This window comes from Odoribacter sp. AF15-53, from assembly GCF_003479425.1.
Classification (GTDB): domain Bacteria; phylum Bacteroidota; class Bacteroidia; order Bacteroidales; family Marinifilaceae; genus Butyricimonas.
This window is the reverse complement of sequence record NZ_QUHC01000001.1, coordinates 115,344-346,029: the sequence shown is the minus strand read 5'-3', so window position 1 is coordinate 346,029 and position 230,686 is coordinate 115,344. Positions and strand designations below refer to the sequence as shown.

Sequence of the window (230,686 nt, the reverse complement as noted above, 5' to 3'; positions counted from 1 at the left end):
CGGTCACCGTTCCATCCTTCTTGATAATCAAAGCGTACCCCGGACGTATTTCCGAAATCGGCATGTTAACTCCCTGGAAGGCCGTCTGGATAACGGAACCCTCGGAAGCCACTACAACCACCTCGTCATCCCGGTAATAGTAGGCCGGGCGTATACCCCACGGGTCGCGCATCACGAACGCGTCGCCATGCCCGACAACTCCCGCCACGGCATAGCCGCCATCCCAATCCTCGCTACTCTTGGCCAACACCCCGCGCAGGTCGATCGTCTGCTCGATCAACGGGGTTATCTCCTGCTTCGAGAAACCCCGCTCCTTGTAAAGACGATACAAATCCTGTATCTCGTCATCGAGGAAATATCCCACCTTTTCAAGCAATGTCACCGTGTCGGAATAATTCCGCGGATGCTGTCCCGCCCGGATCAAGCTGTCAAACAGCTCGTCGACGTTTGTCAGGTTGAAGTTCGCCGCCAACGCCAAGTTGTGACTCCGCCAGTTGCTCGCTCGTTTCAGGGGATGCACGTAATCTATATTATTCTTACCGAAAGTGGCATAACGCAAATGCCCCAGATAGATCTCGGAAACGAACGGGAGGTTTTGCTTCGCCCAAGCCGCATCCTTTTCCCGGAGAAGCTCCGGCGTGAAAGGCTCATGAATCCTGTCGAACACGTCCTGTATCGGGTTGGCATCGCAGGAACGCACACGGTCCATGTACTTGTAGCCCGGCTCCATGTCGAGCTTCACGCCAACGACTCCCGCCCCGTCTTGCCCGCGGTTGCGCTGCTTCTCCATTAAAATATATAACCTGTTTAGCCCGTAAAGGTAAGAACCGTACTTCTTCTGATAATAATCCAACGGCTTCAACAATCGAATCATCGCGAAGCCACATTCATGATGAATGGTGTCACTCATATTTTTTCCCTAATTTCATAGTTAAACCCGGAGAAACCTCTGCTCTCAACGGAATTACAAAGGTAAGAAAAAGTTCATAAAGTTCGTAAAGTTTATAAGGTTTATAAAGTTTATAAGGCCCATAAAGTCTATAAGGTCAATGGCCCCCTGCGGGGCGCTTTATCCATGGCAGCACGAGCTGCCAAAAACATTGTCCGAAGGACACCCGTGACCTTATGAACTCGAATGTTAATCCGTCCCGCTAGCGGGACGGATTAACATTCTTTACCACATAATATTCAACCAAGTTTTAAAATTAGGTTATCTTTGCGGACCTTAAGTAAAAAAAGAATGATGCTGAACGTGCTGAAGAATAGTATATTGATCGTGTTGCTCGTGCTAACAGGCTCGGTCGGGTCTCTGGCAAACGGACAAGATTTGTCCTTGCAAGAAGCCCGTCTGGAACGTAAATCCTACCGGAATGAAGTCTGCGAGACATCCGCAATCCCGTTGCTGCTGTTCATGCACGAGAATTGCGAACTCTCGTTGGGATACTCGCACGTCGTTCCGGACTCCAAGTCCCAATTGGTGCCGTTCTTCCTGCAACGGAGCAATAAAAACGATATTTCTGCCAGAAGCGGTTCCAAACAGAACCTCTACTTCCATCCCTATTCGACGCTGGGGAAGACCAAGTATTACGTCTTTGCTCTGCGAGAAATCATCGTTTAGCCTCCGACTAAACGAGTTACAGGTTGAACCATGGCTCCGCAAGTTACAAATTAGCAACTTGCAACAACTACTGCCTGTAACTTGTAACCGGAAATTTATCACTTGTAACTTGAAACTCGCCGAAGGCGAATCTAACTTTTAATATTATGAATCTTACTTTATTCGTGGTTGTTTTGATTACAGCCATTTTGCTGGTGGTTATTGCCATGAGTATCGCCCGGGCTATTTCCCCCCGTACCTTTAATAAACAAAAGGGGGAAGCCTACGAATGCGGCGTGCCAACTCGCGGTACATCATGGATGCAGTTCAAGGTAGGATACTACCTGTTCGCAATTCTGTTTTTAATGTTTGACGTGGAGACCGTGTTTCTCTACCCCTGGGCGGTAACCGTTCAGGATGCGGGAATTGACGGTCTGATCAACGTGTTGTTTTTTATGCTGATCCTTATTCTCGGATTGGCTTACGCATGGAAGAAAGGAGCGCTGGAATGGAAGTAAAAATCAAATCCATGAAATATGAAGAGTTCAACGATAACGAGTATCTTGAACAACTTCGGGCATCCGGCACCAACGTCATCGTGGGGTGCCTTGATGATGTTATCAACTGGGGACGCTCGAATTCCCTTTGGCCGCTTACCTTCGCTACAAGTTGCTGTGGTATCGAATTCATGGCAGTGGGTGCGGCACGTTACGATTTCTCCCGCTTCGGGTTTGAAGTGACGCGAGCCAGTCCCCGACAGGCCGATTTCATCATGGTAGCCGGAACGATCGTACATAAAATGGCTCCCGTACTAAAACGTCTGTACGACCAGATGGCCGAGCCCAAGTACGTGATTGCCGTGGGCGGGTGCGCCGTGTCGGGTGGCCCGTTCAGGAACTCCTACCACGTGGTGCAAGGTGTCGACTCGATCATTCCCGTTGACGTTTACATCCCCGGATGTCCCCCGCGACCGGAAGCCCTGCTGTACGGGATGATCCAACTGCAACGCAAGGTGAAGGTGGAACGATTCCTTGGGGGAAAGAACCACAAAGAAAAGGAAGATGAAAAGAGTTTATAAAGTTCATAAGGTTTATAAAAAGTTCATGGACCCTTACGGGCGCTTTGTTGACAGCAGCTTATGCTGCTGAATCACAGAATCAGCAATCTCCCAATCTCTGAATTCTTCAATCTAAAATTTAAAATATAAAATTAATAAAGGTGTTAATAGATAAAATAAAAAATATAATCCCCGAGGCCGAGTTCGATGAAAGCGGTATTCTTACCGTCACGGTAGAACCAGCGCAATACCGCCCGCTAGCCCTCCGGCTGAAGGCGGATAAGGAACTGGCTTTCGATTTCCTGATCTGCATGACGGGAATGGACTGGGGAGACTCGTTGGGCGTGATCAGCCTGCTGCAATCCACGACTCACGAGCATAAATTGTTTTTGAAGACCTTCACTACCAACCGGGAAAACCCGGAGTTACCGACAGTATCCGATATCTGGGCAACGGCAAACCTGAACGAGCGGGAAGTGTATGACTTCCTCGGCATCCGGTTTATCAACCACCCCGACATGCGACGCTTGTTCTTGCGTAACGACTGGGTTGGTTACCCGTTGCGCAAAGACTATGATGCCAACCCGGATATCAACCCGGTACGCCTGTATAGCGAGGAAACGCTGGACGCCACCCCAACTTTCGAGGCTACCGAGCACGGCGGGGAAGTCAGCGAGAGAGAGAACATCCTTTTCGAAGAAGATGAATACGTGGTAAACATCGGGCCGCAACATCCCGCCACGCATGGAGTACTTCGTTTCCGGGTATCGCTGGAAGGCGAAATCGTGAAGAAAGTGGACGTGAATTGTGGGTACATTCACCGCGGGATCGAGAAACTGTGCGAAAGTCTTACCTACCCGCAAACGCTGGCTTTGACCGATCGTCTGGATTACCTCGCCGCCCACCAGAACCGTCATGCCTTGTGCATGTGTATCGAGGAAGCGATGGGATTGGAAATTCCCGACCGGGTGAAATACATCCGCACGATCATGGACGAGTTAAACCGTCTCTCCTCCCACCTGTTATTCTGGTCGTGTCTCTGCATGGACATGGGTGCACTGACCGCCTTCTTCTACGGGTTCCGCGACCGCGAAAAGGTGCTGGATATCATGGAAGAAACCACGGGCGGCCGCCTCATACAGAACTACAACGTGATCGGTGGCGTGATGGCAGACATTCACCCGAATCTGATCAACCGGATCAAGGAATTTATCAAATACCTCCCCCCGATGATCAAGGAGTACCACGACGTGTTCACGGGTAACGTCATCGCCCAACAACGTCTGAAAGGCGTGGGTATCCTCCGCAAAGAAGACGCCATCGCCTACGGAGCATCCGGCCCCACGGGACGCGCTTGCGGGTGGTCATGTGACGTGCGAAAACACTCACCTTACGGGGTTTACGACAAGGTGGACTTCAAGGAAATCCTCTACCCGGAAGGAGACTCGTTCGCCCGCTACATGGTGCGTATGGAAGAGATTCTGGAATCATTACATATACTGGAACAACTCGTGGACAATATCCCCGCCGGGGACTACGCCGTGAAAACCAAACCGCTGATCAAACTGCCGGAAGGTCACTATTTCAAGAGCGTGGAAGCCAGCCGGGGAGAGTTCGGTGTATACCTCGAAAGCCGGGGCGATAAATATCCCTACCGGGTAAAATTCCGTTCCCCGTGTCTGCCACTGGTATCCATCGTTGACCTGATCACCAAAGGTGGTAAAATTGCCGACCTGATCGCCATCGGGGGTACGCTGGACTACGTTGTACCGGATATTGACAGATAAACAAAATTGGAAAATGAACGGATTCTGTGATTGCCGATTTAATGATTCAGTGATTATTATAAACGTTGCCTTGTGCGGATGAAATTACCTAATCATAAATCACTAAATCACGGAATTAATTAAAATCTAAAATTGAAACATGTTTGATTTCTCAACAATAACACAATGGGTAGATGAACTCCTGAGGAGTTTTCTCCCTCAATCTGCTGCCACGCTGGTTGAGTTTATCCTTATCGGGCTTTGCCTGTTGCTGGGATACGCCGTGATCGCGCTCGTGCTGATCTACGTGGAGCGTAAAGTGTGTGCCTTTTTTCAATGTCGTATCGGACCGAACCGGGTGGGACCTTACGGGACCATACAGAGTGTCGCCGATATGATCAAGATGTTGACCAAGGAGATCATCGACATCAATCACGTCGATCGCTTCCTGTTCAACCTCGCCCCCTTCGTTGTAATCATAGCCTCCGTGCTGGCGTTCAGTTGTATCCCTTTCGCCAAGGGATTGCACGTGATCGACTTCAACGTGGGTATCTTCTTCCTGATCGCCGTGTCGTCCATCGGCATCGTGGGAATCCTGCTCGCCGGGTGGGCCAGTAACAACAAATACTCGCTGATCGGGGCCATGCGAAGCGGAGCCCAGATGATCAGTTACGAGTTGTCGATCGGGTTGTCGATCCTTACCGTGGTCGTGTTTACCGGAAGCATGCAACTCTCCACGATCGTGGAAGGTCAAGCCGACGGCTGGCTGCTGTTCAAGGGACACCTACCGGCGTGTATCGCGTTCATCGTTTACATCATTGCCGGAACGGCCGAAACGAACCGGGGACCGTTCGACCTGCCTGAAGCCGACTCGGAATTGACCGCAGGGTATCACACGGAGTATTCCGGTATGCACTTCGGTTTCTTCTACCTGGCCGAGTACCTGAACATGTTCGTGGTGGCATCCGTGGCAAGCACCTTATTTCTTGGCGGCTGGATGCCGTTACATATCCCCGGCTGGGAAAGTTTCAACCAGATCATGGATTACATACCTTCTATCTTCTGGTTTTTCGGGAAAACGGCCGTGGTTATATTCATTATCATGTGGTTTAAATGGACCTTCCCGCGGTTGCGTATCGACCAGTTACTCCGTTTGGAATGGAGATACCTGTTACCGATCAACCTGATCAATCTTTTCCTGATGGTGATCATTGTCGTATTTAAACTACATTTTTAAAGGCGAAACTATGAAAAGTATTATAAAATATTTCACCTCGTTTTTCAAAGGACTTTTCTCGTTGCTGACGGGAATGAAAGTCACGCTTCGGGAGTTCTTCACCAAGAAGACAACCGAACAATACCCGGAGAACCGGGCCACACTGAAGATATTCGACCGTTTCCGGGGCGAACTGGTCATGCCGCACGACGAAAATGGCCAGCACAAGTGTATCGCCTGCGGGATCTGCGAAATGAATTGCCCGAACGGGACGATCAAAATCACGTCCGAGTTCGTGACCGACGAGGCCGGGAAAAAGAAAAAAGTGTTAGTTAAATACCGCTACGATCTGGGAAGTTGTATGTTTTGCCAGCTTTGCGTGAAAATGTGCCCGCAGGGCGCGATAGAATTCCGCCCCACGTTCGAACATGCAGTCTACACCCGCAGTAAACTGGTGAAGTACCTGCACGATAAACCAATTGAAAATGGAGAACTGAAAATTGAGAATGAAAAAAGTTATACGATTCAGTGATTGCCGATTCTATGATTCGGTGATGATGAAAAGAGCGAGAGAATTGTGCGAGGAAATCATTTAATCCGAAATCGGAAATCACGGAATCAATAAGATCCAAAATTTAAAATCTAAAATCATAAATTATTATATGAGTACAGCAGAATTACAAGAAACGGTCTTTTTCATCCTGGCAGCGGTTATCGTTGGCTGTTCGATCCTGACCGTGACGACCAAGCGGATCTTGAGATCGGCGACCTACCTGCTTTTCGTGCTTTTTGCCACCGCCGGAATTTATTTCCAGTTGGAATATTCATTCCTCGGGGCTGTGCAGTTAACCATTTATGCCGGAGGTATCATCATTCTGTACGTGTTCTCGATATTACTCACCACGCCCGACAAGACGAAAGTGAGCAAATTGAAGAACAGCAAGATGTTTGCCGGGTTAATCACGGCTCTCGCGGGTGCCGCAATATGTATCTACATCACGTTAATGCACTCGTTCGGTCCTTCCCGCTTCGTGGGTGGAGAGATCAACCAGAAAGTGATCGGAACAGCCTTGATGGGCACGGAAAAATACCAGTACCTGCTTCCCTTCGAGGCGATCAGTGTCCTGTTGTTGACCTGTATCATCGGTGGAATCATGATAGCACGAAAGAGATGAAAAGAGTTTATAAAGTCAATAAAGTTTATAAAGTCAATGAACCCCTGCGGGGCGCTTTGTTTACGGCAGTTTGCACTACTGAATCTCCGGAGCCAGGGAATCTAAAATCTAAAATGTAAAATCTAAAATAAGAATATGGAACTACACATGGAATATTACTTGGTGATCAGCACGATCATGCTTTTCGCGGGAATCTACGGTTTCATTACCCGGAGGAACCTGCTCGCCGTGCTGATCTCTATCGAGTTGATCCTGAACTCGGTGGACATCAACTTTGCCGTGTTCAACCGTTATCTCTTTCCCGAACAGATGGAAGGCTTTTTCTTCACCCTGTTCGCTATCGGGGTTTCCGCTTGCGAGACGGCCGTTGCCATAGCCATTATCATTAATATATACCGGAATATCCGCAATATACAAGTGCAGAACTTGAACGAGATGAAGCACTAGAATGGAAAATGGAGAATTGAAAATTAAAAATGAAAAAGATAAACAGATTTAGAATGAAAAAGCGAGACTGGAGCGAGGAAATCTAAAATCTAAAATGTAAAATCTAAAATTAAAAGATGGAATATACAATTTTAATATTAATACTACCGCTTCTGACGTTCCTGGCGTTGGGTCTTCTGGGCACGAGATTAAAGCCCGGAGTGGCCGGATGTATCGGGAGTTTGTCGCTGGCGATATGCGCCCTGCTGGCCTACATGACCGCGTGGGAATATTTCTCGATGCCCCGGGTAGAAGGCGTACGCGTCCCGGTCATCCCGTTTAATTTCGAATGGCTGCGATTCACCCAATACCTGCATATAGACTTGGGTATCCTGCTGGACCCTATCTCGGTCATGATGCTGGTCGTGATCACTACCGTGTCGTTAATGGTACACGTTTATAGTTTAGGATACATGCACGGAGAAAGAGGATTCCAGCGTTATTACGCTTTCCTCTCGCTTTTTAGCTTCTCGATGCTGGGATTGGTGGTTGCCACGAATATCTTCCAGATGTATATCTTCTGGGAATTGGTGGGAGTTTCTTCCTACCTGCTGATCGGCTTTTACTACACCAAACCGGAAGCCGTTGCCGCTTCCAAGAAAGCGTTTATCGTCACCCGGTTCGCCGATCTCGGTTTCCTGATCGGTATCCTGTTGCTCTCGTTCTACACGAAAACATTCTCTTTCGAACTATTGACGTCGGGTGACACGTCGCTCTTCGCCGGGGCCGCCGGAACCACCTTTATGGGATGTTCCGTGATGAGCTGGGCCATGGCGTTAATCTTCATGGGAGGTGCCGGGAAATCGGCCATGTTTCCATTACATATCTGGCTACCGGATGCAATGGAAGGTCCCACCCCCGTGTCAGCATTAATTCATGCCGCAACGATGGTGGTTGCCGGGGTATACCTGGTGGCACGTCTGTTCCCCGTGTACTACTTCGAGGCACCCGAGGTACTCGTGCTGATTGCTGTCGTGGGTGCCGTCACGTCACTCTATGCGGCCATCGTAGCCTGCGTGCAGACAGACATTAAACGGGTGCTCGCCTTCTCCACGATCTCGCAGATCGGTTTCATGATGGTCGCACTCGGGGTTTCCGGCATGGAAGGACACGAGGGATTAGGATACATGGCTTCCATGTTCCACCTGTTCACGCACGCCATGTTCAAAGCCTTGTTATTCCTTGGCGCGGGAGCCATCATCCACGCTGTTCACAGTAACGAAATGAGTCACATGGGCGGGCTTCGCAAATACCTTCCCGTGACACATATCACGTTCCTCGTGGCCTGTCTCGCAATTTCGGGTATTCCCCCGTTCTCCGGGTTCTTCAGTAAGGACGAAATCCTCGCTGCCACGTTCATGTTCAGTCCGGTACTTGGTGTCGTGATGAGCTTCATCGCTGCCCTGACCGCGTTCTACATGTTCCGCTTGTACTACAACATCTTCTGGGGAAAGGAAAGCGAACACGAACACACGCCGCACGAAGCCCCGAAGGCGATGACGCTCCCCTTGATATTTCTTGCCGTGGTGACACTTTTCGCCGGGTTTATACCTTTCGGGAAATTCGTCAGCAGCAACGGGATGGAATACATCATCCACCTAGATTGGTCGGTTGCAATTACCAGCATCATCGTGGCCGTGGTCTCTATCGCTATCGCCACGTGGTTCTACAAGAATACAAACCCGATCCCCGATCGTTTGGCTAGCACGTTCAGCGGACTGCATCGTGCCGCCTATAAACGGTTCTACATGGACGAATTATACCTCTTCATCACGAAACGCATCATCTTTAACTATATCTCCCGTCCTATCGCCTGGTTTGACCGCCACGTGATCGACGGAGCCATGAACGGACTGGCAGCCATGTCACAATGGGCCTCCTACTCCATTCGCGGTTTACAGTCGGGTCAAATACAACAGTATGCCTACGTGATCCTGTTAGGTTCGTTATTAATACTGGTATTGGTTTTATTGACAATGTAAAATTTAAAATGTAGAATGAAACAATTCCGAGATTGCCGATTCAATGATTAAGTGATTGTTAAAAATATTAGCCTTGTGCGGATGAAATCACCTAATCGAAAATCATCAAATCACAGAATTAATAAAATCATAAATAAATATGAACTTTTTATCACTATTTGTTCTGATACCGATTCTCACGATGTGCGGACTATTCTTCTCGAAGAACCTGCAACAGATTCGTGTAGCGGTAGCCACGGGAGCTTCCCTGTTGCTGGCTCTCGCCGTGGGATTGGTATTCGCGTATTTGGGAGAACGAGGGGCAGGCAACACCGCCGAGATGTTGTTTACCGCGGATACGGTTTGGTACGCCCCGTTAAATATACACTATTCCGTGGGAGTTGACGGGATTTCGGTGGCCATGTTGCTACTTTCCGCCGTTATCGTCTTCACGGGAACTTTCGCTTCCTGGAAAATGGACTTCCTGCAAAAGGAATACTTCCTGTGGTTTAACCTGCTGGCAATCGGGGTTTTCGGGTTCTTTATCTCCGTGGACTTGTTCACGATGTTCATGTTCTACGAGGTGGCACTTATTCCCATGTACCTGTTGATCGGTATCTGGGGAAGCGGCAAGAAAGAATATGCCGCCATGAAATTGACCTTGATGTTGATGGGTGGTTCGGCCCTGCTGCTCGTGGGAATCCTGGGGATATACTTCCATTCCTCCGGCACGGGAGCTTTCACGATGAACTTGCAGGAGATTGCGCAAGCCCACGCCATGCCGATAAGCCTGCAATACTGGTTCTTCCCGCTAGTATTCGTCGGTTTCGGGGTGCTTGGGGCATTATTCCCGTTCCACACGTGGTCACCCGACGGTCACGCTTCCGCACCTACTGCCGTCTCCATGCTCCACGCCGGGGTATTGATGAAACTGGGAGGATACGGTTGCTTCCGGGTTGCCATTTACTTGATGCCCGAAGCCGCTAAAGAGCTTTCGTGGATATTCATCATCCTCACGGGTATCAGCGTCGTTTACGGGGCTTATTCGGCTATCGTACAAACCGACTTGAAATACATCAACGCGTACTCCTCCGTGAGTCACTGCGGACTCGTACTGTTTGCCATCCTGATGCTCAACCAGACGGCCATGACGGGAGCCGTGATGCAAATGCTTTCACACGGTTTGATGACTGCATTATTCTTCGCCCTTATCGGTATGATCTACGGCCGCACCCACACACGGGATATCCGGGAAATGGGCGGGTTGATGAAAATCATGCCTTACCTTGGAGTTTGTTACGTTATTGCCGGTCTCGCTTCCCTCGGTCTGCCGGGATTAAGCGGGTTCGTGGCCGAAATGACCGTGTTTGTCGGAGCGTTCCAGGAAACGGACACTTTCCACCGAGTATTCACGATCATCGCCTGTACCTCGATCGTCATCACGGCTGTATACATCCTGCGGGTTGTCGGAAAATTGCTTTACGGGAAAGTTGTCAACGAACACCACCTGGCTCTCTCCGACGCCAACTGGTACGAACGTTTTTCAACGACCGTACTGATTCTCGCTATCGCCGGGATCGGTCTGGCCCCATTATGGCTTTCCGACATGATCCGGGCATCACTTGACACGGTTATTGCCGCACTAAAATAATGTAAAATGAAAAAAGAGTCCATAAAAGAGTCCATAAGGTCCATAAAGTCTATAAAGTCCATAAGGTCACTAGTGTCCTTCGGACGGTGTTTATCGGCAGCTCAAGCTGCCGTAGACAAGGCGCCCCGCAGGGGTCCACAGACTTTATGGACTTTACAGACTTTATGGACCTTATGGACTCCTATATTTCAATCTAAAATCATAAATCTAAAATAAAAACATGGGTTACGCTAATTTTTTATTAATGAAAGAGGAGATTTCACTGGTAGCAGTGATCGTAATACTCTTAATTTACGATATATTCGGCACCCCGAAAAGCCTGAAATATTTCCAGCCCATCGCCTGTATTCTCATGGGGATTCACACGCTAGTGCATCTCTACCCGGCAGCAGAAGTGTCGGCATTCGGGGGAATGTATCACAGTACACCGATGGGCAGTCTCATGAAAACGATCCTAAATATCGGCACGTTGCTCGTGTTCATGCAGGCCTCCAACTGGCTCGCCAATGAACGCACGCTCATCCGCCGGGGAGAGTTTTACATGATCACCCTGGCTACCCTGCTGGGGATGTACTTCATGATCTCGGCCGGAAACTTCCTGATGTTCTTCATCGGGTTGGAAACGGCTTCAATCCCGATGGCGACACTCGCCGCTTTCGACAAGTACAAACAGAAATCGGCCGAGGCCGGGGCTAAATACATCCTTTCGGCGGTGTTCGCCTCCGGTCTGTCACTATACGGGATCTCGTTGATTTACGGAACTACGGGTACGCTTTACTTCGAAGACATCCCGGCAGGCATAACCGGAAGCCCGATCCAGTTGATGGCATTCGTGTTTTTCTTCGTGGGCCTCGGGTTCAAGCTGTCGCTCGTTCCTTTCCACCAGTGGACGCCGGACGTGTACGAGGGAGCGCCGACCAGCGTTACTGCCTACCTGTCGGTGATCTCCAAAGGATCCGCCGCCTTCGTGCTGATGGCTATCCTGTACAAGGTCTTCACACCGCTCGTGAATGAATGGCAGGCAATTCTCTACTGGGTAATTATCGCTTCCATCACGCTCGCCAACCTTTTCGCGCTACGTCAACAAAACCTGAAGCGTTTCTTCGCCTACTCGTCAATCTCGCAAGCGGGATATATCATGTTGGGCGTGATCAGCGGAACGGCAATGGGTATGACCGGATTGGTTTACTACGTGCTGGTATACATGCTCTCCAACTTAGCCGCATTCGGGGTAATCGCTATCGTGGAACATCGCTCCGGCAAGATCACGATCGACGATTATAACGGGCTTTACACCACGAATCCCCGGTTGAGCTTCGTGATGATGATCGCCTTGTTCTCGCTGGCAGGTATTCCCCCGTTCGCCGGGTTCTTCAGCAAATTCTTCATATTTGCCGCAGCCGCACAACAGGGGTTCTACGTGCTGGTTTTCATCGCCTTGTTAAATACCATTCTCTCTCTCTACTATTATCTGAGAGTGATAAAAGCCATGTTTATCAACAAAAGCGAGGAACCGATTGCCAAGTTCAGTTCGGACAATTACACGCGTATCAGTCTCGTTGCATGCAGCGCCGGAATCCTTCTATTGGGAATTCTCAGCACCGTGTACGAGAACATCGGAACGTTCAGTTTCGGGTTATAATATCATATCATTATAAAGAGAAACCGGACCAAAAGATAACTTTGGTCCGGTTTCTCTTTATATATATGTAGACACGATATTCCTTTTTGGGTAACAATTCACGGGCAAACAAGATGTTAGCCGTCTTTTAATTAAGAATTAATATTCTTAATTTATGTTTCTTTTTAACATTTATTCACACTAGTATTCAAGGACTTCTGATAGCGTGAAACACCTGTATTTCAAGGTACTTACGCCGGTGTTACCCCGGTATGTTATCTACAAGTTGCCGATAAGTTACCGATAAGTTGCCGACCCACATCGGCAACTTACCGTCGAGGTAGCCTCGACTTATCATCAATATACCAGCGAGACACCAAGGAGCCCCCTATCAGAATCCCATGTTTTTGTTAATCAACACTTATTTACAACTTACACTCGACTGTCAAATTGATTGTTAAGTAATATCATTACAATATTTTCCCTCAAAACAATCCATTATTAGAATATAGATACAAACCGAACAAAATAAAACCACTTTTATACAAGAGTAAAATGATCCGGTTTATTGTCATTTTAAATAACTGTATTTCAACACAAATTGCGACACACGACAAAAAAGCAAGAAGTAGCAACAATCGAACGATTAATGGTTGACAAAATTATTCAAATTTGCATTAAATGCAAAATAATACAGAAATTATTTTCTCTTTATGACACAAGTCATTACAGTAAAATAATCCAAATATAACCTCACTCCACAACAAATATTATTAATCGTTGGTTTATTGATCGGTTTATTACATATAAAAAAGAGCTGTGTATGTCTATTTACAAATTTTTCGTGATTACAATATACGGAATCTCCTGCCTTGCTTGTGCTTCGAGCAAGGACGTGGTTTATTTACAAGATATCAAGGTTAACGAACGAATCAAGACCGAGTGCGAGTACAAGACCGTGATTCACGCCGACGACCTGTTATCAATCATTGTCTCTTGTGACGATATTGAAGCGGCCTTGCCTTTCAACACGCCGATGATCGGACTGGGAAAAGAGGTCTCCTCCGGGAATCAACAGAGCGTGCAAGGATACTTGGTCGACAAGAAAGGGTGTATCGACTTTCCCGTGCTGGGAAAGTTACAGGTAGACGGGATTTCCCGCAACGAACTGGCGGAGGTTCTAAAAGAGAAACTATCCGGGTATTTGAAGAATCCGATCGTGACCATACAATTCCTGAATTTTAAAGTCACCGTATTGGGGGAAGTGAAAAGTCCCGGCAGTTATAAAGTGAATAGCGAGCGAGTCTCTATCCTCGACGCTCTCGGCATGGCAGGCGACTTGCAGATCAACGCCAAGCGGAAAAACGTGCTGGTAATGCGGGAAGAAGGTGACGCGAAGGTCTTCACCCGCGTAGACCTGACATCGAGCGAGCTGGTGCATTCCCCTTTCTTCTACCTGCAACAGAATGACGTGATTTACGTCGAACCGAACAAGGGACGTATCGCGGGTGGAAACGCCAGTACCCTTTTACCATACATATTATCCAGCGTATCAACTTTTGTCGCCGTGTTAGCTTTAATTCTAAGATAATGGCCGGAGAGCTGGTTGCACCTATTTACAAATCTATGAAATAACCTATTATGAACGAGAATGCTAACAGAGAAATGTTACCTGAACAAGAGGACGTGATTGATTTAAGAAAGTTATTTTACAAGATTTTAGCTCACTGGGGTTGGTTCATTATTTCAGTGCCGCTGTGTTTAGCGGCGGCACTACTCTTTTGCCTCATCAAAACCCCGGTCTACGACATCCACTCCAAAGTGATGATCAGCGACACGAAAAAGGGGGAATTAGGCACGAGTATCATGGTGAAAGAACTGGGATTATCCCCGGCAGGCGACGTGTACGTGGAGAACGAAATGGTAGAGTTGCAATCGAAGAACCTGATGCGGGAGGTCGTGCAAGACCTGGAATTGAATATTCGTTACACGCGAGAAGGTATTTTACGGGATATCGAACTTTACAAAGACTCGCCCGTGAAGATCCTGATCGATCACCCGGAATATATCAAAGATACTTGCTTATATGTCATCTTGCAGGAAAATAACGAGATAACCCTGACCGACCCGGACGGACAAGTCATCCGGGAAGGACATTTTTCCGAGAGAATCCCGATCGGAGATTATTATATATCGGTAGAGAAAAACGAGGCGTACACGGGGAAAGAGTTAACCAAAATCAGGGTCAACCTGGATTCGCACGAGAAGGCAACGAAGAGTTTTTACAAGAGACTGACTATAACTCCCTTGGAAAAGAACACGAACGCTATCCGCATCTCGTTAAACGACCCGATTCCCTCGCGGGGAATCGAGCTAGTACATGCCTTGGTTGATCGTTACAATAAAAACGGGATAGCCGACAAACAAGTCGTGTCGGCCAAAACCGTCGAATTTATCAACACCCGGCTGAAAGTGATTAACAACGAACTGGGAACGATCGAGAACGACGCCGAACGTTTCAAACGCTCGAACAAGTTGACGGATATAACCTCGGACGCGGCTTTCGCCATGGAACGAAAGAAAATGGCCAACGCCGAACTGCTGAAAGTCCAAACCGAACTGGACGTGGTAAGAAGTATCCGGTTATTGACAGAGAAGAACGACGAGGGGGAATTCTCTCTCCTACCCGAAAACATGGGTTTGACGGATGACGGGCTGAATAACGCCCTCACCCGCTACAACGAGATGATATTGAGACGAGAAAAACTGTTACTGAGTGCGCGGGAGAACAACCCGATCGTGACGGGAATGGACATGCAGTTGAGAAACCTGAAAAGCAGTATCCGGGAGTCGATCGAGAACGTGGAAAACGGGCTGATCATAAAAATCAATAGCCTGCAACGGGAAAGCCTTTCCGTGGACGAGCGATTAACCTCCGTCCCCACGCAAGAGAAACAATACCGGGCTATCGCACGAGAACAAGAATTAAAAGAAAACTTGTTCCTTTTCCTGATGCAAAAACGGGAAGAAGCCGAGATTGCCAAACTGGTTTACGTCCCCACGGCCAAAATCATCGAAGACCCGGATGCCGGGGAAGGACCGGTGTCACCCAAGAAATCGTTAATTCTATTATTCGGTTGCATGTTGGGCGTGTTTATTCCCGTGGGGATCATCCTGGGCAGGGATATGCTCGACACGAAAGTAAGAAACGTGGAAGACCTGGAGCGAGTCGTTCGCCTTCCCCTGTTGGGAACATTCCCGGAAATAGAGAAGGGAAAAGTGAAGATCGAGGAAGAAGATTTCCTGCAATCGGAATCCATGCACTTGATCCGGGAGAAGCTGAATTACATACTCAAGCAACAGAAAAGCCCCGTGATCATGGTAACCTCTACCATACCGGGAGAGGGAAAATCCCTGGTGGCCACACACCTCGCTAACGCATACTCGAAAGCCGGTAACAAAGTGTTGTTAATCGGTTGCGACCTGCGCAACCCAAGCTTGCATAACTTCCTGGAAAATAAGTCACACGAAGGTTTGTCTGCATACCTGGCAGGCCTGGTTGATGATCCTGATAAATTGATCTACCGGGCCAGCGACGAGTTAGACGTGTTGTTCGGGGGGGCTATCCCACCCAACCCGGTGCAACTGATCGCCAGTCCCCGCCTAAAAGAATTACTGGATCACTTAAAAAACAAATATACTTGTATCATCCTCGACACACCCCCTCTCGGTGTGCTGGCCGAAGGGTTCACGCTCAGCAAACTGGCAGATGCCTGCGTGTACGTGGTCCGGGCAAACGTGCTGAGGAAAGATGCCTTGAAGTTCTTGATAGAACTGGAAAAAGAAAAGCAGTTGCCGGACTTGGGTATCGTGCTTAACGGGGTAAAATTGGAAACCGGGAAATACGGTTACGGTTATGGTTATGGATACGGTTATGGATACGGGAACAAGGATAATAAAAAATCACGCTAATGTTGTTTTTCCACAAGCATAAAAGATACTCTTTTGTTTACGAACATGACATGCACTCTCACGTGTTACCGTCCCTCGATGACGGGGTGAAAACACTGGACGAGGCGGTGATGATCGTGAAACGCTTGGAAACATTCGGGTTACAACGTCTGACGTGTACCCCTCACGTGGCTTATCCCTCCATGATGAACACCCGGAATGATATTGAAAGCATGCTGGTCGTGCTAAAATCACGGTTGCTCGAAGAAAAGATCAATATCCCCGTAGACGCCGCGGCGGAATACCGCATGGGTGAATTCATGCTTGACTTGTTGGAACGGGACGAGATCATGGCCTCCTGCAAAAATGAAGTTTTGTTGGAACACAGCTTTGTGGCCCCCTCTGTCCACGCGGACCAGATTATATTCAACTTGCAAACTAAAGGTTTTTGTCCCGTTCTGGCTCACCCGGAACGTTACCCGTTCTACGCGAAAGATATCACCGGATATTGCCACCGTTTCAAAGAAAAGGGAGGTAAGATTCAAGTGAATATTCTCTCGTTCGCTGGTTTTTACGGGAAAGAAGCCTTGAAAGGAGCCCGCAAATTGTATAACAGTGGTCTGGTAGACTATTACGCGGGAGATATTCACAACCTGCAGCAAGAGATATTGTTAGAGAAAGTTATAGGAGGAGCGTTTTTTTAATTGCTTTGCAGCTCGTATGCTGTACAAGACACCTTTTTTGAATGTTTTCACGCTCCTCCTCTTTTAATTTTAGATTTAGTGATTTCAAACACACAACAGGGTAAACGCGTGAAACGCACAGACTTTGTATCAAAAAAATACTATCTTTGTATTAATCGACTTTTACAACTCATGGAAACGGTGATAACTAGAAAACTCCCAATAGGAATACAAACTTTTGAAGATATTCGTAAAGGTAATTACCTGTATGTCGATAAAACCGCATTAGCATGGCAAATCGCCAACACGGGAAAACCTTATTTTCTGAGTCGTCCCCGATGTTTCGGGAAAAGCTTGTTACTATCAACTTTCGAGTCATATTTCACGGGGATAATCCGACGGGCCTACGAGCAAACAGGTCGTGGAGTCGTGGTACTCGTGGACGAGTATGACAAGCCCTTGTTACAGGCGATCAACAACCCGGAGTTATTGGAAAATTACCAACAGACATTAAAGGCATTCTACGGGGTACTGAAAAGTAGCGACAGGCACCTACGTTTCGTGTTCCTCACGAGTGTCACCAAGTTCTCGCAAGTAAGCGTGCGAGAAAGGTTATTTGATCCCTTACATCGCCGATGGTTGGGAAATTGTTAAAGTCGGAGTGGAATTCAATGCTGAAAAGAGAAACATTGGAAGCTGGAAAACGATATTCACCAACGCGTAACAAGATCAAAAATAGAATCCGAGATTAAAATAACAACCCAACTTCTCCGTCCAGTCAGAGAAACTGAACATCAAGTCGATCGGGCCGAGCATAGTATCGCGGGAATAGCCGACACCCCCACCCCATATACCTTTGCGACCGAAAATGTCAAAAAAGTTATCGTCCTGAAAGGCGTAATTCCCGACCACGGAGAGATAGTGTTTTCGCCCCATACGTTGGCGGAATTCCAGTTTCCCGACGATCACGGAGTTCTCGAATACCTCCACGTGATTGATGCCCAGAAAAGGCATTTGCTGGGAATTATAGCGTTCGAATTCGGTTCCCCCGAGATTATTCATGTATGAATACGCCGGACTATTCCCAATCAGGACCCGCCCATAGGCAGCAGGCAACAACTTTAAACGATCGGATAACGAGATAACAGGCCGGAAATTAAATGATAAAGCTGAAAAAGGAGCCCCGCCGTCGTACGTTCCCAAGTTATCCGTGTAGAGCGAATAACCCACCCGTAGGAACATCCCTCGGGAAGGATAAAACCGACGATCATACGTATCGAACAGCGCGAACCCGTAATAACTGAAAAAGCCCTCGGGACGAACGGTCATCACCTCATCTTCATTGGAGAAAAGCAGGGAATTATAATCAAAATACTCGTAACGTAATCCCACCTGAAACTTGAAGTTCCGCAAATACAAGCTGGATAACCCCAACTCGCCCGCGTGATAACGGTAAGTCACGTTATTCATCTTCTTGCCTTTCCGATAATAATCCACGTCATTGTAGCGGAACATATACGCCAGGTTAAACCCGCGCAGGAAAGTATTTTCTAGGGTATACTCCAATCTCACGTAAGGATTCTTACTCAATCGTCCGGTCAGCGATAATTGAGAACCCCGCAAAGCCCGGTAATTCAAGGTCGTATTCAACAGAATGGCCGCCATATCTTCCGAATCGAAGCGGAACCCGATATTAATTGCACTCATGGGATTGGATTTCAGGTTCAATTCCAAATCGTAAGGAGCGTTCCCCAACAAACGGTAGTTAACCGCCGAAAAGGCTTTCGTACCGTACAAGGTTGCGATCTCCCGATGTATGTCATTCAATGTGATCACGCTATTTTCCTGCATCCGCATTTTCCGACGTACCCACCCTTCTTCCTTGGACGACAATCCCCGGATGATAATATTCCGGATAACGATCTCACCAGGGTCCCCCGTAATCGTATTTCTGACATGATCTTCAGGTGATATCCCGATCTTCTCTTTTAACTGGACGATCTCGGACCACTGGTGTAAAGCGGCCACCTTTCCCCTAGAGAGCAAAGAATCTATAGCCCGGTTACTAAAACTAGCAGCCGAGTATCCTTTCATATCCGGCCGGATAACCAGATCCGCCAGTTTCTGGTTATCCTCGTGTTTGTTCATACACAGCAAATTGATAATCTGCGGGATGACCCCGGAAACAGATTCCAGTTTATCTTCCGTCATCAGATCCGCCTGCACATCAACCCCGATCACGATCTCCGCCCCGAGAGCCCGGGCCACGTCTGTCGGGAAATTATTCATGATTCCCCCATCGACCAATACCTGATTTCCCTTTTTAACCGGGGTAAAAACACCGGGAATAGCCATACTCGCCCGCATGGCTTGTACCAGATACCCGTCTTTCAGAACAATCTCTTTCCGTTGAAACATATCTGCCGCCACGCAAGCAAAGGGAATGGGCAATTTCATAAAATCCAAGGAATCATGATACCCGATCGTGAGGTCGGTAAACAAGTTATACACGTTCTGCCCGCTGACAAACCCTACCGGACGACGCTTTCCCCGGTCAAAAGGCACGGAAAACAGGTACTTGGCATCTTGATCTTTTTCCCCGAACGACAAATCATAACGATTCACTTTATCACTCAGAAGAAACATCCAATCCTGATTACGCACCAGACTATCCAGTTGATCGGCCGTGTAACCGATAGCATACAAGCCCCCCACGATCGACCCCATACTGGTACCCACAATCACATCAACCGGGATACCCGCTTTCTCCAACACCTGCAACACGCCAATATGCACCACCCCTTTTGCCCCTCCTCCACTCAACACCAACCCGACCTTCTTTCGTTGCGCCTCGACCTCCGGCAGCAGCAATAGCAACAGCAATCCGATTGTCAATAGGCGTTTTTTCATATCTTTACTTTTTATTCATCTTCATCACTTCGCGAATCCAATCGCCGACTTCCGCCAGTACAACAGGAGACATCGTCTGCTCGATCATGCTATATTCTGCGGGTTGTCCTGTTAGACATTCTTGGAACAGATGGTTCAATCCCGGCAACACTTTCACTATTGCCTGTTTGCTTTGCGAGTTTTCTAATATCTTTTGCATTGCTACAGCATTTATGTCAGCGGGAACCTGTAAATCCTTTTCACCGTATAACGCTAATACCGGGCACGTTATATTTCGCAATATGATAGCCGGATCATGCCTTACGATAGATAAAAACTCAGGAACATATATACGCTTAATCTGTCTTTCCACATACTTTTCCTCTGTTCCCCCGATTAACGCGAGCTTTGGATTCGAACGATAAAAACGAGCCAGGCGTTTACTCACCCACTTTTTCTCGGCTTCCGGGTCTGTAGTTTCTGCCAAATGTCTCAACAAAAGGCGGTTTTCCTCCTCGCCTCTCTTCACACTCTCACTATCTGCTCCCGACGCTTTCAATATCAATGCAATTTGCATCGGAATCAACTCATCCCCCCGGATTCCCGGTCCCGCCAGTAACACCACGAAAGAGATTCCCTCTATTCGATTTATCACAAGCGAAGCTATAGATCCTCCCGACCCATGACCGATCAATCCGATCTGCTTAAAACCGAGCTCTTGCAAATAAGCAACAGCAGCTTCCGTATCACTGGCAAAATCATCAAGATCAGACTCCATATAATTTCCCGTCGACATGCCCGTCCCTCGATCATCCACACGCAACACACCAATACCTTCTCGTGTCAAGTGATCGGCCAGCACGGCAAAAGGTTTATGCCCTTCAATCTCTCCATCCCGGTTTCGTGGCCCGTTTTCGTTAATCAACACGACTACGGGAAAATCCGATCCCTCTCCCGGCAGCGTTAATGTTCCTGCTAGCGTGACCGCACTCCTCGTATTATCGAATCGTACTTCTTCAACCCGGTAAGGGAAAGGCTCGCGAGGCTCCTGAGGACGTGATGAACTTTCAGTTCGACTCAATATCATCGGTAACACAAGATCCCCCTCCTTGTATGTTCCCACAAATTCCCCTTTCTCGTTCAAATTTCCCTCGTAAACCAAGGTTAACATCTTCAATTCAAGCGTCAATTTTCCTGCTTCCAACGTGACTCGATTCATGTGTATACCGAATATTTTCTGATCCGGCATATCCATCAAACAACGATAAGCGGTAGAATCACCTTCAATATGAAATACGTATCGCAGAACAATGCCTTTGGCTTCCAATTTTCCAAACCATTTCCCCGTAATATCCTGTGCCATCACATTCCCGAATAGCATAAACAATACACTAATAAACAAACACCTTTTCATCTTTTTATCTTTTAGTTCTTACCTTTTAGCTTCCCTATCCATTCCCCGATCTCCTTCAATGCTACCGGAGAAAAAGTCTCCGTAATCGTACCGTACAAAGTTGGCGAACCGGATTTGCACGTCTGGAACAGATGATTCAATCCCGGCAACTCTTTCACGGTCACCTGCCGGTTTCCCCCGGCCTCCAAAGCCTTCTTGATTATCTCCAGATTCTCAGGAAGCACTTGTAAATCATTACTTCCATTCAAAGCCAATACCGGACATTTCACACTCTCCAGTGTCGGAACAGGATCATAGGTCACGAAGAAATACATCCACGGGGATAAGACTTGTCGTCTCCACAACTCGGCACCTTGCTCGTTTTTCATATTCGCGGGTAAACGTCCGATCCGGGTCAAGCTATCCATATAGTTTTTTAAAACGCCCTCGGCCTTATCCTCCGAACCGCTTTGCACCACGATATCAAAACATTTTTTATTCACTATTTTAGAATAATTCAACACACTATCAGCCATCCCAAGCGCTCGACTAATCGCCTCTTGTTGCCCTAACAATATTTTATCCCCCCGTAACCCGGGACCTGCCAGAAGGACTATAAAATCGACACCTTCCGTCCGGGTGGCAACCAAAGGAGCGATCATTCCTCCTTCGCTATGCCCGATAAGTCCAACCTGACGTACTTTCCGTTTTTTCAAGAATATTACCGCAGACTCTATGTCATCCGCAAAATCCATCGTTGTCGCTTTTCCAAAATCCCCGGTAGATAACCCCACTCCCCGATCATCCAACCGCAATACCCCTATTCCCTGCCGGGTAAGATAATCGGCTATCACGAGAAACGGTTTGTGTCCCTCTATCTCCTCGTCCCGATTTTGCGGACCGCTACCGGTGATCAGAATCACGACGGGATAATCCCCTTCCCGCTCCGGTAAAGTCAACGTCCCCGCCAACTTCACACCCGCTTTCACGTTCTCGACCGTCACCTCTTCCGTGTGATACGGGTAAGGAGGTTTCGGCTCCTGCGGACGTAAAGAATTCTCTTCCGTACGAATCAACTCCAACGGTAATGTCATACCGCTTTGCATGAAGGTTCCCTTAATCGTATCGTTTCCCTGCCAAGTTCCCGTGTAGGTCATCCCCATCCCAGGAGCCACTATCGTCAACACGCTATTCGAGTATTCCGTCTTCCCGGTAGGAATTCCCTTGGCTCCCTGATCCGGACTATCCATCGTTGTCACGTACGCATCACCGGATCGAGCAATATGAAATATAACCCTCAACTGTATCCCTTGAATGTTCAATTTTCCGCCCCAATGTCCCGTGATATCCTGTGCTTTCAATGCCACAGAAAACGAGAGAAACGCCATTACGATCAAAATCTTGTTCATGCCTGTTATTCTTTGCTTTGAATCACAAATATAGAAAAAGGATACCACAATAATCACAAACCGGACAATTAAAACAACCTGTAACTTGCCGAAGGCAGAAGAGTCCATAAGGTCAATGGACCTTGCGAGGCGCTTTGTTTACGGCAGCTTGTGCTGCCGATAACTTGTAACTTACCGAAGGCAAATGTAACTTGTAACTCGCCGCAGGCGATCCAAAGCAAATGTAACCTGCAACCTGTAACTTGTAGTGGCAACGCCACTACAAAATATGCAACTTCACGCCGAACGAAAGACTTAGAATATCCCACGCCTTGATATACTTGTTCGTGGCTTTACTGATCAGGTACAAATCGCACGTACTCAACTCGTAAAACGCCGTGATCCGTCGGAACGGGGAATGTGGTCCCAAATCAAATGCCACGCGCTGCCCGGTAAAGACATGAAACCGTATCCGGGTGGAAAATTTATAATAATTATTCGGGTATTTTTCCGGTTCTTTCACCCAGAATTCATCCGAAAGCACCGTGTTCATGTACAAACCCGTTACCAACGGTTCCAACCACCACTTTCCGCCAAGACTTACTTCCCAGGGAGCATAGTTCTGCTTCAAGGTGAACGTCACTTTCGCCTTGTTGGAAGAGAATTTTGGAATCAACCCGAACATGATTTCCGTTTCCCATTGCTTCTTCCGCCCGTAATCCCAACCGACTCCCAAAGAAAGCAAACCCATTGACCCGGCGTATTGCACGTTCTGGTATTTAGGAATCAAATTATTCCACCGGGATTGATATTCCTGTAGCTTACGCTGGTGTCGCTCCGCCCGTCTCTGTTCCCGATCATCGTCCGTTCCTCCCATCACGTTCGTCACCATCCCCATGAACATAGTTATTATCCCGATCCTAATAATAGACCACTTCATACTCATATCCTCCCGGTGTTAAAGTAAATAACAGGTAATTTTTATCTTTCATCGCGGCACAACCGATATACGGGATACCGTCGTCAAACAACTCCTCGTGAAGCAATGAATGACTGTGAGCGTGCAAGCAGAATTCCACTCCCGGGAACTCTCTCAACAAGGCATGAAAACCCCTAGCCACATTATTATTAAACTCGACATTAAAAGGCTGCACGTGCATCACTGGAACCGTACGCGGGCATCCTACCGTGTCCTGTAACTCATTATACATGAACGTGAAATCCGGAACGGGGTGTGAATAATCAAACTCCAGGGCATTCGTGTTCATACATACAAATTTAGTCTTCCCGGCCCGAAAAGAAAAATTCTCATCACCAAACACGTCATTGAAAACATCCATCCCGTTGCCCAGAATATCGTGATTTCCCAACAACGCCACGTAAGGAAAACGAAGTTTTCCCATGATATCCCGCACCCACATGAACTCCTTGGTCAAACCAAAATCGGATATATCCCCGCCATGAATCACGAAATCAATGTCATCCCGCTTGTTAACGGCCTTCACGAAATCTTCCGTCTCGTCATACCAACGCTGGCTATCTCCCATAAGCACGAACCGCAGGGTATCTTTCCCCTCGCAAGCTTCTTCTATACGAGCAATATTTTTGGCATTTATTCCTAACTCTCCATGCAATCGGACATCGTACGGGTGATACTCGATCAGATCACACCCGCCTAAAAGCAAAATCATACCATATAAAACAATCTTTTTTCTCATAGCTGCATCAATTTCCCCCAAGAATGCAAAAAGCAGACCAAATTTTGTTTAGAATCGTTACAAAATGTCACGCATCCCATTTTTTCAAAATGGAAAAAACGACCATGCCAAAATGAAATGGTTCCATTTCGTGCTATATTGGGACTCTCGCACGCAACACACTAGCAACATGTCAGATAAATATATTATTTTCAACGTAGCATATTTTTTGCTGTTTACTGGCATCATGGACAAAGAGCAGAATGTTGAACATTTTTTGGACCTCATCCGGAAAGCCCGGAGAGGACATTTAAAAATATATATCGGAATGATTGCCGGAGTCGGAAAAACGTACCGGATGTTACAGGAAACCCACGACCTGCTCGCCGCCGGGGTCGACGTGCAAGTCGGTTACGTGGAAACACACGGACGGGGTGACACGGAAGCCAAACTGGAAGGACTTCCGGTCATTCCCCGCAAAAAACTATTCTACAAGGGTAAAGAAATCGAAGAAATGGATTTACAAACCATTCTCCAGATTCGCCCGGAAGTGGTGATCGTCGACGAACTGGCGCATACCAACGCCGAAGGCAGTGTCAACGAAAAGCGCTGGCAGGACGTGCTCGATCTGCTTGACGCTGGAATCAACGTGATCACGGCTGTCAACATCCAACACATCGAGAGCCTCAATGGCGAAGTGCAGGATATCGCCGGAATCGAGGTCAAAGAACGTGTCCCGGACAGCGTGCTGGAACAGGCGGATGAAGTCGTGAACATCGACCTCACGGCCGAAGAACTGATTACCCGCCTGAAAGCGGGTAAAATCTACCGGGCAGACAAGATTGAACGGGCCTTATGTAATTTCTTCAAGTCGGAAAACATCCTGCAACTACGAGAACTAGCATTAAAAGAAGTGGCCTTACGGGTAGAAAAGAAAGTCGAAAACGAGGTAGTCGAGAACATCGGCCTGCGTCACGAACGCTTCCTCGCCTGTATCAGCAGCCAGGAAAAAACGCCCCGCAAGCTGATTCGCAAAGTGGCTCGCCTCGCCACCCGTTACAACAGCAAATTCGTGGTACTTCACGTGCAAACCCGCAAAGAAAGTTCAGACCGGATTCCATTGGCGAACCAACGCTACCTGATCAACCACTTCAAACTGGCATCCGAACTCGGCGGGGAGGTGTTGCAAATACAATCGGACGACATCATCGGGACGATCATCCATGTATGCAAAGAGAGACAAATCAGCACCGTTTGCGTGGGCAAACCCAACATACACCTGTTCTCGTATCTTCGCTCCGCTCTTCGATACAAGAGACTGTTGGACAATCTTGCCGCCTTGAACGTGGATTTAATCATCCTCGGTTCATAAACCAACGGGTAAATATTGAATATTTCATTAAATCGAATTAAGTTTACAGGCATGAAAATAAAGACTAAATTAACATCGGGGATCGGACTCCTTTTCATTATCATCGTGTTACTAGGAGCTTTGGCCATTAGCTATATTCATAAACTATCCGATGACACCCAAAATATCCTGGCAGATAATTACAACTCGCTGGATTACGCCAAGGGGATGCTCCACGCCCTTGACAACCTCGAAACCGACCGGGAAGCCCTGAATATATTCATGGAAAACCTAGAGAAACAAAGCCGGAATATCACGGAAATCAACGAGGCCGAAGCAACTGGGCGGCTCGCTCGTCACTTCAAATTGCTCGACGAGGCACCCAACGAGAAGAACATTCGCCAACTCCGGTTGGACCTGAACCAAATCATGAGTCTGAACATGGCCTCCATTCAGCGCAAAAGCCTGATCGCCTCCGAAACCGCCTACAACGCCACGTTGTGGATTTCCATTATCGGAACATGTTGTGCCGGCGTGGCCCTCGTCCTGCTCGTCCTGTTCCCCTCCCAGATCACGAAACCGATCAGCGAACTAACCCAAGGAATATTGGAAATAGCCCGACGCAACTACGGGAAACGGTTACATTTCCACTCCACACAAGAGTTTAACGAAGTGGCAACCTCTTTTAATGACATGGCCGAACGACTGGAAGAATACCAGCAAAGTTCGTTAGCCAGTCTGTTATCCAGTAAGAAATACATCGAGGCGATTGTCAACAGCATCCACGAGCCGATCATCGGTCTGAACCCGAATCGGGAAATCCTTTTCGTCAACAACGAAGCCCTCGCCGTGCTAAATCTCAAACGAGAAAACATGATCCACCAATCCGCCGACGAGCTATCATTGAAAAACGATTTATTACGTCGCCTGATCCGGGAACTGGTACACCCCAACGAGAAACACGAGCCTTTGAAAATATACGCCGACAACAAGGAGAGTTTTTTCAAAGCTATATATGTTCCGATTAAACTGACGGAAACGGAAACAGAAGGAGAGAAACAAGTCGGCAACGTGATCCTGTTAAAGAATATCACGGAGTTCAAGGAATTGGATTCTGCCAAAACCACGTTTATATCCACTATCTCGCACGAGTTAAAGACCCCAATCTCCGCCATCATGATGAGTCTGAAACTCTTGGAAGACCAGCGTGTGGGTAATCTCAACGAGGAACAGCAATCCCTTGCCGACAGTATCAAAGAAAATAGCGATCGGCTTCTGAATATCACGGGAGAACTACTCAAACTCACCCAAGTCGAGACCGGGAAACTGATTTTAAGTCCCAAGATCACGAAACCCATCGAATTGATTAATTACGCGATCTCGGCAACGCGGGTACTTGCCGAACGTTTTAAATGTAACATCGAAGTGGAGTATCCCGAAAAGATACACAAACTATTCGTGGACAGCGAAAAGATTGCTTGGGTCATCACAAACCTTCTCTCCAACGCCATCCATTACTCGAAAGAAAATTCCCGTATCATCATCGGCGCACGAGAGATTGACAACACAATCCAGATATTCGTTCAAGACTTCGGGAAAGGCATTGATCCCAGATATCACCAAAGCATTTTTGATCGTTATTTCCGTGTACCGGGCACGAAAGTACAAGGTAGCGGTCTGGGCTTAGCCATTTCCAAAGACTTCGTGGAAGCCCACGATGGGAAAATATGGGTAGAAAGCGAAGTCGGCAAAGGCAGTCGGTTCACCATCGCATTCCCCGTTCACTAAAACTACGCTCACACGCCACGCTTTTAATGTAAAATTTAGAATGTAGAATTTAAAATGAGAAAGCATTAACCTGCAACTCGCCGAAGGCGACTCCTCAATTAATCAGCGATATCACCGTCGCCCGGACATAACGAACCAAATCCTTCGGATCTATTCGAATTTGCAAGCCCCGGATCCCGGCGCTGATATAGATATACTCGAACTGCAAACAGCTTTCATGAATAAACGTGGGAAAATCTTTCTTCATCCCGATCGGCGAGCAACCGCCCCGGATATACCCGGTAACGGGCAACAACTCCTTCATCGGAATCAGATCAGCTTTTTTATTCCCGGAAGCTTTGGCCGCCAACTTCAAATCTACCTCGTGATCCCCTGGAATAACGCAAACAAAATAACCGCTCCGATCCCCGTGTAAAATCAATGTCTTGAACACCTGTTCTATATTTTCCCCCAGTTGGGCTGCCACGTGCGTTGCCGCCAGATCATTCTCATCCACCTCATAAGGTATCAACTCGTAAGTGATCTTTGCCTTATCCAACAAACGTGCGGCATTCGTTTTATTTATCTTATCTTTCATTATACCCGATTTATTACGACAAAAATAATAAATCAACCTCGGTTATCCATACTATTTAATTAAAATGGTCACAATAGGTTCTCCTACTCTCCACCAAACAACATTCCTAATTCCGAACAGGAACCCATTTCACCGCATCGGCAAAAATCAATTGTACGGCCTCGGACTCCCAAGCATAATCCTCATTTTTTTCAAAGATCAGCGAATCGCCCCCCTTATCGCTCAGAAACACGCTGTACTCTCCGGCATCAAAATCATATTTCCCTAAAGAAACCCACCCCAGTTCCTCCGAATCCGGTGATACTTCCACGTCAATCATCCCCTCACTGGAACCAATTTGATAATAAAGACGGGCCCCCCGGACAAACGACGTTCGAGCCGGAGTCGTTTCAACTTCCGGAATATAAGCAAACACCTCGTATCGTCCCGGCTTATCAATTTTCGCCTTCCATTCAACCTTTGTCTTTCCATTCCCGGCCACTTTATAATAAGCACTCTTCACGATATCCCCGTAACACTTAGCTTCCGTGACTAACGTCCAACGTTCATGATCATATATATAGTTATATTTCCTCGTATCCGTCTGTTTCGAAAAATAAGCCGCCAATTTCTCCCTCCGTTTCTTCTCGTGAATAACAAATCCCTCGTCCCCGTTATCCACTACAATCCCCGGCTCTTTGCGGGTAAAAACCGAACTGTCTGTATCCCAGACTCCCGTTCGTCCGTCTTCTGTACGAGATAAGGACTTCGGGCTAAACTGCATCCTGCTCTCCCCGGGAATATTCTGACAAAGGTTCATTTCGATGAAAAAGTATTCCGGATCATCCAATTTATTCCGAATCTCCTTACAACCATGAGGCGGTATCAAGAAACTGCGTTTTCCAGACCCGTACTCGCCGTCCCCCATTGAATAAGTATTAACCTCCAAGGTCACGACAGCCGGCACGGAAGAGGGATTATACACTTTACAACTCGATATATATTCCTCCTCATCCTCTCCCCCGTGCAGTTCGATCTGCATATCCCGAACAAACAACACGGGTAATTCTTTCATGTCATAGTAACAATCCAGAATTTCCCGAAGATTCAACTTGAAATGCTCGTTGAACTCCCGCTCGAAAACCTGAAAGTCCGGACCGGAATGCAAGTACCTTTTTTTAAACCCTTTAGCAAACTCAAACAACTCCCGTTCTCCCACGAGTGCCTGCAAATGCTTCTCTATCTGCGCGAACTTCCAATCCAACAATATCCGTAAATGATGGTATTTCGTTTCGTTATCCTCTAACGCATCCCGTAAAGACTTTTTCTCCCAGTAGGCCACGATTTCAGGGTACTCGATTTCGTCTCCCAGATATACCCTCGGCTTCACCCCCAGATTGATCCGGGACAAATCATTCGCAACTCTCCCGAAACCCGGATATTCATCCGATTGCAGGATTCCCCCGAAATCATCGAACATGACAGAACAATCAAAAGGACCGGTCGATAAATTCACCATTAACAGATTTTCAAACCCGTCCCGCTCCAATTCAAAACGATTTCGGTCATCCTCCTCGCCAGGCCAATATTCCACGTGTGAATAATATCCAAGATACATTCTCTCCGGGTAGAACAATATCTCCGGTTGCACGAATCCACTTCCTTCCACTCCTTTTCGCTGGTACGGAATAAAATTCACCGGAGTCTCCACAACCGTAAATTTCCGGTAAGGATAATCACTATCCCTCATTGCCCGGATATGCCCCACCGGCTCCTGCACAAGCAATGTCAGAGAATCCCCGGTCGTCGTATAATCCTCCAAGAAAAAATCATGTCCCGGGAAATAAAACAACTCCAATTGCAACGAATCCACCACGACATTTCGCCGCTCGTAATTACCGATACTCAAACTCAAACGAGGCAACCGCTCTTGATTTTTAAAGACAACCGTATCGCCTCGCCTGTCCGCTTCTCCCTGCGAGATAACAACTCGTTCCCCCACGTTCCCGACTTTCAAAGAATAAAGCGTGAAATCATACCGATGACTTAACGGTACGTTTATATTCGCGGGAGGCTCACTAACCGGATACCACAGGCATTCCGGAAAGAGCAGCGTGTAATCGTCCCCGACACGGGCGTAATTTCCTCCATGCCGGAACACCTGATGATAAACCCGGAAAAAGTTCATTAACCGGGTATCGTGAAACTCCTCGTCCGTCAGTTCCGGGTAACAAACCGCCTCGTCAATCACCCCCTCGTACGTCATGCGTAAAACAATCTCTTCTCCGGGTTGTAATCCTTTCTCCACGTGAACAACCTGCTCTTCACGGTTGTAGGCCACCCCATTTCCCTGTCCGTCCGTCAGGGTCGTTACCTCCAGACCGGGATTCAAGTAAAATAACAGGCGTTCCAAAGGAGTGTTACCCGTGTTTGCCACCTCCAAACAACTCTCTCCCGTCACACGTTCACCCGTCTGTTGAAAATAAATATCATGTGTTTTGACGTGACACCCTCTCCCGCTTTCGTACTTTTCAAACACGGCCCGGTATACATTTCTCCTCGCGTTTATCTCTTGAAATTTATCAAAATACCCGTATCCTAAAACAAACCCCAGCAACACGCAAATCACCCCCACGACCTGCATTACCCGGATCGTTCCGACCCGTTCCGACAAGCGCTTCATCATTCCCATGGACAACAGGATCAACCCCGTTCCACACACAAAAAACGCACCTCGTTGCAAAGCAATCCAAAGCGGTCGGGACAAACCCGTGACATCGGAAAACAAGAGCGGCAAATTTCTTCCCCAAGGATCAGCCACGCCCCAGAACAACCCCGAAGCTCCAAAGTAAAACGCGGCGAATATCCCCAACAAGAGAAGAATCGCCACGGCATGATTCCTGACCCGATTCGCTATTACCAACGCTATTCCCAACACGAAAAACAAAGTGGGTAGGGTTACCACCAACATATATATCAAATAAAGTCTCAACTGGAAGGTCCCCAGTTCCCCGAACAACAGATGAATTAACATCCCGGCACCCATCGTCAACACGTTCAGCAACAAACAGACTTCGATAATCCCCAACACCTTTCCCGCTTGATAAGCCAGATTACTCACCGGTCGAGCCGAAAACACCACATTCGTTTCCAAACGTCGATCCCGCCACACGAAATCTATCCCGATAAAAATCACGACAATCCCCTGTACCAGGTTATACACCCAAGCATTCAGGAAAGGAATAAACGAAGGTAACGCCCGATCCGTCCAATGCCATCCGCCCAATCGTTGCCCCTGCCATCCCCATTGCATACAGGCGATCCCCCCGACCACGCAAATGGCAAAAATCCAGAATAATTTATTTCTTATAATCAGTCTTCGCTCGTAACGAGCTACCAAACGAATATTCTCAAACGCCATACGCAACGCATTTTAGTCAAAAGTCTATAAAGTCCATAAAGTTTATAAGGTCCATAGACCCCTGCGGGGCGCTCAGTACACGGCAGCTTAAGCTACCAAAAACTCAGTCCGAAGGCCCCCGTGACTTTACGGACTTTATAAACTTTCGACTCAAAGGTATCATTAAATAACAAAAGCTAAAAACTAAAAGCCAGTAAATATTCTGAACTTTTAGTTTTTAGCTTCTGAAATCAAATTGACTCACGGATATATTCGTAATGCCAACTTGTTATTCGCAACCCGCTGAAGACGATCTATCTTTGTAACGGGAATTTCAATACCGGTTCTTTCTCTTTTTTCGGTTCCGATTTGTTGATCTCCACGTCTTCTATCAACACGGAAGCCGGGTAAATCAGCGAAGAAAGCACCTGACGGTTCAAAATGTAATTCGATACATTTTCCTTGCTCGAAATATCCAAAACCCGCTTGATCTTTGCCAAATTGATAGCGGAAACATCACCGAAACGAACCTGCGTTTCGCTTCCGTCCTTCACGTCCACTTTATAGATACGTGAAGCCGGTCCAGCCAACCCGCGTACGATATAAGCGTAATCCAACCCTTCATCTTTAGCTGCTTTAATCAACGCTTTTTTCATCTTATCCTGTTTCGTACCCTTATCCACCTGAATATGAATCGTACCCGGAGCCGTCACGTAAACGATGTCACTTCCGGACATCACGAAACGAGAACTTCCCGTGGAATGTTGAGTTTTCAAAGAAGGTACTCTACCATTCAACATCTGGCGCAAAATACCCTTGTCAACCAACGTCATTTCCTTTTCCGGAACAACGCCCTCGGCATCAATCTCGTAAGCACCCAACAACGGGATTCCGTTATACTTATCCAAAGTTGTATAATTCTTAACCGTCAAACGGTTATCCACGATCTTTCTTCCGATACGACCTTCCAATGTTCTTCCCGCAGGTTGCCCGATAGCTTTGCGATAGGCAAACAATCCACCTTGATTCAATAAATTATTCGTGAAAATACTGGACGAAGCCCCATCCTCGAAAAGAACCGGACCCGAATAGAATTCTTCAACCACCGGAGCATTTTTCAACTTGATCAGCCCTTCGGCAAAAGCAGTTACCTTTTTCTTCAGATCCTCCAAAGACGGCATGTCCTGCGGACGAGCCACCAAAATAGAAAGCGCATCCCCGATTCTTACCCCGTCTTCGGTCGTCACGTATCCCTGTGCAAAAAAGTTAGCATAGGAAACCGGTTGTTTCATTGTTACGTCCTCGCTTGTTTGCTTGTAGACTTCCATATCCAAACCACTGATGCCTACCGAAGAGTTATATATTTCCTTGTAATTCTTGAAAATAGCGGAAAGCTCACGAATCGTATTCTCCCACTCTTTCAAATTAATCTCGTAAGGAACTTTACTCTCCACGATCTTCGTGATCGGCTCGGCCTTTACCAAATCAGGCAACTGAGCCTCTTCCGGGGTCTGCGGATTTGCTTTCAATGCGGCCTCTTTCCCAGCAGACTCCCGCAATGCCATCTTGTAGGCAACATCGGATACCAACCAGAAATTACGACGAATCATATCGTAATCCGCCTCTCCGGGCATACCCACTTTATAGAATTGTCCTATATAACGAGAATCGCTGGTATTATTATAATCTCCCAACAACAATTGAGTAGACCCGATTCCTCTCCAAGGCAACTCTAACGAATTCGTGATAGCCCCCAGCACGCCTACCACCTCAAACTGACGGTACATCCCGAAAGAATAAGACAAATAAAACGGTTTGTCCATCCCCGGCAAAGCCAATTCCGCCTTGTTTCTTTGCAATTCATCCTGCATGGCCTTAAAGATCGTCTGATCTTGTTGATTTTGTGCAACCACTGGCCCCACCAGCAGAAAAAATATCAATAACGATAATATATATCTCATCATCTTAATTTTAGATTTAATGATTTTAGATTTTAGATTCAAGAATTCCGTGTTTCGGAGATTGCCGATTCCGTGATTCAGCAGCACAAGCTGCTGTCGACAATGCGCCCCGCAGGGGTCCATGGACTTTATAGACTTTATAAACTTTATGGACCTTATGAACTCTTTTTAGTTTTTAGCTTTTTCCCCTCCCGGCGGTGGTAAAATCGGTAAAATATCCTGTGATTTCGCTTTTCTTTGAGTCTCCACCTTGTTTACCAGAATGGTCGGGGAAATAGCCGTTACAGGAATTGAACCCGATTCGGCTCCACACATACCCGTGAACACGCGGGCATCATTTCCGGCATAGATGATATTAGAGAACATCGAAAGCGGGGTCCCGATCAGATCCACACCACGCACCAATTGATCCGGACGTCCGTCAGCAAACACCTTGTACACTTCCAACGGGGTCACGTTGAATGAATTGGTACCGCCTTTTCCGGTAAATGTAAATCCGCTCGTTACCTCTTTAAAGAAATAACCGTATTCTTTATCTTGTTTCTTCACCTCTTCGATCAATAACTGACGCAACTCCTCATTCGTCTTCGGGTTCGAAGTTTCAATCACCAGATTGGACTGACGGGATACCGGATCAAACGCATCGCTTGCACGCGCGTGTCCGTTCGTACGGGGATGGCCGTCAATCGGGGTACGTGTCATCAGGAAGTCATTCAACTTACCGTTCACCACCACGTCTACCCGTTCCGCTTTCACACCCTGATCGTCATATTTGTAGAATCCGTTCAAATCTTCCCCGGCATATTTCCGAATCGTCGGATCATCGTACACGTGCATATCCGCGGGCAACACCAACTGACCGATCATCTTTTTGAACGTCTGCCCATCGCTCTCGCTCTTCATACGTTGACCTTCAATCCGGTGACCGAAAATCTCGTGGAAGAACACGCCGCTGGCAGGACCGGACAACAAAGCCGGACCCGTATACGGGTCAACCACGGGAGCCACGCGTAAAGCCTCCAACGTTTTCACCATCTCTCTGGTATCAGCAATAATCCGATCATTTCCGGGAAGATCAGCCGGGTCATAAGCGAAGTAAGATAAGTTCAACGGTAACTCCATACCATCATCCGCTTTCGTTTCCCCGAACACCATGATCCGGGCGTACGGCAAATTCTGAACGACCTCGGTTCCCTCATTATTCACGAAATAACGTCTCTCCACCGTGTAAATCATGATTGCATCCCCTTTCATAATTCCGGGTTGATTCTTGAACACGGCCGAAATCTCTTTCATGCGGGCAGCCCACAGATCCCTGTCTATCGTCATTTTCTCAGCCGGTAGTGGGGCCTCGTAATATTTTTCTACCTTAGCTTCCGAAAAATAAGGAGCTTTATCTTCCTCTTCCACGTTTACCGAACTCTGAGCCTTCGTTTTCTGGTACATATCCACGGCAAACTTATAACGATTGTTCACCTCGTTCCAGATCGCTTGACGCACAGCATCCTCGTTGTTCACCTCATCTAACGGTAGACGAGCCGAAGAAGGGCCTTGATATTGGGACATCGGTGCCCCCATCTGACTAAATCTGAAATTATCGAGTTTTTCATCCCCTAAACGAATTTGCGGAACTAATGTCCGGGAGCGATACTGCTGACTATTCATCAACGCCCCGAATGATGCGGACACCACGGAAGACGTCACGTCAATCACCCTGTAATTCATGTGATACGGGGGAAATTCCTCTCCCTTTAGTTCTTTCATCTGTTGAGCCAACTCTTCCTTAAGCAGTCCCAACAACTTATCCTGTTCTTGCCCGTAAGTCTTGGGGACAATCAACAGGGAAAGAAAGCAACTAAAAATAACTAATACTGTTTTTCTCATGTGTAATTGTTTTAATCATGTGAATAAAAAAGATCATTGAAGATCACGCACTATTTTCGCAAACAAATATAGCACGAATCTCTACTGTTACAAAATACTAACAATTTAATTTTTTGTTAAAAACAAAAAGGAGGTGATTTCCCGTCACGGTACTCTCACCTCAAAAGACAAATTAGAATTCAAAAATATTACACTTACGTGTAACTATATCTTATCAAAAACGTTTGCTTAAGGAAGCCTCCGGATTATTAAACTCATGTCAATTCGTTTTAATAAAAAAAGTGTATTCACACTACCGGAGGCTTTTGCCTTCTTGCGCGATACACTTCTTTTATATTTTTCGAATTGACTAGACAAAGGTAAATATTTCCTTCTCAAAAACCACAAAATAACAAAAAAAATTACACCTACCCTCCTACATTTAACATTCCAACATTCGGCTTCTTACACTATACATCAACTAAAACACGCCATCATTTACCCCTAATTCACTTAATCATAAATAAATCCATCAAATATATCTGTCAATACCCCAACCCGAATATCCATAACGGAATCTGAATAAATAACCTCATTTCTCACTTACTCCTAAAAGAATTGCATTTTTTAAAATACAAAATAAACCCGAAATTGTATTCTTTAAAATACAATTTACCTCAATACAAAATCAAAAATGTCAGTTTATACTCTATTTACGGATATTACAATTCTTCATGGGGAAACCCAAACTTTTCACATCGGCTTTAAGTTCTTATTGAGGCGTTCGACCATCCATGCCAAACGCTTCTCACGTCCGGCATCCGTTTTCGCATCCAAATAGGCCCGTGTATACGTCCTTTTTACCGACAAGGACATGGTTTGAAAATTTGTACAGGCGGGTTCGTATCCTTGTAATAACGTGGTTACAAAAGTTACCTGCTCCTCTGTAACAACCGGGGCTTTCGGGGCATCCCACTGACCGTTTTTCCGGGCTTCCTCTATTTTCTTCCTACCGTAGTCAGTCATTATCCCTCGTTTCTCAAGCTGTTCAATCAACGCTTTATTCTTCTCTGACCACTTGCTGTTATCCCTGCGTAAAGAAAAATACTTTTTATAGGTCTTATCATCAAGACTTTGCATTTGCCCGTCAATCCACCCAAAACAAAGCGCTTCTTCCAGCGCTTCATCCGCTTTTACCGTCTTTGGCCCGCCGGGCTTACCAAACAGAAGCCACACGCCAGCATTCGACAAACAATTATCACTCAGCCATTCTCGAAAGTCATTTCTATTAGCAAACTCTAGTATTTCATTCATATAAGACTTCGGTTTTGATTCTTACTATAATAATGAAGCACATATATTACGCAACTTCTCAAACCGATCGATATTCTTTTGATCTTTTCTTGCCATTTGAAGATTATAACGTGTCTGCATATTCACGAGAAGATCAGCACTAATACCAATAGCAGCCTCCATTAAAAGAGCAAATTCCGTAGACATGGGGCGTTTACCATTCAGAATATCATTCAGCATAGTATACGAAACACCAACAACCTTAGCAAAACTTTTCTGAGATATCCCCCGGTATTCTAGTTCTTCTTTCACGATCTCCCCCGGATGTGTCGGGATGAAAGGTTCACCTAAATTTCCCATAATACTTTATTTATAATGGTTTGTTATTTCTTTAATTGTACAAATAGTAATAACTGGTTCGTTTTCTGTATCTATCGTAACCATAAATTCCAATCGGTACTGATCATTTATCTTTATCGAAGAAATTCCTTTTTTATCTCCCTGCAAAATTTCATAATTTAGGGAATTAATATTATAAAGATCTTCAATACGACAAGCTTCATTAAGAGTGACTATACGCCTAATATAATTCTTTATTACTTGTGGTTGAAAGCGATGTTTTTTATCACTGCATTTTCCTTTTTAATATAGCTCTGACAAATACTCTTTCTCGAACTTGACGATCATTGGCTATTATTTTTGTTATACAAAGCTATGATTTTTCTCCGGGAATTCAATTTCGAGCCAAATATATTTACTAAATATTACAAAATAATGATGCAAAAAACGAGATTCTTGTAAAGAATCTCGTTCACAACATGATATCTCTCATTCATTGAGCATCCCGACAACACCGCACATTTAGCCAATTGGTTTTCATTGTACTCGCCCGAAATACCTGAGTTGAATTATAAGCGACCTTACGATAAAAAATAAATCCACTATTATTAGGGTCTTCCGTTGCAGTCCAAAAGAAACCATAAACACCACGGAAACGCCAATGCTCGGTATAAGCTACCGTATGCTCAGAATAAAATCCTCCCGCAGCTAATTGAATTCCGGTTCCTTCATCCCCCTGTTGTAACAATTCCCCTTCATAATTTCCCCGGAAACCTTCGGCAGCAATCTCTTTAGAACTCATACCCAAGGCCATTTCCAATTTTTGCCAATCCTCATCCGTTGGTAAACGCCATCCTTTTGGTGCCACCAAAAGGGCAGCATTATAATCATACCAATACCCGTATTTCTCGTACATAGCCTCCTGCATTGATCCTTCCCCGATAACAGCATCATCTTCATATTTCCCGTATAAACCAGACTCCGGCGCATAACGCATGTTACTAGTCATCCATTCCAGATCCCCATATCTTACCCAACCATATTCCGTCCCATCACGTTCATCCACGTAAACACCCGTGGCATTAGGTTTTATAACTGGAATCTCTTTATCTTCTTCATCGCATCCCCAGATCAACATTAACCCAAGAAATACATATATAAATAATCCTCTATTCATAATTTCCATTTTTACTCATTAATCGAAGTTCAATCCTAAATCAACCAACACCCTTTTCATCTCATTCCATTTTGCCACACAAGCCGGATAATTTCCATTTTCAGCCATGAATTCTTCTTCTGTCATGGTCAATAAAGCATTCACATAACTAGCCTGATCCTCCGCTTTCGAAAACCACACTCGCACCGTTCCCATTAACGGGTTAGACCCCAAAAATCCCACTATTCTAATATCACTTAACGGCCGAAAAATAGACCACTGTTCGTAATACCCCTCCGCATAAGAAAAAAACTTTTCAAATTCAGACTCATCTACCTTAGAAATACTATTAGAAACAATTTGTCGTAAAACAATAGCCGCATACTCTTGTTTCTCCTGTTCACTCATATTCAAGACATCCCTGAAAGACACGGCCATACTATTCCATCCGGCTATATAATCCATATCCTCATCCACCAATTCATATTGATCTCCATCCAAACTGGCCTTGTAAGAATCTATCCGCTTTACTAATAATAGCGAATACGGATAAATTTTCGGGCTAAACGCACTAAGAATTCTTGCTTTCATAAATTCGACAGCGGCTCTCTGAGATTCTATATCTCTTAAATAATCAAAAAGATACCTCTGTTTTGTCATTGATGTCAAATAATAAGAAAAATCGACCTTTTGTACAAAATAAACTTCATTGCCATAACGATCTGTTCCCCTGTACTCGTTTCTCAAAGTATCATTAAAAAGCAAATGAATACCCATTGTCTCTTCAAACTCTCTACGCAATAAAGATTCGGGATCATCTGCATCTTCTGGGACCTCGTAATAATTATCCTTCAAATTCAGGGGCTGCACTTCTTCCTTTTCTGAACATCCGGGAAATAGAGATACACACAAACACCCCAGTAATATATAATATACAAGTTTCATATTCACATGTTTAATTATTAATTTAACGGCTCTATTTTATAACTCCTTACAGGATGAATATTATTGGGCATACCTGTATGATACTCCAACACCTCGTGAGGAATAGGTAACACGTAAGCCGGATCATTTTTCTCCAACTTGTAAATTCGTTTTTCTATCTTCTCATCAGAAGAATAATCCTTATAGACATAATAAACCTTCTCGATCTCCTTAGAATAAGGATATTTCTCACATACCATATAACGTCTCAAATCAAACCAACGATGTCCCTCCAGACACAATTCCCGTCTACGTTCTTCCCGAATCTCATTCACAAGTTCCTCTCCCGTTTTTTGAAGCGGGATATAATTTTCACGCTCAAATCGCTTAACTCGTAGTTGTTCCAATAATTCCAAAGCCGTTGTCTCATCACCCAAATAAATTGCTGCCTCCGCCCCGTTCAGAAAAGCCTCCGCATTCCGGAACAAAAAATTATCTGAAACTTCTACTTTTCGACCTTCATAAGCCAACGCATAATTGTAATAATAGACAGCCGCAGGATCGTTATTTGCAAACGAGGAACTTTCAGCTATTTTAGCATACCCGACAAAATCATTATATGTCCAGAAAAAAACAGATTTCCTCAAGTCATCTTCGGCATAAATATTATACTGTTCGCGCGATACCTGAAAACTCTTGTATTGATTGACTGTATTGTGAGTAATAGCGTGACCTCCCATAGAAAAAATAGTCTCGACAGAATTTTTAGACAAAAATCCACCAGAAAAGCCATTCAAATCCAGCAAATCAGATCTCACGGAAACTACTTTTTGAGCATACTTTAACGCCTGTTCCCAATCTTGTTTATACAAATAAAAACGACTCATCAACAAATGCACAGCCGTGCTATCAGCCTGATATATCGTCCCCGGAAGATTAGCTTTTCCCAAACATTCCTCGGCAATTTTCAAATCCGCTTCAATCTGTTTGTAAACTTGAGCCACGCTCTCCCGTTGAAAAATAACATCCTGAATCTCCCCCGTGAGTTTTAAAGGTACCCCCAAATCAGCATCTGCCGTAGATGCCTCGTAAGGCTTCCCATACAAATTTACTAATGTAAAATAATAAGCCCCACGTAAAAAATAGGCTTCTCCTTTTACTCGCATGGCTTCTCGTATATCATTCTCACTTCCTCTCGTATATTCATCAATCAAATCAATAACATTATTTACCACGTTTATGTGATAATACAATTTCGTCCAATCCTTACTTTCATCCGCGTAAGAAGAACCTGATTCATCCACCCCACAACGATCTTGCCAAGTATAATATCCAAAGATAGCATCCCTACGATTAAAAGCACTGGAACCAAAATCACTTTTTTCACATTCTTCGGTTTCATCCGACATATAGTGAATATAAGGATAATAACTAGCACCATTCTCCAACGAATAAGAAGCATTCACATTCATATATCCTTCCCCGATCAACAATTCTTCAAGATCTTCATATCCCCTGACTTGAATCGTATCTTGCGAATATTCTTCCAAGAAACTACAACTTCCTAAAAAGAAAAGCATTACGCTACATATAATAATATATTTCATAATATCCTATTATTAAAATGAAACATTCAACCCTAAAGAAATTGTAGGACGTTCTGACAATTGCACCTGATTAAACACGCTTTGTGTCGGAGTTTGTCCTTTCAATTTTTTCGAACATATTGTAAACAAGTTCGTTGCCGAGATCGTGGCTTCCAAACGAGAAATTCCAGCCGCCTTCAACCATTCATCCGGTAATACATACGCTAAACTAACATTACTACATTTCAAATAATCGGCACTTACTACTCGAGCATCACAATAATCATACATATCCCAATAATTATCAGCAACAAACACTCCTTCATAAGAACTATTTACTGACCAATGCCGACTATAAACACCATATCCCGGATCCGTTGTACTAAGAATAGCCGGAATAATAGTTTTTTTCTCATCCCCGGGCACTTTCCAACGATTTAATAATGCTCGACTCGCATTGTATTCCGAATAGATATTCCGGTTATCCGAATCGGTGATTGTCTGGGCAAATACTCTTGATAAACGCAAGCTGGCCCCCAGGCTATATGCCAAAACCACACTAGCACGTAAACGTTTGTAACTAAAATTATTATACAAATTTCCAGATATAGAAGGATCACGTTTCCCCGTCGCCTTTAGCACAGTTGTATACGTGTCATACTTATCCAGATTCTTCAAAAAGTCGATCCGATCCGAATAATCATCAAACAGAGGTCCTCCATCCAGAGGGTTCAAACCAACAAAACGATAGGAATAAAAAGTACTAACCGCTTTTCCTTTTACTAAAGCCGTCCCGGTCAAAAAATCAGACAATTCGTGTACCTCCGCATTGGGCTGGGTATTCAATTTATTTTTAGTCTTAGAAATCATCGTTGACAACGACCATTTAAAGTCACGCGTCTTTACTGGTACCAGATTTAATGAAATATTGTAACCGGTATTCAAAATCTCTCCGGAATTTATCACGTATGAATTCTGTCCGTTCACGTTAGAAATCGGTTTATTCATAAAAGCATCCTTCGTACGCTTACGATAGTAATCCCCACTAATTTGAATTCGATTATCCAAAACAGATAACTCCAAACCCATATTAAACGATCCTGTTCTCTCCCATTTCAAATCAGGATTCGGGTAAGAAGACACAGATGAGGTAAATTTGTCATAATAAGTATCTTTGGGATTATTGATAAGTAATAATTCCGGACTTTGTCCATCCAACATATTTCCCTGATAACCATAAGACATCTTTAAAGACAAAAAATTCAGCCAATCACTCTTTAAAGCCGGTAACTCTGATATATTAAACGCACCCGATACAGCCCATACCGGTAATAACTTCTCATTGCTACGGCTACCAAATTTATTGGAACCGTCATAACGAGTATTAGCATTAATACTGAATAAATTCTGATAACTATACGTCAAGGTGATATAAGCACCTATCAAATTGGTTAAATTATCCGTAATTGTCGGGACATTACCCATTACCCAAGCATTATAAGTAGCATAATCGGAAGATGAAATGTTGCTGGCAAATTTTTTACCCCGGTCTGCATAATATCCGCGAGTTATATTTTGATATCCCTCGTAACGAGAAGATGACATCTCGTATCCAAACGTACCATTCAAATTATGCTTATCTTCCTGCCCGAAATATTTATTCAAATTTACCTGAAAACGTAGGGTATAAGTTTCATTCCGGGTGTTTTGTGCTGTCAATTCTCCCCCATAAGGCATAAGACTTCTAGCCGGAGCTGTCACTCCATAATCTGATAAACGTAATGTAGCCGCATGCCAGGTTTTCTCCCCCCAATAACTTTCCGCATTCACATTTGACACCGCATAATTAAAAAGGATATTAGCATTCAAATAATCCGTAAATAAAAAATTTAACTGAGTACTTAAATTAAAATTATTATTATCCTGAGAAGTATAACTCTCTTTTTTCTCGTTTAAAATATTAAAATTATAACCATAACTGGAATTTACATTCTTCTTATAATAGCTTAATTCGCCATTCTCATCATAAGGAGAAATCGTTCGACTGGCCATATAAGCATAATTGATAGACCCTATTTCACTTTGTTCATAATTTCTTTTACTAATACTAGCATTAAAATCAATTGCTGCAGTCAACCACTTGTAAAGATTCGCATCCAAGCTCAAATTTCCGGTATAACGAGAAATACCCTGATCCTTAATCACGTCATTATCTTGAGAATACCCGACAGAAGAATAATAACGTAAAGCCTCCGTCCCCCCTGAAATGCTCAACGTATGATTGTGGGAAACCACATCCCGTGTTAGAATGTCAAACCAATCCGTATTATTATTCTCCAATTTTTTCACTTCACGGGCAAATTGATCATCATCAAGAGCTCCCGCATAAAGCTGTTGAAGTAAATATTCATATCCAATCACGGTCATATCCGACGGATACACGTAAGACTGAGATACCAACTCCCGGGACAAATCAACCCTTTCTTTAGAAGTCATCAGATCTATTTGACGATCGCTATAACGAGGACGACGTTTGTAGGTCGCAGTGACATTATACCGCACCAAAGGTTTTCCTATATGCCCTTTTTTCGTGGTAATAACGATTACTCCATTAGCAGCACGAGTTCCATACAAGGTCGTCGCAGCCGCATCTTTCAACACGTCTAAACGTTCAATATCCTGTGGATTCAAACCTGCAATTGCATTCCCGATCCGGTTCACATAATCCGGGTCATTCAAAACATCCGAATCCAAAGGAACCGGATCATTAACAACAACTCCATCAACCACCCATAAAGGTTCCCGGTTACCTATTAAAGTTGAAGTTCCACGAATCCTCAAACGTGGTACAACACCAACCTCCCCGGAATTCGTGGTTAACATTAGATCCGGGATACGTCCCTCCAGCATCTGATCAATGGATGTTGCTCCAGGAATCATGATATCATCCATTTTCACAGAAGTAATAGCACTTGTCAATTTTTTTCGATTGATCACCTGATAGCCCGTCACAACCACTTCCTCCAGATCTTCTACATCCTCTTCCAGAACAATAACTAATTCCTGCCCTGTTTTAAAAGCAACACTTTTCTGTTTAAACCCAACAAAAGTAAATATCAACCTTCCCGTATCTTGAGGAACGACAACTGTAAATTTTCCTTGATCATCGGTTGCCGCACCAACAAGAGTTCCGTCCACACGAATTGTTACACCAGGTAACGGTTGTTTCTTCGCATCAAAAACCCGTCCTTTTATAGTGTATGTTTTTTTTACCGAATCTCTCATTACAACATGCATAGGACGAATAATAAATACTCCGTTCACGTAAGCATAAGTCAAAGTTTTCCCACGAAAAGCCTCTTGTAAAATTTCTTCCACAGTTGCATTTTTCATCTTCATGCTAACAGTCCCATTACGCTCGATTTCTTTCAAATTATACAAGAAATCAACCTGCACATTGGATTTGATCATTTTGATCAACTCCTCAATAGAGACATCCTTTACCGAAATATTCATTCTCTCTTTTTGCGAATAAACTGCCGCAGAAAGTTGCATACAACCTACAAAAAACAGCATAAAAATCCATTTCATAATTTGCACGATTTTTCTAATACGAATTACCCGCCATGGAATTCGCCCATTTCGATTTTTTTTCATACATTTGTTTTGCTTAAAATGTTAATATTACATTTTTGACTGATTTAGAAGATTAGCGCTGGAACGCTAATCTTCTTTTTTTATTTCACAACAATCATGTTACCACGTATTTCAAATTGTACATTAGTTGTCATTTCCAACATTTTCAAATGTTCTTCTATACCATCGTATTTCTTCAAATCCCCGGTAAATAACTCATCCTTCACGGTAGAACGCTGATAAAAGATATTCACATCGTACCAACGAGCTAAAGTCGTCAGGATGTCTTCCAGACGCTCCCGTTCGAAAATAAACAAACCATCTTTCCAAGAAGTATACAAAGCCGTGTTTACCTGTATTTTGTTCATTTTACCGGAACTTCGATCCAGTCGGGCCTGTTCTCCCGGTTCAAGCAACATTTCCTGATCTTCTTCCAGAATCTTCACACTTCCACGAACCAACGTAGCTTCCACACATAAATCGTCCGGATAATTCTTCACGTTAAAAGCTGTTCCCAGAACCCGGACGGATAAATCACTCGTCTTCACCACGAACGGACGTTTCTCATCCTTCGCCACGTCAAAATAAGCTTCTCCTTCCAAAATGACTTCTCTCTGTCCGTCCCCAAAAGCCACAGGATACATGAGCTTGGAATCGGAATTCAAAAATACCCGTGTTCCATCGGACAACGTCAGATTGTACTCCCCTCTCCGGGGTACGAACAACTCGTTCATTTTTATTGCTTCACCCGTCTCCTTAAAATCATACCTTAACCCCGAAGAATCAATTTTCAAATAAGCTCCTTCATTTAAAACGATTTTCTCTTCTATGGCATCGCCTAATGCCATTTTAGTACCATCGTCAAATGTAAGGATCGCCTTTTTCTGACCGGGAGTCAAAGAAATAATTTCTGCCACAGGCTCCGTTTCCCGTGCCGGAGTTTCCATCCACCAATAAACCGACACGCTCAAAACAATCGGTAAAGCCACAGCCGCAGCTAATCGTACATAATATCTGATCCTCCGTCTCTTCGGATGTACACGTTCGGTAAATCTCCGAAAAGCAGCCTCACGGTCGTACTTTTTCAGTTCTCGCATCACGTGTGTCTCCCGCTCACCTCTCATCGCACGCTTAAAAAGTTCCCGGTTCTCCTTTCCTTTCAACCAGTCTCTCAACTCGTGTACTTCATCCTCTAGAATCGTGTGCGTTCTGAATTTCCGAAATAAACTCGCAATCCTGTTAAAATCTTTCATAATAGATTCTATTTCTATTATAGAAACACAGATTAACAAAACAGGGTGATACTTTTGAAGAAAAAATTATAAAAAAGTAAATAAAAACATCCAGCTCTCCCTAGACAGTTTCTCCCGCAGGTAGACGTAAGCCTTCTTTTTCAATGTTTTAACCGTATTCACGGAAACTTGTAAGGCTTCGGCAATTTCCTCGTTCTTTTTGCCCTCCATTGTCATTTCCACAATAACACGACGTTGCTCCGGCAAGGAATTCAAAGCAACAAATATCTGACGATAATATTCCTCCTCGATCAATAACTGCTCATTATCCGGAGTTTCAAATTCCAACACGTCCCCCAACCGATTGATTAACTCTTCACCCCGTTTTTCCTTTCCATCCCGAATATAAACGAGACACGCATTATGAACCGCACGATAAAGATAAGCCGATAAAGCCTTCAAATTCTCAAAACCACCCTCCCGTTCCCATAATTTCACGAAAATCTCCTGCACAACATCCTCTTCATCAATGAATTCTCCCACGAATTGCCTCGCGTAACGACATAAAGAAGGATAGTAAGTATCAAATAGATACTTAAAAGCCCTATCGCTCTTTTCATTTATCCCGTTAATTATTTCATCCGGAGATTCGTACATATATCATAGTTTGATTTGACAAAACTATAAAAATATCCCGAAACACAAAAAGCCCAACCATCCATAAACACAAAAAAGCCCGCAAAGTCAACATTTACAGAGGCGGACTAGGCAACGCAAATTGTTATAATTGACCTTACGGACTTTTTTACAGGCTAAAACCCGAACTATTTTTTATTCCTCATTTCCCGAAGATAATTTTCAGCCGCCTTAGTGGAAGCCTCCGCTCCCGCAGAGTCTCCTATTTTTTTTTGTAAAAACGCTTTTACTCTCATCAGATTCGATTTATCAAGAGGTTTCGTATCTTGAACCATAAAACGATCTATCCGTTGAATTCCTTCCTCCACCAATGCCTTATCCTCACTATTCCCTAACAACCGTATGTTATCCCGAAAATAAGGTAATTCGGCCCCATTTCTGAACAAGTTATAGCTGAACACCTCATCCATCTTATTCAACATACCCCGGAAATCACCCTCGCGTACATAAGCGGCCGTGTACAAACCGGCCAATCCGGCAGGAGCCGCGTAAAAATCAATACTCATCAGGTAATTGATTAATTCTTGATTACCTTTCTCGTCAAACGCTTTTTTCTTCTTCGGACTCCAGCCAGTCAATTTATCAACAGCATTGTAAATCACTTTCTCCAATTTAGCATCTACCTCCTTTCGTCCAATCGTGGCATAAAACTTCTCCCGTTCTGCCATTACCCGTTTCAACAAAGGGCACAGGGGATCGCTCACGACACGCTTGATCATTTGCCAATTCTCCCGCATCACCAGACTATCCACGGGCAGAGGGTCCAGATACTCGCAAGCGACACGAGCCGCCTCATCCCGCGTGTATGCCGAGAACAAGACTCCCGCGTAATCTCTTATAAACTCGCCGTCCCGTTCCCCGTTTTCATAACGTTTCACCATGCTACGGAGATTATTATCCGGATCTATGGCCAGTTTTCCCCCGGCAATCAACCATTCGGGCGAACCGGCTCCGACCATTCGATGCAAAACTTCACCAGACGTGGGATCAACAAACACCAAGGTAGGGAAAAAATTTACCCCGAATTGTTTTTTCAACACCACCCCATCGGCCTCTTTCTCCATATCGAATTTAGCATTAACGAAATTAGCATTAAAAAAATCAGCCACCTTATCATTCGTGAATACGTCTTTCGCCAGCATTTTACATGGTCCACACCACGAAGTATAGCAATCTACAAAAATCAATTTCTTCTCCTTCTTTGCCTTCTTGACAATTTTTTTCCATTCTTTTGTCTGCTCGAAATTTATACTCCGATTCTGGGCTGTCGCATTCATCACCACAACAGCTATCAATAATGTAAATAAAATCAATCTTTTCATCTTTCCTATCATTTGGGAGCTATTCATCTTCCCGTTTTAAATATCGTTCTTTAAAATCACGCAAATCCTTCAATGTAAATTTCATTTTTCTCATCCACCCATGACGTTCACCGGGAAAAAGCATCAACTCGAACTCCTTATTCATCTGCTGAAGCGTATCCACCAGTTGCATGCTATTCTGCATGTGCACATTATCATCCATCATCCCGTGAACGATCCGCAACATGGCCGGACCTCGCGACTGGTACCGATCAAGATAAGTAAAGACGGAAGCCGCCCGGTATCCTTCCGGGTTATCTTGCGGGCGATCCATATAACGCTCCGTGTAATGCGAATCGTAGAGCATCCAGTCCATCACCCCGAATTTGGCATAACCGTATTGAAAGTACTCTGCCCCGTAAGTCAACGCCAATGTCGTCATGTAACCGCCATAACTACCACCGCTAATCATCACGCGGGTACTATCCACGTTCGGATAAGTCCTCAACAATTTCACCCAGGCAATATAATCCGTCATTTCCCATTTACCCAAGTTCCGGTGCATGTAATTCATCCCCGCTTTTCCACAATGTCCCGATCCCCGATGATCCATGACCACACGGATACAATCCGCATCCCTTGTGCTACTCGATGATGACCAGTAATCACTCACAGAACCATGGTTAGGACCACCATACACGTGAATATCCAGCGGATAGCGCTTCCCTTCCTTCATCCCGGAAGGCCAATAGATAATGGCCGGAATTTTAAACCCGTCCTCTGTTGTCAACCACAACATCTCTTTCCGTTCCACTGTCTTCGGATCAATACCCGGATCATTCAAATCCCCCAACACATTTACCTTTCCGCTTTTCACGTTTACCAATCCCAGACGAGTCGGGGTAGATGAGTTATCGTAACAGGTCATAAAATAACGATTATCCGGCGATAGCATAATATTTTTATGGTTATATTCCCCGAACGTTAGTCTCCGCTGGTTCTTTCCATTAAATCCAACACAATAAAAGTCATTCCGTGTCGAAATCTCACCTTTCGAGGTAAAATATACCTGACGGTTCTTCTCGTCGATACGCGTGATCTTCGTACCCCACATTCGGCCTGATGTCAATTTCTGCTTCAACGAACCGTCAGAATGATGCAGATAAATCTGCTCCCACCCGTCAAAATCCCGGATCATCATAAAACCATCTTTCACCCAGTGCAAACCTTCAATCCACTCCACCCAAGTCGACTGCTCCTCGTTATAAATTTCCGTTTTGCTCCCGGTAGCCGGATCAATATCATATAATTTCAAGTTATTTTGTTCCCTAGGCATCCACTGCACCAACAACCCGCTCCCATCCGGACGCCAGAAAGGCGTACCGAAATATTGATCGTTTTTCGGGTCGAACGCCGCCCAGACAACCGATCCTCCCTCCACTGGCACGATACCCACGCTCACTTCCGGGTTGGGATCTCCCGCCCGCGGATAACGATTGACTTCCAGTTGCCCGTGCTGTCCCTTCACGTTATACAACGGGTAAACCGGTACTCTCGAATCATCACAACGCAAAAAGGCAAGATTACGACTATCCGGAGACCACCAGAAGCTGCGGTAATTACTACCACGTCCTAGAATCTCCTCGTAATATACCCAGGAGGCATACCCGTTCTTGATCACGTCCGAACCGTCCGTCGTGTACCGGATTTCACGCCCGGATGCTACTTCAATCGCGTACAGATCGTTATTTCTGGTAAAAGCAACCCATTTCCCATCCGGTGAAAGCACGGGATTCTTTTCTTCAGCCATCGTGCGGGTCAACTGTTTTGGGCTACCGTCGGGGGCGATGTAAACCACCTCCCCGTCCGATACCTTTACCATAGCCGCAGCCTTTCTTGCTATCGGCGTGTAAGGGGTACGTTTGCCAGTCACCACATCCACGGCATACAGGACACTCTTTTTCCCCTCCCGTACCTGCTCGATATAATGTCCCGCATCTTTCCAACCCGTTATCGTCGGTAAGCTTTTCTTCATCCCGACCTGCTGTCCGCAACAAACACTTCCCAGCACAACCAACGCTCCCGCTATCAATAAACTTTTCAGCATGTGACTGCAATTTAATTAAAATGTCCTGTTATTATCCATTCTCATCACGTAGCGAGCGTTTCCTTCTCCCTGTCCAATCATGGCTTTCTCCGGCAACACGGTCATATCAAACTCTCCGCCCCCGTTAATAAACTCAAATCCATACATTTTCCAACCGCTTGCGCTATTGGTCAGGACGATCAGGTGATTCAACTGCATTTCTATATACTTATTATCGGCAACAACGTGACGGATACAAGAGATCTCTTCACCGGCCGGGAAAGTATAAACCACACGTTCCCGACTTGATAATTCCGTATTGGGATTAACTAAATGCTCGTATAATTGATTACCTTTTGAAAAAAATATTTTAGCCTCCGTCTGATGCGCCTCTACAACTTCAGCTTCCGTCAATCTGCTACCAACAGGCAAACTATATTTACCCCTTATCGGGTAGTTTGTTGATTTAAAACCCAAATCCAATATCTCGTATTTACCCTCTCTGCTCAACCATAAAGCGTAAGCTGAATACACACTCGATTTATAGCCTCGGAATCTGAAACTTTTCATTTCACAACCGGTATTGGAAACCACACCATAATTAACCTCTCCATCCCCGGCTTCATTCAAAACATTAAATTTCGAATTACCCACGTAAGCATAAACAAAAGATTGACTTACTTCGTCCCACAGAAAACAATGTTGCGCATACAGAATCCCATCTTTGAAAATACGATAATTTTCCGTTCCATCAGTTCCCATCATCGGGTAACCGAATTTTCCTATATTCCCGGTACTCATCAAATAAAACTTCCCGTTCACGTTCACTTCATCGGAAGTTGTTTTAGTTGCAACATTCAAAAGTCTCAAATTTTCAGGCATCTCATAAAAACAATCATCCTTATATTTCAAAACTGCCATATTCTGTGCATCATACACCCGCATATCTCTCCCGGAAATCACAGTGAACGCTTTCTTGTACTCTTTTGTCACGGTTCCATCAACATTCTCCACTTCTTGTGGATGCCGGTCTTTAAAGTCTATCTTAATTGCCTGCCCTTCCATCCTGCCGCTCCCGAAAGTCGTCATCAGGTTCTCCGTCGTTTTCCCATTCGACACCATGTCCAGATCCGTGCTTGTCCCGTTATCCTCCAACACGAACCACCCCGTTGAATAAATTGTACTAACATTCAGATTTAACGTCTTCTTGACAAACAAATCCCGAACAGTATCTCGCACTTCAAACAATAAATAATAGGTATTCACGTCACGATCCACCAACCATTCCAGATCTTTCGTGTGACACAACGTATCTTCAGCACTGAAAGCGACCCCACGTTGATAAACAAACCACGTGTATTTCAAATCTTTATCCGCCCCGGTCACAACAGGCCGCGCGCGAATCGTGTCGCCAACCAAACAATCGTAACTCGTATCCAATCCGGTAATCTTTACCGGGAAAACCTCGCTCGAAGGAATATAATCATAATTACCCCTGTCGTCGATACACCCGGCAATAAACGCCATTGCCAACAGGCAACATATTCCAATATATTTTTTCATTGTCAGTCATTTTTAATTAAGGAAATACCACACAATTCTCGCATTGTTTACCGTCTTCATGATGTTTGGTCGGATCATTACAAAGCGGCTCATCATGCGTTGCGTTATACTCGTTGAGTTTTGAATGCGCTTTTTGCTTCAAATACTTTTTATATCCAGCGTCGTATTCCGCCTCGAAATCATCCAGTCCCAAGTAATTCACGATAAACCACATCTTCCGTGAACTCCATATCCCGAAATACGATTTCCATGCACTATCCCAGTTCGTCGGGATCTCCGCCAACTCCGTCGTCTGCACCATAAAATTACAGTCAGCATCAATTCCCCGTTTAAAATAACTGTTCTCCTCGATTGTCATTTCCAAACGTTTCTTCCCTGTCTTCAACGAAATATCCCGCAAGAAAATCACCGGAATCTTAGCCGTCACCTGATTCGCACCCATGACCATCAAATCCTTCACCTCCGCATCATCGAAAGCGATATAGTGCGTACCCGCAACGGCAGCATCTGCCGCATTCTGATTCGTCTGGACAATCTTCAATGGACGTACTTCATTCACCGGGAACCCCATCAACGCAATCTCCACCCACACCGTATCCCGATCCAACGTTTCCGGCACGACGAAAAAACTTTGCAAAATACTATCCTGCTGCCCCTTACCATCTTCTCCCCTCAAGAAACACACCCGTGCCTCCCCTTCGAACACCTGCGCGTCATGCCGCTCGCATCCTACCGCCAGCAAAACCATGCCACAAATCAAATAGTTCCATATCTTTTTCATAGTCAACTTCATTTTCAATTATCAATTATTACTCGAACGCACTCTGTCCCTTCGGTTTCGGTACCACGAATCCATTCTCTGGAATCGTCACGCTCTGCGGAATACTCCAACTCGTTTTATTCTGACGCTTGTAATAATAAAACATCTGTCCCTCTCCCCAAAAATCTTTGCGATATTCCTTTTCCACCTGGTTCTTCCTTGCCGTCTCGTCGCCGATAGAAATTGCAAAATCCATTCCTCTCGCTTGCCGGAAAATCTCAAAATATTCCCGAGCCTCCGTTAAAGTCGAATTCTCGATCAGGATCAAGTACATCTCGGCAAGCCGGATCAACGGCACCATATCGGTTGCCGCAATCGTACCGCTCTCGTAATATTTCAGATAGTAAGCGTAACTCCCGTCCGTCTGGAAATAACGCCCGCCTTTACTACGATTATCCGATTCCGGATTCTCGTACACGCTCGAAATCCAAGCATTTTGCAAATACAACTTCGGCCGTGAAGAAGAAGAAGTAATCATTACCCCGTTAATAATATCCTGTAAATCCGAACAATTCACGGCAAAAACATGTTCACTCGCCATCACCAAAGCCCCTTTTTCCGAACTCGTGTAAGAGCTGTTCGTGGCAAGCACAAATTTATCCGTTTCGTCCGTATTCTTCACACCTACAACTTTTTTAGCGTAAATCTCCGCTTGAGTCTTATCACCGATCCATTGATAGAAACGGGCACGGGTCGCATCCACCGCGTAGATATTAAAATGTGTCTGCCGGTAATAATGCCAGTCGTCATCAGGCGTGTAATTCACGCCGTTTCCCCCGGGATTATTCAGATCATACATAGAACCCAACGTGAAAGGATCGGCCGCAAGATATTTCTCTGCCCGGTCCAAATCCTCCAGTATCATCCTTTTCACCTCCCCGTACGTCACGGATACCAATTTCGACGGGTCACGCGTCAATTCCGTCACGTAAGGAATCGCATTCGTACCATCAGACGCTCCCACCGGCACGGGACCGAAAAGACGCAATACGTCCAGGTGAAGAAACGCTCGCAACCCATAAGCCTCGCCGTAAAGCAACTCCTTGTTACCATTCGTGAAATGCACGTCCGTTTTATCCAAATTCTCCAACAAATCGTTAATATGTGCGATTACCGTGTAATACTTACTCCAGATCGTCTTGATCACGTTCTCCACGTACGAATTACTGTAAAGATACGACATGATATAATTCTCCGTTGAATTATTTGTCTTGTACCAGTATCCGGCCAACAAATCAGGGAAATAATAACTCGTATTCTTACCATAAAGATCTTTGGAAGCCAATTGGATATAAATACCATTCATCACATTCTTGAATCCCTTCTCGCTCTGGTACATATCCTCCTCTTTCATCTCCGTGCGGGGATTTACATCCAGCCAGTCATTACAACTGCAATTCAACATCAGGAATCCCGTCAGGAACCAAATAAAATATCTTTTCTTCATTACTTTCTGATTTTTCAATTAAACGGTTAAAATCTGACAGACAGCGAGAGCGAAAACTTCCGTGCGAAAGGATAATCGGTCCCGCGCTCCTGTTTAATACTCGAAATGCGGAAAATATCCTCGCCATACCCCGTCAAAGAAAGATAGGAAATAGAAAGATTTCTTTTCAACCACTCGGAAGTCCACTCGTATCCTAAAGAAATGCTACCGCATTCCAACGTATTCTCGTCTGCCACGAAACGACTCGTTGCCTGCGTCGTTGAAAGATCGGTCACCCCTTTATATTTGGCATGATCGCCCGGATTCTTCCACCGGTCGTAAAGTACGCGCTTGTCCGCATTATTGATCGGGTGAATATTCTCCACCTTGTTCGCCAAGGTCGAATTGTACATCTGCCCACCGCAACGATAACTGAAAATGGCGTTAAGCATCCAACCTTTATACCGGAGCATGGTGTTAAAATTACCCCACACCTTCGGATCTTTCACCCCACAAGCCACCTTGTCTTTCGCATCCCAATCATAAGTCAACGTGTGACCATCCGCCTTCAAATAAATCTCCTTACCGTTTGCCGGGTCAATCCCCAAAGAACGCACGGCAAAAATCGTGTTCATGGATTGCCCTTCCTTGAAAAGGAAACTAGGATTAGCCCCGTCACTTTCCAACAATTCATCGTTCAGGAACTCCAACGAATTAGAAATCTTCTTGATCTCGTTTTTATTGTAAAGAATCGTCCCGCCGATCGACCAGAAAAGACTCCGTTCACTATCCCGGATCACGTAGGCGTTTAACGACACCTCAACTCCCCGGTTCAGCACCTTACCAATATTCGCTTTGTAGCTCCCGAAACCTCCCGCTAAAGGCAGCGTGATATCCGCCAACATATCATCCGTCAGTTTGTTATACCAGTCAGCATTCACCTTCAAGCGATTATCGAACATCCCCAATTCGATACCAATATTCAACTGTCCCGTCTTCTGCCAGCCCAAATCCGGGTTACCAATCCCCAACAAGTAAGAACCCGCATTCCCGTTATAATTCTGCGAGCTGAAATATTTAAACGTGCGCATCGCCTGATAGGGCGAGAAATTCTGGGCTCCCGACGTACCATAAGACACGCGCAAACGCGCCGTATTCAATATCTTCTTGTCCCTCAGGAAATGTTCCTGATGAATATTCCAACCCGCACCCACAGACCAGAAAGGAGCGTAACGATTATCCGAACCGAATTTAGACGAACCTTCCAGTTTACCGGAAATATCGACAAAATATCGACGGTCGTAGGTATAATTGACATTCAAGATACCTCCCGCACGACGGGAAATTCCCTCGTCACCATAGGGAGAACCGTTTTTCTCGTAAGAAGCCGCAAGCCCCATAAAATCCGAATAGTCATCCGGGATTCCCTCGGCAAAGAAAGAATACTCCTCCGTCTTTTCTTCCGCAAAATTATACCCTAACCCCACGTAAACCTGATGAATCTCGTTAAAAGTCTTGTTATAGTTCAGCGTGAAATCCGCCTCGTACTTAAAACTCTCACCTATACCCATCTTGTAAGAACCGCGCCGTTTATAATTATCTCCCGTGTATTCCAAAAAATCCGTGTGACTCGCCGGCTTGTACTTGTCCGATCGAGAACTCTTGGAAGTCACGCTGAACTTGCCGCGCAAGATCAATTCCGGCTGAATACTCCATTCTACCGCAAAATTATTGGTAATCTGCGTGTATTTACTTTTATCTATACTCGGGAGGTAAGCGTTATACAACGGATTGTACACTTTATTACTATAATTAGTGCCATAAGCCTCGCTTGAATAATTCCGGTCGTCCAAGATCATCAACAGGTTTCCCTCCTCATCGTAAGGTTTCCAGTAAGAATTAAGCTTGGCATACTGCGAAAATGTCCCGTAGGGAGAGTTTTGAGACTTGTTCGACGATACTTGCAAATCATTCTGAAAAGTCAGGTTTTTCAATTTATAGGAAAGGAAAACATTTCCGTTCAGCGTATTCCGGTCCGAACCTTTCATGGCCCCGGCCACGTTCTTGTATGACAGACCGACGGCATAACGAATTTCCTCGCGTCCGCCCTCCAAACGTAAACTATGATTGTGTCCCACCCCCGTGCGTACCGGGTATTTCAACCAATAAGTGTTCACTCCTCGCTCAGCCGCGAGCATGCGTGAATTGTAAAGAGCCTCCAGGTTGTGTTGATTTGATCCCGGGCCCGTGTTATACGTGTACAACCCTGCCGCTTTCTCGTATTGCAATTTTTCCTTCGCATTCAACAAATTATACGACGTCAAATCCGGGGCCTCGATTGCCAGGCCACCTTTATACGTCAACTGCAACCTCCCGGCCTCCGGCTGTTTTGTCGTAATCACCACCACACCGTTAGCTCCCCGCGTACCGTACATGGCCGTAGCGCTCGCATCTTTCAGCAACGTGATACTCTCCACCTGATTATCATCGAGGTCCATCATTCGTTCCAACGTGATCTCGAACCCGTCCATGATAAATAACGGCATATTGGCCGACTGCGTGGCTTGTGACTCTGTCTGCAAATCCTTCACGTTCGATGTCATGCTCGAATTCCCGCGGATCGTGATATCCGGCAGGCTATTCGGGTCGGACCCCATCGTCGGGTTATCCACGATATTAAAACTCGGATCGATATTCCGGATCGAACTCAGGATATTCCGGTTACCCACCCGTTTCAACTCCTCGGCCGTAATCGTCGTCACGGCCCCGGTATAGCTCTCTTTGGCCTTCGTGAAGACCCCGGTCACCACCACCTCATCCAATGACTCTACCTCTTCCTGCAGCTCGATCCGCAACGTGTCCTTCGCGATCGCCTCCGTGAAATCAACCGTTTCACTCTTGTAACCCACGAAAGAAAACTCCAACTTTCCTTTCATCACGGGCAACTTAAGAGAAAACCACCCCTCGACATCCGAAGCCGTTCCCACGGAAGCACCGATCAATTTAACGGTCACCCCCGGCATGGGCTCCTTCTTCTTGTCCGTGATAAATCCTTTAATAGTAATAGCACGAGTCTCTGGCGTGGAGGAACGTTTGAAAATAATAATCGTTTCATCCACCCGCTCCCACGACAAATCCGTCGTTTTCAGACATTCGTCAAGAATCTCCGGAATCGTCTTCTGCTTCACGTCGAAACTAATCCGGGTGTAAGCCTTTACATCGTCAAGCTGGAAAGCAAACGTCTGGTTGCTTACCGCCCGCAATTTCTCGATGACCTGACTCAACGCCACGTTTTGCATCTTCAAGTCAAATCGTTGTTCTTGCTTCTGTGCCCGCGTCGTTATACCGGGTAAAACGAGCAAACAAAAAAGTAGATACAAGAACCTTTGAATTAATCGGTTTTTTTTCATAACTTTGAATTGTAATAAAATTTAAACAAATTTTTCTCGTACGGCGAGAAGAGTTGAAAACGGAAAGTTTAACGGACTTTCCGTTTTTTATAGATTACTCCTAACTTCTATCATATTACCTTTTCTCGTGAAACTCACTTTCTTCGTGCTTTCAAGAATACGCAACACGCTGTCGATATCCTCGTAACGCCTCGTTTCAATCGAGAAAAGCATAGCTGCGGTACTCTCCCGGTCGAACCGGACTTTAACATCATACCACTCTCCCAGCGTCCTCATGATCTCGGACAATGGCAATTCTTTAAAATAGAACCGGTCATTCAGCCAAGCCGTGACCACGTTTACGTCTGCCTCCCGAACAGTGATATTTTCCCCGGAAGCCCGAATAATCCCTTCCTGCCCGGGAAGAAGCACCACGGAATCGAGCGAATTGCTCAGACTGACGGAACCCCGTACCAAAGTCGTACGACTCGGATGCTGTTTATAACAGGACACGTTGAACGCCGTCCCCAGAACCGTGACGTGATTATCCTCGAAATGAACAACAAAAGGTTTCGCCTGATCCGGGGATACCTCGAAAAACGCCTCCCCCTCGACCCATACATCCCGCGTCGATCCCGTGAAAGGAACGGGATAACGGAGAGTGGTGTTCGTGTTCAGACGCACCCGGCTGCCATCCGCAAGTACCAGCGTGAACTCCGCCTGCCGGGGAACCCGGATCGTGTGCCACTCCGGGGTAACGGGAGCAACCGTGTCGACCCGGTAAGTCAATTCCTTCTCCGTCTGTTGCATGATAACGTGTTGTTGTGCAAACTGTTTGATCCCAGCGGAATCCAGAGCGTACACCTGATCGCTCACCGAAAGCGTCGGCAAGTTTCCCCCGGAAGAAATCACCACGGGCGGCTCCTCCTGACCGGAAAAATACAATGACAAACCAACAGTCAGCGCCACTAGCACACAGGCCACCGCGGCGTACCGAAAAATCAGGTTACGACGACGACGGCCGCTAAAAAGATACCTCCTTTCGAAATCCATCCACTCCTCCCTACCCGTCGGCTCCATGTTCACCGCGTGAAGATTCGCCGCGATATCCTCGTAAAGTTCTTTCAATCCGGGGTCTTCCTCCAACTGTCGATCGAGTTCATCGTGAACCGCATCCTGTTCTGTCAGACGTCGGGCAAATCGTCTGGCCAGATCCAACCGTTCATTAATTTTTTGCTTCATCGTGATCATTTCGTTAAAACTACCTAACATACGAAGAAGTCAAAAAAACGGGTGAACGGCCGAGTGAAAATCAGATAAAATATTTCAACAGAATCAAGATTACATACTGATTACTAATTATTTCCCTCAACTTAGCATAGGCATTTTTTTTCAACGTCTTCACGGTATTAATAGAAACGTCCAGTTGGTCGGCAATCTCTTGCGACGAAAAACCTTGAAGCGTGAGCAACGCTATCTGACGCGAACGATCCGGCAACTTATTAATCGACTCGCGAACGATCCGGTACGTCTCCCGCCGGGTGATCTCGTCCAAGAAAAACATGTCGGAATAAACAGTATCTTTCAAATCCCTGATCTTACTCTCGACCACCTTTTGCAGGCGCAACTGGTCGAAACACTTATTGCGGGCTGCCGTGTAAAGAAAAGACAAAATCTCCTTTTCCGAGTAGGCTGGATCGAAATTATTCCAGAGCGAGAAGAAAGCATCCTGCGCCATGTCACGGGCCAGCTCCCCGTCTTTCAGGAACGAGTTACAAAAATCACGTATAGCTTGAAAATAATCAAGATACACCGACTCGAACCGTTTTCTTTCTTCTGACGCTTTCATCAATACTTTCACCCAATTTACCTACAATAGAATCACACAAAGATAAAATTTAATTCATATATTCAGCAAAATAATCACGTTTTGCTACAAATTCTCCTCACTTACCAATTTATAAATCAACGGACAGGCTCTCGAGTAAGTAATCTTTCACCAGTAATTCACCTGTATCCCAATAGACTCTCTCTAGTGTCCCAAGTATAAGTTGATTGAAAGTTAACTGAAAATTAATTGAAAATTGACTGCCCGGACAATCGATCTATAATCAATGCCTAATCGAAGCCTAATTGATCCATTAGCGAGACACTACTGCAACACAGGCGACACACCAGCGAGAATTACCAGTATGTCAAATCATTACACCTGTCTATCAAGAAAGAACATTCAAGGAAAATATAACCAGGCCGTAAAGGACTAACGCAAGTGTATAACAATGTTAAGATGTTACGTTGTTTAGTCACCAAAAGAGATTCTTCAGCGACTAAATAACGTATTTCAAGATACACAATATCGCAAGAATATACATCGTGAGATTCAATTCCCGGTGTTTACCTGTAAATAATTTAAGGGACACGTAAGCCAATAAGCCCAGCACAATACCCTCAGCAATAGAATACGTGAGGGGCATCATGATGATAGTGACAAAAGCGGGAAAAGCCTCGGTAAAATCGCTAAAACGAATCTTCACCACTGCATCGAACATGAAGCTCCCCACGATGACCAACACCCCAGCAGTCGCCACTCCCGGCACCAGCAAGAAAAACGGGGAAAAGAACAGGGCCACCAAGAACAACACACAGACAACCGCCGCCGTCAGCCCGGAGCGTCCTCCCTCGGCAATCCCGGCCGTGCTTTCCGCGTAAGTCGTCGTGGTCGAGGTCCCGAGCAAAGCCCCCACGGTCGTGCCGATAGCATCCGCCATCATTGCAGGCTTCAACTTGGGAATACTACCATCCGGTTTTACCATCCCCACCTTGTTCGCCGTGCCGACCAACGTTCCCAACGTATCGAAGATATCCATGAACACGAGCGAAAAGAGCGCAACCAGCATATTTACAGACAACAAGGAATGAAAATCCAGTTTGAAAAAGACCGGTTCCAAAGAATGAGGCAAAGAAACGAAAGAAAAGTTCTCCGGGATACGGGTAACCCCCAGCGGGATACTCAGAACGGTAACGATCAAAATAGCGTAGAACAACGCACCCCGCACTTTCCGGGCAACCAACACTCCCCCTATAACAATTCCTCCCACTGCCAGCAAGGTCGACGGGGTAAATTCTCCCAGGGAAACGAACGTCGCGGGATCGGCCACGATTAACCCCGCCTTCTGCAATCCCAAGAAAGCAATAAACAAACCGATACCCACGGATATGGCGTGTCGCAGGGTTTCGGGAATGGCGTTCACGATCAACTCCCGCACGTTGAACACCGTCAACAGGATGAATACAACTCCCTCTATGAACACGGCTGCCAAAGCCGCCTCCCAGGAGAAGCCCATACCCTGGACCAATGTAAAAGCAAAAAAGGCATTCAACCCCATACCGGGAGCCAACGCGAAAGGCAACTTCGCCATAATGGCCATTACCAACGTGGCTATCGAGGCCGCCAAAGCCGTAGCGGTGAAAACAGCCCCTTTATCCATCGAGGCTGCCGACAGTATATCCGGGTTCACGGCCAAGATATACGACATGGTCAGAAAAGTAGTGACCCCGGCCATAATTTCGGTTTTCACCTTCATCACGCCGGGATCAAATCCAAAGAGTTTCTTCAGTATCATTTTATTAAGAGATAAGCCTTACACGTTAAAGCGGAAGTTCATCATGTCGCCGTCCTGTACCACGTAATCCTTCCCCTCCACGGACATCTTCCCAGCTTCCTTGCATTTCGCCTCGGAACCCAAAGCCACGAAATCCTCGTACTTGATCACCTCGGCACGGATAAACCCTTTCTCGAAGTCCGTGTGGATGATCCCGGCCGTCTGCGGGGCCTTCATCCCGTTCCTGAACGTCCACGCCCTAACTTCTTTCGGACCGGCCGTGAAATAAGTACGCAAATTCAGCAACTTGTAGGCCGTACGAATCAACTTGTTCACCCCGGCCTCTTCCAGTCCCAAGTCCTGCAAGAAGAGTTGTTTCTCCTCGTAAGTATCCAACTCGGCAATGTCTGCCTCGATAGCGGCCCCGATCACCAACACCTCGGCCCCCTCGTCCTTCACGGCCTCCCGAACGGCATCGACGTATTTGTTACCGGTCACCACGGAAGCCTCGTCCACGTTACAAACGTACAGAATCGGCTTGTTCGTCAGCAACATCAATTCCCGCGCAGCCTCCTGTTGCAAATCGTTCAATTGTACGGAACGAGCAGATTTTCCCTGCACCAAGGCATCCTTGTAAAGATGCAACACCTCGACCAGACGTTTCGCCTTGGCATCCCCTCCCGTTTGCGCCTTCTTCTCTTCCTTGGCCAAACGATTCTCCACCGTTTCGAGGTCTTTCAACTGCAACTCTGTATCAATCGTCTCCTTATCCCGGATCGGATCGACATTACCGTCCACGTGTACGATGTTATTGTCATCGAAACAACGCAACACGTGAATAATGGCATCCGTCTCCCGTATATTGGATAAAAACTTGTTACCTAAACCTTCTCCCTTACTGGCTCCTTTCACCAGCCCGGCGATATCCACGATCTCGACCACGGCCGGAACCACGTTCTGCGGTTGCACCAACTCGACCAGCTTATTCAACCGCTCGTCCGGCACGGTAATCACGCCCACGTTAGGTTCAATCGTGCAGAAAGGGAAATTCGCAGACTGCGCTTTAGCATTACTCAAACAATTAAATAACGTCGACTTTCCCACGTTAGGCAAACCGACTATTCCGCATTGTAAACTCATTATACTATAGTATTTCTTTTATTATCAATTAATCACCAACGGGACACCGAATCACGATATCGTACTTCTTTCCCTCATTTTAAGCGTGCAAAGATAATTATTTTTTTTTAATCAGTGCGTGTAATCAATCACCGGTACATTTTCCCCGACTTTATTGACAATCGCTCTTTTCATCTGTTCCGCGTGAGGACACGGAAAACCAATCGGCGTACCCTTGAAAATACAAGAGGCCAAAGCGATGACCTCCGCCCCCCGATCGACCAACATTTTGGCCCTGGGAATAGCCCTTTTACCGGGACACCCGCCGCAGGTGACTATCCCCACGATCTCGGACGGTCCGATATTTTCAAACGCTAATTTACCTCCCGACACGCATTTAATGCAGGTTGTTGCAGGACAAAGATCTTCCGTCTGTTGACAACGAATAATTCCAACTTTCATAAAGCCATTATTTTTAGATGATATCACAAATATATTACCTTGCCGTAATATGAAAACATCCCTGTTTATACTCGTAACGCACGTAGCACTTCTTTTGAAGCCGCAAGTCTTGTAACACGTCTGCCAACACACTTTTCAACTTTTCCTCCGGGGCACCCTTACGTCCGTCTTTCTTGAAACGAGTATACGCCACGTCAAAAGTCGTCCCGTACACGTGAGCGGAGTTAGCACTGGCGTTTCCGTTACTCTTCCGCAGACTTTTCACGCTGGCCCCCGTACGCAAGACGCTAGTCACGATAATACTATGGGAAGGTAACCCTTTTTGATACAAAGAATCCTTGAAATTCCGGGCTATCGTTCCCAACAAATCACAAGCCTCTGAAACCAGATAAGGTTCGGAATGAGTCAACTTATCCACTTGAAACAACTTCCCCGACTTAATCTCTTTCAGGCTCTTATCCGCCTTGCTCAAATCTTCCGAAGCTTTTAACGGTGTAATTCCCAATCGCTTCGCGGACGACAGGTGTCTGTCATTTAAATCATTAAAAGTTCGTTGATAATTCTTGAAATATACAAAAGGTTTCTTACTCTTCTCCTCCTCTTTACAAGCTCCCAATAAAAACAACAACACGCACATCATCGTGTAGCACCACACCATTTTTCTCATCTCCGTTTATTCATTTTTTGTAGGTTCCACATGCACGGCCACGTGAGTACGCGCCCCGAATTTTGCCCGCAAACGATTCTCGATACCCGTGGCCACAACATGAGCTTCCCGGACGGTCATATCCGGATACACGCGAATATGCACTTCTATCGCGCAATCGTTACCGATACGCCGGGTTTTCAGGTTGTGAGGATCCGCCACCTGCGGGTCTTCCTTTATAATAGTAATAATCTCTTTTTCCACTTTCTCCGGTAAAGACTTCTCCAGTAAATCATTCATACAGGGGATCAAAAGCTGAATCGAAACCTTCACGATAAAAACGCTCACCACGACCGCGGCAATCGGATCAAGAATATGCCAATCCTTTCCCAGAAAAATTGCCCCGGCAATCCCCAATGCCGTACCGATCGAGGAAAAAGCATCCGAGCGATGATGCCACGCATTCGCCACGACCGCCTGGCTCTGCACCCTACGTCCCACGATAACCGAATAACGGTACAAAATTTCTTTCACCACGATCGACACGACCGCCGCGATCAACGCGATCAAATCCGGACTACCGATCTCCTCCCCCCGGCTCACCGCCAGTATCTTACTCAACCCGCTCCAGAATATCCCGGTTCCCACCATCAACAACACCAACCCGATAATCGCGGTAGCTAGGGTCTCGTATTTCCCATGCCCGTAATCATGCCCCGCATCTTGCGGTTTGGCCGACACTTTCACGAAAACAAGGACTATTATATCCGTAACAAAATCTGACAGAGAATGTACCGCATCGGCGATCATCGCACTACTCTTTCCCAGCACCCCAGCCACAAACTTGAATACCAGCAAAACAAAATTAGCGATAGAACCGATGATCGTAACCTTGTAAATTTGTCTCTCCCGACTCATCTTTTCCATTGATATAGCGTTAAACGCTTACAAAGTTACAAGAATAAAAGTAAATTTGCCGAAGAATAGATAACATTTTAGATGTTTAACCGTTCAAATACATAAATTACAAAAACAAATCAAAACATGAAACTCTTAGATGAATTTAAAGCTTTTGCCCTGAAAGGAAACGTGGTCGACATGGCTGTCGGTATCATTATCGGTGGGGCTTTTGGAAAAATCGTATCGTCATTGGTAAGTGACATCATCATGCCCCCGATCGGGATGCTCATCGGCGGGATGAACTTCAGTAATCTCCACGTCGTGCTTCAGAAAGCTCATCTGGACGAGGCCACGGGAAAAATGATAGAAGCCGTCACGATCAATTACGGAAACTTCCTCCAAACCACGATTGACTTCCTGATCATAGCGTTCTCGATCTTCATCGCCATCAAGTTCATGAATAAATTGAGAACCAAGAAAGAGGAAGCACCGGCTACACCTCCTGCCCCCCCGGCACCCACGAAAGAGGAAACTCTGTTAACCGAAATCCGGGACATCTTAAAAGATAAAAGATAAAAAATAAAAGCTAAAAGTTAAATGCAACTTGCACCTAAACTTTTAGCTTTTAACTTTTAGTTTTTATCTTTTCAATGTATTTCCCCTATCTTGCAAACCTCGATAAAGGAAGCTCCTCTACCGTGTCCGAAACTTCCCCCGACAACCACCACGTAATCATCTTCCTTGATCCCGTTCTGTAACAACATCTCCGGAAGATCATTCATAAACTCATCACGAGACATCGGCTTCTCGGTATAATAAGGATACACGCCGAAAGACAACGCCAGTTCACGCATCACCCGTTCATTATAGCAACGCGCGTATACCGGAAGATCACTTCGGAATGCTGACAAATAGCGAGCCGTACGACCGGACAGCGTGTCCACCACGATCGCCTTGATCGGTAACATCGTGGCTGTTTTCACCGCCGAACGGGCCAGGGCTGCCGTGATCTCATTATTGATACGGACCAGACTTCTACTTGCATCGGGCGGAACCGTACCCTCGTTCTCCTCGGCCACTTCCCGCATCACGGTCACGGCCTCCACGGGATAAGCCCCGTAAGCCGTCTCCCCGCTCAACATGATCGCGTCCGTCCCCATATAAATAGCATTCGCGATATCGCTAATCTCCGCACGAGTCGGCCTAGGATGCTCGATCATCGTGTGCAACATCTGCGTGGCAATAATCACGGGCTTCTTACTCTCGATACATTTCTTCACGATATAGCGCTGAATCTTCGGGATCTTTTCCGCCTCGATCTCGATCCCCAAATCCCCGCGAGCAACCATCACCCCGTAAGCGTAATCCAAAATCTCGTCGATATTATCCACGCCCTCCTGGTTCTCGATCTTGGCAATCACCTTAATCTTACTTCCCCGCGCATCCAAGATAGCCTGAATCTCCATCACGTCCTCTTTCTTACGCACGAAAGAATGGGCTATAAAATCCAAGTGATTATCAATAGCGAAATCAATAAACGCCCGGTCCTTATCACTCAACGACTGCAACTTCAACGAGGCTCCCGGAACATTCACGCTCTTGCGGTTCTTGATCACCGCCTCGTTCGTCACCATCATTTCCAGGTAATGCTCGTGCTTTTTCATCACGACCAACTCCACGTCACCATCATCCACCAGCACCTTATATCCCACCTTTATATCTTCGGTAAAATAAGGATACGACACGTGAATCAACTTCCCGTCCATCTTCAAATCCGGCTCTCCCGTCAAATAAATCGTTTCCCCTTTATCCACGTGAATCGGCTCGTCCATCAACATGGTCCTCACCTCCGGTCCCTTCGTATCGATCAAAATGGCTATATTATCCGAAACCTTTCGAACATTCTCCACTACCGCCAACGCCTGCTCCATATCCTGATGAGCAGTGTTCAATCGCACGACATTCATACCCGCGCGATACAAACTTTCCAAAAATTCTACATCACATCTCTTATCAGATATGGTAGCCACAATCTTAGTCTTCTTCATATCATTAATAATAATAATTTTTACTTACCTTACAAACTGTAATGCGGTAAAACCGCTAAACAATCGCCTGCAACGCCAGCTCGTAAGATTTCAACCCGAAACCGGCAATCACTCCCTGACAAACCGCCGTCAGGAAAGACACGTGGCGGAAAGCCTCCCGCTTCGCCGTGTTCGAGATATGCACCTCGATCACGGGACAAGGAACAGCCGAAATCGCATCCGCAAGGGCGATTGAAGTATGCGTGTAGGCTCCCGCGTTCAAAATAATCCCGTCATAAGTGAATCCCACCTCGTGAATTTTGTTAATTAACTCCCCTTCCACGTTTGATTGATAATAATCAATCTCCACCATCTTGTAAAAATCTCTCAATCCCGCAAGATACTCCTCGAAAGAGGTTTCCCCGTAAATACTTTTTTCCCTGACACCTAAAAGATTAAGATTAGGCCCATTTAAAATCAATACCTTCATATTCTCCGTTTTTACTGAATACAAAATTAACAAAAAAAACAACGAAGCGGGTTTTTATAAGCTGTATTTAGGTATTAAATTTCCATTACAACCCATAATAATAAAATTTTAGAGTGTTAAACTTGACAAAACTGTTACAACGCAATGAAAAAACTTTTATCTTTATCTGGCGAAAATCTATCATAACACTCTAGAGATAGGTTTAAAGTGGTGAATTAGAATTTGTATTATTTATTTTGTAACACAGTTAAAAATGACTTGGAACGAAGCGATAGATAGTTTTCGGACTTATCTGATTTTAGAAAAATCACTATCAACCAATTCGGTTGAGGCTTATCTGAACGACATCAGAAAACTGGCAGCCTATTGTGAACAACGGACACCCTCGTTAAACCCGAAAGAAGTGTCCTACGACGCGTTAAACGAGCATCTTTCTGCCTTGAAAGAAAGCGGAGTAACTCCCCGAACCCAGGCAAGAAGCATCTCCAGTATTAAATCCTTTTTCAAGTACTTGTTGTACGACGGGGCGATCGGCCTCAACCCGGCGAACTCGCTTGACGCACCCAAAATCGGACGTTCACTTCCCAGCGTGCTCAGCATCGAAGAAATCGAAGCCATGATCAATGCCGTGGATATGAACAAACAAGAAGGTCAACGCAACAAAGCCATTTTGGAAACCTTATATTCATGCGGTTTGCGCGTATCCGAACTTGTAAACTTGAAACTATCCCAGATTAATTTCCGGACCGGATACATTAAAATAGAAGGAAAAGGTAACAAAGAACGGATAGTTCCGCTGGGAGCCAAAGCAAAGGACGAAATCCGTTGCTATTTGAAAAAAGACCGCGACCGGATGAAAAAAGCAAGAGGATTCGAGGATATCCTGTTCCTGAACAAAATGGGTAAATCCCTTTCCCGCGTCATGATATTTAATATTATCAAAGAAACCGCACTTCGTGCCGGATTAAATAAAGTAGTATCACCCCATACGTTCCGCCACTCGTTTGCCTCTCACCTCGTGAACGGGGGAGCAGACATCCGTACCGTGCAGGACATGCTGGGACACGAATCCATATTAACAACGGAAATTTACACGCATCTCGATAACTCGTATCTTCGAGACACGATCACAAATTTCCACCCCAGAGCGAAGAAATCCCGCAAATGATCCTTATATTTGTATCCAATACCGAAAGTATTGGATACAAATTTTAAGAACGACATGGAAAACAAACAAGATATATTAAAGCAATTGTCCAGCAGCGACATGGACGTGATGAAAGGTGCGATCGAGCAAATCAAACAAGAAGGCGACATCTCCATTGTCCCCGAATTACTGGACATCTTGTTGCAAAGCCAGGATTCCAACACGATCACGAACCTCACCGCCTTACTCTCGGACGTGAAAGAATCCGACTTCAAAACGGTGTTAATGGATAAACTAATCAACGCCACAAGTGACTCCGGAAAAGCCAATCTCTTACGCATTTGCTGGGAATCAGCGATTGATTTCTCCGAATATCTCGACGTTTTCATCGACATGTTATTAAATGACGACTTCATCACGGCACTCGAAGCCTCCACTGTCATCGAAAACTTGCAAGGAAAAATCCCGGAAGAAAAAATCCATACCGCTATCAAACGCCTGGAAGCCGAAAGCGATGAAGACAAAGCATTTTTACTGGAAGACACCATTCTTCATTTAAAAGAAATGCTCCATTACAAAGAAGAAGAAGAGGAAGAAGAAGAAGAGGAAGAAGCACATTATCATCACGATCACCACTGCGGTTGTGATTGTCACGATCACGAATAATCATCAAGTAAAAACACTTTACTAGTCATATCCACGGGAGTTCTCGTAGATATACAACCCTGATTATTAAACAACTGCCGGAAAACAAGTAAACAACAAAAAGACAAAGACTACTTAACTAGTCTTTATCTTGTCTTTGTCTAGTCTTTATCTCGTCTTTGTTCCATGATCTGACCTCCCAAACGGTTAGATCACACGTGAATTTCCCCACGCATCATTCTTTCAACCACAATTTAACCTGATCAACTTTCTCATTCAAGGGCATATTCCCGTCCAACCATTTGATATCAAACCCGTCCCGCTCCATTTTACGGAACCAGGTCATCTGACGTTTTGCAAACTGATGAATAGCAATATTCAATTGTTCCACCATATCATCATAAGCCAGTTCTCCCGTGAGATATAAGGTAAGATACTTGTATTCCAATCCATAATATATCAAATCTTCGGGTTTTATTCCCCGATCGAGCAACCCTTTTACCTCATCAATCATCCCGGCCTGCAAGCGGGCATGCAACCGTTCCGTAATCCGTTGCCGACGAGTCTCCCGGTCAAACAATACCCCGACAACCAAAGATTGTATCTCCGGGAATTCTCCTTTTACCGGTTCATGCGTTTCATAATACTCGGCAATCTCTATCGCCCGGATCGCCCGTTTGACCGTATCGGTATCCGTCGTGTTATGCAGAGAACGATAAGAAGCTAGAATATCCGATAATTCCGACAATGATTTCCGGGACAATCGTTCCCGTAATTCTGGATTCTCGGGTACAGGTGTCATGCGATGCGCCTTCAAAATGGATTCCACGTATAAACCGCTTCCCCCGCACAAAACGGGAAAAACGCCCCGCCTCTCGCAATCTCGCCATACTTTCAGAAACTCTTGCTGGTACATGAAAAGATTAAAACGAAACCCGGCATCGACAATATCAACCAAATGATAAGGCACGGGGTTCCCCTCATGCACGTACTCGTCCAAGTCTTTCCCCGTACCGAGATCCATCCCCCGGTATATCTGCCGGGAATCGGCAGATATGATCTCTCCTTTCAACTCCCCTGCCAAACGTACCGCCAAAGAAGTCTTTCCGGTGGCCGTGGCCCCCAGTATTGTCAGTAAATTATACATGAATAAATTCTATTACAATTAAATTACTTGCCACTCTCACAACTGATCAATCTCTTCAACAGACAATCCCGTGCTTTGAATGATCGTGTCAAGCGGCAATCCCATTTTTTTCAAATTACGGGCTACTTCAACACGCCCCTTCATCTCTCCTTCTGCTCGTCCTTCTGCTCTTCCCTCTAACAATCCTTCCAATTTCGCCGTACCCAGCACGTCATTCTGGATCATGATCGCATCAACATGACGATCATAAGCCTCCCGCTCTGCCGCATCCATATTATAGTATATCAATTTCTGACGAGCCTCTGCCAACCCCGGAGCCGTTGTATCCGGACGGATATGACCGTTCTTCAAATAATCAAGCCACTCTTCCAAGGGAGTCACGGCCACCTTATCGAACTCGTTCAACCGGATCAGGAAATACTCAGGAAAGATCTCGGAAGGAAGCCTACGCACGATAGCATCTTTCTCTTTCGTCGTCACCTGTAACAAATCTCCCGTGTGAACTCCCACGAAAGAATTTTGACCATGATATAAATAATCATTGCCTTTACCGATATCAAAATAAAGAATACTAATAGAATATACTTTCTTTACCTCCGAGTAAATATGCCCCAACTCTATATGCTCGGTAATCGCTTTCGCCACCCCGTAAAGAATACGTTCAAGATAATACAACTCCCTGGTAACCTGCACCTCGACAATAATGATCTCGTTCTCACTATCACAGGCCTTGATGTCAACCCGGTTAAACTTGTCCTCCTCGCTTTGTTGATTACTTTCACTCTCGAGAATATCCAAAATATGAATTTCTTTACCAAGCAACACGGTAAGAAGTCCTTCAAGCACCCCAAAATTCGCCTTGTTCCGAAGCAATCGTTTTATCGCCCAGTCAAATCGTATATATCTATCCCGTAATTCCATAATATCGAACGGTTTTTGTATTCCTTTACAAAGTTACTACTTTTTATTGACATTTGACTCGCGTAAAACTACCGCCATGCTAATTTTTTCCGTGATTTAACAACAACCAAACCGGGAATTTGTTATATTTGAAAGCGATAAATAACACAAATTATACGAAAAATTATAAAATAGCAACTATGATCAACGATGACATCATCCGATTAAGAGCCTTAGAGCCCGAAGACTTGGAATGCCTATACAAATGGGAAAACGACATGGACCTATGGGAAGTCAGCGACACCCTTACCCCTTTCTCATTATTCACATTAAAAAAATACATTGAAACGTGTCATCTGGATATTTATACCACGAAGCAACTCCGCTTAATGATTGAACGCCTTGACACGAATACCCGGATCGGGCTGGTCGATCTTTATGATTTTGACCCGTACCACCAACGTGCAGGAGTCGGGATCATGATTCACAATACCGAAAACCAGAAACAAGGTTACGCGACAGCCGCTATCCGCCTGATGATAGACTACTGCTTCGAGACGTTGGGACTAAACCAAATTTACAGTAGCGTACCGAGTGGAAATGTCGGTAGCCGCAAACTTTTCGAGAAACTCGGTTTCGTACAAACCGGATACCGGAAAAACTGGCTCCGCCGGGGAAACGGCTGGGAAGATATCGTGTACTTCCAACTACTAAATCAATAAAACCAGATAAGAGGCTGTTCCGATGACAGCCTCTTTTAGTTCATAAACCCATAAACTTATAATTATGAAACACACACTGCTACTGGTATGTTTATTCACGGGTTTTCTGGCCAAAGCCGATATCCCCGAAAAGACCATTCAAGCTACTATTTCAGACATTCTCACCAAGGGAGAAACAGATAAAACTGCCGTTGAGGCCGGAGTACGACAAGCTGCCCGCCTGTGGCAGACTCAAGACGGGACGGATGCCGAATTCCATGAATTCTGCGTGAAAAATTATATCTCCGACCCCGCTCAAAAACAGCAAGTATTTCAAAAAGCAAGTAATTACTTTGAAGCGCTATGGGGACATTTCAACGAGATCACGCTCCAGTTACAATTGAATTTACATCAGGACAACGGTCCTCTTCACGACATTGATCCCATGTTCGGCGCGTACAGCCCCGGTTCTCACCTGATCAACGATTTTTACAATAATAAAATCGGCTTCATCATCGCCCTCAACTTCCCGGAAGTACCTTTACAAACGAAAGAGAAACTAGGCAAGGATCGCACCGCCTGGGCCTATGCCCGTCTCGGTGATGTGTTCACGCAACGGGTACCCGCTGAATTAATCCAAGCTGGAGTAAAAGCGGAAAGTGACGCGGATGTCTACATTTCAAGCTACAACATTTATATGGGACACGTGTTGAATGCCAAAGGCCAGAAACTCTTCCCGGAAGACAAGATTCTACTCACGCACTGGAACCTGCGTGACGAGATCAAAGCCAATTACAATAAAGGTAAAGAGGGACTCGATAAACAACGTACGGTTTACGAGGTAATGAAACAAATCATTTCCCAGAATATTCCCACGCAAGTAATCAATTCGGGAGCCTACGATTGGAATCCTTACACGAATACACTCACGCAAAACGGCCAAACCGTAACGGCTACCCCCGAAGCAACCGAACGCTATCAACGGATGTTGAATAATTTCCATGCCATGAAGGCAATCGACCCGTATGCCGGGAAAAACTTCATTGACCGGAAGTTTTCGGGAGAAATGGAAGTATCGGTAGATGACGTGAAAGCTCTTTTCACCCAATTCCTGACATCCCCGGAATTGAAAGAAGTGGGTAAAATCATATCCAAACGTCTGGGACGCAAGCTAGAAGCCTATGACATCTGGTACGATGGGTTCAAACCTCGTAGCAACTTGGATGAAACCAAACTGGATGCACAAATTCAAAAACTTTACCCGAACGCGGAAGCATTCAAAGCCGGACTTCCCGCTTTACTCACGCATCTCGGATTCACCCCCGAAAGAGCCAACGAAATATGCGACAAAATAGCCGTGGACGCCGCCAGAGGTTCGGGACACGCGTGGGGTGCCGCCATGAAAGGCCAACAATCTCACCTGCGTACCCGGATTCCCGCTGAAGGAATGAACTATAAAGGATATAACATCGCCGTACACGAATTCGGCCACAATGTGGAACAAACCATTTCCATGTATAACGTGGATAATTTCATGATGGCCGGAGTCCCCAACACCGCATTCACGGAAGCCCTCGCGTTCGTGTTCCAGAAAAGGGATTTAAAACTATTAGGCATCGAGAACAACGACCCGGAAGCCGACAAAATGGATATACTGGATAAGTTCTGGAGTCTATACGAGATCATGGGCGTTTCGATGCTCGACATCTCGATCTGGGAATGGTTGTACGCGAATCCTGATGCCACTGCCGACCAACTACGGGAAGCCACGATCTCCCTGTCAAAAGAAATATGGAACAAGTATTACGCTCCTGTTTTCGGTAAAAAAGACGAGACGGTTCTCGCGATCTATTCGCACATGATCAGCTACCCGCTATACCTGTCCGCTTACGCTTTCGGGCAAATCATCGAATTCCAACTAGAAGATTATCTTGGTGACAAAAACTTCGCACAAGAAGTCGACCGCATCTATCGTCTGGGACGCTTAACCCCTAACGAATGGATGATCCAGGCCACCGGGAACGATCTCAGCGTGGAACCTTTAATACATGCCTTGCAGAAAGTAATCAAGAAATAACTTTTCTCACGACATAAATAAAGCAGCAAAAAATATTTTGCTGCTTTATTTATATATTATCAGATCAAGTCAATTATTCCGCTTTCCCCGTATTCTCCTTTTCTCTTATAATCAACTTGTCTTCCGCCTTGTCGTAATCGACATCAAGTTCGGTTCCTTCCGGTATTCCCTTGATGATCACCTCTGCCAACTCATCTTCCAAATATTTCTGGATTGCTCGTTTCAGCGGACGCGCACCATATTGCGGGTCATACCCTTTCTCGATGATAAAGTCCTTGGCCTCTTTCGTGATCGTGATGATCAACCCCAGGTCATTAACACGTTTGAACAAACTCTTCAATTCGATATCGATAATCTTGTAGATATCCTCTTTCGACAAGGAATTAAACATGATAATATCATCAATACGATTCAAGAACTCCGGAGAGAACGCATTCTTCAAGGCTTTCTGCACCACGCCACGGGCGTAATCGTTATCCCCGCCCATATCCTGTGAACCGAAACCGATCCCCCGTCCGAAGTCTTTCAACTGACGACTACCGATATTCGAAGTCATGATTACGATCGTGTTTTTGAAGTCAACCTTTCGTCCCAAACTATCGGTTAACTGCCCGTCATCCAACAACTGCAACAAGATATTGAACACATCCGGGTGAGCCTTCTCGATCTCGTCCAACAACACGACGGAATAAGGTTTCCGACGCACCTTCTCGGTCAACTGTCCGCCCTCCTCGTATCCGACATATCCCGGAGGTGCCCCGACCAATCGGGAAACAGCGAATTTCTCCATGTATTCACTCATGTCAATACGAATCAACGCATCCTCGGTGTCAAACAGATAGCGAGCCAGCACTTTTGCCAACTGCGTCTTACCAACCCCGGTAGGTCCCAAGAAGATAAACGAACCGATCGGACGATTCGGGTCCTTCAACCCGGCACGATTCCGGTGGATAGCTTTCACGATCTTCTCGATCGCTTCCTTCTGCCCGACAACGCTCTCGCTCAACTCGGCATGCATCTGTAACAGCTTCATACCCTCGGTCTTCGCGATACGTTTCACCGGCACCCCGGTCATCATGGCCACAACCTCGGCAATATGCTCTTCGGTCACGGTTACCCGGTTTTCCTCCAAATCCCGTTCCCATTTCACCTTCTCGTCTTCCAGTTGCTTCAACAACTGACGTTCTTTATCCCTAAACGCGGCAGCAACTTCGAAGTTCTGTTGCTTCACGGCATCTTTCTTCTTCTCTTTCACCTCCTCCACGTCTATCTCCAACTGCTCGATAATAGGAGGAACATTTATATTGGATATATGCACTCTCGACCCGGCCTCGTCCAAAGCATCAATAGCCTTATCGGGTAAAGCCCGGTCGGAAATATAACGCATGGTCAGTTTCACACAGGCCTGGATCGCTTCATCCGTGTAACGCACGTTATGATGATCTTCGTAACGGGATTTGATATTATTCAAAATCTCCACGGTCTCCTCGACAGAAGTCGGTTCAACCAGCACTTTCTGGAAACGACGTTCCAAAGCACCGTCTTTCTCTATATTCTGACGATATTCATCCAACGTAGTGGCCCCGATACATTGAATCTCTCCCCGTGCTAACGCGGGTTTCAACATATTGGCCGCATCCAGGTTACCCCCGGATCCCCCGGCCCCAACTATCGTGTGAATCTCGTCTATGAACAAAATGATATTCCGGTTCTTCGCCAGTTCGGCCAATATCGCTTTCATTCGTTCCTCGAACTGGCCGCGGTACTTGGTTCCCGCCACGATAGACGCTATATCCAAAGAAATCACCCGTTTGTCAAACAACACGCGGGATACCTTTTTCTGCACGATGCGCAAAGCAAGTCCCTCGGCAATAGCCGACTTACCCACTCCCGGATCACCGATCAATACCGGATTGTTCTTCTTACGGCGGCTCAATATCTGTGCCAACCGTTCGATTTCCCGATCACGTCCCACGATAGGGTCCAGAGTACCCTCTTCTGCCGCTTTCGTGATATCCAACCCGAAATTATCCAGCACGGGAGTATCCGATTTCGAAGAAACAGGTCCTCCCTGACGATACGGATTATACATGGACGACTCGTCATCCGCGTCTTCCGGGTCATCCCCCTCATCGTTAAACTCCGACTGCATCCGCATTTTCTCTTTTAGAACAGCCTCTTTAAAAATATCATAATCTATATCCATTGTTTTGAACAACTTCGTCACGAATCCGGCTTGATTCTTCAATATAGCCAGCATCACGTGTTCCGAATCCAATTCATCATCTCCCAAGTCCCACGCTTCCTCGGATACTCGCTTCAAAACGCTGTTAGCCGCCAAAGTGAAATCCAATTCTTCCACCTTATCGGATTTATAGCGTTTACCTTCCAGGCGTTGTTCTATCTTATCTTTCACCTCGTAAAAATCCAATCCTAAAGACATCAATATATCAATCGCCCTTCCACTTCTCAACTTCAACAATCCCAAAAACAAGTGTTCCGGGTAAATCTTGGAATTACCCAACCGTCTTGCTTCTTCTCCCGCCGAAGTCATGATCTGTTTTAGTCGTCTTGTATCTTCTTTTCCCATATTTTCAATGCCGCCCTTCCACGGCTTTACTTATTACTTTATTATTTATCGTAAAGATAAACGATATCGTTCAATATTCAAAATAAGTCCATAAGCATTTCTAAAAACTCAAAAGAGTATTTTCATATTCATGAACTTTAAGAACTCATCAATGTATTAAACTCTTTTTCGGTCAAAATGGTTACATTTAGTTTCTGCGCTTTTTGCAATTTACTTCCGGCATTCTCTCCGGCGAGCAGATAAGTTGTCTTGTTTGACACGGAATCACTAACTTTTCCCCCCGCTTTCAAAATAATTGCCTTAAAGTGTTCCCGCGGCAACGAGAGAGTTCCGGTAATCACGAAAGTCGTTCCGGCCAATTTATCGGATTCACCTTCCTCCTCTTGTATCGTTCCGCTTATACCATATTGCAAAAAGCGTTCCAACATGGCCCGATTTTCCGTTCTTTCAAAATACCGGATCACACTTCCCGCCATCTGATCCCCGATATCTTCGACCTCTGTCAACTGTTCGAATGTCGCATCCATCAATTTCCGGACCTCTTTAAAATGCCGGGCCAAATTGCGGGAGGCCGTCTCCCCGATATAGCGAATTCCCAGAGCATTAATGAATTCCGGTAAATTTCGCTGTTTCGATTTCTCTATTCCCGCGATCAAATTATCCACCGATTTCTCCTGCAAACGATACACGCTTAACGTGTTCATCTTCCGGATAAATTTTTCTTTTCCCTGCAAAAAACGATACACCCGTTCCGCATCATCACGTGACATTTCGTCAGTCTCCGCGATCTCGTCCAGCGTCGCCGTGTAAAGTCGATAGATATAATCGAACTTAACAGACAACAATTCAGCCTTGTGCAAATCTATTCCGGGAATATCCAAAGCATAAATAACCACGTCCAACGGGAGCATATCGACCTCTCCGGCCTGTTTCAACCGCTCCAGCGGCTCGTTGAACGGCATCCGGAAATACTCCAGAATCTTGTTTATATTTTTGTCCCGGTCACCAGGGAACTGCAAATTGGCAATCCCCGCCAGTTCTTCCTTCGTGGCCATTGATAGCTTTATCAAGCTACCAAAATATTCTGCCAGCACTTCCGCATTTTTGGCAGATATATTTTTCATCCCGATTTCAAAAGCATAAATAACCTTTGCCAACGGGATACTGGTCATCACGTAACTTTCCGGGTATAGAATTTTCTCCAGACCGATCAATTCTTCTCTCCTACCGGGTAACGTGTAAATATCCGCGATATCCCGGATAACCCCCTTGGTCAACAACAAATCAATCGTCTCACTTCCCATTCCCTCGATATCCATGGCCTTACGACTCACGAAATGCTCCAGCTTCCCGGCAATCTGCGGGGGACAATGATCCTCGTTCGGGCAATAGTGATTAGCCTCTCCCTCGTTACGAATCAACAACGTGCCGCATTCCGGGCAATGCGTGATAAATTCGATAACCGGAGCATCAGGCATCCGCTTTTCCACGTCCACGCCAACAATTTTCGGGATAATCTCCCCACCCTTCTCCACGTACACCATATCGTGCAAATGCAAATCCAACTCCCGGATAATATCCTCGTTGTGAAGAGAAGCCCGTTTCACGGTAGTTCCCGCAATATGCACGGGTTCAAGATTCGCCACCGGAGTAATGGAACCGGTACGCCCCACCTGATAATCCACGCTCAACAAACGGGTTTCAACTCGTTCTGCCTTAAATTTATAAGCCACGGCCCAACGAGGCGATTTCGCCGTGTATCCCAACTGTAACTGTTGCTTGATACTATTCACCTTAATCACGATCCCATCAATCGGAACCGGCAAATTCTTCCGTTCCGCGTCCCATTTGTGAATAAAATCAAGAATCTCATCTATATTATGACACAACTCCATATAAGAAGGAATGTTGAACCCCCATTCCCTGGCTTTCATCAGGTTCCCATAATGCGTGGATGTCAGGGCGATCTCCCCCGGCACGTAATATAAATAGCAATCCAACTGACGCTTGGCCACTATCGAAGAGTTCTGTAACTTCAAGGTTCCCGCCGCCGCGTTACGAGGATTGGCAAAAAGCGCCTCACCCGCCTCCAAACGCTCCTCGTTCAGACGGTTGAACACAGCGAAAGGCATCAAAATCTCACCCCGTATCTCGAATTCCGCCGGGTAATCCTCCCCCTGCATGTGTAAAGGTACAGTCCGTATCGTCCTCACGTTCGTCGTCACGTCATCCCCCTTCACCCCATCACCGCGAGTCACCGCTACCTGTAACTTTCCCTCCTCGTAGCGTAAACTGATAGAAGTCCCGTCATATTTTAACTCGCAAACATATTCCACCTCATCCCCGCCAATCCCTTTGCGTACCCGCTCGTCAAAATCCCGTATCTCCTGCTCGCTATACGTGTTTGCCAACGACATCATACCGTATTTATGCGCCACCTGCACAAACTCGTTTGTCGTATCATTTCCTACCCGCTGAGTAGGCGAATTCGGATCAAACATTTCCGGATGTTCAGCTTCCAACCTTTCTAGTTCATGCATCAACTCGTCAAACTTCTGGTCGGAAATCACCGGCGCATTCTTCACATAGTACAAATAGTTATAATACTCCAACTGCTTTCTCAGCTCAACAATTCTATCCATCATAGTTTCAAGTTACAAGTTACAGGTTACAAGTTAAAATTCCAGTCTTACAAGCTCCAAGTCAAAATTATAAACTCGATCATCCAGGCCATAAACCTGTAACTTGTAACCCCGATAGGAGAAGAGATTCCATCTCTTTTCCTGTCGTGTACAAAGATAATCGTTCTTGATTGAGATTATGGGAAAAAAATAATTATTTTAGCGGAATAATTTCATAAAAAATAAACTACAAGCTACTACACATGGGACACAAACATATCTCAACTTCCGTAAATGCCCTGATAATCGGCATACTGCTCTCGTTCATCTTCATCACTCCCGGAAAGGCTCAATTTGTAGACCTCGGACAAGACCCGAGCAGCGTACGCTGGCGACAAATCAAGACCGATAACTTTCAAATTATATACCCCGATTTCTTCGAGAAAAACGCCCAGTACCTGGCCAACATTTACGAGAAACTCTACGCCCACGCCAACACGTTGGGAACAAAAGCCCAAAAGATGTCGATGATCGTCCGGGCCAACGGGGGCGTGTCCAACGGTAACGCGGGTTGGGCCCCCAAGAAAAGCGAACTATACACGGCGCCCCCGCAGGAAGTCAGCGACGCGTGGCTCGAACACCTATGCATACACGAATTCCGCCACATCGTGCAATATGACAGGGTAAACCAAGGCTTCACGAAAGCCTTATACTATATCTTCGGAGAACAAATCACCATGGCAATCATCGGGGTCTACATTCCCATGTGGTTCCTCGAAGGTGACGCGGTAAACTTCGAAACCTCCGTCGGGAAAAGCGGCCGCGGTCGTTCTCCTGAATTTCTCAACGAAATGAAAGCACAGATCACGGAAAAAGGGATCTACACGTATTACAAAGCTGTTCTGGGATCATACAAAGATTTCGTTCCGGATCGCTACACCTTGGGATATTACATGGTAGGCAACAGCCGAATTCACTATGGAACAAGCATCTGGCAAGATGCCCTTACCCGCGTCGGGAAACGTCCTTACGGGATTACACCCTTCGCCCGCAGTCTTAAACTCACCATGAACGAAAAAAGGGATTCCCTGTGGTCATCCAAACATTTTCAATCCCTCTTCATCAACCCGGACAGCGTGAAGAAAGTCAACACCCATTGCGACGCCAAACGAACACTCTACCGGGACAATTTCAGTGAACTTCAGCAAATATGGAAACAAGAATCCGACCAGATCAATCACACGTTCGACACCATCGTGACCACAAATAAACTATACACAAATTACCACTACCCGACACTCACCTCATCCGGGGAAGTCATCGCCTACAAAGAAGGTCTGGCACAAGAAGGAGCCCTCGTGATTCTTCACCCCACGGGCGACGAAATTATCACTCGCACGGGAACCATGTACGACTATAAATTCGCCTACAACGACGCCACCCTGGTATGGTCCGAGTATAAATCACATACGCGTTGGACACACGGGGGCAAAATGGTTCTCGCCAGTTACGACATGCGTCACAAAAAATACCGCCGCTATCCGACACAAGAAAACAGATACGCCCCATTCGCCGTGGGAAGCAACTGGGGATTCGTGGAAGTTGATAAAGAAGATAACGCCTCCCTCGTAATCGTTGACAACACGTTCGAAAAAGAAATCTTCCGGGTAAAAGGCACGGGAGACGAATTATTCGTACATCCATCCTACGACGGGCAAAACAACATTATCACAATCGTGGTCTCTTCCAAAGGCAAACAGATCGAAGCGATAGATATTCACACGGGTAAACGCACCCCGTTAACCGCATTCACGCCTTATGAAATCGACAACCCGATTGTCGTGAACAATCAAATCATATACCGGGGAGCATTCGATGCCAATAACTCGCTTTACCGTCAAACGACACCACAACAATTCGGACACAACGCGCTAACCTCAAAATTCGGCCTGCGCTACCCGATTGCCTCGCCCGACAAAGACTCCATCCTGTTTTCATTCTACACCTCGGACGGGTATAAACCGGGAAAAATAGCGTTCAGCAAACTGGATAACAAACCGATCGAAAACAAAACGTTCTGGATCGCCGACAGCATGACCCGACAGGAAAACTGGCAATTCGAACTGACATCCGACTCCACGTACGCCAGTCGGAAATACAACAAAACCTCACATCTTTTCAATTTCCATAGCTGGGGACCGATATTCCCGGATGCCGATGACGTGGACGTTGATTTCGGACTGGCTGCCAGCTCGCAAAACAAACTAAGCACCTTGTTTCTAACTGCCGGATATGTCCGGGGTAAAGGTTACAAGCACGGGAACTGGCAGGTAAAAGCCACGTACAAGGGACTTTGGCCGATCCTGCAATTGGAATTCAAAAGCGGACGGGACGATGATTTCACGAATGATTACGCCATAAGAATTTCGGGAACTCAACAAATAGACACCGTACGTACCACCTACAAATTCCAACGCACGAAAGGAATCGCCACCGTACAATTCCCGTTCAACATATCCCGAAAAAACTATTATCGGAGTATCACCCCGTACGTGAAATACGAAATACAAGCCTTGACCGGATTTGACTTCAAAAACTTCTACCTATTGGATCACAACCGATGGACACCCATCTCGTCGAATAACCCGTACACCTCCGTGATCGGTAAACCGGAGAACATCAAACTCCAAGTCATGCGTTATGGCCTTATACTGAATAACCAAACCCGGATGAGTTCGCGGGACATCTATCCCCGCTGGGGACAACGCCTTGAAATCGGCTACGAACACACGCCATTCAGCGGGTTGGACTACGGAAACTCAAAATGGGTAGAAGCCCGTTTTTATCTCCCCGGCTTCTGGACACATCACTCATGGACACTCTATTTCGGCCACCAGTTGAAGTCCAGCAAAACACTCAATTACTACGGGAATCAAATCAATTCCCCGCGAGGCATAAGCCTTTCCGGGTATGACTTATCCACCCTCCGGATTTCGTACGCCTTCCCCTTCTGGTATCCCGATGCACACGTGGGACCGATTCTTTACATGAAACGTTTCACCGCGGAACCCTTCTTCGATGCCGGCTGGGAAAAGAACCGTTATCACGACACAACTTTCCAATCATACGGGATAGAAATCTCCGCCGCGACCCATTTTTTCCGTCTCCCGTTCCCGATAAACGTCGGATTCAGAACCGGATACGAAACCAAAAAGAAATCCATGTTCGTGGATATGCTCTTCTCGGTAGCATTCACGATTTAAAAGATTTAAAACAAATCGGATTCCCAAGTTTGAGAATCCGATTTATTTTAATTATCTTAGGAGCAACCAAAAAAACAAACCTATGACTCTAAAAGAAGTTGCCGCGTTATTAAATGCGCGAGTGATCCACGAAAACGGCCATCTCGACAAGGTCATCCGCCATGCTTTTGCCGCTGATTTAATGAGTGACGTCCTCCGGTTGGATACCAGCGAGATGTTACTCATCACGGGACTTGCCAATCTACAAGTGATCCGAACGGCAGAAATGTCTGACATCAGTTTCATTCTATTCGTTAGAGGGAAACAAGCCTCCCCCGATATGGTAGAATTAGCCAAGGAATGTAACATCGCTATCCTACAATCCAAGCAGAGTATGTTCAGAGTCTGCGGGGAACTGTATGAAGCAGGGCTGGAGCCCATCTATTAAAAACAAACATCTATGGAATTCAATTACAACATCGAAGGAGGAAACTTCTCCCGTGCAGGAACCGCTTCAAGCGAGGTCAAGAAAATATTGAAACAACTGAATGTCAATCCCGCGGTACTCAAACGTATCGTGGTTGCCCTCTACGAAGCGGAAGTTAATGTCGTTGCCCACGCTTACGAGGGCACGATGCAAGTATCTATTGATCCCACCGTGATCAAGGTCGTCATTAGCGACCGGGGCCCCGGCATTCCGGACATAGATCTTGCCATGCAGGAAGGATACTCCACCGCCTCTCCCGAAGTCCGGGAAATGGGTTTCGGTGCTGGAATGGGACTCCCGAACATGCAGAAAAATTGTGACGACCTGACCATCGAATCCAAGGTCAACGAAGGCACAAAAGTAACAATGACAACGTATTTTTAACTGCCTGCGGCAGGTTACAAGTTACAAGTTACAAGTTGGGCCTACGACCCTGCAAGTTACAAGTTAAAAATGATTCTATGATTATGAAAAAAGACGTTAGCCTCGTACAGCAGGAATCACCTAATCGGAAATCACTAAATCAAAAAATAAAAATGGCCTTGTGCGGATGGAATCACCTAATCGGAAATCATCAAATCACAGAATTAATTAAATCTAAAATCTAAAATTTAAAATCTAAAATTTAAAATTAATAAATGGAACCGTTTTACCACGCCTTGAAAGTAGCCGGCACCGCTTGCATCGGATGCACTCATTGCATGAGCCTCTGCCCCACGCAGGCCATTCGCATTAAGGGTGGGCTGGCGACGATAAATAAAAATGCCTGCGTCGACTGTGGCAAATGCCTCAAGTCATGCCCGCAGCATGCCATATACGTGGAGCAAGACGATTTCAACCAGATATTCAATTTCAAACACCGCATCATCCTACTCCCGACCGTCCTCTTCGGGCAATTCTCGGAAGAGATCACGGAACAACAAATCTTCGCGGAATTACATCAAATGGGATTTACCGAAGTCATCGAAGTGGCTCAAGCATCGGGAATCCTTGCCGAAGCGATACGCCGCTACATGCAGAAAAATTCTCACGAACGTCCCTTCATCTCGTCATTCTGTCCCGCGATCGTGCGTTTGATCCAGGTACGTTTCCCGTCGCTTATAGATCATATCGTCCCCTTAAAACAAGCCATGGACCTAGCGGCCATTTTCGCCCGTAAAAAATACTTGGACCGGGGAATCCCAACGGAAGATGTCGGTATTTTCTACGTCACCCCTTGCGCGGCAAAGATCGCGGCTGTAAAAAGTCCTGTCGGGGATGACCAATCAAACATCGACGGGGTGATCAACCTAAACTTTATCTACAACAAGATACAACTGGGCCTCACGCAACACCGGGATCAACCCGTACCGACGGTATCCGAGCGCACGTACCTCTCTCCCGAATCCATCGCATGGGACCTCTCGGAAGGAGAAGCCTCCAAATTCGAAGGACGCTGCCTCGCCATCGACGAAATCCACAACGTGATCGACATCCTGGAGAAAATCGAGAATGACGAACTCACGGACATTGATTTCCTGGAACTACGGGCCTGCGACCATTCTTGCGCGGGTGGAGCCCTTGTCGTGAACAACCGCTTCCTAACCATCGAACGTTTACGCAAACGCATGCAGGCCAGCAAACACGTAACGCAACATCCCGAAGCCGATGACATTCAAGAATACGAAAACCACCTGTTCAAACAGGGAAAATTAAGCGGGAAAATCCCCCCGCGCTCCATCGAGCAACTTGATGAGAACATGCTCGTTGCCATGGAAAAAATGGAAAAATTAAACCGTATCATGAGCGTACTCCCCCAAATAGACTGCGGGGCATGCGGTACCCCCTCCTGCCACACGCTCGCGAGAGACGTCGTGCAGGGCAAGGCAAAACTCAATCAATGCGTGTTCATGCAAAAAATCCTCTGCAACGAGGCGTTAATGACACCGGACGAATCCCTTGAACTTTCAGAAAAGACCTGGGGAATAAAAAGATTTGAAAAATAAACAAGACTAATATTCACGCAAACAAACTATAAACTATGACAGTACAAGACATCGTTTCCCAATTAAACCTAAAAATCTGTTCGGGCGAGAAAGGCTTACAACGAGAAATCAAAGGTGGTTACACCTCCGATCTACTCAGTGACGTTATGGGTCACGCACAAGAAGGCGACGTTTGGATTACCATACAGACACATAAAAACGTAATGGCCATCGCTTCCTTGAAAGAAATCGCCGCCATTATCCTGGTAAAAGGACACGTTCCCGAAGAAGACACGCTGGAAGAAAGCAATAATGAAAACATTCCCATACTTTCAACCCCCCTGCAAACCTTCGAAATCACGGGGCAACTTTACAAATTACTCCACCCTTAAGTAACACGCCGATGGAAATCCGGGCCGATCTACATATTCATACCGTGCTATCGCCTTGCGGGGATCTTGACATGAGTCCCGCGAACATCATCGGTATGGCATTACAGAAAGGCCTTTCCATTATCGGAATCTCGGATCACAACTCCACGCTGCAAGCACCCGTGATACAACAACTTGGTGAACAACGAGGCCTTCGCGTGCTTTGCGGAACCGAAATCAACACGGTGGAAGAGGTACATGCGCTGGCCTTTTTCCCCACGCTGGAACGCCTTGCCGCATTCCAAGATTTCCTGGACATTCATCTCCCGGATATAAAAAACAATCCCGACAAATTCGGTTACCAGGTGGTTGTTGACGCCGAAGAACAAATAACTTACGAGGAAGAACGACTACTCATTTCCGCGCTGGACGTGGATATCAACACGATCGAACGCACGGTTCATGCCTTGGAAGGGATCTTCATCCCGGCACACATCGACAAACCCCGTTTCAGCATCCTATCACAACTCGGATTCGTCCCTAAAGATCTGAAATGCGAGGCTTTGGAACTCAGTCCTCACACTACCCGGGAGCAATTCCTGCAACAAAACGCGTACCTGTCCGGCTATAAATTCATACGCTCCTCGGACGCGCATTACGTGGCCGACATCGGGAAAGTATTCACGCTCCTCTCGCTACCCGATCTATCATTCGAGTCAATACGAACGGCCATCACACGTTAAAATCAAATCCCAGTTCATGTTTTTGGAAACCATGTCACCGGAAGCCATCATCAAAGAGGCAAGACGCGATATCACAGCGATAGAAAACCGAAAGGATGCTTTTATCAACGCCCATCGCCGGGATTTCTTATTCGCCAAAAAATTTCCCGTATCTTTCCACATCGAATGGAAATCCCCTCTCACATACAATAAATGGCATATTACAATTATTTGTAACAATAAAAAAGAGCGGGAGAACCCCGATACCTACCATTATGCCACGTACGAAACCCCAAGAGGTACGGGGATTATCTTCCCGATCTACGACATGAACACGAAGGAACTCGTGTTCTGCAAATACACCGCACACTTTTTCAGTCGCTATCGTACTCGCTATCTGGTCCCCAATAACCTTTACTTGCCGGGAATGGACGTGATACGATACTTCGCAGATCACAACTCCAGCTTCTTTTTTCCCCAGACAGACGCGGAAAAAAACTTCACTTGCTGCCTGACGGGAGGCATTGCCCTGGGAAATTACGATAAAACAATCTCGGTATTCCGCACGTTCGTATCACACAACATGTTATTCGAAATGCAGAAAAGAGTCCTGCTCTCCGGTATAGAACACCAACATATACTGGATGACTTCATTAATAACAAACTCCCCAACTCCTACAAAAAATTCTACTTGGAAGGAAGAATCGGAAGAGTTGCCGGACCGGCCCCCGCACCCAAATTATCACTGGAAGACGTGCAATATCTATTGAAAAATAAACCTAAAATCCCGTTATTTTCACCACTCACCGGAAAAATCGAACTGGAAGAATAAGAATATTCCCTTTCATATCCCAACCTACACACCCGATAAACTACACACGATCCCGACAACAGCCAGAGAATTGTCTCATTATCTCCAGGCTTAGCCGCCACTTAACCGCCATCTAGCCGCCATCTAGCCGCCATTTTAACGGACTTTCTTCTTTTCTAACCCAGACAAAATTTTTCTAAAACGAAATAACAATAAATTAATCAAAGAGTTAAAACAAAATAATAAGATTATTCAAAACGAAAGCCTCGCTAGCCCATTCAATATACATCCTATTCCAAAATCTAAAACAAAAAGTCTACCAAGTGGGGCTATTAAAATCCACGAACCACAACTCCCAAAAGACCTCCCTGCAATTAAGCTTATCATAAAAAAGTAATCATACAAATATCAATAAATGAACGTTTTATGATATCGCAAAGATATGGATTTAATTCAACATCCAAATAAAATTTCAACGTTTTTAATAATTTAAATATCAGAGTAAAGCGCTATGTAGCTACACTTTCAAACAGTATATCAAAAAACGAATCATAAAACGTTCATTTTTTAAAACAAGAAAAGGTATAAATGGATAGTCATGTAGCAAGCACGTTACCAAGCAAGAAAATACTTGTTGCCGAAGACAACGAGAGCAATTTTCTTCTAATCATGACAATCTTGAAAAAAGAATATCAGATTATTCACGCTCATGACGGTTTAGAAGCTATTCAAAACTATCAACAATTCGCACCGGACGCCATTCTAATGGACATAAAAATGCCCAACATGGATGGCTTAACCGCTACCCAAGAAATCCGAAAATTAGACACAAGTATTCCCATTATTGTCGTGAGTGCTTTCGCTTTCGACAGTGACAAACAAGAAGCGGCGGAAGCTGGCTGTACTGACTACCTCACGAAGCCCGTGGAACCTTATTTATTAAAAGAAACACTGAAAAAATATCTTCCCTGAAAACAAAATATAATCTTCCCGCAAATACCCTTTTTTCGATATCAGAACAATAAGACCTAGCGAGTTGCAATACGGAATAAATTCTACATTAGAAACAATCTATATAATAAGAAGTTAAAGATGAAATTCTTGTTCTTATTAATAATTTAATTATATTTGATGCGATTTTTCTTGTTATTGAAATCAAATGCCGGGAAAAAACACAAAATTATAAGAATGCGTGATTCTTATTCAAGAAAAAAAAGAGTAAATAATACAGGTGTGGAATGCAAACGTTATCGGACCATATCCTAGATATCGCCCAAAATTCGATCCGAGCCCAAGCCTCTCGTGTCGAAATTAATCTGCAAGAGAATTTGACCAAAGATTCCCTCGTTATCTCGATTAAAGATAACGGTTGCGGCATGGATGCCACCACGCTTGCCAAAGTTACCGACCCTTTTTTCACGAGTAGAACCGTCCGCAAAGTCGGATTAGGAATTCCCTTGTTCAAGCAAAATGCAGAGGCAACGGGAGGTTCTTTGAAAATCGAATCGAAACCGGGAGAAGGAACCACTACCGCGGCAACATTCACGCTCTCGCACTGGGACAGGCCTCCCATGGGAGACATCGCCGGAAGCATCGTGATACTCGTCTCGGCAAACCCCGATATTGATTTTATTTACCGTCATATCACGGAAAAAGGAGTGTACACGTTCGACACGCGAGAAGTAAAAGAAATCATGGAGGGTGTACCCCTTAACGACCCGGAAATCGTTATGGCATTACGACAAATGATCCGGGAAAACATAAAAGAGATTACACAAACAAGTTAACAACAATATAACCTTAATCATTTTATATGGAAAAAATTAAATCACTCGCGGACCTCAAACGCATCAAGGAAAACGTGCAAGCGAAGATTGATCTTCGCGAGAAAAGTGAACAGGTAGAAAACCTTGTTCAGGTTAAAGTAGCAATGGCAACTTGTGGAATCGCCGCAGGCAGCAAGGAAACCATGAACTATTTTATCGAGAACCTGGAGAAAAACGGGATCGCTGCCGTGGTCACGCAAACAGGATGCATGGGGTATTGCTACGCGGAACCCACCGTGGAAATTACCAAACCGGGAAAAGACCCGATCGTATTTGGACATGTAACCACTGAAAGAGCCGAAGAAATCATTCAGAAATACCTGAAGAATGACGAACTCGTTGCAGACATCATTCCGGTAAATTTTGAAACAATCTAATAAAACAAAGACAGCTAGAACAACTAATCAAAACCCTGATATTTATGAGTTATAAAATGCATATCCTCGTTTGTGGTGGAACGGGATGTAGAGCATCAGCCAGTCACCAGATTATTACCCGACTGGAAGAATGTTTAAAAGAGAAAAACCTAGAAGACGAAGTACAAGTCATCGCAACCGGTTGTTTCGGATTCTGTGAGAAAGGTCCGATCGTGAAAGTTATGCCTGACAACACTTTTTACGTTCAGGTAAAACCGGAAGACGCCGAGGAACTTGTAAACGAACATGTAATCAAAGGACGGAAAGTCGAAAGATTATTATATAAAGACCCGGAAAAGAAAGAAGCCGTAAGCGATTCAAAGCACATGGGTTTCTACAAAAAACAACTCCGGATCGCTTTGCGCAACTGCGGATTCATTAACCCGGAAAATATAGAAGAATACATCGCTCGTGACGGTTACTCCGCACTGGCAAAATGTATCACGGAAATGTCCCCGGAAGAAGTGATCAAAGAGATCAAATTATCCGGATTACGCGGTCGCGGAGGTGGTGGTTTCCCCACCGGATTGAAATGGGAATTTGCCAGCAAATACCAGGCAGATCAAAAATACGTGGTTTGTAATGCCGACGAGGGAGACCCCGGTGCATTCATGGACCGCTCTATCATGGAGGGAGACCCTCATTCCGTGATCGAAGCCATGGCCATCTGCGGATACAGCATCGGAGCCACCAAAGGACTGGTATACATCCGTGCCGAATACCCGCTTGCCATTCAACGCCTGAAAATAGCAATCAAACAAGCCGAAGAATACGGTCTACTCGGAGAAAACATCTTCGGGACGGACTTCTCTTTCACGATCGAATTGCGCTACGGTGCAGGTGCTTTCGTTTGCGGTGAAGAAACTGCCTTGATTCACTCCATGGAAGGACACCGCGGGGAACCCACGATGAAACCACCCTTCCCGGCTGAATCAGGTTACCTGAATCGTCCGACAAACGTGAATAACGTGGAGACATTGGCCAATATCCCGGCCATCATCATGAAAGGAGCCGAATGGTTCAATAAAATCGGGACGGAACGTTCCAAAGGAACCAAAGTATTCGCTCTCGCCGGAAAGATCAACAACGTGGGACTTATCGAGGTCCCGATGGGAACAACCCTCCGGGAAGTTATCTATGAGATTGGTGGAGGTATCAAAAACGGTAAGAAATTCAAAGCCGTACAAACCGGAGGTCCGTCAGGCGGATGCTTGACAGAGAAACACCTGGATGTACCGATTGATTTCGATAACTTGCTGGCTTCAGGTTCCATGATGGGCTCCGGGGGTATGATCGTGATGGACGAGGATGATTGTATGGTATCCGTTGCAAAATTCTACCTTGAATTCACGGTTGAAGAATCTTGTGGTAAATGTACCCCTTGCCGTGTCGGTAACAAACGCTTGCACGAGATTCTAGAGAAAATCACCGAAGGAAAAGGAACGATGGAAGATCTCGACACGCTGAGAAACCTCAGTCGCGTAATCAAAGATACAGCACTTTGCGGTCTGGGACAAACATCCCCCAACCCGGTTTTGTCGACTATTGACAATTTCTACGACGAATACCTGGCTCATATCAAAGATAAGAAATGCCCATCCGGAAAATGTAAGGCTTTATTGATGTACCACATTGACCCGGAACTTTGTATCGGATGCGGGCTTTGCGCACGCAACTGTCCGGTGGATGCTATCGTGGGCGAACGCAAGGAAGCGCATTTCATCAACACGGCTAAATGTATCAAGTGTGGTGCGTGCATGGAGAAATGTAAATTCAAAGCTGTAAGCACGAGGTAATTTAAAATTTAAAACTTAGAATTTAGAATTGCTCAGCAATTAAGAAGTCTTTACTATGAATGAAAATATAACACTTAAGATAGACAACCGAGAGATCAGCGTTCCCAAAGGAACCACGATTCTTGAAGCAGCCCGGGAACTGGGTATCGACATACCGACCCTTTGCTACATGAACCTGAAAGATTTGTGCATCAAAAACGCCCCGGCATCTTGCCGTATCTGCGTGGTGGAAGTAGAAGGCCGGAAAAACCTGGCTCCCTCCTGTGCCACCCGATGCGATAACGGCATGGTCGTACACACGAATACCATGCGCGTGCTGAACGCCCGGAGAGTCGTTCTGGAGCTAATGCTCTCGGATCACCCTTCAGACTGTTTGGTTTGTGCCAAATCAGGTAATTGCGAATTGCAAGCCGTGGCCATCAAATTGGGTATCCGCGAGATTCCTTTTCAGGGAGCCAAAACCGAGTATAAAATTGACTTGTCGCCCTCCATTCGGCGGGATGCAACAAAATGTATCTATTGCCGTCGATGTGAGATGATGTGTAATGACGTGCAGACCGTCGGGGCTCTAGGGGCCGTAAACCGCGGATTTGATTCTGTCGTAATGCCGGCTTTCGATCAAGCGTTGCAAGACTCGGAATGTACATTCTGCGGACAGTGCGTAGCAGTATGTCCCGTGGGCGCGTTAACCGAACTGGATCACACCAATCGTTTGATCAACGACCTGGCCAACCCGGATAAAACCGTGATCGTCCAAACCGCCCCGGCCGTTCGTGCCGCGTTGGGTGAAGAGTTCGATCTGCCTGCCGGAACTTCCGTGACCGGAAAAATGGTTGCCGCATTACGGAAACTAGGCTTTGCTAAAGTGTTTGACACGGATTTCGCTGCCGACTTGACGATCATGGAGGAAGGAACCGAATTATTGGGTCGTTTGACCGCGTTCCTGAACGGTGATAAAGAAGTGAAACTCCCGATCATCACCTCTTGCTGCCCGGGATGGGTCAACTTCTTCGAGAAACAATTCCCCGATTTACTTGATAATCCTTCTAGCGCCCGTTCCCCGCAACAAATGTTCGGAGCTATCGCCAAGACTTACTGGGCAGAGAAAATGGGTATCAAACGTGAAAACCTGATCGTGGTATCCGTGATGCCTTGCCTGGCCAAGAAATTCGAGAGCGAACGGGATGAATTCAAGACGAACGGAGACCCGGACGTGAATTATTCAATCTCCACGCGAGAGCTGGCCGCTTTGATCAAACAGACAAACATCAACTTCATGCAACTGGAAGACGAGGATTTTGACGCACCGTTAGGAGAATCTACCGGAGCCGCCGTTATCTTCGGGGCTTCGGGAGGTGTGATGGAAGCAGCTTTACGTACGGCTTATGAAATACACACGGGCAAAACGCTGGATAACGTGAATTTCGAAGGAGTTCGAGGCATCGAAAACCTGAAAGAAGCCACCATCGACGTGGACGGATTCGAGTTGAAAGTAGCCGTTGCGCACAGCCTGGGAACCGCCCGTAAATTGATGAACGAACTTCGTGCAGGAAAATCTCAATACCATGCTATCGAGGTTATGGCTTGTCCCGGTGGATGTATCGGTGGTGGAGGTCAACCTTTCCATCATGGTGATTCCGCTCGTATCAAAGCTCGCGCAAAAGCCCTTTACACGGAAGATTCTGAGAAAAATTTCAGAAAATCTCACCAGAATCCTTATATCATCTCGTTGTACGAGGAATTCTTGGGTAAACCGATGAGCGAAAAAGCACACCACTTATTGCACACGTGCTATTTTAATAGAGGAAAAGAGATTATTGAACAGTAATTATTCGAGATATCATTATGACACAAATAACATTAGCCAAGTGCAAAGTTGAACAACTGGTAAAACTGTGTGAAGAATTCGGGAACCAGGAAGGTGAATTAATCAACGTTCTGCACAAAGCACAAGAATTGGTTGGTTACTTACCCCGGGAAGTACAGGAAGTAATCGCCCGTCAACTAAATATACCCGTGTCGAAAGTATACGGGGTTGTAACTTTCTATTCTTTCTTTACCATGACTCCCAAAGGCGAACACCCCATATCCGTATGTATGGGAACTGCTTGTTACGTGCGTGGCGCGGAAAAAGTATTAGACGAGTTCAAACGAGTGCTGAAAATCAACGTGGGAGAAACCACTCCCGACGGGAAATTCTCATTGACCAGCTTACGATGCGTGGGAGCCTGTGGACTTGCCCCGGTTGTCTTGATCGGTGAGAAAGTTTACGGACGGGTTACTCCCGGAGAAGTAGAGAAAATTCTCAAAGAATTTGAATAAAAAAATAAGAGGCGGTCAATCGACCGCCTCTTATTTTAGTTACAAGTTACAAGTTCACAAACATAAATTCAAATAACCTGTCAACTTGCAACCTGCAACTGATTTTGCTCCCTGCAAAATCACTTCATTGGCAACGAGAAACTAAAATTAGACCCGACTCCTTCTTGAGAAGTGAACCAAAGTTTCCCGTGATTTTTGCTCACGAAATCCTTACACAACAATAATCCCAAGCCAGACCCTTCCTCGCTATTCGTACCGAACGTGGTAAAATGAGTCGCTTCATTCAACAATTTGGGTTGATCTTCCTCTTTTATACCACATCCCTTATCGCAAACGGTTATTACAACCTCTTGATCGCTCGAATCGGGAATATTCCGAATTTCCACTTGTATCGTGATCGTTGTATCCTTGTGACTAAACTTGATCGCATTAGAAAGCAAATTACGTACAACGGATTTTATCATTTCAATATCGACTATCACGTTCACGAACTCGACACTCGAATTCAAGGCCAAAACAATCGACTTACTCTCGGCTATCGGGTTAAATACCTCGATCACCCCTTCAACCAAACCAACCACGTCAACCGATTGAGGAACATTAGATAATTTTCCCAACTGACTCTTCGTCCATTTCAAAAGATTATCCAGTAAAGAGAATACTTCTTCGGCCGTTCGATTCGTCATCTCCAACATCTCGAAGACATCCTTCGGAACAGCTTTCGGATCAATACTCATCATGATCGTATTGCACAACATCTTGATTGATGCCATGGGAGAACGTAGATCATGAGCGATCACGGAATAAAGCTTATCGCGTCCGGCTATCGTTTTTCTTAACTCTTCCGTCTGACGCAAAATAATCCGTCGGGCATCCACCAGTGAAAGCTGATGCTCCACTCGGATTAACAACTCTTCCCGACGGAAAGGTTTTGATATAAAGTCATTCGCTCCCAACTGAAATCCCTTCACGACACTTGCCGAATCATTTAATGCCGTTAAAAAGATAATAGGGATCTCGGCTTGTTCCGGTTCCACTTTCAGACGTCCGGCCACTTCGAACCCGTCCATATCCGGCATCATCACATCCAATAACACCAGATCGGGATGCTCGATCTTCACTTTCTCAAGAGCCTCCGCACCGTTCATCGCGTACACGATATTGAACCCTTCACGCCCAAGTAACGCTTTTAACAACAACACATTCGACTGAACATCGTCCACCACGAGTATTTTATATTCAGCAGGATTTATCTTCATACACATCGTATTTTAATTAACGCACGTAATCGCTCACAAATGTACAAACTATAATTTATTTTCAAGACATCTTTCTATGATAGTTTTCAATTTTTCAGCCTCCAGAGGTTTTGGCATATACTCCGTACAACCCGCGGCAAGAGCCATGTTCCTGTCCGTCTCGAAAGCGAAAGCCGTCGTGGCTATAATCGGGACATTCGGATTCAATTCCCGGATTATACCGGCAGCCGTCAAACCATCCAAACCTGGCATCCGCACATCCATCAGTATCAAATCCGGTTTATTTGCCTCGAACTTCGTCACCACATCAATCCCGTCATTCGCTCTCAACACCGCGTATTGATCTTCAAGCATAGCTTTAACCAACTCGAAATTACAATCCATATCCTCGGCAACTAATATTAAAACTTTATCAGGTTCGCTAGTCATCGACCGCGTTCCCTTGTAGGGTATGGCAAAATGGAAACAAGACCCGACCCCAAGCTCAGATTCCACCCAAATCTTCCCTCCCATCCTATCCAGAATTGATTTACAAATGGATAATCCCAAACCAAAGCCCTGCTTCAGTATATCCAATTTCTCAAAACGCCCGAATACATTATTTACCTTCTCGGCAGGAATACCACTCCCCGTATCCCGTACATACCCCTCCATGAAGTCGCCCTTCAACTCATAGCCGAGCGTGATTGTTCCCTTCTCCGTGTATTTTATAGCATTAGAAATCAAATTCGAATAAAGTTGTCTCAAACGATGCGAATCAGCAATAAACATCAAAGAAGATCCCGGTTTCTCGAAAACAACCTGTACCTCATTCTTTATACGCATTTGATGTATCTGGCGCAATTCTTCACACAATTCATCCATCTGGACATTCTCGTCAACAAATTCCATCTTACCGGACTCGATACGGGATAAATCAAGAATATCATTAATCAGGTGCAATAGCAAGTTACTATTCGCTTTAACGATATCCAGATAACTCTCCCTTTCGCCCTGGCTCTCCGTGTTAGCAATAATCTCGGAAAAACCGACAATCGCATTCAAAGGGGTACGAATCTCGTGACTCACGTTCGCCAAAAATGCCGATTTCAGACGGTCTGATTCTTCTGCCCTCCTCTTCGCTTCAATTAAAGCCTGTTCATCATCCCGCCTTTTTTGAATATCCGTGGCGAACCCCACGACCTTAGAGGGGCGCCCCTGTTCATCAAACACTTGTACTATTCCCTTCAAATCCACCCATCTATACTCACCGGAATTCAACAAATCCAATCGAATCTCGATCCCGATCTTATGTTGTTTACCTTCCAACAAATTTTTATACACGACATCAAAAATTCCTCGATCATCCGGATGAATCCTAGACAAAACAGTTGTAATATCAAAAAAATCATCCTTGAAATCATCTTTCTTCACACCGTAAGTCTCAAATAACTCATCCCCTATCTCTACACGCCTCCGCTCTAAATCCGCATACCAAGGAAATACATTTCCGGCCTCTAACATTAAAGACAACCGCATGGCATTATCTTTCAAGAACTTTTCCGTTTCCTCCACATCCGAATCACTCTTATATACACTCATACCTTCATGTCGATTAAAATCGCCTAAAAGTACAAAAAAATATAGACTTTCATTATATTAAACAAACAAAAACTAGGCTATTTTGTAGTAATGTCGTATATTTGCATCGTTAAAAAGGTGTATATATGAGTAAAAATATTCTGATCGTGGATGATAAGCCTGAAATAGCGAAGGTTATCACTATTCAGCTTTCAAAAGATTACGACGTGCACGCGGAGGGCAACCCTATTGAAGCACTTGCATGGATGCATGCCGGAAACATTCCGGATCTTATTATATCAGATGTAAACATGCCGGAAATGGATGGGCGTACATTTCTTAAACATCTGAAAGCTAGTTCTACCTTCAACTTTATCCCTGTCATTATTCTTTCCAGCCTGGAAAGCAGCAACGACCGGATCGAATTGCTGGAAGCCGGTGCTGCCGATTTCGTGCTGAAACCTTTCAACCCTCAAGAACTGAAAATTAGAGTACGTAACTTATTGCGTTAACATCATGTATGCCTATTACATCGGGGATAATTCTGACTGGATCAACAGGCTATCATGCTGTCTGAACTGCCAAATAATGGTTTTTAACAACCCGCTCAAAACGATTTTGTGCATCAACGAACAATCCAAAAAAGATACATCCCCGACATATATCTTTATTGAATCCTGTAATAAAATACAGGATATACAATATCTGGATTCCATAAACAAAAGTAACCTGCAACACACATATCTATTACTGATTTCAGAATACATCATAAAAGAGAATATCGCGGACAACCTTCATGCCGGGGCAAGTGAAATCGTGGATATCAATATGCCGGCTGAAGATTTACACACAACATTAGCATTGTTGCCCAAACTAAAGCAATATTCAACCGCCAAGTTACAACAACACGCTCATAGATTCAAACTACCTTTGTGGAAAAGAATATTTGACTTAGCATTTTCCAGTGCAGCAATTCTTTGCCTATCCCCGTTATTAATTTTGACCGCCCTCGCTATCCGTCTCGAAAGCAAAGGCCCTATCATATATAAATCCAAACGGGTAGGAAGCAATTACGACATCTTCGATTTCCTCAAATTCCGCTCCATGTACTCGGACGCAGACAAACGCTTGAAAGAATTCGAAGCTTTAAACCAATACCGGGAAGATTCCCAAGAAAATCAACCGCAAACGGAAATCCTCTCGCTACCCCAACAATCGGACGAAACGGTTCTCGTGGCAGATGATTTCGTGACAACAGAACAACAGTTATTAAAGAATCGTCGCAGGCAACAGAAAAACGCTTTCGTCAAATTCGAGAACGATCCCCGGATCACGAAAATAGGACATTTCATCCGCAAATACAGCATTGATGAACTTCCTCAATTAATCAACATATTAAAAGGAGACATGTCTATCGTCGGCAACCGCCCGCTTCCCTTGTACGAAGCCGAACTATTGACAACCGACGAATACATCGAACGCTTCATGGCCCCCGCCGGACTAACCGGCCTGTGGCAAGTAGAGAAAAGAGGAGACCAAGGCGCTCTATCCGCAGAAGAAAGAAAACAATTAGATATAAAATATGCCCGCAACTTTTCGTTCGGGACAGACTTGAATATTATTTGCAGAACATTTACGGCGTTTGTGCAAAAAGAGAATGTGTGAAATTAAATTATTAGACATATATGAAAATAACGTGGATTATAATATATTGTTGTTCGATATTACCTTCCTTATGTTTTGGACAAAAAAGTGATACGATAGCACAAGACACTACAAGATTCATCCCAAAAACTCTATCAACGAATGAATTTATTAATTATCAACTACCCTCTTTAGAAGTATTATTTGAAAATGCTAAATCTAATCCACGCTTAAAAGCCATTGAAGCTGCCATTGAAGCTGCTCGTTGCGATTTAAAACTTACCAAACGAGATTGGTTACAATATTTTTCTGTTCACGCAGGATATACTTATGGTATCCTAGGAACATACACAGACCAAGAAAGTCAATATACTCCGTTAACAACTGTTTATTCCGGGGCAACTCAAAGTAGTTGGTCTGTTGGTGGTAATGTCAGTATTCCAATTAATCAACTATTCAAACACCGCTTAAACGTAAAGAAACAAAAACGGCTTATAGAAAATGTTGAATACTCCCAGCAAATCGCTTTTGACGAAATAAAAGGAGAAATTATCGAATTATATTGTACGGTCCAATTCCAGTTGAAGATGTTAAAGCTAGCTACTGAAACGATAACATTATACGATGCCGAATATCAGACAGTTGTTCTTGATTATATCAATAATAAAAATAAAACGAATAGATTATTGAGTGACATAAAGAACTCTCAGAAAGATGCTAAAACTGAATATGAAAAGATTATCAATGAGCTCAATATTCTATTTTTAAAACTAGAACTAATCTGTAACACAAACCTAAGAAATAGATAACCATTATGAAATATACCACTTATTTTATTAAATTTTTTTACCGTATTCGATATTGGTTAATCCTCGCTCCTATTATCGTAGCATTATTAGTTTATTGGCAAACTCGTCACACATCTCATAGTTATTCTGCTAGTTGTTCTATTTATACTGGAATTATCACTGGTGTAAATATTCTTTCAGAAAGTGGTATCGTTACTACAGCTTATACTCAAGGAAGTATGATGGATAACTTATTAAATATTATCACTGCCGACCAAACTTTGAAACAAGTGTCTCTACGTTTGTATGCCCGAATTATGGTATACGGAGATCCAAACAAAGATAACACATATGTCAATGCTGCAAATTACCGCCTGCTATATAATCATGCTGACCCGATTCATCATTTAATAGACAAATCATCTGAAAACGACTCAATTAACGAGCAACGAACATATGAAAATTTAATTGCATACGAGACTAACGACCCATCAAATTATGTTTATGGAATATACCAATGGAATCTCCCTTATGTAAACAGAGGGGCATTACAACAGATAGACGTTAAACGTGTCGGAACCAGTGACGTGATTGAAGTATTTTACACAACTGATGATCCAGGAATTGTATATCAGACTCTTCTTATTTTAATCGATGAATTTAACAAACAATATCAAGATTTACGTTTCGGAGAAACCAAAAATGTAATCGCCTATTTCCGAGCCGAACTAAAACGAATCGGCAATGAACTTGCAAATTCTGAAGATTCATTGACAATATATCGCGTAGATAATCAAGTTATTAATTACGAAGATGAAACAAAGCATGTTGCGGCATTAAACAGAGATTACGAATTACAATATTGGCAATCCTTAAATGATTACAATGTATCAGATAGTATCAAAAAAGAATTGGAAAAAAGGATGCATTTAAATACTGAAATTATACAGAATAATAATTCTTTTATTTTTCACAATAATAATATCAGTGATATCAACGAAAAGCTTGCTATGGCTAAATATTATTCCAAAGATGTTATTCCTCAAAAAATGATTGACTCTCTTTATAATGAATTAGAGGCAAATAAAAAAGCTCTTTCAGATGCTCTCCAAAAAACAGGATATCTCAAATACAGTAAAGAAGGAATTTCTAATGAAGGAGTTGTTGATGAATGGTTAAAACAAGTCATCGCTTACAAAAAAGCAGAAGCAGAGTTAAAGGTATTAAATGAACGGAAAATATATATGGGCAAAAAATATATTCACTTTGCACCAATTGGCTCAACGTTGACTCGCAAAGAACGATTAGTAGATATCAACGAGAGAAGATACTTAGCTATACTTGATGCGCTAAACGCCGCATTATTAAAGGAAAAAAGTATACAAATGAATTCCGCAACTCTGAAAGTAATGAATCCACCTTATTATCCATTAGTTGCTTCAACAATTAGTAAACACAGATTATTAACTATTGCATCTTATTTTGCGACCTTATTTTTTACCATCTTCTTCTTCTTAATTATAGAAATACTTGATCGCACTTTACATCACGTTTTTAAAGCAGAACAACTAACAAAAAGCCGAGTAATAGGAGCTTTTACACGACTCTTACCTCTAAAAGCCAGGAGATTCAATCAAACGTATAATATGCTTTCTGCTCAAACATTGTGCAATTCCATTATAACTTATTTCAAACCGAACCAAAACAATATTATAAATTTAATCAGTAACGAACCGGGGGAAGGTAAAAGTTTTGTTATGGCACAGCTTGTTCAACAATTCACAGAGCGAGGATTTGATGTTACTCAATTATCTTGGCAAAATGAGTACTCTGCCGCCCCCCAAGCTTTCATTCAATCATTAAAATTAAACGAATTGGTTCCTTTAGAAAAATCAAATTCAAAAAATAACGTAATTTTAATCGAATATCCATCTCTAAAAGATGCTACATCCACGGAAGATATTTTACAAGATGTTAGTTTGAATTTACAAATCATAGACTCCAGGCGGACATGGAAAAATATAGATCAACAATTATTCGAACGAACCCGAGAAATGTGTAATAAAACACCTCTATTCATTGTATTAAATTATACCAAACGAGATACGGCGGAAGAAATAAACGGATTGATGCCTCCCTATACATTCTTTCATAAATTATTTTATCGCATTTCTCAATTAGGATTTACAGCAAATGATAAACCGTTACAAAATGTTTAGGCACGGTCTTTCATATATTATACTAATTATATTTATCATTAGCCTGTATACTATATACTTGCTAACGGTGGAAGGAGGTATTATCCCTGCTTTCATCTTCGCTTGCCTACCTGCTTTAATTCTGTTTTCAGCAGGTATTAGCCAAAAACAATATTATTTCTACATTTTCTTCATTACAAATTACCTGATCATGGGAATCAGTAGATATATCCCCATGAAAACGGGAATGATCATGCTTGGCCTTACTTTAGGTATCAGTATTATTTTTTTACTTAAAAATATTTTTCAACCTTACGAGTGGAAACGTTGCCTCAATTTGTTAACTATTTCATGGATAATATGGCTAATCTATTGTTTATTTGAATTTTTCAATCCATGGGCCGCAACAGAAGCTTGGTTCATTGCCATTGTAGGTTACGCACTATTACCTCTATTCTGTGCGATTCTCATTCCTATTCTATTCACTCGTTTCAAAGATCTTCAATGGTTGCTAATTATTTGGGCGATCCTTTCCATTTTAGCTGCATTAAAAGGCTTTTGGCAAAAAAATTATGGATTCGATACAGCAGAACTTTACTGGCTTTTTAACGAAGGAGGTGCCACAACCCACATTATCTATTACGGGGTACGTTATTTTTCATTCTTTTCCGATGCTGCAAATTATGGAATCGCTATGGGATTTTCTCTTACCGTGTTCAGCATCTCTGGATTTTTTGTTTCTTCACGCTGGGTTAAATTTCTATTTTGGAGTGCAGCAATTGCTTCCGCCTATGGACTAATGATTTCCGGAACTCGAAGTGCGGTAATCATACCATTTGTCAGTTTAGCCGTATATGTGTCTCTATGTAAAAATATTAGATATGCACTTCTCAGTGGAGGCGTATTGATTACAGTATTACTATTCTTAACACAGACACACATTGGTAATAGTAATGCATTAATTCGTAGAATGCGTTCTACTTTTGACAAAGAAGATGCATCGCTTCAAGTTCGATACATCAATAAAGAAAAGATGAAACCTCTCATGAAAGATAAGCCTTTCGGTATAGGACTAGGATTAAGTGGAGGACGAGCAAATCGCTTCGAAATAAAGACCAAACTGGCCGAATTACCTCCTGATTCGCTTCTCACCATGTATTGGATAGAGACAGGGATCATTGGCTTATCTCTTTATCTTACATTATTAGTCATTATTCTTATTAGAGCCTCATATATTGCAATGTTCACAATTCGAAACAAGAAATTGAAAAACATGATGTATTCTTTCATTGCGGGGATATCTGGTGTTTTCGTTGCCGCTTATGTAAATGACGTTACCACATACCCGAATGGAGTATTGATAAGCATTTTACTTGCCTTTTTATTTATTGCACCATACTATGACAAAGAACTAGTTCAAAATGAAATCAATTGATATCTCTATTATTACAGTCAATTATAACGGATTATTAGAAACTTGTGAATTAATAGAATCGTTAAAAAAACATCCTCAAAAATGTTCATACGAGTTTATTGTCGTGGATAATGGTTCTTTACAAAATGAAGCAGAAGTACTACAAAAACGATACCCAAATATTCGTACTATTCGTAGTGAAAAAAATCTAGGCTTTTCCGGTGGAAATAATCTAGGGATCCAAGTGGCGGTGGGAAAATACCTTTTTCTATTAAACAATGATACAATCATCTCTGATGACAGTCTCGTTCATTTATATGAAACATTGGACCAATCTCCTCGTATTGCAGCAGTAAGTCCAAAAATAAAATTTGCAACATCTCCTAGAAACATACAATTTGCAGGTTTTACAACTTTGAGTAAATACACATTACGTAATCACGCTATTGGTTTTAATGAAACAGACCATGGACAATATAACATTCCACAACCAACGAACTTTTTACATGGTGCAGCGATGATGATAAAACGAGAAGTAATCAAAGATATCGGTCTCATGCCCGAAATATATTTTTTGTATTATGAAGAAATGGATTGGTGCAGTAGTATGATTCGTCATGGTTACCAACTATGGTATAACCCCTATTGTACAATATACCATAAAGAAAGTTGTAGCACGGGAAAAAGCAGTTCTTTAAAAACATATTATCTCACCCGAAATCGCCTGTTATATACATGGCGAAATAGAAAAGGGGCCTCTTTAATTATCGCTTTACTTTATCAACTTTTTATTGCCAATTCAAAAAATATAATTGTCACTTTGTTTCGTGCAAAAATCTCACAAACAAAGGCTATTCTCAAAGGGTGTATAGATTTTTTTCTACTAAAACATAAAAGAAAAAGATATGAATTTACAGGAAATACTTTATTTAATTGAGTATATATGTTGGCTTCTTGCTTGTATAGCTGTTGCCTATCCATTAATATATTCTATAGCCTCACTAGGAACAAAAAAATCACATTATCCCAAAGCACGTAAACAACACCGATTTGCAATATTATTTCCTGCTTACAAAGAAGATGTCGTTATACTATCTGTCATTCAATCATTTTTGAAACAAGACTATCCAAAAGAATTATATAATATCATTGTCATCTCTGATCACATGCAAGATGGCACGAATGAAAGTTTATCGCAGCTCCCCATTACCTTACTAAAAGTAGACTACCCCAATAGTTCTAAAGCGAAAGCACTTAATTTTGCCATGAAACAATTTGATCGTAATCAATTCGATATTGTCGTCATTCTTGATGCAGACAATATCACCGAACCTAATTTTTTACAAGAAATAAATAATGTGTTCGATTCCGGAGTACAAGCAATACAAGCACATCGAACTGCCAAGAACCGTAATACAGAAATTGCAGTCCTTGATGGTCTCAGTGAAGAAGTCAATAATTCAATTTTTCGCCGTGGACATGTAAGGTTAGGCGTATCTTCCGCTCTTATTGGTTCTGGTATGGCTTTCAATTATCAATGGTTTTACGACAATGTCAAGAACCTATCTACTGCAGGTGAAGACAAAGAATTAGAAATCTTATTGCTCAAACAAGGCATATTCATTGAATATTTGGATGATGTCCTTGTATATGATGAAAAAACACAAGGAGAAAAAGGATTTTATAATCAACGACGCAGATGGTTAGCAACACAGTTTGCCCAGTGGAAAACCGTATTCCGAGACCTTCCCCATTCAATTTTATCAGGTAATGTTGATTATTGTGATAAACTTATCCAGTGGATGTTACCTCCACGTTTAATTCTTTTCGGTGGAATTATTGTAATGGGCTGTATCATGCAAATTGTCGATTGGCCGCTTGCTTTAAAATGGTGGGGACTATTTTTCATCATGGGAATTACTTTGTGTCTTGCAATTCCAGATAGACTAGTCGATGATCAATTCAAAAAATCAATTAACAAATTACCTCTTTTATTTTTAATGATGGTTATCAATTTATTCCGTATGAAAGGAATGAATAAGAAATTTGTACGTACCGAAAAAAACGGCACATCAACTATATAAATGCATAATACCATTATTCAGATGAAAATAGCCATTGAAGCACAACGAATTTTCCGGATAAATAAACACGGTATGGACTTTGTCGCTCTCGAAACAATTCGAGAACTACAAAAAAATGATCTTGAAAATGAATACTATATATTAGTTGCTCCCGGAAAAGATCACTGTCTAAAAGAGTCTCTCAACTTTCACATCTTAGAGATAAAATGCCCCTCCTATCCTTTATGGGAACAAGTAGCCCTACCTATGGCAATAAGGAAGATAAAACCAGATATACTACATTGTACAAGTAACACTGCACCTTTATTTTGCCCGGTAGCTCTTGTTCTTACATTACACGATATTATTTTTTTGGAAAAGAGAGCGCATAACAACAAATCCATATACCAAAATATGGGTTGGTATTATCGACGTTTTGTAGTTCCCCGTATATTAAAGAAATGTAAACAAATTATCACGGTATCACAATTCGAATGTAATCGTATACGCGAGACGTTACATTTACCCACGGAGCAAATTATTGCCATCCATAATGGCTTTAGCCAACGCTTTCACCCTATGAAAGATGTGTATAATATCACAAAAAAATATATCCCGTCTAAAGAATATTTATTCTTCCTTGGAAATACTGACCCAAAAAAGAATACGTCACGTACATTAAAAGCGTATAGCATGTACGTGAAACAATCAGTAAATCCATTGCCCTTATTAATCGCAGACTTAAAAGAAGAAGTTATTAATCAGATACTCAAACAAGAAGATATTGAAGAAATAAAGCCCATGCTTTATTCTCCCGGATATATCACCCACTCGGACCTACCAGCTATTTATAATGGAGCTAGAACATTTCTTTATACATCATTACGGGAAAGTTTTGGCATCCCGCTTCTAGAAGCGATGGCATGCGGAACTCCGGTTATTACATCCAACACATCTGCAATACCGGAAATTGCAGGAGATAGAGCAATTCTTGTCAATCCAACGGATGTAAATGCAATTGCAACACAATTATTAAAGCTAGAAAAAGATAAATTATACAGAAAACAACAAATTGAATTCGGCCTAGAAAGAGTAAAACTATTTTCCTGGCAATACTCGGCTGAAAAATTATTAAAAGTATATCAATCTATACTCAAAAAATAAAACGAAGAGTAATAATATATTCCATTATCAGTTTCCTCTAATTATTTTATTTCTATATGTTGAGCGTAGATGATTCAAGTTCTACTATTATCAATATCGTTCTATTTGGAATTTTTACAGGAATCACGTTTTTCATTGACTTCGTCCACCTGTAATAAATTCTAAAATTTTAGGTATTAATCTCCGTAATAATATATAAATTTCAAATGAAATAAATAATGTCAATACTATTGACAAAAAATATAATAATACTGCTCCCATATCGCTCACATTAGGAAAAAGCTTTACCATCAATTTTCGTAAACCAATTACCACAAAAAAGTGAAAAACAAAAATAAAAAAAACAGCTTTAACCAATTGATGTGGTATTTTCCATCTCCACTTAGTTATCCCAACAAAAATACACACATACATTACAGGTATTGCAAATAAAATACATACCCGTTGTACAAAAACTGCAAATACAAAATCTAAATGATAAAAGAACAGCACATTATATGCGACATAAAATATAATGAAACAAAATATTTCGAATACTCTATTTTTATAAAAAAACAAATCAATATCTATTTTTGCACAACCGAAATAGGTGCCAATTCCAAACCAGAAAACACTACATAAAGTAAACGCTAATCGAGGTGTAAGTGACCAAATTAGAAATATGGGTATCAACCAAAAAAATCTTAACTTTGAATTTAAATACCACATTACGGGAGTTAATAATGACAATATTATTAAATTTCGGACATACCACAATACTGATAATATTGGTGTTCCATCTCCTCCTAGCCAATGTCCACAATCCCAAAAAGCACGTAAAAAATCAATACATGAAAAATCCACCACGAACTTATGGTCTCCTGAAAAATACCCCTCAGTTATGATATTCTGTAAAAAAAAGAACAAGACTATCGTTACAAAATTCCAAACCATATAAGGAAATAATAATGTATAAATCCTTTTCTCCCATTTCTTCCTATAAGAAATTTTTCCACGGGAAGAATAGAAAAAAAGGAATCCTGAGATAAAAAAGAAAAAAGGAACAGCAATATAACCAGCTAATAAAGCGAAATTATAAGTAACAAATTTATATACAGGATATCCATTATTAAGCCATTCTACAGATCCAGTCGTAGTATAAGCATGTAAGGTAACAACAAAAATAATTAAAATTACACGCAAAAAATCTATAACTTCAAATTTATTTTCCATGCATTCATCCTCAATATAGGCTATAAAGCTACACAATAATAAAACTCATTCCAAATCTTACCAGATTATTATTACATTTGCATTAAGTATCCAATATAGGTTACATTGTATCACATCATTTGCATTTGTAAAAAAAATATCAAAACATCATGAATTATAGTATAAAAGAAAAGATTAAATCCAATCCTCACTTAAAACAATTCATTCTTAATCTAATTATTCATCCAATAAAAACACGCCCCAGGCTATGGATTCGATTATTTCAATTCGCATATATAAAAAAAGGTCATCAATCTGTTATATATAAAAATGTACGAAAAGATATTGTTCCTTTCAATTCTTTCGAATTGGGAGCAAAATCCGTCATTGAAAGTTTTTCAACTATCAATAATATGGTTGGAGCGATCACGATAGGCTCATGCAGCCGTATTGGTCTAGGTAATACAATAATTGGTCCCGTATCAATTGGTAATAATGTTAATCTCGCACAAAATATCACGGTTTCTGGACTCAATCATAATTATACAGATCCAAATAAGATTATTATTTCACAAGGGATAACGACTTTTGAAATTATTATTGAAGATGATGTTTGGATTGGTGCAAACTCTGTTATTCTTGCAGGCGTTTCAATTGGAAAACACTCAGTCATCGCAGCAGGTAGTATTATTGTTCAAAATGTTCCAGCTTATACAGTTGTAGCTGGTAATCCTGGAAAAATCATCAAACAATACGATTTTTCACTCCAACAATGGGTTAAAGTGTAAATCTAAAACAAATTCTCTACCACATCAAAATATATAAACCCTATTACGACATGAATAATCCCAAAGTTAGTGTCATCATACCTGTCTACAATACAGAACAATACGTGCAACAAACGGTAGAATCAATCGTTCAACAAACACTCCAAGACATTGAAATTATCATCATTAATGATGGTTCTACAGACAACAGTCTCGCCATGATTAATCTTTTAGCCAAAAAAGATCAAAGAATAAATGTCTATAGCCAAGCTAATCAAGGATTATCCGTCACAAGAAACAACGGCATAAAAAGAGCAAAAGGAGAATTTATTTATTTTATGGATAGTGATGATCTATTAGAATCCGACACGTTAAAAATATGCTATCAAAAGTGTATTGCCGAACAATTAGATTTCGTCTTTTTCGATGCAGAAAGTTTTTATGATGATCATATTCCACTAAGAGAATACCAATATCAACGTAATTTGAACATTGAAGATAAAATATGGAACGGTATAGAATTACTAAAGATTCAAGATGATACATGGAATTATCGTTCTTCTGCTTGTCTTAGCTTTGTCAAATTAAGTTTCATCCAACAACACCAGATTCAATTTTATCCAAACATCTTACATGAAGATGAATTATACACTGCATTACTTTACTTAGAAGCATCTCGCATAAACTACATTAAACGAACTTTTTTCAAAAGACGTGTCAGGCATAACTCAATTGTTACAAGCAAGTTTTCGATGAAAAATATTCAAGGATATTTTACTATTGCAAACGAATTAAATTTATATTCACATCAACACCCAAAAGACGCTTCATTGATTCATTCTCATGTGGCTAGAATGCTAAATGCAGCAGTTAGAAATAGCTGTCATATTCCTTTCAAAGAACGACTAAAAATTACAAGGCTATGCTTAAGCAAATACAAAAAATATATCACATATAAAACAATAGGAATCTTATTGTTCAAATCTTTCATTTCCTTTCAAGTACTAGAAAGGATGTCTAAAAAAATCAATTCATCAATATAATTCAATAAAATGGCTGATTTTTACTACAAACCAGGAGACTCGAACATGATAATCTCAAAATTCGATAAGTTATACACGAATAAACGTTGTATCACAAATGATTTTAATATTTTCTATAATGATAACACGACCACCCATATCGAACTAGAGGGCAATAGTATCACTGTATTAGGCTACGCTTACACATACCATAATTCGATAGAAATGTATCTCCAAAATTTATTATCGAATTTTGAAGAAAAACAAATTGATGAAATCAAAAAAAAGTTATTAGGCCAATACATAGTTATCATACATAAAGAAAATATACTATACTTGTTTTCTGATTTTTTACAAACCAGAAATATTTTTTACGCCGCTAACGAAAAATCAGTATGTTCATCATTTGATGTTTTACATGTCCACCAAGAAAATGAAATAAATGATTATAAAGCATTTGAATTCTTAGCGATGAGGCATTGTTTATATCCTACTTGGTTAGGTTCAACAACAATTAACAATCAAATTAAGCGACTTCGCACATACGAGTATCTAAAAATTAATACTGATTCAAATGATATTCAAGTTGGAGATATTCTATTAACTATTGACAATACTAAAATAGAATCACTAAAAGAAATCAACAAATACACACGTAGCACATTACAAGATGCCCTTTGGCATTCCAAATTTCAAAACGAAAAAATATACACGACTATCACGGGAGGTTTCGACAGTCGTCTAGTAACGGTCTTAGTTCAAAAGTATTACACAAATACTAACCTAAGAATATCAACACAGAAAAACATTTCTTCCTTGGATCAAACGATAGCCCAACAAGTCGCAAAAGCTCTATCTTCTCCATTAAAAATTTATGAAACTGATTCTCAAAGACAAATAAAAGATTTCTATTTTATAACTGATGGACTGGCACCTCGGGAGAACCTAACCATGACACAATTATTTCAAAGTAAAAATCGAGGAACTTTAGAATTCGGAGGAACTTTCGGCACAGAATTATATACAGCATATTCTTATAACAATTACAATGAATTAATTGAAGATTATTTATGCAAAGCAAGAAAATATATACAAGCCGATGAGATATACTTCGAGCGATTCAGACAATGCTTATACGATGAATTCAATAATTTATATATTCATTATAAATTAAAACACGAAGATCCCAGAGATTTTATAAGAATATTCCAACTTCTAGATACCGGTTACTTTTCTTCTTCTTTTATTTCTGCATTCAATATATATGGAAATCAATACGAAGTTTTCGGGACATTTCCCGTTATTGAAGCCGGTTTAAGAATACCGTACAAATATCTTGGCAGTAAATGGACTTTTGGTCGATTTTATCTTATCCCTAAAATTCTAATGGAAAAAATTAATAGGAAAGTTAGTAAAATCGAAACAACACACTTTTGTCCAATGCGTCCTTTATCTGTAATCTCTTTTATCTCATATTTTCTAGGGCGAATCAAAAGTAAGAATTATTATAAAAAGCAATCAAAGATTCAAAATAAAGATAGAGAAACAAAAATCTTAAAAACTAAACATTTTCAATATACTTCAACAAACTGGTTTGAAGGATTTCAAATGAGATATTTTTCATCGCAAGAATAATAGTCTACTCCCATATTTCAACCATAATAGAATAAAGCGATCACCCAATTTGATTAGTTGATCGCTTTAATAATTTTCTGATTCATTTATTCAAAAATTTAGTCATAATATCCTTTGCTTTCAATATAAAATTATATTCACCTGTAAATTGTATATAGACAACAGAAATAATACATGCCATACTTCCTTTAATAAAAAGGGATGAGAAATTATCTAATTGCGTTGTAGATAACGTTATAAAAAACAAGATTCCCGCTAAAATTGCAGTAAGTAATAAAGGAGATAAAAGATTTTTAATAAAGATTTTTAATCCGATTCGAAACAATTTGCAATACATAATTATATAAGCCTGAAAAAAATTAATGATAAAAGCACATAGTAAAGAAAAACTAACAGCTTCTATCGTTCCAAAAAATAATAGACCTATCATAACAGCTATTACGATCACAATCGTAGACAATACACCTGAAAGAAACAAGAGTTTCGTGACTCCTGCAGATTGAAATATCGAGCCTGAAGTTGACAATATTATTTGAAAACCGACAGAAAGAACTAGAATTTTAAATGCAGGCACAGAAGCCTCCCATTGGGTTCCAAACACGATATAAATAAGTTCTTTACCTGAAAAAAATAATAATATTGAAAGCGGAAAACCTACAAATGCAAGAAAACGAACTACTTTAGAATAATAAATACACATTTTATTTAAATCATTTTGCATTTCGGAAAAAATTGGGTGCATAACCGGAGTTATTATAAATGGAATATTCTGCATCGGCATCTGCATCAATTTATATGATTTATCGTAATAACCAAGCTGATTCACACCAATGTATTTACTAATCAACAACTTGTCTAAATTAACCGAGAAATAGTTTAATATATCAAACAAAAATTGATATGAAGAAAAATCACGTATTTTACCCAATGCACTCCATTCAATCTTTCTAAAACACAATTTAAGGGGATTTTTCATATAACTAATAAAGAAGAAACAAATACTCGATATAAGAGTTTGAATAACAAGAGCATAAACTCCTGCCCCCCAATAAGCTGCAATAATCGCTATCGTTCCTGCAACAGTCTGCACTACAAGTGAACGAATCGCCAAATACTTAAATAATCTGGCCTTAAATAATAAAGCATTAGTGACCACGTTAGCACAAGAAAAGAGCAAGGTAATAGAAAGTAACTGACATAAAACGATGAGTATACTTGAATCATAAACTTTTGCAATTAACCAAGAACTTGAAAAAAATAAAACAGATAATCCTCCCCCCACGAAAACCGTAAAAGAGAATAACGAATTAATTTCTTCTTTCGACAGCTCTTTACTTTGAATAATTGCAGGACCTATACCAATATCTCCTAAAATTGTAAAAAAAGTGATCAAAACTGTAATTGGGACAACAGTTCCATAATCTTCAGGAGTTAACAATCGAGATAAAATTCCTGTTATCACAATGGAAATCAAAACACCTGTATATTTTGCTATTGCATTATAAAATACGCCCGAAGCAAGTTGCTTTTTTATAGTAGACATCGCCATCCTCTTTTCTAAAATGTTAAAATCGCAAACAAATACTAGACTCGAATTCCTCTAAAACATACTCCACATCTAAATTTGTGTTGCAAAGGTAGACAAAAAAAAAGACCAGAAAACAAAATGCATCACAAAACACCTATCTTGCATTAATTACGTATATTTGCCACGAAATAATCGGCATGCGAACTAATCAATAGAATTACTAATATGAAAATTTTATTTCTCATATTTCATGGCTTTAATGCATCTAATGGCATTAGTAAAAAAATCCATTATCAAATCCACGCATTTCAAGCAAATTGTCAAGAAACTCATCTTTGTTATCTCGCCGAAGAAAATGGGACAAAATATCGCATGCTAGACGACACGGTTCTTGCAAATTATGGGAAAGGCATTAAAGGAAAAATATGTAAACGTATCGAATTTGATTCTATTCGTCGTTATGCAATTCGTCACGAAATTAATCTTGTATATTTACGTTCCGATCATAATGCAAATCCTTTCACTCTCAGGCTTGTTCGCAAAATGAAAAAAGCGGGTATACATATAGTTATGGAAATACCGACATACCCATACGATCAAGAATACTCCTCATTTTCTATGAAGTTAAATCTATTTATCGATAGATGTTTCAGAAAACAATTTGCAAAACATTTAGATCGAATTATTACTTTTTCAAATTATTCAAAAATATTTGGAATCCCGACATTACAGCTTTCGAATGGAATTGATTTTAATGAAATACCAATAAAACAACAAGTTAACGACACATCTCGCCAAGTCCATTTAATTGGTGTTGCCGAAATTCATTATTGGCATGGATATGATCGCCTAATAAAAGGATTAGCCAATTATTATACAACTCGGCCTCAATATAAAGTTTATTTCCATATAGTGGGAAAATTCACTGCTAAACGAGAATATGAAGCATGCATTCCTATTATTAAAGAGAATCAACTTGATCCTTATATTATCCTCCATGGACCACTATATGGAGAAGCCCTCAATTCTCTTTTTGAACAATGTGACATGGGTGTTGGTAGTTTAGGACGTCATCGAAGTGGAATTACGAACATTAAGACTCTAAAAAACAGGGAATATGCAGCCAGAGGTATCCCTTTTATCTATTCCGAAATAGACGAGGATTTTGAGGACATGCCTTATATATTAAAAATCCCTGCTAATGAGGATGCTGTAGATGTTCAACAAATTATTAATTTTTATAATCACACAAATTCAACTCCTACAAAAATAAGAGAATCTATAAAACATCTCTCATGGAACGAACAAATGAATAAAGTAATAGAAGCAATTAGCCCCATGAATAAAATATAAATTAATTATGATACCTAAAATTATCCATTTATGTTGGTTAAGTGATGATGCTTATCCTCCTAAAATTAGTAAATGTATTAAATCATGGAAAAAATACCTCCCTGATTATAAAATTATGCTATGGGACACGAAACGTTTCGACATAAATGAAAGCACATGGGTTAAACAAGCTTTTATAAAAAAGAAATATGCTTTTGCAGCAGATTACATTCGTTTTTATGCTTTATACAATTACGGGGGTATATATTTAGATTCTGACGTAGAAGTATTGAAAAGTTTTGATGACCTCCTGCAATTTCCATACTTTATAGGAGCTGAAAAAGCGGGAACTATAGAAGCAGCCATCATCGGTACTGAAAAAGGAACGGGATGGATCAAATCTTGCATGGACTATTATACTAACAGGTATTTCATAAAACCTGATACATCATTAGATATACGTAAATTGCCTGAAATCATGGTAGAAGAATTACAAAAGGACAAAATTATACGTTACTTAAAAGTGTCAGAAATGAAAGACATAAAAAAAATGGATTTCCAAAAAGAAATTCTAGTCATGCCTAATGAATATTTTTCACCTAAAATATTTGATTCCAGGGAAGTTATAATTACGACCAATACATATGCTATACATCACTACCAAAACTCATGGTTTTCACATAAAGCAAAAATATATTATAGAACTCGTACCATATTGATTCGAATATTCGGATACAATTTCATTCGAAAAATCGAATGCATTTTAATGCCACAAAAATTCAAATGAAATACTCGATTTGATCTAAAATACAACACTATGATCTGGTATCAAAAATATCTATCCGTCTATGAGAAACCATTACAGGAAATTCCTCAAGAAGTTATTCATGAAATAAAAACAAAAATCAATCAGTTACAAAGTCCCACCCCTCTAGTATCCGTAGTTATTATCGCATATAACGAAGAAAAACACCTGCTTGCAAACCTTTGGTCATTAAGTAATAATATTTGCAAATACCCCATAGAAATCATCGGCGTGGATAACGATTCTTCCGATAAAACCGCTGACATTTTCAAAATGACAGGCGTTCCCTACTACACCGAATACGAACACAGTTGCGGGTTTGCTCGACGTTGTGGTTTAAATTATGCCCAGGGAAAATACTATATCTGTATTGATTCCGACACAATGTATCCCCCCAAATATATAGAAACGTTAGTCAACCTATTAGAAAAACCGGGTACCGCCGCTGTTTCTTCTCTTTGGAGTTACATTCCAGACAAACAACATCCTTGGTTAGGAATAAAACTATACGAATTTTTACGAGATACTCATTTGTTCTTACAATCTTTTAAACGCCCGGAACTCAGTGTCAGGGGACTTGTATTCGCTTACAATATAGAATACGGAAAACAAGTCGGTTACCGGGTAGAAATTAAGCGCGGAGAAGATGGTTCCATGGCACTCGGTCTAAAAAAATATGGCAAAATCCGCTTCGTTCGTTCACACAAGGCTAGGGCTGTCACGGGTTATGGGACTGTAGGAGCAGACGGTTCATTCTTCAACAGCTTCAAAGTCCGGGTTGTAAAAGCGATAAAAAATGCCAGTTCACTATTCACAAAAAAAGAAAAATACGAAGACGAAGAATCAAATTTGATAAAATAAAGATGATCAACAGACATGCTAATTCACGGCAATATTGCTAACTTCGCGGCATCACAAACAGATAAAACGATTAACGTACAAATTGTAAAATGGCCGCACTGAGGTTTTTCTTTTACTTGTTAATGAAACCGACAACCCTAGGAATGGCCTTTCTGGGTATATGTGGGGTTTTCGCTCCATACATTAATCCCGACAAATGGTGGATTCCCGCGTTATCCGGCTTATTCATGCCTGTGATCATGATCATGAATATCTATCTTCTCGTGTACTGGAGTATCTGCAAAAAATGGTGGGTGATATTACCACTTATCACCATCATCTGTAATTATAATTTTCTTAGCAGCATGTTCCAATCACCCTGGAAAAAAGATATTCCATACACCAAAGGAAATGAGATCACGATAGGCAGTTATAACGTGGAAGGTTTTTACTGGATTGTTCGGAATGAAGGAAAATACAATCTAAAGGATCTCGTGGAAGAGAATCACATCGACATTTTATGTTTTCAAGAACATTGCGAAGAAGCCCAACAAGACTCAATCGCGGTAAAGGAAAGATTCGGGTTACCCCATAGACGGGTATTTTTTAATAGAAAAACATCGTGGGCCAATTTTGGCATAAGTATTTACAGCCGTTATCCCATCATCCGCCACGGGGAAATAGATTTCGGATCGGAAAAAAATGCTAGTATGTGGGCCGATATCGCAATCAAAGACGACACGATTCGGATTTTCAATAATCACCTCCAAACAACAAATGTTTCTATCAATCAAAAAAAATATGACGAATACAAAAGCGTGAAGAACTGGAAAGGACAAGCACGTACCTTAGTCACCCTTCTCGAACAATTAAAAGAAAATTTTGAAATACGTGCCCGACAATCCATTCTTGTTCGCCAGATTATTGACACGACTCAATATCCAGTGGTTATATGCGGGGACTTTAACGATACCCCAATATCTTTCGCCTTTAATCATATTGCAGGAAAAGATATCAAAGATGGATTCCGGGACCGAGGAAAAGGATATGGCCATTCATTTAACGGGATCAAAGGACTATTACGAATAGACTTCATCGGTTACAATCAGTCATTTAAAGGATTAAGTTACCAATCACCTTACCTCTCCCTGAGTGACCACAATCCGATTATCATGAAAATCGAATTAAAAAAATAAAACAGAGAAGAATTCTTAGATTATCTTTCAAAATTCACACTAAATAGTATACATTTGTACTACAACAAAAGATATATTCATTAATTTACACAAGGCTCTCGACACACTCAATTTTAAGTTAACGATCAAATGGCAGCTCTCAGATATTTTTTCTCTCTTTTAATGGTGCCGATAAGTTTTATCGTGGCAGGTGTTTTAATTGCGGCATACCTAGCGGGGCAAATTTCTCCAAACGAATCCATGCTCGTCACGTTCACGGGATTGGCCCTACCCGTCATTTTAATCGCCAATTTCCTCCTCTTGATTTACTGGATCATCAGAAAAAAATGGTGGTTTATTGTTCCGGCACTTGCTATCCTGCTAAATATCGGGAATATTTTATCTGTTTTTCAATTAACCATTTCATCAAAAGAGATCCCGCAAAACAAAAAATCCATTCGTATAGCCAGTTACAACGTGGGTAAATTCAGATCTTGGCAGAAGTTCAGTACACAACACGCCATCACGGGTTTCGCACGTAACGACAACGTGAATATCATCTGTTTCCAAGAATACATGGAAAACTCGAAAATGAATGCCAATACATTGAGTAAATTACTGAATTTCCCGTATCATGCCATCCAATACCTGGAAGGATCAACCGCCTTGGGCATGGGCATTTTCAGCAAATATCCTATCGTTCGATCCGGAACAATTCCTTTCCGCTCCAAAACCAATGATGCCATGTGGACAGATATACAGGTCGGAGAACAAACCATAAGAATCATCAGCTGTCACATGCAAACGACTAATTTCAGCAGGAAACAGAAAGAACTTGATAATCCGGTTATACAAAATGCTGACTTCGAACAAGCGGAAGCCGTCATGCAAGATATCACGCAAGAACTGACAAAGAATTTCAAAATTCGGGCAACACAAGCCGAAATGGTACGACAAGTCATTGACACGACAAAAATTCCGGTAATCGTGTGTGGAGACTTTAACGACACCCCAGCATCGTATACCTATCATCACATTAAAGGAGAACTGAAAGACAGTTTCAAAGAACGTGGGAACGGGTATGCATACACGTTTCGGGGAATACACCATCTGTTACGCATTGATTTCATCTTTTACTCTTCACAATTCGAATGTGTAGATTATCACTCCCCGGAACTCGAATGGAGTGATCATAATCCGGTTATCAGTGAATTTTATCTAAAATAAAAACGCTCATGCAATTTCTTCAGTACTTTTTCTGGCTTTCCATCGCTATCGTGTTCTACACCTACATCGGATACGGGATAATCTTATTTATCCTAGTCAGGATCAAAGAAAAGATTCACCCACCCTCTCCCTTGAAAATCCGGGAACCCTTACCGGATGTCACGCTCTTTATTGCAGCGTATAATGAAGAAAAGATTGTTGAAGAGAAGATGGAAAATTGCCATAACCTCAACTATCCCAAAGAAAAATTACATATAGTATGGGTCACGGACGGTACTACAGATGCCACGAATAACAAACTTGCCACCTATCCGGAAGTTACAATACTATTCTCCCCAGAGCGCAAAGGAAAAACAGCCGCGCTCAACCGGGGCATGCAGTTTATTAAAACCCCATACACGATTTTCACGGATGCCAACACGATGTTGAACCCGGAGGCGATCCGGGAAATCATGACTTGCTTCTCGGACCCGAAAGTTGGTTGCGTGGCCGGTGAAAAACGAATCGAATCGAAAGACAAGGATGCTGCCGCAGCAGGGGGTGAAGGTTTTTACTGGCGTTATGAATCAAAACTCAAGTCCCTTGATTCAAGGCTTTACTCCGCGGTAGGCGCTGCCGGAGAATTATTTACCATAGAAACGGATCTTTTTAAAACGATGCCAACGGATACACTCTTGGATGACTTTATTCTTTCTCTCGAAATTGCCCGACAAGGTTATAAAATTGCTTATTGCGACCGGGCTTACGCCATCGAATCCGGATCGGCTGACATGTACGAAGAACAAAAACGCAAAGTCCGTATTGCAGCAGGAGGTTTACAATCTATCGCACGCCTGAAAGGTCTTCTTAATATATTCAAATACGGGATTCTTTCTTTTCAATATATATCACACCGTGTGTTACGCTGGTCAATTACTCCTGTTTTACTATTTCTATTATTCCCCTTGAATCTGACCCTCGCGTTAACACAAACCTCCGTCCTGTATGATACAATGCTTATTTTACAAATCATATTTTACATTTTGGCTTGGACCGGAGCGATTATGGCCAAGAAACAGATAAAAATAAAGATTCTTTTTATCCCTTACTACTTTACTTTCATGAACTTAAACGTGTTGAAAGCATTCTCCTATTTAAATAAACACAAAGGAAAAGGAACATGGGAAAAAGCAAAAAGAGGATAAGTCACGGATTGTCATGAAATGTCATACTTTGCCTGTCATGGTTCTTGTTTGCGAACATCTATTTTTGTGCTAAAGAAATTCAGAAAGAGAGCGGGGAGAGATTAGGGGGTGTTTAGGAACAAATAAGGCACCACAAGCAGATGACAGACGTTTTGCCTCCGTTTCACAGCCGTTTGGGAACTGAACTTGGTACGTAGACAACACGTCCATGGAGCACGGGGCATGCCCGAACTGTCCCTTATTACCTATTTTTCACTTATGAATATCCCTATAATATCGACCTGAAATAGTCAATCGTTTTTAATAGTCCCTCTCGTAAGGGTATCGTAGGCTCCCAATCCAACTTCGTTTTTGCCAATGTAATATTCGGTTTACGCTTTCTGGGATCATCTTTCGGAAGCGTCGAAAACACGATATCAGATTTTGATCCGGTTAATTCCAGTACCAAGTTAGCCAACTCTAACATGGTAAACTCTCCGGGATTACCTAAATTCACGGGACCGGTAAATTCATCTTCAGTATTCATGACCCTAATCATTCCTTCAATCAGGTCATCCACGTACTGGAAACTCCTTGTCTGTGTTCCGTCGCCATAAATTTCGATATCTTTTCCCAACAAAGCGTTCACGATAAAATTGGAGACAACCCGGCCGTCATTTTGCGCCATTCGGGGACCATAAGTATTAAAAATACGAATGATCTTCACGATTACCCCCATTTGCCGATGGTAATCCATACATAACGTTTCCGCACACCTCTTCCCTTCATCGTAACAGGAACGGACACCTATCGGGTTGACATTCCCCCAGTAATCCTCCGTCTGGGGATGTATCACCGGGTCTCCATACACTTCACTCGTGGAGGCTTGAAGTATTTTTGCCCCGGCACCTTTTGCCAATTCCAACATATTAATAGCCCCAAGTACCGAAGTATTAATCGTTTTTACAGGATCATATTGGTAATGAACCGGAGAAGCCGGACATGCGAGGTTATAAATCTCATCAACATTTTTTATATAAGGCCAGATAATCTCTCGTTCCTCTAATTCGAAATGAGAATCTCCCATTAGATGTTGAATATTATCTTTGGTTCCTGTAAAAAAATTATCTAAACAAATAACATGATTACCCGATTGGATCAACCGGTCACACAGATGCGATCCTAAAAAACCGGCGCCACCGGTTACTAATACACACTTCATAATTCCTCACTATATATTACACAAATATATAAAAAAATATTCGAATCTATTACTATATAGCAATAAATTCGAATATTTAATTATCTGAAAAACAATTCAAATCAATACATCTGATTCAATTGTTCCTTAATCTTATCATTTGTGATATAATCGTCAAAATCCATTCGTTTATCAATCATGCCATTAGGAGTTAACTCTATAATACGATTACAAACGGTCTGGATAATCTCGTGGTCATGCGAGTTCATTAATACAATACCCTTAAATGCTACCAACGTGTTATTAAAAGCCTGTATGGATTCCAAATCCAAATGGTTGGCCGGAGAGTCCAGTAACAAAACATTAGCATTTTTCAACATCATCTTGGCTATCATACAGCGCATCTTCTCCCCTCCGGACAAAACCTTCACTCGTTTATAAATGTCTTCCCCTGAAAACAACATCTTCCCCAGAAAGCCTCTCAAAAAGGTCTCACTCGTATCGGCAGAATATTGCCCCAACCATTCAACCAGAGTCATATCTGTCTGAAAGTAAGCCGAATTATCCAAAGGTAAATAAGCATTCGTGATCGTTACCCCCCACGTGAAACTTCCTGTATCCGGTTTTTCATTCCCGTTAAGAATCTCCAACAAGGCCGTCATCGCTCTCGGATCTCGTGACAAAAACGCTATTTTATCTCCTTTCTCCACGGTAAATTCTACATCTCGGAACAAAGTCTGTCCCTCGATGGATTTACTCAAACCACGCACATCCAAGATACGGTCCCCGACCTCTCGTTCCGGGGTAAAAATAATTCCCGGATATTTTCGTGTAGAAGGCAATATCTCTTCAACATTTAATTTTTCCAACATCTTCTTACGGCTCGTCGTTTGTTTAGACTTCGCCACGTTGGCACTAAAACGGGATATAAATTCTTGTAACTCCTTTCTCTTCTCTTCCGCTTTCTTATTCTTTGCCTGAGCCTGACGTAGAGCTAACTGACTTGATTCGTACCAAAAGCTATAGTTTCCCGCAAACAATTGAATCTTACCAAAATCAATATCCACGGAATGAGTACAAACAGAATCTAAGAAGTGACGGTCATGCGACACCACAAGAACCGTATTCTCGTAATTAGCCAAATAGTTTTCCAACCACATGACAGTCTCCAAATCCAAATCATTCGTGGGCTCATCCAACAACAAATTATCCGGCTTACCAAACAATGCCTGCGCCAACAAAACCCGGACTTTCTGCTTTCCACTTATATCTTTCATCAAGGAATAATGCAAGTCCTCCTTGATTCCCAATCCACTTAACAAATTTGCCGCATCACTCTCTGCATTCCAACCGTCCATCCCGGCAAACAACTCTTCCAACTCCGCTGCCCGGATTCCATCTTCATCCGAAAAGTCTTCCTTCATGTATATCGCATTCTTCTCCTGCATCACGCTCCATAAAGAAGAATGTCCTTGTAACACGGTATCCAGAACCGTACAATCGTCATAAGCGAAGTGATCCTGTTTTAATACAGATAACCGCTCTCCTGGTCCAAACATCACGTTTCCCCGGGTTGGGTCCAAATCACCACTCAATATTCTCAAGAAAGTAGATTTTCCGGCACCATTAGCACCAATCACTCCATAACAATTCCCTGGGGTAAACTTTAAATTCACATCCCGGAACAATGTTCTTTTCCCAAACTGAATCTCTAAATCCGAAACTGTAATCATTATTTATCTTTTTCTAAAAACGACCGCAAAGGTACGCGTTAAAAAGTTGCCATGCAACTTTTTAATGCATCTCTCCAATCCCGAATCTCTAATTCGAAAGTCTCTTTAATTTTTGTTTTATCCAATATCGAATAAGCCGGTCTTTTTACTTTAGAAGGATACTCTTCCGATGTAACCGGATTTATCTTACACGGGGCTCCCGTGATAGTCACTATTTCTTTAGCAAAATCATACCATGTACACGCTCCCTCGTTCGTGAAATGATAAACGCCTTCATATTCTGGCAAATCACTTTTTTCCATGATCTTAATAATCGCCTCTGCAAGATCCCCTGCATAAGTCGGCGTTCCCCACTGGTCATTTACCACGTTTAATTCATCCCGTTCGGTTGCCAAACGAGAAATTGTTTTCACGAAATTATGTCCATACCCTGAATATAACCATGCTGTACGAATAATAATATATATACAACCCGATTTCTTGATCGCCAATTCACCCTCTAACTTGGTCTTCCCGTAAACACTTTGTGGGTTCGTGGTATCTTTTTCCGTGTAGGGATGATCTGCCGTCCCGTCAAACACATAATCTGTTGATACGTGTAGCAACAGACATCCTAATTTCTTGGCTGCATTAGCCAAATTCGCCACGGCATCCCGGTTTAACTTCATGGCCTTTTCCTCTTCTTGCTCGGCCTGATCCACAGCCGTGTAAGCAGCACAATTTATTATCGTATCAATATCATGCGTCTCAATAAAAGCACATATTGCCTTGAAATTCGTAATATCCAACTCTTCCACATCCGTGTAAAACACATCATCTAACAAAGAAAAACTACGATTTCTCAACTCAGTCCCTAATTGTCCATTCGCTCCTGTAATCAATATATTTGCCATACACCTTATCAATTTTAGATTTTAAATTTTAGATTTTAGATTCCAACCGCACCAGGTCGGGCTTATTCCGTGATTTTATGATTTCAGATTAGGTAATTCCCAACTGCACAAGGCTAACGTTTTTTATAATCACTTAATCATTAAATCGGCAATCACTGAACTTTTTAACTTCTATCTTTCTTACCCCGCAGGGGTCCATTGACTTTATAAACTTTATAAACCTTATGGACTTTATAAACTCTTTTCAACTTTCAATTGTTTATCGAACTTCTCAAATTCGGAATTCTTACTAACAAATTCCGGAACAATAGCCTTCATCATTTTCACCACCTCCGGAATATTCACCATTGCAGCCAATTCATTCAACTTCTCTAATTCCTTGGTCACCTCGACATAATTATATTCTCTCACTTTCGCTACCCGGATTTTATTATGTGCTGTCGGCAAAGTATTTTCCTTATTGCTCAACAATTCCTCGTATAATTTTTCTCCCGGTCGTAACCCCGTGTAAACAATTGAAATTTCTTTATCCGGATCGAATCCCGACAATTCGATCATTTTTCTTGCCATATCAGCAATTTTTACCGGACGTCCCATTTCAAATATATATATCTCACCTCCCATTCCCATCGTTCCGGCTTCCATCACCAAACGACAAGCTTCAGGGATAGTCATGAAATAACGAATTATATCCGGATGAGTCACCGTAACCGGTCCCCCGTTACGAATTTGTTCCCGAAACCTCGGAATCACCGATCCATTGGAACCTAACACGTTTCCGAATCGGGTGGTAATGAAACGAGTCGTTCCTGCCTGCACTCCATCACGGATAGCAACACTCAAACTTTGCACGTAAATTTCGGCCAAACGCTTAGAAGCCCCCATCACGTTAGTAGGATTAACAGCCTTATCCGTGGACACCATCACAAAACGTTCCACCCCGTATTTCACGGCATGGTCTGCAACATTCATCGTCCCGTACACGTTAACCCGCACTGCCTCGCAAGGATTCAACTCCATCAAAGGAACGTGCTTGTAAGCTGCTGCATGAAATACCACCTGAGGATGATAATTTCGGAAAACAAAATCCATGCGTTCCTGCGATCTCACGTCCCCGATCACAGGTATAAATGAAATATTCGGATACTTATCTGTAAATTCCAATTGAACATTATGCATCGGTGTCTCCGCGGAATCCAGTAATATCAATTGTTTCACCTCAAAACGGGTCAACTGCCGACACAACTCACTTCCGATAGAACCTGCAGCACCTGTCACCAAAACCACTTTCCCTTCTAACCCTTCGGCAATTTCCTTCATACTGATCTTGATTTCATCACGCCCCAATAATTCTTCCAGCCGAATTTCTTTCATTTGCGGGCGAGGCACTTGCCCGTCACTTACCTCTTCCACGGAAGGTAATACCAACATCTCCAACCCGAGTTTCTGACAATAACGCACCAAACGTTTCTGTTCCTCTTGTGCAGTTTTATAATTCGGGAATACAATACCCTCTATACGCAACCTCTTTATTAACCGCCCGAATGCCTCTTCGCCAGTAACAAAATACACGTATTCTCCCGACAACCGGTAATGTTTATATCGCTTCCCGATCGTCAAATATCCGGCCACCTTATAAGACGGTAAAAAACTATTGGAAACCGCATTACTAAGCGATGCACTGCAATCATCCATACCGTATATCAACACTCGCTTTTGCACCCCATTCAAGCGTACTTTCAAAAAATCATAAACGCTTACGAGCACAACCCGCACGGAAACCAACACTACCGTGGTAGTCATCACATCCAACAACGCCCCTAAAATCAATCGCTCCACGGACACCTGAGAATAAAGGATATGAATCAATGGATATAGAATAATCACTTTCAACGACATCGCGATACCTAAACGCCATGTCTCCCGTAACGTGGTGTAACGCATCACAACACGATGAGCATGTAAAATGGCAAATGCCAATGCACTAATCACCGCGGCTAATGCCCCCAAATATGCAACCCATGACCAAACAATAGGTTCTTCCCTGACAAACCGGATAAGCCAGTAAGCAAAAACCGTTACCCCGGTTGAAATCACAACATCAATACCCATCACGATCCAACGACTCAGGTATCTCGTATGCACAATCTTGGTAGCTAAACCATTCGGTCCAAACAAATAACTTTTCATTTACTCTCTTTTACAACAATACAGCATCCCGCAACCTAGGATGTTTCTTATCTTTTTCTGACAAAATAATATCTTTCAGCGGCAATCTCCAGTCTATCCCCAAGTCGGGATCATCAAACCGAATAGCCCCCTCGTGTCCGGGAGCATAATACTCGTCACACTTATACTGAAATATCGCCTCTTCACTCAAAACAACAAAACCATGAGCCAATCCTTTAGGTAGAAAAAACTGCCGTTTATTCTCCTCGCTCAACTCGGCAGCAACATACTTACCGAATGTCGGTGACCCTTTACGAATATCCACGGCCACATCCAGTACTGTCCCTTTCACCACTCTCACCAACTTGGCTTGCGTGTAAGGAGGTAACTGGTAATGTAATCCGCGCAAAACGCCATATTTGGATTTTGACTCGTTATCCTGCACGAATACGGTTTTACTAACCTCCTCCTCGAAACGCTTTAAAGAGAAACTTTCGAAAAAATATCCTCTTTCATCACCAAAAATCTGAGGTTCAAGTATAACTACTCCTTCTATTTCTGTCTCTATAACCTTCATTACAAGTGAAAATTTTCTACACGTTATACATGCTCTCGTAATATTTCAGATATTCACCACTCGTCACGTTGTCTAACCAATCCTGATTTTCCAAATACCATTTCACGGTTTTCTCGATCCCCTCTTCAAATTGCAATGACGGTTCCCATCCTAATTCTTCATGCAATTTCGTTGAATCAATAGCATAACGCAAATCATGTCCGGCTCTATCAGTCACGTAAGTAATCAACTTTTCTGAAGTCCCTTCCGGACGTCCAAGTAAGCGATCCGTAACCTTGATCATCACCTTAATCAAATCAATATTCTTCCACTCGTTAAATCCGCCAATATTATAGGTATCTCCAACTTTTCCTTTATGGAAAATCAAATCAATCGCCCGGGCATGATCCTCCACGAATAACCAATCTCTCACATTTTCTCCCGTTCCATACACCGGAAGCGGTTTATTATGACGAATATTATTGATAAATAAAGGTATCAACTTCTCCGGGAACTGGTAAGTCCCGTAATTATTGGAACAATTGGATATTTTCACGGGTAATCCGTAAGTATCATGATAAGCTCTCACGAAATGATCAGAAGAAGCTTTTGAGGCTGAATAAGGAGAATGAGGATCGTACTTTGTTGTCTCTAAAAAAAATCCACCATCTGGTTGTAATGAGCCATATACCTCATCTGTCGAAACATGATAAAATAATTTCCCGTCAAAATCTCCATCCCAAGCCAATTTTGCGGCTTGTAACAGACTCAATGTTCCCATGACGTTAGTCTGTGCAAAAGCAAACGGGTCCTTAATAGAACGATCAACATGACTCTCCGCAGCCAAATGAATCACACCGTCTATATCATATTCTGCAAAAATCTCACGCATCCTCTCGAAATCACATATATCCGCTTTCACGAACTTGTAATTCGACATATTCTCTATATCCTTCAAATTGGCAAGATTTCCCGCGTACGTCAATTTATCCAAATTTATAATACGGTATTCCGGGTACTTGTTTACCATCAATCGAACTAAATGTGAACCGATAAACCCGGCTCCACCTGTTATTAATAAATTTTTCATTCTTCAAAATTTAGTTACAAGTTTACAGGTTACAAGTTGCAAGTTGTGTTATCCAAGTAAGCGATTAACTTACTTATGGCTCTTGAAAGAGCGACACAATCTACCAACAATCCATCTACTTGTGTTTCATTTATATATTTTAAATCTCTAGCCAAATACAACATACTTCTCACTTCCCCACAACTACCTCTCGATATCTGCAGAAATTTCTTAAACATCACGTTTCCCCCGGCCTCATATCCTTCTGCAATATTATTCATCACTGAAACCGCCGCTCTCCTAATCTGATCATTAAAACCATAATCCTTAACGTCAGCAGTATACATGTACACGTTGTTCACCAGTATCCGAGCATCCTGCCAAATCTTAAAATCCTCAAAACATTTAACAGTCCCCATAACTTGCAACTTATTAACTTTTGGCGTACCAACCTGCAACTTGTAGCGCACGAACCTGTAACTTGTAACCTGCCAACCTGCAACTTATTGAAATTACTGCAGTAATTTCAATAAATACTGCCCATACTGATTTTTAATCATCGGTTGAGCCAATGCTTTCAACCGATCGGCTTCAATCCACCCTTTCATATAGGCGATTTCCTCCAAGCAAGCCACTTTCAAACCTTGTCGTTTCTCGATAACTTCCACGAAATTTGAAGCTTCTGCTAACGAGTCATGAGTACCCGTATCCAACCAAGCGAATCCTCGTCCCAATAATTGCACTTTCAGATCGCCCTTTTCAAGAAAAGTTTGATTCACGGAGGTTATCTCCAATTCTCCTCGATCAGAAGGTTTTATTTCCTTAGCGACACGTATCACTTCATTCGGGTAAAAATACAACCCGACTACGGCATAATTTGATTTCGGATTTTTAGGTTTCTCCTCTATACTCAACACGTTACCTTCCTTGTCAAACTCAGCCACCCCGTAACGTTCCGGATCATTCACCCAATAACCGAAAACAGTCGCCTTATCTTCTAATTCTGCAGATTTTACGGCATCCAATAGCATTCCCGTAAAATGTTGTCCGTAAAAAATATTATCACCTAATACCAGACAAACCGAATCATTCCCGATAAACTCTTCACCGATGATAAATGCCTGGGCCAACCCATCCGGGCTAGGCTGTTCTGCATACGTGAAATGTACCCCATAATCGGAGCCATCTCCTAGTAAACGCTTGAACCCCGGCAAATCTTGCGGGGTTGAAATAATTAAAATATCCCTGATTCCCGCCAGCATCAATACTGAAATGGGATAATATACCATGGGTTTATCATATATCGGTAACAGCTGTTTCGATACCCCTTTGGTAATTGGATATAACCTGGTCCCGGATCCACCGGCTAATACAATTCCTTTCATATCATTAAATTCTAGCGCGAAGTTATCATTTTATTTATAGGCTCCAGTATTTCATCTGATGAATTTTACCCCGATAAATACCTTTTATATCCCCTAACACGGCATGTTCGTATGTCAGCCCACGGAAATAGGTCTCATCCAAATCCATGTACTCTTTGTGTGCAACCGCCACGACAACGGCATCATAATTTGCCCTGGGCCGTTCGATTAACTTAAACCCGTATTCATGCATCACCTCTTCCGAATCCGCATGTGGATCCATAACATCCACATCCACTCCAAAATCTTTCAACTCACTCACGATATCCACCACTTTCGAATTTCGGATATCCGACACATCCTCCTTGAACGTAACCCCCATAACCAATACACGGGCTCCCAAAATATTCTTCCCCATGCCGATCATCTTTTTCACGATCTTCTTGGCAATATAACCTCCCATAGAATCGTTCACGAACCTCCCGGCATTAATCATCTGGGGATGATACTTCAACTCTTTTGCCTTATGTACTAAATAATAAGGATCTACCCCGATACAATGTCCTCCCACCAGACCGGGATAAAACTTCAAAAAATTCCATTTAGTTCCTGCAGCTTCCAACACATCATACGTGTTAATTCCGATACGACTGAATATAATGGACAACTCGTTCATCAATGCAATATTCACATCACGCTGCGTGTTTTCAATAATCTTCCCGGCCTCTGCCACCTTTATATTAGGAGCCCGATGTACACCCGGCTTCACTACCAACTCGTAAACCTTGGCAACCGTATCTAATGTCTCCGCATCACATCCTGAAACAATCTTCACCGTATTCGCTAGCGTGTGTACCTTATCCCCCGGATTTATTCGCTCCGGAGAATAACCGACCTTGAAATCAATCCCAACCTTCAACCCGGACACCTCTTCCAGAATCGGGATACAATCCTCTTCCGTGCAGCCAGGATATACCGTTGATTCATAAACAACATAATCCCCTTTCTTCAAGGCCATCCCAACCGTTCTGGAGGCAGACAACAAAGGACGCAAATCCGGTTGGTTAAATTGATCTATCGGGGTTGGTACTGCCACGATAAAAAACGAAGCTTCTCGTAATTCATCCACGGAAGACGTGAAATAAATATCACTATTCGCGAACGCTTCCGCACCTAATTCATTACTCGGATCTATTTTTTCCCGCATCTTCGCCAACCGTCCCTCGTTAATATCAAAACCAATCACGGAAATCTTCTTGGCAAATTCCAAAGCAATGGGCAACCCGACATATCCTAACCCGACCAAAGCCAACTTCGCCTCTTTATTTAGTAATTTATTATACATAGAAAGAATTTAATATTTAGTTTTAAGTTCAGAGTTTAAAATTTAAAGATTCAGTGATTGCCGATTGAATGATTCAGTGATTATAAAAAAAGAGCGTGAGAATCGCACGAGGAAATCAACTTAATCATAAATCGTAAATCAAGAAATAAGCCCGGCCTTGTGTACCCGTAATCACCTAATCTAAAATCACCAAATCACAGAATTTTTTAATCTAAAATCTAAAATCATCAAATTTAAAATTAATCAAGTCTGTCTTCCGGTCCCAACGGACGATAAGGGCCATCCTTTACTTCAAATATCACCGTACCTTTCTCCACGACTTCCAAGGTATGCCATTGTCCCGCGGGAATATGAATACCATATTCCCCCTTCAATGGATTCAAAGTCACAGACTCGGTTACTCGTTTGTCATCATCGTAAAAAAACACGTTAATCTCACCCCGAAGAACAATATAAGTCTCTGCCGTAAAACAATGCCTATGTACAGGCAACTCTGTCCCTGGTTCCAACGCATTCAATAAACGTTGAGCGTTAGCCTCCAACGTATCATGAAAATTATAATTCATCCGCAAGCGGGGACTCGCCTCTGCTTGTCGTGAAACCTCATCCAGCAATTCTTTATCAATAATCTTCATTTCCCCTAGTTTTATTTCGCCTTCGGCGAGTTATATGTTACAAGTTTGCAAGTTACAAGTTATACAACCATGCAAACCCTTTTAATTTAAAATTTAATGATTTTAGATTGAAGAATTCAATGATCGAGAGATCGTTGATTCCGTAATTCGGCAACTCAAGTTGCCGTAAACAAAGCGCCCCGCAGGGGTCCACTGACCTTATGGACTTTATGGACCTTATGAACTTTATGGACTCTTTTAGCTTTCTCATCTTGCCCATCCGAAAGGATGTTTGGATAAAGGTAACTTGGCCAAAGGATGATAATCCCCCTTCAATCCAATCGGCACTGCATGTCTGATATCATGAACAATCCCTATGCAATTACGGGCTTCTCCTATTCGGAATCCCTCTCCGGCCAAAATCTTACGAAAACTTTCAGTATGCAGTTCCGTGAATCCTTGACTAAACTCGAACTCATCACCCTCTATCTGGATCGAACGATACGTCCGTTTCTCGCCCTGCACGGCATTTTCCGGCAAATTATCGGCATTTATACTCAAGAAATAACGCACTCGCGCCTTTTCCAGTCCTAAAAAACCAGCCACCCGGTCATGACTCATCACGTGTACGATATTCTCCTTTACCGGCCCGAATATCCACGATAACATATCATAAAAGTGAACCCCTATATTCGTGGCTACTCCGCCACTTTTACGCTCATCCCCCTTCCAACTCGTGTAATACCAATTACCGCGAGAAGTAATATAGGTCAAATCCACATCATACACTTTATCTTTCGGCCCTTCCTCGACTTTTTTCTTCAACGCTTTTATTGACTCATGTAAACGCAATTGCAAAATCGTGTATCCTCGATGCCCGGTTTCCCGCTCCACGTCTTCCAACGCATCTATATTCCAAGGATTCAACACCAACGGTTTTTCACAAATCACATCAGCCCCCAGCCGTAAACCGTAACGAATATGAGCGTCATGCAAATAATTAGGAGTGCAAATAGACACCATATCAACTCGCTCATTGCTCTTTTTCAATTTCGAACAATGACGATCAAATAATTCCATTTCCGTGAAAAAAGCACAATTCGGGAAATAACTATCCATGATCCCCACGCTGTCAAACTTGTCATACGCTGCCACCAATTGATTCCCCGTATCCTTTATCGCACGCAAATGCCTCGGTGCAATATATCCCGCCACGCCCATAATTGCAAAATTCTTCATATTCAATATTATTAATCTTTATATTCCCGTTTACCTTCTATACAAATTAAAAATTTGAACTTCAAAAATATAACTTTAATATTTTACATCAAACGAATAAAACAATTATTTATAGATATTATCTTGTCAACAGAGCCCCGTACAAAACCTCGATCGGATGCAACGCCTGTTTTCCCGTCCCATCCTTTATCTGCTGCCGACAACTCGTTCCCGGTGCTGAAATGCACACATCATCTCCTACCCCTCTCACGGCCGGAAACAACACCTGCTCCCCGATCTTCATCGACAGCTCGTAATGTTTCTTCTCGTAACCAAAAGCTCCTGCCATCCCACAACATCCGGAAGGAATCACCTCTACTTTATAATTCACGGGCAACGACAACATCTCACGAGATGGTTCAACCGAAGCCAACGACTTTTGGTGACAATGCCCGTGCAATAAAATATTCAATGGTTGATCGGTAAACTGCTCCGCACGTATCCTCCCGACACGAATCTCCCGGACAAAAAACTCATCATATAACAAACAATTTTTTCCTAACCGGACAGCCTCTTCTTTCAGCTCCTCTCCTACCAAATCAGGATATTCATCCCGAAACGATAATATACACGAAGGCTCTATACCAACTAACGGCACATTTTCGGAAACGATATTCTTTAACAACATCACATTCTTTCGAGCCACTTTCCGGGCAACCTTCAACATTCCCTTTGATATTGCCGTACGCCCGCTCTCCACGTGTTTCGGGATCACCACCTCATACCCTAACCGATCCAACAACTCAACCATCTTCATCCCGATCTCCACGTCCATATAATTCGTGAACTCGTCAGCAAAAAGCAACACCTTTCCTACCGTTTGTCCTTTATTTTTCCGGTTATAACGTCCGATCCAATGCTTCAAAGTTGTTTTATAAAGCATCGGGAGCGTCCGCTCCGGAGCAAATTGCAATACACGCTTCAATATCCCTCCCGTCAATCGATTACACACGACAGCATTATAAAACCAAGGAAAAATTGCCCCCAAACGCTGGATTTCCGTCAAGCGGGCTACCAGAAAAGCCTTCATCGGCACCCCACAGACGTCATAATAATGTTGCAAGTATTCTGCCTTAAAGCGGGCAATATCCACGTTTGAAGGACACTCTGACTTACAGGCTTTACATGACACGCAAGTATCCAACACCTCCAATATCTCCCGCTGATCATACACCTTTTCGGTTCTCGGATGCGTCAAAAACTCCCGTAACGTATTCGCCCGGGCTCGTGTTGTATGACTTTCCTTCCCTGTTGCCCGAAAACTCGGACACATGGTTCCCCCGAAAGCATACGATCTCCGACAATCACCCGAACCGTTACATTGCTCTATGGCACATAACCACCCTTTTTCCTTCGAAAAATCAAAATAAGTAGATGTTTTCTCGACCATCAAATCACGTCGCACCTCGTAGCGAAGAGAACTATCCATAGGCGGGGTATTCACAATTTTCTTCGCGTTAAAAACTCCCTCCGGATCCCAACTCTCCTTCGTTTCCTTCATCAGCCCGTAAACCTTCTCCCCGAACAACAACGGGATAAATTCACCACGCAATCGCCCATCCCCATGTTCCCCACTCAAAGCCCCCCGATGCTTCTTCACTAATCTCGCAGTTTCCTCTGCTACACGCCTGAACAAAATCCGATCATTTTCATCTTTCAAATTCAAAACAGGTCGCAAATGCAACTCGCCCGTACTAATATGAGCGTGATACACGCATTTCAACCCCAACCGGTCCAACATCTCCCCGAAGTCCTTCATGTATGCAGGCAACCGTTCCGGGGCAACCGCGGTGTCCTCGATCACGGATACCGGTTTAGCACTCCCCGGCATTCCGGACAACAACCCCAACCCAGCCTTCCTCAAACTCCATACCCGACTAATATCACTCCCGTACACGCGAGGGAAATGATATCCGTACCCCCGCATTCTTAAATCCGCCTCAATTTGATCCGCTATTCCGTCAACTTCCTCACGAGAATCCCTTGCCAATTCCACGATCAAAATTGCAGCAGGATCACCTTGAATAAAAAAACGATTCTTATTTTGTGATATATTTCCCTTACTCAGTTCCAGTATATTTCGATCCATCAATTCAATAGCCACCGGATGATGCTTCAACGCCACGAGATTCCCCTCAAATGCCTCTTCTAACGTCCTGCAATGCACGCAAATCACGGCTTTCTCTTTAGGAGGTAACGGCACAAGATTCAATTTCAATTCTGTCACGAAAGCCAGCGTACCCTCTGATCCGGCCAACAATTTACACAAATTAAACCTCTCCTCGCTGGTTTTATCAAAATAATTTGAATACAATAACTGATCAATAGCATACCCCGAATTTCTTCTCCGCAACGCCGGATCGGGAAAATGCCGGATAATCTCATCCCGGTTCCCCTCCAGCATCTCTATCACGTGTTTGTATATCCGCCCTTCCAAAGTATTCTCCCTCATTTTACCTCTCACCTCACTTGCATCCATCCCTCTCAACAAAACCTCTTCTCCATTACTTAACACGACCTTTGCCTCCAACAAATGATCCCGGGTACTCCCGTACACCAACGAATGAGAACCGCACGAATTATTCCCTACCATTCCTCCCAGACAACAACGATTCGAAGTAGACGTTTCCGGACCAAAAAATAATCCTGAAGGCTTCACCAACAAGTTCAATTCATCCAACACCACTCCCGGTTCAACCCGAATCCAATGTTCACGCTCGTTCACTTCCAGCACTCGATTCATATATCGTGAAACATCTACCACCAACCCGTTCCCCACGACTTGTCCGGCTAGTGAAGTGCCCGCAGCCCTGGGAATCAATGTAATTCCATTCTCTTTGGCAAATGCCACGCACGCCTTCACATCCTCCGTATTTCGAGGATAAACAACCGCCAACGGCATCTCTCTGTAGGCAGACGCATCTGTCGCGTAAATCACTTGATGAAGCGAATCCGTCATCACGTCACCTTTTATTCTCCGTGCTAAAATCCCAAAGTCAATCATATCTGAAAAATATTCTTACAAAGGTAAAAAAACTTCCAATATCGTAAAAAAGAGCATCCATCTCTGAATGCTCCTCTCTAACCAAATATCTTCCCCTACATCAAACCATCACTCCTTGATATATTTCTTCAATTTGTCATTTCCGAAAACATTGGCAACAAAAGGGATTGCCAAAACGGTTCCCACTCCGGCAAAAACACCCAGAAATGTAAACAACACGCAAATCAATCCTCGCTTAGGCTTGGAACGCTCCGTCGGTACAACCACCGGTTCCACCACCGTCAAGATCGGAGTTGTCTCGTTCACGGCAATTTCCGCTTGTTCCAACTGTTTCGCCAACTCGGAATAAACACTATACGCCAGATTATACTCGTTCGTCAGCACCTCTTCCTTTGTCTTTGCCACGGCAGAAGAAAAGTTCTTATTTGCATCCCTGAACTTCGCCAATTCTTCCTGTTTTTCCTCGTAACGTAACTTCGACTTCTCATACTGATTTCTCACGAAATCCAAATTTGACTGCACCTTCTCAATCTTAAAACGAGTAATATATTGCTGCAACAATACTTGAGCCTGTTGTGCCAATTGTGCTACAGCCAATGGCTCCGGCAACGAGGCGGTCAACTGAACATACCCCTCCTTATCATTCACGTTCAAAGAAATCATATTATTCAACTTCTCGGACATTTTTTTCTCGTCCTGAGAAAGTGACTGAATCAAACTCCCCTCTCCGGTAGAAATAGTTGTCGTATCCTCGCCTCTTATAGCTGATATGATCACCCCGGGTAACCCGACCGTGTATTTCATAATCGTACCGCCAAGACTGAATTTCTGATACTCATCCTTCGTATAATAATCTAATAAAGTAATCGGCTCCTCGTAATCTTCAAACTTCAACGGGGTTTCCATCAAATCCTTTCTAAAAGGAATACTGGATACAATTTTAGGGTAAATCGTGGGAGCCAAAATTTCACCACTTGACGCTCCACCCAAATTTATCCCGACCATGGATGCCAACCCACTCAAATTCCCCCCCATCTTTTTATCACCTGATTGGGGAACCATCGTACACCCGGCAGTATATTCTTTCGGGCTGAACAATGCTACCAACACACCCAACACCATAAACACGATCGTAATTTTCAAAATTAACTTCCGGTTGTTCCATAATTTCCGGATAACCTCAACCAGATCAATCTCTTCCTCCTGCGGCATCTGATTTACTTGTTTTATTTCTTGTTCCATACTACTTCGTGTTATTAAGAATTGCGGTAACCATTGCGGCGATTGAAGTTGTCGAAGTTGTCAAAGACAATATCTCAGGTAATCCAAATCTATTCTTACGCTCTAGCTTCATCGGTACTATAATTTCACATCCCGGCTCTATCTTCGGCCTTTTCCACCCTCGACGCACGGCCAATGTTCCATTGGAATAAAGCACATAAGCCCTACGTTTCTTCGCGTTCATACTGTACCCCCCGGCATTATCCACGTAATCCCGCAATTTCATTTTTCTCTGGTAAGTAACCGCATTCGGATACATCACGGCCCCACTGATCTTCACCGTATTTATATAGTTAGAAACATACAAGACGTCACCTTCTCGAAGCACTAAATCCGCTTCTCCGCCGGGATTAGCCAAAGCTTTTTCCAAATCAATCCCCACGTAATAAGTTTTTCCCAAATCTAAACTTTCCATAGATATGGAATCTCCCTCCGTAAATCGAGCTAACTTCTGAGCCGAGGAAATTCTTAATAGTTCATCCTGATTCAAGCGTCGTTCCAATCGAGCTCCTTTCACGTAAGCTTTTGAAGTCACCCCTCCAGCACGTTTTATCAAATCCGAAAGTCTATCATTTACAGACATTTTTGCATAAACACCAGGGTAAAGAACTTCCCCAATAACTTGCACGTTTCTCTGTTCCCGATATCCGGGAGACCGACGCACGTAAATTTCGTCAAAAGGCTCCAATAAAAAGGATTTTGCCCCGTCAATCATTAACCCGTCCTTCAATGCAAAAGTAAATAACTGAGCTTCCTCCTGTGCTTCCGTGGTACTTTTTGGTGATTTTATTCTTCTCGCCACATCAATCCGCACCACCGAAGCAGATTCAAGCAATCCCCCAGCTTGAACAACCGCATCTTCCAAAGTCATGTTATCCACATAAGGATACTCTTTCGGACTCTTAACCTCTCCCCGAATATTTATCACGTACCCTTCCCGCAAAGCCAAAGCTGAAGGAACATACAAATTATCATTCTTTTTTAATGGAATATCTTCAATCTCTCCATTCAACAATTTTCCCAAATCAACAGAAATAACTTCCCGGGTCAAATCATCCTTTTCACGATATAATATTGCCCGATCCAAAAAAGCATCTTCTCTGGGACCTTCTGCTACCAACACCAGATCTTTAACGGTCTTAATCGCATCATTAATCGCATAATTCCCGTCTCTAAACACGGCTCCATTAATAGAAACACGATTTTTATATTTTTCCAAAATAGGATCGACCGTCACAACATCCCCATCCGCTAAAACGAAAGAAGGATATTCTTCACTAAAAACAGTAAATATCTGGTGTTCTGTATCGCCTTTCCGATTAATATTCAAATTCTTTTTATAGGCACTACTAGTAAAACCTCCTGCATAATCCAACAATTTACTTAATCCTTCATCATTTTTCAATTCATAACGCATAGGACGTTTCACATTCCCCGAAATTGAAATGATTTTCTGGTAAGTACCCACATTTATCAAATCTCCATCCTGCAACGTGATATCAAAACTATCATCGCCGTTCATAATATACTCATACACGTCAACACGTTTAAGAAGCTTTCCGTTCCGATACACGACAATATCTCGTAACGTTCCCACATTATTGACTCCTCCAGCCGAATACAAAGCATGAAAGACTGTTGCTAACGACGGTAAGGTATACGTTCCCGGCATTACCACCTCTCCCATAATATTTACTTGAATACTCCGAATTTGCCCTAAAGAGAGCTTCAAAAATGTTCCCGAATTTTCGGATGATAAATCAGAATATATCCGGCTAAACATATTTTTCAAATAAGAAGAAGCCTCTTTAATCTGTTTCCCGTTCAAATAAATCGGTCCAATCCCAGACACGTTAATATTCCCTTCCGGCGATATCACCTGTCTTATCGTGGTCTCCGAATTCCCCCATATATCAATGATCACCTCATCCCCAGGTCCTAATTTGTAATTATCCGGCGTTGGTATATTCAGACTCGGCTCGAATGTCAGGTTTTTATTACTAAAAAGATTCCTACCAAAAATACTTTTCTGATCACCTTCCGTTACCAACACGACATCCCTGTTGCCCACGGAAATAGTATCAACACGCTCGCGGTTTCCTTGAGACAAGCCACCTTGATTAGAACCTTGTTTCTCGTAATTCTCTTTGATACGCATCACTTGTTCTTTTGTCACCCCTTTTTCGGCCAACATAACAACAATTTCATCCTGACTTTTCCCTTGAGCTTGAGCCTCCTTCACGGCTTCGATTACTTGCGCATCGGACATCTGTGCACGAGCAATTCCTGTAATGCCAAGCATTAATACAATAAATATAAAAAATCTCATATTACTTTTTTTGAATGTTTTTTTACGCAACCAACCCTTTTGGTTCACACTTTCGCCCCCCAAAGGGCAATCGTGATAAACCAATTTGCCGGATCCGTCGCAAAGATACAGGATTAATTGAAAATTGAAAATTGAAAATTAAAATTTATTGTAGTTTTCACCTCTTTCTACATATAAACCCTAATCTTGCCCTCTTAAAGCGTAAAATTTACGTCGCAAAGGCAAATAAATAGCTATCAGTACAAGCATTGAAATCCCGAAATAAACCAACGTGTAATCCGCGGCATACATCAAGATCAACAAATACCCGACATTAACCAACGCCTGTACCCCCATATACATCAAAGAAACAGACAAGTGAGGATATTTTCCTTCATTCGCCAACAATTGATAAAGATGCTTCCGGTGAGGTTGACCGATATTCTCTTTCAATAAAATGCGATGTATAATCGTTAACACGCCATCGACACCGTATACCGCTAACAAGACCAACACCGAGATATGCCCTGAATGCAGGATAAAAGTCCCCAATAAAAAAAGAATAATAAAAGCCATCGACACGGCACCCACGTCCCCGGAGAAACACCGGGCATGAGAACGGAAATTATAGAAATTAAATACCAGCAAGGCCAGAATCACAACCGGGATAAAACCCGCCGGGGCAATCGGGGTCACGAAAGCATTGATTCCCCACAACGCCAGCATGGCAACCAGACTATATCCTCCGGTAATACCATTAATCCCGTCCATGAAATTATATATATTAAGTATGGCCAACCCGAAAAACAATGACAAGACCACGTATCCACACGCCACCTCATGTACCCCCAATTGTAAAAGGAGCAATAATAAGGAAAAAGCTTGCACCAAAAGACGAATCTTCGCGGAAAGCGGATTCATATCATCAATAAAACTGATCAACGCCACCAACGTCAACCCACACACGAACCACGGGGCAAAAAAGCCAAAAACCAACTCGTAGATAAGTACCCCAAAATAAAAAATCACTCCACCTCCTCGCAGGGTAATTGTATGATGAGAACTTCTCTCGTTAGGAACATCTAAAATATTGTACTTCTTGGCTATTTTAAAATAAATGTTCTCCAGCACGAAAAGGAGCAGGAGAACAAATCCGTAAATCCAATTTATCATTTCCGTTGTTTAAACGATTCTACCATCTCACGTATTCCATCTTCCAGAGTGTAACGAGGCTCGTAACCAATAGCACTCAAAGCCAATTGACGATCGATCACCACGTCTCCCCAAAGTTTCTGGTAAAGATCCGGGCGCACCTTCTCTATTAATTTCAGGAATATAGAGGGAGAAGGTAAGTTAACCGTATGTACTCCCAACTGACGAGAAATCTCCTCCACCACGTTACGGGTAGAATATGGCTCTTTATCTGTCGGATAAAATACACCATCCGCCTCTTTTTCCACGGCTAAATGAAGAAATTCAATCAAATTTTTTACATTAATAAAATCACGACTATTTCGAGCAGAACCGAAAGGAAGCGGGATATGTCTATTTACCAAACGAATCAATCGCAACATGTTTCCCGGTGCCATCCCTCCCCCGTAAGCCATGGGTGGACGAATAATTGCAGCCTTAAACTCTCGGTCACTCATCGCCAATAACTCCTTATCCGCCTTTAGTTTTGAACTGCCATAATAAGTCTGCGGACTTTCAGGTGTTGCTGCTGAAATTCGACTAGCACGACCGAATACGGCTATTGTACTCATCTGCACGAACTGACGAACTCCCGCCTGTTTTGCTTTTTGTGCCAACAAGCAAGCCATCCGATAATTCACATCATCATAAAGCTCTTTATTTTTCTCTTCCGGACGATGTACGATCGCGGCAAAATTTATCACGGAATCAAATCCCGAAAAAGCCTCAACAGGCATATCCCGAAATGCTTTCACAACAATTTCTTTCTCGTATCCCGTCGGTCGGCGACTATAACACGTGATAGAATCCGTTGATACATATTTCTTTATAAATTGCCCGGCAATAAAACTATCTCCTCCAATTATCAATATCCTTTTCATTCCTAGATCCATTTAAAACGGCATAAACCTCCAAATTGTCCACATAAGTGAACTTATTCTCTCTTTTTTATAGCGTATTTACAAGTAGAAAAACGCTCTCTCGAAATCCTCTCCCCTTTTACGTCGTATAGACCCTAGATGTTTGATTTGTCTTCATATTTTTATAATAGTGTTGTGTGTGTTGCTTTTAATTTTAAGATGCGAAGATAGACCAATGGTTGCGTCAAGAAGTCGAGTTTTTTTCATTTTAACAATTCCTTAACTTTACGACATCAAAAAGTAACACTATTAGTTGGCAAGTAATAGCAAACTAAACATTTATTCATCTATTCTTTTCTATAATTTGTGCAATAATAAACTGACCAACATCATCAATTTCATCGAAATGCACCACTTTAGGCAACCCGACACCAAAAACCTCATTCACTTTTTCAATCAGAACATCCGTATACACAAGATTACCTTCACGCACATCCTCTATACCGTCCAAGGCAATGGAAGCCTTATTAGCCGCCCTCATTTGAGACAAGGAAAATACACTCTCATCAAAATAAGCATCTATACACATCCCCTCCCCATCAATAATATAAGGATATCCCCCGATCTCACCCTGTACCCCGGGAGAATGTATTTTATTTCTTTTCTTCAAACGAATCGCCTCGATTATTGCATGAATAATATCAAAATTACTTGAAGCGTTCATCATGTTTCTTTTTTGGTCTACAGGCATGGCGATCGCACAATGCTTCAATATTTCAGCTTGTCCCATATCCAATTCACGACCTTGATATTTAATATCCAATAAAATATCCTGACCTTCCGCATGTCCCTCTTTACTGATCACAACATCATGAAAATGACTGACAGCCAAAGTAACATCAATCTCGTTCAAATTATCTATCTGGTATTGCCCTGCCACGTAAAACTTAATTCGTGGAATCAAATGATTCAAATTACCGCTACCGAAATCCGGGTACGCTTTACCCGCCGATTTCAACCACGGGATCACGGCATCTGAATACGAGGTATTTATAACAATAGCCTTACTTCCTGCCAGATGGAAACCTTCCATCACGTTACGAGTGTAACGCACGGAAAGTGGAGTCCAAATCCCATAAGCTCTTAAAGCATGCCATGAGATACTTCCATATTTCAAACCAGCAAACACGCGACTACTATTCACGATAATATCCGGCTGATGGTGTTTTATGGTTTCCGCGATCAAATCAATATGATCCAGATCGCATTTTCCATCAACCGTGATCTTACTTCTCAAAACACCTCGAATCACCGCAGCAGTCTTTACGATATTAACATCTTGTACCAATTTACTTGCATCACGTCCTGCCACGATGATCTCCATTTTCGGGTCCTGCAAATTTACCAGGTAATCCAACAAATACCCACCTACACTTCCAAGCCCGACAATCATTATTTTCACAACGCCATCATGATCCAATTTCTGCTGCAAAAATCTCAATTTATCTACCGTGTTCATCATGATTTTCATTTTTAATTCTAGAATAAATTTTCAAGTAATCAGCAACCGTGTTACAATTTCCCCATTCTTCAATAACACACGTGTAAACATCATTACTTTTCCTGTTATCAAAGTACCCCTGCACGATTTCCAGATTTGTTCCCCGTACCTGCTGTTCTGTCAAATTGGAAACCACGTTCTTCAAACGAGAAAAATCAAGAAATTTCCAAATTTGAGCGGAATTATAAATCGCCTTCACCGGTTCCGGTATATTCAACAACTTGTGACGAGTATCATAGAGATAATGTATTGAATCATCCCCATCAACATACAAGACTACCGCCTTGTCTGCATGAATTAATTCTCTATTCACGGTAATCACGTCCCGCGTGGAATCAACAACTTTCTGAAAACTAACTTTATCAAAAAACAAATCTCCTTCCACGAAAATCACTTCATCTGTATCATCGATTGTCTCGATTCCTTTAATTAAACTGTATCCAGAACCATACTCGTCGTATTTATCATTATACACCAGTTGTACACGGGACTTGAATTTATCGCAACACGTGTCCATGTATTCCTCTAGTTTATCATATAAATACCCCCCAACAATCACGAATCGTTCAACCTCTTCCGATTTCTGGAGAATTTGATACAACAAACTACATTCCGGCCTGTCTTTATAATACAAGCATTTTAATACCTCCTCGTCTGTATCACGATTGAAACGGGTTGCTTTACCTGCAACGGTAATGATCTCGGTCTTCATTTTTTCTCTTTATCTATTCCTAGGCACATATCCAAACCACGTGAAAGATTCACCACAGGTTCCCAACACGTTCTTTGTCTTATTTTATCCGTGTTCAAAATTCGCCGTTCCGGGTCCGAGGCGCGATAACCGGCAAATAAAATAGCCGGCTCTTCTATTCCCATTTTAGAACCGATCAATTTTACCAGGTCTACAATTGAAATCTCTTCATCGGTCGCAACGTTATAAACAGAACCATCCAAAGCTTCGCTCACATTTAACAACGCAAGAACAGCACGACAACTATCTATATTATGCAAAAATGATCGCTTATTTCTCTTCGAATTTTCCAGTAATTCCACCTGGCCCCGATTCTTTAAACTAGCTATAATATGAGGTATTATATGTTTGGGATATAACTCATGATTACTATAAACATTGGCAAAACGAATGGAACACCCCCGGATCAATCCCTTATCAACCGCATCTTTCATGAAAAATTCAGTCAACAATTTTCCAACCGCATAACTTGTACGTTGACTATGTTCGGCTGTTGCCAACACCAGATAATCACTTTCCCGAACCCCTCCATTATCATTCCACGACTGCATGGAATACACTTCTGACGTGGAACAATTTATATAAGCCCTAGCCCCGACCTCTATCGCCTGGTCTAAAAATCGTTTCATACCCACGACGTTTGTCGCAAACGTGTTCTCCACTTTATAAAAATGCTCCGTGTGAACCACGGCAGCACAATTCACGTAAAAAATTTCCATTCCCTCTTCCCCGAGTTTCTTTACCATCGAACCGATTTGATTCATTTGCTCCTCGTCATTCAAATCATATTCAAAGAATTTAAAATTCTCTTCTTCAATCAAATCAGCGACAGAATCTATCGAACTGGCAAAGAAATTATCAAAACCAATTACAAGATTACTTCCATCCCGCACGAGCTGACGGGCTAACTCATTCCCCGTCATTCCCGTCACCCCGCTTATCACATGTACTTTTCTTTTCATATCCATTAAATACCTTTAAATAATCTATCCCTGTAAAATACATCTACCTCATCGGTATACAAGCTTTGTTCCAACTCAATGTCATAATTCACCGAGTTCTGATGAAACAAACCGGCCTCCATATCCCAATATAAATATTGGGCACTAGGATTCTGGTTTCTAGGTTGCCCGACAGAACCCGGGTTCAAAAATACCGTCCTTTTTTTCCCTCGCAACTCGGGTAACCCTCCAGAATAAAACATCTCGACATGATGCGGAATATGAGAATGTCCCGAAAGCACGTAATCATACCTAGCATACCCCCCATCCTTCATGGATTCCGGAGATAATTTACCCCAGTATACATCCCGTAAACTACCATGCACGCATAAAATAGAACAACCATGAATCAACAATTCCGAATATCCTTCAATTTCCATCTGGTTATAAACATATTCGAAACTGTCTCTCGTCAAAACTCGTTTCGTGTACTCCAGAATAGTACGCCCCCGCTCGCTGGAAAATCGAGGAAGTTGTTCACTATCTATCAAAGCCCTCTCGTGATTCCCGTGAAGATTACATATTATAGGGAATTCAAGTGACAACAATTTTATCTCTGAGATCACCTCGTTAGGTCGCATCCCGTAATTAATCAAATCTCCCAAGAGAATCACCCCGTCAGGACTGTATTTATCTTTAAAATCCTGAATTACGGCTTTCAGTGCAGACAAATTAGCATGTATATCCGATAAAACGACGAACTTGTTACCCATTTTTCAGATAATTCATAAAATCATTTTTATTCTCGATCGGTGATGTTGTCGGACGGCCTAAATTCTCTCTCGAATCAATCTTTACGCAAATTTCTAATAACACGGGACCTTCCAACCCTTTCATTTCGGTCAAATCCTTTAACACTTCCATTTCTGTCTTCGCAACAAAAACATGCTTGTATCCACATGCCTTCGCTATTACAGGAATATCCAATTTAAAAGCGACCGTGGGTTGTCCTCCCACGGATTCATGGACTCCATTATTAAAAATAATATGTTTGTAATTTACGGGAGAAAGATCTCCAACACTACTGATCGCTCCCATGTGCATGATAAAAGCACCGTCCCCGTCAAAACAAAAAACATTTCGCCCCTTTTTCTCAAGAGCTATTCCCAAAGCAATTGACGAAGCATGTCCCATGGACCCGACCGTTAGAAAATCTTTTGCATGACCTTGTCCCAATATCTCCCTGTATTCAAACAGCTCTCTCGACAATTTTCCGGTTGTTGAAACAACAATATCATGTTCATCCAAGTGATTGACAACAATCTTTAAAGCATCTTCCCGGGATAACGGGTAATCATTTCTCATCTGGTTCTGCAATTTGTATTTTCCGAACACCCCCTTGCGAATAACCAGAACATGCGGGATACACTCGTTTCTTACCTGATCAACCGCACGCTCTATTTGTTGCAACGCTAATTCTTCTTGATCATCCAGGATCGTGAATGAAATTCCCATCGCTTCCAATAAACCGATAGTAACTTCTCCCTGCTTTTTATGCTGAGGCTCGTCCTTGACACCCGGTTCCCCGCGCCAACCAACCATGAACAACATGGGCATCTTGTACACCCTTTCGTCAACCAATGACAACAAAGGATTAACCGCATTACCCAATCCAGAATTTTGCATATACACCAAAGGAATTTTATTTGAAGCCAAATAATACCCGGCGGCAATCCCTACTGCAGCACCTTCATTAGCTGCAATTATGTTTTTTTCTTTCGGGGTATAATCCGTGATATACGCGCAAATACTTTGCAACAATGAATCTGGAACCCCGGTAAAGAAATCTACACCTTTAGCAATAAAGGTATCGTACACTTTTTTTACATCAACCATCATCAATCTATTTTGTTCCCGGAATCAACTCTAGTATTTGTTTTATTGGCATGCAATAAGGGTCGGCCTCCAAGGATCGTTCATTCTCAAGTATTATTTTTGCCACATTGTACATCGCCGGGTAAGAAGCCCTTAACATGTGGTTAGCATAAATCACGATATTAATCCCCCACCCGTTCAACTCCGTTTCTGTAAACTGGTTATACGTTGTGGGAACAACCACGATAGGAGTCACGTTATCCTTCTCCCGGAATCTTTGACAAAATAACTTTATATCTTCCCCGGACTTGTCTTTACTATGAATCATCACGCCATCAGCACCCGCTTCCACATAAGCAAAAGCCCTCTCTAGCGCATCTTCTACCGGTTGCCCGCAAATCAAACTTTCGATTCGAGCAATAATCATGAATTCTTTTGTTACCTGCGCATTTTTACCCGCATGTAACTTGTCACAAAATTCCTCAATCGTGGCCTGATGTTGCTCAACTGACGTTCCGAATAAAGAATTCTTCTTCAACCCGACCTTATCTTCTATGATAACGGCAGAAATACCGTGACGTTCCAACGTCCTCACGGTAAACACAAAATGTTCTATTTTCCCCCCCGTGTCACCGTCAAAAATAATCGGCTTCGTCGTGCACTCCAGTATATTATTCAAATCCTGCAAACGAGTCGTCAGATCAACTGCTTCTATGTCCGGCTTACCTTTACTAGTCGAATCCGTCAGGCTACTGGACCACATGCCATCAAAAACTTGTAACTTATCCCCTTTCTGCAAGGAAATATTTTCGATAATCAACCCGGATAAACCGCTATGGGCCTCCAGAATTCTCACGATCGGTTTTGCTGCAATCAATCGACGAAGAGTCTTCAACCGGATATCAGGAGTCGTCCCGATAGCTTTAATATCTTTATCTAAACCCGATGAATTAATTCCTTTTGTATACGGGATCTCTATCACCTCTCCCCCGATTTCTCGCATTACACGAAAAACATCTTCCCGGATTTGTTTCAAAGGTCCCCCGACCCAATCGTCCCCGTGAATAATATAATCAGGCTTGTATTTCAACAAATTAGGAACGTAACTCCATTCCTCTTGCGGTACCACACGACTAACCCCTTTTATATTAGCCACCACCTCCTCTCTTTGCTCGTAGGATAAATGAGGCAAACGCTTGTGCGAGGCGATTGCTTTATCGGTTAACAACCCGATCAAGACCTCGCCGTACTTCGTTGCTTCCTTGATAATATTAATCAATCCCGGATGCATAATATCCGCCGTCATTCCTAAATAAACAACCTTCTGCATATTCTATAATATCTATATTCCAATTTCAAATCATTCTAAAACTCAACCCATATACACCCAATAATATGGGGAAAAAATCATACCGTATAGAAGCCTGCCAAAGATATATAAAATAACACAAATCTCGCTATACTTTCTATTCATAAATCAATCCTAAACCATTAGACGTTGAACCTATTTAATACAGTACTCTCATTCACATTCCAAGTTCAAGCTCGAACCTACAAAACATCTCAGAATTGAAGAATACAATTTTTTGACAAATGCAGAGTTTAATTTACAGTCACAAGCAGTTGTGAGTTGAAAACAAATAATGTACTTTTGCGCAAAGAAAGAACCGAGAGTATCCGATTTACACTCTCATGATATAAATAATCACAAGTTAACGCAACTATTTTGCGAATGCAGCATCCTTAATAAGTTGGTTAACCTTTTAAAAATGTTTTATGCAAGAATTTGATGTAACGGATTTGATCCGATTGTTATGGAGAAAAAAATCTTTTATTCTTAAAACTACACTTATATGTTTGTGTTTGGGCGTGTTTGTAGTATTGTTGAGTCCCAAACAATATACTTCTGTTTCCACTTTTATTCCCCAAAAGCCGCAAACGGATTTGGATCAAAGTGCTTTAAATGCTTATTTGCACAAAGAGAATCCAAGTGTTTATGAGGCAACTGAAATACTAAATCCGGGGTTATACCCGCGAGTCACGGAGAATATAACCTTCCGTAAAAAAGTTATGTATATGCCTGTCTGGGAAGGAGAAGACGGGAAAAAAGTCAATCTGGTTGAATACCTAAGTTCTGACAAGTATCGTCCTTTTCATTTGAGACGTTGGATAAAAAAATATACAATAGACTTACCTGCCACAATTCGGATGGCAAAAAAAGGAGATATTACAGACAATACCATGACGCAAGATACTTCATTGCTTGTATTGTCAACGAGAGAGCAACGGGCCGTAGATGTTTTGCAACGAAATGTAGTTTTATGGATTGGAGAGGATAATGCTCTATTGAAAGTAACAACAGAAGACCCCATGATTGCTGCTCGTTTAGCTCAGAATATACTATCGTTACTTAAAGAAGAAGTGACAAATTATCGTTCTACAAAAATTGAAGAACAATGGTTATTTTTGAAACGGCAGGAAAGGGTGGCTATGCAAGAATTAGAAGCTAAACAAAAAGAAATGACAGAATTGCAAACAAAACAACGTATTCTTTCTACCGGAAATATAGAAATACAGAAAAGTTGTCTTTTAGCTGAATACCAATCTCTTTATGCTAATTATCAAAGTTTAAACAGAAGATTAGAACGATTAGAATTAAAGACTCAGGATAACACGCCGGTATTTACCATGCTAGAAGAAGTTTACGTACCTTATCAAACATCAGCACCAAGAAGAGGTATTATTATAACAGCTTTCGTAGCTCTTGGACTATTTTTAGGAATGGTATTGGTGATCACGTTACCTTACATAGCAGAAGTAACTCGAAGTAAATTTCTGATGCGTCATTTTTCAGTAAAAAGGGATCGAGAGAAAGATGTTGAATAAACGACTGATAGGAAATCCATTGGTCGAGAATTTTCTCTCGTTGGCCATTTTGCAAGGGATAAATTATCTCTTGCCATTGATCACGATACCTTATCTTTACAACCATTTGGGAGTGGAACATTACGGGTTGGTAAACTTTGCAATTTCTTTTATGCAATATTTTTTGATCGTGACCGATTTTGGCTTCGGATTATCCGGAACTCGTTATATTGCGGAAAACCGAGATCAAAAAGAGGCGATCAATACCTACGTGAATAGTGCTACTTTCTCTCGTGTGGGAATTTGTATTGTTTCCTTTGCCATTTTATTGATTTGTTTGTTTCTAATTCCTTCTTTGAGACAAGAAAAGATATTCTTTTTATTGTTTTTTGGACAGGTAATCGGAAATATCATGTCCCCTTATTGGTTTTTTCAGGGAATGGAGCAGATGAGATTTATTACAATAATGACAGTTGTAACGAAAGTGTTGAGTCTAACCCCTCTATTTTTCGTGGTAAAAGATAGTTCCGATTATTTTTACATCCCGATCTGTTATAGTGTAGGGAGTATCGGGAGTGGGATCATTTGCCTTTATTTAATGAAGAAGCGATTCGGGGTATATTTCTTTTTCCCCAAGATAAAGGATATTATAATCGTAACAAAAGACAGTGCCAATTATTTTCTATCACGGATTTCTGTTTCAATGTTTACAAACACCAATACCTTTGTTTTGGGATTGGTTTTAGGTAATACGGCTGTTGGTTATTACTCTCTGGCGGATAAAGTTTATCAGGCATTAACGGGGATTTATCAACCATTGGTATCCGCAATATTTCCTTATATGACAAAAAACAAACGAATCGCTCTTTTTAAAAAGATTTTTGTTTGGTCGAATTTGGCCAATATTTGTTTAGTGGTAGTCGTTGCGTTGTGTATATCGGATATTATGCATTTGTTATTTCGGAACGTGGATGAGTCTAGCGTGAACGTGATGTATATTTTTCTGTTCGCTTGCTTGGTAGCTTTACCAAATACATTGCTAGGATATCCTTTTTTGGCCGCCTTGGGACATCCTAATTTTACAAATTATTCACTGGTTGGAGTTTCATTCGTGCATATCGTAGTTATTGCTTGTTTATGGTTCGGCGGATGGATCTCTATTTATAGTGTGGCTTGGGTCGTGGTAATGACAGAAACATTACTGTTATTAGTTCGAGCCTGGGGCGGATATAAATACCAACTTTACGGACAAGGTGTAATAAAAAAATAATAAAATGAGTTTGAGTTATAAAGAGGTACGAACTTATACTCCCATGGGGAGATGGAATTCCAGATTGGTGGCGGATTGGCTTTGCATGCCACTATCTCCATTTTTTTCGACAAGATTCGTGGAGTGGAAATTAAGACCGAATACCATCACGTTATTTATGATTTTCTTCGGGGTTGTGGGATCTGTATTCTTTGCCTTACCCGGTTGGGGATTCAAGGTACTAGGGATCTTTTGTTTTTATTTGTGGTATGTAATGGATTGTAGTGATGGTGAGGTAGCTCGAATCACGAAACAATTCTCTACGTACGGGCGGGATATGGATTATTGGGCACATCTAACATGTCATCCATTAATGAATTTGGCCCTTTGGTATTCCTACTTACAACTCGGTAGATATGATGAGTGGATGTTAGCTTTCATCTTTATCGTGTTTATTTCGGTGGAATTTCAACATCGAGCTTTATTGACATTCCAAGCTTATCACCGGAAAGAAACAGGTACGGAAAATGTTGACAACCCTTCTATGTTCCGATATATTTTCCGACAAATGTACCAATACCCGAATTTTATTTTATTATTTCCATTCATATTTTTATTGGAATATTTTACGGAAATTCCAACATTTTACTTACTCGTGGGGTGGTGTTTGTTTTTTATAGTGGGAGTAGGACAAGCTTTATTGAAAATGATTGCATTTTGTTATAAGGGCTAAAGATGAGCAAAGAAAGAAAAATCGGATTAAAGGACTCATTGTCGATGTTACTGTGGGGAATGTTGATTTTTATCATCACTCGTCAGGTTCCTTTCGTGTCATATAGTATATTCGGCAATCTGGCTTTACTGGGTATCGTCGTGCTGAATATTCGTTATGATGTGACCGGATTTTATCGTACGTTTTTACCCGTTCTCTGCTGGTGGTTCTTTCTGGTATTTTACGCCTTGTTACAGGGAAATGAAGTGACACTCGTAGCTCGCTTTGCCTTGATTATCTTCTTCTTGCTAACAGCCTATTTTATCATTTTGCCTTCCCGGATGATCAAGTTGTTATTCGCTTTCACATTGTTACAATGTATATTTCTGATCGGGCTGGAGTTTATTCTTTTGCTCTTTTTTAATTTAGAAACATACGAACCACTCCGACACTATTTTATCAATCAGGGATGGGGGGATGTTTATTCATTCACGGGACATTTTTATAACATACCGGTGAAAGGTAATGCATTATTACCTTTTGTGTACATGTTATCGTATTTTGTACCTGTATTCCCACGAAAGAAGAAACATTTTTTCAGATGTGTATATTTGTTAGCGATTGTATTTGCGGGGAATTTTGCTTACTTAATTAGTCTATTTTTCTTCCATTTTATACTTTTTTTCTTGCAAAATGAGTCTTTCCGGAAATTGCAAATGAAAATTCTGGGATTGTCTTTTTTGATTATATTGTTTTTTATCCCCGGATTGATTTTCGTAGAAAACGTCATGTCTAAAAAAGTAGATTCTATGGGGACAAGACAAGATCAAGTTGAAGTATTGTTACGGGATATGGGACAAGAACCCACAACAGTCTGGCTGGGAAAAGGATTAGGGAACACTGTTTCGGAAAAAACGGCCTACCGGGATTACACGGGAAATATTTATTTCGAATTACAGACAGTCTACTTCTTTAATCAATTAGGAATTATAAACTTTATTAGTTTTATATTGTTGAATTTGTTTTTGGCTTACACGAAGATTCGAGATCCAAGATTATTGTTCGTTTACTTATGCTATATACTTTATGCATTTACGAATCCTTACATTTTGGATACGAATCAAGTGATCGTGATATTAACTTTAATAATGGCAAATAAAATGCTTGAAGATGAAAATAGGGTGTGTACTTGTGATGTATAATCCTCGACAGGAGTTGTTGACAACTTCCTTGAATTCGTTAAACGGACAAGTGGATGAAATCTTCTTGGGGGATAATTCCGTAAATACGCCGGATTTTATGGCGACATTACTTGCTTTATATCCCCATGTATATTATCATGGTTTCAACGAGAATTTGGGAATTGCCGAAGCCCAGAACCGAGGGATTACTTATTTCCAAGAGAAAGGATTTGATTTTGTATTATTCATGGATCAGGATAGTTTGGCACCTGAGAATTTAGTATCCTCTTTGTTAGCTGATTATAATCGTTTAAGAGAAGCCGGGATTGCAGTCGGAGGAATTGGTCCTCGTCCTTTTAATCGGGGGGAAGGAAAACCTTACGTGGGTGCAGTAAAGAAAGGAAAGTTGATTTTACCAAAAATCACTGAAGTCGGAGAGATTATTAGTTCTGCATCATTGGTTCCGATGGTTCATTTCAAACAGGTCGGGGGAATGGAATCAAGTTTATTTATTGATGGTGTCGATCACGAATGGTGCTGGAGAGCTAGGAAGATTGGAGGATGGCGTTTTTTCATTTCTGAGAGTGTACAATTAAGTCATCAAGTGGGAGAAGGTGACCGACCGTTCATTATTCGGAAAGTAGCAATACCCACTCCTTTTCGTACATATTATCAATTTCGAAATTATTTTCGATTGGTTCATCGGGGATACGTGCCCTTTTATTGGAAGATTTCTAATGGTTTTAAATATAGCATAAAGTTTTTTTATTATCCTTTATGCGTCTCTCCGCGTATAAGTTATATAAAGCAAATATTAAAAGGAATTTATGCAGGAATTACAGGTAAATAAGGAAAGTTGTTTTTCGGTTTTAATGGCTGTTTACACGAAGGAACAACCGCTTTTTTTCAGAGAAGCCTTGCGGAGCGTATTCGAACAGAGTTTGATTCCAAATGAGGTGGTATTGGTGAAAGATGGTCCGCTAACAGAAGAATTGGAGCAAGTAATTGCTGACTTTTCTAGTGAAAGAAAACAATTAAGAGTTATTGCTTTAAAAGAAAATCGAGGGTTAGGAGAAGCTCTACGTATTGGGTTAGATGCCTGTTCTTTTGATTTAGTGGCACGAATGGATAGTGATGACATTTGTAAACCGAATCGTTTTGAAAAGCAAGTAGCTTTTCTGAAAGAACATCGGGAAACAACTATTGTTGGAAGTTGGATAGAAGAATTTTCAAATTGTAAAGAGGAGATCGAAGCGATTAGGAAATTACCACAAGAAGATAAGAAACTAAAGATTTTTATGAAGTGGCGCAATCCGTTTAATCACATGACGGTAATGTTCCGGAAAAAGGATATACTTGCAGTAGGCAGTTATCAACCGTTTTATCTACTAGAGGATTACTATCTTTGGAATAGGTTAGCTAATGCCAACTATTGCTTTGCTAATATCGGTGAATCATTGTTATGGGCAAGAGGTGGTTACACGATGTTAGAACGACGGGGCGGATGGAAATATGTCGTATCCGAACGTCGATTATTGAAATATATGTATTGTTCTGGACGAATTAACATGGTAGAATTCGGGGTGAATTTGATTATGAAAAGTATAATTCGTTTAATCGGGAAACGTCTACGCCATACGGTATACACGTTCTTTTTACGTAAAAAAGTAAAATCTTCTCACTCAAAAAATAAGCAAGAAATTTCCGAAACGCAATGTTTATAAATATTCCCTTTTGACCATTAAGCCATTATTAGATCATTAATATACTTATATATCATTGTTTACAAAATACTTACGCTTACATCTTTCCCTTATCTCTTCGTTATACCATCGTTAAAGAAGGCTTCTATAGAACGAAGAGATAACGAATACTTATCGAAGAGATAACGAAGAGATGTAAGCGAAAGCATGAAGCAGAAAGAGCGATGCCCTTTATAATAAAGTTACTTAGGGACACGAAAAAACTCACAATTTTTCCACGCTATCCAACCCGATATCCGCACAAACACCTGCCAAATGCGAAACCCGAATCACGATCTGATGCCTGTCAGCCGTACAGATCAATTCACCTCGAATTCCAAGCAAATCACCTTGAACGACACGTACCATTTCTCCCGAAGGAATCGCCTTATCGACAACTTCGATATCCCCAGCTCGTTCATTCAATAATCGCAGGTTCTCCACTTGCTCATCAGAAATAGTCATCGGGACACGCTCACTTTTTAACAAGGCAATTATTCCACAAGTTGAGAGTAGCGAGAATAAGCCGACCTCGGAAACACGGACAAACACACACCCGCTAATGATTGGAACCTCGATCCGCCTTATTTGCCCTTCACACTCTCGTTCCACCACCCGCACGGGTAAATAATTCTCGATACCGGCCTGTTCCAAACACAACTTCACTCGTTTCTCCGCCCGTGAAGCGGTGAAAACTACATACCAATTCGTCTTCTCCATTACTCCCTGACTTCTAGATTTTCGGCTACCTGAATTTTATTTAACACGTCTTCCATGTAATGCTCAACCCCTTCCTCTTCCATTTGGAAATCAATTGATTCATACGTGGAATTCTTGGATTTAAATTCAGGAACGATACATTTCATTTGTTTTACCACCGCGAAGTTATCCTTTGTCTGCAAGGCCATATCAAGAGCCTTTATAGAATCGGTAACTTCACTATAATTGTATTCTCGCACTTTTGCAATCTTAATTCGTTCGTGTACAGTTGGTAAGGTAGTTTCCTTCACGTTAAGAACCTCCTCGTACAACTTCTCTCCGGGACGCAAGCCGGTAAAGACGATATGGATATCTCTTCCTACCTCGTAACCGGAAAGTTTGATCATCTTACGGGCCAAATCTACAATCTTGACACTCTTTCCCATGTCGAACACGAAAATTTCACCCCCGTTACCTAAAGCCCCGGCTTGTAAAACGAGCTGACATGCTTCCGGTATCGTCATGAAGAAACGAGTGATTTCCGGGTGTGTCACGGTAATAGGACCTCCCGCCTCGATCTGCTTCTTGAAACGGGGAATCACGGAACCATTCGAACCCAACACGTTTCCAAAACGAGTAGTAATGAAACGTGTATTCGCGATACGGTTCAACGACTGCGTGTAGATCTCCGCAATACGTTTACTTGCACCCATAACGTTAGTCGGGTTCACGGCCTTATCCGTCGAGATCATCACGAAACGCTGGCAATCGTATTTCACGGCACAATCAGCAACATTCTTCGTCCCGAAAATATTTGTCTTCACGCCTTCGATCGGGTGCTTTTCCATCATCGGCACGTGCTTGTACGCGGCAGCATGATAAACAATATTCGGGTGATAAGTTTTGAAGATTCCCTCTACCCGATTCAAGTCACGTACATCACCTATTTCTATTTTGTAATCCGAGAAACCACATTCCTCTTTCAATTCCAACTCGATATCATAAAGCGGTGATTCGGCCTGATCAAACAAAACGATCAACGCGGGATTGTAATGAGTCAACTGGCGAACAATTTCACTACCGATCGAACCGGCAGCACCCGTCACCAAAACCACTTTGTTCAACAACTGTTTTCGCAAATTGGTTTCCTCCATGTGAATCACATCCCTCTCCAACAAATCTTCGATCTTGATATTTCTGATGTGACGCATACTTAACTCCCCGTTAATCCAACTCTCGAAACGAGGGACTTCAAGCACGTTCACGTTCGCGGCCAGGCAAATCTCAACAATCTCCCGCTTTTTATCGGCCGAAATCATCTTCTTGGCGATAACCACCTTATCCACCCGGTTACGTTTCAACATTCCGGGCAATGACGACATCTTGTAAATCTTGATTCCCTCGATAATCTTCCCTGCTTTCCGGTCATTCACGTCAATAAAAGCAAGGATATTATACGTGGCATCCTCGACATTATCCATGGCATGCTTGGCCATGATTCCATACTCGTCACTACCACATATAATCACGTTCTTTTTCGTGCGCTCGGCACCGATGTACTGGGCGAAAACCTTCTTCACGATCACACGGCTCATGACCATCAGACTGGTCAACAGGACGTATTCCGTGAGCAAAACGGATAGCGGTACGAAAAGATAATCATACAACAGGAAAAACACCCCGCTCCCCAACAGAAGCAAGACCTCCCCTGCCGTTAATACATAATAAATGCGTAAAGCATCCTCTGTCCCCGTGAAACGTACTATTCCGGAATAAGTATGTCCCACCAAGAAACTGATCACCCGGACTCCCACGATAGCGAGGGTTCCGATCAAGACAAAATCCAATCTCATCCGGTCAATCTGAAAATTGACCCAGATCAAATAAGCAATGCTGACAGCCATAATAGATAAAGCCACGTCGATCAAGAATACAATCCAACGCGGAGTGTATGAAAACGAACGCAAGACTCTCATTCTGTTCAGGCCGTTTGTGATTAGTGCAACCATAATTCTTTTAATATAAAAAATAAAACCTTCGCGAGTAGACACTCCCGATAAGTGGACTCCCGCAAAGGTAATAGTAATAATATTAAAAAAAAAATTATTTTAGTACGCTTTCAAAATATTAATCTCATCCTGCGTTAGAAAACGCCAACGCCCGCGAGGTAAATTTTTCTTCGTAATCCCGGCAAAAAAGACGCGATCCAAACGAAGTATCTGGTATCCTAAATGCTCGAAAATCCTTCGCACGATACGATTCCTCCCGGAATGAATTTCTATCCCCACCTGTGTACGATCGTCATCGGCAACCTTCACGTCATCAGCCTGGATAAAACCATCCTCCAACTCTATACCTTTACAGATAGCCTCCAAATCACCCTGCTGAACCACTTTATCCAGGAACACGTGATAGATCTTCTTTTGGTTGTACTTGGGATGTGTCAATTTTTTAGCCAGATCCCCGTCATTCGTGAAAAGTAGCACACCCGTGGTCTGGCGGTCCAAACGCCCGATCGGGTACACCCGCTCTTTACAAGCACCCTCAATCAAAGACATAACCGTTTTCCTTTCTAACGGATCTTCCACGGTCGTCACGTAATCTTTCGGCTTGTTCAAGATCAAATATACTTTACGTTCGGGTGTGATCACCTGATCGTCCACTTCTATCGTGTCCGTACGTTTCACTTTCACCCCGACTTGTTGCACGACCACCCCGTTCACTTTCACCCGTCCTTCCGTGATCAACACATCCGCGTCACGACGAGAACAAACACCCCCTTTGGCGATGTAACGATTCAAACGCAATTCGGTCTCCTGTCCCTCGTTCTTCTTACGATATTCTATTTGTTTTTTCTTGCTATACACGCTCTTCGGCCCGTCATTCTCCCCATTACGAGGTGTGAACGATCTTCTTGCCGGACGATCTGAAAAACGTTCCCGACGATTATCCCGCTCGTTGTAATTTCGGCGTTCTCCCCGGTAATTTTCACGATTTTCGCCATCTCCGCGAGAACTTCTCTCCCGACGTTCCCCGTTATCTCTATAATTTCTTTCACGACGCTCGCCATCCTCCCGGTAATTTCTCTCGCGGCGTTCTCCATCTCCCCGGTAATTGTTTTCACGACGTTCGCCTTCACGTTGATCATTGCGTTCCCGGTTCTGGTAACGATTATCCCGTCTTTCAAAATTCTCGTTCCGATCTTGAGGACGTCTTTCACGACGATCTCCCCGGTCTGAGAAACGATTATTGTCCCGACTTCCTCTCTCGTACGATCTTCTGTTATCCCGATTCTCGTAACGATTACCATCACGTTCACCTCTTTCCCGACTCTCGTAACGATTGCCGTCGCGTTCTCCTCTCTCCCGGTTTCTATCCGAATCCCGGTGATAACGATTACCATTATCCCTGTTTCCCGATTCGTTTCCTTGTCCCCCTTCACGCTCTTTGTTCAAATCACGGATATACCCGTATCCTTGTTCCCGTCTCGGTCTGTCCGAGTCAAAACGGTTAGGTCTTCTTGTTTCGCTTTCTCCACCCTCACGGTTTTCGAAATGCTGTGTTCTGCTCCGGCGATTCTCATCACGATTCTCGCTCGGTCTAGTAATTCTAGGTCTTTTCGTTTCCCTACTCATAACCAACGTGTAAATTTTAATTTTATTGATTTTTGCTTATGACCACATTCGGCCCACTCTATTGATTTGAAGATATATCTTTCATTACTATATCCTCATATTTTTTCATTTTCAATTCTCCATTTTCCATTTTCAATTACTTCGGTGCCGCCCGGTAGACAAAAAACGCCACCACTGCAAACAGGATATTCGGTATCCATACTGCTAATAACGGACTCATGCTCCCATTGGTTGCAAAAACCGTGGAAAATTGCATAAATAATATGTACGAAAAGCTGATTAACAATCCCAGCCCCAAATGGAAACCCATCCCCCCCCGGATTTTACGGGAGGCGATACATACACCGATTAACGTCAATATAAACGTGGCAAAAGCCCCCGAAAACATCTTGTACTTCTCGATCTGGAATTCGATCACGTTACTGCTTCCCCGCAATTTCTGACGCGCAATATACTCGTCCAATTCCGGCAAAGTCAAACGCTCTTTGATCTTTTTCGGATCCTCGGTAAACTCGTTTACAGTGAAGTTATATACAGTATCCAACGCGTTCCCCGTCGTGTAAGTCTCGTTTATCCCGTCAAACTCCCGCAGTACCCAGTTGTTTAATGTCCATTTTTTCTTTTCTTTATTCCACACGATCGAATTCGCTGATAGTTTCGTAACAAGCGTGTCTTTTTTAAATACCTCGTAAGTGAAATTATCTCCCCGTTGCGAGTATACATTAAATCTCGTCATATAAATAAAAACACCCGGGGCAATCTGCTGGTGAATATTTTCATCCTTGTTACTATACTTTTTCCAAATATATTGTTCAGAGAACTCGATCCGCTTCTTGTTGGCATTCGGGATAATGAAAGCACTCAACGTGAGTGAAAGACAAGCGATAACCCCGGCCGAAATCATGTAAGGACGCACCATCCGCCGGAAGCTGATACCCGTACTCAGAATAGCGATAATCTCGCTATTATAAGCCATTTTCGAGGTAAAAAATATCACGGAAATAAACGTGAACAAAGAAGAAAATACATTGGCGAAATAGGGAACGAAATTCAGGTAATAGTCAAAAATAATCGCCTTGACCGGGGCCTCATTCTCGATAAACTTCTCCAATCTCTCCGAAAGGTCAAAAACCACGACAATACTCAGAATCAGCACCATCGAAAAAAAGAAGGTACCTAGGAACTTCCGGATAATATATAAATCTAATTTCTTCATCTTGTTTTAGTTGCCTCACGGCACTATAATCTTCTTGTAACTTTTTTAATCGTGCTCTCTTTCCAAGTCACGAAATCTCCTTCCAGTATATGTTTACGTGCTTCACGTACTAACCACAAATAAAACGACAAATTATGTATCGAGCAAATTTGTAGCCCTAAAATTTCATCCGCTTTGATCAAATGTCGTAAATAGGCCTTCGAATAGTCCACGTCCACGAAACTCAACCCGGCAGGATCAATCGGGCTAAAATCCCGATCCCATTTCTTGTTCTTTATATTAATAACCCCTTCCGTGGTGAACAACATCCCGTTTCTCCCGTTCCGGGTTGGCATCACGCAATCGAACATATCCACGCCCAACGAAATCGCCTCCAGTATATTTTCGGGTGTTCCGACCCCCATCAGGTAACGAGGCTTATCTTGCGGCAATATCCGGTTGACCACCTGGATCATCTCATACATCACCTCAGCTTCTTCACCCACGGCCAATCCTCCGATAGCATATCCCTCCCGGTCAAGCGCCACGGCATGTTCGGCCGCCCGCTCCCGCAAATCCCGGAAAGTACATCCCTGCACGATCGGGAAAAGCGACTGGTGATACCCGTACAAAGGTTCCGTGGAATCGAATTGTTTCACGCATCGCTCCAACCAGCGTTGAGTCAGTTCCAACGATTTCTTCGCGTAACCGAACTCGCTTTGTCCCGGAGGACATTCGTCAAACGCCATGATAATGTCGGCCCCGATTTTCCGTTGGATATCCATGACGTTCTCCGGCGTGAACAGGTGTTTCGAACCGTCAATATGAGAGCAAAACACGACCCCTTCCTCCGTGATTTTCCGGCAATCGCCCAGCGAAAACACCTGAAACCCGCCACTATCCGTAAGAATAGGACGATCCCACGCGTTAAATTTATGCAATCCACCCGCCTCGACCAACACCTCCGTACCCGGTCGCAAATACAAGTGATAAGTGTTACCCAAAATAATCTGGGCTTTAATATCTTCCTTCAATTCCCTGGCATGCACGGCTTTCACGGTTCCCACCGTTCCGACAGGCATAAAAATCGGGGTTTCGATATTCCCATGATCCGTGGTCAACACACCACATCGTGCATCACTATTCTTGTCTTTCGCTAAAAGGGTATACTTCATCTAATCATGATTTTGAGGGCACAAAGATAGGAATAATTAAATCTAAAATCATAAATCTAAAATTATTTATATCTTTGGTCCAAATTAAAAAAACCAAAAATAATTGTCATGAGGATGTTTTATAAGTTCATCGTATGTATGTTTATCGTGGGATTTGCTCTCCCCGGAAACGCTCAAAACAAGAGCAAAAAATTCACGCTGGAAGACTTTTGCCTGAACTACGCGTTCAGGACGCAAGGTGTTGCCGGACTCCGCTCGTTGAATGACGGGGAACACTACACTGTGTTGGAAGACAAGGGTACGAAACTGGTTATGTATAGTTACAAGACCGGGAAAGCCGTAAACACGCTGTTAGACTTAAATGATCCCCGGTACAAAGCTGTAAAAATGATCCAGAACTACGAGTTCAGTCCGGATGAAAGTCACATATTAATATGTACTAATATCCAACCGATTTATCGCCGCTCCTTCACGGCCGACTATTTCGTGTTTGATTTCAAAAATAAAGAATTAAAACCCCTTTCGGCAGGAGGTCCCCAACGCTTGGCCACGTTCTCCCCGACAGGAACCAAAATCGCCTTCGTACGGGATAACAATATCTTTATCGCCGACTTGCGTTTCGGTTCTGAGATTCAAATCACCTCTGACGGGAAATTCAATGAAATCATCAACGGAGCCCCGGATTGGGTTTACGAGGAAGAATTCGGTTTCAACAAAGCATTCGAGTGGGCCCCCGACGGGTCGGCACTGGCCTTTATCAAATTCGACGAATCGGCCGTGAAAACCTACCACATGAACATGTTCAAGGGATTGTACCCGGCATACGAACAAAATGCACTGTACCCTTCCAACTATTCATATAAATACCCGAAAGCCGGGGAAGCAAATTCCAAAGTAAGCGTACACGTGTACGACATCAAGGATCGGGTTACCACCCCGATGAATATCGGCGAAGAAACGGATATTTACATCCCTCGCATTCAATGGACAAAGGACCCGAAGAAGTTGGCGATCATGAAAATGAATCGGTTCCAGAATCGGTTGGAAATCTTACTGGCGAATGCACGAGTTGGCAGCACGACCGTCCTTTACCGGGAAGAAAACAAATACTATATCGCCGAGGAGAACCTGGATAACCTGACATTCACGGAAGACGGGCAATATTTCATCATGAGCAGTGAGAAAAACGGGTATTCTCACCTTTACCTCTATTCCATGAGCGGCAAAGAAATTCAACCCATCACTTCCGGTAAATACGATGTAGTAAATTTCTACGGGTACGACCCGGCCAAGAAACTGTATTACTACGCTTCTCATGAGGAATCCCCGTTGGAAAAATACGTTTACTCTATTGACCTGAAAGGGAAAAAGAAAAAACTAACCCCGACCAAAGGTTGGAATGAAGCTGAATTCAGCAAATCATTCAAATACTATATTAATACGGTCTCCAACGCCGACATGCCCCCCGTGTACACACTATATGCCGCCAACGGGAAAGCCGTTCGCACACTGGAAGACAACGCGGCCTTGAAAACAAAACTGGAAGAATACCCGGTTGCTAAAAAAGAATTTATTCAAATCCCCGCGGCAGACGGGACCACCCAGCTCAACGCGTGGATCATGAAACCCGTGAATTTCGACGAGTCAAAAACGTACCCGGTATTAATCATCCAGTACAGCGGACCCAACTCTCAACAAGTCAGCAACACATGGGGTATGGACTGGACACAATACCTGGCACAAGAGGGATATATCGTGGCTTGTATCGATCCGCGCGGAACGGCCGCCAGAGGTGAGGAATTCAGGAAATGTACCTACATGCAACTCGGAAAAATCGAGAGTGACGACATGATCGCTGCCGCCAAATGGCTTGCCGGACAATCTTACATTGATGCCAAGAAAGTAGGTATATGGGGCTGGAGTTTCGGTGGATTCATGTCATCACTTTGCCTTATGAAAGGAAATGACGTGTTCTCTACCGCTATTGCCGTGGCACCCGTTACACACTGGGGATTTTACGATTCCATTTACACGGAACGCTTCATGAGACGCCCACAGGACAATCCCTCCGGCTACAATGACAATTCCCCGATCAACTGGGTGAAACACTTGAAAGGCAACCTTTTGTTATGCCACGGGACAGCAGATGACAACGTGCATGTTCAGAACACGTACGAATTATCGGAAGCCCTCGTGCAAGCCAACAAGCAATTTGACATGCAGATATACACGAACCGGAATCACAGCATTTACGGTGGATATACCCGTCTGCAACTGTACACGAAATTCGTGAACTATTTGAATCAACATTTGAAATAGGCTTTCAAATGTTGATTCAAGTTACAGGTTTGCAGGTTACAGGTTACAAGTTACAAGCTCCCGATAAATGAACCTTGATGCGAAACCTATAACTTGTAACCGGCAAACTTGAAACAAAAAAAACAGATAAGTTGTGATTAAAACACAACTTATCTGTTTTTTTTATACCTTGCAAACGATAGAAATAAACATGATTTCAGAATCCCCCTCATCCGGGCGATCCTCTTGAAATCTTAAATCATAAATCTAAAAAATAAAAACGTTATGAGTAAATGTATCTGTACGTTAGAACCCAAGGCAATCTGGGAAAACTTTTATAAACTAACCCAAGTTCCACGTCCGTCAAATCACGAAGAAATAGCCAGAGAATTCGTTATGAATTGGGCTAAGGAGAACGGTATTCACGCCGAAATGGACGAGGCTTTCAACATATTATTAAGCAAACCGGCCACCCCAGGCATGGAAAACCGCAAAGGAGTGATTTTGCAAGGACACCTGGATATGGTGCCTCAAAAGAATGAAGACAAACAACACGATTTCACGAAAGACCCGATCGAGGCGTATATCGACGGGGAATGGGTAACGGCTGACGGTACGACCCTTGGTGCTGACAACGGTATAGGTGTTGCTACCGGAATGGCCGTTTTGTTGTCAAAAGACATTCCTCACGGCCCGATCGAGGTATTAATCACCGCAACGGAAGAAACCGGGATGGACGGAGCCAACGGTATTCGCCCCAACTGGTTGAAAGGGGATATCCTGTTGAACCTGGACTCTGAAACTGAAGGAGAATTATATGTAGGTTGTGCTGGCGGTATCGACGGGGAAATCGAATTCACCTATACACCGGAAGCTGTTCCCGCCGGTCACAAAGCATACCAATTAACCCTAAAAGGATTAAAAGGCGGACACTCCGGAATGGATATCAACTTGGGTAGAGGCAATGCCAACAAATTATTCTTCCGCTTCCTGAAAGCCGTGAGCAAAGAACTGGATCTTCGCCTGGCTTCCGTGTCCGGTGGCAACATGAGAAACGCCATCCCGCGTGAAGCATTCGGGGTTATCACCGTTCCGGCTGCCAACGCTGACAAGTTCCTAGCCAAAGTAAAAGAATACGAGGGCATATTCAAAGCTGAATTGAGCGCGAAAGAACCCAATCTTTCTCTCGCAGCCGAGGAAACAGCTCAACCGAAAAACGTGATGCCGATTAAAGTACAAAACAACGTGATCAACGCCATCAAGGCTTGCCCGAACGGGACGATGAGAATGATCGATTCCATGCCCGACACGGTTGAAACGTCAAACAACCTGGCTATCGTGAGAGGCGGTGACGGGAAAATCGAAGTATACATGCTGATGCGTTCTTCCGTAGAGACTGCCAAAACAGCCCTTGCACAAGTGGTTCAAGCCGTGTTCGAACTGGCAGAAGCCAGCAAGATCGCGTTCGTGGGTGAATACCCGGGCTGGAAACCAAATCCGGATTCAGCGATCCGCAAAGAAATGGAAGAAGTTTACATGAAATTATATGGCAAGAAACCCGCTATCATGGCTATTCACGCCGGATTGGAATGCGGAATTCTTGGTTCAAGTTACCCGAATTGGAATATGATTTCTTTCGGACCGACCATCAGCTCACCTCACTCTCCGGACGAGAAAGTGAACATCGAGTCTGTCGGTAAATTCTGGGAATTCCTGAAAGCTACTTTAGCAGCTATTCCCACGAAATAAAGAATAAACAGATGAACAAAAGAGATTGTCCCCAAAGTTAGCATAGAGGACAATCTCTTTTATATGATCTTAAAAAGGACCACTCTCGCATGATTTGTTTTTCACGCCCCTATCCTCTTACAAGATCATCTATGAATCCCTAAATATATTGAAACAGTGATAACGGTCTACATCCCGCGGAAATCAAGCTTTAGAGCTACGGGAAAACACCCCGAACAGTTTCGTCTTTTCACTCAGTTTCAAGCCATTTACTCTATTTTATGGTATTTTAACCACATCGTATCATTTTCTGTATTATCTTTGTAGGGAAAATTCATATTATTAAAACATGACTTTAAAGAAATTGACGTTACCGGAACTCCTAAAGAACAGTTGTTCCAAGTTTTCAAAAAATTTATCTTTAAATTTTGTCGCAAGCGGAAAAAGAACTTACCAAGATTTATATAACGAGGTCGTATCTATTGCTAACCATTTACTTCATTTAGGTGTAAAGAAAGGAGACAAAGTTGCAATCCTGAGCGCGAATATGCCGAACTGGGGGATTACCCAATTTGCCATCGCGAACATTGGAGCCGTTGCCGTGCCTATCTTACCGGGATTCTGTTCGACAGAACTCCAGAATATATTGGAACATGCAGAGGTAAAAGTGATCTTCGTTTCCCGTTTACTGGCAAAATGTCTAGAAGGAGTAGAAACACCGTTTCTCGAACATAAAATCCTGATTAATAACTTCGCGACAATACCGGAGGGATGTTATGCCCCCGAAGATTTGGACAAGTTAGTGCCGGATATTGATCTGAATAATACTACACCTCTCCCGGAAATACCCGTGGAAGAAGAAGATATAGCCTCGATCATTTACACTTCCGGTACGACGGGATTCTCGAAAGGAGTTATTTTAACTCATAAGAATCTAGTATGGGATGCCCGCCAATGCCGCACGATCCAACACGTGGACGAAAGCGACCGATTCCTGAGCATACTGCCGATGGCACATACCTACGAAAACACACTGGGGTTATTGTTACCCTTGATGTTCGGTTCTCAAGTTTATTACCTGGATCGGGTGCCGACCCCGAAATTACTGGTTCCGGCAATGCAGAAGATCCATCCGACGGTGATTTTATCCGTTCCTCTAATTATCGAAAAGATTTACAAATCGCAAGTTTTACCTAAATTCAATGGCTCAAAATTGATGAGCACACTCTATCGTTTTTCCCCGACACGCAAATTATTCAATCGTTTGGCCGGGAAGAAATTGATGGAGACCTTCGGGGGAGAATTAAAGTTCTTCGGTGTCGGAGGTTCGAAACTGGACGGTACTGTCGAACAATTCTTGCGCGAAGCTAAATTCCCTTACGCGATTGGATACGGACTAACGGAAACAGCTCCCATGGCTGCCGGATCGAACCCGTCACAAACTTTCTTACAGGGCGTGGGTCCTATCATGGAAGGTGTTCAGATAAAAATTAACGAACCGGACAAAAAGGGAGAAGGAGAAATCTGGATCAAAGGTCCGAACGTGATGCAAGGATATTACAAACGTCCCGAATTGAACGCGGAAGTCTTCACCGAAGACGGTTGGTTTAAAACAGGTGATTTAGGTACTTTTGACAAGAAAAACCGTTTAGCTATCCGGGGAAGAATCAAGACCATGATCCTGGGGGCTTCCGGGGAAAATATTTATCCGGAAGAAATCGAGTCCATTATCAACAACTTCCGCTTCGTGAATGAATCTCTGGTCGTGGAAAATAGCGGTAAACTGGTTGCCATGGTCCACTTCAACATGGAAGAACTTGAAAAACAATACCAAAAGTTAAAAGACCAGGCCGGAAACTACAAGGAGAAAATCAACGATTACATTGAAGAACAAAAACAAGAATTACGGGATTACGTGAATGCCAGGGTAAACAACTTTTCAAAACTGCAACTCGTACTCGTGCAACACGAGCCATTTGAGAAGACGCCCACTCACAAGATCAAACGTTTCTTGTACTGCAAATAATAAAGAACTGAGAAATAAAAATATAAGAGTTTGCCTATCAAAAAGGCAAACTCTTATAGATTTATAGAATTAGCGGTTCTTATAGGTCATCCCTACAACCTTACCACAAACATTACGATAGACAGTATCGACTTTCACAATGTCTCCATTGCGTCCCAAACCTAACACATGGATGCTTCCGGTCTTTTCGGTACTTCCTTCAACGGAGGTTGCTGCCCACATATTGAAGCTCTCATTATCGGGACGGAAGTACAGGTAATCCACTCTTGCACCGGGCCCGACAACCGTATCCGTATCGTAAATCACTTTCCCTTTGTCAAACTCCAAGTCATAACTGTATATCTTGTTTTTATAAGCATAATACAGATAAGGGTCTTGCCGGGACATTGCAAATGCTGTAGCCTTATCCAGATCTGTTGCCCCGGAAATAGAATGCTTGAAATAGGGAGTAAAATAATCACGTCCCATACTCATGTTGTAGCCAATATTAAACCGGAGGCAATACATGTTTGTCAAATCCGTTGACCCCGGCTTTCGAAAAATGCCATAGGCATAACCGGCATCATTATCCATTTTTTTCCAACCTTTTGCCGCATATACCATCTCTAAACCGACATTACGAGGATCAAATGCAAGCGTTTCCGTGTCGGTACCTTCAGGCAAGGGTACCGGGTCAAGTTTGGTTTCTTTCAATTGCCCATACGAGCATTTTAGAATATTGAAGCAATAATTCTTATTATCATAAAACAACAAGGTATTGTTGTTCAAAATTGCATAAGGAGCCAAACTATAATCACCCGATACCTCAGGATTGAACAAAGGTTCGTACGCTGCATACTGGAAATCACGATAATGCAATTTGCCATTGTTAATGATGAAATCATAGGTGATTCCCATGCCTGTATTGTACAAAACCGCCACGGCACAGTAAGCCTCCGGGGCTATCGGCTGGGGCATCACGTAAAACAAATCGGAATAATCACTGATTTTCACAAAGCTAGTCGGTTCTGTCACGACACCACCCCTACCATCCGCACACAGGATGGCAATCATGTGCAAATCGGTACCGGCATTATCTATGTCCGCAATCCCGACAGGATTAGTGCCGGCATATTCTCCGTTGGCAGCATAGTAAATATCTTGAGAGAATATGTTGGCAAAATTCAGAAGCGACAAATTTGCATTTCCATTCAAATCACTCAGAATCAAAAGTCCACTATTTTCAGCTTCCACCGAAATATCAAATTCTTTCCTGGCAAACAGTCCTGTTTCCTTATCTGTTATTTTCAAGCGCGCACTGTACAAGCCGGGAACTGCAGCCACATAATAGTTCAAATTCCTGTCAAAGCCTAGCGTATCGATTTTTGCATTTTCACCGGCTCCCGACTTGTACCAATACCACAGGTATTCAAGGTTTTCCTCACTGGTATTCCGCGATTGCGTAATGGTCGGCACGATACGTAAAGTGTCGTATTGAGTTATACTTTGCCCCTTGATGGAGTCTATTTTTATCTCATTTGCATCCATGTATTCGTAACTGCCGAGCTCTTCCATACAAGATGTAAACGACAATGCCGCTAATACAACCGTCATCAACAATAAATATTTTTTCATAGTCTGGATATTTAAAAGATTATCGTCCAATCGGGTTCAATTACCTGTTCATTTTCATCATAAACGGGATAATGTTCCCTGAAATAATTCTGCATCTTCATGCCATAGCCTTTCAAGAGGTAACGGTTGGGACCGTTATACACCGGTAACTCCTCGATTCCACAAATTTGCAATATCAACTTGTATTTGGTCTTACTCCAAGTGCCGAAATATTTCCGTCCATATACCATATCCCACATACTAGGTTTCTCCAGCATATTCGACACTTTTATTAAAGCTTGCTGACTCTTTGCAAAATCGTTGGGAAAATCGTCATTCGCAACTATTTGCAGAGCGATGCTTACAGCAACGGAATCCAGCAACTTGTCCGTACTGTAAACTGTCACCGGGACATTGGCGGTAAACGTGCCTTTTGGCAACACATATAAATCTTCCAATGCTTTATAATGTATACTTGCCTTTGCTGTTGACAGCGCTTCATCTACCACTACCCGAAAATACCGGTCATGATCAGCAGGATACCCGGCAATTTCCACCGGTACTTCAATCACATGGGAGGTCTCCACTGTCTTAGCGAAAGAATAAACAATACTATCTGCTTGGGCTCCCGACAAATCGAAATAAATCGTAGTTGCCGTACTATCAAACATTTCTTCTCCCTGATCCGCACATCCGCTTCCCAAGAAAAACAGCAATCCAATTATCGTGACAAACTTTTTCATATCTTACTCGTTTCTATTCGCAATATTTCCAAATTCTATTTCCGTGTCAGGCAAGGGGAAGGTGTACAATCCGGGGAAATTCCCTTCCAACACGCCCTCTATACTCGTGAAGTTTTTCCGTTTCATATAATAAAATAATTGTCCTTCACCTACGAATGATTTCCGGTATTCGGTATAAAGTTCCGCATCCAAATCATTCACCTCTTCTTTCAGATCATAAGAGGAACTAATGCCAAAGGCCTGCCGGACCCGGTTCAAGCGTAGGAATGCCTCGGATTCCTCCGTGGCGGCCTCTGCTGCAATGTAATAAGCCTCACAACCACGTATCAGCGAAACATTCACGGGACGTTTACCATCTGCCGCCTTCATATATTTGGCTACGTATTCCGTGCTGCTATTAGGGTATTCATGAAACCACTCCTTCCAACGGTTGTCGATGGAACCATATTTATCTGTTTCATAAATGGCATTTTTCCGTTCCTCAGGAACAATCAACTGCTCCCCCTTATCCAAACCGGGATTAAAATAATAGTCTGAATAATCGGCAAGTTTATCCGAATACAATGAGAATACATAACTCGTCGAAGAGCATCGTGGAGTATTCACTGCCAATTCCGCCCATTTATAAGCCTCGCCCTTATTCCCCAAAAACAAATATATACGCGCCAACGAGGTTGTCACTGCATAGTAATTCATCCTTTCCCGACGATAACGCAGAAAGCCACCATCTTCATCGTATTCCGCGTTATCTTGTCCGCTATTGGTGTAATTTTCCGAATAGTTCTTAAAAGCGGGTCCAATCGGGTCTGTTTCTTTCAGTAACGCTTCCGCTGCCAATAAATCCTGAATACAATTCTCCGCCACCTGTTTCACTGTCAGTTGAGGGAAAGGTACATTTGTCACTTTATCCACGTACGGAATCCCCAAAGCATCGCCTCCCAGTGCATAAGAGGGGGCATACATCCGCAACAAGTCAAAATGTAAATATGCCCGCAGCCCCAAAGCCTCGCCCTTAATGATGCTATAGTTGTCGGCCGTGAACAATTCTTTGCGCTGTTCCAAGTTCCATAGTAAGTTGTTCAGGTTAGCGATAATGGAGTACATATTCGACCAAATCTTCGAAACGATTGGTTTCACATCCGCGTGTTCATAATCATACGTGGATGCCGGCATGTAGGTGCTTTCTTCCGACGTTATGTTATAATACTGCGCCAACACATCCATAAAGCCCATGGTCAGGTTACCCCCATAAAGATCAGGGGAAATCATCTCGATGTAAGCCCCCAACAAGGCGGTCTTGAAACCGGACTCCTTCGAAAACAAGTCTGTTTCTTTCACTTCTGTTTTAGGCGACACGTCCAGCCAATTATCACACCCGGCAAAAACAGGCATGATTGTTACCAACAATAGTAAACGATATATCTTTTTCATATTTCATCATTAAAAAGTTATCCTCAAAGAAGCTCTAAACGCATGTGCAAACGGATAGTCCAATCCCCTCTCTTCCTTCACGGATGACCAGCGAAACACATCCGTCATGTTGAACGATAGGCGTAGATTTTCCACCTGAATGTACTTCAGCCAATTAGCATTGAAGTCATAAGACACGTTCAGAGTGCTTAATTTCAGCCAGTTGTATTTTTCGACAAACCGACTAGTCGCTTGCGTCATCTCGTTGTTAGCGACATCCTTGAAAAAAGTGATGTCTCCCGGTTTCTGCCAACGGTCTTCCAGTACACGCCTGTCACAATTATAGCGTTTGTCGGCATTCTCCACTCGATCCACCAACGTTTGATTGTAAGTATCGCCCCCCAAGCTATAGGTAAAATACATACTCAGCGAAAATCCCTTATAGCCTCCGTTCAACGATATATTCCCCTCGATTTTAGGATCCGTACATCCTATCGGTTGCTGGTCGGAAGCATTCCAAGTGCTTGTCAATATGCCATTGCGGCCAACAAAAATCTCTTTTCCGTTTGCCGGATTGATACCCTTCGAAGGAACTCCCCAGATAGTATTCAACGATTGTCCTTCAATGAAACGGACACGAGGCGTATTCATAACACTGTCGTCCTGCACTTCGTTCCAAGCGCGCAAACTGTTGGAAATCTTCTTCAACTTATTGTTATTCTTAACGATACCGACACTTAAATTCATAAATCCATTTTTGTTTCTGAACACGGTCCCTCTCACCTTCAGATCAAAACCCTTGTTTTCCAATTGCCCGATGTTTTCCGTATAGGTACTAAAACCCAAAGAAGGAGGTAAAGTAATATCAGACAACAAACTCTTGGAAGTGTTCACATAATAATTTGCCGAAACGGAAAAACGACGGTTGAGTATATCGAAATCAATACCGACATTGCGTTGCGTGGTCTTTTGCCATTTTAAACTACGGTTTGCCATACCTTTCATGATTGCCCCGATTCCGTAGCGGTAACGGTTGTTCACATCGTATTCATATTTGGGTATTGCCTGAAACGGGCTGAACGACTGAGATCCGACCCAACCCAAGGAGGCGCGGATTTTCAAGCGGTTGATAAATTTCGCACAATCCTTAATGAACTTCTCGTTGTGCAGATTCCAACCTATACCAACCGAACCGAAGGGAGCCCAACGCGTATCTGCACCGAATTTGGACGACGCATCCGTACGTACGGACAAATCCAACAAATAGCGTTCCTTGAAAGAATAGTTCATGTTCCCGACCAAACCTATCAACCGTGAAATTTCATCTTTTCCCGTGGGTGTTGACGACTTGGGATAGGATGCCCCAAACACAATATAATCCAAGTTCTCGTCGGGAAACCCCTCCACTTTCACCTTATATTCCTCTTTCGACAAATCCTGCATATTCAAAGCCGCATTCACGTTCAACACGTGGTCGTGCATCGGTTTGAAAAAGCTGAGTACCAGGCTGGCATCGTACCCAAATTCCTTACCTTCTGTCGCCTGGTAAGAACCACGGCGATAATAATTGTCACCCATCATATTGCTGAAATCCGTATGCTTTGCTGGCTTGAAGACAACCCCTTCACTTTTTTGATGGTGAATAGCAATGTTTCCTTTCAAGCGCAAGGCTTCCGTGATATACCAGTCAATGCTGAAATTATTCGTGAAATTACTGTAAGACGACCGATCTTCCACGTTCAACTGTGTATTATATAATGGATTCGGCACCTTGTCAAAAGCCCCTCTCGTATCATCTTCCAGCAAATACAAGTAATGCCCATTCTCATCTTTGTAGGCATAATAAGGATTTGCCTTCGCGTATTCGCTAAAACTACCATAGGGCGAGTTATCGGCATTCACCACATCGTACATCATCTGGTTCTTGAACACAATCTTTTTCATCTGGTACTGCAACAGCATGCCGGCACTGATTCTTTCACGTCCGGATTCTTTCATCACACCCAGCGCACTTTCGTAGGATAAATCCAAGGAATAACGCATGGCGTTTTCTCCTCCCTCCACAAATAGGGAATGCTTATGTCCTATCGCCACATGCAGCGGCTTATTCAACCAGTAGGTATTGTTGCCCTGCTCCACCAAACGCTTTTTGTAATTATACTGCGCTTCCCGCTCCTCCAACAGGTTGGCAACCGTCGAGCTATAATAGCCGGCAGCCCGTTCCAATTCTAATTTTTCCTCAGCATTCAGCAAATCATAGTCCCGCAAATCCGGAATATTAAACGACAAATCCATATTGTAACTCAAGCGGATAGATCCTAATTCCGGCATCTTGGTCACAATCACCACCACGCCGTTTGACGCACGCGAACCGTAAATGGCGGTCGCCGCCGCATCTTTCAGCAAAGTCATCGACTCAATCCGGTTCGGGTCTAAATCGAACACTTTCTCTGCCGACACTTCAAAGCCATCCATGATGAAAGTCGGCATGTTTGGGTCTCCCTCGTATTCATTCTTCACGTTAGGCATGCTTGAACTGCCCCGTACTTCAAATTTGGGCACCACATTGGGATTCGATCCATCTGAAATATTCTCTAACATCTTGAAAGAAGGATCCAGCACCGACAAAGCGGTCAGTGCATTCACCGGATTCACCTGTCTCAATTCCTCCCCGCTGAAAGAAGTTACCGTACCCGTAAAACTTTCCTTTGTTTGATTGAAATACCCGGTAACCACGACCTCACCCACCTCCGTCACATCTTCCTCCATCGTAATATTTATCGTTTTATTGTCTTTTACTACTACTTCCACACTTTTCATTCCAATACACGAAAATACTAAAGTAGAAGTTGACGATTCGGGTATACTGATCACATAGCTACCATCCGTATCCGTGACAACTCCGGTAGTCGTACCCTTGATAAGTACCGTTACACCGGGAAGTGGTTCTTTATTTTTGTCAAGCACTGATCCTTTGATTGTTCTCAACTTATTTTCCGTACTCGTTTTATTGGAATTATACTTCACAGAAATATATTTTCCATCCGTGATACCTGTTCGAAAAAACGGTTTACCTTCTAACACCTTATCTAACGCATCAAGTATCGTTACCTCCTTCAAAGAGGCTGTTACCCTGTAATTTTGCACATGATCATAAGTAAACAAAATTTTATACGAAGACATCTTTTCCAACTTCTTCAACACCTCCGCCAATAGCTCATTTTTAAATTCTACTGTAATATTCTTTTGCACTTGAGCATGAACAAAAGAAATCGTGAACAAAAAACATACAAGCAACGTACCCCTAAAAAGTACCTGCAAATACCCGTGTTGTTCACGAAAAAATAAGTTGATTTTTTTCATAAACCTGTTTTTGAATTTCAATAAAAAAAACTATTCATGTCGACATTTTCATATATTCCGTTTAAAAATATAAATTAGGTACCCCCTTCATCCTAAAAAAATATCAAAAAAAATTAGCAATTGCCTACACAATTGCTAATCACGAATTTTATACTATAATCCGTATATCTAATCTACAAATATGGTACGCTTTTCATAGGTAACTTTTACATTACCCATCGTATTCAATAACTCCAACGCTTTTTCTATTGCCTGATCCCGTTGCGCCCAAAAGTGTAACTTCAAATGCATCATTGAATCATTTCTGAACACAACCCTCACATTATACCATCTACCTAATTCTCGCATAATCTTCAATAAAGGTTCGTTATCGAAATAAAAATACCCTTCCGTCCACAGACAATAGTTATCCGTATCTACTCTTTTCACCTCAAAGGAACCATTCTCCAGCAAAAAAGCATCCTCTCCCGGACGAATGACCACCTCCGCAGACGAACATTCATTCCTCACTTTTACACTTCCCTGAAGCAACGTGACATGAGCATCCTCCTGAGAATAATTTCTCAAATTGAATTCCGTACCTAACACCTCTGTCACGATATTCCCCGATTTTACTCTAAAAGGTCGTACTGTATCGTGAGCGACCCGAAAAAAACCTTCCCCATATAACTCGACTTCTCGTTGGTCCCCCTTGAAAAAACTCGGATATATCAAACGACTCTCCGCGTTTAGCCACACACACGTACCATCTGACAAGCAAAACTGGTAGAATCCCCCCCCGTAAGTTGTCAATGTATGTATCTCAGAATCATCTATCGGGTTATCATTTTCATACGTCAACATTTTCTCTTGACGGAAAATTCTACCCGAATTTTCCAACAAACTATCCATCCGAGAATCGGAAAGTATTATTTGTCGCCCATTACTCGTGGATAACATCACTTCAATAGAGGTAGAATCCGGGGAATAAGCCACGAATTCCTGACCATCTTCCGGATCAACATAAAACTTCAATCCGCCCCATACCAATGCTAAACAAGCAACGGCAGCAGCAAACGACACTAGTAATCGACGAGACAATCTTTTACGCTTCACTTTTTGCTTATGCAAGAAATTCTCCCATGCAACTTCCGGTTCACCCCGTAACGAGGAATCCTCCAAAATAAAACATTTACGACAATCTTGTAATAAACGAATATCTTGTACATTATCTGGATCGGACAACAATTCTTTCAGATTTTCATCCGTAATTTCTGAAGCATCTAAAGCATCAAGCAAACGTTCTTTCGAATCTATATTTTGTTTTTTATCGTTCATTGTATTACTTTTATAAAATACGTTTATATTTTCATTTTAGGTCCCGTTTTTAGGAAAATTCTTCTCGCAACAAATTCAAAACCTTCATTATATGTTTCTTCACGGTATTCACACTAATCCCCAATTCATTTCCTACCTCTACATATTTTTTCCCGCTGAAATAACACCCTTCCAAAACCTTACGTGTCTGAGGCGATAAACTATTAATAACCTTTTGCACCCGCTCCAAGCGTTCATCCTCATGCTCAGAAAAGTTTTCTATTTCTGAATCCGTTCCCATAATTTCCAACGTATACTTCTCCACAATCTTAAAATGCCTTAGATTGTTGATACTCCGATGCTTCACTTGTTGAAAAAGGACCGCAACCCGATCGACACGTTTCAATTGCTCATAGCTTTTCCAAACATACTCAAAAGCATCACTTACAACATCTTCACTTGTTTCTCTATCATTAAGATAGTAGTAAGCACATTGATACAATCGAGAGTAATTCTCCTTAAATAATCTTTCAAACTCACGTACCTTCTCACGATTTTCTGACATAAACATAGACATACGTACAAAACAACACAAACGAAAACCTCTATTTTAGATAAAAATCTAACAATATCCTACCATCCAAACACATGCTTAATCGATCTCCAATTTTTAAATCTTTTTGGCGGAAAGGACTCCCGCAATAAATTAAATCTCCAATTTTCAACATACAAAATTCCGATACTCTAGAAACTAACTTCCCTGGAGATAAAGGAAGCTCCCGCACTTTCATTCGATTAATCTCCAAACCATTCAACACAAAACTAAACTCCGTCTCATCCAACTCATTTTCAATTTTCTGCCATTCGGATATAGCCGCCGCTCCATCAAAAGAATAAGCCATAGAAGAAGAAAGCCCTTTACTCAACAACTCCTTTTCCAGATCATCAGCATAAAATCTAATTCCAACTCCCACCTCATCAAAATAACGTCCGGCAAAACGCTCCCCCACACATTTGCCAATCTTTCCAACACGCAATACTAACTGTGGAACGCAACTCAATCTCTCTATAAAAGTTGGAATATAAAAATTATCATTGTTTCTCAATAAAGCATTATCCCCGATAACACTATATGCAATTTCGCCTAATTTCCCGTACTCCGCACAAAGTAATTTCATCTTTAGAATCCAAAATTTAAAATCTGAAACGATCAAATTATCAAGTCCTTCGCACTCCTCTTCGGCACGTGATGAGAGCCGTCCGCTTCCCGCCAATATTTATAGTCCCCGTCTTTCATCTCCTCCAGCACGACATTTTCTTTCGGTTTGCCCAAAGCGATAACATACATGATTTTCAAATGTTCGGGCAATTGCAATACTTCCCGCAACGATTCGTTTTTAAACGCCTTTATGATACATCCGCCATACCCCTTTTCCACGGCACCCAACAATATCGTCTGAGCCTGAATCCCATCGTCACACAAGCAATTTTCCACGATAGAAGTATCCAATAATTGAATCAAATAAGCCGACGGGCGTTCTCCCTCCTCCGGTCCATCCCAATCTTTCAGATACCCGGCCCACGCCAGATTATGAAAAACCCGATCACACAATACACTATCCGTGACGGGCTTGTATTTCAACGCCTGCGCATTTCTTCCCGAAGCGCAATAACAAGTTAACCCGACCAAGTCCGCCAGTTCACACGCAGAAATCCGAACGTCTTGATAAAAACGACGGTAACTTCTATTTTTTAACAACAGTTCTTTCAACATAAATCTATACAGAATCTAATGATTAATTGTAAATTTGTTCCGAAACAAAAATAACAATAAAATATGAATTCGTTTCTTCATCTTCTGGCAAAAGATCTGATTCTGAAATACGGACATGATTTCGATAACCTGATCATCCTGTTTCCCAACAAACGGGCGGGATTATTCTTAGCGCAGGAATTGGCCCAATTGATTGATCGTCCCGTGTGGATGCCCGAAATCCTCACGCTCGCCGAATTTATCGAACGCCAGACCGGGTTGAAGAAAGCGGAAGAACTCACGCTTATTATCAAATTATATAAAACCTATCAAGAACATGCCGGAACCACGGAACGCTTCGACGATTTCTACTTTTGGGGTAACATGTTACTGGGCGACTTCGATGACATCGACAAGTACCTGGTAGACGCGAAAGACCTCTTTTCCAACATCACGGCCCTAAGAGAAATAGAATCGGCTTTCCCCTACCTCACCCCGGAACAAGTGGAATTCATTCAAAGTTTCTGGCGCAGTTTCAATGCCGAAAAATACAGCCAAGAGCAACAAGAATTCTTGAACGTATGGGATAAACTCTACCCGACTTATACCAAGTTTAAGGCAAAATTATTCGCCGAAAACTTGTGTTACGAAGGCATGGGACAACGTCTATTCTGCGAGCGACTTACCAAACACCACACCGATCGCCAACTGGTCTTTGCCGGATTCAACGCCTTGAATCAATGCGAGAAACGAATATTTTCTTATTTCCGGGACAACGGGCAGGCGCTATTTTACTGGGACTACGATTTATACTACTCGGCCAACGAGAATCATGAAGCCGGACTTTATATCCGGGAAAACATGAAACTTTTCCCCAATGCCCTGGGACTGGAACATTTCAATAATTTCCGCTATAACGAGAAAAATATAGAGTATATCTCCGTTCCCTCGACTATCGGACAGGCCAAATTGATCCCGACATTAATTGGACAAATCCACCCGGAACAGCAAAATTCTTATACAGACACGGCCATCGTGCTGTGCGATGAAAGCCTGCTTACCCCGGTCATCCATTCCATTCCCGACACGATCGACAAGATCAATATCACCATGGGTTACCCGGCCCAAAACACCTCCGTGGCCGCCTTGATCGGCATGCTGGGAGATTTAAAACACTACTCCAAGAAGGAAGGCAACTCCACGCACTATTACTACAAGCCGGTTATCGCCCTGTTGAATCACAAACTGATCAAAAGTACCTGTGCTGAAGAGATCCCGAAAATCACCAACTACATCAACACGAACAATATCGTGTACGTGGCAGAAAGCAGTCTTCAATTCAGCGACATCACCCGTGCCATCTTCTCTTCCTCCGAAGAAAACCTGCCGGACTATCTGTTACAGATTTTAAAACAACTCATTGTCTCCATACAGCCCGATGGACACGAGGGGGTATCAATCGAGAAAGAATTCCTGTTCTCGATTTTCACGACGATACAAGGCATAAAAAACACGTTCCAAGAAGAACATATCGTCCCCGATAACAAGTTGTACCTCCAGATCATACACAAAATCCTGCAAGGCGTATCCATCCCCTTCTCCGGTGAACCGCTGGAAGGGATGCAAATCATGGGACTCATGGAAACCCGTATGCTGGATTTCAAAAACCTGGTTATCTTGTCCGCCAACGAGGGGATCCTCCCGAAAGGAGGGCACGCCTCGTCTTTCATCCCGTATAACCTGCGTCTCGGGTTCGGTCTACCGACCCCGGAACACATGGACGCCCTTTTCGCCTATTACTTTTACCGCTTGTTACAACGAGCCAAACAGGTGAAAATACTGTACACGGATGTCACGAAAGGCATGAGCAGCGGGGAAATGAGTCGGTTCCTCTACCAGATAAAATACGAGTCGGGATTACCCGTCAAAGAAATCCATTTCCAAAATAACATATCCGTTCAAGACAACCCGACGATCTCTATCTCCAAGAACCCGGAGATCATGGATAAACTGAAAAGCTATTCACAGGAAGATGCACGAGGTATTTCTCCTTCCGCCCTCAACACGTACATGGAATGTCATCTGAAATTCTATTTCAAATACATGGCTCGTATCAAAGAGAAAGAGGAAATGGCCGAAGAGCTGGATCATCGCCTGCTTGGAACGATCTTCCACCAAAGTACCCAATCCCTCTACCAGACATTCCCGGAGGGGGAAATAACAACCGAAGGACTCGACACGTTAATACAAAACGATGCCTTGATCGAGGAGCATATCCGGGAAGCCTATTTAAACCTATACGACACAACCGTCTCCAAGATGCTGGAGAGCGGGGCCAATGAACTTGTTCTCTCCGTCGTGAAAAAATACGTGAAAAAAGTATTCGAGTACGACAAGACGTTATGTCCTTTCCAAATCATTTCCATGGAAAAGACCTACCGCATGCCCATCACGCTCTTCCCCTTGAAAAGCCCCATGATAATCCACGTGGAAGGAGATATCGACCGGGTAGACCGTATCGCGCAAGGAACCCGTGTCATTGACTACAAGACCGGAGCCGATAAAACAGATTTCAAGGATCTCCCCTCTATTTTTGACTCCAGCAACAAACAACGCAATAAAGCAGCTTTCCAAACTCTGTTGTATTGCATGATGTACGAGCATGAAAACCCCGGTACCGACCCGATCCTGCCGGGGATATACAGCACGAAACTATTATTCACCCCCAATTATAGCTACCTGCTGAAATGTAACAAGGAGGCCATCCAACGGTTCAAACCTTACGAACCGGAATTTCAAGACCTGTTAGTCCAACTCTTGGAAGAACTCTTCTCGCCCGAAATCCCGTTCACGCAAACCGAAATCCCGGAAAAATGCCGCACCTGTTCTTATAATGACATCTGTAAACGAAAGTGATTAATTCCCGGACATAGTATTTTGTATATCTTCTCGTACTTTAAAATACTTGTTCGTCCGTCAATTCCCCATCTGTTCCGCACTCAACCCCACGTAACCGAACAAATTCCCAAGTAAGCACCCTAATAGAGCCAGAAATCCTCCTAATATTCCAAATTTACGTTCAAAGCCTATTCCAAAAAATCGCACGGCAAAACCAACCAGGAAACCGACCCCGATAGCCATATATCCGATTTGATATTTTATTGAAACCGTGATCAAGGCCCACAAAACAGCACTAATCAAGACCGCTAGCATACCTCCGACCAATGCATATCCAAAATTTTGATAACGCTTCAGATTCTCTAATATTTCCTCGGAAATACTTACCACCTCTTGTTCCGCAACATCTGCTTTTTCTGCAAGGGAGAAATCGTCTACACTTGCCGGGTCCTGTATAAAATTCACACACCCATTATCAAAATCAGCCTTTTGTTGGGTCAATCCACAAACAATTCCCCGATTCGGATCAAATTGTCGATTCTTGCATTTCTTGCAAAAAGACAGCCGTTCCTTTTGTTCCACAAGTCAAATATTAAAGTTACACACGCAATTATCCTTCCTGTACAAAAATAAAATATTTTTCAAGATATCCAAGCGAATCACTCAAACAGATCACTTATATCAGCTCTTTTGCCTTCAAATAAAAAGGAAGCCGGGATTCGAGATGTTCCCGGACGAAGAACTCCAACTCGTTGTCGGAATACACGGCCAATAAAGGCCGATCGGCCCGTTGCTTTTTCAAACGTTCCACGATCACGAACAAGGAAGTATTCAGAAAAAGAGTACTCCCCATACTATTCATATATTCCATGTTATCAAAGAAACAAGGGGTTCCGCCCCCCGTGGCCATCACGAACTCATCTCGTTCGCCGCAAAGCTCGTGCAATACCCGCCGTTCGGTTTCCCGAAAATAACGTTCCCCGTCAGTCGCGAATATCTCCGAAATAGAACGCCCTTCCCTCTCCTCGATACACTCGTCCAAATCCAGGAAAGGAAGACCTTTATCCCCGGCCAATTCCTTTCCGAACGTGGTTTTACCACTCGCCATATATCCGACAACGAAAAACTTCATCCTTTCCGGGAGCGATTATTCAAAATCCAGCTTCATCTGAGTCTCGTCACTCAACATATCCGGGTTCGTGATCTCGAAATCCACCTCCGCGGAAGTCGTTCCTTCACTCTCCTCTTCCCCGCTATCCAAGGGCTCTATTTCTTTAATTTCCCGTACCTCGTAAGTTGTTACCCGTTTTCCGCGGGCCTTGAATGACTTCTCGGCAATAAATTCGTCGGCAACAATCACGTCTGCCGGACGGTTCTCGTAACGTCCCCCGAACACGACTTCGAACCGGGGCCGTTTCTCCCCACTCAAAGCCACCAGATACGAGCCACCCGTGTCACCGATAAAAGATGTTAACCGAACCATATTCTCGAAACGGAACCGCTTCAAATAATAGAACTGTTGTTCGGCATCGAAGAAGACGGCAGACCATACTTTCTCCGGTTCATACTTCTCGATCACGGCGTACTCTTCCTCGTAGTGATTACTTAAATCATAATCGGTCGTGTAATAGGTCCCGTTCTTGTTTACCACCAGAATACGGTCCTCGCCCAGGAATTCCCCCAGATAACGTCCGCGCCCGTCCGTGTTCAACCGCAACACATCCTCGTCAATCCATATCTTCCGTCCGCCCAGCGTTGAAGCACCTTTTTGCACCAGAGATATTTTATGAATATCATTTTTACTCAGCACGTTTCCTTGCGAATCACGTCCTTTGATCGCCAAAGCAGCAAAATCATACTCGAAGACCAGTTTTTTCATCCCCGGCTTCGGTTTCAGGCAAACTTTTATCACCTCAGCCTCCCCGTTCGGGTTAGCACTGAAGTAAAGCACCCGCGATCCCGGCGTGCCTTTCGTCAGGTTATATTGCTTATCACGAGTTGTTCCCGTCACGCAAAAACGTTTCACGTAAGCCGGCCCCACCTTACCGTCCCGATAAGCCACGTTATAGATCGTGCGTTTATCATTCTTCTTAAAGACATTCACGTATAGCACGTCTTTCCCCACGAACAATTTATCCGCGACCTTCGTGACATAATACGTCCCGTCCTTCCGGAACACGATCACGTCGTCTATATCCGAACACTCGCAAATAAACTCATCTTTCTTCAAAGCGGTACCGATAAAACCTTCCTCCCGGTTGATATACAACTTCTCGTTCGCCACCACGACCTTCGTGGCCTCGATATTCTCGAAGTTCCGGATCTCCGTGAGACGTTCCCGACCTTTTCCGTATTTCTTCTTGATATTCTCGTAATAATGAATGGAATAAGGAATAATATGCTCTATATCGAATTTCACGCGGGTAATCTCCTCTTCCAATCCCTTGATATAATTCTCCGCCTGTTCCGAGTTAAATTTCAAGATACGCTTCATCTTGATCTCCAACAACAGCTTGATATCATCATCTGTCACCGGGCGGATCAGCTTCGGCAGGAAGGGTTCCAGGCGCTTGCGCACGTGTACCACCACCTCGTCCACCGATTCACTCTCCTCGAACTCCTTATCCTTGTATATACGTTCTTCAATAAATATCTTTTCCAGCGTTGAATATTGCCAATCCGTCTCCAGCTCGCCCAACTTGATCTTCAACTCCAGCAACAACAAGGCGACCGTCTCGTCTACAGACTTCCGCAAGATATCGGAAATCGGCATGAATATCGGCTTGTCATTCTCGATAACACAAGAGTTCGGGGAGATTGACAACTCGCAATCCGTGCAAGCGTACAGGGCATCAATCGTCTTGTCGGAAGAAACCCCTGCCGCCAGGTATACCAGAATTTCGGCCGAAGCTGCCGTGTTATCGTCAATCTTCTTGATCTTGATCTTTCCCTTTTCGTTCGCCTTCAAAATCGAATCTATCAGAGCCGACGTCGTGCGACCGAAAGGAATCTCCGTAATCTTAAGAATCTTGTTCCCGGCATCCTTTTCAATCCTTGCGCGGATTTTCACAGTTCCACCCCGCACCCCGTCATTATATTTCGACACGTCAATCATCCCCCCCGTCGGGAAATCCGGGTACAATACAAAATCTTCATTTTTCAAATAAGCGATACACGCATCCAACAACTCGTTGAAATTATGCGGTAATATTTTCGAAGCCAATCCAACGGCAATCCCCTCCACACCCTGCGCCAGTAGCAACGGGAACTTCACGGGCAACGTCACCGGTTCTCTCTTCCGGCCGTCGTATGACAATTTCCAGTTCGTAGTCTTCGGGTTAAAAGCGACTTCAAGGGCGAATTTCGAAAGCCGGGCCTCGATGTAACGTCCCGCGGCGGCATCATCCCCGGTCAAGATATTTCCCCAGTTTCCCTGACAGTCCACCAACAAGTTTTTCTGTCCCAACTGTACCAGAGCATCCTTGATCGAAGCATCTCCATGCGGGTGATAGGCCATCGTGCTCCCCACGATATTGGCAACCTTGTTGAAACGCCCGTCATCCATCTCCTTCATCGCATGCAAGATACGACGTTGCACCGGTTTCAACCCGTCATTCACGTACGGAACCGCACGCTCCAGTATCACGTAAGAAGCGTAATCCAGAAACCATTTCTCGAACATTCCCGACAAATGCTGAATCGACCGCACCCGGCCATTCTCTTCGTGCAGCTCTTGTTCCGGCTCCTGAGGCACCACCTCTTCCACTTCCTCGTTATTTATCTCGTCACTCATAAATTGAAAATTGAAAATTGAAAATTGAAAATGAATGATCACTCCAATCTACAATATATTTTTATTCACTAATCCAATATCCGAATCTAAAATTTAAAATCTAAAATTATAAATTATTAGATTTCATCTTTCTCCACGTACAGGTTATCAATAATGAAATCCTGCCGCTCGTTGGTATTCTTTCCCATGTAATAAGACAGGAGCGTCCCGATCGGGTCCTGCTTGGTCATACGCACGGGTTCCAGACGGATATCCTTCCCGATAAACCCCCCGAACTCGTCCGGGGAAATCTCTCCCAAACCTTTAAATCGCGTGATCTCCGGTTTCGGTCCCAACTGCTTGATCGCTTTCTCCCGCTCCGCGTCGGAATAACAATAACGGGTCTCCTTCTTGTTCCGCACCCGGAACAACGGTGTCTGCAAGATGTACAAGTGACCGGAACGTACCACGTCCGGGAAGAATTGCAAGAAGAATGTCAACAACAACAACCGGATATGCATCCCGTCCACATCGGCATCCGTGGCAATAATGATATTATTATAACGCAACTCCTCGATCCCGTTCTCGATATTCAGTGCCGCTTGCAAGAGATTAAACTCCTCGTTCTCGTACACGATCTTCTTGGTCAACCCGAAAGAATTTAAAGGTTTACCCCGCAAACTAAACACGGCCTGCGTATTCACGTCCCGTGATTTCGTGATTGATCCGCTGGCAGAATCCCCCTCGGTGATAAATATCGAGGATTCGGTTTTCCGCTCGTGATTAGAATTGAAATGCACCCGGCAATCCCGTAATTTCCGGTTATGCAAACTAACCTGTTTCGCCCGCTCCCGCGCGATCTTCTGAATACCGGACATCGCCTTGCGCTCCTTTTCGGTCTCCACGATCTTGCGTAACAACAACTCGGCCGTATCCGGGTTACGATGCAAGTAATTATCCAGTTCTTTCGTCACGAAATCAAAAATAAAATTCCGTACCGAAGGACCTTCCGGCGCGATATCTTTGGAACCTAACTTCGTTTTCGTCTGGGACTCGAACATCGGTTCCTGCACCTTTATGCTGATAGCCGCGATAATCGAAGTACGAATATCGGCCAAATCAAAATCTTTCTTGTAAAAATCACGAATCGTCTTTACCACCGCTTCACGGAAAGCGACCAAATGGGTCCCCCCCTGCGTGGTATGTTGCCCGTTCACGAAAGAGTAGTACTCCTCCCCGTATTGCCGCCCGTGCGTCATGGCCATCTCGATATCGTAACCTTTCAGATGGATGATCGGATAAATTCCCTCCCCGCTCATATTCTCGGACAACAAATCGTAAAGTCCTCGCTTAGAATGTAACTTCTGACCGTTGATATTAATCGTGAGCCCGGAATTCAAGAACACGTAATTCTTGAACATCGACTCCAGGTAATCCATGATATAATGGTAGTTCCCGAACAATTCCTTGTCCGCCACGAAAGTAACCAGCGTCCCGTTCGGTTCCGAGGTCGGCACGATCTCCTGATCCTCGACGATCAATGCCTTGTTAAACCGGACAAGTTTTGTCTCCCCGTCCCGGAAAGATTGAATCGTGAAACTCTCGGAAAGCGCGTTCACCGCTTTTATACCGACACCATTCAACCCCACGGACTTCTTGAACGCCTCGGAATCATATTTGGCACCGGTGTTCATCTTCGAAGCCACGTCAATCAATTTGCCCAAAGGAATTCCTCGCCCGAAGTCCCGTACCGACACGGTTCGCTCCTCCACGTTGATAATAATCTCGCTCCCCGCACCCATCGCGAACTCGTCAATACTATTATCCACCACCTCTTTAACCAGTATATATATACCGTCATCCATCGCGGCACCGTCACCCAGCTTTCCAATATACATACCGGGACGCAAACGAATATGTTCCCTCCAGTCCAGCGTCCGGATAGAATCTTCCGAATAATTCTCTACCATAAGTTATCCATGTTTTGCACAAAAATAATCAAAACTCCGCAATGAAATAAATTTATTTGACATTTTTTATTCGTCGAAAATACCAGTACAGCCTGCAACTTCCTTTAGTTACAAATATTTTACTTCCTTAAACCCGTACACACGTTCTCTTCCCGCCACATCCTCCAATACCAGTTGCCCGTACTCGTTTATTCCCCGAATCGAGGCCTCGAAAACACCCCGCTCGTCTTCCCAATAATATCGCCCTTCCCCGCGATACAAAACCTTCAAGAAATCTCGTTCCAAGCCCTCGTAATCCAGTATTGACGCGTAACGTTTCCCGATACACGCCAACAACTCTTCCAATGCCCGCGACAAAGGGATTTCCTCCCCGGTCAACTGGAATAACGAAACCGGATTAGGCGCGTCCGACAAAAATTGCTCCTGATTTATATTCACCCCGATCCCGCACAGCGATCCCCCCACGTAAGGCCCCATGATCAAATGTTCAATCAATATACCCGAAATCTTCCGATCGCCCACGTAAATATCATTCGGCCATTTCACCGTGCAATTCTTCACGTAACGGGAAACGAAATCACAAGCCCCCAAAGCGATCACCATCGACACGGCAAACTGCCATCCCGCCGGTAAACCTTCCGGCCGTAACACGACAGTCATGGAAATATTTTTCCCCGGCTCACATTCCCAATGATTCCCAACCTGTCCCCGTCCCCGAGTCTGCCGGTAAGTCAATATCACCATTTTATCCTCCAACTGTCCCCACCCGACACGTTCCGCCTCCGTGTTCGTGGAACTTAATTCATCATACTCCCGCACCTTGAAACCGCTAACCTGATACTCTTGCATAATATTATAAAGTTTTATCTCCCGACAAAAATAACAAAAAAGACACATTGGGCAAACGGCGTATCCAGTAACTATTACGGGGCTCTCTCTACGGGGTCTCACTGGTATATCAATGACACATCAAGGCAAAGTTGCCGACAAGTTCCCGAGGTAGATCGGCAACTTATCGGCAACTTATCGTTAACTTCCAATTAACTTACCAAGGAGACAACAGCCCAAGCCCCCGTGGATAAGGGCTTATCAGCGATTTAACAAATCTTCACTTTGTGAATAAACGGTGTTGCTTTTAACACATATTTATAAAACAAAAGAAAATCTCACAAAAACAAAACAACCCCGGGAAAATTCCCGAGGTTGCAACTCTACTCTCTATTTAACTTGCCCTATTACATTTTCATATTTTTCAACAGACTAGCAGAACTCTTCGACGTTAAAAATCTTTCCAGATATTCCACTTGCCGAACCGAATGTATATCACCGGAAACATAATCAATCAACCCTGCCTCCAACAGTATTTTAGCCCCTTGTAATGCCTCTTTCCCGTAAAACCCGCTAAAAGACAATAAATTCACCTGTATCCTACATCCCCTGTTCTTTATCCCCCTGACATGTTCCTGTATTCGTCCCACGTAAAACGGATACCGTTCCGGGTGAGCTAAAATCGGGGTATATCCCTTCTCTTGCAATCGAAATATCACATCCTCAAAAGAAGGAGCTTGAGAAACAAAACTATGTTCCACCAACACCAACCCGTCTTGAAACGACGCGATACAATCCCGCTCGATCAATTCCAACATATACTCGCCTACCCGGTATTCCGCTCCCGCGTCCGCCTCGATATGAATGCCCTCCTTCTCCAGACCCGTTTTCAATAATTCCAATCTATCCTGGATCATCTCCGGCGTGTTCAACGGTGAAGGGAAAGCGATATGGGGCGTGAAAGAAAATCTTTTCACTCCCAAGGCTAACATCCTTTTCACGATCATGACCGATTCCTCTATACCTTTCACCCCGTCATCCAACCCCGGCAGTATATGAGAATGGATATCATGTTCGTAAAAGAAAAATTGTTTCGTTTTTTTCCAAAATAAACTCATATCATGCACTTACTCTTTCTTCTTCTTTTTCTTCTCGTCCTGCCCGTAACCATAACCATAGCCGTAGCCATAGCCATAACCATAGCCGTAACCGTATCCACCTGACCGGCTCACCTTTATCCCGTTCACCACGATCCCCAAGTTATCCAAACGTTTTCCTCTTTCCAAATCAGCAACAACCCGCAATCCTTTTTTATCAAGCACATTCGCCCGGATCACGTACACGCAAGCATCCGCATACTCGCTCAGCGAGAAACCATCCGCCAAAATTCCAAGTGGCGGGGTATCTAATATAATACAAGAAAACTCTTTCTTCAAACATTCCAATAATTCACCCATCCGGGGACTAGCCACCAATTGCGTCGGGTTCGGGGGTACGGTTCCCCCAAATATCACGTAAAGATTATCGTCCACTTTCTCGATGATCGAGTCCGGGTCATCTACCATTCCCGCCAAGTAAGCCGATAAACCTTTCTTGTTTTCTCTCTTGAAATACTCGTTTAATCGCGGGTTACGCAAGTCACACCCGATCACCACGACTTTTTTACCGGCTTTGGCGTAAGCGTTAGCCAGATGAGCGGCAACCAGCGACTTTCCTTCCCTGGGTATCGTGGAAGAAACCATGATAATGGGAGATTCTATACGCCTGATCAAGTAATTCAAGTTTTCCCGGATCAAGTGCATTGATTCCGTCATCATAAAATCTTCCTGATCTATCGAAGTCTTACTCTCAATTAATTGCGGCAACGTTCCCAGCAAAGGCGAGCTTACAACTTTCTCAACCTCGGCAACACCCCTGACCTTCGTATCCCACATGTCTACCAGAAGAATTCCACCCACGGGCAAGATAACTCCCACGCACATACCTAAAAACAATATTAACATTTTCCGGGGCGATATCGGATGCTCTCCCGGATCCGGGTTCTCGATAATCTTCGCCATCGGTACATACATTAACTTGGCAATCTCCGCCTCTTCCCGTTTTTGCATCAGGAAAAGGAAAAGATTTTCTTTCAACTCTTGTTCACGGGCTATCGAACGGTATTGTTTTTCTTGAGTCGGCACTGATGTCAATTTCGCCTCTACCAGTTGACTCTCTTTTTCCAAGCTCTCGATCTTGATTGTCATGCCTCTCTCCACGTTTTCCATTGCTGACCGGATACTACTTTTCATCTCTCGAAGTTGCATTTCCAATCCCGTGATGATCGGGTTACTCTCGCGAGCAGACAATAACAATTTGCCTCTTCGTAACACCATCTCGTTGTACTTACCGATTCCACTATTGAGCGTTTCGTCCGTCAATCCGAGTTTTTCTGGTAAAATTCGGAATTCTTCATCTTGATTATCTTCCAGGTATGACCGAACGCTCTTCACCACGTTCATTTCCGTTGCCAACCTTAATAGTTCAGCCTCCGTGACCTTCTTCCGCTCCATCACGAGAGCCGCATCGGAAGTGAGGTTCGTCAGCTGATTTCTCTTTTTAAAACTTTCAGCATCATTCTCGATATCACCCAGTTCCTGATTAATCACCCGTAACCGTTCGTTAATAAATTCCACCGTTTTTTCTGACACCAGTTGCTTATCCCCGATTCCATTCTCGTTATATTTACGGATCATCGTGTAAAGAAAATCTTTCCCCTTATCGGGATTCGCCTCTTTCAAAGAAATCTGAACGGCACTCGCGTTTTTCTCCAGCAACCCGACATTCAATTGTTTATGAAATCCCGTTGTCGCAGATTCGTATGATTTCAAGCTTACCCGAATCTCGTCACCGACCTCTATCACGGGTGTACACTTCTCCACCGTTATCCTGTAATCCCCCATCGAAATGGCCTCGGAAAAACTCCCCTCAAACACGATATTCCGATCCGCATCACGAACCTTTATCTTACTCGCGTCTTCCAAAATCACGTAAATTGTCGTATCCTTGATATTCTGAGGAATGTCCACGAGTACTTTCATCGGACCATTTTTGTACAATTTCTCGTCACGAAGCATCTTTTCACGGGTATAGTCCACGTTCAAATCCAACTCCTTCACCACGTCCATGATCAGGTTCTTGGACATCAACTCCACCATCTCATTCTCGACCAACATGTTTCCTTGGAAAAAGCCCAATTCCTTAATCATAGGGTTTACCCCGACCTCACCTTTCTTCGAATCACTGATCATAACTTTCGTCCCTACATTATACACGGGGATTGAACTGAAACAGATGTACAAAGCGACTCCCGCACAGAGCGGAACACTAATAAAAAACCACCACCAACGGGCCAGAAGTTTATAAAAAAAGGCTCTCAGATCAAAATAGATCTCGTCATCCTCCTGTAACAGATTATTATTTGAATTATTCGTATTCATGTCTCTTTTGTTTGTTTTACCACTATTTCGTTATCAACGTTATCAAGGCCAATATGGTCGACATACTCGACAAGATATAAGGTAAAAAAGCACTCACGCTCCCACCGGCAATCCGTCCCTTGTTCGGTTCCACGTAAACCACGTCATTCTGTTGCAAATAGAAAAAAGGAGAATCAATAAACTCGCTTGAAGTCAAATCAATCCGAGCGAATATCTTCTCGTCACCTTCTTCCCTCATCACCAAAACATTTTTACGTTTTCCGTTAATTTGCAGGTCGCCCGCCATTCCAAGCGCATCAAACAAGGAAACCCGTTCACTCACCACTTTGTAACTCCCCGGACTCTTAACCTCTCCCAAAACGGTTACCTTGAAATTCTGAAACTGAATCGTCACGATCGGGTTTTTCAGATAGACTGACAATTTTTCTTTTAGCATTTCGGATAATTCATTCCTTGAAATTCCGACTACCTTCAGTTTTCCCAACACCGGAAAATCAATCTCTCCATTCTTATCTACCAAATATCCCCTGGGAATCTGTTGCGTGGAAGTCGTACTTACCTCCTTGCCCAACCCGATCATCGGCGTGTTAAAAGGTAACGCGGACTCCAGATCATCACACGATACGATAATTGACAACAGATCGTCCGGGTGAACGACCGTCTTGTACTCGCATTCCGCTTTTATACGCTTGTTAACATCGACATCCTGCAAGTATACCACTTTCTTACTGGAACCACAAGAAGAGAGTAAAATTCCCCCAAACAAACACAAAATAATTCTTCTAAAAATACACATACATTCAAATTTATAATTTACACGCCAAATGCTTTATCACACGAACCACCCGCTCTATATCATTATCCGTCAACGTCGCCCCCGACGGCAGACACAGACCAATCTCGAATAAACGCTCGCTGACCCCGTTTCCATAATACGGAGCATCTTTAAACACCGGTTGCATGTGCATCGGTTTCCATAACGGCCGACTCTCTATATTATTCGCATTCAAGGCCAAACGAATTTCTTCTCTTGACGCACCGAACTCTTCCGGTTCCACGGTAATACAAGTCAGCCAGTAATTCGAGTTGAAGACATCGCCTTCAGGCTGGCTCATCACCCGTAACCCGTTCACCCCCTCCAGTAACTTCACGTACAAATCATGTATCGCCCGCCTCCTCGTGACATGTTCCCCTAAAACGAACATCTGCCCTCGACCTATACCCGCACAGATATTACTCATCCGGTAATTATACCCAATGCAAGAATGCTGGTAATGAGGAGCGTTATCTCTTGCCTGAGTCGCGTAATACAACGCCCGATCGGCATGTTCCTTGCAAGAACAGACTAAAGCACCGCCTCCCGAAGTCGTGATGATCTTGTTCCCGTTGAACGACAACACGCCAAACTCCCCGAACGTCCCGCATCTTTGTCCTTTATATTCCGCCCCCAAAGCTTCCGCCGCATCTTCCAGCACGGGTATTTTATATTTTCGGGCAACCGTCATCATTTCATCCATTTTCCCCGGCATCCCGTACAAATGTACCGGGATGATTGCTTTCGGTAATCTTCCGGTCTTCGCCAGACGATCTCTTATCGCCTCCTCCAACAATTCCGGGTCCATGTTCCACGTGTCCGGTTCGCTATCCACGAACACGGGAGTTGCCCCTACATAAGCGATCGGATTGGCTGACGCGGAAAAGGTAAAACTCTGACAAATCACCTCATCCCCGGCTCCAACATCCAGTAATATCAACCCTAGATGTAATGCCGCAGTTCCCGCACTTAAGGCTACCACACACTTATCCTCGTTTTCAATGTTCAATTCTCTATTTTCGATTAAAAAATCCCGTAAGGACTTTTCAAAAGCATTCACGTTGGGACCTAACGGCACTACCCAGTTCGTATCGAATGCCTCTTGTATAAATTCCTGCTCTCGCCCTCCCATTCGAGCGAGAGATAACCAAATTCTCGGTTCCATATATCTATCGTGTTAAAATATCTTTCCAATAAAATCAGTAAGGTGATTACCCCTTAACGAGAGTACACGTCATATTTTTTTGCGGGTACCCCCATGTATAAAAAGCCATCCTTCGTGTTTCTCATCACGATGCTACCGGCCCCGACACGCGTATTGTCTCCCACGTTAATATATTGCAACACGGCACTTCGCAGCCCGAAAAAATTCGCATTCCCAACAACCACACCTCCCGATAACCGAGTCTCCGGGTTTAGGATATTAAAGTCGCCTATCCTAGCATCATGGCCAAAAGAAATGCTCCCGTTGAGGATATTAAAGTTCCCCAAGGAATTATTGCAACTAAAACAGCAGAAAGCCCCGACAATATTCCCTTGTCCCATTTCCAAGCTATCTCTATCTAAAAAAACGGTATCCGGGTCGATTATATTCGGGAAAGCAACAAGCGGGTTAGCAACCTTACGATACAACACTTGCAACACCTCCGCATTAGATATCGCAAACACGACATCTAATTCCGTTTCCCACGCATTCAACACCTCCATGTTCCCCCGTATTTGCCCGTATGAAATACTCGTTCCCGCTTCAACACGATCATCGAAATAACCGATAAAGTTCCACCTCGCTTCCCGATCATTAATCTTTTTGATCAAGCAAGCTATTTCTCGTCCATACCCACCAGCCCCGTAAACAGCAATATCTCGTAACATTTTCACTAATTATTTTTATTTTCCAATAGCTTTATTCAAATCGTAATCATCCAACAAGAAACACGGCTCATGTCCGGGACAAACCGTCAGGTCACGCCCTCGAAGTTCTTCTATCTTCCTGATTGTTTCTTTCAATTTTTCTTTCGAACCGCAATACAATTTCGTCACGGTTTTCAAATCTTTTATCAAGGAATCCCCGGTAAAAAGATACTCACCCACCACAAAACAGATACCTCCGTTCGTGTGGCCTTCCGCAATAAAAAAGTCTAAGCCTATCCCGTTCCACTCAAAACGGAACCCGATATCTTCGATCAACACATCCGCAGGAGCGATCTCGAACCCAACTTGATTATAAAACAGGGAATGATTTTTCTTGTTACTTTGAATTCCCTCGGAACAACAGGCGGAAGCAATGATTTTTGCCCCGTATTGTTCGATTAATTCATTACAACCCCACACGTGATCAAAATGCTCATGTGTCAGGATGATATACTCGGGAATCAAATCCAACCGTTTCAACTCAAACTCCAGATCATCCGAACATTCACTCCCCGGATCAACGATCAGGCAATTGTTACCGATCTCTTTATCAAAAATCAAGAAACAATTAGAGGGAATAGGCTTGTTCACAATTCGTACCAGTTCCAGAGACATCACCCGGTAATATTAATCGTACGCCCACCGTCCACGGTACATTGTTGTCCCGTGATCCATCTTGCTTTGTCGGATAACAAGAAATTCACGACTTCATAAATATCATTTGCCTCCCCCAAACCCAGCGGGTAGGTCGCAGCCATACGTTTCACGAGCTCCTCATCCTGGTACATATGCTCCGTCATCGTGGTACGCACCCCTCCCGGCAACACGGAATTCAACCGTACCTTGGGCGCCAGCTCCACGGCCAAAGAACGCATCAAGGCATCCATGGCTCCTTTCGAAGCCCCGTAAACCCCAAAAGCCTTCGCCCCGAAATTACTGATATTACTAGAGATCAACACCACGCTTTTTAGCGTATCGCCATTCAATTTACGATTCATCAATGTTTTTATAATCAAGGCCCCAGAAATGACATTTATATTAAACGTCTGCTGAAATAGTGACGCAGAAACCATCTTCAAAGGATAAGTTTTCATGTAACCGGCACAATGCACGAAATAAGCTACCCGGACCTGATGTCCCGTCAGGAATGTCGCCAAAGTTTGTTCAACATCCTCCACATTTTCCAGATCATACTGCCATATTAATTGATTCTGGGGATTTTGACACTGTTGTCTCGTTTCTTCCAGACGTTCCAGATCCCGGCCATTCAAAATAACAGGATAAGAGGAAGAGAATTTTTTAGCCATCTCACGTCCCATGCCGGAAGAAGCTCCGGTTATAATAATACATTCTTTCATTCCATTTTATTTATTGAGCAGTAAAACCGCCATCCACGTTGATAATCGCCCCCGTGATCCATCGACTTGCATCAGACAATAAAAAAGCGATAGGTTCCGCTATTGAATCCGCATCCCCCAAACCCAACGGATGCAAAGCTTCCAACTTCTGATTGTAAGAATCATCAAACGCCCCCGCGTTACCCGCCAACATGTTCGTTTTCACGAAACCGGGTGCAATACAATTCACCCGAATATTTTTGGGAGCCAATTCTATAGATAATGACCGGGTAATACCGATAATGGCAGCTTTACTCATGGCGTAAACCACGTTAGCTGCCGATCCGACCAGCCCGTAAACGGAAGAAAGCAACACGAAAGAACCATGTTCCCCCACGTACACCTGCTTGTTGGAACATACTTTAGCCAATTCGATTGCCGCGTATGTGTTCAACTTGTACAACATCTCGCTCTTTTCGGTATTTACCGCATTTAACGGAGATATATAAGGGATGCCCGCACAATGGACAAAACCATTAATTTTACCGAAAACAGCTATTTTTTCTTTTACCAAACTCTTGATATCCCCCGATTTTGTCAGATCAATAACAAGAGTATCAACCATATTCTCACACGAATCATGAAGTTGTTCCAGATTTCCCTTATTTATATCGAGTAACAACAATTTTGCTCCTAATTTCGATAAAATAATAGCTGTCGCCTTCCCGATCCCAGAGGCGGCACCGGTTATGATATAAGACCTACCGGACAGATCCATTGGATTACAATTTACTACTGACATAAAGAATGACCTACCATTTTACAAAAATTCAAATTCCCCAGTTTCATTAAAGCAGTATTCCAAGATAACCCGATCCCAAAACCACTTAAAAGAAATGTCAACTCTCGCCGTTCCAAAATCTCTCCAAAATTGTACACGATATTGACAGGCAAAGCCGCACTACTACTATTCCCGAAAAGCCCCACGATATTATTGGGCATTTTATCCTCCGGAATATCCATTTTCTTCGCCATATTCTGAAGGATAAAACGATTCGGTTGATGAAGCATGTAATAATCAATATCTTCCTTTGTTAACGAGGAAGTGGAAACCATCTCCTCGATTAATTCGATCACTTCATTCACGGTAAAATTATACACGTCATCTCCTTTCATCACGGGATGTTCGAGGCTTCTAAAATTCCCGTCTTCCTGTTGGGTTTCGACACTTGTCTCCGTGGAACAACGCATACGGAAACCGCCTGCGGGAATAATTAACGCATCGTACCTCGAACCGTCATTCTTTATCTTAAACCGGGAAGGGGTTTCAGCATCTGTTTTCTCGATAACCGTTATCGTTGCGGCATCACCGAATAAAGGAGTTGAACTCCGATCCCTTTTGGGCATAACCAAAGAAGGGGTTTCCGCGTTCAACAGAAGTATTTTTCCCTCCAAACCTGAGGCTAATAGAGAATAAGCCTGAAATATTCCCAAGACAAAACCGGCACACCCTTGATTAATGTCCATGCACAAGACATCATAACCAAGCCCCAATTTTCCCTGTATCACGTTCGATGTTGGGGGTTGAATATAATCCGGCGTCTGGCTGATAAAAAGTATTCCCCCGATATCTTCCTTTTTCAACAAACCCGCATCCAGCAAATAATTTATACCGTACACGCACAAATCAGAAGCCGTCACACCATCATCAACCACACGACGGGCTCCATACCCGAATGTTTTAGCCAACTTCAAAGAACTTTTAATCGGGAAATTAAAATTAACCATCTCATCTTCAAACTTGATCTCCCTATCGGGCATTACAGCCAACATTCCTGTAATAGAACTATTTGAAAAAACAAAATCCATATTTATTACTTTATAGTATTCCGTAACATATTACAATAATGTAAAACCACCATCCACGACCAGATTAGCCCCGGTGGTAAAACTACTGGCATCAGACAAAAAATAAATAACCGCATAAGCCACCTCTTCCGGTCGTGCATATCGTTTCAAGGGATAAGACAATTTATCTTGATCCAATTGCTCCTCCGAGATACTTCCCTGATGAATCAACGGGGTCTCGACCATTCCGGGAAGGACACAATTGACTCGGATTCTCTTGGATGCCAGATCCACTGCCATGTTTTTGGCCATTCCTGTTAAAGCGGCTTTTGTCGAGGAATAAATAGCATTCCCGATATGGGCGGTCACGGGACCATCTATTGAAGATATGAACACGATAGAAGCACCCTTACGTAATTTTCTCTTTTTAATCATCTTTTGGGACAGGAGAACCGGAGCAAAGAAATTCACGGAAAACATACTATCCAGTTTTTCCTTGGATATATACGGGAATGGTATACTCTGGCCCACACCGGCAACATGGACAATTCCATCCAGTTCCGGCAACAAGTTTAATAACTCCTCCACCTCTTCCTCCATCGTCAGATCCCCGGCAACTTCAACGTGCCCCTTTCCCTCCAGCAACTCCCAAGTGGCGTGTAATCTTCTCTCATCCCTTCCGGTTATAACCAGACACGCCCCCAGTTTTGAGCACTCGATCGCGATAGCTTTCCCAATCCCGGAAGAAGCCCCCGTGACCAGAATCGTTTTCCCGACCAAAGAAAATGGATTATTCATGATAGAATCCTTTCTATATTAAAACCACACACGATAGTTATTTTACGGGAAAGTCGATCACACGAAGTGTACTCTTCTCCCCGTAAACAAATGACATTCTATTTTTTCCGGGATAACACGTCTTCGCAAAAAGCGTTAATCGACGGGTAAGCTAGAAGTTCTTTATTTGACATCGACATTTTATAGTCAGCATCCAACATGGCGATAACCGATAAACTTGAAAGAGAATCCCATTCTTCGAAATCCACAAATTTCTTCACTCCGTCCAACTCGTCCACTTCCAGTATTTCCGCTAATTTTTCCAATAATTCTTCCATAATTTACAATTTAAAAATTAATTATTTGATTGAACTGTAATTTTCCTATATCCAACAATAGCGATGCCCAGGTAAGTCCCACTCCAAAGCCGGCCATACACACTTTCACGTGCTCTCGCAATAAAGTATCTCCCAAATTATAGGCTATATTGACAGGAATCGTCACCCCGCTAGAGTTCCCGAATTTTTCGACAACATTGGCAGGCATTTTCTCCCGTTGTATCCCAATTTTATCAGCCAACTTATTCAACATAAACTTGTTTGGCTGATGAAACAGGTACCAGGACACATCTTCCTTGTCACAGGATGAGAATTGTAACAACTCTTCAATCATAGGAGGAACCTCTTGTTGCACGAAATTGAAAACCTCATCCCCTTTCATCACCAAATGATCTCTCGACCTGAAATTCCCGTTCGGGTCTTCCTCCATCACTGCTGTTTCGGCAGAAGAAGGCAAACGGAATCCCCCCGCAGGGATCATCAACGCTTCTGCCCGCGATCCATCCATCCGAATATTCCCGAATATCTCGCTATCACACGAGTCTTTCTCCACGACGGTAACGGATGCAGCATCTCCGATCAACGGGTTACTGTTACGATCTCTTTTAGAAACTTTACGGCTCAAAACATCCGCATTTAAAAGCACCACCTTGCGGATGCATTCCTGTTCCAGAAGCATAAACGCTTGCACCAATCCCAACACGTACCCGGCACACCCTTGGTTTATATCCAAACATATCATATCGTGTTTCAACCCCAACCGCCCTTGAATAATATTACTCGTGGGCGGCATAATATGATCCGGGGATTGAGTCACCAGTATCAAGGCATCAATGTCATCTTTAGCCAGCAGATTATTTTTGAAAAGATAATCCATCCCGTGGACACATAAATCCGAAACACAGGTATCCCCCTCCACGACACGATGCGTATCGTATCCCATAGCCATCTTCAACTTCAAGGATTTGGCTGCGGTAAAATTATAATTCAACATTTCATCTTCAAATTTTATCTCGTTCGCGGGTAAAATCGTCAGAATCCCTGTTATCTTCTTATTATGAAACTTCAGATTCATCAGACAGCCCTGTTTTTTTCTACCAACCCGATGATCCTGTCTATCGTCGAAAAGTTATCCGGCAACACATCAATTCCATCTATAGAAATACCGAACTCTTGATCCAAGGCCGTAACTAAATTTATAATATCAAATGAATCCAACATCCCTTCTTCCATGAAATTCAACGAATCGTTAAAATCAAACTCCGGACGTAATTCAGACAAAATCTGTATAACTTTTTCTCTCATAACGTATTTATTAAAACATAATCAAACATTTTCTCTATAGCAAAACCATAATGAACATAACGCTTTATTGCATTTTCGTTGGAGGATATAACCCAGAACAACTGCCGCCGGGTATTTTCTCCCCGCCTCATAAATTCTTTAAACAAAATAGCCCCTATCTTTTGATCCCGATATTCCGGATGTACAAACCAATAGCGTAGATAAAGAGTCACACCCGTCAAATCGTAAATCAGGAATCCTACAATGTGCCCGTCCGCCCGATACACCAGCACATGATCGGAAGCGATCCATCTTTCTAACTCTTCTCTTAACGGGATTTGCTCAATGTAAGCGTCAAAGTAAGTATCATATAATTTCAATATCTCCTGCACATCCCCTATTCCAGCCTGAAATACGACATCCGGAATAACCTTTTCCTCTCCAACAAGAGAGTTTATCCGTGTCATACGAATCAGGGAAGAGTATTCTTGGAAACCATTTTCTTCAAAAAGTCTCTTTACAGGCAAATCCGAATCATTTCCCAGAACATCTACCACTAATGAACCCGTTTCATGCCCAGCCAAAAAATCAATTAATGCTTCTTTTAATGCCTGTTCTGAAGTCGAGATATAAAACAAATGCCTGAAACCTCTTTCTACCTGTTCGAAAAATACAGTCTCCGGGTATAAATAATAAAATAAACTACCGTACTTACACCACAAATCAACTCGGAAAGAGTCCGGATAGAAATTAGTTATAAATCCCTTTCTTAGATTCCGTACTGCACATGATAGATCGAGAACCTCCCGGTACGAATTGATCTTGCTCATAAACCCGTGACCAGTTGATTATAATGTAAACGATCTATTTTTCCATTCGTATTCCGCTGCAATTCACTTAAACAATGAAATGCCGTCGGAACCATATATTTAGGCAATTCTTTACCGATTCTTGTTCTGAATTCAGAAACGTTGACTTCTTGTTCTGCCTCGTAAAACAACGTGATCTCTTTTTTCTGGTTGTTGTACACGATACACCCGTTCCGGACTAATTTCAATTTATTGATAATCACGTGTTCGATCTCTCCTAATTCGATCCGATACCCCAAATGCTTTATTAAAGTATCCTTTCGACCTTTGAAAACAATCTCGCCGAAAGAATTCCGGTACACGACATCACCCGTACGATAGATAATTTCCGGGTAGGCACTGTTCAACGGGTTTTGAACAAAAGCAGCAGCCGTCTTCTCCGGGTTGTTATAATACCCCATCGCCAAAGAAGTCCCGCGAATGCAAAGTTCTCCTTCTCGTCCCGCTTCCGCCACTTCTCGGTCATCCTCGTCCAAAATCAAAACGTCTGTATTCCTGCACGGAAATCCGATAGGTATCGGTTCCTCGTCCCTGATCTCCCGTTCTACTTTAAAATAAGTGCAGTCCAGCGTGATCTCGATCGGTCCATAAAGATTGGCAAATAAAACACGCGGCAACTCCCCGTGCCAGTAATTAAATTGTTTTGTTGGGAACACCTCTCCCGCAAACCAGCATAATCTCAGATCCGGCAACTGTATTTTATCCAACAAATTCATGTTAGCGATATTGACCATGATCGTCGGTACCCAAAAAATAAATGATACCTTTTTCTCTTGCAATAATTGCAATATCGCCGCGGGGAAAGCAGACAAATGATCGGGAATCAACACGATCGTACTTCCCTTGGCCATCAACATACATAACTCGAAACTGTATATATCAAAAACCAAAGGGGACAATGAACCGATAATCTCTTCATCCGTGAAAGAGAACGTGTCATCTGCCCATTCCGTGAAATCAACAAAACTCCGATGATTCAAGACCACCCCCTTGGGAGTCCCCGTTGAACCGGAAGTATTTATAATACAAAGAGGATCGGTGTCGATCAGCGTTCCCAGACGAGCGGAAAGCATATTGTCATCACGAACAATTTCACCAAAATCGACCGAATCAAGATTGATAACCACGGTCTCTTTCGGCACAATATCCTGTATGTTTTTCTCGAACTGATTATTCGTGATAATTACTTCGGGACACACTAGTTCCAGAATGTTCTTTATTCTCGTCACGGGAGTTTTTACATCCAGGTTCATGTAGAAATTCCCGCTATATATAACAGCCAAATCCGAATAAACGCTTTCTATACTTTTATTAAGATATATTGCTATTGGTCTTTTTATCACGTTTTTACGTGATAAAATTTCACTCGCCAACAATTTACATTTCTGTTCTAAACCAGAAAAAGTGATGTCACGTTCTTTATCATACACGGCGATCTTATCAGCATGCTTTCGCACCGTGTTTTCAAAATACTCGACAAGATTTATCTTTATCATATATTCTAAAATTAATTGTGTCCGTTAAAAGCTTCGGTCGTCGCCATCCCCTCTTTTGTTATTCCCTCTTTCTTCACGACCTTCCCGATTGTCAAGAAAAAAATCTTTAAATCCAGAGGAAATGAAAGATGATCCACGTACCACACGTCCAATTTAAGTTTCTCATCCCACGAGATCGCATTCCTGCCGTGTATCTGGGCCCAACCGGTGATTCCCGGACGCACATCATGTCTCCGGGCCTGTTCTTTCGTATATAAAGTTAGATATTCCACGAGCAGAGGTCTCGGACCGATCAAGGCCATATCTCCCTTCAACACGTTTATCAACTGGGGTAATTCATCCATGGAGGTTGAACGTATAAATCTCCCGATCTTAGTCAAACGCTCGGCATCCGGTAATAAAACGCCCTGATGATCACATTCATCCGTCATCGTCTTGAATTTTATCACTTTAAAGTATCTTGCGTCCCGTCCCACACGAGTTTGAGTAAAAAAAACTCCAGATCCTTTATTCGACAAGAATAACGTCAAAATGATGAAAAAGAGTAAAGGAGATAGTAATAACACCCCAAAAAATGCAAAAGAAATATCCAGTACCTGCTTCCCTATTTTTTTATACATAAATGAAAAATATTACACACAACTTCAATATCTACAAATTACCTATTTACTACTTTCTATCATTTTTCTTCTATTCTGCCAAAGTTTTCTTTGCGAGGGATTAATAAAGATTTTAACAAGTAATCCAACATGAATAAACATATCTATTAACAACCATCGAAAAACATATGATGCATGCAAAATTGATAGTCTCCGCCCAAAGCCACCCAACGTGAAGCCATCCCGACTAATAATAAACGGGAAAAGATTTGTACGATATTGTGTTTTACCAACACGTTGCAAAAACTCGTTACATCGTTGATTCACGTACAAACGGGCTTTACATGCCTCTTCCGAAAAATTCATAATCAATGATTCCCCGTGATAGGTGACACAGTATATTACAGAAGTATCTGCAACAACCTTTCCAGCGAAATGTGCCGCTTGCACATTAAACATCACATCGTTATTTGCCTTTGTTTCATCAAAACGTAATTGATGTCTTCTGATTAAATCACTCGAAATCAATTTCGCCCAAGACGTATAGTTTTTATATCTCAACTCCTCGTAATCATCTGTTTGCAACGCATCATGAACCATCCGTGAAACCTGATTAAGAGCGTTTTTAGCTTCAGATTCACGACTCGGCATCAAGGTATCCGAATCTAAAGCATTCGTGCAGAAATACACGATATCAAAATCACTCTTCTCATATTTATCAATACTATCGAGCAAACAAGGATTATAAAAATCATCCGCATCAGCAAATAAGGTCCACCGCCCGACACTTTTGGTCAATCCAAGATTCCGGGCATACCCGGCCCCTCTACCCTCTTTGGGAAAATAAACTTCAACATTCGGTGATCCCTCTCCGGGGAAATTCGAGAAATCAACTTTTCCGGGATCGCTATTATCATCAACAACGATTATTTGAATATCGTCTCTACGAGGAATAGAATCCAAACACCTCTGTAAAAGCCGAGGAGTATTTTTATGAGGAATAATAATGGAATAATTTATGCCCATACACAAATATTAAAAGATCTGTTATACCTGAATTTCTCGATATAAAAAGCGAATAAAAACATAAGGAATAATGACAATAACGAGTATACCTCTGTTGTCATCAATACAAACATCACGAAAATAGACACGGATAACCAGTTAGATAAATGGAATTTCTTATTCTTATTCAGTCTGGATAGCACGATATACAGTAAACTAAAGAAAATACCAAACGCAATTATTCCACCTTGAAGCAAAATATGCAAAATAATATTATGTGCATTTCGCCCACCGAAAACATCAATATATAATCCATGAAAAACTTCTCCATACCCAAGTAAAAAGGAATTCTTTATTTTCACTAAAGCTAAATCCCATATAACTGTCCGTGATGAAAAAGTAAAATCTTTCTTTAAAACATCTTCAATCAAGAAAGAGAAACTACTCTGTATCTGAAAAGCCACAATACCCAGGAAAAAAAGGATATAAATTGCCAATAATCTCTTGGAAGTGACATAACTTGCAAATCTCGTCTTGTAAACAAAAAAATAGTACCCCAAAAGTAAAGCAAAACTGACAATTGAGGTGGCAGACCAAACCTTCAAAAGAATAATAGCAGAACACAACATCAGCAAAACCAGATTAATCGTGTATTTTCGCCCGCAAGTCGATGCATATATGCTATTAATAACAATTGCGGGAATCAACACGATTCCGTAAGAATTTCCATTTCCCAGAATAGAGTAAGGTAACGTCACGTAATTATTGATACGAACATAAAACATCCCGTCCGGATACAATAACAGACAAACACAACCGAGGTAGACTAAAGCAGAATAAACAATCGACAGACTACTAAATAAATAGGCTTTATTTTGCTTTATAAGAATTTCGGCAAGAAACACACACCCGAAAATACGCATCCACCTTGTTAACAATGAATACACGTACCCTTCCCGCACAAGCGTGACAATCAATAGAATTGAAAAAAAGGCAAACAACCAAACATCAAATTTAGAAAACACCTTCTTTTTTACCCACCATATAATAGTTACTAAAAACGATAAGGCTTGCATCACCACCAATATCTGATTTAATAAAGGCGTTTGATCCGCATAGATACAATCCCCCCCAATAAAAGCAAAAAACATGATGGTTGATAAAACAGGTAATAATTTTACTTCCACGAAAACCGTTATTAAAGCTTCATCATCAGGATGGCAAAACGACTTGTTCGCCCATCTCCACTAAATATTCTTTCGTAAATCTAAAAAGGAAACCCGCCGCCGGGGTAAATGTCATTTCTCCAAAAACAGGTTCTCCGTCTATTTCATACCAATCAACCCTCACGATAGGAAACTCTTTTGCAAGAATTTCACTATATTCTACCATTTTATCAAAGGACTGGGGTCTGGGATATACTTTTTCCGCCTCGTATTCCGACAATATTTTCCCTGGTAAAAAATTCCATGCCTTGTCATAAAATGCATAATGAGTTTCTTTCCCGATCCGGTCGCAACATAAGAAAACCGAATATACTTTCCCGTTCAGACAATAAAACTTATAATCCACGAGAGACAAATCTTCTGCAGTCTGGGGTTTCAGGTACTTCTCGGCTATAATTCTTGGTTTAATCCTCTGATAATGGGGTTCTGCACTAGCTAAACCGAAAGAAGTTGTGAACCATCTTTCAAGTTCTTTCTTCACGAACGGGATATCTAACCTCTTTTTCTCCTTAACAATCAGAACATTTTTTCCATCTCCCCCGTTAGTCGACTTCAACACGAACGAGTCTGGCAATGTATCAAAATGAATATCCTCAACTCGGTCATACACCCCGTACAAATCATTCAGAGTATGTCCCAATCCTGAATCTTGAACATACTTTCTGACAGCATATTTATCTGTCAATTCACTCCACTTCTCCGTATTTGACCGAAATTTCAACCAATTAATCTTTTCTCCTAATTCTACAGGACAATCAAGATTCATCTCTCTCCCGTGATATTTTTTAAATAGCATTTTCGCTAACTTCTCGGGATTCTTTTTCCCAATACGTGTATAATAACGATTTCTAAGGTCACGCCCGACTCTTTTCACCAACAAATACATTCCTCTTATTTTAATCACGTTGCTTATTTACGAATCGCATGTAATATCTCCTCCGTGTAGTCTCCAAAGGCGGGTCCCGTGGCTTGGAACACTCCAGTATCCGTGGGATTAATTTCAATCAACACGATATTATTATTCTCGTCCACGGACATATCCCACCCGATCAGTCTGGCATAAGGTAACATTTGATGCATCTCCCTCACCTTAGCAACGAGATCTCCGAATCGAGGAACTTCAAAACCTTCAAATACCACCCCGGAATCTGACGTCAAGTATTTGCCAAATGGTTTTAAAGTGTACGCATATTTAGCTAATTTCCCCTCCTCGTTAATTCCGCAATACAAACCTCCGGCAGAAGCATTATCAACTTTCACTCCTTTCCGCCCCATTCTCAGCACGGCAAACAAAGGCACAACTTCATTATTATCCCGATAGAAGGTCATAATTCTTATCGTATTCAAAGAAGACGGGTTTAAAGATCCCAGACGTTCATGCTGCGAAACAGCCTCCTGTACCAGAAAATTCTTCCCGTACGAGTCGAACAGCTCTTTAACAGTTCTATTTTGAGAAGAAGTTATTCCGTGAATAGATGAGAAACGAATAACACTCTCTCCCTGGCAAGAATCAATACTATGTTTGATAACCGCATCAGGTAAATTATGACAAAGCCCTATCGCCGTCTCCCGATCTATCGGTTTCTCCTCGTGATAAAAGAAACCATTCATATTTTTAATAATTCCCCGAGGTTGCAACATATCCGGGAATAACCTGTCCGACATGTTTTTATCAGAATACACAACCCTCATTTTCACGTCATTAAACAATGGCGTTATCTGGGAATAATAAATATATGTCGGAATATACTTTACAGAAAACAGATCATTGACAGAATAATAATACCGATGACAATCTAGTTTTATCTTTTTCCCATAATGCTCCATATAGTATTTTTGAATCTCATCACTCTGCTCTTTAGTTAAATTTTTCAACTCACAAGTAGCCCCCATTTCCTTTATATTTTTCTGATATTGACGAGTCAACGAGAGAAATTTATATTTTCTCCTCCAGAACTGGATCAACGACATGACTTTTTCCTTCATAAATCACTTATAATTATACATTTTTTTTAGACATCGAATGATTAAATTCCTATCACTATCATTTTTCATGAAAGCATAAAAATCCTTCAAATCTGCTTTCTTCCCAAGAAAGCCTTTCAGACTATTCTTGAAAGAATTCACATATCCATATTCTGTTGAAGCCGAAAGGAAAGACCAGTTCAATGTAGGCGAATACTTACTTTTCCATAATCTCAACATCTCTTGCTTTAGAAGCTCTTCATACATGCGATCATCCTGTAACGCCTCACATAAAACCTGCACATGACTTTTTATAGATGCAGTATGATCTAATCCCAAATGAATATTTCCCTCGTTTAAAACATGGTATACCTCAAAGTTTATAGTCTTTTCTAACTCCACACCCACGTCCATTTTTACAAGTAAACCATTATACCAGTAATCCGTTTTCGCTTTATAATCGGGAGTTTGTTTCGAATTAAAAAAGAAATTCCCCAAACTATAAAATATCGGTTTTTGTTTATATACTTCCCACCCCTGCGGAACATGAGGATGGTGAGCAATAACCCCGTCAGCTCCCCAATCAATGAAATCACGATAACGAGCCCTTACTTCAGGAAGCGGAATTCCCACGTATTCAATCCCATCATGAGGATAAACAAAAAGAAAATCCACCTTCTTTTTAGCATCTACAATTAAATGATTCACCTTCAAATGGTTTATCATTGCGCACCCCAAATCACCACGCTCCGCCTCTTCATTCAACACCCCGGAACAGGCAAAAACAACTGCAAGAAAACCTATTTTGATTCCGTTACACTCTACAACATGCACTTTATACGCTTCCTCAAAAGTTCCCGCCCCCAATACCTCTACCACCTTTGAAAATGAATCTCTCGTTTGGTAAAAACCTTCTTTACCATAATCAAACATGTGATTATTGGCTAAAGAAATAACATTAAATCCCAAACTCTCCAAGAAATCAGGAGATTCAACTGACTGAGACAGTATTGGCGGTATCTTATCAATCGCTTTACCTTCTGATTTCACAGGAACTTCAAAATTACAAACTCGCAAGTCCGCTGAAGAAATCAATTCTTTCAGTTCGTCTGATACCGTTATCAGTGACGGAGAAGGTGTCGAACAAAAATCTCCACAAAAAAGAACATTCACACACTTACTCATGTCGAATAATTTTATTTAACACCGAATCAGACAATTCATTATTTTGACGTTCGAAACGATAAAGTTTCTTCTCTCTTTTAGCTTCCACGCTCTTCCAGGCCAGATAACATTTTCGTATTTCATCTCTTTTATTCATAATACATACGAGTTGATCTGTTACGTCCCAAAAATCATTAATTTCCAAAATTACCGGTCCCATATCGGTAATGGCAACATCCCAACCGATAGCTTTCAAAATAGGCATACTCTGCTGAAACTTAACAATCTCGTTTTTTATACGATTCCAATGATCTACTTTAATTCCGGCCAATTGTACCCCCGTATCCGGGTGTGAATCAATATTCTTAATATTTCGCCATCCATTAAATTGAATTGAATTATAAATCGTCCCGTCATTTAAATCTATAGAAGCATTAATATTACCACCGTCTCCTGCATTATCCACACACCTGCCACTTCTACCGATCCGGAGCCAAAATGAAGCAAATCGTACCTCCCCATCAGGATATAAAGTAGAAACAATCCTAACCGTATTCACCGAAGAAGGATTGAAGTCTCCAAACTGCCTCGTTTGTTTAACAATCTCCTCGAAGATCATTGCTTCCGTTGACAAAACCTCTGACAACTTTACCACGTCCCCATCATACCGTCTCATAACACAATCATCAGCAAGATATTCCATAGACCGTATCAAGCAAACACCGACACCATGAGTACCTTCAACAGGCTTTATCACACATTCTTGCACATTATTTTTCCTTAGAATTTCTAATGTCGTATTCAAATCATAAGCAATCTTACCATCCCCTTGGATTCCCACATATTCCGGATCATAATAACAATATAGACAAGGAGTCTTAATGCCGACATTCTCCAAGAATAAATGAGAAAAGTATTTATTTCTGGCAACGACATAATATTTTTTAGGATTCAAAAGATCAAGATAAGCCCTTTTCTCATTTTCTCCGAGATATGCTTTTTTAAAATTCTCATCTTTTTTATCAAATTCATATTGAAAAAACTCATCAAAACGAATTCCTTTCCGCTTCTTCAATTTCAAATAATCATCGAGGAGAAGGAAAAAACTCTTTTTTGAATCTTTTTGCATCTTTCTCGTTTTACGAAAAAGAGAAACACCACTTCTACACTTCCTTAATATGATTCTCAACATGATTCTAAAAATATTGTTCAACTTCCTTTAAACCGCCATGTACCGCCTGTACCAGTGAAATTTCCCACAACCCATTAGCCTCTATAAAAATATATCCATGTTCCGTTATTGCAATATCCCATCCGATAGAATGCATCCGATACAATTGCTGATGTAACGCACAAGCACCTTCCACAGCCTCTTTAAAATAAGGAATCTTCACCCCTTCAAATACAACTTGGGTATCAACATGATTGTCTATTTTAGTTCCAAATTGTGGTTTCAAAAAACCATACTTAAACAATTCCCCTTTATCCATATCAATCCCTACAAAAACACCTCCCTTAGCCCAATTATCCACCACGTTACCTTTCCTTCCGATTCTCAAGCCTGCACCAAACGGTAGCACGTTCCCCTCATTCGTCATAACGGTCTGCAAACGTATCGTATTCAACGTGTAAGGACATAACTCACTCAACATCTGGTGTTGATATACTCTTTCTTGAATCAAATAATTACCGGTCGATAAAATTTCACACAATTGATCCAAGGTGATCTCCTCATCATTTTTGTATATAACCTGATTCTCAACTTTTAAAGAAAAGATTCCAATTCCCAACTGTCCATCGCTCGGCTTTACAAAAGCATCTTTATCCTCTAAAAGAAAGTGCCGTAGGCTGTCCTCATTCGATATGGATTCAGATTCTTTATCTTGATTATATAAATACAAAATTTTCCCCTGCTTCACGTAACAGAACAATCTTGGTGTCGGAAAACCTAATTTTTCCAATATCAAACCAAAATAATACTTGTCAAATGTCAACGTACGACCATGAAAACGCCCATATTTAGGAGGAGCAATATTAAGCCTGTCTATTTTCTTTTGAAAACGCCAATACGGTGTAATGTATTGAGCCATTTTCCCTTTCGACATTTCTTTTTTATCAAATCCGTACAGGAAATAAAAAGGTTCAAACGAACCGTATCTCAGGATAAAACCGAGCTGTTGAAAAAAAATTCTCACACGAGATTTTGACTCGAACTCTGAATAATAAGAATCAGCTAAAACATACCTCTTTCTATTTCTCACTAAATCTATACACGATAAACCTCTCGTATAAAAATACACGCAAAACCTTTTTATCATATGACCTTCTTCATTCTATCAATTAAAATCTTCCGATAAATGGAATACCCCTCCAACTTCATCACACTGGCACCTCCCAAATAAACAACCGCATAAACAATCGCCTGCGCAACCAGAGATATAAAATAATGCCACTCGACAAATGAGAACAAGAAAAAAGTAACACAACCTGCTATCAAAGCCAACAAATAACTTAATCCGACATCCCTCATTTGTTCTTTAATACCATAATTTATCAATCGCCCGGTTACAAAAGCATTGATAAAAAAATTCAAATAACCGGATATTGTAATACCCCACAATAATCCCGAAATACCATACTGCAATCCGATTAGTATGGACACGATTCCAAGGCTCCGTTTTATTAATTGTACCGTAAAAAATATACCACTCTTCCCCAGAGATTTAAATACATTTGTATTCGTAGAATTCAATGTATCCACCATCCCGACAACACATAATATTTGAAAATAAGGAACGGCACTATCCCATTTATCCGTGAACAGGAACGTGAACAAGGGTTGCGCGACAACAATCAACAACGCCATCAAGGGAAAAGTAATAAACGTTATCGATTTAACATTCTTTTGGACATAATACCTCAACTGTTCCCGATCATCTTGAACTTGTGAAAACACTGGAAATGTAACGGAATTCACAATATTCGCCAAACTATTCGTCGGCACCATTTCGACTTTTTTTGCCTGCGTGTAGAATCCCAGATCCCGGGCAGAATAAACTCGACCAATAATTAACGAGGATACATTTCCATAGATCGTTTCAACAACACTCGACAACAACATCAAACTACCGAAACTAAACAACTCCTTAAAAGATTTCCAACTAAAAAAAAACAGGGGGCGCCATTCATACCAAAACCAAAAAAAGAGAGCTTGGAATAAACTCAAAAAAAACATATTGGCAACCAAACTCCAAACCCCAAAATCACATAAAGCCAACGTGATCCCAATTACGGCACTCAACAATGACGAAACGATACTTACCTTGGCCAATGATTTAAATTCCAATTTTTTACGTAATATATTAGATGGCACCAAATAAAAAGCATTCAATATAAGAATTGAGCTCTGCACCCGTAAAACATCACATAACAAGGGTATTTTATAAAAACGGGCTATTGCAGGAGCCGCGAAGAATAAAGTAATAAACAACACGGCAGATAAAACCAAATTCCAATAAAAAACAGTTGAATAATCTTCTTGCGTGGGAAACTTCTTCTGTATCAATGCTGCCCCAAAACCGCCATCAATAAAAGCATTGGCTACCGCAATGAAAACCATCAACATACCAATGCAACCAAAATCCTCCGGAGACAATAATCTGGCAAGCACTAGATTTACAAGAAATGAAATACTAAGTGTTCCAAATCGCTGCAAGGAATTCCATAGCATTCCCGATATTGTCCGCTGGGCTAAAGTTCCTGTCATTACTTAATTTAAGGCGTAATCTTCCAAATAACTAAACCGTTCCGTAAGATGCCCCTCCTTCAAAATTGTCGCTCTTTCTATAACCTTGCTTCCCTCCATATTCCCTTGGAGAATATCCCCGAATACGTGTTTTATAAGTGCTTCTCCAAAAAAAGCACTCGTATCCAATGCTAAAGCGTTAGGCAAAGTATCAACAGCCATAACTGTTATATTATCGTCTGACGAAAAAGCCGTTTCTTCCAATCCGGTCTCCGGATTATAATCATAAAACGGATTCGCATGCGTTGTTGCTCTTACAGTAGAATGAATCGATCCCTGAATATCACAAGTTATATCACCGATAATTTTTATTTTAACATTCGGATTTTTCAAATCAGCCTGAGACAAATACACCGGATCACACTCTCCCCAGAAATGACTGGAGATAAAAACATTACCCGTTTTTGCATAAGTCAAGAAATTACTTTCATAAGCATCCGGTTGTGCATGAAACAGATTCCTGTCAAACTCCCCCTTTTGATCTTTTAAATTTACCAAATCCGGCAATTCCAATACGGTGTATACAATAGAATCAACTTCATCCAAAACTAAAAAGTCGTGAGATTCAACTCTTTTTGCTCCAACATTATCCAGAAAATACTGAACCCCGCGTGAAACTTTTCCATTACCCGTTAATATAATCTTCAAATCTGAAAACTTACACCCCTTGACCGTTTTCAACATATAATCAAGCGTAAATTTCCGGTCTGGTTCCGGTAATTCAAATTGCTTATACCGAATCCCATAAGCCCGTAGCGTATTATAAACACCTACAACACCAGCCCACCAACCAAAAGCACACAATCGTACGTTACATTCGTCAACCAGATACTCGTAATCCGTAAAGGTAATACCCAAAGCCATCATTTTTTTTATCAATGACCGATTATAAGGTTGCTTTTTCGCGATATGTCCGAAAAAGAAATAATGCTTATCCGGAATTAAAGACTCTATATCAGCCTCTTTAATCCCAAACAGGACATCACAATCATCCACACGCTCTACAAGTTTTATCCCCTTACATGCATACTCTTCATCTGTATACGCTCGTATATCACTCCTTTGCACAACAATCTCGCAAGCCGGAAATTGCTGCTGTAAAGTAACAATTTCATCCGGAGTCAAGGCCACCCGATTATCCTCAGGAACTTTAGTTTCCTTTATAATACCTATTTTCATCTTTAACCTATACAATAATATTCAAAATTCAATTCACCCATCTCTCTCCGATCGTAAATATTCCGACCATCCATAATAACAGGTTGTTTCATGGTTTTTGTCAATACTTTCCAACTCGGAACCCTGAATTCTTTCCACTCCGTTACCAGTAACAACGCATCCGCATCAACAACTGCTTCATACATATTTTTACAATAAGTGACAAGATTCCCGACCCGAAGCCTGCATTCATCCATGGCGATAGGATCATAAACACAAATATTACAACCCGCATTCAACAACAGATCAATCAGTACCAATGCCGGCGCCTCCCGCATATCATCCGTTTCCGGTTTAAAAGACAGCCCCCACATGGCAATAGTTTTACCCCTTAAATCGCCATTGAAATGGGAACTCAGTTTATCGAACAATAATCTTTTCTGCTTTTCATTCACAACTTCCACGGCTTGTAACACGTGCATATCATATCCGTTTTGTTCCGCGGTCTTGATCAAAGCTTTCACGTCTTTAGGGAAACAACTTCCTCCATAGCCACACCCCGGATACAAAAATTTCGCCCCGATACGACTATCACTACCTATCCCCTTGCGCACCATATTCACATCGGCACCGACTAGCTCGCACAAATTAGCAATATCATTCATAAAACTAATGCGAGTAGCCAACATCGAATTTGCAGCATACTTGATCATCTCGGCAGACGGGATATCAGTAAAAATCATCCGGTCGTTCGTCAACATAAACGGACGATAAAGCCGGGTCATGATCTCCCTCGCCCTATTACTGCTCACTCCCACGACAACACGATCCGGTCGCATGAAATCGTCAACAGCAGCACCCTCTTTCAGAAACTCCGGGTTACTTGCCACATCAAACTCGACATTCACATTCCGTTTATCAATCTCTTCACGTATGGTCTCTTGAACCTTCCGCACTGTTCCCACCGGTACCGTACTTTTCGTCACGAACAAAACATACTTATTCAGGTTTTTCCCCACCGTCCTGGCCACCTCCAACACGTAACGTAAATCTGCACTTCCATCCTCGTCCGGGGGAGTTCCCACCGCACTAAATACTACATCAACGTCATTCAACACGTCTGTTATATCAGTTATAAAATGAAGTCTTCCCGCCTTTATATTCTTATAAACCATATCTTCCAGACCCGGTTCATAAATTGGAATAACACCTCTTTGTAACTCGTGTATCTTCTTTTGATCAATATCCACACAAGTCACATCCACCCCCATTTCTGAAAAACATGTTCCTGAAACCAGACCGACATACCCGGTTCCGACGATTGCAATTTTCATATTATTAACGCTCTAATTATTTATCATTTACGAAATAAATTATTTACAAATCTACCTTGATCGCATTTTTTCATATACCTCGGCCGACAAGATGTCAAAATACAGAGTTAACAGACTCGAATCCTCGGAAATTATTTCGGGAATATTCTCCCAGAAAGGCAGAATCTGTGAATTAGAAAACTTCTCATACCCCATCGTGTTATTATAAAACTCAAGAGCCCGTACCCATCTCCATTCTATCTCCACGGGAATCATTCTCCTCTCACTTTTCCATTCTTTCACTAATTCCCCGGCCAACCGAGCACACTCTTCCTCGTTCGTGAAATAATAGCAACTACACAACATCCGGCACATTTCCGGAGTACGACAAGCCTCCTTCTCCTTCCCGTTATTTTCCAAGGACAAAATCTCATAAGCCGCATCCAAAGCCGTATTGACGTATTTCATATCGGAATACACCAGATAACAATCCATCAGATCGGCCACGTACCCAACCCGTTCTTCCACATGAATAGAGGGATCTTTCACGAGATTACTCAACACTCTTCCGATTTCCCGGATACGGTCATAAATCTCTCCAAGAGTATTATATTCTTCTTCCAACCAAGGGTTGACCCGTACCATCGAGTAGATCGAAAGATAACCATGCAATAAACCGGATAAAGCCGCGGGAGGAAAATCAGTTACCCGCATACTCCATATCCTTTTATACAAACCATTAAAAATATTTGTCTCCATCACTATCCTATTTTTTCCAAGAAAGTTCCCGGTATATATGAAGTTGCTATAGAAATTACACCTTCCAATCTCACGATCACCCTTTTATGTCCCTTAACCCGTAACAATTCTCCTTCCAGTCCCATCAAGGGCCCCTTGATAATTCGAACCCGATCGCCACTTTTCAACTCTTTGTTGAGAACTTCAACCGTACCCTCCGAAAAGTCGAGTAGAAACATAAAATCTTGCATTTGCCTATCAGGAACCACTAAAGAGTGACGAGTCTCACTATCTTTCAGATATACAATATTCAACCCATGTTCATTAATCAACGAAAAAGACGTCAACTGATCCGTCCTGATAAATATCAAGTGCGGAATCAATATCACCCGAACTTTTTTTCGCCCGTCAGGGATTTCCCGAAGTTCTTCCCGCATTGCCAGATAGTTCTCCACCCCCAAGGCGTCCAATCTTTTTTTAATGATTAATTCTTGATTAATTTTCGTATATGCAGCGTACCAGTATAATCTAGTCTCTTTATCAAGCATATTTAGGTATATAAATCAGAAAAGGCTCTCATGGTTATTTCATAGTTTATATTAATCCGTTGTTATCGTCCGGATGCGCTTCGCGCACTAACCTTTTTATCAGGAACTAATATTTTTTTCCATGTGTTTCACACGCCATCCTTAAACAGGTACAACTTGTGAAAACTGTCTTTGAGGGAGAGCTGTCCCCAATTAATCTCTTATGAAACAAATTCGCACTACACGTTTTCTAGACACACACGATCTAAAAAGCCCTATTTCACATTGTTTTTAGCGCTACAAAAGTATCTTGAGAAGCCTGTAAAACAGTGACTTTTAAAGAGTATTTATCTTTTTGGAGATTTCTAAAAACACAATTATTAACAAATCATATCTTTATTTGGACATTTCCACAAGCACTATTCTATTGATTTGTATATATCACAAATATCAAGCAAGACAATATACGAGATTCATAATTCAACTCATCTTATCTACCCGAAATCGCCACCCCCAAATCTCGTCCTCCCTCTGAGAACAAAAAAAGGAGTGGCAAAAGCTTACAATACTTTTACCACTCCCACAAAACCCTTTTAAATTCTAAATTTTAAACTTCCCTTTCCATTTCTGCTGCAACCAAGCCACGACCACCGCACTCACAACTCCCCCTACCAGGCTCACCGCATGAGCGAGCAACATATCACACCAATTGACGTACATCAATCCGATATGAATACTAAACGTTGAGCATGAACCCAACATAAATACAATCACCTTACTCATAACATCTCCCTCCTATTATTCCCCGCTTTCCACGGTCAACACCAACGTTTTCGAGGTCTTTCTCCCGGCAACAGTCGTGGCAAAAGAATATACCATAACTTCAGCCGCCGTCCATTCTTCCGGTAACGTGAAACTGGTTGATCCGCTCTCCCCACGCACTCTCAACTTCACCAATTCCACCTCATCCAATGCCTTTTCGTAAAGCACGGCATACACCTGATCATCCAGACTAGCATGCGAACTGGCATCTTGACTTTCCTGCGTGAAAGAAACCACTTTACCTGCAATCGTTACGGTCACTTTCGGAGTACGTAATTTCATATCCCCCGAACATACCAATTGAGTATAATCTACGATTCCCTCGAACTTCTCATCTACCGTCACGGCCTGCAAATTCGCCGAGACAAACCCGTTATACCCGGTCTGTCCCGCGGGTTGAGCCGGGAAGCCGATCTTTGCCACCGGAGCAAATGCCCGAGCCACCTCGATGATCGCCTTCATTTTAGCCCGTTGCGTCCGTTGTTTGTCGGTTCTAGGATTAGTAACATGCTTGGGCTTATGCCGCACGATACGAAGTTTACGACACACGCACATCGTAAGGTTATCAACTGATTGAGACATCGCACCCAACAAAACAGAATCATGAATTGCCATAATTTCAAATTTTAAATAAAACAATAGGATTAACTGTAAAATGGGATTACCTTGAACTCCCTGGATGCATTCCCATTTGAAGGAATGGTTGATACGATGTCGCTGTTTCTTTAAAACATCGTGTAAAGTTTCGATGTCACAAATATATAATCAAAAATACCGGATTTCCAAATATTTTAGCAACTATTTTTCAAATCTTTTCAAATCGCTCGAATACCGGCATCATCTCACCCCTCTTCAACACCCGTAAATCTTACGACTGTTGCAAAACAACCATATAACCTGGAAACAATACAACATCCGATTTTCTCTGAAATAACACCCGTGAAAATAACAATGCCCCGGGTTTCCCCGAGGCATACTATCTATTTTCAAATCGCAAACAAATCAACGATCACTAAATCATCAAACAATCTTTAAGTGTAACCGAAAATACTTCCGCATAAACAGCACATACCCACACCCCAATACCACGACACTTCCCCCCAAACAAACATAATGCAGATCAGGCAAAGCCAAGTATACCACAACAATTCCCCCCTGTACCAGCATGTATAGCAAGGATACTGCCACATGCGGCATCTTCAACTCGTTTGCCATCAACTGGTACATGTGCTTCCGGTGTGGCAAACCGATATTCTCGTGCAACATCAACCGGTGAATAATCGTCAACACGCTATCCACCCCGTAAACCACCAAGAAAATAATATAACTCCAATCCCCCGTTTCCAGCATCAACTTTCCAAGCAAAAATAAGATCACGAAAGCGATACTCACGGAACCCACATCCCCGGCAAAACATTTGGCCTTTCGGCGAAAGTTGAACACGTTAAATACCACCACGGCAAGAATCATCGTGTAGATCATACCCTCGTCCACGAAAGGAACAACCTGCATATTCACGTATCCCAACGCGCATAATACCACCAAACTATACCCTCCCGTGATCCCGTTAATCCCGTCCATGAAATTATAAGCGTTAATGATCCCCGTGCAAACCACCAGAGCCACCACCACGTACCACCACGGCAAGGCAATCATTCCCCACTGGTAAAACATCAACAACATCGCCACGAAATGAAATACCAGCCTTACCTTCTGGGGAACAGAACGCACGTCATCCACGAAACTAACCACCGCTATCAACGTCAATCCCAGCATAAACCAAGGGAAACTGCAACCACTCGCCACGAAATAAACCAACGCTCCCACGTAAAAAATAATACCGCCCCCTCTCAGCGTGACCCTCGTGTGAGAACTCCGCTCGTTCGGTTTATCTATAATATTAAACCGATCCGCCACCCGGAAATAAAGCAACTCCATTCCCAGCAGTAACGCCATTACCACCAAGTAATATTCCATGAAAATTTAAAGTTTAAAATTTAGAGTTTAGAATGGGAAAAGGGATAAAATTAAACGACAAGGAAAAACCTGTAATTTGTAACGAACCAAAGGCTATCTCCATGCCGTAGAAATCTAAAATCATTTTCAATAAGATTTCTCAATCTAAAATCGTAAATCTAAAATTTAAAATCAGAAAACGATCTTATCGTTTTCCTCAGCCCTTCCACCGCCGTCACCGGCATCCGTTCAATCCCCAACGCCCGCTTGATCTTCTCGTTCGACACCACGTAATTTTCTGTCAATTTTCTCAACCGTTCCAGATTCAAAGGCAAATGCAAAAGCGACCCTAACCCAGCACACTCCTTCATTAACCCCCTGTTCATCTTCCAGATATGTGCTTTCTTTCCCATCACCTTGCACATCTCCCGGATCAACTCGTTGGTAGACAAAGCCTCGTCATCCGCCATATGATATATCCCCGACGGGACATCCTTCTCGATCAACCCGTTCACCACGTAACAAAGATTATCCACCGACGTGAACGACCTCCTGTTTTCGAAATCCCCCAACGGCCAAGGCAACCCCTTCTTCACCACGTTATACAACAAATTCAGGTTTCCCTTATTTCCCGGCCCGTGAATCATGCAAGGCCGCAATATATAAACCTGTTTTTCACAACCTGCCCCCAGTAACCTGTAACCAGCCACCTTTTCCTGTATATAATTCTCTGCCGCAATTTTACTCTCCCCGTAAGGCCCATTGGGAGTCGGGATCACCTCCTCCGTCAATTTATCCCCCACCACGAAATCCGCCGCCGCCTTTACCGAACTGAAAAAGATAAATTTCTTTGCCGAAGATTTCAGAAAGTAATCAAAAACTTTCCGGGTCAACCCCGTGTTTATCGTGAAATAAGTTTCCGCCACGGCTTCATTTTTTGTATCATGCGCCTTCCCCGCCAAATGCACGATCGCATCTATCCCTTCCACTCCCTCCAACTCATCCCACGAATAAGTCTTTGTCACCCCCTCTTTTTCAGGAGAAACAATATCCAACCCATAAAGAACATGCCTCTCTTTTAAGGACAACACAAGATTAGAACCCACGAAACCATGGATACCTGTAACAAGAATATTCATCACCAATTTATAATACTAGAATTTCACACACATCCACTTTTATCACTAACTTTGCCATTCCTTAATTTCTTGTTCTTTTTCTTTTTTACAAACAAGCAACAAGTTATTGTTAACTGCCACGATATAATCATTCAATCCTTGCATAACCATTTTTTTCATTCCAGGAACATAAACAACGCAATTCTCACAATCTACCAATTTCACGTTTTCACCGACAATAGCGTTTCCATGATTATCTTGTTCCAAATGAGTATATAGACTTCCCCAGGTTCCAAGATCGCTCCACCCGAAATCCTCTGGGTAAACAAAAACACGTTCACTTTTTTCCATCACCGCATAATCAATCGAGATACTCTCGCAAGTTGCAAACTCTTTATCAATAGCCGTTTGCTCATCTGAAGAATAATACACGGGATCTAACGCCGCAAATTTTCGAGCCAATTCGGGTACATACTTTTCAAATTCTGAAATAATTGTACTAACATTCCAAACAAATATCCCCGCATTCCAAAAATAACATTCTTCCGCCACGTACTTTTTAGCCAGATCATAACCGGGCTTTTCTTTAAAAGCCTCCACTTTCCTTATTTTAGCACCCGCTTCTACTTCACCCTTGATATAACCGTAACCAGTTTCCGGCCTCGTAGGTTTTATCCCTAACGTCACGATTCTACCGGGAAAAGACGTGAATACCAAACTCTCCATTATTACCCTTTTGAATTTCTCTATCTCCAACACGATATGATCTGCTGGGGAAAAGACCAAATTAGCATTCGGATATTTTTTTCTAATCTTGTATGTAACGTAAGCAATACATGGTGCCGTGTTTCTCATACAAGGCTCCAGTAATAGTTGCTCTCTAGGAATTCCATCAAGTTGAGTCGTCACAATATCTTTATAATTTTTAGATGTCACGATCCATACATTCTCTCTCGGAATAACCCCGCTAAATCTTTCTACCGTGAGTTGGAGTAAACTTTTACCTACTCCTAAAACATCTACAAACTGTTTGGGCATTTCTGGAGTACTCATGGGCCAAAAACGACTACCAATTCCCCCTGCCATTATAACCAAATGATTATTATTCATAATTACTATATTTCAATGTTCTTTTCCCGTATATAATAACCACCATGAAACAAATTAACGGAATTACAAACGAAACATTTATTGCCGATAGCCCCATAATTGTTTTCATATCAATAATCATGGCTTGAAGAGGTGGCAAAAGAGAGCCCCCTAAAATAGCCATAATCAAACCAGCCGAACCCAACTTCACTTCCTCTCCCAATCCACAGAGAGCAATTCCATAAATCGTGGGGAACATTAAAGACATACAAGCAGAAACTCCCACCAAACAATATATACCTTCTCGATTCTCGCATCCGATCACCCCAAGCATCAAAATTGCTCCTATAGAAGCCAGTACCATCAACAATTTACTTGAATTTATATACTTTAATAAAAAAGTACACATAAATCGACTTACACAAAATATCAACATCGCCACCATGTTATACTTCTGGGCTAACATCTCTGCGACACGTTCTGTCATCCCTTCTCTCATGAATATACCAGTCCCATATTGAATGATAAAAGTCCAACACATGATTTGTACCCCAACATAAAAAAATTGAGCAATCACTCCTTCTCGGTACTTTTTATTACCAATCAATTTTTGGAAAGACTTTTTTACAGAAATGTTTTTCGTTCCTCCTGTTGAAGCGTCACCCACTGACGGGATTTTACACAACAGCACGGATAAAAATACAAGTACGATAAGAATTCCAATCCAGATATAAGGAGTGATTAAAACAGACAAATCACTATCTTTAATGGCATTAAACGAACTCTCATCGAGCAAACCTCTTTCCTCCGTACTCATGGGATTTAACCGAGCTTGAATAAAATGCATTGCCACGAACATCCCCAATAAAGATCCCACCGGATTAAAAGCCTGTGCCAGATTCAACCTGCGAGTTGCCGTTTCTTCATCTCCCATGGACAGGATATAAGGATTCGCACTCGTTTCTAAAAAAGACAAACCGCAGGTCAAAATAAAATAAGCTATCAAAAAGGGATAATATTCCCCGCTAAATTTTGCAGGGATAAAAAACAATGCCCCCGTTGCATACAAGGCCAATCCCATCAATATTCCACTTTTAAAAGAAAACTTCCTAATAAACAAAGCTGCGGGAACTGCCATGGCAAAATATCCTCCGTAGAAAGCAACTTGCACGAGCGATCCTTCCGTTACGCTCATCCTGAATATCTTGGAAAAAGCCTTGACCATAGGATTAGTTATATCATTGGCAAATCCCCATAACGCAAAACATGAGGTAATAATAATAAAAGGTACTAAATAATTAATACCAGATCTGGATTTAAAAAGAGAATGTCTCATCTATTTTACAAGTTCAAATATCTTATCCATTAAAGTCCACTTTTCCCGTGAAGACGCCCCCTCTTCTACATCTTGAAATTTAGCCACGAACCGTTCCCACTCAGCTTGACGAGGAAGCATGGATAACCTTGTCATATCACGTTCCCAGTCAAAACCATCAATCGTGTCCACGATCATAAACAATAAATTATCGCGAACATAAATTTGCATATCAAGAATCCCAACTTCTTTTATCCCTCGTTGTACCTCCGGCCACACATTAGCATGCACGCGAGTATATTCTTCTATCAAATCTTTATTTTCCTTGAGTCTTAACATTTGGCAAAATCTTTTCATTCTAACCTCCTTCGTATTTTTATCCTGATTGATCCTTCCAAGGGCTTTTCACAAACCATTGCCAAATATCCTCCTCCACCTGCCCCAGGCATTTTCCATGCCAACACTTTATCTTTATATTTCTCTATCTCTTCGGCAACTCCCTCGGCCATCATACCGGGGAACAACTTAATCTGAGCTTCGAAAGAGGCCTTGAAACTAGCAGCGAAACCTTGCAAATCTTTCCGCATGATAGCATCCCAGCATCGAGAAGCCGCATCAGCCAGTTCCTTGACATTCTCCTCGCACAAATGACTATTTTCCACGACCGTAGTGCCAGGTCTACGAGGAAACATCAACATCATGCAAAGATGTTCCTCCAACCAACACAAAACATCCTCATCCAAACAAGATTCAATTTTTTCCGGCCAGTAATTATTATTATAATAATGACGACACAAACCCGGCATGCAAATACCTATTGCATCCTGTGCTCCCGACACATGTTCATTCTTATTCGGCTCATTTTCAAAACAGAAAAGCAACTTGGCAAGCATCTCGCTATTATAATTCGGCAACTGGTAAGGCCAAATCTTCCTCGCAGCATTTCGTGTTGAGGTTGACATACCACACCTCTCCACGAATTCAATCGTGGGTTCCAAAGAAATTGTCAACGCCCATCCCGGGGAAAATTTAGAGACATAAGGTTGATCTATCCACGTCCCAGCCAAATCCAAACGATAAGGTAACTGGGACTTAACCGTATTCCTTATTGAAGTTGTTGAACGTTCTGTCAACCCGTCCTCTGGAACACGCTTCAACACCACATATTCAATACCTCGTTCCTTGCAAAACATTCTTTTAATCTCTGAATCGCCATCCTCATTTACCACAAATACATCCGGTTTGACACGCTCCACACTCTCCACGAAATCCATCATCCCGGAACCGGAATTTATGCAAGCATCTTTCACGTACCGAACAGCTTTAACCATGTACAAACGTTCAATTTCGGAACAAACAGTTTGCCTGGATTTTAACTCGTATATTGTTTTATCCGAACCAATTCCGACATACAAATCACCAAACCGAGCAGCTTCTTTAAAGAAAGCAACATGCCCGCTATGTAACATATCGTAACAACCGGATACAAACACTTTCTTTGTCATAATTATAAAGTCGTTTTATACCATTCAAATAAATATTTTACCCCATCTTCAACCTCTATTTTGTGATGCCACCCCAAAGCATGAAGTTTCGATGGATCCGTCAACTTTCGCATGGTACCATCCGGTTTAGAAGTATCAAATTTAATTTTCCCCTTGTAATTCATAACACTCGATATTACCTCAGAAAGCTGCTTAATCGAGATTTCTTTCCCCGTACCCACGTTAATATGACAATTGCGAATCTCCTTCTCTCCTTCTTGATAAGTATCTTTAAAATCCACGTGTTCCAACACAAATACAGACGCATCAGCCATTTCTTCACTCCATAAAAATTCTCTCAAAGGTTTCCCAGAGCCCCAAAGTTCAACCCGATCAGAATAAATACCATATTTCCCTAAAACAGGAAGAATCACATCCAAACCACATTCCCCGTTTACCCCCTCAACAGGACGAGTATTTAAATCCTTTTTTAAAGCATTCCAATCCTCCTCCATCAAACATTTACTCAAAAATATCTTTCGAATCATTGCAGGCATCACGTGACTATTTTCTAAATGAAAATTATCATTCGGCCCGTAGAGATTTGTCGGCATCACCGCAATATAATTAGTTCCGTATTGCAAGTTAAAACTCTCGCACAATTTCAAACCTGCAATTTTAGCTATCGCATAAGGTTCATTCGTGTATTCTAATGTCGAGGTCAACAGGCAATCTTCCACCATAGGTTGGGAAGCTTCCCGAGGATAAATACAAGTACTACCTAAAAAGAGTAACTTTTTCACGTGATGCCGAAAACTCTCTCCTATCACGTTCTGTTGAATCTGCAAATTCTCGTAAATAAAGTCTGCTCGATAAGTATTGTTTGCCATTATCCCTCCAACATGCGCTGCAGCAAGAATCACGTACTCGGGTTTTTCTTTATCAAAAAACGCTTTCACGGATACTCCATCCAGCAAATCCAATTCTTGATGAGTTGCCCCGATTAAATTAGTATACCCTTTAGAAATTAAGTTATTCCATATTGCCGACCCGACTAGTCCTCGATGTCCAGCCACGTATATCTTACTATCCTTATTCATCACATTTGTGCTTTAAGATGAATTTTCTTCACGAACTTCATATCATGCTCGACCATAATCTTCACTAATTCCTGGAATGAAGTCTTTTGAGGATTCCAACCAAGTAAAGTTTTAGCTTTTGTCGGGTCCCCCAACAATTGTTCGACTTCTGCGGGACGAAAATATTTCGGATCTATCTCGACCAACACCTTACCTGTTCTCGCATCAATACCTTTCTCATCTATTCCTTTCCCTTCCCAGCGAAGCTCAATGCCCACTTCTTTAAAGGCAAGTGTCGTAAACTCCCGTACCGTGTGGTATTCCCCGGTCGCAATAACAAAATCCTCCGGGGTATCATGTTGAAGAATCAACCACATACATTCCACGTAATCTTTAGCATATCCCCAATCCCTTAACGAATCTATATTACCCAGATACAATTTATCTTGATACCCTTGCGCTATACGTGCTGCAGCTATCGTGATCTTACGCGTAACAAAAGTCTCTCCCCTTCTCTCGCTCTCGTGGTTAAACAATATCCCGTTAACCGCATACATTCCATATGCCTCCCGATAATTTTTAGTGATCCAAAAACCATATTGCTTGGCCACACCATACGGGGAACGAGGGTAAAAAGGTGTTGTCTCTTTTTGAGGAACTTCCTGTACTAACCCGTACAATTCTGAAGTTGAGGCTTGATAAACCCGACATGTTTTCTCCATTCCCAGTATACGTATCGCCTCAAGCAAACGCAAAGTCCCCAAAGCATCCGCATCAGCCGTGTATTCTGGGCAATCGAAAGACACTTTCACGTGACTTTGTGCCGCCAGATTATATATCTCGGTTGGTCTCACTTGTTGCAATATCCGAACCAACGAGCTGGAATCCGTCATATCGCCATAATGCAAGTTAATCAACCGTTTATTTTTCATGTCTCGCACCCATTCATCCAAATAAAGATGTTCAATTCGCCCAGTATTGAAGGACGAGGAGCGCCGAATTATTCCATGTACTTCATACCCTTTTTCCAGTAAAAATTCGGCCAAGAAAGACCCATCCTGACCTGTTATGCCAGTTATTAATGCAACCTTTGTCATACTATTTCAATAATTATTTTTCTCAAGGACTAATCTCGATTATTTTTTCTTTTACGCTTCATCTCTGTTAAATATAAACCAGGTAGAATTTTCAAGTAATTAAATAATCTCCGCCAGATTTTTTTAGGTTCTCTATACAACCTATCCAACCAAATAAATCTCAATGAACCGATATGTATTTTGGGACAATTTAATTCACCTATATAAAAATTAAAAGCAGCCCCAATCCCAAACATAACGCCTTTATCAATATAAGGTAAAATCTTATTCATAAATATTTCTTGCTTAGGAGCACCTAAAGAAACCCATATTATATCTGCTTGTATTTGATTTATTTGCTTTGCAATTTCCTCATAATTAAAATCATTCACACTTATAAAAGGTAAGGGTAAATACGACAAATAAGTATCATCTACATTTTTATCGCGTAATACCGTTTTTATCATGTTGTATTTCTCCTGAGTATTTCCAAGAAGTAATTGCCGTATTGGCTTTTCTATATATTTTCCAAAAATTTCTGGTCCATTATACGCCTTATAATGAGTCTTATATATAATATTAACCATACTTGCAATAGAACTTCCATCACATGTATTTACATAAGCTGCATTTATTACATTTTGATAATTTCTATCTCGACGAGACATCGTCAAAACATTTGCATCTATAACACAAACATAACCTTTTCCTCGTTCTTTAATCAACGTAAATACCGTATTATCAAACACATCATGATTAAATTCTATATGCAAACCAAATACATTCATTCTATGTACATTTCTATTATTTAACGAAATAAATTTTAACTCAATTAAAATATATATTGCTTCAATTAAGATAACTACACCTTACAATCTCCTGAATACAATTATTTCAAATAAGAAGGGAAATATCTTTTAGAGGCCCATATATAGAGCCCCGGAACAACAATAAACACGACACAATACATTTCATATAAATGAATGTTTTTCAAAAACATCATACCTATATAAGGAAAATAAGACCAATAATAATAAGGTCTTATATAGGGTGAAATATATTTTAATGGCATCTTTATTTGTAAAAAAAGAAATATCAAATAAGGCAAAAAACCGATTAAACCATAAAAACCTAATCTATCTATAATAAACGAATGCTCTCCCAACAAATTTGCATTATGACAGCCTAAAAAAGGATTATTACAAAAAGCATCCCAAGAATCACCATACAAATTACTTCGGCCATTTGTTAGCATAATTTGATCTCCATAAGAAACCCCTAAACGAATGACATCCAACTTTTGATACATTCCTGTTCCTTCTGCAAATGGTAGTAAAAAATCTATCACACCTAAAACAATACTCTTTCCCCACAACCCTACTATAAATAAAAATAAAATTAAACCAATTTGTTTTTTATTTGTACTTGTATTTAAAGCCAAAACTATAGAAATTCCTCCCAATGCCACAGCCGTTGTTATAGAACTTGAGAACATCAAGTAAATAAACAAAAATAACAACAATATTGATACATTACGATATACTTTACTCTTATCAAGTTTCCAAACTAAAATCAAAAAAGGAAATAAAAGAGCTATTGCATGAAACATATAATAGGATAAAACACCTCGTGCCTCATAAACCATTCTAAACTCCTCTCTCTCAAGTTCAACATTACGATAAAATCCTGGCTGTTTTAAATTAAAAAAAAATGTTATTAACGCAGATAATAATATAAACGTACATACATATTTAGTCGCTTTAACCCAATCATCTAAACTTATTTTAACAAAGTAATAAACAATAAACAAAAAAGACAATTCCATACTAAATGTAAATACTACATACAAATTTCCTTGCATGAAGGTATTACCACATACGAATAAATCTATAAACACCAATAAATAATAAATCAAAAAAAATACGATTGCTTTATTACAAAGCACTTTATAACTTGTTATAAAGATTAGTGATAACACCAAACTTTCTAGTAATGGTGTTATGGGTATAAATGTAAAAAATGGACGGAACGAAGCAAAAGCCAAAAACAACAAGATTAATTTTAAAACACAATCATGCATTTTACAATATTTAACACGCATAACTATAAATCAAATCCGATACAATGCATATATTCTTCCCAATTTCCAACATCTGTCCACGCACCCTCGCTAACAGGAAACACTCCTATATTTCGACCTTCTTTTTTTAATTTTTCTATTAAATCCGTTATATGATAAAATTCTCCACACGGAATCTCTTTTATTAAATGAGGTTCCAAAACATAAAAACCAGCATTAATCTTAAATACAAGATTAGGCTTTTCTGTTATAGATTTTAATCTTCCATTCTCTTTGGTTTCTAATGTACCATAAGGAATATAATATTCTTTTAACACAGCAACTAAAGTTATTTCATTCTGTCTCTCCCTATGATATCTTATTATATCAGAATAATCTTGATCTATCAAAATATCACAATTAGAAACAAAAAAAGTATCTTTGATTTTATCTTTCAATAGATGTAAACTTCCTGCAGTTCCCAATGGCATATCTTCTTGAAAATAAGATAAATTATAATCTGAATTATGTAGTGAACTCATATAATATTTTATCATTTCAGCTTTATAATTCACTGATATATAAAAATCATGACATCCAACAGCTACAAATTGATCCATTATATCTTCCAGCATAGACTTTTGACGAATAGGAATTAATGGTTTGGGTAACACATGTGTTAATGGAGCTAATCTAGTTCCTTTACCACCTGCCATGATTACAACAGGTAAATTCAATTGTTCTTTTTCTCTCACAATTTCTTTTGGGAACAAATCTTCCCAAAATAACACATCAATGATTTCCTTGTTAATACCTATAATCGGCATAAACTCAATCCTACGCTCACGCATAGCCTGCTTTACTAGCTCAACATCGTCAGTTACTAAAGCGACTTTAGTTTCACTACGCAAAATTTTATCTACAGACGTAGATAAATTAATATTTCCAATAATGGCTCTTTGAATATCACCGATACTCAATAAACGATAAAAAGAATTATCATTATCAACAACTATAAGTAATTTACGCTTTTGTTCATCCATTCGTTTTAAAGCGGAAAATACAGATAGCGATTTAGGTATACACAATTTATTTAACTTTTCTATCATTTTTCTATTCTTTTCGCAGGAACACCTAACCACATTTCATTTGCAGGGATACTTTTTGTTACAACAGATCCCATTCCTACAATAGAAGACATACCAATACAAACTTGTTCTCTTACGATTACTTTAGAAAATATTGTTACATTATCTTCAACTTTTACAGATCCTGCAAGCATTGTGTCTCCTGTAATCCATACATTTTTTCCTAAAATACAATTATGTGCAATAAAACACAAACCATTAATTTTACAGCCATCTCCTATTATCGTATCACTTAAAGCTCCCCTAGCTATCTGGGAATTCGCACCTATTTCAACATCATTACCAATAATAACACCACCAAAATGTGGAAATTTAACTAAAGAACCATCAATTTCTCGCTGACACCCTAACCCATCTGTTCCTATAACGACCCCCGAATGAATTATACAATTTTTCCCAATTGTAACACCATCATAAATAGTAACATTGGGATGAATCACCGTGTTAGAACCTATTGAACATTTTCCTATCGCACATCCTGCACCTATGTATACAGATGAATCAACCCTTGCTTCCTTATCTATATTAGCAGCAGGGTGAACAAACGCCGTTTTAGCTTCTATCCAAAATTCATTGGCTACTTTTGCAAGAGCTTTTTTTGCATCATCGACCACAATAATAACTTTACCTTGACTCTCTAACTTATCAGAATATCCAATATCTTCTCCAACTACAATCACTAAAGCCTTGGACTTCTCTGCTATATCTAATTTATTTTTCCGATGAGGACTAATCCAATCTAACGTATTTTCATTTACATGTTCTATATCACTAAGACAAGAAACAGTTATATTATTACAAATTCCATATACCTTATGTACATTTTCTCTCAAAAAATCTATAATTTTTGATATCTCTACATGCTTCTCCATTAGTCTAATATTTAAATAAAAATTGTTTTGGTATTGCTCGATTATAACAATGATGGTCTATAATCACTTGATATATTTGAACTAATCTATCTACAATTGCCTCATTATCAGAATATGCATTATAATATTCTCGTGCATTTTTTTTCAATTCATTTGCTAAAATAGAAGAATCCAATAATTGAATCATTTTATCTGCTAAATCTTGAATATTATTAGGCTCTGCTAATAAAACACATTGTTCTTTCAAATTTAAACTAGGAGTCCCACTCGTAATATTAGTTACAACAGGCAATCCCAATTTCATTGCCTGCAATATAGTCCCAGATATTACATCTAATTTAACAGGTAATACTGCATACCAAGCCTTCTTCACATGATTCAATAAATCTATATGTTGAGAGAAGTAATCTGTAAATACAACATTATTTTGCAATTCAAATCTTTCTATTAATTGCAACATTTCATTTTTTACGCTAGGAGCACATCCTCCTGCAATATTCAAAATTACATTAGGATATTTCTGTTTCACTATATTTAAAGCCAATATAGAATCAAATGATCCTTTCTTATCACAATGATTTGCGGCAAAATTCACAAAATCAAATTCTTTTATTCTTTCTTCTATTTCAGGAATATCCATTGCTGGAAAGCGATGAAAAAAAGTCAATGCATGAGGATTTACCTTCTTCACCAATTGATCATATAGGTCACACGAAACTCCAAAATATTTCACATGTTTAAATATTTGCTCTTCCATTTCCCATCTACGTTTAGAAACTGGTTCTGATTTAATACGTTGGGGATTAGAATATACTGTTTGACATGATGAAATTATGGGAACATCATTTATATCTAAAACAGAACATGCATAATAAGGATTTTCTGCTCCATACAAATTTATAATATCTGGCCGAATATCTCGAACAAACTTCTTTATGATTTTACGATTTTTTTTATACTTAAGAATCATAAAATCCTTTTTCAACAAAAGCATCAAACTTTCTAAATAATATGATGATAAGCTACAATTAAAAAAATGATAATGCACCCCCTCTTTACAAAATTCACATATATCATTTCTTAACCCCATATAAGGAGCTATTACATGAAGCTCTAAATTTTTTTTCTTTCTCAATTCATTTATTAAGACTGTTATCCAAGGTGCAAAATCTTTATCAAAGCGATTTGATTTTTGTCCAACTATTGCACGAATCCAATTATCTAATTTCAAACGAGAAATAGGCAAACATGCTCGAACCAGTGAATTTGAAAAGTGTGTTATTATTACTACTTTCATATATAATATATTTAATAATAGCTCATCCTCACTTTCTAAGAACACAATTAACAATCATGTTCCTTAAAAAAAATTTTTCTTCTTTAGACATACCCCAACAATAAAACAATAAAGAAAAAACACCTACAAAAACACTAAATACTGCAAAAACTCTAGCAACATCCTCTATTGGCAATAAATGAACAATATAAGCCAATGCAAAAGCTAACAACATCGGAAACAATATAGGACAAATTGTACTTTTAATAAAAATAGATATATCTAATCCTACTATCTTTTTACCGTAAAAAATTCGAATTCCAGAAACTAAAAAAAATATAATTAGCTCAACAATAAAAATTGAAATTGGTTTTCCACTTATGTATAATACACTCCAACCAATAGGAATTCCCAATAAAAACAAACATCCTTCTGCCAACTGATAATTTCGAATAATTCCCACTGCGCGAATAGCATTTCCTATCTGCCAAGTAAATTTATCTACTAATTGCTGCAATAATATAATTTGACAAAAAATTACTGTATAAATGGGAACCTCTCCTAACCATAAACTCAAAAAATAACGACACTCTAATATGAAAGGTATTGCCACTAACGCAAACATTAATGTTGTGTATTTTATTCCTGTATTTGTTATTTTTAATACATACTCACGATTCCCAGCACCTTCACTTTTATTAAGTTGAGGCGTAATTGCTTTAGTTATTCCCGTAGATAATTTATTAATTGCAGCATTAACTTGTTTACCTAATCCCTCTGCAGCATTCAATTTCACACCAAAAAAGAAATTCAAGAATATTCCCCTTAATTGCCCTACAAATAAAGCAGCAATCATCCCAAATAAATTCCAACCTGTAAATGTTAATATTTCTTTTATCAATGTACGATCAATCTCTTTTTTAAAATCTAACCTACATTCTTCATATTTTTTCTTACTTATTTGTTGTTTCACAAACCTCAGCAAAACCTGAATTAAAAACATACAAAAACCATATTGAATTAACAAAAATTTATCTGCATACAACAAATAAATAGCTAGTAATAAATTCAATATAAATCCCAAGATATCTATAATAGACAAAATAAGAATATGTTCATGAGCATTCATCACGGCATCATAAGGAACTGAAATTATTGAAATAAAAGTTGTAATAACCATAAACTGGTATACTATTTTTGCTTCAAAAATTTTATCCGCAGGAATATTCAACACATATTCAAACATTATCCACCCTCCAATTTCCATCAATAAAATAACAAACACTCCAACAATTATATGGATGTAAAGTGTTGTATTAAACATCTTTTTTACGACACCAATATCCCCTTGTCCCAAACAATAAGCTATATATCTCATAGAAGTATTTATCATACTAGAATTAACTACACTTAACATCGTAACAATCCCTGCAACTAGCATATAAATACCATAATCAACTTCCCCTAAAGCCTTTAATACAAAACGAGTCGTAATTAACCCTAAAACCAGCTGAATTAACAACTGGCCATAGAGTATTCCTGTATTTACAATTATCCTATTTGATGAATTCATTCGTCATCAATATTTTTTGCTCCTAACATTGGAAGTAAATCATCATATTGTCTCTTTATCCGATCTGCATTATCTTGAATACTTTTCATCACCCGCTTTCTTGGTGATAATACCTCCGTACTCCACATTGCATCATGAGTAAGAACCTGCAAATGTCTTACACTACTATCTTTTAGTAGTTCGTCCAAAACTTCATATCTCCAATATCCAGTACTATCAGCACAATATCTAAATCGCTCTTTAAAATATTTAGAATAGACATTTACCAATCCTCCATATTCGTAATCTTCACATTTAAGAATAAACGAATTGGTATTGTGAAATGAAAAAACACTCAAATGACAATCAAAAACCTGTTCAAAATAATTTTTATCTAATTCAATAAACCTCGTTAATTCATTTTCTGTTTTGACACCATAATAATGTGCATCAAAATGGAGTCCTACTTCATGCCCCAATAATTTTATTTTCTTCAAAATGTCACTAAAATAACAATCAAATATATTGTAAAATTCACTATGAATTTGAAAAAAATAAGTTGCTTTCACACCTAAATCATGTTCTATTTGAGCCATTTTTAATGCTATATCTGGAGAAAACTCTACATCATGCCTCCACAAAATATCTTTTCTATCGGCTAAAAAATTATCTGTAAATACGATAAAACAAAAACCTTTTTCGAGAGCTAATTCTAATAGTGATTTATAATTAGTCAACGTAAAATAATCAAATAAATATTCAACCCTATTCGTAGACATATACAAACTATTTAATTAATTCAAAATGTCAATACACAGCCTCCCCAAGAATAACCTAAACCTTGAGCCACAGATAACACTTTATAACCTTTTTGAATAGAACCATCTTTCAATGCTTCAAAAATTGCAATTGGAATTGTTGATGAAACAGTATTTCCACATTCTTCATAACAATGATAATATTTCTCTACATCTATTTTCAATTTTCGCCTTTGCAAATTTGCAATATATCTATTTGCTTGATGATATATATGTAAATCAATATCTTCTATTCCTATATCATTTTTCTGTAATACATCATAAACCAAGGTCGGAATTCTATCCAACGTATAGTTCAATATCGATGCTCCATCCATATACAAATAATCTGATGATTTGGGATTACCAAAATCATCAAAAGACAAATCGTTTAACGGATAACGATTTCTTGCCCCCCCACATTTTACTATCAAATTCTCCGCTCCTGCCCCATCTGTTCCAAAAACAAAATTTCCTATTTCTGCAATTCCATTATCACTAATTAAAGTTGCCGCAGCTCCATCTCCAAATATAGTCCTATTACCTTTATCTTGTGGATGAAGATACTTGGAATAGGTTTCAGCGGTTACCAACAATACATTTTTACTAATACCACTACATACCAATCCCTTCGCTATTGATATTCCATAAATCCAACCAGAGCAGCCTAAATTTACATCATACGCTGCTATGGAATCAAGAAGCCCTAAACGCTTTTGCAAAATACAAGCCGTACTTGGTAATATATAATCTGGACTTTGAGAACAAAAAATCAAACAATCAACACTTTCTTTTGCAAATGAACTCCCAGTAAATAATTTCTCTACAGCTTGACAAGCTAAATCAGAAGCTGTTTCATCTTCTTTTACAACATGACGCGTACGTATACCTATCTTATTTTCAATTTTTTCAATAGTCCATTCTGGAAATTTCTCTACTATTTGCGCATTTGTCAATACACTCTCTGGCAAATAATATTCTATTTTTTTTATATACGCTTTCATCTATATCTCACAATAATGTAAAACCACCATCAATAACCAAATTAGAACCGGTAACCCAACTTGAAGCATTAGATAACAAATATATAGCACCATAAGCAATATCTTCTGGCTTGCCCACTCTCTTTAAAGGGATTTTCTCTAATGTACTCTCCATATTTACCTCTGTAAAAACCTCAGTAAACTTATTTAATAAGTTTGATGGAACTTGATATGGATTGATACTATTCACTCTAATATTTCGATTAGCTAGTTCTAATGCTGCAGCTTTTACAAAACCGGAAATCGCTCCTTTAGAAGCAGAATATACTGCTTCTCCTACATTAGCTATAGAAATTCCTGAAATTGAAGAAATAAAAACGATAGATGAGTTCGACAATAATTTTCTCAGTTTCACTGTTTGGGCAGTAAGTAAAATTGGCGCCAATGTATTTATATTAAATATTTTATCAAAAACATTACTATTTATATACTTTACAGGTATAATTTCCAAAATTCCTGCACAATGCACAATTCCATTTATAGAAGGTAAGTCTTTAACCAAATTCTCTATATCAGATTGTCGAGATAAATCCGCTTGCATAATAATATGATGCTGACCTTCTAATAAATTATAGGTTTCTGTCAGTCGCTTCAAATCACGGGCACAAAGAATTATCTTTGCACCCATCTTTGAACATTCAATAGCAATACCTCTCCCAATTCCAGAAGAAGCTCCCGTAACTAATATTACTTTACCATCCAAAGAAAATGGATTATACATAGTCATTTTGCCAACACCAAGTTATACAATTCCTCTATTGTCCCGCATGACCTTAAATCCTCACCTGTGATTTTCTTGTCAAATTCTTCATCAATCATAGAAATAATTGACAAAGCTGTTAAAGACCCCCATTCTTCTAAATCTTTAAATTTTACAGAAGCTGAAAATTTCTCAACTGGAGTTTCATCAAACTCTGCAGCAATTTTTTTTACAAAATCATTTAATTCCATACATTCAAATTTATAGCATTATTTATTTAATAGAATAATCTTTAATCTTGCCTGCATAACAAGGCAAATACAATATACTAGTTACATTTTTATCTGGACATATACGTTTAACAATCTTTTGAAGAGTATCATCTGTTCCTACTTCATAAAAATTATCAACACCATATTTCAACATTTCATAAACCATTTCACCCCATAAAACAGAATGAGTTATATGTTTAAGTAAATTTTCTTTTATTCGTATCGGGTCAACATGAGCCTTTGCATCCACACATTGAATCACAGGACAAACTGGTTTAAAAAATTCTGTATTCTTAATAATTTTTCCTAATTCAATCTGAGCTGCATTCATAAATGGAGAATGAAAAGCACCTCCAATTGCGAGAAGTACAGCTTTCTTCGCTCCTTCTGATTTTAACATTTTACACGCTAATCGAACTCCTTTTTTAGAACCCGTAATCACAATTTGTCCTGGACCATTATAATTTGCAATATAAAGAGGTTCATTAGTCTCCTCTGAAATAACTTTTAATCTTTCTCGTACATATTCATCAGAAAAACCTATTAC

General features: G+C 42.2%; 191 protein-coding genes and 2 pseudogenes (2 of these 193 only partly in view). 62 read left to right on the top strand and 131 right to left on the bottom strand.

Annotated features, from left to right (window positions below):
• A protein-coding gene (locus DWW52_RS01390; RefSeq protein WP_118713683.1) for an amidophosphoribosyltransferase crosses the window boundary here: on the bottom strand, positions 1–910 show its beginning. It extends 977 nt beyond the left edge of the window; 910 of the gene's 1,887 nt are visible here — the first part of the coding sequence; its start codon is at positions 908–910; its stop codon lies beyond the left edge, outside the window.
• A 330-nt stretch (positions 911–1,240) separates the two neighbouring features.
• Between DWW52_RS01390 and DWW52_RS01385 the strand changes: the two genes are divergently transcribed.
• The 15 genes and pseudogenes from DWW52_RS01385 to DWW52_RS01315 form a co-directional block, all read left to right on the top strand.
• Entirely contained in the window at positions 1,241–1,618 is a 378-nt protein-coding gene (locus DWW52_RS01385) for a hypothetical protein (protein ID WP_148315305.1), read from the top strand.
• A gap of 146 nt (positions 1,619–1,764) precedes the next feature.
• Positions 1,765–2,115 carry an NADH-quinone oxidoreductase subunit A gene (locus DWW52_RS01380; RefSeq protein ID WP_118713681.1) on the top strand — a complete coding sequence of 117 codons (351 nt, stop codon included), beginning with the start codon at positions 1,765–1,767 and terminating at the stop codon, positions 2,113–2,115.
• Positions 2,106–2,675 (top strand): NADH-quinone oxidoreductase subunit B, encoded by a 570-nt coding sequence (locus DWW52_RS01375; RefSeq protein ID WP_118713680.1) that lies wholly within the window; start codon positions 2,106–2,108, stop codon positions 2,673–2,675. The genes DWW52_RS01380 and DWW52_RS01375 overlap by 10 nt, the downstream gene beginning before the upstream one ends.
• A gap of 197 nt (positions 2,676–2,872) precedes the next feature.
• Entirely contained in the window at positions 2,873–4,441 is a 1,569-nt protein-coding gene (locus DWW52_RS01370) for an NADH-quinone oxidoreductase subunit C (protein WP_233556697.1), read from the top strand.
• 139 nt (positions 4,442–4,580) lie between these two features.
• The gene (gene nuoH, locus DWW52_RS01365) at positions 4,581–5,657 is read left to right on the top strand and encodes an NADH-quinone oxidoreductase subunit NuoH (RefSeq protein ID WP_118713678.1); all 1,077 of its coding nucleotides are present in this window, start codon (positions 4,581–4,583) and stop codon (positions 5,655–5,657) included.
• A gap of 10 nt (positions 5,658–5,667) precedes the next feature.
• On the top strand, positions 5,668–6,168 hold the full coding sequence (locus tag DWW52_RS01360; protein WP_118713677.1) for an NADH-quinone oxidoreductase subunit I: 501 nt from the start codon (positions 5,668–5,670) through the stop codon (positions 6,166–6,168).
• A gap of 130 nt (positions 6,169–6,298) precedes the next feature.
• Positions 6,299–6,811: an NADH-quinone oxidoreductase subunit J gene (locus tag DWW52_RS01355; protein ID WP_118713676.1), complete on the top strand. Its 513-nt coding sequence runs from the start codon at positions 6,299–6,301 to the stop codon at positions 6,809–6,811.
• Between the two features lie 147 nt (positions 6,812–6,958).
• Positions 6,959–7,258 (top strand): NADH-quinone oxidoreductase subunit NuoK, encoded by a 300-nt coding sequence (gene nuoK / locus DWW52_RS01350; protein ID WP_118714275.1) that lies wholly within the window; start codon positions 6,959–6,961, stop codon positions 7,256–7,258.
• A gap of 116 nt (positions 7,259–7,374) precedes the next feature.
• A complete protein-coding gene (gene nuoL / locus DWW52_RS01345; protein ID WP_118713675.1) occupies positions 7,375–9,279 on the top strand; it encodes an NADH-quinone oxidoreductase subunit L in 1,905 nt (634 codons plus the stop codon).
• A 139-nt stretch (positions 9,280–9,418) separates the two neighbouring features.
• Positions 9,419–10,909, top strand: a complete 1,491-nt coding sequence (locus DWW52_RS01340; protein ID WP_118713674.1) for a NuoM family protein — start codon at positions 9,419–9,421, stop codon at positions 10,907–10,909.
• A gap of 220 nt (positions 10,910–11,129) precedes the next feature.
• A complete protein-coding gene (locus DWW52_RS01335) occupies positions 11,130–12,551 on the top strand; it encodes an NADH-quinone oxidoreductase subunit N (protein WP_118713673.1) in 1,422 nt (473 codons plus the stop codon).
• An 802-nt stretch (positions 12,552–13,353) separates the two neighbouring features.
• Positions 13,354–14,121: a polysaccharide biosynthesis/export family protein gene (locus DWW52_RS01330; protein ID WP_118713672.1), complete on the top strand. Its 768-nt coding sequence runs from the start codon at positions 13,354–13,356 to the stop codon at positions 14,119–14,121.
• Between the two features lie 50 nt (positions 14,122–14,171).
• Positions 14,172–16,502: a tyrosine-protein kinase family protein gene (locus DWW52_RS01325; RefSeq protein ID WP_118713671.1), complete on the top strand. Its 2,331-nt coding sequence runs from the start codon at positions 14,172–14,174 to the stop codon at positions 16,500–16,502.
• Entirely contained in the window at positions 16,502–17,185 is a 684-nt protein-coding gene (locus DWW52_RS01320) for a tyrosine-protein phosphatase (protein WP_118713670.1), read from the top strand. Before DWW52_RS01325 ends, DWW52_RS01320 begins: the two co-directional genes overlap by 1 nt.
• A 171-nt stretch (positions 17,186–17,356) precedes the next feature.
• Positions 17,357–17,767, top strand: a pseudogene (locus DWW52_RS01315) (AAA family ATPase); the annotation flags it as partial.
• A 126-nt stretch (positions 17,768–17,893) separates the two neighbouring features.
• On the opposite strand, the gene DWW52_RS01310 reads toward DWW52_RS01315, so the two are convergent.
• The 5 genes from DWW52_RS01310 to DWW52_RS01290 all read right to left on the bottom strand — a co-directional run bounded on the left by DWW52_RS01310 (position 17,894) and on the right by DWW52_RS01290 (position 24,552).
• Positions 17,894–20,074 (bottom strand): patatin-like phospholipase family protein, encoded by a 2,181-nt coding sequence (locus tag DWW52_RS01310; protein ID WP_118713669.1) that lies wholly within the window; start codon positions 20,072–20,074, stop codon positions 17,894–17,896.
• A gap of 4 nt (positions 20,075–20,078) precedes the next feature.
• Entirely contained in the window at positions 20,079–21,467 is a 1,389-nt protein-coding gene (locus DWW52_RS01305) for a S9 family peptidase (protein ID WP_118713668.1), read from the bottom strand.
• An 11-nt stretch (positions 21,468–21,478) separates the two neighbouring features.
• Positions 21,479–22,855: a S9 family peptidase gene (locus DWW52_RS01300; protein ID WP_118714274.1), complete on the bottom strand. Its 1,377-nt coding sequence runs from the start codon at positions 22,853–22,855 to the stop codon at positions 21,479–21,481.
• A gap of 259 nt (positions 22,856–23,114) precedes the next feature.
• The gene (locus tag DWW52_RS01295) at positions 23,115–23,780 is read right to left on the bottom strand and encodes a hypothetical protein (RefSeq protein WP_233556638.1); all 666 of its coding nucleotides are present in this window, start codon (positions 23,778–23,780) and stop codon (positions 23,115–23,117) included.
• A complete protein-coding gene (locus DWW52_RS01290; RefSeq protein ID WP_118713667.1) occupies positions 23,755–24,552 on the bottom strand; it encodes a metallophosphoesterase in 798 nt (265 codons plus the stop codon). Before DWW52_RS01290 ends, DWW52_RS01295 begins: the two co-directional genes overlap by 26 nt.
• 226 nt (positions 24,553–24,778) lie before the next feature.
• Here DWW52_RS01290 and DWW52_RS01285 point away from each other — a divergent pair, with 226 nt between their 5' ends.
• Together DWW52_RS01285 and DWW52_RS01280 are read left to right on the top strand one after the other, a co-directional pair.
• Positions 24,779–25,903 (top strand): sensor protein KdpD, encoded by a 1,125-nt coding sequence (locus DWW52_RS01285; RefSeq protein ID WP_118714272.1) that lies wholly within the window; start codon positions 24,779–24,781, stop codon positions 25,901–25,903.
• A gap of 51 nt (positions 25,904–25,954) precedes the next feature.
• On the top strand, positions 25,955–27,670 hold the full coding sequence (locus tag DWW52_RS01280) for an ATP-binding protein (RefSeq protein WP_118713666.1): 1,716 nt from the start codon (positions 25,955–25,957) through the stop codon (positions 27,668–27,670).
• 94 nt (positions 27,671–27,764) lie between these two features.
• Here DWW52_RS01280 and ybaK read toward each other — a convergent pair whose 3' ends face one another.
• The 26 genes and pseudogenes from ybaK to DWW52_RS01150 all read right to left on the bottom strand — a co-directional run bounded on the left by ybaK (position 27,765) and on the right by DWW52_RS01150 (position 63,653).
• Complete coding sequence (ybaK, locus tag DWW52_RS01275; RefSeq protein WP_118713665.1) at positions 27,765–28,247, bottom strand: Cys-tRNA(Pro) deacylase; 483 nt, start codon at positions 28,245–28,247, stop codon at positions 27,765–27,767.
• 106 nt (positions 28,248–28,353) lie between these two features.
• A complete protein-coding gene (locus tag DWW52_RS01270) occupies positions 28,354–31,647 on the bottom strand; it encodes an ABC transporter permease subunit (protein ID WP_118713664.1) in 3,294 nt (1,097 codons plus the stop codon).
• Positions 31,648–31,940: 293 nt separating this feature from the next.
• Positions 31,941–33,590, bottom strand: coding sequence for a metallopeptidase TldD-related protein (locus DWW52_RS01265; RefSeq protein ID WP_233556636.1), 1,650 nt, complete (start codon positions 33,588–33,590; stop codon positions 31,941–31,943).
• 165 nt (positions 33,591–33,755) lie between these two features.
• Entirely contained in the window at positions 33,756–35,471 is a 1,716-nt protein-coding gene (locus tag DWW52_RS01260) for a TldD/PmbA family protein (protein WP_118713663.1), read from the bottom strand.
• Positions 35,472–36,203: 732 nt separating this feature from the next.
• Entirely contained in the window at positions 36,204–36,764 is a 561-nt protein-coding gene (locus tag DWW52_RS01255) for a YdeI family protein (protein ID WP_118713662.1), read from the bottom strand.
• 24 nt (positions 36,765–36,788) lie between these two features.
• On the bottom strand, positions 36,789–37,103 hold the full coding sequence (locus DWW52_RS01250) for a HigA family addiction module antitoxin (protein WP_118713661.1): 315 nt from the start codon (positions 37,101–37,103) through the stop codon (positions 36,789–36,791).
• A gap of 6 nt (positions 37,104–37,109) precedes the next feature.
• A pseudogene (locus tag DWW52_RS01245) lies at positions 37,110–37,430 on the bottom strand (type II toxin-antitoxin system RelE/ParE family toxin).
• 145 nt (positions 37,431–37,575) lie between these two features.
• Positions 37,576–38,259, bottom strand: coding sequence for a fibrobacter succinogenes major paralogous domain-containing protein (locus DWW52_RS01240; protein ID WP_158582448.1), 684 nt, complete (start codon positions 38,257–38,259; stop codon positions 37,576–37,578).
• 18 nt (positions 38,260–38,277) lie between these two features.
• Complete coding sequence (locus DWW52_RS01235) at positions 38,278–39,183, bottom strand: hypothetical protein (RefSeq protein ID WP_118713659.1); 906 nt, start codon at positions 39,181–39,183, stop codon at positions 38,278–38,280.
• 17 nt (positions 39,184–39,200) lie between these two features.
• Positions 39,201–40,769, bottom strand: coding sequence for a RagB/SusD family nutrient uptake outer membrane protein (locus DWW52_RS01230; RefSeq protein ID WP_118713658.1), 1,569 nt, complete (start codon positions 40,767–40,769; stop codon positions 39,201–39,203).
• Positions 40,770–40,781: 12 nt separating this feature from the next.
• Positions 40,782–44,339 (bottom strand): SusC/RagA family TonB-linked outer membrane protein, encoded by a 3,558-nt coding sequence (locus DWW52_RS01225; protein WP_233556634.1) that lies wholly within the window; start codon positions 44,337–44,339, stop codon positions 40,782–40,784.
• A 146-nt stretch (positions 44,340–44,485) separates the two neighbouring features.
• Positions 44,486–45,637: a FecR family protein gene (locus DWW52_RS01220; protein WP_118713657.1), complete on the bottom strand. Its 1,152-nt coding sequence runs from the start codon at positions 45,635–45,637 to the stop codon at positions 44,486–44,488.
• Between the two features lie 66 nt (positions 45,638–45,703).
• Entirely contained in the window at positions 45,704–46,273 is a 570-nt protein-coding gene (locus DWW52_RS01215; RefSeq protein WP_118713656.1) for an RNA polymerase sigma-70 factor, read from the bottom strand.
• A gap of 167 nt (positions 46,274–46,440) precedes the next feature.
• Positions 46,441–47,634, bottom strand: a complete 1,194-nt coding sequence (locus DWW52_RS01210; protein ID WP_118714269.1) for a thioredoxin fold domain-containing protein — start codon at positions 47,632–47,634, stop codon at positions 46,441–46,443.
• 19 nt (positions 47,635–47,653) lie between these two features.
• The gene (locus tag DWW52_RS01205) at positions 47,654–49,720 is read right to left on the bottom strand and encodes a DPP IV N-terminal domain-containing protein (protein ID WP_118713655.1); all 2,067 of its coding nucleotides are present in this window, start codon (positions 49,718–49,720) and stop codon (positions 47,654–47,656) included.
• A gap of 15 nt (positions 49,721–49,735) precedes the next feature.
• Positions 49,736–51,262: a PKD-like family lipoprotein gene (locus tag DWW52_RS01200; protein ID WP_118713654.1), complete on the bottom strand. Its 1,527-nt coding sequence runs from the start codon at positions 51,260–51,262 to the stop codon at positions 49,736–49,738.
• Positions 51,263–51,278: 16 nt separating this feature from the next.
• The gene (locus tag DWW52_RS01195; RefSeq protein WP_158582447.1) at positions 51,279–52,043 is read right to left on the bottom strand and encodes a DUF4843 domain-containing protein; all 765 of its coding nucleotides are present in this window, start codon (positions 52,041–52,043) and stop codon (positions 51,279–51,281) included.
• A gap of 28 nt (positions 52,044–52,071) precedes the next feature.
• A complete protein-coding gene (locus DWW52_RS01190; protein ID WP_118713652.1) occupies positions 52,072–53,529 on the bottom strand; it encodes a RagB/SusD family nutrient uptake outer membrane protein in 1,458 nt (485 codons plus the stop codon).
• A gap of 26 nt (positions 53,530–53,555) precedes the next feature.
• The gene (locus tag DWW52_RS01185; RefSeq protein ID WP_118713651.1) at positions 53,556–56,918 is read right to left on the bottom strand and encodes a SusC/RagA family TonB-linked outer membrane protein; all 3,363 of its coding nucleotides are present in this window, start codon (positions 56,916–56,918) and stop codon (positions 53,556–53,558) included.
• 87 nt (positions 56,919–57,005) lie between these two features.
• Positions 57,006–58,139, bottom strand: coding sequence for a FecR family protein (locus DWW52_RS01180; RefSeq protein WP_158582446.1), 1,134 nt, complete (start codon positions 58,137–58,139; stop codon positions 57,006–57,008).
• A 70-nt stretch (positions 58,140–58,209) separates the two neighbouring features.
• Entirely contained in the window at positions 58,210–58,746 is a 537-nt protein-coding gene (locus DWW52_RS01175) for a sigma-70 family RNA polymerase sigma factor (protein ID WP_118713649.1), read from the bottom strand.
• A 478-nt stretch (positions 58,747–59,224) separates the two neighbouring features.
• A complete protein-coding gene (locus DWW52_RS01170; RefSeq protein ID WP_118713648.1) occupies positions 59,225–60,520 on the bottom strand; it encodes an NCS2 family permease in 1,296 nt (431 codons plus the stop codon).
• 18 nt (positions 60,521–60,538) lie between these two features.
• The gene (gene ychF, locus DWW52_RS01165; RefSeq protein WP_118713647.1) at positions 60,539–61,639 is read right to left on the bottom strand and encodes a redox-regulated ATPase YchF; all 1,101 of its coding nucleotides are present in this window, start codon (positions 61,637–61,639) and stop codon (positions 60,539–60,541) included.
• Positions 61,640–61,750: 111 nt separating this feature from the next.
• Complete coding sequence (locus tag DWW52_RS01160; protein ID WP_118713646.1) at positions 61,751–62,080, bottom strand: CGGC domain-containing protein; 330 nt, start codon at positions 62,078–62,080, stop codon at positions 61,751–61,753.
• Between the two features lie 34 nt (positions 62,081–62,114).
• Complete coding sequence (locus tag DWW52_RS01155) at positions 62,115–62,747, bottom strand: DUF5715 family protein (protein WP_118713645.1); 633 nt, start codon at positions 62,745–62,747, stop codon at positions 62,115–62,117.
• 6 nt (positions 62,748–62,753) lie between these two features.
• Complete coding sequence (locus DWW52_RS01150) at positions 62,754–63,653, bottom strand: cation diffusion facilitator family transporter (RefSeq protein ID WP_118713644.1); 900 nt, start codon at positions 63,651–63,653, stop codon at positions 62,754–62,756.
• A 117-nt stretch (positions 63,654–63,770) separates the two neighbouring features.
• Between DWW52_RS01150 and mscL the strand changes: the two genes are divergently transcribed.
• Entirely contained in the window at positions 63,771–64,202 is a 432-nt protein-coding gene (mscL, locus tag DWW52_RS01145; protein ID WP_118713643.1) for a large-conductance mechanosensitive channel protein MscL, read from the top strand.
• A 71-nt stretch (positions 64,203–64,273) separates the two neighbouring features.
• Here the strand turns inward: mscL and pyk are convergent, their stop codons facing one another.
• The gene (gene pyk, locus DWW52_RS01140; protein ID WP_118713642.1) at positions 64,274–65,674 is read right to left on the bottom strand and encodes a pyruvate kinase; all 1,401 of its coding nucleotides are present in this window, start codon (positions 65,672–65,674) and stop codon (positions 64,274–64,276) included.
• Between the two features lie 55 nt (positions 65,675–65,729).
• A complete protein-coding gene (aroQ, locus tag DWW52_RS01135; RefSeq protein WP_118714268.1) occupies positions 65,730–66,143 on the bottom strand; it encodes a type II 3-dehydroquinate dehydratase in 414 nt (137 codons plus the stop codon).
• 253 nt (positions 66,144–66,396) lie between these two features.
• Between aroQ and xerD the strand changes: the two genes are divergently transcribed.
• Complete coding sequence (gene xerD, locus DWW52_RS01130) at positions 66,397–67,311, top strand: site-specific tyrosine recombinase XerD (protein ID WP_118713641.1); 915 nt, start codon at positions 66,397–66,399, stop codon at positions 67,309–67,311.
• Between the two features lie 54 nt (positions 67,312–67,365).
• Complete coding sequence (locus DWW52_RS01125) at positions 67,366–67,956, top strand: hypothetical protein (RefSeq protein ID WP_118713640.1); 591 nt, start codon at positions 67,366–67,368, stop codon at positions 67,954–67,956.
• A 214-nt stretch (positions 67,957–68,170) separates the two neighbouring features.
• On the opposite strand, the gene miaA is transcribed toward DWW52_RS01125, so the two are convergent.
• Both miaA and DWW52_RS01115 read right to left on the bottom strand, forming a co-directional pair.
• Positions 68,171–69,082, bottom strand: a complete 912-nt coding sequence (gene miaA, locus DWW52_RS01120) for a tRNA (adenosine(37)-N6)-dimethylallyltransferase MiaA (protein WP_118713639.1) — start codon at positions 69,080–69,082, stop codon at positions 68,171–68,173.
• A gap of 36 nt (positions 69,083–69,118) precedes the next feature.
• The gene (locus DWW52_RS01115; RefSeq protein WP_118713638.1) at positions 69,119–70,003 is read right to left on the bottom strand and encodes an Rpn family recombination-promoting nuclease/putative transposase; all 885 of its coding nucleotides are present in this window, start codon (positions 70,001–70,003) and stop codon (positions 69,119–69,121) included.
• A gap of 179 nt (positions 70,004–70,182) precedes the next feature.
• Between DWW52_RS01115 and DWW52_RS01110 the strand changes: the two genes are divergently transcribed.
• The gene (locus DWW52_RS01110) at positions 70,183–70,704 is read left to right on the top strand and encodes a GNAT family N-acetyltransferase (protein ID WP_118713637.1); all 522 of its coding nucleotides are present in this window, start codon (positions 70,183–70,185) and stop codon (positions 70,702–70,704) included.
• 64 nt (positions 70,705–70,768) lie between these two features.
• Positions 70,769–72,760, top strand: a complete 1,992-nt coding sequence (locus DWW52_RS01105) for a hypothetical protein (protein WP_233556631.1) — start codon at positions 70,769–70,771, stop codon at positions 72,758–72,760.
• Positions 72,761–72,833: 73 nt separating this feature from the next.
• Here the strand turns inward: DWW52_RS01105 and DWW52_RS01100 are convergent, their stop codons facing one another.
• Together DWW52_RS01100 and ligA are read right to left on the bottom strand one after the other, a co-directional pair.
• Positions 72,834–75,350, bottom strand: coding sequence for an ATP-dependent Clp protease ATP-binding subunit (locus DWW52_RS01100; protein ID WP_118713636.1), 2,517 nt, complete (start codon positions 75,348–75,350; stop codon positions 72,834–72,836).
• A gap of 137 nt (positions 75,351–75,487) precedes the next feature.
• Positions 75,488–77,992 carry an NAD-dependent DNA ligase LigA gene (gene ligA, locus DWW52_RS01095; RefSeq protein WP_233556630.1) on the bottom strand — a complete coding sequence of 835 codons (2,505 nt, stop codon included), beginning with the start codon at positions 77,990–77,992 and terminating at the stop codon, positions 75,488–75,490.
• A 242-nt stretch (positions 77,993–78,234) separates the two neighbouring features.
• Here ligA and DWW52_RS01090 point away from each other — a divergent pair, with 242 nt between their 5' ends.
• The 13 genes from DWW52_RS01090 to nuoE all read left to right on the top strand — a co-directional run bounded on the left by DWW52_RS01090 (position 78,235) and on the right by nuoE (position 91,928).
• The gene (locus DWW52_RS01090) at positions 78,235–81,234 is read left to right on the top strand and encodes a hypothetical protein (RefSeq protein WP_118713634.1); all 3,000 of its coding nucleotides are present in this window, start codon (positions 78,235–78,237) and stop codon (positions 81,232–81,234) included.
• An 82-nt stretch (positions 81,235–81,316) separates the two neighbouring features.
• The gene (locus DWW52_RS01085) at positions 81,317–81,661 is read left to right on the top strand and encodes a DRTGG domain-containing protein (protein ID WP_118713633.1); all 345 of its coding nucleotides are present in this window, start codon (positions 81,317–81,319) and stop codon (positions 81,659–81,661) included.
• 12 nt (positions 81,662–81,673) lie between these two features.
• On the top strand, positions 81,674–82,084 hold the full coding sequence (locus tag DWW52_RS01080; RefSeq protein ID WP_118713632.1) for an anti-sigma regulatory factor: 411 nt from the start codon (positions 81,674–81,676) through the stop codon (positions 82,082–82,084).
• A gap of 254 nt (positions 82,085–82,338) precedes the next feature.
• Positions 82,339–83,685 carry a [Fe-Fe] hydrogenase large subunit C-terminal domain-containing protein gene (locus DWW52_RS01075; RefSeq protein WP_118713631.1) on the top strand — a complete coding sequence of 449 codons (1,347 nt, stop codon included), beginning with the start codon at positions 82,339–82,341 and terminating at the stop codon, positions 83,683–83,685.
• A gap of 35 nt (positions 83,686–83,720) precedes the next feature.
• Positions 83,721–84,056, top strand: a complete 336-nt coding sequence (locus DWW52_RS01070) for a DRTGG domain-containing protein (RefSeq protein ID WP_118713630.1) — start codon at positions 83,721–83,723, stop codon at positions 84,054–84,056.
• Between the two features lie 11 nt (positions 84,057–84,067).
• Positions 84,068–84,778, top strand: coding sequence for a PHP domain-containing protein (locus DWW52_RS01065; protein WP_118713629.1), 711 nt, complete (start codon positions 84,068–84,070; stop codon positions 84,776–84,778).
• A 16-nt stretch (positions 84,779–84,794) separates the two neighbouring features.
• A complete protein-coding gene (locus DWW52_RS01060; RefSeq protein WP_118713628.1) occupies positions 84,795–85,589 on the top strand; it encodes a hypothetical protein in 795 nt (264 codons plus the stop codon).
• Between the two features lie 567 nt (positions 85,590–86,156).
• Positions 86,157–86,540, top strand: coding sequence for a response regulator (locus DWW52_RS01055; RefSeq protein WP_118713627.1), 384 nt, complete (start codon positions 86,157–86,159; stop codon positions 86,538–86,540).
• A 266-nt stretch (positions 86,541–86,806) separates the two neighbouring features.
• Positions 86,807–87,355: an ATP-binding protein gene (locus tag DWW52_RS01050; protein WP_118713626.1), complete on the top strand. Its 549-nt coding sequence runs from the start codon at positions 86,807–86,809 to the stop codon at positions 87,353–87,355.
• Positions 87,356–87,381: 26 nt separating this feature from the next.
• Positions 87,382–87,771, top strand: a complete 390-nt coding sequence (locus tag DWW52_RS01045; protein ID WP_118713625.1) for a ferredoxin — start codon at positions 87,382–87,384, stop codon at positions 87,769–87,771.
• Positions 87,772–87,815: 44 nt separating this feature from the next.
• The gene (locus DWW52_RS01040; RefSeq protein WP_118713624.1) at positions 87,816–89,606 is read left to right on the top strand and encodes an NADH-quinone oxidoreductase subunit NuoF; all 1,791 of its coding nucleotides are present in this window, start codon (positions 87,816–87,818) and stop codon (positions 89,604–89,606) included.
• A gap of 55 nt (positions 89,607–89,661) precedes the next feature.
• Positions 89,662–91,434 (top strand): NADH-dependent [FeFe] hydrogenase, group A6, encoded by a 1,773-nt coding sequence (locus tag DWW52_RS01035; RefSeq protein ID WP_118713623.1) that lies wholly within the window; start codon positions 89,662–89,664, stop codon positions 91,432–91,434.
• Between the two features lie 17 nt (positions 91,435–91,451).
• The gene (gene nuoE, locus DWW52_RS01030) at positions 91,452–91,928 is read left to right on the top strand and encodes an NADH-quinone oxidoreductase subunit NuoE (RefSeq protein WP_118713622.1); all 477 of its coding nucleotides are present in this window, start codon (positions 91,452–91,454) and stop codon (positions 91,926–91,928) included.
• A 119-nt stretch (positions 91,929–92,047) separates the two neighbouring features.
• Here nuoE and DWW52_RS01025 read toward each other — a convergent pair whose 3' ends face one another.
• Positions 92,048–93,193, bottom strand: coding sequence for a response regulator (locus DWW52_RS01025; RefSeq protein WP_118713621.1), 1,146 nt, complete (start codon positions 93,191–93,193; stop codon positions 92,048–92,050).
• A gap of 42 nt (positions 93,194–93,235) precedes the next feature.
• Positions 93,236–94,768 carry a PAS domain-containing hybrid sensor histidine kinase/response regulator gene (locus DWW52_RS01020; RefSeq protein WP_118713620.1) on the bottom strand — a complete coding sequence of 511 codons (1,533 nt, stop codon included), beginning with the start codon at positions 94,766–94,768 and terminating at the stop codon, positions 93,236–93,238.
• A gap of 125 nt (positions 94,769–94,893) precedes the next feature.
• Between DWW52_RS01020 and DWW52_RS01015 the strand changes: the two genes are divergently transcribed.
• The 8 genes from DWW52_RS01015 (at position 94,894) to DWW52_RS00980 (ending at position 104,018) form a co-directional block, all read left to right on the top strand.
• Positions 94,894–95,259, top strand: a complete 366-nt coding sequence (locus DWW52_RS01015; protein ID WP_118713619.1) for a response regulator transcription factor — start codon at positions 94,894–94,896, stop codon at positions 95,257–95,259.
• Between the two features lies 1 nt (position 95,260).
• Entirely contained in the window at positions 95,261–96,412 is a 1,152-nt protein-coding gene (locus DWW52_RS01010) for a sugar transferase (RefSeq protein ID WP_305036204.1), read from the top strand.
• 20 nt (positions 96,413–96,432) lie between these two features.
• A complete protein-coding gene (locus DWW52_RS01005; RefSeq protein ID WP_118713617.1) occupies positions 96,433–97,200 on the top strand; it encodes a TolC family protein in 768 nt (255 codons plus the stop codon).
• A gap of 5 nt (positions 97,201–97,205) precedes the next feature.
• Positions 97,206–99,398, top strand: coding sequence for an exopolysaccharide biosynthesis protein (locus DWW52_RS01000; protein ID WP_118713616.1), 2,193 nt, complete (start codon positions 97,206–97,208; stop codon positions 99,396–99,398).
• A gap of 67 nt (positions 99,399–99,465) precedes the next feature.
• The gene (locus DWW52_RS00995) at positions 99,466–100,812 is read left to right on the top strand and encodes an O-antigen ligase (RefSeq protein WP_148315303.1); all 1,347 of its coding nucleotides are present in this window, start codon (positions 99,466–99,468) and stop codon (positions 100,810–100,812) included.
• Entirely contained in the window at positions 100,799–101,728 is a 930-nt protein-coding gene (locus DWW52_RS00990; protein WP_118713614.1) for a glycosyltransferase family 2 protein, read from the top strand. The genes DWW52_RS00995 and DWW52_RS00990 overlap by 14 nt, the downstream gene beginning before the upstream one ends.
• Positions 101,697–102,875, top strand: coding sequence for a glycosyltransferase family 2 protein (locus DWW52_RS00985; RefSeq protein WP_118713613.1), 1,179 nt, complete (start codon positions 101,697–101,699; stop codon positions 102,873–102,875). The genes DWW52_RS00990 and DWW52_RS00985 overlap by 32 nt, the downstream gene beginning before the upstream one ends.
• Before the next feature lie 21 nt (positions 102,876–102,896).
• Complete coding sequence (locus DWW52_RS00980) at positions 102,897–104,018, top strand: glycosyltransferase family 1 protein (RefSeq protein ID WP_118714266.1); 1,122 nt, start codon at positions 102,897–102,899, stop codon at positions 104,016–104,018.
• A 132-nt stretch (positions 104,019–104,150) separates the two neighbouring features.
• Here the strand turns inward: DWW52_RS00980 and DWW52_RS00975 are convergent, their stop codons facing one another.
• A complete protein-coding gene (locus DWW52_RS00975; protein WP_118713612.1) occupies positions 104,151–105,230 on the bottom strand; it encodes an acyltransferase family protein in 1,080 nt (359 codons plus the stop codon).
• 146 nt (positions 105,231–105,376) lie between these two features.
• On the opposite strand from DWW52_RS00975, the gene DWW52_RS00970 reads away from it, so the two are divergent.
• From DWW52_RS00970 to DWW52_RS00960, 3 genes are read left to right on the top strand one after another with little or no spacing between them, the layout of a single operon-like run.
• The gene (locus DWW52_RS00970; protein ID WP_233556695.1) at positions 105,377–105,997 is read left to right on the top strand and encodes a DapH/DapD/GlmU-related protein; all 621 of its coding nucleotides are present in this window, start codon (positions 105,377–105,379) and stop codon (positions 105,995–105,997) included.
• A 50-nt stretch (positions 105,998–106,047) separates the two neighbouring features.
• The gene (locus tag DWW52_RS00965) at positions 106,048–107,019 is read left to right on the top strand and encodes a glycosyltransferase (protein WP_118713610.1); all 972 of its coding nucleotides are present in this window, start codon (positions 106,048–106,050) and stop codon (positions 107,017–107,019) included.
• 9 nt (positions 107,020–107,028) lie between these two features.
• The gene (locus DWW52_RS00960) at positions 107,029–108,633 is read left to right on the top strand and encodes a hypothetical protein (protein ID WP_118713609.1); all 1,605 of its coding nucleotides are present in this window, start codon (positions 107,029–107,031) and stop codon (positions 108,631–108,633) included.
• An 82-nt stretch (positions 108,634–108,715) separates the two neighbouring features.
• Here the strand turns inward: DWW52_RS00960 and DWW52_RS00955 are convergent, their stop codons facing one another.
• Positions 108,716–110,176, bottom strand: a complete 1,461-nt coding sequence (locus DWW52_RS00955; RefSeq protein WP_118714265.1) for a lipopolysaccharide biosynthesis protein — start codon at positions 110,174–110,176, stop codon at positions 108,716–108,718.
• Between the two features lie 210 nt (positions 110,177–110,386).
• Here DWW52_RS00955 and DWW52_RS00950 point away from each other — a divergent pair, with 210 nt between their 5' ends.
• The 6 genes from DWW52_RS00950 (at position 110,387) to DWW52_RS00925 (ending at position 116,724) form a co-directional block, all read left to right on the top strand.
• Complete coding sequence (locus DWW52_RS00950; protein ID WP_118713608.1) at positions 110,387–111,514, top strand: glycosyltransferase; 1,128 nt, start codon at positions 110,387–110,389, stop codon at positions 111,512–111,514.
• A gap of 7 nt (positions 111,515–111,521) precedes the next feature.
• Positions 111,522–112,280: a glycosyltransferase family 32 protein gene (locus DWW52_RS00945; protein WP_118713607.1), complete on the top strand. Its 759-nt coding sequence runs from the start codon at positions 111,522–111,524 to the stop codon at positions 112,278–112,280.
• Positions 112,281–112,310: 30 nt separating this feature from the next.
• On the top strand, positions 112,311–113,159 hold the full coding sequence (locus DWW52_RS00940) for a glycosyltransferase family 2 protein (protein ID WP_118713606.1): 849 nt from the start codon (positions 112,311–112,313) through the stop codon (positions 113,157–113,159).
• Positions 113,160–113,248: 89 nt separating this feature from the next.
• Complete coding sequence (locus tag DWW52_RS00935) at positions 113,249–114,334, top strand: endonuclease/exonuclease/phosphatase family protein (protein WP_118713605.1); 1,086 nt, start codon at positions 113,249–113,251, stop codon at positions 114,332–114,334.
• A 129-nt stretch (positions 114,335–114,463) separates the two neighbouring features.
• On the top strand, positions 114,464–115,540 hold the full coding sequence (locus DWW52_RS00930; protein WP_118713604.1) for an endonuclease/exonuclease/phosphatase family protein: 1,077 nt from the start codon (positions 114,464–114,466) through the stop codon (positions 115,538–115,540).
• Positions 115,541–115,548: 8 nt separating this feature from the next.
• Positions 115,549–116,724 (top strand): glycosyltransferase family 2 protein, encoded by a 1,176-nt coding sequence (locus DWW52_RS00925; RefSeq protein WP_118713603.1) that lies wholly within the window; start codon positions 115,549–115,551, stop codon positions 116,722–116,724.
• A 268-nt stretch (positions 116,725–116,992) separates the two neighbouring features.
• On the opposite strand, the gene DWW52_RS00920 is transcribed toward DWW52_RS00925, so the two are convergent.
• The 22 genes from DWW52_RS00920 to aepX all read right to left on the bottom strand — a co-directional run bounded on the left by DWW52_RS00920 (position 116,993) and on the right by aepX (position 144,027).
• The gene (locus tag DWW52_RS00920; RefSeq protein WP_118713602.1) at positions 116,993–117,925 is read right to left on the bottom strand and encodes a UDP-glucuronic acid decarboxylase family protein; all 933 of its coding nucleotides are present in this window, start codon (positions 117,923–117,925) and stop codon (positions 116,993–116,995) included.
• 101 nt (positions 117,926–118,026) lie between these two features.
• Entirely contained in the window at positions 118,027–119,637 is a 1,611-nt protein-coding gene (locus DWW52_RS00915) for an ABC-F family ATP-binding cassette domain-containing protein (protein ID WP_118713601.1), read from the bottom strand.
• Positions 119,638–119,675: 38 nt separating this feature from the next.
• Positions 119,676–120,530, bottom strand: coding sequence for a dTDP-4-dehydrorhamnose reductase (rfbD, locus tag DWW52_RS00910; protein WP_118713600.1), 855 nt, complete (start codon positions 120,528–120,530; stop codon positions 119,676–119,678).
• 231 nt (positions 120,531–120,761) lie between these two features.
• The gene (locus DWW52_RS00905) at positions 120,762–122,720 is read right to left on the bottom strand and encodes a nucleoside-diphosphate sugar epimerase/dehydratase (protein ID WP_118713599.1); all 1,959 of its coding nucleotides are present in this window, start codon (positions 122,718–122,720) and stop codon (positions 120,762–120,764) included.
• A 10-nt stretch (positions 122,721–122,730) separates the two neighbouring features.
• Complete coding sequence (gene rfbC / locus DWW52_RS00900) at positions 122,731–123,276, bottom strand: dTDP-4-dehydrorhamnose 3,5-epimerase (RefSeq protein ID WP_118713598.1); 546 nt, start codon at positions 123,274–123,276, stop codon at positions 122,731–122,733.
• A gap of 16 nt (positions 123,277–123,292) precedes the next feature.
• Positions 123,293–124,345 (bottom strand): dTDP-glucose 4,6-dehydratase, encoded by a 1,053-nt coding sequence (gene rfbB / locus DWW52_RS00895; RefSeq protein ID WP_118713597.1) that lies wholly within the window; start codon positions 124,343–124,345, stop codon positions 123,293–123,295.
• 29 nt (positions 124,346–124,374) lie between these two features.
• Positions 124,375–124,743: a four helix bundle protein gene (locus DWW52_RS00890; protein WP_118713596.1), complete on the bottom strand. Its 369-nt coding sequence runs from the start codon at positions 124,741–124,743 to the stop codon at positions 124,375–124,377.
• A gap of 93 nt (positions 124,744–124,836) precedes the next feature.
• Entirely contained in the window at positions 124,837–125,709 is an 873-nt protein-coding gene (rfbA, locus tag DWW52_RS00885; protein ID WP_118713595.1) for a glucose-1-phosphate thymidylyltransferase RfbA, read from the bottom strand.
• A 34-nt stretch (positions 125,710–125,743) separates the two neighbouring features.
• Entirely contained in the window at positions 125,744–127,033 is a 1,290-nt protein-coding gene (locus DWW52_RS00880) for a nucleotide sugar dehydrogenase (protein ID WP_118713594.1), read from the bottom strand.
• Between the two features lie 239 nt (positions 127,034–127,272).
• On the bottom strand, positions 127,273–127,668 hold the full coding sequence (locus DWW52_RS00875; protein ID WP_118713593.1) for a WbuC family cupin fold metalloprotein: 396 nt from the start codon (positions 127,666–127,668) through the stop codon (positions 127,273–127,275).
• A 246-nt stretch (positions 127,669–127,914) separates the two neighbouring features.
• Positions 127,915–128,886: a Gfo/Idh/MocA family protein gene (locus DWW52_RS00870; RefSeq protein WP_118713592.1), complete on the bottom strand. Its 972-nt coding sequence runs from the start codon at positions 128,884–128,886 to the stop codon at positions 127,915–127,917.
• Positions 128,887–129,004: 118 nt separating this feature from the next.
• Positions 129,005–131,929, bottom strand: a complete 2,925-nt coding sequence (locus DWW52_RS00865; protein WP_118713591.1) for an FAD-binding and (Fe-S)-binding domain-containing protein — start codon at positions 131,927–131,929, stop codon at positions 129,005–129,007.
• 108 nt (positions 131,930–132,037) lie between these two features.
• The gene (locus DWW52_RS00860; RefSeq protein ID WP_118713590.1) at positions 132,038–133,171 is read right to left on the bottom strand and encodes a Wzz/FepE/Etk N-terminal domain-containing protein; all 1,134 of its coding nucleotides are present in this window, start codon (positions 133,169–133,171) and stop codon (positions 132,038–132,040) included.
• Between the two features lies 1 nt (position 133,172).
• Entirely contained in the window at positions 133,173–135,539 is a 2,367-nt protein-coding gene (locus tag DWW52_RS00855; RefSeq protein ID WP_118714264.1) for an SLBB domain-containing protein, read from the bottom strand.
• A gap of 180 nt (positions 135,540–135,719) precedes the next feature.
• The gene (locus DWW52_RS00850) at positions 135,720–136,691 is read right to left on the bottom strand and encodes a glycosyltransferase family 4 protein (protein ID WP_118713589.1); all 972 of its coding nucleotides are present in this window, start codon (positions 136,689–136,691) and stop codon (positions 135,720–135,722) included.
• Positions 136,688–137,590, bottom strand: coding sequence for an NAD-dependent epimerase/dehydratase family protein (locus DWW52_RS00845; protein ID WP_158582445.1), 903 nt, complete (start codon positions 137,588–137,590; stop codon positions 136,688–136,690). Before DWW52_RS00845 ends, DWW52_RS00850 begins: the two co-directional genes overlap by 4 nt.
• A 322-nt stretch (positions 137,591–137,912) precedes the next feature.
• Complete coding sequence (locus DWW52_RS00840; RefSeq protein WP_199691939.1) at positions 137,913–139,091, bottom strand: hypothetical protein; 1,179 nt, start codon at positions 139,089–139,091, stop codon at positions 137,913–137,915.
• Positions 139,072–139,842, bottom strand: coding sequence for a DUF6564 domain-containing protein (locus DWW52_RS00835; protein WP_118713586.1), 771 nt, complete (start codon positions 139,840–139,842; stop codon positions 139,072–139,074). The genes DWW52_RS00840 and DWW52_RS00835 overlap by 20 nt, the downstream gene beginning before the upstream one ends.
• On the bottom strand, positions 139,839–140,843 hold the full coding sequence (locus DWW52_RS00830) for an NAD(P)-dependent oxidoreductase (RefSeq protein ID WP_118714263.1): 1,005 nt from the start codon (positions 140,841–140,843) through the stop codon (positions 139,839–139,841). The genes DWW52_RS00835 and DWW52_RS00830 overlap by 4 nt, the downstream gene beginning before the upstream one ends.
• A gap of 5 nt (positions 140,844–140,848) precedes the next feature.
• A complete protein-coding gene (locus tag DWW52_RS00825) occupies positions 140,849–141,595 on the bottom strand; it encodes a metallophosphoesterase (RefSeq protein WP_118713585.1) in 747 nt (248 codons plus the stop codon).
• Positions 141,588–142,718 carry a phosphonopyruvate decarboxylase gene (gene aepY, locus DWW52_RS00820; RefSeq protein ID WP_118713584.1) on the bottom strand — a complete coding sequence of 377 codons (1,131 nt, stop codon included), beginning with the start codon at positions 142,716–142,718 and terminating at the stop codon, positions 141,588–141,590. The genes DWW52_RS00825 and aepY overlap by 8 nt, the downstream gene beginning before the upstream one ends.
• A 7-nt stretch (positions 142,719–142,725) precedes the next feature.
• Positions 142,726–144,027: a phosphoenolpyruvate mutase gene (aepX, locus tag DWW52_RS00815; protein ID WP_118713583.1), complete on the bottom strand. Its 1,302-nt coding sequence runs from the start codon at positions 144,025–144,027 to the stop codon at positions 142,726–142,728.
• Between the two features lie 446 nt (positions 144,028–144,473).
• On the opposite strand from aepX, the gene DWW52_RS00810 reads away from it, so the two are divergent.
• The 6 genes from DWW52_RS00810 to DWW52_RS00785 are packed head-to-tail and all read left to right on the top strand — an operon-like array spanning position 144,474 to position 150,428.
• A complete protein-coding gene (locus DWW52_RS00810) occupies positions 144,474–145,583 on the top strand; it encodes a Wzz/FepE/Etk N-terminal domain-containing protein (protein ID WP_118713582.1) in 1,110 nt (369 codons plus the stop codon).
• Complete coding sequence (locus DWW52_RS00805) at positions 145,573–146,832, top strand: flippase (RefSeq protein WP_118713581.1); 1,260 nt, start codon at positions 145,573–145,575, stop codon at positions 146,830–146,832. The genes DWW52_RS00810 and DWW52_RS00805 overlap by 11 nt, the downstream gene beginning before the upstream one ends.
• 4 nt (positions 146,833–146,836) lie before the next feature.
• A complete protein-coding gene (locus tag DWW52_RS00800; protein ID WP_118713580.1) occupies positions 146,837–147,544 on the top strand; it encodes a CDP-alcohol phosphatidyltransferase family protein in 708 nt (235 codons plus the stop codon).
• Between the two features lie 2 nt (positions 147,545–147,546).
• On the top strand, positions 147,547–148,725 hold the full coding sequence (locus tag DWW52_RS00795; protein ID WP_118713579.1) for a hypothetical protein: 1,179 nt from the start codon (positions 147,547–147,549) through the stop codon (positions 148,723–148,725).
• Positions 148,694–149,554, top strand: coding sequence for a glycosyltransferase family 2 protein (locus DWW52_RS00790; RefSeq protein ID WP_118713578.1), 861 nt, complete (start codon positions 148,694–148,696; stop codon positions 149,552–149,554). Before DWW52_RS00795 ends, DWW52_RS00790 begins: the two co-directional genes overlap by 32 nt.
• A complete protein-coding gene (locus tag DWW52_RS00785) occupies positions 149,532–150,428 on the top strand; it encodes a glycosyltransferase (RefSeq protein WP_118713577.1) in 897 nt (298 codons plus the stop codon). Before DWW52_RS00790 ends, DWW52_RS00785 begins: the two co-directional genes overlap by 23 nt.
• Before the next feature lie 243 nt (positions 150,429–150,671).
• On the opposite strand, the gene DWW52_RS00780 is transcribed toward DWW52_RS00785, so the two are convergent.
• The 5 genes from DWW52_RS00780 to tgt all read right to left on the bottom strand — a co-directional run bounded on the left by DWW52_RS00780 (position 150,672) and on the right by tgt (position 157,150).
• A complete protein-coding gene (locus tag DWW52_RS00780) occupies positions 150,672–151,166 on the bottom strand; it encodes a UpxY family transcription antiterminator (RefSeq protein ID WP_118713576.1) in 495 nt (164 codons plus the stop codon).
• The gene (locus DWW52_RS00775) at positions 151,166–153,154 is read right to left on the bottom strand and encodes a nucleoside-diphosphate sugar epimerase/dehydratase (RefSeq protein WP_233556628.1); all 1,989 of its coding nucleotides are present in this window, start codon (positions 153,152–153,154) and stop codon (positions 151,166–151,168) included. The genes DWW52_RS00780 and DWW52_RS00775 overlap by 1 nt, the downstream gene beginning before the upstream one ends.
• A gap of 99 nt (positions 153,155–153,253) precedes the next feature.
• Positions 153,254–154,780 (bottom strand): pseudouridine synthase, encoded by a 1,527-nt coding sequence (locus tag DWW52_RS00770; protein WP_118713575.1) that lies wholly within the window; start codon positions 154,778–154,780, stop codon positions 153,254–153,256.
• Positions 154,781–154,916: 136 nt separating this feature from the next.
• Positions 154,917–155,996 carry an LptF/LptG family permease gene (locus DWW52_RS00765; protein WP_118713574.1) on the bottom strand — a complete coding sequence of 360 codons (1,080 nt, stop codon included), beginning with the start codon at positions 155,994–155,996 and terminating at the stop codon, positions 154,917–154,919.
• Positions 155,997–156,019: 23 nt separating this feature from the next.
• The gene (gene tgt, locus DWW52_RS00760) at positions 156,020–157,150 is read right to left on the bottom strand and encodes a tRNA guanosine(34) transglycosylase Tgt (RefSeq protein WP_118713573.1); all 1,131 of its coding nucleotides are present in this window, start codon (positions 157,148–157,150) and stop codon (positions 156,020–156,022) included.
• 108 nt (positions 157,151–157,258) lie between these two features.
• On the opposite strand from tgt, the gene DWW52_RS00755 reads away from it, so the two are divergent.
• From DWW52_RS00755 to DWW52_RS00745, 3 genes are all read left to right on the top strand, one after another.
• Positions 157,259–159,469 carry a S9 family peptidase gene (locus DWW52_RS00755; RefSeq protein ID WP_233556626.1) on the top strand — a complete coding sequence of 737 codons (2,211 nt, stop codon included), beginning with the start codon at positions 157,259–157,261 and terminating at the stop codon, positions 159,467–159,469.
• 264 nt (positions 159,470–159,733) lie between these two features.
• Positions 159,734–161,197 carry an aminoacyl-histidine dipeptidase gene (locus DWW52_RS00750; protein ID WP_118713571.1) on the top strand — a complete coding sequence of 488 codons (1,464 nt, stop codon included), beginning with the start codon at positions 159,734–159,736 and terminating at the stop codon, positions 161,195–161,197.
• Positions 161,198–161,525: 328 nt separating this feature from the next.
• On the top strand, positions 161,526–163,202 hold the full coding sequence (locus tag DWW52_RS00745) for an AMP-binding protein (RefSeq protein WP_118713570.1): 1,677 nt from the start codon (positions 161,526–161,528) through the stop codon (positions 163,200–163,202).
• A 69-nt stretch (positions 163,203–163,271) separates the two neighbouring features.
• On the opposite strand, the gene DWW52_RS00740 is transcribed toward DWW52_RS00745, so the two are convergent.
• From DWW52_RS00740 to DWW52_RS00705, 8 genes are all read right to left on the bottom strand, one after another.
• Positions 163,272–164,816, bottom strand: a complete 1,545-nt coding sequence (locus DWW52_RS00740) for a PKD-like family lipoprotein (RefSeq protein WP_118713569.1) — start codon at positions 164,814–164,816, stop codon at positions 163,272–163,274.
• A gap of 11 nt (positions 164,817–164,827) precedes the next feature.
• On the bottom strand, positions 164,828–165,538 hold the full coding sequence (locus DWW52_RS00735; RefSeq protein WP_118713568.1) for a DUF4843 domain-containing protein: 711 nt from the start codon (positions 165,536–165,538) through the stop codon (positions 164,828–164,830).
• 3 nt (positions 165,539–165,541) lie between these two features.
• Positions 165,542–166,969 carry a RagB/SusD family nutrient uptake outer membrane protein gene (locus DWW52_RS00730; RefSeq protein WP_118713567.1) on the bottom strand — a complete coding sequence of 476 codons (1,428 nt, stop codon included), beginning with the start codon at positions 166,967–166,969 and terminating at the stop codon, positions 165,542–165,544.
• Positions 166,970–166,978: 9 nt separating this feature from the next.
• Positions 166,979–170,311, bottom strand: coding sequence for a SusC/RagA family TonB-linked outer membrane protein (locus tag DWW52_RS00725; RefSeq protein WP_118713566.1), 3,333 nt, complete (start codon positions 170,309–170,311; stop codon positions 166,979–166,981).
• 168 nt (positions 170,312–170,479) lie between these two features.
• A complete protein-coding gene (locus DWW52_RS00720) occupies positions 170,480–171,628 on the bottom strand; it encodes a FecR family protein (protein ID WP_118713565.1) in 1,149 nt (382 codons plus the stop codon).
• Between the two features lie 49 nt (positions 171,629–171,677).
• A complete protein-coding gene (locus DWW52_RS00715) occupies positions 171,678–172,172 on the bottom strand; it encodes a sigma-70 family RNA polymerase sigma factor (RefSeq protein ID WP_158582444.1) in 495 nt (164 codons plus the stop codon).
• 40 nt (positions 172,173–172,212) lie between these two features.
• On the bottom strand, positions 172,213–172,785 hold the full coding sequence (locus tag DWW52_RS00710; RefSeq protein WP_118713563.1) for a fumarylacetoacetate hydrolase family protein: 573 nt from the start codon (positions 172,783–172,785) through the stop codon (positions 172,213–172,215).
• Positions 172,786–172,817: 32 nt separating this feature from the next.
• A complete protein-coding gene (locus tag DWW52_RS00705; RefSeq protein ID WP_118713562.1) occupies positions 172,818–173,381 on the bottom strand; it encodes a nitroreductase family protein in 564 nt (187 codons plus the stop codon).
• Positions 173,382–173,444: 63 nt separating this feature from the next.
• Here DWW52_RS00705 and DWW52_RS00700 point away from each other — a divergent pair, with 63 nt between their 5' ends.
• Complete coding sequence (locus tag DWW52_RS00700) at positions 173,445–176,276, top strand: PD-(D/E)XK nuclease family protein (RefSeq protein WP_118713561.1); 2,832 nt, start codon at positions 173,445–173,447, stop codon at positions 176,274–176,276.
• A gap of 60 nt (positions 176,277–176,336) precedes the next feature.
• Here the strand turns inward: DWW52_RS00700 and DWW52_RS00695 are convergent, their stop codons facing one another.
• The 54 genes from DWW52_RS00695 to fabD all read right to left on the bottom strand — a co-directional run.
• A complete protein-coding gene (locus DWW52_RS00695) occupies positions 176,337–176,840 on the bottom strand; it encodes a hypothetical protein (protein ID WP_118713560.1) in 504 nt (167 codons plus the stop codon).
• 94 nt (positions 176,841–176,934) lie between these two features.
• Entirely contained in the window at positions 176,935–177,390 is a 456-nt protein-coding gene (locus DWW52_RS00690) for a shikimate kinase (protein ID WP_233556624.1), read from the bottom strand.
• Between the two features lie 15 nt (positions 177,391–177,405).
• On the bottom strand, positions 177,406–180,051 hold the full coding sequence (locus DWW52_RS00685) for a DNA gyrase/topoisomerase IV subunit A (protein WP_118714260.1): 2,646 nt from the start codon (positions 180,049–180,051) through the stop codon (positions 177,406–177,408).
• A 116-nt stretch (positions 180,052–180,167) separates the two neighbouring features.
• A complete protein-coding gene (locus DWW52_RS00680) occupies positions 180,168–182,000 on the bottom strand; it encodes a DNA topoisomerase IV subunit B (protein WP_118713559.1) in 1,833 nt (610 codons plus the stop codon).
• Between the two features lie 108 nt (positions 182,001–182,108).
• The gene (locus DWW52_RS00675; protein ID WP_118713558.1) at positions 182,109–182,849 is read right to left on the bottom strand and encodes a biotin--[acetyl-CoA-carboxylase] ligase; all 741 of its coding nucleotides are present in this window, start codon (positions 182,847–182,849) and stop codon (positions 182,109–182,111) included.
• 386 nt (positions 182,850–183,235) lie between these two features.
• On the bottom strand, positions 183,236–183,946 hold the full coding sequence (locus DWW52_RS00670) for a tyrosine-protein phosphatase (protein ID WP_118713557.1): 711 nt from the start codon (positions 183,944–183,946) through the stop codon (positions 183,236–183,238).
• A 9-nt stretch (positions 183,947–183,955) separates the two neighbouring features.
• Positions 183,956–186,307, bottom strand: coding sequence for a polysaccharide biosynthesis tyrosine autokinase (locus DWW52_RS00665; protein ID WP_118713556.1), 2,352 nt, complete (start codon positions 186,305–186,307; stop codon positions 183,956–183,958).
• A 22-nt stretch (positions 186,308–186,329) separates the two neighbouring features.
• Positions 186,330–187,103 (bottom strand): polysaccharide biosynthesis/export family protein, encoded by a 774-nt coding sequence (locus DWW52_RS00660; protein WP_118713555.1) that lies wholly within the window; start codon positions 187,101–187,103, stop codon positions 186,330–186,332.
• Positions 187,104–187,113: 10 nt separating this feature from the next.
• A complete protein-coding gene (locus DWW52_RS00655) occupies positions 187,114–188,286 on the bottom strand; it encodes a DegT/DnrJ/EryC1/StrS aminotransferase family protein (protein ID WP_118713554.1) in 1,173 nt (390 codons plus the stop codon).
• A gap of 53 nt (positions 188,287–188,339) precedes the next feature.
• Positions 188,340–188,993, bottom strand: coding sequence for an acetyltransferase (locus DWW52_RS00650; protein WP_118713553.1), 654 nt, complete (start codon positions 188,991–188,993; stop codon positions 188,340–188,342).
• Between the two features lie 15 nt (positions 188,994–189,008).
• Complete coding sequence (locus DWW52_RS00645) at positions 189,009–189,647, bottom strand: MBL fold metallo-hydrolase (RefSeq protein ID WP_118713552.1); 639 nt, start codon at positions 189,645–189,647, stop codon at positions 189,009–189,011.
• Complete coding sequence (locus DWW52_RS00640) at positions 189,647–190,390, bottom strand: SDR family NAD(P)-dependent oxidoreductase (protein WP_118713551.1); 744 nt, start codon at positions 190,388–190,390, stop codon at positions 189,647–189,649. The genes DWW52_RS00645 and DWW52_RS00640 overlap by 1 nt, the downstream gene beginning before the upstream one ends.
• 10 nt (positions 190,391–190,400) lie before the next feature.
• A complete protein-coding gene (locus DWW52_RS00635; protein WP_233556622.1) occupies positions 190,401–191,147 on the bottom strand; it encodes an SDR family NAD(P)-dependent oxidoreductase in 747 nt (248 codons plus the stop codon).
• 14 nt (positions 191,148–191,161) lie between these two features.
• The gene (locus DWW52_RS00630) at positions 191,162–192,238 is read right to left on the bottom strand and encodes a 3-oxoacyl-ACP synthase III family protein (RefSeq protein ID WP_118713549.1); all 1,077 of its coding nucleotides are present in this window, start codon (positions 192,236–192,238) and stop codon (positions 191,162–191,164) included.
• A gap of 30 nt (positions 192,239–192,268) precedes the next feature.
• Positions 192,269–193,015 carry an SDR family NAD(P)-dependent oxidoreductase gene (locus tag DWW52_RS00625; RefSeq protein ID WP_118713548.1) on the bottom strand — a complete coding sequence of 249 codons (747 nt, stop codon included), beginning with the start codon at positions 193,013–193,015 and terminating at the stop codon, positions 192,269–192,271.
• A gap of 98 nt (positions 193,016–193,113) precedes the next feature.
• On the bottom strand, positions 193,114–193,332 hold the full coding sequence (locus DWW52_RS00620; protein ID WP_118713547.1) for a phosphopantetheine-binding protein: 219 nt from the start codon (positions 193,330–193,332) through the stop codon (positions 193,114–193,116).
• A gap of 10 nt (positions 193,333–193,342) precedes the next feature.
• On the bottom strand, positions 193,343–194,407 hold the full coding sequence (locus DWW52_RS00615; RefSeq protein WP_118713546.1) for a 3-oxoacyl-ACP synthase III family protein: 1,065 nt from the start codon (positions 194,405–194,407) through the stop codon (positions 193,343–193,345).
• On the bottom strand, positions 194,407–194,637 hold the full coding sequence (locus DWW52_RS00610) for an acyl carrier protein (protein WP_118713545.1): 231 nt from the start codon (positions 194,635–194,637) through the stop codon (positions 194,407–194,409). Before DWW52_RS00610 ends, DWW52_RS00615 begins: the two co-directional genes overlap by 1 nt.
• A complete protein-coding gene (locus DWW52_RS00605; RefSeq protein WP_118713544.1) occupies positions 194,634–195,446 on the bottom strand; it encodes a GNAT family N-acetyltransferase in 813 nt (270 codons plus the stop codon). The genes DWW52_RS00610 and DWW52_RS00605 overlap by 4 nt, the downstream gene beginning before the upstream one ends.
• The gene (locus tag DWW52_RS00600; protein ID WP_233556620.1) at positions 195,443–196,981 is read right to left on the bottom strand and encodes an amino acid adenylation domain-containing protein; all 1,539 of its coding nucleotides are present in this window, start codon (positions 196,979–196,981) and stop codon (positions 195,443–195,445) included. The genes DWW52_RS00605 and DWW52_RS00600 overlap by 4 nt, the downstream gene beginning before the upstream one ends.
• Positions 196,982–196,992: 11 nt before the next feature.
• A complete protein-coding gene (locus DWW52_RS00595) occupies positions 196,993–197,601 on the bottom strand; it encodes a sugar transferase (protein WP_118713543.1) in 609 nt (202 codons plus the stop codon).
• 42 nt (positions 197,602–197,643) lie between these two features.
• Positions 197,644–198,606, bottom strand: coding sequence for a glycosyltransferase family A protein (locus DWW52_RS00590; protein ID WP_118713542.1), 963 nt, complete (start codon positions 198,604–198,606; stop codon positions 197,644–197,646).
• A complete protein-coding gene (locus tag DWW52_RS00585) occupies positions 198,597–199,772 on the bottom strand; it encodes an O-antigen ligase (RefSeq protein ID WP_148315302.1) in 1,176 nt (391 codons plus the stop codon). Before DWW52_RS00585 ends, DWW52_RS00590 begins: the two co-directional genes overlap by 10 nt.
• Before the next feature lie 25 nt (positions 199,773–199,797).
• A complete protein-coding gene (locus DWW52_RS00580; protein ID WP_148315301.1) occupies positions 199,798–200,715 on the bottom strand; it encodes an ATP-grasp fold amidoligase family protein in 918 nt (305 codons plus the stop codon).
• Between the two features lie 5 nt (positions 200,716–200,720).
• Positions 200,721–201,797 carry a sugar-transfer associated ATP-grasp domain-containing protein gene (locus tag DWW52_RS00575; protein ID WP_118713539.1) on the bottom strand — a complete coding sequence of 359 codons (1,077 nt, stop codon included), beginning with the start codon at positions 201,795–201,797 and terminating at the stop codon, positions 200,721–200,723.
• Positions 201,798–201,800: 3 nt separating this feature from the next.
• The gene (locus DWW52_RS00570; protein WP_118713538.1) at positions 201,801–202,961 is read right to left on the bottom strand and encodes a CapA family protein; all 1,161 of its coding nucleotides are present in this window, start codon (positions 202,959–202,961) and stop codon (positions 201,801–201,803) included.
• On the bottom strand, positions 202,954–204,069 hold the full coding sequence (locus DWW52_RS00565) for a sugar-transfer associated ATP-grasp domain-containing protein (RefSeq protein ID WP_158582443.1): 1,116 nt from the start codon (positions 204,067–204,069) through the stop codon (positions 202,954–202,956). Before DWW52_RS00565 ends, DWW52_RS00570 begins: the two co-directional genes overlap by 8 nt.
• A 67-nt stretch (positions 204,070–204,136) precedes the next feature.
• Entirely contained in the window at positions 204,137–205,135 is a 999-nt protein-coding gene (locus tag DWW52_RS00560; protein WP_158582442.1) for a sugar-transfer associated ATP-grasp domain-containing protein, read from the bottom strand.
• A gap of 119 nt (positions 205,136–205,254) precedes the next feature.
• The gene (locus DWW52_RS00555; RefSeq protein ID WP_118713535.1) at positions 205,255–206,706 is read right to left on the bottom strand and encodes a lipopolysaccharide biosynthesis protein; all 1,452 of its coding nucleotides are present in this window, start codon (positions 206,704–206,706) and stop codon (positions 205,255–205,257) included.
• Between the two features lie 3 nt (positions 206,707–206,709).
• Positions 206,710–207,924: an NAD(P)-dependent oxidoreductase gene (locus tag DWW52_RS00550; RefSeq protein ID WP_118713534.1), complete on the bottom strand. Its 1,215-nt coding sequence runs from the start codon at positions 207,922–207,924 to the stop codon at positions 206,710–206,712.
• Between the two features lie 2 nt (positions 207,925–207,926).
• Entirely contained in the window at positions 207,927–209,237 is a 1,311-nt protein-coding gene (locus DWW52_RS00545) for a UDP-glucose/GDP-mannose dehydrogenase family protein (RefSeq protein WP_118713533.1), read from the bottom strand.
• A 51-nt stretch (positions 209,238–209,288) separates the two neighbouring features.
• On the bottom strand, positions 209,289–209,975 hold the full coding sequence (locus DWW52_RS00540) for a hypothetical protein (RefSeq protein ID WP_118713532.1): 687 nt from the start codon (positions 209,973–209,975) through the stop codon (positions 209,289–209,291).
• Positions 209,976–209,977: 2 nt separating this feature from the next.
• Entirely contained in the window at positions 209,978–210,502 is a 525-nt protein-coding gene (locus tag DWW52_RS00535) for a UpxY family transcription antiterminator (protein ID WP_118713531.1), read from the bottom strand.
• Positions 210,503–211,081: 579 nt separating this feature from the next.
• Positions 211,082–211,264: a hypothetical protein gene (locus DWW52_RS00530; protein WP_118713530.1), complete on the bottom strand. Its 183-nt coding sequence runs from the start codon at positions 211,262–211,264 to the stop codon at positions 211,082–211,084.
• A 15-nt stretch (positions 211,265–211,279) separates the two neighbouring features.
• The gene (locus tag DWW52_RS00525; protein WP_118713529.1) at positions 211,280–211,918 is read right to left on the bottom strand and encodes a DUF6266 family protein; all 639 of its coding nucleotides are present in this window, start codon (positions 211,916–211,918) and stop codon (positions 211,280–211,282) included.
• A 405-nt stretch (positions 211,919–212,323) separates the two neighbouring features.
• Positions 212,324–213,280 (bottom strand): glycosyltransferase family 4 protein, encoded by a 957-nt coding sequence (locus tag DWW52_RS00520; RefSeq protein ID WP_118713528.1) that lies wholly within the window; start codon positions 213,278–213,280, stop codon positions 212,324–212,326.
• Between the two features lie 158 nt (positions 213,281–213,438).
• The gene (locus tag DWW52_RS00515) at positions 213,439–214,398 is read right to left on the bottom strand and encodes an NAD-dependent epimerase/dehydratase family protein (protein WP_118713527.1); all 960 of its coding nucleotides are present in this window, start codon (positions 214,396–214,398) and stop codon (positions 213,439–213,441) included.
• Positions 214,399–214,443: 45 nt separating this feature from the next.
• On the bottom strand, positions 214,444–215,487 hold the full coding sequence (locus DWW52_RS00510; RefSeq protein WP_118713526.1) for a mannose-1-phosphate guanylyltransferase: 1,044 nt from the start codon (positions 215,485–215,487) through the stop codon (positions 214,444–214,446).
• Entirely contained in the window at positions 215,480–216,802 is a 1,323-nt protein-coding gene (gene fucP / locus DWW52_RS00505; protein WP_118713525.1) for an L-fucose:H+ symporter permease, read from the bottom strand. Before fucP ends, DWW52_RS00510 begins: the two co-directional genes overlap by 8 nt.
• A complete protein-coding gene (locus DWW52_RS00500; RefSeq protein ID WP_118713524.1) occupies positions 216,803–217,138 on the bottom strand; it encodes an L-rhamnose mutarotase in 336 nt (111 codons plus the stop codon).
• Positions 217,135–218,286: an adenylyltransferase/cytidyltransferase family protein gene (locus DWW52_RS00495; protein WP_118713523.1), complete on the bottom strand. Its 1,152-nt coding sequence runs from the start codon at positions 218,284–218,286 to the stop codon at positions 217,135–217,137. Before DWW52_RS00495 ends, DWW52_RS00500 begins: the two co-directional genes overlap by 4 nt.
• A gap of 2 nt (positions 218,287–218,288) precedes the next feature.
• Positions 218,289–219,365 carry a GDP-L-fucose synthase gene (locus DWW52_RS00490; protein WP_118713522.1) on the bottom strand — a complete coding sequence of 359 codons (1,077 nt, stop codon included), beginning with the start codon at positions 219,363–219,365 and terminating at the stop codon, positions 218,289–218,291.
• Complete coding sequence (gmd, locus tag DWW52_RS00485; RefSeq protein WP_118713521.1) at positions 219,365–220,441, bottom strand: GDP-mannose 4,6-dehydratase; 1,077 nt, start codon at positions 220,439–220,441, stop codon at positions 219,365–219,367. The genes DWW52_RS00490 and gmd overlap by 1 nt, the downstream gene beginning before the upstream one ends.
• A gap of 29 nt (positions 220,442–220,470) precedes the next feature.
• Positions 220,471–221,208, bottom strand: a complete 738-nt coding sequence (locus tag DWW52_RS00480) for a WecB/TagA/CpsF family glycosyltransferase (protein WP_118713520.1) — start codon at positions 221,206–221,208, stop codon at positions 220,471–220,473.
• A gap of 101 nt (positions 221,209–221,309) precedes the next feature.
• Positions 221,310–222,500 (bottom strand): hypothetical protein, encoded by a 1,191-nt coding sequence (locus DWW52_RS00475; protein WP_118713519.1) that lies wholly within the window; start codon positions 222,498–222,500, stop codon positions 221,310–221,312.
• Positions 222,501–222,523: 23 nt separating this feature from the next.
• A complete protein-coding gene (locus DWW52_RS00470; protein ID WP_118713518.1) occupies positions 222,524–223,588 on the bottom strand; it encodes a nucleotidyltransferase family protein in 1,065 nt (354 codons plus the stop codon).
• A complete protein-coding gene (locus DWW52_RS00465) occupies positions 223,585–224,499 on the bottom strand; it encodes a DapH/DapD/GlmU-related protein (protein ID WP_118713517.1) in 915 nt (304 codons plus the stop codon). Before DWW52_RS00465 ends, DWW52_RS00470 begins: the two co-directional genes overlap by 4 nt.
• Positions 224,500–224,503: 4 nt before the next feature.
• The gene (locus tag DWW52_RS00460; protein WP_118713516.1) at positions 224,504–225,796 is read right to left on the bottom strand and encodes a glycosyltransferase; all 1,293 of its coding nucleotides are present in this window, start codon (positions 225,794–225,796) and stop codon (positions 224,504–224,506) included.
• Between the two features lie 28 nt (positions 225,797–225,824).
• Complete coding sequence (locus DWW52_RS00455; protein WP_118713515.1) at positions 225,825–227,348, bottom strand: lipopolysaccharide biosynthesis protein; 1,524 nt, start codon at positions 227,346–227,348, stop codon at positions 225,825–225,827.
• Complete coding sequence (locus DWW52_RS00450; RefSeq protein WP_118713514.1) at positions 227,345–228,106, bottom strand: hypothetical protein; 762 nt, start codon at positions 228,104–228,106, stop codon at positions 227,345–227,347. Before DWW52_RS00450 ends, DWW52_RS00455 begins: the two co-directional genes overlap by 4 nt.
• Before the next feature lie 20 nt (positions 228,107–228,126).
• Positions 228,127–229,128, bottom strand: a complete 1,002-nt coding sequence (locus DWW52_RS00445) for a 3-oxoacyl-ACP synthase III family protein (protein ID WP_118713513.1) — start codon at positions 229,126–229,128, stop codon at positions 228,127–228,129.
• 7 nt (positions 229,129–229,135) lie between these two features.
• Positions 229,136–229,894 (bottom strand): SDR family NAD(P)-dependent oxidoreductase, encoded by a 759-nt coding sequence (locus DWW52_RS00440; RefSeq protein ID WP_233556618.1) that lies wholly within the window; start codon positions 229,892–229,894, stop codon positions 229,136–229,138.
• Entirely contained in the window at positions 229,891–230,118 is a 228-nt protein-coding gene (locus DWW52_RS00435) for an acyl carrier protein (RefSeq protein WP_118713511.1), read from the bottom strand. Before DWW52_RS00435 ends, DWW52_RS00440 begins: the two co-directional genes overlap by 4 nt.
• Before the next feature lie 22 nt (positions 230,119–230,140).
• A protein-coding gene (gene fabD, locus DWW52_RS00430) for an ACP S-malonyltransferase (RefSeq protein WP_370449474.1) crosses the window boundary here: on the bottom strand, positions 230,141–230,686 show its 3' portion. 390 nt of this gene lie beyond the right edge of the window; 546 of the gene's 936 nt are visible here — the last part of the coding sequence; its start codon lies off the right edge, out of view; its stop codon occupies positions 230,141–230,143.

Bases quoted from the DNA above. Each gene is read 5' to 3' on its own strand.
- DWW52_RS01195 (WP_158582447.1), bottom strand. From the start codon at position 52,043: ATGAAAAAGATATGGAACTATTTGATTTGTGGCATGGTTTTGCTGGCG.
- pyk (WP_118713642.1), bottom strand. From the start codon at position 65,674: ATGAAGAAGACTAAGATTGTGGCTACCATATCTGATAAGAGATGTGAT.
- DWW52_RS00520 (WP_118713528.1), bottom strand. From the start codon at position 213,280: ATGGAATATTACTTGGTGGTAATGGCGTTACTGCTGGGAATGGAGTTG.
- DWW52_RS00510 (WP_118713526.1), bottom strand. From the start codon at position 215,487: ATGAATAATAATCATTTGGTTATAATGGCAGGGGGAATTGGTAGTCGT.
- DWW52_RS00845 (WP_158582445.1), bottom strand. From the start codon at position 137,590: ATGAAAAGGATATTGATAATTGGAGGAGATAGTTTTATTGCCGGGCAA.
- DWW52_RS00725 (WP_118713566.1), bottom strand. From the start codon at position 170,311: ATGAAAAAAATCAACTTATTTTTTCGTGAACAACACGGGTATTTGCAG.
- DWW52_RS00790 (WP_118713578.1), top strand. From the start codon at position 148,694: ATGAAAATAGGGTGTGTACTTGTGATGTATAATCCTCGACAGGAGTTG.
- ychF (WP_118713647.1), bottom strand. From the start codon at position 61,639: ATGAGTTTACAATGCGGAATAGTCGGTTTGCCTAACGTGGGAAAGTCG.
- DWW52_RS01085 (WP_118713633.1), top strand. From the start codon at position 81,317: ATGACTCTAAAAGAAGTTGCCGCGTTATTAAATGCGCGAGTGATCCAC.
- rfbA (WP_118713595.1), bottom strand. From the start codon at position 125,709: ATGAAAGGAATTGTATTAGCCGGTGGATCCGGGACCAGGTTATATCCA.
- DWW52_RS00525 (WP_118713529.1), bottom strand. From the start codon at position 211,918: ATGGCAATTCATGATTCTGTTTTGTTGGGTGCGATGTCTCAATCAGTT.
- DWW52_RS00540 (WP_118713532.1), bottom strand. From the start codon at position 209,975: ATGGAGACAAATATTTTTAATGGTTTGTATAAAAGGATATGGAGTATG.
- DWW52_RS00805 (WP_118713581.1), top strand. From the start codon at position 145,573: ATGTTGAATAAACGACTGATAGGAAATCCATTGGTCGAGAATTTTCTC.
- DWW52_RS01375 (WP_118713680.1), top strand. From the start codon at position 2,106: ATGGAAGTAAAAATCAAATCCATGAAATATGAAGAGTTCAACGATAAC.
- DWW52_RS00715 (WP_158582444.1), bottom strand. From the start codon at position 172,172: ATGTCAGAAAATCGTGAGAAGGTACGTGAGTTTGAAAGATTATTTAAG.
- DWW52_RS00600 (WP_233556620.1), bottom strand. From the start codon at position 196,981: ATGATAAAGATAAATCTTGTCGAGTATTTTGAAAACACGGTGCGAAAG.
- DWW52_RS01255 (WP_118713662.1), bottom strand. From the start codon at position 36,764: ATGAATGAAATACTAGAGTTTGCTAATAGAAATGACTTTCGAGAATGG.
- DWW52_RS01125 (WP_118713640.1), top strand. From the start codon at position 67,366: ATGGAAAACAAACAAGATATATTAAAGCAATTGTCCAGCAGCGACATG.
- DWW52_RS01235 (WP_118713659.1), bottom strand. From the start codon at position 39,183: ATGAAACTTGTATATTATATATTACTGGGGTGTTTGTGTGTATCTCTA.
- DWW52_RS00705 (WP_118713562.1), bottom strand. From the start codon at position 173,381: ATGTTGAAAGAACTGTTGTTAAAAAATAGAAGTTACCGTCGTTTTTAT.
- rfbB (WP_118713597.1), bottom strand. From the start codon at position 124,345: ATGAAAAATTTATTAATAACAGGTGGAGCCGGGTTTATCGGTTCACAT.
- DWW52_RS01050 (WP_118713626.1), top strand. From the start codon at position 86,807: ATGCAAACGTTATCGGACCATATCCTAGATATCGCCCAAAATTCGATC.
- DWW52_RS00545 (WP_118713533.1), bottom strand. From the start codon at position 209,237: ATGAAAATTGCAATCGTCGGAACCGGGTATGTCGGTCTGGTTTCAGGA.
- DWW52_RS01265 (WP_233556636.1), bottom strand. From the start codon at position 33,590: ATGATGAGATATATATTATCGTTATTGATATTTTTTCTGCTGGTGGGG.
- DWW52_RS01170 (WP_118713648.1), bottom strand. From the start codon at position 60,520: ATGATACTGAAGAAACTCTTTGGATTTGATCCCGGCGTGATGAAGGTG.
- DWW52_RS01360 (WP_118713677.1), top strand. From the start codon at position 5,668: ATGAAAAGTATTATAAAATATTTCACCTCGTTTTTCAAAGGACTTTTC.
- DWW52_RS00685 (WP_118714260.1), bottom strand. From the start codon at position 180,051: ATGAGTGACGAGATAAATAACGAGGAAGTGGAAGAGGTGGTGCCTCAG.
- DWW52_RS00740 (WP_118713569.1), bottom strand. From the start codon at position 164,816: ATGAAAAAATATTTATTGTTGATGACGGTTGTATTAGCGGCATTGTCG.
- DWW52_RS00590 (WP_118713542.1), bottom strand. From the start codon at position 198,606: ATGGGCATAAATTATTCCATTATTATTCCTCATAAAAATACTCCTCGG.
- DWW52_RS00825 (WP_118713585.1), bottom strand. From the start codon at position 141,595: ATGGGTAACAAGTTCGTCGTTTTATCGGATATACATGCTAATTTGTCT.
- rfbC (WP_118713598.1), bottom strand. From the start codon at position 123,276: ATGAAGGTTATAGAGACAGAAATAGAAGGAGTAGTTATACTTGAACCT.
- DWW52_RS00955 (WP_118714265.1), bottom strand. From the start codon at position 110,176: ATGTCTACTATAAAAAAGCAACTTGCTTCGGGCGTATTTTATAATGCA.
- tgt (WP_118713573.1), bottom strand. From the start codon at position 157,150: ATGAAGTATACCCTTTTAGCGAAAGACAAGAATAGTGATGCACGATGT.
- DWW52_RS01155 (WP_118713645.1), bottom strand. From the start codon at position 62,747: ATGAGAAAAATGGTGTGGTGCTACACGATGATGTGCGTGTTGTTGTTT.
- DWW52_RS00635 (WP_233556622.1), bottom strand. From the start codon at position 191,147: ATGGATCTGTCCGGTAGGTCTTATATCATAACCGGTGCCGCCTCTGGG.
- DWW52_RS00810 (WP_118713582.1), top strand. From the start codon at position 144,474: ATGCAAGAATTTGATGTAACGGATTTGATCCGATTGTTATGGAGAAAA.
- DWW52_RS00495 (WP_118713523.1), bottom strand. From the start codon at position 218,286: ATGACAAAGAAAGTGTTTGTATCCGGTTGTTACGATATGTTACATAGC.
- DWW52_RS01335 (WP_118713673.1), top strand. From the start codon at position 11,130: ATGGGTTACGCTAATTTTTTATTAATGAAAGAGGAGATTTCACTGGTA.
- DWW52_RS00985 (WP_118713613.1), top strand. From the start codon at position 101,697: ATGAATTTACAGGAAATACTTTATTTAATTGAGTATATATGTTGGCTT.
- DWW52_RS00500 (WP_118713524.1), bottom strand. From the start codon at position 217,138: ATGAAAAGATTTTGCCAAATGTTAAGACTCAAGGAAAATAAAGATTTG.
- DWW52_RS00490 (WP_118713522.1), bottom strand. From the start codon at position 219,365: ATGAATAAGGATAGTAAGATATACGTGGCTGGACATCGAGGACTAGTC.
- DWW52_RS01210 (WP_118714269.1), bottom strand. From the start codon at position 47,634: ATGAAAAGATTGATTTTATTTACATTATTGATAGCTGTTGTGGTGATG.
- DWW52_RS00645 (WP_118713552.1), bottom strand. From the start codon at position 189,647: ATGTCTCTGGAACTGGTACGAATTGTGAACAAGCCTATTCCCTCTAAT.
- DWW52_RS00990 (WP_118713614.1), top strand. From the start codon at position 100,799: ATGAAATCAATTGATATCTCTATTATTACAGTCAATTATAACGGATTA.
- xerD (WP_118713641.1), top strand. From the start codon at position 66,397: ATGACTTGGAACGAAGCGATAGATAGTTTTCGGACTTATCTGATTTTA.
- DWW52_RS00795 (WP_118713579.1), top strand. From the start codon at position 147,547: ATGAGCAAAGAAAGAAAAATCGGATTAAAGGACTCATTGTCGATGTTA.
- DWW52_RS00785 (WP_118713577.1), top strand. From the start codon at position 149,532: ATGCAGGAATTACAGGTAAATAAGGAAAGTTGTTTTTCGGTTTTAATG.
- DWW52_RS00605 (WP_118713544.1), bottom strand. From the start codon at position 195,446: ATGAGCAAGATCAATTCGTACCGGGAGGTTCTCGATCTATCATGTGCA.
- DWW52_RS00565 (WP_158582443.1), bottom strand. From the start codon at position 204,069: ATGCAAAAAGATTCAAAAAAGAGTTTTTTCCTTCTCCTCGATGATTAT.
- DWW52_RS00700 (WP_118713561.1), top strand. From the start codon at position 173,445: ATGAATTCGTTTCTTCATCTTCTGGCAAAAGATCTGATTCTGAAATAC.
- DWW52_RS01385 (WP_148315305.1), top strand. From the start codon at position 1,241: ATGATGCTGAACGTGCTGAAGAATAGTATATTGATCGTGTTGCTCGTG.
- DWW52_RS00480 (WP_118713520.1), bottom strand. From the start codon at position 221,208: ATGAATGTATTTGGTTTGCATATAGAATTTAATCATGATGTGTTTGAT.
- DWW52_RS00440 (WP_233556618.1), bottom strand. From the start codon at position 229,894: ATGACTATGTATAATCCATTTTCTTTGGATGGTAAAGTAATATTAGTT.
- DWW52_RS00665 (WP_118713556.1), bottom strand. From the start codon at position 186,307: ATGAATACGAATAATTCAAATAATAATCTGTTACAGGAGGATGACGAG.
- DWW52_RS00745 (WP_118713570.1), top strand. From the start codon at position 161,526: ATGACTTTAAAGAAATTGACGTTACCGGAACTCCTAAAGAACAGTTGT.
- DWW52_RS01250 (WP_118713661.1), bottom strand. From the start codon at position 37,103: ATGGGAAATTTAGGTGAACCTTTCATCCCGACACATCCGGGGGAGATC.
- DWW52_RS00640 (WP_118713551.1), bottom strand. From the start codon at position 190,390: ATGAAAGAATGTATTATTATAACCGGAGCTTCTTCCGGCATGGGACGT.
- DWW52_RS01115 (WP_118713638.1), bottom strand. From the start codon at position 70,003: ATGGAATTACGGGATAGATATATACGATTTGACTGGGCGATAAAACGA.
- DWW52_RS00800 (WP_118713580.1), top strand. From the start codon at position 146,837: ATGAGTTTGAGTTATAAAGAGGTACGAACTTATACTCCCATGGGGAGA.
- aroQ (WP_118714268.1), bottom strand. From the start codon at position 66,143: ATGAAGGTATTGATTTTAAATGGGCCTAATCTTAATCTTTTAGGTGTC.
- DWW52_RS01190 (WP_118713652.1), bottom strand. From the start codon at position 53,529: ATGAAGAAAAGATATTTTATTTGGTTCCTGACGGGATTCCTGATGTTG.
- DWW52_RS00610 (WP_118713545.1), bottom strand. From the start codon at position 194,637: ATGAGAGAAAAAGTTATACAGATTTTGTCTGAATTACGTCCGGAGTTT.
- DWW52_RS01325 (WP_118713671.1), top strand. From the start codon at position 14,172: ATGAACGAGAATGCTAACAGAGAAATGTTACCTGAACAAGAGGACGTG.
- DWW52_RS01295 (WP_233556638.1), bottom strand. From the start codon at position 23,780: ATGAGTATGAAGTGGTCTATTATTAGGATCGGGATAATAACTATGTTC.
- DWW52_RS00750 (WP_118713571.1), top strand. From the start codon at position 159,734: ATGAGTAAATGTATCTGTACGTTAGAACCCAAGGCAATCTGGGAAAAC.
- DWW52_RS00475 (WP_118713519.1), bottom strand. From the start codon at position 222,500: ATGCATGATTGTGTTTTAAAATTAATCTTGTTGTTTTTGGCTTTTGCT.
- ligA (WP_233556630.1), bottom strand. From the start codon at position 77,992: ATGGATAGAATTGTTGAGCTGAGAAAGCAGTTGGAGTATTATAACTAT.
- DWW52_RS01180 (WP_158582446.1), bottom strand. From the start codon at position 58,139: ATGAAGCAAAAAATTAATGAACGGTTGGATCTGGCCAGACGATTTGCC.
- DWW52_RS00535 (WP_118713531.1), bottom strand. From the start codon at position 210,502: ATGCTTGATAAAGAGACTAGATTATACTGGTACGCTGCATATACGAAA.
- fucP (WP_118713525.1), bottom strand. From the start codon at position 216,802: ATGAGACATTCTCTTTTTAAATCCAGATCTGGTATTAATTATTTAGTA.
- DWW52_RS01230 (WP_118713658.1), bottom strand. From the start codon at position 40,769: ATGAAATATATTATTATATGTAGCGTAATGCTTTTCTTTTTAGGAAGT.
- DWW52_RS01320 (WP_118713670.1), top strand. From the start codon at position 16,502: ATGTTGTTTTTCCACAAGCATAAAAGATACTCTTTTGTTTACGAACAT.
- DWW52_RS00770 (WP_118713575.1), bottom strand. From the start codon at position 154,780: ATGAGTAGGGAAACGAAAAGACCTAGAATTACTAGACCGAGCGAGAAT.
- DWW52_RS00975 (WP_118713612.1), bottom strand. From the start codon at position 105,230: ATGGAAAATAAATTTGAAGTTATAGATTTTTTGCGTGTAATTTTAATT.
- DWW52_RS00660 (WP_118713555.1), bottom strand. From the start codon at position 187,103: ATGTGTATTTTTAGAAGAATTATTTTGTGTTTGTTTGGGGGAATTTTA.
- DWW52_RS00460 (WP_118713516.1), bottom strand. From the start codon at position 225,796: ATGAAAGTAGTAATAATAACACACTTTTCAAATTCACTGGTTCGAGCA.
- DWW52_RS00515 (WP_118713527.1), bottom strand. From the start codon at position 214,398: ATGAATATTCTTGTTACAGGTATCCATGGTTTCGTGGGTTCTAATCTT.
- DWW52_RS01310 (WP_118713669.1), bottom strand. From the start codon at position 20,074: ATGAAAAAACGCCTATTGACAATCGGATTGCTGTTGCTATTGCTGCTG.
- DWW52_RS01035 (WP_118713623.1), top strand. From the start codon at position 89,662: ATGAATGAAAATATAACACTTAAGATAGACAACCGAGAGATCAGCGTT.
- DWW52_RS00630 (WP_118713549.1), bottom strand. From the start codon at position 192,238: ATGGATTTTGTTTTTTCAAATAGTTCTATTACAGGAATGTTGGCTGTA.
- DWW52_RS01225 (WP_233556634.1), bottom strand. From the start codon at position 44,339: ATGAAATGGATTTTTATGCTGTTTTTTGTAGGTTGTATGCAACTTTCT.
- DWW52_RS01040 (WP_118713624.1), top strand. From the start codon at position 87,816: ATGAGTTATAAAATGCATATCCTCGTTTGTGGTGGAACGGGATGTAGA.
- DWW52_RS00830 (WP_118714263.1), bottom strand. From the start codon at position 140,843: ATGAAAAGAAAAGTACATGTGATAAGCGGGGTGACGGGAATGACGGGG.
- DWW52_RS01270 (WP_118713664.1), bottom strand. From the start codon at position 31,647: ATGGCGTTTGAGAATATTCGTTTGGTAGCTCGTTACGAGCGAAGACTG.
- DWW52_RS00870 (WP_118713592.1), bottom strand. From the start codon at position 128,886: ATGAAGAATTTTGCAATTATGGGCGTGGCGGGATATATTGCACCGAGG.
- DWW52_RS01075 (WP_118713631.1), top strand. From the start codon at position 82,339: ATGGAACCGTTTTACCACGCCTTGAAAGTAGCCGGCACCGCTTGCATC.
- DWW52_RS00935 (WP_118713605.1), top strand. From the start codon at position 113,249: ATGGCCGCACTGAGGTTTTTCTTTTACTTGTTAATGAAACCGACAACC.
- DWW52_RS01220 (WP_118713657.1), bottom strand. From the start codon at position 45,637: ATGAAAGATTTTAACAGGATTGCGAGTTTATTTCGGAAATTCAGAACG.
- DWW52_RS01300 (WP_118714274.1), bottom strand. From the start codon at position 22,855: ATGAACAAGATTTTGATCGTAATGGCGTTTCTCTCGTTTTCTGTGGCA.
- DWW52_RS00945 (WP_118713607.1), top strand. From the start codon at position 111,522: ATGATACCTAAAATTATCCATTTATGTTGGTTAAGTGATGATGCTTAT.
- DWW52_RS00930 (WP_118713604.1), top strand. From the start codon at position 114,464: ATGGCAGCTCTCAGATATTTTTTCTCTCTTTTAATGGTGCCGATAAGT.
- DWW52_RS01290 (WP_118713667.1), bottom strand. From the start codon at position 24,552: ATGAGAAAAAAGATTGTTTTATATGGTATGATTTTGCTTTTAGGCGGG.
- DWW52_RS01205 (WP_118713655.1), bottom strand. From the start codon at position 49,720: ATGCTGAAAAGTTTATTGATAGCGGGAGCGTTGGTTGTGCTGGGAAGT.
- DWW52_RS00880 (WP_118713594.1), bottom strand. From the start codon at position 127,033: ATGTATAATAAATTACTAAATAAAGAGGCGAAGTTGGCTTTGGTCGGG.
- DWW52_RS00775 (WP_233556628.1), bottom strand. From the start codon at position 153,154: ATGGTTGCACTAATCACAAACGGCCTGAACAGAATGAGAGTCTTGCGT.
- DWW52_RS01060 (WP_118713628.1), top strand. From the start codon at position 84,795: ATGTTTTTGGAAACCATGTCACCGGAAGCCATCATCAAAGAGGCAAGA.
- nuoH (WP_118713678.1), top strand. From the start codon at position 4,581: ATGTTTGATTTCTCAACAATAACACAATGGGTAGATGAACTCCTGAGG.
- DWW52_RS01005 (WP_118713617.1), top strand. From the start codon at position 96,433: ATGAAAATAACGTGGATTATAATATATTGTTGTTCGATATTACCTTCC.
- DWW52_RS00470 (WP_118713518.1), bottom strand. From the start codon at position 223,588: ATGATAGAAAAGTTAAATAAATTGTGTATACCTAAATCGCTATCTGTA.
- DWW52_RS00455 (WP_118713515.1), bottom strand. From the start codon at position 227,348: ATGAATTCATCAAATAGGATAATTGTAAATACAGGAATACTCTATGGC.
- DWW52_RS00620 (WP_118713547.1), bottom strand. From the start codon at position 193,332: ATGGAAGAATTATTGGAAAAATTAGCGGAAATACTGGAAGTGGACGAG.
- DWW52_RS00860 (WP_118713590.1), bottom strand. From the start codon at position 133,171: ATGGAACAAGAAATAAAACAAGTAAATCAGATGCCGCAGGAGGAAGAG.
- DWW52_RS00435 (WP_118713511.1), bottom strand. From the start codon at position 230,118: ATGGAATTAAATGATTTTGTAAAAAAAATTGCTGCAGAGTTTGATGAA.
- DWW52_RS00925 (WP_118713603.1), top strand. From the start codon at position 115,549: ATGCAATTTCTTCAGTACTTTTTCTGGCTTTCCATCGCTATCGTGTTC.
- DWW52_RS00855 (WP_118714264.1), bottom strand. From the start codon at position 135,539: ATGAGATTTTTTATATTTATTGTATTAATGCTTGGCATTACAGGAATT.
- DWW52_RS01025 (WP_118713621.1), bottom strand. From the start codon at position 93,193: ATGTGTATGAAGATAAATCCTGCTGAATATAAAATACTCGTGGTGGAC.
- DWW52_RS01215 (WP_118713656.1), bottom strand. From the start codon at position 46,273: ATGTACGAATCTCCGGATGAAATAATTAACGGGATAAATGAAAAGAGC.
- nuoK (WP_118714275.1), top strand. From the start codon at position 6,959: ATGGAATATTACTTGGTGATCAGCACGATCATGCTTTTCGCGGGAATC.
- DWW52_RS01355 (WP_118713676.1), top strand. From the start codon at position 6,299: ATGAGTACAGCAGAATTACAAGAAACGGTCTTTTTCATCCTGGCAGCG.
- DWW52_RS00850 (WP_118713589.1), bottom strand. From the start codon at position 136,691: ATGATAAATTGGATTTACGGATTTGTTCTCCTGCTCCTTTTCGTGCTG.
- DWW52_RS00450 (WP_118713514.1), bottom strand. From the start codon at position 228,106: ATGTCTACGAATAGGGTTGAATATTTATTTGATTATTTTACGTTGACT.
- miaA (WP_118713639.1), bottom strand. From the start codon at position 69,082: ATGTATAATTTACTGACAATACTGGGGGCCACGGCCACCGGAAAGACT.
- DWW52_RS01185 (WP_118713651.1), bottom strand. From the start codon at position 56,918: ATGAAAAAAAACCGATTAATTCAAAGGTTCTTGTATCTACTTTTTTGT.
- DWW52_RS01260 (WP_118713663.1), bottom strand. From the start codon at position 35,471: ATGAGAAAAACAGTATTAGTTATTTTTAGTTGCTTTCTTTCCCTGTTG.
- DWW52_RS01015 (WP_118713619.1), top strand. From the start codon at position 94,894: ATGAGTAAAAATATTCTGATCGTGGATGATAAGCCTGAAATAGCGAAG.
- DWW52_RS01175 (WP_118713649.1), bottom strand. From the start codon at position 58,746: ATGAAAGCGTCAGAAGAAAGAAAACGGTTCGAGTCGGTGTATCTTGAT.
- DWW52_RS00915 (WP_118713601.1), bottom strand. From the start codon at position 119,637: ATGATTACAGTTTCGGATTTAGAGATTCAGTTTGGGAAAAGAACATTG.
- DWW52_RS01340 (WP_118713674.1), top strand. From the start codon at position 9,419: ATGAACTTTTTATCACTATTTGTTCTGATACCGATTCTCACGATGTGC.
- DWW52_RS00575 (WP_118713539.1), bottom strand. From the start codon at position 201,797: ATGAAGGAAAAAGTCATGTCGTTGATCCAGTTCTGGAGGAGAAAATAT.
- DWW52_RS01070 (WP_118713630.1), top strand. From the start codon at position 83,721: ATGACAGTACAAGACATCGTTTCCCAATTAAACCTAAAAATCTGTTCG.
- DWW52_RS01150 (WP_118713644.1), bottom strand. From the start codon at position 63,653: ATGGAAAAGATGAGTCGGGAGAGACAAATTTACAAGGTTACGATCATC.
- DWW52_RS00840 (WP_199691939.1), bottom strand. From the start codon at position 139,091: ATGATGAACACGGTAGATAAATTGAGATTTTTGCAGCAGAAATTGGAT.
- DWW52_RS00755 (WP_233556626.1), top strand. From the start codon at position 157,259: ATGAGGATGTTTTATAAGTTCATCGTATGTATGTTTATCGTGGGATTT.
- DWW52_RS00655 (WP_118713554.1), bottom strand. From the start codon at position 188,286: ATGGAACCGAGAATTTGGTTATCTCTCGCTCGAATGGGAGGGCGAGAG.
- gmd (WP_118713521.1), bottom strand. From the start codon at position 220,441: ATGACAAAGGTTGCATTAATAACTGGCATAACAGGTCAGGATGGGTCT.
- nuoE (WP_118713622.1), top strand. From the start codon at position 91,452: ATGACACAAATAACATTAGCCAAGTGCAAAGTTGAACAACTGGTAAAA.
- DWW52_RS01240 (WP_158582448.1), bottom strand. From the start codon at position 38,259: ATGAATAGAGGATTATTTATATATGTATTTCTTGGGTTAATGTTGATC.
- DWW52_RS01110 (WP_118713637.1), top strand. From the start codon at position 70,183: ATGATCAACGATGACATCATCCGATTAAGAGCCTTAGAGCCCGAAGAC.
- DWW52_RS01285 (WP_118714272.1), top strand. From the start codon at position 24,779: ATGGACAAAGAGCAGAATGTTGAACATTTTTTGGACCTCATCCGGAAA.
- rfbD (WP_118713600.1), bottom strand. From the start codon at position 120,530: ATGGCAAATATATTGATTACAGGAGCGAATGGACAATTAGGGACTGAG.
- DWW52_RS00445 (WP_118713513.1), bottom strand. From the start codon at position 229,128: ATGAAAGCGTATATAAAAAAAATAGAATATTATTTGCCAGAGAGTGTA.
- DWW52_RS00720 (WP_118713565.1), bottom strand. From the start codon at position 171,628: ATGAACGATAAAAAACAAAATATAGATTCGAAAGAACGTTTGCTTGAT.
- DWW52_RS00550 (WP_118713534.1), bottom strand. From the start codon at position 207,924: ATGAAAATAGGTATTATAAAGGAAACTAAAGTTCCTGAGGATAATCGG.
- aepX (WP_118713583.1), bottom strand. From the start codon at position 144,027: ATGCAGAAGGTTGTTTATTTAGGAATGACGGCGGATATTATGCATCCG.
- DWW52_RS01055 (WP_118713627.1), top strand. From the start codon at position 86,157: ATGGATAGTCATGTAGCAAGCACGTTACCAAGCAAGAAAATACTTGTT.
- DWW52_RS00980 (WP_118714266.1), top strand. From the start codon at position 102,897: ATGAAAATAGCCATTGAAGCACAACGAATTTTCCGGATAAATAAACAC.
- DWW52_RS00950 (WP_118713608.1), top strand. From the start codon at position 110,387: ATGAAAATTTTATTTCTCATATTTCATGGCTTTAATGCATCTAATGGC.
- DWW52_RS00690 (WP_233556624.1), bottom strand. From the start codon at position 177,390: ATGAAGTTTTTCGTTGTCGGATATATGGCGAGTGGTAAAACCACGTTC.
- ybaK (WP_118713665.1), bottom strand. From the start codon at position 28,247: ATGAAAGATAAGATAAATAAAACGAATGCCGCACGTTTGTTGGATAAG.
- aepY (WP_118713584.1), bottom strand. From the start codon at position 142,718: ATGGTTGATGTAAAAAAAGTGTACGATACCTTTATTGCTAAAGGTGTA.
- DWW52_RS00765 (WP_118713574.1), bottom strand. From the start codon at position 155,996: ATGAAGAAATTAGATTTATATATTATCCGGAAGTTCCTAGGTACCTTC.
- DWW52_RS00960 (WP_118713609.1), top strand. From the start codon at position 107,029: ATGGCTGATTTTTACTACAAACCAGGAGACTCGAACATGATAATCTCA.
- DWW52_RS00465 (WP_118713517.1), bottom strand. From the start codon at position 224,499: ATGGAGAAGCATGTAGAGATATCAAAAATTATAGATTTTTTGAGAGAA.
- DWW52_RS01090 (WP_118713634.1), top strand. From the start codon at position 78,235: ATGGGACACAAACATATCTCAACTTCCGTAAATGCCCTGATAATCGGC.
- mscL (WP_118713643.1), top strand. From the start codon at position 63,771: ATGAAACTCTTAGATGAATTTAAAGCTTTTGCCCTGAAAGGAAACGTG.
- DWW52_RS01330 (WP_118713672.1), top strand. From the start codon at position 13,354: ATGTCTATTTACAAATTTTTCGTGATTACAATATACGGAATCTCCTGC.
- DWW52_RS01065 (WP_118713629.1), top strand. From the start codon at position 84,068: ATGGAAATCCGGGCCGATCTACATATTCATACCGTGCTATCGCCTTGC.
- DWW52_RS01020 (WP_118713620.1), bottom strand. From the start codon at position 94,768: ATGAGTGTATATAAGAGTGATTCGGATGTGGAGGAAACGGAAAAGTTC.
- DWW52_RS00905 (WP_118713599.1), bottom strand. From the start codon at position 122,720: ATGAAAAGTTATTTGTTTGGACCGAATGGTTTAGCTACCAAGATTGTG.
- DWW52_RS01200 (WP_118713654.1), bottom strand. From the start codon at position 51,262: ATGAAAAAATATATTGGAATATGTTGCCTGTTGGCAATGGCGTTTATT.
- DWW52_RS00680 (WP_118713559.1), bottom strand. From the start codon at position 182,000: ATGGTAGAGAATTATTCGGAAGATTCTATCCGGACGCTGGACTGGAGG.
- DWW52_RS00530 (WP_118713530.1), bottom strand. From the start codon at position 211,264: ATGAGTAAGGTGATTGTATTTATGTTGGGTTCATGCTCAACGTTTAGT.
- DWW52_RS00625 (WP_118713548.1), bottom strand. From the start codon at position 193,015: ATGAATAATCCATTTTCTTTGGTCGGGAAAACGATTCTGGTCACGGGG.
- DWW52_RS00780 (WP_118713576.1), bottom strand. From the start codon at position 151,166: ATGGAGAAGACGAATTGGTATGTAGTTTTCACCGCTTCACGGGCGGAG.
- DWW52_RS01000 (WP_118713616.1), top strand. From the start codon at position 97,206: ATGAAATATACCACTTATTTTATTAAATTTTTTTACCGTATTCGATAT.
- DWW52_RS01105 (WP_233556631.1), top strand. From the start codon at position 70,769: ATGAAACACACACTGCTACTGGTATGTTTATTCACGGGTTTTCTGGCC.
- DWW52_RS01045 (WP_118713625.1), top strand. From the start codon at position 87,382: ATGGAAAAAATTAAATCACTCGCGGACCTCAAACGCATCAAGGAAAAC.
- DWW52_RS00675 (WP_118713558.1), bottom strand. From the start codon at position 182,849: ATGCAAGAGTATCAGGTTAGCGGTTTCAAGGTGCGGGAGTATGATGAA.
- DWW52_RS00920 (WP_118713602.1), bottom strand. From the start codon at position 117,925: ATGAAGTGTGTATTAGTAACCGGTGGCGCCGGTTTTTTAGGATCGCAT.
- DWW52_RS00735 (WP_118713568.1), bottom strand. From the start codon at position 165,538: ATGAAAAAGTTTGTCACGATAATTGGATTGCTGTTTTTCTTGGGAAGC.
- DWW52_RS00555 (WP_118713535.1), bottom strand. From the start codon at position 206,706: ATGACAGGAACTTTAGCCCAGCGGACAATATCGGGAATGCTATGGAAT.
- DWW52_RS00650 (WP_118713553.1), bottom strand. From the start codon at position 188,993: ATGTTACGAGATATTGCTGTTTACGGGGCTGGTGGGTATGGACGAGAA.
- DWW52_RS00965 (WP_118713610.1), top strand. From the start codon at position 106,048: ATGAATAATCCCAAAGTTAGTGTCATCATACCTGTCTACAATACAGAA.
- DWW52_RS00940 (WP_118713606.1), top strand. From the start codon at position 112,311: ATGATCTGGTATCAAAAATATCTATCCGTCTATGAGAAACCATTACAG.
- DWW52_RS00570 (WP_118713538.1), bottom strand. From the start codon at position 202,961: ATGAGTAAGTGTGTGAATGTTCTTTTTTGTGGAGATTTTTGTTCGACA.
- DWW52_RS01380 (WP_118713681.1), top strand. From the start codon at position 1,765: ATGAATCTTACTTTATTCGTGGTTGTTTTGATTACAGCCATTTTGCTG.
- DWW52_RS01280 (WP_118713666.1), top strand. From the start codon at position 25,955: ATGAAAATAAAGACTAAATTAACATCGGGGATCGGACTCCTTTTCATT.
- DWW52_RS00595 (WP_118713543.1), bottom strand. From the start codon at position 197,601: ATGTATAAAAAAATAGGGAAGCAGGTACTGGATATTTCTTTTGCATTT.
- DWW52_RS01160 (WP_118713646.1), bottom strand. From the start codon at position 62,080: ATGAAAGTTGGAATTATTCGTTGTCAACAGACGGAAGATCTTTGTCCT.
- DWW52_RS00710 (WP_118713563.1), bottom strand. From the start codon at position 172,785: ATGAAATTACTTTGTGCGGAGTACGGGAAATTAGGCGAAATTGCATAT.
- DWW52_RS00865 (WP_118713591.1), bottom strand. From the start codon at position 131,929: ATGATTGACTTTGGGATTTTAGCACGGAGAATAAAAGGTGACGTGATG.
- DWW52_RS00875 (WP_118713593.1), bottom strand. From the start codon at position 127,668: ATGAAGATTATTGATAAAGAATTGCTGGATGAGGTTTCACGACAAGCA.
- DWW52_RS00835 (WP_118713586.1), bottom strand. From the start codon at position 139,842: ATGAAGACCGAGATCATTACCGTTGCAGGTAAAGCAACCCGTTTCAAT.
- DWW52_RS01305 (WP_118713668.1), bottom strand. From the start codon at position 21,467: ATGAAAAGGTGTTTGTTTATTAGTGTATTGTTTATGCTATTCGGGAAT.
- DWW52_RS00670 (WP_118713557.1), bottom strand. From the start codon at position 183,946: ATGAGTTTATTTTGGAAAAAAACGAAACAATTTTTCTTTTACGAACAT.
- DWW52_RS00615 (WP_118713546.1), bottom strand. From the start codon at position 194,407: ATGAATCTGAAGTTTCATAATAAGAAGATAACAGGGATTCTGACGATT.
- DWW52_RS00890 (WP_118713596.1), bottom strand. From the start codon at position 124,743: ATGGGGACTGTTAAATGTTTTGAGGATTTTAAGATTTGGCAGGATGCT.
- DWW52_RS00730 (WP_118713567.1), bottom strand. From the start codon at position 166,969: ATGAAAAAGATATATCGTTTACTATTGTTGGTAACAATCATGCCTGTT.
- DWW52_RS01080 (WP_118713632.1), top strand. From the start codon at position 81,674: ATGGAATTCAATTACAACATCGAAGGAGGAAACTTCTCCCGTGCAGGA.
- nuoL (WP_118713675.1), top strand. From the start codon at position 7,375: ATGGAATATACAATTTTAATATTAATACTACCGCTTCTGACGTTCCTG.
- DWW52_RS01100 (WP_118713636.1), bottom strand. From the start codon at position 75,350: ATGGGAAAAGAAGATACAAGACGACTAAAACAGATCATGACTTCGGCG.